Annotated in this window: 147 protein-coding genes, 1 tRNA gene and 1 rRNA gene; 90 read left to right on the top strand and 59 right to left on the bottom strand. The window is 69.6% G+C overall.

Going from position 1 to position 170,904, the window contains the following annotated elements; translation table 11 throughout:
- Positions 1–66: ribosomal RNA gene (gene rrf, locus RIF65_RS15165) — 5S ribosomal RNA — on the top strand; the annotation flags it as partial.
- A gap of 94 nt (positions 67–160) precedes the next feature.
- On the opposite strand, the gene RIF65_RS12120 is transcribed toward rrf, so the two are convergent.
- From RIF65_RS12120 to RIF65_RS12090, 7 genes are read right to left on the bottom strand one after another with little or no spacing between them, the layout of a single operon-like run.
- A complete protein-coding gene (locus RIF65_RS12120) occupies positions 161–955 on the bottom strand; it encodes an IclR family transcriptional regulator (protein ID WP_309065665.1) in 795 nt (264 codons plus the stop codon).
- Positions 956–959: 4 nt separating this feature from the next.
- Complete coding sequence (locus RIF65_RS12115; RefSeq protein ID WP_309065666.1) at positions 960–2,519, bottom strand: PucR family transcriptional regulator; 1,560 nt, start codon at positions 2,517–2,519, stop codon at positions 960–962.
- A complete protein-coding gene (locus RIF65_RS12110; RefSeq protein WP_309065667.1) occupies positions 2,516–3,550 on the bottom strand; it encodes an S-methyl thiohydantoin desulfurase domain-containing protein in 1,035 nt (344 codons plus the stop codon). The genes RIF65_RS12115 and RIF65_RS12110 overlap by 4 nt, the downstream gene beginning before the upstream one ends.
- Positions 3,551–3,585: 35 nt before the next feature.
- Positions 3,586–4,704 (bottom strand): DUF917 domain-containing protein, encoded by a 1,119-nt coding sequence (locus RIF65_RS12105; RefSeq protein ID WP_309065668.1) that lies wholly within the window; start codon positions 4,702–4,704, stop codon positions 3,586–3,588.
- The gene (locus RIF65_RS12100) at positions 4,701–5,819 is read right to left on the bottom strand and encodes a DUF917 domain-containing protein (protein ID WP_309065669.1); all 1,119 of its coding nucleotides are present in this window, start codon (positions 5,817–5,819) and stop codon (positions 4,701–4,703) included. Before RIF65_RS12100 ends, RIF65_RS12105 begins: the two co-directional genes overlap by 4 nt.
- A 1-nt stretch (position 5,820) precedes the next feature.
- Positions 5,821–7,368, bottom strand: coding sequence for a hydantoinase/oxoprolinase family protein (locus tag RIF65_RS12095; protein WP_309065670.1), 1,548 nt, complete (start codon positions 7,366–7,368; stop codon positions 5,821–5,823).
- 35 nt (positions 7,369–7,403) lie between these two features.
- Positions 7,404–8,744, bottom strand: coding sequence for a purine-cytosine permease family protein (locus tag RIF65_RS12090; protein ID WP_309065671.1), 1,341 nt, complete (start codon positions 8,742–8,744; stop codon positions 7,404–7,406).
- Between the two features lie 233 nt (positions 8,745–8,977).
- On the opposite strand from RIF65_RS12090, the gene hutH reads away from it, so the two are divergent.
- Genes hutH through RIF65_RS12070 form a run of 4 tightly spaced genes read left to right on the top strand, consistent with a single transcriptional unit; the run spans position 8,978 to position 14,282 of the window.
- Complete coding sequence (hutH, locus tag RIF65_RS12085) at positions 8,978–10,537, top strand: histidine ammonia-lyase (protein WP_309065672.1); 1,560 nt, start codon at positions 8,978–8,980, stop codon at positions 10,535–10,537.
- A complete protein-coding gene (gene hutU / locus RIF65_RS12080; protein WP_309065673.1) occupies positions 10,530–12,191 on the top strand; it encodes a urocanate hydratase in 1,662 nt (553 codons plus the stop codon). Before hutH ends, hutU begins: the two co-directional genes overlap by 8 nt.
- Entirely contained in the window at positions 12,188–13,399 is a 1,212-nt protein-coding gene (gene hutI / locus RIF65_RS12075; protein WP_309065674.1) for an imidazolonepropionase, read from the top strand. The genes hutU and hutI overlap by 4 nt, the downstream gene beginning before the upstream one ends.
- Complete coding sequence (locus RIF65_RS12070; protein ID WP_309065675.1) at positions 13,383–14,282, top strand: arginase family protein; 900 nt, start codon at positions 13,383–13,385, stop codon at positions 14,280–14,282. Before hutI ends, RIF65_RS12070 begins: the two co-directional genes overlap by 17 nt.
- A 113-nt stretch (positions 14,283–14,395) precedes the next feature.
- Here the strand turns inward: RIF65_RS12070 and RIF65_RS12065 are convergent, their stop codons facing one another.
- The 4 genes from RIF65_RS12065 to RIF65_RS12050 are packed head-to-tail and all read right to left on the bottom strand — an operon-like array spanning position 14,396 to position 18,901.
- Positions 14,396–15,694, bottom strand: coding sequence for a DUF445 domain-containing protein (locus RIF65_RS12065; protein ID WP_309065676.1), 1,299 nt, complete (start codon positions 15,692–15,694; stop codon positions 14,396–14,398).
- A gap of 18 nt (positions 15,695–15,712) precedes the next feature.
- Complete coding sequence (locus RIF65_RS12060) at positions 15,713–16,873, bottom strand: acyl-CoA dehydrogenase family protein (protein WP_309065677.1); 1,161 nt, start codon at positions 16,871–16,873, stop codon at positions 15,713–15,715.
- Positions 16,870–17,652 (bottom strand): alpha/beta fold hydrolase, encoded by a 783-nt coding sequence (locus RIF65_RS12055; protein WP_309065678.1) that lies wholly within the window; start codon positions 17,650–17,652, stop codon positions 16,870–16,872. Before RIF65_RS12055 ends, RIF65_RS12060 begins: the two co-directional genes overlap by 4 nt.
- A 40-nt stretch (positions 17,653–17,692) precedes the next feature.
- Complete coding sequence (locus RIF65_RS12050; protein WP_309065679.1) at positions 17,693–18,901, bottom strand: MFS transporter; 1,209 nt, start codon at positions 18,899–18,901, stop codon at positions 17,693–17,695.
- 378 nt (positions 18,902–19,279) lie between these two features.
- Between RIF65_RS12050 and nrdH the strand changes: the two genes are divergently transcribed.
- Genes nrdH through nrdF form a run of 5 tightly spaced genes read left to right on the top strand, consistent with a single transcriptional unit; the run spans position 19,280 to position 23,965 of the window.
- Positions 19,280–19,513 carry a glutaredoxin-like protein NrdH gene (gene nrdH, locus RIF65_RS12045; RefSeq protein WP_292701083.1) on the top strand — a complete coding sequence of 78 codons (234 nt, stop codon included), beginning with the start codon at positions 19,280–19,282 and terminating at the stop codon, positions 19,511–19,513.
- Positions 19,514–19,572: 59 nt separating this feature from the next.
- A complete protein-coding gene (nrdI, locus tag RIF65_RS12040) occupies positions 19,573–20,007 on the top strand; it encodes a class Ib ribonucleoside-diphosphate reductase assembly flavoprotein NrdI (RefSeq protein WP_309065680.1) in 435 nt (144 codons plus the stop codon).
- A complete protein-coding gene (gene nrdE, locus RIF65_RS12035) occupies positions 19,989–22,163 on the top strand; it encodes a class 1b ribonucleoside-diphosphate reductase subunit alpha (RefSeq protein WP_309065681.1) in 2,175 nt (724 codons plus the stop codon). Before nrdI ends, nrdE begins: the two co-directional genes overlap by 19 nt.
- Before the next feature lie 21 nt (positions 22,164–22,184).
- Positions 22,185–22,991 carry an NUMOD3 domain-containing DNA-binding protein gene (locus RIF65_RS12030; protein ID WP_309065682.1) on the top strand — a complete coding sequence of 269 codons (807 nt, stop codon included), beginning with the start codon at positions 22,185–22,187 and terminating at the stop codon, positions 22,989–22,991.
- Entirely contained in the window at positions 22,988–23,965 is a 978-nt protein-coding gene (gene nrdF, locus RIF65_RS12025; protein ID WP_309065683.1) for a class 1b ribonucleoside-diphosphate reductase subunit beta, read from the top strand. The genes RIF65_RS12030 and nrdF overlap by 4 nt, the downstream gene beginning before the upstream one ends.
- 367 nt (positions 23,966–24,332) lie before the next feature.
- Here nrdF and RIF65_RS12020 read toward each other — a convergent pair whose 3' ends face one another.
- Both RIF65_RS12020 and RIF65_RS12015 read right to left on the bottom strand, forming a co-directional pair.
- A complete protein-coding gene (locus RIF65_RS12020; protein WP_309065684.1) occupies positions 24,333–24,464 on the bottom strand; it encodes a hypothetical protein in 132 nt (43 codons plus the stop codon).
- Between the two features lie 56 nt (positions 24,465–24,520).
- Positions 24,521–25,672 carry an ROK family transcriptional regulator gene (locus tag RIF65_RS12015; RefSeq protein ID WP_309065685.1) on the bottom strand — a complete coding sequence of 384 codons (1,152 nt, stop codon included), beginning with the start codon at positions 25,670–25,672 and terminating at the stop codon, positions 24,521–24,523.
- A 122-nt stretch (positions 25,673–25,794) separates the two neighbouring features.
- Here RIF65_RS12015 and RIF65_RS12010 point away from each other — a divergent pair, with 122 nt between their 5' ends.
- The gene (locus RIF65_RS12010; protein WP_309065686.1) at positions 25,795–26,667 is read left to right on the top strand and encodes a LacI family DNA-binding transcriptional regulator; all 873 of its coding nucleotides are present in this window, start codon (positions 25,795–25,797) and stop codon (positions 26,665–26,667) included.
- 28 nt (positions 26,668–26,695) lie between these two features.
- On the opposite strand, the gene RIF65_RS12005 is transcribed toward RIF65_RS12010, so the two are convergent.
- Positions 26,696–28,825 carry an alpha-galactosidase gene (locus RIF65_RS12005; RefSeq protein WP_309065687.1) on the bottom strand — a complete coding sequence of 710 codons (2,130 nt, stop codon included), beginning with the start codon at positions 28,823–28,825 and terminating at the stop codon, positions 26,696–26,698.
- 93 nt (positions 28,826–28,918) lie between these two features.
- Entirely contained in the window at positions 28,919–30,115 is a 1,197-nt protein-coding gene (locus RIF65_RS12000) for an ROK family transcriptional regulator (protein ID WP_309065688.1), read from the bottom strand.
- Positions 30,116–30,231: 116 nt separating this feature from the next.
- Between RIF65_RS12000 and RIF65_RS11995 the strand changes: the two genes are divergently transcribed.
- From RIF65_RS11995 to RIF65_RS11970, 6 genes are read left to right on the top strand one after another with little or no spacing between them, the layout of a single operon-like run.
- The gene (locus RIF65_RS11995; RefSeq protein WP_309065689.1) at positions 30,232–31,920 is read left to right on the top strand and encodes an ABC transporter substrate-binding protein; all 1,689 of its coding nucleotides are present in this window, start codon (positions 30,232–30,234) and stop codon (positions 31,918–31,920) included.
- 31 nt (positions 31,921–31,951) lie between these two features.
- Positions 31,952–32,941, top strand: coding sequence for an ABC transporter permease (locus RIF65_RS11990; RefSeq protein ID WP_309065690.1), 990 nt, complete (start codon positions 31,952–31,954; stop codon positions 32,939–32,941).
- Positions 32,942–32,972: 31 nt separating this feature from the next.
- On the top strand, positions 32,973–34,025 hold the full coding sequence (locus RIF65_RS11985; protein ID WP_309065691.1) for an ABC transporter permease: 1,053 nt from the start codon (positions 32,973–32,975) through the stop codon (positions 34,023–34,025).
- Entirely contained in the window at positions 34,022–34,888 is an 867-nt protein-coding gene (locus RIF65_RS11980; protein ID WP_309065692.1) for an ABC transporter ATP-binding protein, read from the top strand. Before RIF65_RS11985 ends, RIF65_RS11980 begins: the two co-directional genes overlap by 4 nt.
- Positions 34,885–35,775: an ABC transporter ATP-binding protein gene (locus RIF65_RS11975; protein ID WP_309065693.1), complete on the top strand. Its 891-nt coding sequence runs from the start codon at positions 34,885–34,887 to the stop codon at positions 35,773–35,775. The genes RIF65_RS11980 and RIF65_RS11975 overlap by 4 nt, the downstream gene beginning before the upstream one ends.
- Before the next feature lie 10 nt (positions 35,776–35,785).
- Entirely contained in the window at positions 35,786–37,984 is a 2,199-nt protein-coding gene (locus tag RIF65_RS11970) for a glycosyl hydrolase (protein ID WP_309065694.1), read from the top strand.
- Positions 37,985–38,481: 497 nt separating this feature from the next.
- Here RIF65_RS11970 and RIF65_RS11965 read toward each other — a convergent pair whose 3' ends face one another.
- Positions 38,482–39,576 carry an LLM class flavin-dependent oxidoreductase gene (locus tag RIF65_RS11965; RefSeq protein ID WP_309065695.1) on the bottom strand — a complete coding sequence of 365 codons (1,095 nt, stop codon included), beginning with the start codon at positions 39,574–39,576 and terminating at the stop codon, positions 38,482–38,484.
- Entirely contained in the window at positions 39,573–40,205 is a 633-nt protein-coding gene (locus RIF65_RS11960; RefSeq protein ID WP_309065696.1) for an isochorismatase family protein, read from the bottom strand. Before RIF65_RS11960 ends, RIF65_RS11965 begins: the two co-directional genes overlap by 4 nt.
- A gap of 21 nt (positions 40,206–40,226) precedes the next feature.
- Between RIF65_RS11960 and RIF65_RS11955 the strand changes: the two genes are divergently transcribed.
- Positions 40,227–41,324, top strand: a complete 1,098-nt coding sequence (locus tag RIF65_RS11955; protein ID WP_309065697.1) for a GlxA family transcriptional regulator — start codon at positions 40,227–40,229, stop codon at positions 41,322–41,324.
- Positions 41,325–41,391: 67 nt separating this feature from the next.
- On the opposite strand, the gene RIF65_RS11950 is transcribed toward RIF65_RS11955, so the two are convergent.
- The 3 genes from RIF65_RS11950 to RIF65_RS11940 all read right to left on the bottom strand — a co-directional run bounded on the left by RIF65_RS11950 (position 41,392) and on the right by RIF65_RS11940 (position 44,478).
- Positions 41,392–42,597, bottom strand: coding sequence for an amidohydrolase family protein (locus RIF65_RS11950; RefSeq protein WP_309065698.1), 1,206 nt, complete (start codon positions 42,595–42,597; stop codon positions 41,392–41,394).
- A gap of 64 nt (positions 42,598–42,661) precedes the next feature.
- A complete protein-coding gene (locus tag RIF65_RS11945) occupies positions 42,662–43,153 on the bottom strand; it encodes a RidA family protein (RefSeq protein ID WP_309065699.1) in 492 nt (163 codons plus the stop codon).
- Positions 43,153–44,478, bottom strand: coding sequence for an MFS transporter (locus RIF65_RS11940; protein WP_309065700.1), 1,326 nt, complete (start codon positions 44,476–44,478; stop codon positions 43,153–43,155). The genes RIF65_RS11945 and RIF65_RS11940 overlap by 1 nt, the downstream gene beginning before the upstream one ends.
- 72 nt (positions 44,479–44,550) lie before the next feature.
- Between RIF65_RS11940 and RIF65_RS11935 the strand changes: the two genes are divergently transcribed.
- Both RIF65_RS11935 and RIF65_RS11930 read left to right on the top strand, forming a co-directional pair.
- A complete protein-coding gene (locus RIF65_RS11935) occupies positions 44,551–45,561 on the top strand; it encodes a LysR family transcriptional regulator (protein ID WP_309065701.1) in 1,011 nt (336 codons plus the stop codon).
- Between the two features lie 118 nt (positions 45,562–45,679).
- Complete coding sequence (locus tag RIF65_RS11930) at positions 45,680–46,798, top strand: PLP-dependent cysteine synthase family protein (protein WP_309065702.1); 1,119 nt, start codon at positions 45,680–45,682, stop codon at positions 46,796–46,798.
- A 60-nt stretch (positions 46,799–46,858) separates the two neighbouring features.
- On the opposite strand, the gene RIF65_RS11925 is transcribed toward RIF65_RS11930, so the two are convergent.
- A complete protein-coding gene (locus tag RIF65_RS11925; RefSeq protein WP_309065703.1) occupies positions 46,859–47,278 on the bottom strand; it encodes a DUF6098 family protein in 420 nt (139 codons plus the stop codon).
- Positions 47,279–47,449: 171 nt separating this feature from the next.
- On the opposite strand from RIF65_RS11925, the gene RIF65_RS11920 reads away from it, so the two are divergent.
- Positions 47,450–48,565, top strand: coding sequence for a fatty acid desaturase family protein (locus RIF65_RS11920; protein ID WP_309065704.1), 1,116 nt, complete (start codon positions 47,450–47,452; stop codon positions 48,563–48,565).
- Between the two features lie 213 nt (positions 48,566–48,778).
- Here RIF65_RS11920 and pgi read toward each other — a convergent pair whose 3' ends face one another.
- Positions 48,779–50,461: a glucose-6-phosphate isomerase gene (pgi, locus tag RIF65_RS11915; RefSeq protein ID WP_309065705.1), complete on the bottom strand. Its 1,683-nt coding sequence runs from the start codon at positions 50,459–50,461 to the stop codon at positions 48,779–48,781.
- Positions 50,462–50,533: 72 nt separating this feature from the next.
- Between pgi and RIF65_RS11910 the strand changes: the two genes are divergently transcribed.
- From RIF65_RS11910 to RIF65_RS11885, 6 genes are all read left to right on the top strand, one after another.
- Positions 50,534–51,277, top strand: a complete 744-nt coding sequence (locus tag RIF65_RS11910) for a DUF1684 domain-containing protein (RefSeq protein ID WP_309065706.1) — start codon at positions 50,534–50,536, stop codon at positions 51,275–51,277.
- A gap of 68 nt (positions 51,278–51,345) precedes the next feature.
- Positions 51,346–52,848 (top strand): ABC transporter substrate-binding protein, encoded by a 1,503-nt coding sequence (locus RIF65_RS11905; protein WP_309065707.1) that lies wholly within the window; start codon positions 51,346–51,348, stop codon positions 52,846–52,848.
- Positions 52,849–52,901: 53 nt separating this feature from the next.
- Positions 52,902–53,819: an ABC transporter permease gene (locus RIF65_RS11900; protein ID WP_309065708.1), complete on the top strand. Its 918-nt coding sequence runs from the start codon at positions 52,902–52,904 to the stop codon at positions 53,817–53,819.
- Positions 53,816–54,679 carry an ABC transporter permease gene (locus RIF65_RS11895; protein WP_309065709.1) on the top strand — a complete coding sequence of 288 codons (864 nt, stop codon included), beginning with the start codon at positions 53,816–53,818 and terminating at the stop codon, positions 54,677–54,679. Before RIF65_RS11900 ends, RIF65_RS11895 begins: the two co-directional genes overlap by 4 nt.
- Complete coding sequence (locus tag RIF65_RS11890; RefSeq protein WP_309065710.1) at positions 54,676–55,506, top strand: ABC transporter ATP-binding protein; 831 nt, start codon at positions 54,676–54,678, stop codon at positions 55,504–55,506. Before RIF65_RS11895 ends, RIF65_RS11890 begins: the two co-directional genes overlap by 4 nt.
- Complete coding sequence (locus RIF65_RS11885) at positions 55,503–56,291, top strand: ATP-binding cassette domain-containing protein (protein WP_309065711.1); 789 nt, start codon at positions 55,503–55,505, stop codon at positions 56,289–56,291. The genes RIF65_RS11890 and RIF65_RS11885 overlap by 4 nt, the downstream gene beginning before the upstream one ends.
- On the opposite strand, the gene RIF65_RS11880 is transcribed toward RIF65_RS11885, so the two are convergent.
- Positions 56,278–56,880 carry a GNAT family N-acetyltransferase gene (locus RIF65_RS11880; RefSeq protein ID WP_309065712.1) on the bottom strand — a complete coding sequence of 201 codons (603 nt, stop codon included), beginning with the start codon at positions 56,878–56,880 and terminating at the stop codon, positions 56,278–56,280. The two genes, RIF65_RS11885 and RIF65_RS11880, sit on opposite strands and share 14 nt — an antisense overlap.
- A gap of 49 nt (positions 56,881–56,929) precedes the next feature.
- On the opposite strand from RIF65_RS11880, the gene RIF65_RS11875 reads away from it, so the two are divergent.
- The 3 genes from RIF65_RS11875 to RIF65_RS11865 are packed head-to-tail and all read left to right on the top strand — an operon-like array spanning position 56,930 to position 59,122.
- The gene (locus tag RIF65_RS11875; protein ID WP_309065713.1) at positions 56,930–57,859 is read left to right on the top strand and encodes an aldo/keto reductase; all 930 of its coding nucleotides are present in this window, start codon (positions 56,930–56,932) and stop codon (positions 57,857–57,859) included.
- Positions 57,860–57,867: 8 nt separating this feature from the next.
- Complete coding sequence (locus RIF65_RS11870; RefSeq protein WP_309065714.1) at positions 57,868–58,695, top strand: sulfurtransferase; 828 nt, start codon at positions 57,868–57,870, stop codon at positions 58,693–58,695.
- A 52-nt stretch (positions 58,696–58,747) separates the two neighbouring features.
- Entirely contained in the window at positions 58,748–59,122 is a 375-nt protein-coding gene (locus tag RIF65_RS11865; RefSeq protein ID WP_309065715.1) for a PLDc N-terminal domain-containing protein, read from the top strand.
- Here the strand turns inward: RIF65_RS11865 and RIF65_RS11860 are convergent.
- Genes RIF65_RS11860 through RIF65_RS11850 form a run of 3 tightly spaced genes read right to left on the bottom strand, consistent with a single transcriptional unit; the run spans position 59,119 to position 61,738 of the window.
- Entirely contained in the window at positions 59,119–60,081 is a 963-nt protein-coding gene (locus RIF65_RS11860) for an epimerase (protein WP_309065716.1), read from the bottom strand. The genes RIF65_RS11865 and RIF65_RS11860 overlap by 4 nt on opposite strands.
- Positions 60,078–60,515 (bottom strand): DUF4166 domain-containing protein, encoded by a 438-nt coding sequence (locus RIF65_RS11855; protein WP_309065717.1) that lies wholly within the window; start codon positions 60,513–60,515, stop codon positions 60,078–60,080. Before RIF65_RS11855 ends, RIF65_RS11860 begins: the two co-directional genes overlap by 4 nt.
- A 29-nt stretch (positions 60,516–60,544) precedes the next feature.
- Positions 60,545–61,738: an ROK family protein gene (locus RIF65_RS11850; RefSeq protein WP_309065718.1), complete on the bottom strand. Its 1,194-nt coding sequence runs from the start codon at positions 61,736–61,738 to the stop codon at positions 60,545–60,547.
- A 112-nt stretch (positions 61,739–61,850) separates the two neighbouring features.
- Here RIF65_RS11850 and RIF65_RS11845 point away from each other — a divergent pair, with 112 nt between their 5' ends.
- From RIF65_RS11845 to RIF65_RS11815, 7 genes are all read left to right on the top strand, one after another.
- Complete coding sequence (locus RIF65_RS11845; RefSeq protein ID WP_309065719.1) at positions 61,851–62,963, top strand: Gfo/Idh/MocA family protein; 1,113 nt, start codon at positions 61,851–61,853, stop codon at positions 62,961–62,963.
- 29 nt (positions 62,964–62,992) lie between these two features.
- A complete protein-coding gene (locus tag RIF65_RS11840) occupies positions 62,993–64,471 on the top strand; it encodes a GMC oxidoreductase (RefSeq protein ID WP_309065720.1) in 1,479 nt (492 codons plus the stop codon).
- A 74-nt stretch (positions 64,472–64,545) separates the two neighbouring features.
- The gene (locus tag RIF65_RS11835; RefSeq protein WP_309065721.1) at positions 64,546–65,859 is read left to right on the top strand and encodes a sugar ABC transporter substrate-binding protein; all 1,314 of its coding nucleotides are present in this window, start codon (positions 64,546–64,548) and stop codon (positions 65,857–65,859) included.
- A 5-nt stretch (positions 65,860–65,864) separates the two neighbouring features.
- Entirely contained in the window at positions 65,865–66,818 is a 954-nt protein-coding gene (locus RIF65_RS11830) for a carbohydrate ABC transporter permease (RefSeq protein WP_309065722.1), read from the top strand.
- Positions 66,815–67,642, top strand: coding sequence for a carbohydrate ABC transporter permease (locus tag RIF65_RS11825; protein WP_309065723.1), 828 nt, complete (start codon positions 66,815–66,817; stop codon positions 67,640–67,642). The genes RIF65_RS11830 and RIF65_RS11825 overlap by 4 nt, the downstream gene beginning before the upstream one ends.
- A 20-nt stretch (positions 67,643–67,662) precedes the next feature.
- Positions 67,663–68,607 (top strand): sugar phosphate isomerase/epimerase family protein, encoded by a 945-nt coding sequence (locus RIF65_RS11820; RefSeq protein WP_309065724.1) that lies wholly within the window; start codon positions 67,663–67,665, stop codon positions 68,605–68,607.
- 19 nt (positions 68,608–68,626) lie between these two features.
- Positions 68,627–69,634, top strand: coding sequence for a sugar phosphate isomerase/epimerase family protein (locus tag RIF65_RS11815; protein ID WP_309065725.1), 1,008 nt, complete (start codon positions 68,627–68,629; stop codon positions 69,632–69,634).
- A 173-nt stretch (positions 69,635–69,807) separates the two neighbouring features.
- Here the strand turns inward: RIF65_RS11815 and RIF65_RS11810 are convergent, their stop codons facing one another.
- The 5 genes from RIF65_RS11810 to hrpA all read right to left on the bottom strand — a co-directional run bounded on the left by RIF65_RS11810 (position 69,808) and on the right by hrpA (position 78,707).
- Complete coding sequence (locus RIF65_RS11810) at positions 69,808–71,616, bottom strand: glycoside hydrolase family 3 protein (RefSeq protein WP_309065726.1); 1,809 nt, start codon at positions 71,614–71,616, stop codon at positions 69,808–69,810.
- A gap of 106 nt (positions 71,617–71,722) precedes the next feature.
- Positions 71,723–72,625, bottom strand: a complete 903-nt coding sequence (locus RIF65_RS11805) for an NYN domain-containing protein (RefSeq protein WP_309065727.1) — start codon at positions 72,623–72,625, stop codon at positions 71,723–71,725.
- A complete protein-coding gene (locus RIF65_RS11800; protein ID WP_309065728.1) occupies positions 72,618–73,622 on the bottom strand; it encodes a Gfo/Idh/MocA family protein in 1,005 nt (334 codons plus the stop codon). The genes RIF65_RS11805 and RIF65_RS11800 overlap by 8 nt, the downstream gene beginning before the upstream one ends.
- Before the next feature lie 60 nt (positions 73,623–73,682).
- The gene (locus RIF65_RS11795) at positions 73,683–74,627 is read right to left on the bottom strand and encodes a quinone oxidoreductase family protein (RefSeq protein ID WP_309065729.1); all 945 of its coding nucleotides are present in this window, start codon (positions 74,625–74,627) and stop codon (positions 73,683–73,685) included.
- 33 nt (positions 74,628–74,660) lie between these two features.
- Entirely contained in the window at positions 74,661–78,707 is a 4,047-nt protein-coding gene (gene hrpA, locus RIF65_RS11790; protein ID WP_309065730.1) for an ATP-dependent RNA helicase HrpA, read from the bottom strand.
- Between the two features lie 89 nt (positions 78,708–78,796).
- Here hrpA and RIF65_RS11785 point away from each other — a divergent pair, with 89 nt between their 5' ends.
- From RIF65_RS11785 to RIF65_RS11770, 4 genes are all read left to right on the top strand, one after another.
- Positions 78,797–79,633 carry an aldo/keto reductase gene (locus RIF65_RS11785; RefSeq protein ID WP_309065731.1) on the top strand — a complete coding sequence of 279 codons (837 nt, stop codon included), beginning with the start codon at positions 78,797–78,799 and terminating at the stop codon, positions 79,631–79,633.
- Positions 79,634–79,824: 191 nt separating this feature from the next.
- Entirely contained in the window at positions 79,825–81,597 is a 1,773-nt protein-coding gene (locus tag RIF65_RS11780; protein WP_309065732.1) for a thioredoxin domain-containing protein, read from the top strand.
- 196 nt (positions 81,598–81,793) lie between these two features.
- Complete coding sequence (locus RIF65_RS11775; protein ID WP_309065733.1) at positions 81,794–83,182, top strand: amino acid permease; 1,389 nt, start codon at positions 81,794–81,796, stop codon at positions 83,180–83,182.
- Positions 83,183–83,259: 77 nt separating this feature from the next.
- On the top strand, positions 83,260–84,171 hold the full coding sequence (locus tag RIF65_RS11770) for a DUF808 domain-containing protein (protein ID WP_309065734.1): 912 nt from the start codon (positions 83,260–83,262) through the stop codon (positions 84,169–84,171).
- A gap of 24 nt (positions 84,172–84,195) precedes the next feature.
- Here RIF65_RS11770 and RIF65_RS11765 read toward each other — a convergent pair whose 3' ends face one another.
- On the bottom strand, positions 84,196–85,737 hold the full coding sequence (locus tag RIF65_RS11765) for a dolichyl-phosphate-mannose--protein mannosyltransferase (RefSeq protein WP_309065735.1): 1,542 nt from the start codon (positions 85,735–85,737) through the stop codon (positions 84,196–84,198).
- Between the two features lie 35 nt (positions 85,738–85,772).
- Between RIF65_RS11765 and rsmI the strand changes: the two genes are divergently transcribed.
- The 3 genes from rsmI (at position 85,773) to RIF65_RS11750 (ending at position 89,487) form a co-directional block, all read left to right on the top strand.
- Positions 85,773–86,588 carry a 16S rRNA (cytidine(1402)-2'-O)-methyltransferase gene (gene rsmI / locus RIF65_RS11760; RefSeq protein WP_309065736.1) on the top strand — a complete coding sequence of 272 codons (816 nt, stop codon included), beginning with the start codon at positions 85,773–85,775 and terminating at the stop codon, positions 86,586–86,588.
- Positions 86,589–86,928: 340 nt separating this feature from the next.
- Positions 86,929–88,506 (top strand): methionine--tRNA ligase, encoded by a 1,578-nt coding sequence (gene metG, locus RIF65_RS11755; RefSeq protein ID WP_309065737.1) that lies wholly within the window; start codon positions 86,929–86,931, stop codon positions 88,504–88,506.
- A gap of 99 nt (positions 88,507–88,605) precedes the next feature.
- Positions 88,606–89,487, top strand: a complete 882-nt coding sequence (locus RIF65_RS11750; RefSeq protein WP_309065738.1) for a TatD family hydrolase — start codon at positions 88,606–88,608, stop codon at positions 89,485–89,487.
- On the opposite strand, the gene RIF65_RS11745 is transcribed toward RIF65_RS11750, so the two are convergent.
- A complete protein-coding gene (locus RIF65_RS11745; RefSeq protein WP_309065739.1) occupies positions 89,469–90,806 on the bottom strand; it encodes an MFS transporter in 1,338 nt (445 codons plus the stop codon). The two genes, RIF65_RS11750 and RIF65_RS11745, sit on opposite strands and share 19 nt — an antisense overlap.
- 56 nt (positions 90,807–90,862) lie before the next feature.
- Here RIF65_RS11745 and rsmA point away from each other — a divergent pair, with 56 nt between their 5' ends.
- The 9 genes from rsmA to RIF65_RS11700 all read left to right on the top strand — a co-directional run bounded on the left by rsmA (position 90,863) and on the right by RIF65_RS11700 (position 101,770).
- Complete coding sequence (rsmA, locus tag RIF65_RS11740) at positions 90,863–91,705, top strand: 16S rRNA (adenine(1518)-N(6)/adenine(1519)-N(6))-dimethyltransferase RsmA (protein ID WP_309065740.1); 843 nt, start codon at positions 90,863–90,865, stop codon at positions 91,703–91,705.
- A gap of 55 nt (positions 91,706–91,760) precedes the next feature.
- Complete coding sequence (mgrA, locus tag RIF65_RS11735) at positions 91,761–92,825, top strand: L-glyceraldehyde 3-phosphate reductase (RefSeq protein WP_309065741.1); 1,065 nt, start codon at positions 91,761–91,763, stop codon at positions 92,823–92,825.
- A 7-nt stretch (positions 92,826–92,832) separates the two neighbouring features.
- The gene (locus RIF65_RS11730; RefSeq protein WP_309065742.1) at positions 92,833–93,765 is read left to right on the top strand and encodes a 4-(cytidine 5'-diphospho)-2-C-methyl-D-erythritol kinase; all 933 of its coding nucleotides are present in this window, start codon (positions 92,833–92,835) and stop codon (positions 93,763–93,765) included.
- A 79-nt stretch (positions 93,766–93,844) separates the two neighbouring features.
- Positions 93,845–94,858 carry a LacI family DNA-binding transcriptional regulator gene (locus RIF65_RS11725; RefSeq protein ID WP_309065743.1) on the top strand — a complete coding sequence of 338 codons (1,014 nt, stop codon included), beginning with the start codon at positions 93,845–93,847 and terminating at the stop codon, positions 94,856–94,858.
- 158 nt (positions 94,859–95,016) lie between these two features.
- Positions 95,017–96,540 carry a multiple monosaccharide ABC transporter ATP-binding protein gene (gene mmsA / locus RIF65_RS11720; protein WP_309065805.1) on the top strand — a complete coding sequence of 508 codons (1,524 nt, stop codon included), beginning with the start codon at positions 95,017–95,019 and terminating at the stop codon, positions 96,538–96,540.
- Positions 96,537–97,904, top strand: a complete 1,368-nt coding sequence (gene mmsB / locus RIF65_RS11715) for a multiple monosaccharide ABC transporter permease (RefSeq protein WP_375142185.1) — start codon at positions 96,537–96,539, stop codon at positions 97,902–97,904. The genes mmsA and mmsB overlap by 4 nt, the downstream gene beginning before the upstream one ends.
- A 59-nt stretch (positions 97,905–97,963) precedes the next feature.
- Positions 97,964–99,082, top strand: a complete 1,119-nt coding sequence (locus tag RIF65_RS11710) for a substrate-binding domain-containing protein (RefSeq protein ID WP_309065744.1) — start codon at positions 97,964–97,966, stop codon at positions 99,080–99,082.
- A 79-nt stretch (positions 99,083–99,161) separates the two neighbouring features.
- Positions 99,162–100,967, top strand: coding sequence for an ABC-F family ATP-binding cassette domain-containing protein (locus RIF65_RS11705; RefSeq protein WP_309065745.1), 1,806 nt, complete (start codon positions 99,162–99,164; stop codon positions 100,965–100,967).
- 56 nt (positions 100,968–101,023) lie between these two features.
- Positions 101,024–101,770, top strand: coding sequence for a class I SAM-dependent methyltransferase (locus tag RIF65_RS11700; protein ID WP_309065746.1), 747 nt, complete (start codon positions 101,024–101,026; stop codon positions 101,768–101,770).
- Positions 101,771–101,810: 40 nt separating this feature from the next.
- Here RIF65_RS11700 and RIF65_RS11695 read toward each other — a convergent pair whose 3' ends face one another.
- Positions 101,811–103,004 carry a MalY/PatB family protein gene (locus RIF65_RS11695; RefSeq protein WP_309065747.1) on the bottom strand — a complete coding sequence of 398 codons (1,194 nt, stop codon included), beginning with the start codon at positions 103,002–103,004 and terminating at the stop codon, positions 101,811–101,813.
- Between the two features lie 106 nt (positions 103,005–103,110).
- Between RIF65_RS11695 and RIF65_RS11690 the strand changes: the two genes are divergently transcribed.
- The 3 genes from RIF65_RS11690 to RIF65_RS11680 all read left to right on the top strand — a co-directional run bounded on the left by RIF65_RS11690 (position 103,111) and on the right by RIF65_RS11680 (position 105,807).
- Positions 103,111–104,022: a MetQ/NlpA family ABC transporter substrate-binding protein gene (locus RIF65_RS11690; protein WP_309065748.1), complete on the top strand. Its 912-nt coding sequence runs from the start codon at positions 103,111–103,113 to the stop codon at positions 104,020–104,022.
- A gap of 79 nt (positions 104,023–104,101) precedes the next feature.
- Positions 104,102–105,148, top strand: a complete 1,047-nt coding sequence (locus RIF65_RS11685) for a methionine ABC transporter ATP-binding protein (RefSeq protein ID WP_309065749.1) — start codon at positions 104,102–104,104, stop codon at positions 105,146–105,148.
- The gene (locus RIF65_RS11680; protein ID WP_309065750.1) at positions 105,148–105,807 is read left to right on the top strand and encodes a methionine ABC transporter permease; all 660 of its coding nucleotides are present in this window, start codon (positions 105,148–105,150) and stop codon (positions 105,805–105,807) included. The genes RIF65_RS11685 and RIF65_RS11680 overlap by 1 nt, the downstream gene beginning before the upstream one ends.
- Here RIF65_RS11680 and RIF65_RS11675 read toward each other — a convergent pair whose 3' ends face one another.
- From RIF65_RS11675 to RIF65_RS11665, 3 genes are read right to left on the bottom strand one after another with little or no spacing between them, the layout of a single operon-like run.
- Positions 105,808–106,752 carry a pseudouridine synthase gene (locus tag RIF65_RS11675; protein ID WP_309065751.1) on the bottom strand — a complete coding sequence of 315 codons (945 nt, stop codon included), beginning with the start codon at positions 106,750–106,752 and terminating at the stop codon, positions 105,808–105,810.
- Between the two features lie 22 nt (positions 106,753–106,774).
- On the bottom strand, positions 106,775–107,281 hold the full coding sequence (locus RIF65_RS11670; protein ID WP_309065752.1) for a MarR family winged helix-turn-helix transcriptional regulator: 507 nt from the start codon (positions 107,279–107,281) through the stop codon (positions 106,775–106,777).
- A 7-nt stretch (positions 107,282–107,288) separates the two neighbouring features.
- Positions 107,289–108,005 carry a FadR/GntR family transcriptional regulator gene (locus tag RIF65_RS11665; protein WP_309065753.1) on the bottom strand — a complete coding sequence of 239 codons (717 nt, stop codon included), beginning with the start codon at positions 108,003–108,005 and terminating at the stop codon, positions 107,289–107,291.
- A gap of 126 nt (positions 108,006–108,131) precedes the next feature.
- Here RIF65_RS11665 and RIF65_RS11660 point away from each other — a divergent pair, with 126 nt between their 5' ends.
- The 8 genes from RIF65_RS11660 to RIF65_RS11625 all read left to right on the top strand — a co-directional run bounded on the left by RIF65_RS11660 (position 108,132) and on the right by RIF65_RS11625 (position 116,618).
- Positions 108,132–109,514, top strand: coding sequence for a GntP family permease (locus RIF65_RS11660; protein WP_309065754.1), 1,383 nt, complete (start codon positions 108,132–108,134; stop codon positions 109,512–109,514).
- Between the two features lies 1 nt (position 109,515).
- Complete coding sequence (locus RIF65_RS11655) at positions 109,516–111,036, top strand: gluconokinase (RefSeq protein ID WP_309065755.1); 1,521 nt, start codon at positions 109,516–109,518, stop codon at positions 111,034–111,036.
- 60 nt (positions 111,037–111,096) lie between these two features.
- Positions 111,097–111,168 (top strand) — tRNA-Gln (locus RIF65_RS11650).
- A gap of 1 nt (position 111,169) precedes the next feature.
- Positions 111,170–112,600, top strand: coding sequence for a bifunctional UDP-N-acetylglucosamine diphosphorylase/glucosamine-1-phosphate N-acetyltransferase GlmU (glmU, locus tag RIF65_RS11645; RefSeq protein WP_309065756.1), 1,431 nt, complete (start codon positions 111,170–111,172; stop codon positions 112,598–112,600).
- Between the two features lie 9 nt (positions 112,601–112,609).
- Positions 112,610–113,644, top strand: coding sequence for a ribose-phosphate diphosphokinase (locus RIF65_RS11640; RefSeq protein WP_309065757.1), 1,035 nt, complete (start codon positions 112,610–112,612; stop codon positions 113,642–113,644).
- Between the two features lie 39 nt (positions 113,645–113,683).
- On the top strand, positions 113,684–114,115 hold the full coding sequence (locus RIF65_RS11635; RefSeq protein ID WP_309065758.1) for an FMN-binding protein: 432 nt from the start codon (positions 113,684–113,686) through the stop codon (positions 114,113–114,115).
- Between the two features lie 31 nt (positions 114,116–114,146).
- Positions 114,147–114,998: an FAD:protein FMN transferase gene (locus RIF65_RS11630; RefSeq protein ID WP_309065759.1), complete on the top strand. Its 852-nt coding sequence runs from the start codon at positions 114,147–114,149 to the stop codon at positions 114,996–114,998.
- 111 nt (positions 114,999–115,109) lie between these two features.
- Positions 115,110–116,618, top strand: a complete 1,509-nt coding sequence (locus tag RIF65_RS11625; protein WP_309065807.1) for a flavodoxin reductase — start codon at positions 115,110–115,112, stop codon at positions 116,616–116,618.
- Here the strand turns inward: RIF65_RS11625 and RIF65_RS11620 are convergent.
- Positions 116,612–118,090 carry a sensor histidine kinase gene (locus RIF65_RS11620; protein WP_309065760.1) on the bottom strand — a complete coding sequence of 493 codons (1,479 nt, stop codon included), beginning with the start codon at positions 118,088–118,090 and terminating at the stop codon, positions 116,612–116,614. The two genes, RIF65_RS11625 and RIF65_RS11620, sit on opposite strands and share 7 nt — an antisense overlap.
- Before the next feature lie 43 nt (positions 118,091–118,133).
- Entirely contained in the window at positions 118,134–118,862 is a 729-nt protein-coding gene (locus tag RIF65_RS11615; protein ID WP_309065761.1) for a response regulator transcription factor, read from the bottom strand.
- Between the two features lie 110 nt (positions 118,863–118,972).
- On the opposite strand from RIF65_RS11615, the gene RIF65_RS11610 reads away from it, so the two are divergent.
- Positions 118,973–120,208, top strand: a complete 1,236-nt coding sequence (locus RIF65_RS11610) for an FAD-binding oxidoreductase (protein ID WP_309065762.1) — start codon at positions 118,973–118,975, stop codon at positions 120,206–120,208.
- A 76-nt stretch (positions 120,209–120,284) separates the two neighbouring features.
- Here the strand turns inward: RIF65_RS11610 and gndA are convergent, their stop codons facing one another.
- Both gndA and RIF65_RS11600 read right to left on the bottom strand, forming a co-directional pair.
- Positions 120,285–121,733 carry an NADP-dependent phosphogluconate dehydrogenase gene (gene gndA, locus RIF65_RS11605; RefSeq protein ID WP_309065763.1) on the bottom strand — a complete coding sequence of 483 codons (1,449 nt, stop codon included), beginning with the start codon at positions 121,731–121,733 and terminating at the stop codon, positions 120,285–120,287.
- 56 nt (positions 121,734–121,789) lie between these two features.
- A complete protein-coding gene (locus RIF65_RS11600; RefSeq protein WP_309065764.1) occupies positions 121,790–122,680 on the bottom strand; it encodes an NAD(P)-dependent oxidoreductase in 891 nt (296 codons plus the stop codon).
- Between the two features lie 100 nt (positions 122,681–122,780).
- Here RIF65_RS11600 and RIF65_RS11595 point away from each other — a divergent pair, with 100 nt between their 5' ends.
- The 6 genes from RIF65_RS11595 to RIF65_RS11570 all read left to right on the top strand — a co-directional run bounded on the left by RIF65_RS11595 (position 122,781) and on the right by RIF65_RS11570 (position 128,770).
- Positions 122,781–123,839, top strand: coding sequence for a D-2-hydroxyacid dehydrogenase (locus RIF65_RS11595; RefSeq protein ID WP_309065765.1), 1,059 nt, complete (start codon positions 122,781–122,783; stop codon positions 123,837–123,839).
- Between the two features lie 28 nt (positions 123,840–123,867).
- On the top strand, positions 123,868–124,665 hold the full coding sequence (locus tag RIF65_RS11590; protein WP_309065766.1) for an IclR family transcriptional regulator: 798 nt from the start codon (positions 123,868–123,870) through the stop codon (positions 124,663–124,665).
- 119 nt (positions 124,666–124,784) lie between these two features.
- A complete protein-coding gene (locus RIF65_RS11585; protein WP_309065767.1) occupies positions 124,785–126,203 on the top strand; it encodes an MFS transporter in 1,419 nt (472 codons plus the stop codon).
- Positions 126,200–126,985, top strand: coding sequence for an SDR family oxidoreductase (locus RIF65_RS11580; protein ID WP_309065768.1), 786 nt, complete (start codon positions 126,200–126,202; stop codon positions 126,983–126,985). Before RIF65_RS11585 ends, RIF65_RS11580 begins: the two co-directional genes overlap by 4 nt.
- The gene (locus RIF65_RS11575; protein WP_309065808.1) at positions 126,985–127,716 is read left to right on the top strand and encodes a fumarylacetoacetate hydrolase family protein; all 732 of its coding nucleotides are present in this window, start codon (positions 126,985–126,987) and stop codon (positions 127,714–127,716) included. Before RIF65_RS11580 ends, RIF65_RS11575 begins: the two co-directional genes overlap by 1 nt.
- A gap of 16 nt (positions 127,717–127,732) precedes the next feature.
- Positions 127,733–128,770, top strand: coding sequence for an alcohol dehydrogenase catalytic domain-containing protein (locus tag RIF65_RS11570; protein WP_309065769.1), 1,038 nt, complete (start codon positions 127,733–127,735; stop codon positions 128,768–128,770).
- Between the two features lie 16 nt (positions 128,771–128,786).
- Here the strand turns inward: RIF65_RS11570 and RIF65_RS11565 are convergent, their stop codons facing one another.
- Positions 128,787–128,912, bottom strand: coding sequence for a hypothetical protein (locus RIF65_RS11565; protein ID WP_309065770.1), 126 nt, complete (start codon positions 128,910–128,912; stop codon positions 128,787–128,789).
- A 191-nt stretch (positions 128,913–129,103) separates the two neighbouring features.
- Here RIF65_RS11565 and RIF65_RS11560 point away from each other — a divergent pair, with 191 nt between their 5' ends.
- Positions 129,104–129,712 (top strand): 50S ribosomal protein L25/general stress protein Ctc, encoded by a 609-nt coding sequence (locus RIF65_RS11560; RefSeq protein ID WP_309065771.1) that lies wholly within the window; start codon positions 129,104–129,106, stop codon positions 129,710–129,712.
- An 86-nt stretch (positions 129,713–129,798) separates the two neighbouring features.
- Positions 129,799–130,380: an aminoacyl-tRNA hydrolase gene (gene pth / locus RIF65_RS11555; protein ID WP_309065772.1), complete on the top strand. Its 582-nt coding sequence runs from the start codon at positions 129,799–129,801 to the stop codon at positions 130,378–130,380.
- 9 nt (positions 130,381–130,389) lie between these two features.
- Here the strand turns inward: pth and RIF65_RS11550 are convergent, their stop codons facing one another.
- From RIF65_RS11550 to sdhC, 7 genes are all read right to left on the bottom strand, one after another.
- Entirely contained in the window at positions 130,390–130,941 is a 552-nt protein-coding gene (locus RIF65_RS11550) for a hypothetical protein (RefSeq protein ID WP_309065773.1), read from the bottom strand.
- 20 nt (positions 130,942–130,961) lie between these two features.
- On the bottom strand, positions 130,962–131,969 hold the full coding sequence (gene trpS, locus RIF65_RS11545; RefSeq protein WP_309065774.1) for a tryptophan--tRNA ligase: 1,008 nt from the start codon (positions 131,967–131,969) through the stop codon (positions 130,962–130,964).
- A gap of 26 nt (positions 131,970–131,995) precedes the next feature.
- Positions 131,996–132,838 (bottom strand): exodeoxyribonuclease III, encoded by an 843-nt coding sequence (locus tag RIF65_RS11540; protein WP_309065775.1) that lies wholly within the window; start codon positions 132,836–132,838, stop codon positions 131,996–131,998.
- Positions 132,839–132,934: 96 nt separating this feature from the next.
- Complete coding sequence (locus RIF65_RS11535) at positions 132,935–133,705, bottom strand: succinate dehydrogenase iron-sulfur subunit (protein WP_309065776.1); 771 nt, start codon at positions 133,703–133,705, stop codon at positions 132,935–132,937.
- Positions 133,706–133,707: 2 nt separating this feature from the next.
- Complete coding sequence (sdhA, locus tag RIF65_RS11530) at positions 133,708–135,513, bottom strand: succinate dehydrogenase flavoprotein subunit (RefSeq protein ID WP_309065777.1); 1,806 nt, start codon at positions 135,511–135,513, stop codon at positions 133,708–133,710.
- A 39-nt stretch (positions 135,514–135,552) separates the two neighbouring features.
- Positions 135,553–135,984, bottom strand: coding sequence for a succinate dehydrogenase hydrophobic membrane anchor subunit (locus tag RIF65_RS11525; protein ID WP_309065778.1), 432 nt, complete (start codon positions 135,982–135,984; stop codon positions 135,553–135,555).
- Entirely contained in the window at positions 135,984–136,418 is a 435-nt protein-coding gene (sdhC, locus tag RIF65_RS11520; RefSeq protein ID WP_309065779.1) for a succinate dehydrogenase, cytochrome b556 subunit, read from the bottom strand. Before sdhC ends, RIF65_RS11525 begins: the two co-directional genes overlap by 1 nt.
- Before the next feature lie 213 nt (positions 136,419–136,631).
- Between sdhC and RIF65_RS11515 the strand changes: the two genes are divergently transcribed.
- The 9 genes from RIF65_RS11515 to RIF65_RS11475 all read left to right on the top strand — a co-directional run bounded on the left by RIF65_RS11515 (position 136,632) and on the right by RIF65_RS11475 (position 147,219).
- Positions 136,632–137,744: a mannose-1-phosphate guanylyltransferase gene (locus RIF65_RS11515; protein WP_309065780.1), complete on the top strand. Its 1,113-nt coding sequence runs from the start codon at positions 136,632–136,634 to the stop codon at positions 137,742–137,744.
- Between the two features lie 156 nt (positions 137,745–137,900).
- Positions 137,901–139,007, top strand: coding sequence for a BMP family lipoprotein (locus RIF65_RS11510; RefSeq protein ID WP_309065781.1), 1,107 nt, complete (start codon positions 137,901–137,903; stop codon positions 139,005–139,007).
- Between the two features lie 81 nt (positions 139,008–139,088).
- Complete coding sequence (locus tag RIF65_RS11505; protein ID WP_309065782.1) at positions 139,089–140,618, top strand: ABC transporter ATP-binding protein; 1,530 nt, start codon at positions 139,089–139,091, stop codon at positions 140,616–140,618.
- Complete coding sequence (locus tag RIF65_RS11500) at positions 140,615–141,871, top strand: ABC transporter permease (protein ID WP_309065783.1); 1,257 nt, start codon at positions 140,615–140,617, stop codon at positions 141,869–141,871. Before RIF65_RS11505 ends, RIF65_RS11500 begins: the two co-directional genes overlap by 4 nt.
- On the top strand, positions 141,868–143,160 hold the full coding sequence (locus RIF65_RS11495) for an ABC transporter permease (RefSeq protein WP_309065784.1): 1,293 nt from the start codon (positions 141,868–141,870) through the stop codon (positions 143,158–143,160). Before RIF65_RS11500 ends, RIF65_RS11495 begins: the two co-directional genes overlap by 4 nt.
- Before the next feature lies 1 nt (position 143,161).
- Positions 143,162–143,560 (top strand): cytidine deaminase, encoded by a 399-nt coding sequence (locus tag RIF65_RS11490; protein WP_309065785.1) that lies wholly within the window; start codon positions 143,162–143,164, stop codon positions 143,558–143,560.
- Positions 143,557–144,870: a thymidine phosphorylase gene (locus RIF65_RS11485; RefSeq protein ID WP_309065786.1), complete on the top strand. Its 1,314-nt coding sequence runs from the start codon at positions 143,557–143,559 to the stop codon at positions 144,868–144,870. Before RIF65_RS11490 ends, RIF65_RS11485 begins: the two co-directional genes overlap by 4 nt.
- Positions 144,871–144,934: 64 nt before the next feature.
- Positions 144,935–146,050, top strand: coding sequence for an adenosine deaminase (locus tag RIF65_RS11480; protein WP_309065787.1), 1,116 nt, complete (start codon positions 144,935–144,937; stop codon positions 146,048–146,050).
- A 203-nt stretch (positions 146,051–146,253) separates the two neighbouring features.
- Positions 146,254–147,219: a hypothetical protein gene (locus RIF65_RS11475; RefSeq protein ID WP_309065788.1), complete on the top strand. Its 966-nt coding sequence runs from the start codon at positions 146,254–146,256 to the stop codon at positions 147,217–147,219.
- Between the two features lie 156 nt (positions 147,220–147,375).
- On the opposite strand, the gene RIF65_RS11470 is transcribed toward RIF65_RS11475, so the two are convergent.
- Positions 147,376–149,043: a phospho-sugar mutase gene (locus RIF65_RS11470; protein ID WP_309065789.1), complete on the bottom strand. Its 1,668-nt coding sequence runs from the start codon at positions 149,041–149,043 to the stop codon at positions 147,376–147,378.
- Positions 149,040–149,873, bottom strand: a complete 834-nt coding sequence (locus RIF65_RS11465; RefSeq protein ID WP_309065790.1) for a purine-nucleoside phosphorylase — start codon at positions 149,871–149,873, stop codon at positions 149,040–149,042. Before RIF65_RS11465 ends, RIF65_RS11470 begins: the two co-directional genes overlap by 4 nt.
- A gap of 48 nt (positions 149,874–149,921) precedes the next feature.
- Between RIF65_RS11465 and RIF65_RS11460 the strand changes: the two genes are divergently transcribed.
- Positions 149,922–151,370: an NAD(P)H-quinone dehydrogenase gene (locus RIF65_RS11460; RefSeq protein ID WP_309065791.1), complete on the top strand. Its 1,449-nt coding sequence runs from the start codon at positions 149,922–149,924 to the stop codon at positions 151,368–151,370.
- Positions 151,371–151,431: 61 nt separating this feature from the next.
- Here RIF65_RS11460 and RIF65_RS11455 read toward each other — a convergent pair whose 3' ends face one another.
- Entirely contained in the window at positions 151,432–153,201 is a 1,770-nt protein-coding gene (locus RIF65_RS11455) for an acetyl/propionyl/methylcrotonyl-CoA carboxylase subunit alpha (protein ID WP_309065792.1), read from the bottom strand.
- A 98-nt stretch (positions 153,202–153,299) separates the two neighbouring features.
- On the bottom strand, positions 153,300–153,956 hold the full coding sequence (locus RIF65_RS11450) for a Maf family protein (protein WP_309065809.1): 657 nt from the start codon (positions 153,954–153,956) through the stop codon (positions 153,300–153,302).
- Between the two features lie 55 nt (positions 153,957–154,011).
- Between RIF65_RS11450 and RIF65_RS11445 the strand changes: the two genes are divergently transcribed.
- Genes RIF65_RS11445 through RIF65_RS11430 form a run of 4 tightly spaced genes read left to right on the top strand, consistent with a single transcriptional unit; the run spans position 154,012 to position 158,146 of the window.
- On the top strand, positions 154,012–155,232 hold the full coding sequence (locus RIF65_RS11445; RefSeq protein ID WP_309065793.1) for a class I SAM-dependent RNA methyltransferase: 1,221 nt from the start codon (positions 154,012–154,014) through the stop codon (positions 155,230–155,232).
- Positions 155,233–155,260: 28 nt separating this feature from the next.
- Positions 155,261–155,923, top strand: a complete 663-nt coding sequence (locus RIF65_RS11440; RefSeq protein ID WP_309065794.1) for a response regulator transcription factor — start codon at positions 155,261–155,263, stop codon at positions 155,921–155,923.
- A complete protein-coding gene (locus RIF65_RS11435) occupies positions 155,913–157,148 on the top strand; it encodes a sensor histidine kinase (RefSeq protein WP_309065795.1) in 1,236 nt (411 codons plus the stop codon). The genes RIF65_RS11440 and RIF65_RS11435 overlap by 11 nt, the downstream gene beginning before the upstream one ends.
- The gene (locus RIF65_RS11430; RefSeq protein ID WP_309065796.1) at positions 157,145–158,146 is read left to right on the top strand and encodes a hypothetical protein; all 1,002 of its coding nucleotides are present in this window, start codon (positions 157,145–157,147) and stop codon (positions 158,144–158,146) included. The genes RIF65_RS11435 and RIF65_RS11430 overlap by 4 nt, the downstream gene beginning before the upstream one ends.
- A 760-nt stretch (positions 158,147–158,906) precedes the next feature.
- On the opposite strand, the gene RIF65_RS11425 is transcribed toward RIF65_RS11430, so the two are convergent.
- Together RIF65_RS11425 and RIF65_RS11420 are read right to left on the bottom strand one after the other, a co-directional pair.
- Positions 158,907–159,125: an acyl-CoA carboxylase subunit epsilon gene (locus RIF65_RS11425; protein WP_309065797.1), complete on the bottom strand. Its 219-nt coding sequence runs from the start codon at positions 159,123–159,125 to the stop codon at positions 158,907–158,909.
- Complete coding sequence (locus tag RIF65_RS11420) at positions 159,122–160,720, bottom strand: acyl-CoA carboxylase subunit beta (protein WP_375142178.1); 1,599 nt, start codon at positions 160,718–160,720, stop codon at positions 159,122–159,124. Before RIF65_RS11420 ends, RIF65_RS11425 begins: the two co-directional genes overlap by 4 nt.
- A 238-nt stretch (positions 160,721–160,958) precedes the next feature.
- Here RIF65_RS11420 and RIF65_RS15140 point away from each other — a divergent pair, with 238 nt between their 5' ends.
- On the top strand, positions 160,959–161,213 hold the full coding sequence (locus RIF65_RS15140) for a PIN domain-containing protein (protein WP_375142176.1): 255 nt from the start codon (positions 160,959–160,961) through the stop codon (positions 161,211–161,213).
- Between the two features lie 141 nt (positions 161,214–161,354).
- On the opposite strand, the gene RIF65_RS11415 is transcribed toward RIF65_RS15140, so the two are convergent.
- The 4 genes from RIF65_RS11415 to RIF65_RS11400 all read right to left on the bottom strand — a co-directional run bounded on the left by RIF65_RS11415 (position 161,355) and on the right by RIF65_RS11400 (position 169,351).
- On the bottom strand, positions 161,355–161,966 hold the full coding sequence (locus RIF65_RS11415; RefSeq protein ID WP_309065799.1) for a hypothetical protein: 612 nt from the start codon (positions 161,964–161,966) through the stop codon (positions 161,355–161,357).
- Between the two features lie 1,317 nt (positions 161,967–163,283).
- Positions 163,284–163,517 (bottom strand): ATP-binding protein, encoded by a 234-nt coding sequence (locus RIF65_RS11410; RefSeq protein ID WP_309065800.1) that lies wholly within the window; start codon positions 163,515–163,517, stop codon positions 163,284–163,286.
- Positions 163,510–165,900: a site-specific DNA-methyltransferase gene (locus RIF65_RS11405; RefSeq protein WP_309065801.1), complete on the bottom strand. Its 2,391-nt coding sequence runs from the start codon at positions 165,898–165,900 to the stop codon at positions 163,510–163,512. Before RIF65_RS11405 ends, RIF65_RS11410 begins: the two co-directional genes overlap by 8 nt.
- 352 nt (positions 165,901–166,252) lie before the next feature.
- Positions 166,253–169,351, bottom strand: a complete 3,099-nt coding sequence (locus RIF65_RS11400) for a BPTD_3080 family restriction endonuclease (RefSeq protein WP_309065802.1) — start codon at positions 169,349–169,351, stop codon at positions 166,253–166,255.
- Positions 169,352–169,470: 119 nt separating this feature from the next.
- On the opposite strand from RIF65_RS11400, the gene RIF65_RS11395 reads away from it, so the two are divergent.
- Together RIF65_RS11395 and RIF65_RS11390 are read left to right on the top strand one after the other, a co-directional pair.
- Complete coding sequence (locus RIF65_RS11395) at positions 169,471–169,773, top strand: helix-turn-helix domain-containing protein (RefSeq protein WP_309065803.1); 303 nt, start codon at positions 169,471–169,473, stop codon at positions 169,771–169,773.
- Positions 169,774–170,024: 251 nt separating this feature from the next.
- Positions 170,025–170,904, top strand: an 880-nt coding sequence (locus RIF65_RS11390) for a DUF222 domain-containing protein (RefSeq protein WP_309065804.1), incomplete at its 3' end; no start/stop codon positions are given.

Below are 170,904 nucleotides of genomic sequence, written 5' to 3'. Positions count from 1 at the left end.
GCTAAGCCTCACAGCGCCGATGGTACTGCAGGGGGGACCCTGTGGGAGAGTAGGACACCGCCGGACTTCTCTTAAGCAAGATGGCCACCCAAAGCTGGGTGGCCATCTTGCGTTAACACCTCAACAGAAAGCCACCCGGTCTCGGGTGGCTTTTCTTGGTTCAGCTCCGGTTCCCCGCACCCAGGCGACGGGCGAGCGACCCTGCGGCCTCGCCGACGGCATCCGCGATCCGATCCGTCGAGACCTCGGTGTGCTCCCACGTGACCGCGATCGCCGCTGCCGGCCAGCCGGCATGATCGCGCACAGCGACCGCGACGGAACGGAATCCGATCGACACCTCGCCGTCCTCGGTCGCAAGGCCGGTCCTGCGCACGTCGCGCAGCAACTCCCGCAACTCGGACGGACGGGTCGGGCCCCGCCCCGTTCGGTCCGTGAACGCCGACGCGTCCGGGTACAGGGCACGAACCTGTGAGGCGGGGAGCGCGGCGAGCATCGCGCGCCCGGTGGCGGTCAGATGCGCCGGCAGCCGCACGCCCACTTCGGTCACCAGGGCGGGCCGGCGCACCGCGCGTTCCTCGACGATGTACAGCACGTCGCGTCCGCTCATCACCGCGAGATGCGCGCTCTCGCCGAGCCGGTCCGCCAGGCCCGCGACCAGCGGCCGCCCCAGGCGCGCGAGCGGTTCCTGCCGGGCGTACCCGCCGGCGAGCTCGAAAGCGCTCGTGCCGAGGCCCCACCGCCGTTCCTGCGCAAGATGCACGACGAACCCGTGCGCCTCGAGCGTGGCCAGCAGGTGGTACACCGTCGAGCGCGGAATGCCGAGATCGCGCGCCAGCGCCGACGCGGCGACCGGCGCGGGGCGCCGGGCCAGGTGGCGGAGGATCCGCAGCGTCTGGTCCGCGGCCGGTACCTGCGGACGGTCGCCGTCCGGTACGGCGTCGGGGCTCGGAGTCACGCTCTCAGGATGCCATGCCGGGCTCCGAGCGCGGAGCGCGGTCGCCGTCCGGTCGTGACAGGACCGCACGGCATGCGAGGTGAACGGCGAGTCGCGCGCCGGGGTCATCGAAATCCAGACCGAGCAGTTCCTGCACTCGTCTGATGCGGATGGCGACGGTGTTGCGGTGCACACCGAGCGCGGTCGCGGTCGCAGCCAGACCCGACTCATGATCGAGATAGGCGGCAAGCGTCTCGAGCAGTTCGCCTCCCGCGTGCGCCAGCGGCGCCAGGAGGGACGCCGCTGCCGGGACGAACGTGTCGTTGTCGGTCCATGCGAGGAGAAGCTGCTCCAGTCCGAGGCTGTCCACCCGGACGAACCACCCCGTCGCGGAGCGGACGGCGGCGATCCGCGCGGCATCCGCTGCCTCGTCCAGCGTCGTCGCCAGCCCGGCGGCGCCACTGCGGAGGGAGCCGACCCCTGTAGCCACCGGGAAGGCACGGCGGATCCGCACGTGCAGTTCGCGGAGTGCGGCTGCGAAACGCTCGACCACGGCGGGTTCGGGCTGGCCGGGAAAGCTGAGCCAGCCAGTCACCCCGCGGCCGGCTGTGGTGGCGTGCGCCTCGACACCGATCGTCCGCAGCTCGGCGTTCACGGACCGCAGCAGGGGGAGCGGTTCGATCCGGCCGGTTCCACGCATCCTGAACCCGAGGTGGCTGCCGCTGGTCCGCCAGCCGCGCTCGCTCATGCGTCGCTCCACCTCGGCATCCGGCGCGGCACCGAGCTCGAGGAAGTCGCGCAGCAGGGCGGACGAGACCGACACGTCGTTAACCTCCGCGACTTCGTCGATGAGAATCCGCGCGGCGACGGCGGGCATCGCGATTTCGGCTGCGACCGACAGTGCGGCGAGTTGCGACTCGCCGAGCCCCGCCCCGAACAGGGCGAGCCGCAGTCCGGTGCGGGTGGGGCTGTCCACGCGCACGGACGCGGCGGCGGATGCGCCGACTCTGGCGATGTCCACCCACCGTTCGAAGTCGATGACGGCGTGGAGCTGATCGTCGAGCTGCCCGCCCGCCTGGTGCACCACCCCGTCGGCGTCGATCAGCGCGACTGCGTGACCGAGATTCGACGCCAAGTGCCCGAGTAGATCCGCGAGATCCGCTGCGGAGTACTCGAACGACTGCGCGACCTTGCGCACCAGCCCGAGAGTGAGGGCGTCACGTCCTTCTGTCAGCATCCAGCAGGTGCGGGCGAGCACGATCGGGCGGGCCACGTCGAGCAGCGTGAGCCCCAGGCGATCGGCGAGACGTCGAGTCCCCGGGTCCATCGCCGAGGCTTGCGGCACGGCCAGCGCACGGTAACCGCGTTCGTGCACCCGCCGCAGGAGAGCGTCCTGCTGCCACGGAGCGATCGGTGCTGGTGCGGTGAGGATCGCGAGTCCCGCGTCCACGCTGTTCGCCAGGTCGGCTTCATCAGCCTCCACCGCGGCGGAGCCCCACGTCGCCTCAGCCGGCCCCGCGACATGCTGAAGCCCGCCGTTGTCGGGCTGGCCGTGCAGGGCGCCCAGGCTCAGCACGGCGCTCATGCGGCGTCCAGATCGGCGAGCCCGTACGCGGACGGGCGCACCCGTTGCAGGCGCTCGCTGCGGCCACTCCACCACTCCGGAGCGGGAAGCGAGAGCACGATGACGTACCGCCCGGGTGTCAGGTCCGCCACCTCCAGCACTTCACGGGAGAGCGCGTCGATCACGGCGATGATGGTCGGCGTCGCTGCGACGAGAGCTCCGTCGCTCAGCATCGCCAGCGTCTCCGACCGCGCGATCAGCCGGTGCACGCCCCCGTCGTCTCCGGCGATCTCGATCGTGCTCACGTGCGGATCGACGACGAAGGGCGAGGCGGCAGTGATCCGGCCGGTCGTCAGCATCCGTCCGCCCAGCGCTGCGGCCAGAGCAGCGGGCTCGGAGGTCGCCGCGGCGAGGTAGCTCGCGCCCAGGCTCAGCGCCCGCTCCAGATGGCCGCCGATGGCGTGCTCGCGCAGATCACCGACGGTGAAGCCCGCGAGCACGGCTGCGCCCGCGCCGCCGGCCTGGATGATCGCCGCGCGGACGATCCGTTCCGCGTCGATCGCGCGGTCGGTCTCCACCAGCGTCACGCCACCGGCGCCGGACTCGCAGGCGAACACGAGCCCTGGCACGCGGTCGACGAACAGCGACATCTGATCGAGGCTCGGCACGGCGCGACCCGTGCCGTCCGCGTCCACGATCGTGCGGTCCGGGGCGAGCAGCAGTGGCACCAGGCCGTTCATGCCGCCGCCCTCGAGCGAGCACACCGCGGGAACCCGCGTGCCGAGCCAGCGCTCCACCGCCGCGATGAGCGGCCCGAAGGGATCGCAGCCCGGCATCCGCTCACCCAGCAGCATCGTGGAGCCGACGAAGGCCGCACCGAGGCAGGGGGCGGCGGCGTCGAGGTCGTCGACGCCTGACACCGGGATGGGCCACGACTCGGCCCGGGCGAGCATCAGCTCGAGCATCGTCGTGGTTCCGCCGCCGCCGGAACCGAGCAGTGCGTACCCGCGTGCGAGCGCCGCCAGGTCCTCTCGCGCCAGCAGCCGCACCATGCGTCCCAGCCTAGGTGCTGTTCCCCGGGCGGATGTCAGAGTTGGGCGGATGCCGGCACTGCGAGTTCCTCCACGGGCCGGAACTGCTCCGACAGCCCGAAGGCGGCCGGACCGAACGCCGCCAGCGCTGCGGGCGTGCGCATCATCGCCGGTGTGGAGATGCCCAGCACCTTGACCCGCTGCCCGTAGCGGAGTCCCTCCGTCGTGATCGGCTCGGCGCTCTCGTGGTCGACCACGCAGATGAGGTCGGGCACGATCGCAACGACCTCGCCGCCGTGCCGCGCAACGAGGTTCTCGTTCTGGAACGTGATCTCGAACGGCTCTCGCGCTGTGCCGGCCACCGGGGCGATGAGCGCTCGGCCCTTCGCGAAGCCCTCGGTGGTGCGCCGCTCCACGTCGATGACCTTGCCGACGCACAGTTCGCGCACGTGCGAATACAGCGTGGTCGAAAGAACGTCGGCGATGGCGACGAACGGTGAACGGTGCTCCTCGCGGGCGTGCCGGATCGCACGACCGAGGGCGAGCGCCATCGAGAGCGTCCGCGGCACCGCGGTACGCCGGACGTCGGCGCCGGACATCGCGTATTCGGCGATGTGCCCCACCCCGCCCAGGCGGATCGTCACCGCGCGTGCGAGCCACTCCATCTGCCGGTCGTCTTCCCCGGTGTCGATGATGACCCGTTCGCCGCGTTCGCCGGCGAGGGCGAGAGGCGAACCGTGCACGCCGTACACGGCGAAGGTCTCCATGGACAGCTCGGGGAAGGCCCGCCCCATGCCGTCGGCGTCGACGACGGGCAGCCCCGTCTCGGCGGCCACAACGAGCGGGATCATCGAGTTGATGCCGCCGCATTCGATCGGCATGGTCGCGTCCGCGCGTCGGCCGAGGTGCTCCTCCAGGATGCGCAGGGAGAGCGTGGGCTCGGTACCGGCCGGGATCTTCTCCACCATGACGGTCGGCGCGCCCATCTGCGCGGTGGGGATCACGAACTGGTCGACGGCGAGGTCGTCGGGATCGAGGATCGTGATGGTCCTGTCGCCGAGCACCTGCTCCACGAGCATCTTGCCGATGTACGGGTCGCCGCCGCCTCCGGTGCCGAGCAGGGTGGCGCCGCGGGCGAGGTCCGGAAGGTCGGCCGCAGTCAGCTGCCAGCTCACGCTGTGGTCTCCCTGCCGGCGAGCGTGCCGGCGGACGCCGAGGCCGCGGAGACCGAGCCGTCGAAGCGGTGAGCGGGCATGTCGTACCCGAAGTACTTCGGCCCTACCATCGCGAGTGCGGCGGGGGAGTGCCAGCGCTCGTCGGCCGGCGCGGCGATCACACGCACGCGCTGACCGTACCGCAGACCCTCGGTCGTGACCGGCTCCCCGGTCTCCCCCTCGACGACCATGATGAGGTCCGGAGTCGTGGCGAGGACGTCGCCGTCGGACTCGGCCACCAGGTGCTCGTTCTGGAACTGCAGCACGAGAGAGGAGCCTGCGTCGCCGTCGATCCGTGCGCGTCCGCGCGCGAATCCGGTGGTCGTGGCGCGCTGCACATCGACCACCTTGCCGGCGAACAGTTCGCGGCCGCCCAGCAGGCCGACCGCGGCGGCGACCGGGTCGGTCTTGTCGGCACGGGCTGCGGCGATGCCGTGACCCACCTCGATGCAGCGTGAAAGAGACCCCGCGACGAGCGCGCCCCTCGCTTCGACACCGGACATCGAAAAGCCCGCGATCATGGTGGAGCAGCCCATCTCGACCGTGGCGACGCGGGCGATCCGCTCCGTCCAGCTGTTGTCGATGGTCTGCAGCACTGCGACGTTGCCCTTCTCGTCGCTCAGGGCGAGAGGGGAGGCGGTGACGCCGGACAACGTCGGCAGCACCATCTGCAGCTCGGGGAACGCGCGCCCCATGCCGTCGGCGTCGACCAGCGGCAGCCCGAGCGCGGCGGCCGCCGCAATGGGGATGGTGGAGTTGACGCCGCCGACCTCGGCACACGCGATATGGGTCACCGGTCGGCCGAGGTACGTGCCGAGCGCGCGCACCGGCTCCACGACCTCGTCCAGGCTGGGCAGCTTCTCGACCATCACCGTGGGCGCCCCCATCATCGCGACGAACAGCACGAGGGCATCATCCGGCACCTCCTCGAGGGCGAGCACCTCGACCGGGCCCGACGCGAGCGCCTGGCGAGCCAGCAGCGCGCCGATGTACGGGTCACCTCCGCCACCGGTGCCGAACAATGCGGCACCGCGGGCGAGGTCCTCGATCTGCTCGGTGTCGATACGCCACGCCACGTCAGGCTCCCATGTCCAGGTCGCCGACCGCCTTGACGCGGATGCGTGTGGCGTTCCCCGGGAGGTAGGGGATCGGAACCTCGTCGAAGTCGATGATCTCCACCGTGGACGGCTTGGCACCGGCGGCGATCGCCTTGTCCACGGCCTCCGCCCGCACCGCCGCGATCGTCTCGTCGCGTCGACCGGGGTCGATCGCGTAGACCTTGTCGATCTCGCCGCCGACCTGCGCGATGGACGCGCCGATGGCGTTGGCCACCGCGTAGTTCTCCGGACGGTGCACGGCACCGAAAAGGGGCAGCTCCTCGGGAAGCAGGATCGATCCTCCGCCGACCGCCACGACCGGGATCGGCTCCGGCGATGTGCGCATCCTGTCCACCGCCTCGGCGACCCGCTCGGCGATCCGGTCCAGCACCCGCGTGACGAACGCCGGATCCAGGTGCGCGACCTTCGACGGGTCGCCCACCTGTGCGCGGCCCGCCGCCACCGCGATGTCGGTCGCCGTCAGCGTGGAGCCGCCGAACACGAGCGCCTCCGTGGTCAGGCGATAGCCGACCGACGCCGGCCCGACCTCGCCGGTCTCGGTGTCGACGATGCTGCCGCCGCCGATGCCGAGTGACAGCACGTCGGGCATGCGGAAGTTCGTGCGGATGCCGGCGACCTTGACCTCGTTCGCGGTCTCGCGGGGGAACCCGGACACCAGCAAGCCGATGTCGGCGGTGGTGCCGCCCACGTCGATGACCGCGCAATCGTCCAGACCGCTTGTCGCTGCCGCCCCGCGCATGGAGTTTGTCGGCCCTGAGGCGAATGTGGCGACCGGGTACCGCCGGACGTAGTCTTCGTCCATCAGGGTGCCGTCGTTCTGGCTGAGGAAGATGGGCGCCTCGATGCCCTGGGCTCGCACCGCGGAGGTGAGCCCATCGACGATCTCCGATGCCAGTTCGCGGAGGGCGGCATTGATGATCGTGGCGTTCTCGCGCTCGAGGATGCCGATCCTGCCGATCTCGTGCGAGAGCGAGATCGCCACGTCGTCGCCGAGGACCTCGGAGATGATCTCCGCCGCACGCACCTCCAGGTCGTGGTTGACCGGGCTGAAGACCGACGAGACGGCCACCGAGCGGATGCCGTGCGCCTTCATGTCCTCGGCCTGGGCGCGCAGCTCGTCCGGGTCGATCGGTGAGATCGGCCGTCCGTCGAACTCATAGCCGCCGTGCGCCAGGTAGCTGCGGGCGCGGGTGGCCTCGACGAGCGCGTCGGGCCAGTCCACCAGCGGAGGCAGCGCCCGCGTTGCCGGGAGTCCGAGACGGAGGGCGGCGGTCGGGGCGAGCCGGCTGGCCTGCACCAGGGCGTTGATGAAGTGCGTGGTGCCGATCATCACGGCGTCGATGTCGGATCCCTCGAAGGCGTGTCGCGCCCGCAGATCCTCGATCGCCTGCACGATCCCGCTCGTGACATCGGGGGTGGTGGAGTGCTTCACCCCGGCCAGTGTGCGGGTGCCGTCCATGAGCACGGCGTCCGTGTTGGTTCCGCCGACGTCGATGCCGATGTGCATTGTTCTCGCTTTCTCGTGGAAGTCTGTCGCGGCGCTCAGGCTCTGGTGGGCACCGAGTCGGCCGGTGAAGCCTGGATCGTGGTGGCCGTGCCAACGCCCCGGACGAGGCCGAGCTTGCCTGCGACCACGTACAGGACCATCGACAGGAACAGGCTCAGCAGGGACGGGATACCCCAGGTGACGAAGTACCCGACCAGGGAGGAGACGAACCAGACCACGATGGTCGCCGGAACCAGGCGCGGCGCGGTCGCGGGCAGCGTCCCGGCGTCGCGGGTGGCGTCCAACTCGGGCCGCCAGCGGCGGACGATGTAGTATTCGGCGACCATGATGCCCGCGATCGGCGGGAACGCGACGCTCAGCACGATGAGGAACTGGGTGAACTGCCCGAGGATGCCGACCGCGGCGAGCACCGAACCGACGACGCCCAGCACGATGGTGGTCGTGACGCGGTGCAGGTTCCGTCCGAACGCGGTGGAGATGAAGTTCACCAGCCCGAGCGTGGAGGAGTACAGGTTCCAGTCGTTGATCTTCAACGTACCCGTGAGCACGATGAACAGCCCGATGAAGCCCACCGACGAGGTCACGATCGCCACGATGTCACCCGTGCCCGCAGCGTGGGCGAGCAGGACGCCGGCCAGTCCGATGACGAACTCGCCGAGCGAGACGCCCACGACCGTCTGCTTCACCACATCGGCACGCGACCGGTTGAACCGGGTCATGTCGCCGGTGATGATGGCGCCGACGATGAGACCGCCCGCCACGATGCCGGTGCCGGTCCACACGCTCATGGTCGGACCGGGTGAGGGGCCGGTGAGCAGTTCACCCAGGTCGTGACGGCTGAGCTCACTCACGACCGACCACCCCACGAGGATCAGGAACAGGGGCACGGTGACGTTCGCAAGCCACTGCATCCCGACGAATCCGAAGGCCACGATCGCGGTGACGAGCAGACCGAACAGGAGGCTCCAGGCCCACACCGGCAGCGCTCCGGGCATGAGGGCGTCCAACGACTGCGCCGAGATCGCGGATTGGATGCCGAACCACCCGATCAGGCTGATCCCGATCGCGAGGCCGACGAGCGAGGCGCCGATCTCGCCGAAGCCGGTCCAGCGGGCGAGCAGCGCGGTGTTCAGACCCTCGCGCTGGCCGATGAAGCCGACCACGCACATGATCACCTCAAGGATGAGGGAGCCGAACAGGAAGGCGAGGACGGCCTCGCCGAAAGTCATGCTGTAGCCGAGAGTGGCGCCCAGCAGGAACTGCGAGAGCGCGGAGACCTGGCCGAATCGCTGCACTGCGATTCCGAACCAGGGCTTGCGTGCCGCCGGCGTCACTCGGGAGAGAGCGAAGTCGTCGGCGTGCGTCAGACGAGCCATGAGGGTCCTTCGGGAAAGGGGGACAGGGTGCGGCCAGCGTAACGAGACGGGGCACCGCTGGGTATGGGCGAGAAGCACAATCTCTGGCTCCGAATGTGCTGTCCGCACATATGCTGGCGGTGTCGTCGACCCGCACGACCGCTGCATCGTCTTCCGCTGCGCTGTCTGATATCCCAGACCCAATCCCGATGAAGGGCCGTGCGCGGCGTGCCTTTCCGGTGTGGAATCGACATATGCAGCATTCCTCTCCGATCGTCATCGGTGCGACGCCCCTCACGCCGTCGGACGTCGTCGCCGTCGCCCGCCACCACGCTCCCGTCGAGATCGCCGACGCCGCCCGCGAGCGTGTCGCCGCGGCCCGGGCCGTCATCGACGGCATGGCCGCCGACCCGAAGCCGCACTACGGCGTGTCCACGGGATTCGGCGCTCTCGCGACGACCTTCATAGCCCCGGAGCGGCGTCGGCAGCTGCAGGTCAGCCTCATCCGCTCGCACGCAGCCGGAACCGGTCCGGAAGTGGAGACCGAGGTCGTCCGCGCCCTGCAGCTGCTGCGGCTGCAGACCCTCGCCTCGGGCCACACCGGTGTGCGGCCCGTCGTTGTCGACACGTACGTCGCCATGCTCAACGCCGGCATCACACCGATCGTCCGGGAGTACGGCTCGCTGGGCTGCTCCGGCGACCTCGCGCCGCTCGCGCACGTCGCTCTGGCGGCGATGGGCGAAGGGCACGTGCGCGTGGTCGAGCCGGGGCAGCAGGCCGGCTCCGAGGTCCGTCCCGCCGCCGAGGCGCTCGCCGCCGCCGGCATCGAGCCGCTCGTGCTGCTCGAGAAGGAGGGCCTCGCCCTGATCAACGGCACCGACGGCATGCTCGGCATGCTGGTGCTCGCGCTGCACGACCTCGAGACGCTGGTCACCACCGCAGACCTCGCCGCCGCGATGTCGATCGAGTCGCAGCTGGGTACGGACGCCGTATTCGCCGCCGACCTGATGGCGCTGCGCCCCCAGGTCGGCCAGGCCACCTCGGCCGCCAACCTGCGCGCGTTCCTCGGCGAGTCGCCCATGGTCGCCAGCCACAAGGGCCCGGAGGACGGCCGCGTGCAGGACGCTTACTCCCTGCGCTGCTCGCCGCAGGTGCATGGTGCCGCCCGCGACACCATGGCACACGCCGCGACGATCGCCGAGCGCGAGCTGGCGTCCGTCGTCGACAACCCGGTCGTCACCGCCGACGGCCGCATCGAGTCGAACGGCAACTTCCACGGCGCCCCCGTCGCCGCCGTGCTCGACTTCCTGGCGATCTCCGTCGCCGATGTGGCATCCGTGTCGGAGCGCCGCACCGACCGCGCTCTCGACCCGGCGCGCAGCCACGGTCTGCCGCCCTTCCTCGCGCACGAGGTGGGCGTGGACTCCGGCCTCATGATCGCCCAGTACGCCGCCGCCGGCATCGTTTCGGAGCTGAAGCGGCTCGCCGCACCGGCATCCGTCGACTCCATCCCCTCCTCGGCGATGCAGGAGGACCACGTGTCGATGGGCTGGGCGGCCGCACGCAAGCTGCGCCGCGCCATCGACGGGCTGGCCCGCGTGATCGCCATCGAGATCCTCACCGGCGCCCGCGCGCTCGACCTGCGCGCTCCGCTGCAGGCGGGTCCCGCCACCGGCGCGGTCCGCGACCTCGTCCGAACCGTCGCCGACGGCCCCGGACCCGACCACTTCCTCTCACCCGACATGGAGGCCGTCACCGAGCTCGTGCGCTCGGGCGAGGTCCTCCGCACTGCGAAGGAGCACGCGAATGTCTGACACCACCACCGCGACCAGGACGGTCCGCGCCCCGCGCGGCAACGAGCGCACCGCGAAGAGCTGGGGCGCCGAGGCGGCCAAGCGGATGCTGATGAACAACCTCGACCCCGAGGTCGCCGAGCACCCCGAGGACCTCGTCGTCTACGGCGGCACCGGCCGCGCCGCGCGCAGCTGGGAGGCGTACGACGCCATCGTGCGCACCCTCGACGAGCTTGAGCCCGACGAGACGCTGCTGGTGCAGTCCGGCAAGCCCGTCGGCGTGTTCCGCACCCACGAATGGGCGCCCCGGGTGCTGATCGCCAACTCCAACCTGGTGGGCGACTGGGCGACGTGGCCAGAGTTCCGCCGTCTGGAGGCGCTCGGGCTGACCATGTACGGCCAGATGACCGCCGGTTCGTGGATCTACATCGGTTCGCAGGGCATCCTGCAGGGCACCTACGAGACGTTCGCGGCCGTCGCGCGCTCGCTCGGCAAGGATTCCCTGAAGGGCACCCTCTCGCTGACCGGCGGCGCCGGCGGCATGGGCGGCGCCCAGCCGCTCGCAGTGACGCTCAACGAGGGCGCCTGCCTCATCGTCGACGTCGACGAGACTCGCCTGGCCCGCCGCGTGGATCACGGCTACCTCGACGAGTACCACACCGACCTCGACACCGCCGTCGCCCGTGCCGTGGCGGCCAAGGAGGCGGGCGAGGCGCTCTCGGTGGGCATCGTGGGCAACGCCGCCGAGGTCTTCCCCGAGCTGTTCCGCCGGGGCGTGCCGATCGACATCGTCACCGACCAGACCAGCGCCCACGACCCGCTCGCCTACCTGCCCATCGGCATCTCCGTCGAGGACTGGAAGGCCGAGGCGGAGCGCGACCCGGAGGAGTTCACGCGTCGCTCGCGCGAATCGATGGCGGCGCACGTGCGCGCCATGGTCGATTTCCAGGATGCCGGCGCCGCGGTGTTCGACTACGGCAACTCGATCCGCGCCGAGGCGCAGCTGGGCGGATTCGACCGCGCCTTCGCGTTCCCCGGGTTCGTGCCGGCGTACATCCGCCCGCAGTTCGAAGAGGGCCGCGGACCGTTCCGCTGGGCCGCCCTGTCCGGCGACCCCGAGGACATCCGCAAGACCGACCGCGCCATCGCGGAGCTGTTCCCCGAGGACAAGGCCCTGCACCGCTGGCTTGAGAAGGCGGGCGAGAAGGTGCACTTCGAAGGTCTGCCCGCCCGCATCTGCTGGCTCGGCTACCAGGAGCGCCACCTCGCGGGGCTGAAGTTCAACGAGATGGTCGCCTCGGGCGAGCTGAAGGCGCCGATCGTGATCGGCCGTGACCACCTCGACTCCGGCTCGGTCGCCTCGCCGTACCGCGAGACCGAGGCCATGAAGGACGGCTCGGACGCGATCGCCGACTGGCCTCTCCTGAACGCGCTGCTGAACACCGCCTCCGGCGCCGCCTGGGTGTCGCTGCACCACGGCGGCGGTGTCGGCATCGGCCGCAGCATCCACGCCGGTCAGGTCACCGTCGCCGACGGCACAGAGCTCGCCGCGCAGAAGCTCGAGCGCGTGCTGACCAATGACCCCGGCACCGGAGTCATGCGGCACGTCGACGCCGGCTACGAGCACGCCCGCGACGTCGCCCGCGAGCGCGGCCTCAAGGTGCCGATGCTGTGAGCGATCTGCTGATCACGAACATCGGGGAGCTGACCACCAACGCGTGCCCTGAGCCTGCCGAAGGGTCGGCGGCCGACCGCTTCGGCATGCTGCACGATGCGGCCGTGTTCATCGAGGATGGCCTGATCTCGTGGGTCGGCCCGACCGCGCAGGCGCCGGCCGCCGGCGAGGTCGTCGACGCGGCCGGACGGGCCGTCATCCCCGGGTTCGTGGACAGCCACAGCCACCTCGTGTTCGGCGGCGACCGCGCCGCCGAGTTCGAGGCGCGCATGGCCGGGCAGAAGTACGCCGCAGGCGGCATCCGCTCGACCGTCGCCGCGACTCGCACGGCGACCGACGACCAGCTGCGGACCCGGGTGCGCCGGTTCCTCGACGAGATGCTCGCGCAGGGCACCACCACGGTCGAGATCAAGAGCGGCTACGGGCTGGACGTCCCCACCGAGGAGCGCCTGGTCCGGCTCGCGGCCGAGGTGACGTCCGAGGTGACCTTCCTCGGCGCGCACGTCGTCCCCGCCGAGTATGCCGACCGCGGCGACGAGTACGTCGACCTCGTGATCGGCGACATGCTCGACGCCTGCGCGCCGCACGCGAAATGGATCGACGTCTTCTGCGAGACCGGTGCCTTCACGGTGCCGCAGTCGCGGCGGGTGCTGGAGGCGGGCATCGCCCGGGGCCTGATGCCGCGGGTGCACGCCAGCCAGCTCGGTCCGGGCGAGGGCGTGCGATTGGCGGTGGAGCTGGGAGCGGCATCCGTCGACCACGGCACCTACCTGACCGACGACGATGTCGCCGCGCTCGCGGCATCCGACACCGTCCTGACGCTGCTGCCCGGGGTGGAGTTCTCCACCCGTCAGCCGTACCCCGACGCGCGCCGGCTCATCGACGCCGGCGTCACCGTCGCGCTGGCCTGCGACACCAACCCCGGGTCCAGCTTCACCAGCTCGATGCCGTTCTGCATCGCGGTCGCGGTGCGCGACATGGGCATGACGACGGCCGAGGCGGTCTGGGCCGCCACAGCCGGGGGAGCCGCCGCACTCCGGCGCGACGACATCGGCGTCGTCGCGCCGGGCAAGCGGGCCGACCTCGTGATGCTCGACGCGCCCACGCGCGTGCACCTGGCCTACCGGCCCGGGGTGCCGCTCGTGAAGCAGGTGTGGAAGGACGGCGTGACCGCCTGGCGAAAGGATCAGCATGGCTCTGCCGCATGACGAGCTCTGGCCGCGCGCCGGATCGTGGCCTGCACCGGCCGAGGGCGAGCGCGCGGATGCCGTCATCGTCGGCGTGCCCACCTGGCGCACATCGCTCTCGACGACCGGCGCGCATGCCACGCCCGCTGCGATCCGCGAGGCGCTGCCCCGGTACAGCGCGACGTTGATGGGTCCGCCGGCGGTCGACCTGAACGAGGCGCTGCGCATCGTCGACGCCGGCGATGTGCAGGAGCCGGACGGCGACGAGGGTGTCGAGCGTGCGGTGGCCCGCGTGCGGGAGCTCTCCGAGGCTGCCCGGCTGGTGATCGCACTCGGGGGCGACAACTCGCTCACCTATCCGGTCGCCCGCGGGGCCGGCGCCGACGGACTGATCACGATCGACGCGCACTTCGACCTGCGCGACGGGGTGTCCAACGGCTCGCCGGTGCGGCGCCTGGTGCAGGACGCGCCGGAGGCCGAGCGCATCGACCCGACTCGGATCGTTCAGATCGGCATCGCGGACTTCGCGAACTCGGCCGCGTACGCTCGGCGTGCCGCGGACTGGGGCATCCGCGTGATCACGCTCGACGAGGTGCGCCGCCGAGGCGTCGCCGATGTCGCCGCCGAGGCCCTGCGCGTCGCCGGTGCGGGGGCGCGCATCCACCTGGACATCGACGTGGACGCCGCCGACCGCGCCGCCGTGCCTGGCTGCCCGGCGAGCGTCCCCGGCGGCTTCGCGGCGTGGGAGCTGCGGGCCCTGGTGCGGACGCTGGCAGCCGACGAGCGGATCGTCAGCGCCGACCTCGCCGAGGTCGACGCGACCGCGGATGCCGAGGACGGCCGCACCGTGCGCCTCGCGGCGCTGTGCGTTCTGGAGTTGCTGGCCGCCCTCGCCGCCCGCTGACGTCCTACCCGCCGCGCCCCGCCCGCGAGACTTATGTTCCAGCGTGAGACGGGCCGATTGGCGTGCTGTCTCATGCAGAAAGAGAAGTCTCGCGGGGAGGGGTGCGCGGCGGGTCAGACGCCGCGGATGAGGGCGTGCGCGACGGCGAAGATCGCCAGACCCGCGAGGGCTCCGACGACCGTGCCGTTGAGACGGATGTACTGCAGGTCGCGCCCGACCATCAGTTCGATCTTCTCGGTGGTCTCCGCGGCGTCCCACTTCTCCACGGTGTCGGTGATGATCGAGGCGATGTCGTGGCGGTACCGCTCGACGAGGAACACGGCCGCGTCGATGGCCCAGCCGTCCACGCGCGCCTGCAGCGCGGCATCCGTCGCGAGCCGGTCACCGACCTCGGCCACCGCCGTCGCGGCCCGGCGGCGCAGACCGCTCCGCGGATCGGCGAGGGCGGTGAGCAGCCCGTTCTTCGCGGTGTTCCACACCTCCGCGGCCAGCGCGCCCACCCGCGGGCTGTCGAACACGGCCGCCTTGGCGCCTTCGAAGCGCTGCCGCATCGCCGGGTCGTGCTGCAGGCCGGCCGCGAGCCGGGCGAGGTAGCCGTCCAGCGCTCGGCGGGCCGGATGCCGCGGATCGGCCTGCACGGCCGCGACGAACCGCACCGCCTCGTGGTAGACCGTCTCGTCGACCAGTCGCTGGGCGACACGAGGCACCCAGGCGGGCAGCCGTCGCGACACCAGGCCGCTGAACGTGTGCGCGTTGCCGTCCAGCCAGTTCGCGATGCTGTCCACAGCCAGATCCACCGCCCCACGGTGGGCGTCGGCGTCGACGATCCGCTCCAGCCAGGCGCCGGCGGAGGGCGCCCAGTCCGGCTCGATCAGATGCTCGCGCGCGAGGTCGGTGATCAGGTCCTGCACGTCCTCGTCGGCCAACGCGCGCAGCACGGCCGAGGCCGCCGTGGACGCCTCCGCGACCACCCGTTCCGCGTGAGTGCGCCCGTCGGCGGCGGGTGAGGGGTCGCGGAGCCACTCGCCGAGCCGCCGCGAGAGCGCCGTCGTCGCCAGTTTGTCGCGCACCACAGGGCCGGCCAGGAAGTTGGTCTCGACGAATTCCCCCAGAGTGCGGCCGATCTCGTCCTTGCGGTTGGGGATGATCGCCGTGTGCGGAATGGGGATGCCGAGCGGATGCCGGAACAGCGCGGTCACCGCGAACCAGTCGGCCAGCGCGCCCACCATGCCGCCCTCGGCGGCTGCGCGCACGTACTGCAGCCATGGGTGCCGCTCCTGCAGCCAGAACGCCAGCACGAAGGCGAGGGCCATGACCGCCAGCGCCCCCAGAGCCACGGCCTTCATCCGGCGCAGCGCGCGCAGCCGCTCCTGGTCGGCGGGGGAGAGCAGCGCCATCGGTGTACGCGACATGCCGCCCATCCTCTCAGGTCAGCCCTCCAGCGGACCCAGCCACGCGCTCGCCGCGGTGGCGTGCGCGGACTCGGGGTCGGAGGGGTGGAACATGCCGGCCAGCACGTCACGGTACAGCCGCGACAGCTCGTTGCCGGTGAAGTACGACCCCCCGCCCGACACGAGCATCGCCTGGTCGACGACGTGCTTCGCCATCGTGACGGCCCGGTGCTTCACCCCTGACAGCAGGGTGAACCAGCGGGCGCCGTGGTCGGCCGACTGGTCGACGTCGCGCGCCAGCGCCGCGATCTGCGGCGGCAGGGCGTCGTAGGCGAGAGCCATGTCGGCGATGCGCCAGCGGATGTCGGGATCCTGACTGTACGTCGTGCCCGTCTTCTTCGAGCGCCGGGTCTGCGCCGCCGACACAGACAGGTCCAGCGCGCGCCGGGCGATCCCGGTGTACACCGATGCCAGCAGGATCTCGAACACGCTGAAGATGCCGAACACGATGGGGTCGGGGTTCGGTCCCGGATCGATCCGTCGCACCACGTGTTCCGGGGCGGCGATGGCGCCGTTCAGGCGGGTGGTGCGGCTCTGGGTGCCGCGCATGCCGAGGGTGTCCCAGTCGTCGCTCGTGACGACGGCATCCGTCCTGTCGACGAACGCGAACACGAGCTTGGGTGCGTCCGCGCTGGTGGTGTCGAGGCCGTGCAGTCCGAGCCTGGTCCACACCGGGGCGAGCGAGGTGAAGATCTTCGTGCCGGTGAACGCGTATCCGCCGTCGGGCTGCGGAACGGCATCCGTGTCGCTGCCGAACAGCACCAGGTCGTTGCCGCCCTCGCTGATGCCGAAGGCGAACACCTCGCCGGCCACGGCGCCGTCCTGCACGAACTCGAGCCCCGGCACGCCGCGGTCGCCGAACACCTTGGCGACACCGGTCCATACGAGGTGCATGTTCACGGCCAGGGCGGTGGCAGGGGAGGCGGTCGCGAGGCGCTGCTGCAGCAGCGCGGCCTGCTCGAGCCCGAGGCCGGCGCCGCCACGGTCGGCCGGGACCAGGATGGCGAGGTAGCCGGCTTCGTGCAGTTCGTCGAGGTCCTGCTGCGGGAACGTGTTCTCGCGGTCGTGGATCGGCGCTCGCTCGCGGATGCGCTCCAGCAGGTCGTCGGGGAGGTGCTCGGTGGGGTCGAACGCGCTCACTTCGACTCCCTTCTGTCGCTCAGTACGTCGCACTTCAGGGCCTCCAGGATCTGGCGGATCGTCTCTTCGGGCTTGTCGCGATGCGGGGAGTGACCGGCGCCGGTCACGATCGACATCGTCACGTGCGGGTTCTCGAGCACGGAAGCGGCGAGGTCGCCGGTGAACAGGCTGTACACCTCGGGGTCCGCGCCGACGATGTGCGTCGGTACGGTCAGCCGCGCGGCCTCGGCGCGCACGTCCCACCGCTGGTTCTGGGCGCTGGTCTGCTCCACCGCCCATCTGCTGCCGCGGCGCACCGCATCGACCTTCAGTTCGATGTCCTGCAGATGCCAGTGCGGATGCTCGTCCCGCACCGTGTCCTCCGACGGCGTCGCGAATGCCCGCTCCTGGCTGCGCCGGATGATGCCGGCGTCGCGCCCGGCCACGTGGATGGCGGGGTCGATGAGCAGCAGGCGGCGCGTCCACTGCGGGTTCTCGGCCGCGGCGACGGTGCTGGCCGCGCCGCCGAGGGAGTGGCCGATCACGGCATCCCACCCGCCGCCGTCGTGCGGGGCGGTGGCGGCGATATCGGCGGCGTATCCGGCGACCGAGTAGTCGAGCGCGCGGGGCGCGTCGCCGTGTCCGCGCAGGTCGACCGCGGTGGCGTGCCAGCCGGCATCCGCCAGCGCGACGGCGACGCGCCACATCAGCGCCCCGGACGAGCCGAGGCCGTGCACGAGCAGGGCGCGGCGCGGGCCGTCGCCCCAGGTCAGGCGGGGAAGGGTGAGCGGTGCGGGCACGCGTCCAGCCTACGACCGCGCGCAGACGCCGCCGGGCCGATCAGGACGTGATCGCCTGCACCGGCTCGGTGTCGGGGTGCGGGCTGGGGTCGCGGCCGCGCAGATCCGGGAACGCTCGCACCGCTGCGATTGACACGACCAGCCCGACCAGCGAGAACAGGGTGGCGGCGAGGTAGGCGCCGTTGGGACCGTTCAGGTCGATGAGGATGCCGGCGACGGCGGATCCGGCGGCGGCGCCGATCAGCTGACCGGTGCCGGCCCAGCCGAACGCCTCTGCCGTGTCGCTGAACTTGACGCTCGCCGTGGTGATGGCGAACAGCACCGCCAGCGCGGGCGCGACGCCGAGACCCGCCACCAGCAGCGTGCCGCCGATCCAGTACACGTTCAGCATCACCATCGTCAGGGCGAGACCCACCGTGACGATCAGCAGGCGCCGCGCCATCGCCCACGGACCGATCGGGATGTGTCCGAACGCGAGTCCGCCGATGAGGCTGCCCACCGAGAAGACGGCCAGCACCAGCCCCGCCTCCAGCCCGCCGTGGCCGAAGGTGGCGACGACGCCGACCTCCACCGCCGCGCACGCGCCGATCAGCAGGAATCCGATCACCGTGGCGAGCATCACCGGTGGCTTGAGCACGACGCGGCCGAACGCCCGGCGGCTGCGCGGGATGCGCACCCGGCCGACCTCGGGGGACAGGATGAACCAGGATCCGCCGATGACGAGGATGATCGCGACGAGCAGCAGCCCCTGCACGGTGCCGACCTGGGTGGAGACGAGCGTGATGACGACCGGCGCGACGATCCAGATGATCTCCTGCAGCGACGCGTCCAGTGAGAACAGCGGGGTGAGCTGGCCCGAGTTCACGAGCTTCGGGTAGATCGTGCGCACCGCCGACTGCACCGGAGGCGTGGACAGGCCGGCGAGCAGGGCGAGAGCCATGTAACCGGGCAGGTTCAGCGGCAGCAGGGCCAGGCCGAGCACCGAGAGCACGCACACCACGAGAGTGAGGGTGAGCACCCGGCGCATGCCCCACGCACCCATCCAGCGGCTGGTCACGGGGCCGGCGACCGCCTGGCCGATCGATGCAGCAGCCAGCACGATGCCCGCCGCGCCGTACGAACCGGTGGTCTGCTCGACGTGCAACAGGATCGCGAGGCTGGACATGCCGTTGGGGAAGCGCGCCAGCAGCTGCGCGGCGATCATCCGCGCGACACCCGGCGTGCGAAGAAGGTCACGATATCCCGCCACCAGAGAACCCTATCCACCCGCCGCGGGGAGCACGAGACGACGGATGCCGCGACACGCCGCGACACGCCGAAGCGCTCTTTCCACAGGCTGATCGATGTCGGAGGGGCGTCGTAGCGTGCCGCCTGTGGATGGATTCGCGCGGGCCGTCTCAGAAGCGCGGGAACACGCGGTTCGCGGACCCGTCGGAGGGGGCCGCTCCTGTGGAAGGAATCGTGGACAAGCTGTGTTGTAACAGGGGAGAACGGTGGAAAACTACACGGATGTAACTACTACCCCTTGTGGTCGCTTCCAATGTCCGTCCCTATATGTAGTATTGAACTCCCGGCGGGGGTACTGCCGGTCACACACCTGGATCTGAGGGGAAAGAGAGACATCACCATGTCGATCACGGTCTACACGAAGCCTTCGTGCGTGCAGTGCAACGCCACCTATCGAGCCCTCGACGCCAAGGGCATCGAGTACGAGATCCACGACCTCTCCGAGGACGCCGCCGCTCTCGAGCAGGTGAAGGCGCTCGGTTACATGCAGGCGCCCGTCGTCGTCACCGACGAGGACCACTGGTCGGGCTTCCGCCCGGACAAGATCGACGAGCTGGCGGCTCGCCTGGCGTGACGCCGGTGGGTTGCTGAGCCTGTCGAAGCGCCCACCAGGCTGGCGAGAGGAGAGATCTCATGAGCGCTGTCGCGACCGCCGCTCCGCTCGTAGTGTTCTTCTCGAGCGTCTCCGGCAACACGGCCCGCTTCGTCGAGAAGCTCGGCCTTCCCGCCCGCCGCATCCCCCTGCACAGCACCGATGAGCCGCTCGTCGTTGACGAGCCGTTCGTGCTCATCACACCGACCTACGGGGGAGGACAGGGGCGAGGCGAGGAGAAGGGTGCCGTGCCCAAACAGGTGATCCGGTTCCTCAACGACGAGCGCAACCGACGCTTCATCCGCGGAGTGATCTCCGCAGGCAACACCAACTTCGGAGAGGCCTTCTGCCTTGCCGGAGAGATCATCAGCCGCAAGTGCCACGTGCCGCACTTGTACCGGCTCGAAGTATTCGGCACGCAGGACGACGTCGATCGCGTGAGCGACGGATTGGAACGATGGTGGAAGCTGCAGTGACGGACTCGGCCCTGGCCGACCAGGTGGCGTTCAAGGTCAACCCCGCGTACGAGGGGATGGACTACCACGCCCTCAACGCGATGCTGAACCTGTACGACGCGAACGGGAAGATCCAGTTCGATGCCGACAAGCGTGCCGCGCGGGAGTACTTCCTGCAGCACGTGAATCAGAACACCGTGTTCTTCCACTCCCTCAAGGAGCGGCTGGACTATCTGGTCGAGAAGGAGTACTACGAGCCGGCCGTCATCGAGAAGTACTCGTTCGACTTCATCCAGAAGCTGAACGACCTGGCCTACTCGAAGAAGTTCCGCTTCGAGACGTTCCTGGGCGCCTTCAAGTACTACACCAGCTACACACTGAAGACGTTCGACGGCAAGCGCTACCTGGAGCGGTTCGAGGACCGTGTCGTGATGACCGCCCTCGCGCTCGCTGACGGCGACGAGAAGCTCGCGGTGAGCCTGGTCGAGGAGATCATCTCCGGTCGCTTCCAGCCGGCCACCCCCACCTTCCTCAACGCCGGGAAGGCGCAGCGCGGCGAGCTCGTCAGCTGCTTCCTGCTGCGCATCGAGGACAACATGGAGTCGATCGCCCGCGGCATCAACTCCGCCCTGCAGCTCTCCAAGCGCGGCGGCGGCGTGGCGCTGCTGCTGTCGAACATCCGCGAGGCGGGCGCGCCGATCAAGCAGATCGAGAACCAGTCCTCCGGCATCATCCCCGTCATGAAGCTGCTCGAAGACAGCTTCAGCTACGCCAACCAGCTCGGGGCGCGTCAGGGCGCCGGCGCGGTCTACCTCAGCGCGCACCACCCCGACATCCTGCGCTTCCTCGACACCAAGCGCGAGAACGCCGACGAGAAGATCCGCATCAAGACCCTCTCCCTCGGCGTCGTGGTGCCCGACATCACATTCGAGTTGGCGAAGAACGATGAGGACATGTACCTGTTCTCGCCGTACGACGTCGAGCGCGTGTACGGCGTGCCGTTCGGCGACATCTCGGTCACCGAGAAGTACCGCGAGATGGTCGACGACCCGCGCATCAAGAAGACGAAGATCAACGCGCGCGAGTTCTTCCAGACCCTCGCCGAGATCCAGTTCGAGTCGGGCTACCCGTACATCATGTTCGAGGACACGGTGAACAAGGCGAACCCGATCAAGGGTCGCATCAACATGTCCAACCTGTGCAGCGAGATCCTGCAGGTGAACACCCCGACCACCTACAACGAGGACCTCTCGTACCAGGAGATCGGCAAGGACATCTCCTGCAACCTCGGCTCGATGAACATCGCCCTGGCGATGGATGCCGACGACCTGGGCCAGACGGTGGAGACCGCGATCCGCGCCCTGACCGCGGTGAGCGACCAGAGCCACATCGGCTCGGTGCGCTCCATCGAGGACGGCAACGACCGTTCGCACGCCATCGGCCTCGGGCAGATGAACCTGCACGGCTACCTGGCCCGCGAGCACGTCTTCTACGGCTCCGAAGAGGGCATCGACTTCACGAACATCTACTTCTACACGGTGCTGTACCACGCGCTGCGCGCGTCGAACCGCATCGCGATCGAGCGCGGTGAGACCTTCGACGGTTTCGCGGAGTCGAAGTACGCCACGGGCGAGTTCTTCGACAAGTACATCGAGCGGGCGTGGGTGCCACAGACCGAGAAGGTCAAGGAGCTGTTCGCCGGCAAGCACATCCCGACGCAGCAGGACTGGGTCGAGCTGAAGGAGTCCGTCCAGAAGCACGGCATCTACAACCAGAACCTGCAGGCGGTGCCGCCGACCGGGTCGATCTCCTACATCAACAACTCGACCTCGTCGATCCACCCGATCGCGTCGAAGATCGAGATCCGCAAGGAGGGCAAGCTCGGCCGCGTCTACTACCCGGCGCCGTTCATGACGAACGACAACCTGGAGTACTACCAGGACGCGTACGAGATCGGCTACGAGAAGGTCATCGACACGTACGCCGCCGCCACCCAGCACGTCGACCAGGGGCTGTCGCTGACGCTGTTCTTCAAGGACACCGCCACCACCCGCGACATCAACAAGGCCCAGATCTACGCCTGGCGCAAGGGCATCAAGACGATCTACTACATTCGCCTGCGGCAGATGGCGCTGGAAGGCACCGAGCTCGACACGTGCGTGTCCTGCACGCTGTGACCTGTTGAGGAGATGACGACCGTGGCTGCGGACCGCGTGGACCAATGGCCGTTCGCCGGCGTGGTCTACGCTGTCCGCCTCTACGAGACCGGCGAGTACCGGTACGTCGGCATCACGTCGAAGACGATCGAGTTCCGTCGACGCCAGCATCTGAAAGCGGCCCACGGCGGACGCAAGACGCCCTTCTACGACTGGCTGCGGAAGCTGGACTCCGATGAGGCGGCGTACTTCGAACCGGTGGAACTGGTGATGAGCGATCGGCTCGAGGACCTCGGCGAAGCCGAGCGCCGGTGGATCGCCAAGCTGCGCAGGAAAGGGCATCGGCTGTTGAACCTCACCGAGGGTGGCCTCGGGCCTCGGGGTTACGTCTGGACTGATGAGCAGCGGAAAGCAGCCGGCGATCGCTCGCGGGGCCGCAAGCATCAGAACGTGCCGACCGGTCCGGATCATCCGAGCTGGGGCCGGAAGCACAGCGAGGAGCTCAAGGCACACTGGTCGGAGGTGCGGAAGGGGATGAATTCCGGAGCCGTCAACCCGAACTTCGGGAAGTTTGGTCCTGAACATCCGAGCTACGGCCACACCATGTCGGAGGAGTCGCGGCGTCTTCTCTCGGAAATGCGGCGTGGCGAGAAGAACCCCAACTTCGGGAAGACTGCCAGCGCTGAAACGCGTGCGAAGATGTCGGCCGTTCGAAAAGGACGGCCGATGCCGTCCAGCCGCCGCAGCGCGCACACGCGCCATCACACCAATAAGGGCGTGTACAAAGACACCTGTCAGCACTGCATCGATGACATGCAGTCGACACAGCCGGAAATGAGGAAAGAATGACATCCCCGAAGCTGCAGCTGCTCGATCACGTGCAGGCGATCAACTGGAACCGCATCCAGGACGACAAGGACCTCGAGGTCTGGAACCGCCTGGTCAACAACTTCTGGCTGCCCGAGAAGGTGCCGCTGTCGAACGACATCCAGTCGTGGAACACGCTCACCCCCGAGGAGCAGACCCTTACGATGCGGGTGTTCACCGGCCTGACGCTGCTGGACACCATTCAGGGCACGGTGGGCGCGGTGTCGCTGATCCCCGACGCGCTCACCCCGCACGAGGAGGCCGTCTACACGAACATCGCGTTCATGGAGTCGGTGCACGCGAAGAGCTACTCCTCGATCTTCTCGACGCTGTGCTCGACCCGTGAGATCGATGAGGCGTTCCGGTGGTCGGTGGAGAACCCGAACCTGCAGCGCAAGGCGCAGATCGTCATGGACTACTACCGTGGCGACGAGCCGCTGAAGCGCAAGGTGGCGTCGACCCTGCTCGAGTCGTTCCTGTTCTACTCGGGCTTCTACCTGCCGATGCACTGGTCGAGCCGGGCGAAGCTCACCAACACGGCCGACCTGATCCGCCTGATCATCCGCGACGAGGCTGTACACGGCTACTACATCGGCTACAAGTACCAGCGCGGTCTCGAGACCCTCGACCAGGCGAAGAAGGACGAGCTGAAGGACTACACCTTCTCGTTGCTGTACGAGCTCTACGACAACGAGGTGCAGTACACGCAGGACCTCTACGACTGCGTCGGCCTGACCGAGGACGTCAAGAAGTTCCTGCACTACAACGCCAACAAGGCCCTGATGAACCTCGGCTACGAGGCCATGTTCCCGTCCACCGTGACGAACGTGAACCCGGCGATCCTGTCGGCCCTGTCGCCGAACGCCGACGAGAACCATGACTTCTTCTCCGGCTCGGGCTCGTCGTACGTCATCGGCAAGGCCGAGGCCACCGAGGATGAGGACTGGGACTTCTGATCATCTGTACGTTGTCAAGAAACGTGTGACGGCCGGGTCGTTGTGACCGTTGGCTGTGTGCTCGCGCGTAGCGCCCAACAGTGCAAACGAATACGCACCCGAGTGAACGTGACCTCCGCCTCGACCCCGGCGGCATTCGGCCCGCCTCTGCGGGAGCCGTTCTGGGCGAACGCGACGCAGAGGGAGTGATTGAGGTGCCCTCGCGCGAGCCTCTAGTGCAACAGGTGGTGTCGGCGCGAACGATGAACCAACCGCGCGCGCGGCGCCGCCGTATCCCGCTGAAGGTGAGGTCGTAGACGTCGATCAGCGTCATACACCGCCGTCGGCAAGCAGCTGAGCGTCGGGCCGGCGCTCGTCAGCATCCTGTTCACCGACTGGCGCCCCGCACCGACGCGTTCATCGCGGCATCCGCCGGGGTGACGCTGGCGGACTTCGGCAGCTGGGCGCAGCGCTGCTGGGCGACGTGCGCGGGGCGAACCTCTGCTTCTCGGACGGCCACCACGAAGTCGAGCGCATCCGGGGCCGCGGAGAGGACCGTCCCCTGGTGCCCGGCGCTCAGCTGCGGTGCCAGGGGGCGTCTTCGGCGAGAGCCGGCATCGCGATGCCGAGCACCATCGCCGCGGCGCCCACGGCCGCGGCATCCGCCGCCTGCATCGACAGCCGAGTGCGCACCGGGGCCGCTGAGGCCCGCGGCTGCTGCGCGAAGCGACGGCGGAGCGCCGCCAGGTAGATGCTGCCCGCTACCGCGAAGGACGGACCGGTGAGGGTCACCGAGTCGAGGTCCAGCAGGGCGGAGAGCACCACTATCGCGTCGGCCAGGTGGTCGGCCGAGGTCTGGATGAGAGCGGATGCCAAAGCGTCACCCTGGACGGCGGCGGCGGAGATCGCCGCGAAATCGGCGAAGGGGTCGTCATCGGCGCTGAGAGGAAGGTGCGTTCCGGCCTCCGTGCGAGCGGCGGCAGAGACGGCGGGGGGTGCGGCGATCTCGGCGAGGGTCGCGCCGTCGGCCGAGCCAGGCAGCGGCATCGAGCCGAGCGCCCCGGCGTTCGCGGTCGCGCCGGCGTACACCTGCCCGCTCAGCACGAGCCCGAGCCCAATGGACGCCCCCATGCAGACCGTCGCATGGGCGCGCGAGCGAACCAGGCCGCCGCCCCACAGCTCTCCCTGAGCGGCGGCGGTGGCGTCGTTGCCGATCAGCACTGGCAGGCCCGTCGCGCCCTCGAACATGTCGCGGATGCCTATGCCGACCCACTGCGGCAGCGACGACGACTCCACGAGCGTGCCGCGGTCGATGTCGAGCCTGCCAGGCAGTACCAGCCCCAGGCCCAGGGCCGCCTCGACAGCCACATCGCTCGCACGCAGCAGTGCCAGCACGTGCCCGCAGACGCGCTCCACCACCGCACCCGGATCGGCTGACCGAGCGCCGCGGATTCGTTGGCGCGCAACGAGCCGCCCGGTTGCATCGACCACGGCGATCACTGTCCAGTCCGCCTCTAACTGCACGCCCACGGCGCATCGCGCCTTCGGCGCGAGCGAGAGCATCACGCGCGGCTTGCCGCGGGTGCGTGCCACGTCGCCGGTCTCAACGATCAGCCCCTCGGCGAGCAGCGCGCGTACCGCGTGCGTGACCGTCGCCGCGGTGAATCCCGTCTCGCCAGCGATCTCGACGCGGCTGGTCCGTCCAAGGCGGCGGATCGCGTCGAACACGACCGATCTGCTCGTGGCTGACGAGCCCCGCTCGGTGCGTATGGTGGCAGGCGTCTCCGGGGGAGGAGGAGAGGCCGTGGGCGACGGGTCGGAAGTCATGAAACGCTTGTCATACTAGCCTCATGGCATCGACGACCCAGAGCACAGCGGCCGGCGTCGTCCCCGACGGCGGACCACGGGTCGGACTGGTGCAACGACGGTCGGTCGACTCACTAGACCTCGACCCGTTCTACGCTCACCTTCTCGCCGGAATGGAGGAGGCGCTCGATCGCGCCGGGGGCACCGTCTTCGTGGTGTTCGAAGAATCGGTGGCGGCGGAGCTCGAGGTGTACCGCCGCTGGGGGGCCGACGGCCAGGTGGACGTGGTGCTGCTCACCGACCTCGTCGCCGACGATCCCCGGGTCGAGCAGTGCCTATCGCTGGGCTTGCACCCCGTCGCGCTCGGGCCGGAGGTGCCGGCCGGGCTGTCTGGCATCGCGGTCGACGAGCTCTCCGCCGTGCGGGTGGCTGTCGAGCACGTGCGCGCCGACGGGCACCGCCGGATCGCTCACGTCACCGGCCCTCGCACGCTGCTGCACTCGGAATCGCGCGCGGTTGCGCTCGCCGCGCTCCTCGCCGAGGAGGGTCTGGAGGCGTTGGATGCCCAGGGCGATTACAGCCGGGCATCCGGAGCCGAGGCGACGCGCGGACTGCTCGCCCTCGATCCCCCTCCCACCGCGATCATCTACGACAACGACCTCATGGCGCTCGGCGGGCATCAGGCGCTCATCGAAGCGGGACTCTCGGTGCCGGACGACGTGTCGGTGCTCGCCTGGGACGACTCGGTGCACTGCCGCCTCGCCGAGCCTCCCATCTCGGCGGTGTCGCGCGATGTGCACGGCCTGGGCACTCTGCTCGGAGCGCTGATCGTGCAGGGTGCGGGTGAGGTGCGCGTCGTGCAGGCGCCGCATGCGCGGGTCGTCCGACGGGCGACGACGGGCCCCGTACCGACCTGACCCGGCACGGGACCCGCCGCGGTGCGGCTCAGACCGCGGTGAGGTGCAGCAGGATCGCCTGCGCCGGCCACAGTGTCGGCAGCTGCAGTCCGATCTCGCGCAGCACGCGGCCGCTCACCTCGAACTCGCCTGCCGCGAGCCAGCCCGGCGTGACCCAGCCCCACTCGGCCTTGCCGACCGCCTCGAGCACGCGGCCGCGGTAGCGACGGGCGGGGTCGAGCCCGTCGAGCTGCACGCGTTCGGCGAGCGACTCACGAGGGGCGGCGACAGTCGAGAACGTCCACACCGCCTCGCTGCGATCGGCGGCGACGACACCGCGCACGCGGAGCGCTGGGTCGAGCATGTCGCCGTGCACAACCTCTCCGGTGTGCAGCACCGGGCGCAGCTGCTTGTAGATCGCGGTGAAGGCCTTGATCTGCTCGAACTCGTCGTCGCTGCAGCCGAGCAGGTTCCACTCGAACCCTGCGGATCCCTGCAGTGAGGTGATAATGCGGTACGACAGGTCGAGCGTGCGGCCCGACGAGTGCGCAGGCGACGGACCCACGTGCGCGCCAATCAGCTCCGGCGGCAGCAGCAGTTCGGTCCAGCGCTGGATGTCCTGTCGCTCGATCGCATCATTCGAGTCGGATGCCCACACGCGGTCTGTATACTGCAGCACTCCCAGGTCGCTGCGGGCGCCGCCCGACGAGCACGACTCGATCTCGATGCCGGGATGGTCGGCCTTGATGCGCTGCATGAGTCGGTACGCGGCGAGGGTCTGCACGTGGGTGGCGGGGCGGCCCTCGTGGACGGCCTCGACGAGATCGCGGTTGTGGTCCCACTTGATGAAATCGACGGCGAGGGCGCTCACGAGATCGGACATGCGGGCGCGCACGTGCTCGAACGCGCCCGGGTGGGCGAGGTTGAGCACATACTGGGTGCGCCACGACAGACCCTCGGGGCTCGGGATCGACGCCGGGTTGCCGAGGATCCACTCCGGATGCTCCCGGGCGAGGTCGGAGTCAAGGTTGATCATCTCGGGCTCGAACCACAGGCCGAACTGCATGCCCAGCTCGTGCACGAGCTCGGCGAGCGGCTCGAGGCCGTCAGGCCACTTCTCGCGGTCGACGATCCAGTCGCCGAGCCCCGCGGTGTCATTGTGGCGGCCGGGGAACCAGCCGTCGTCGAGCACGAACCGCTCGGTGCCCGCCTCGGCCGCGCGGCGGGCGAGACGAGCGAGCTTGGCCGGCACGTGGTCGAAGTAGACGGCCTCCCAGGTATTGAGCACGACCGGGCGCGGGGTGGCAGGGTGGTTGTCGCGTGAGCGCATCCAGGTGTGGAAGCGTCGCGAGATCCCGTCCAGCCCGGCGTCGGACCATGCGAAGTACGCCACCGGGGTGTGGTAGCTCTCGCCGGGGGCGAGCCGGATCTCCGCCGGGCGGAGCAGCTCGCCGGCACCGATCATGGTGAGGTGCTCGGTCATGCGATCGACCCTGTGCAGGAGGTCGCCGCTCCAGCCCAGGTGCACGGCCCAGATCTCACCGGCGCGGTTGCGTGGTGCGCCGACGCTGGCCATTGCGACCCATGGCGCATCGTGGCCGCCGCGGCCTCGGCGCGACTCGCGCTGGGTCGAGCCGGGAGGCATGTCGTAGGTGGTGGGCTGCTTCTCGCCCGTCCACCGGCCGCCGTAGGTGGTGAGCTTCTCCGCCCGCTTGGGCACGGGGAGGATGGCGTCGAGACGCGAGACGTCGAGGTCGGACTCGCCGTCGTTGCGCACCTCGTGCTCGACGAGCACCAGCCCGCCCTCGACGAGCTGCACGGAGGAGCGCAGCGTAAGGCCGGCGGCCTCGTCGCGGGCGTCGAAGACGAGCCCGCTCTCGAGCTGCTCGATATCGTGCATCCGCCAGCGGGGAAACACGGGCAGGCCGTCGCGCGTGACGAGCAGGCCGGGGGCGCCCGCCCAGCCGTCAGCCTCCTGCGGCACGATGGGTACCCGCCAGGCGGCGTCGAGGGTGCCGGGGGCGGTCTGTCGCGAGGTCACCAGGTCGAGCTCGTCGGCGGGCAGTGCGCCGTCGCCGAGATCTGCTCCCCAGTGCAGGATCGCGGGAAGGCCGTCATCGGCGAGGCGGAAGGCGACGGACACGCCGTCGCGGCGCAGCACCCGGGTGTTGTCGTTCATGAGACTCCAGCGGTTCGGTGCAGCCGAGGCTGCACGAGGTCATCGGGGGTGAGGGTCATCAGGGTCGGTGGTGATCTGTGCGGGGCGGTTGGATCAGACTGGCAGAGCCACGGGAACGGCGCGCAGCACGTGCAGCGCTGCGCCGATCGCTGCCGAGGTGGGGGCGTGCGGTGAGAGCAACGCGCGCGGGGGCCGGTCGGCGTCGCGCAGGATGGACTGCTGCAGAGCTTCCTCGACCGCCTCGCGGTACTGCGGACCCGCTGTGCCGAGGGCGGGGCCGGCGAGCACGATCGTGTCGACGTCGAACAGCTCCGCCAGCACGAGGGCTGCGCGGGCGACGTGGGCCGCCGAGGCGCGGACCAGCGCGCCGGCTCGATCGTCGCCGTTCTTCGCCGCGCGTGCGATCCGCTCGAAGTCCGCCAGGATCTCGCCAGCGTCGCGGCGCAGTTCGAGGTCGGCGGCGAGCACCGGGTCGGCGCACGCCCGCGCGACGACGGTCGGAGGGGCCGCCTCAGCCTCGACGCATCCGGTCTTGCCGCAGCTGCAGTCTGCCGATCCGCCGAGGGCGATGTGCCCGATCTCCACGCCGTTCGACGCGCGGCCGCGGTAAGGCTCACCCTCGATGATCACGGCCCCGCCAATTCCCGAGCCGACGTACACCAGCCCGAAGTCCTCGGTCGGCAGCGAGCCGCCCCACTGCTCGCCGATGGCCGCTGCCATGGCGTCGTTCTCGAGCAGCACCGGCAGGGCCAGGGCTTCCGATAAGGCGCGCGTGAGCGGGAACCCGCGCCAGCGCGGTGTGGGCTGGTTCGTGACGAGAGTGCCGTCGACGCGGTTCTGCGGACCGTGCGTGACGAGCCCGACGCCGATCACGCGCTCCGGCGCGACGCGGGTGGACCTGAGCAGCGCCGCGACGTGATCGCGAAGATCGTCAATGACCGCTTCGGGGTCGCGCGCGCCCGCCCCGACGAGACCGGCCGACGCGACAATGCGGCCGGTGAAGTCGGCGGCGACGATGCTCGTCGTGGCCCGATCGAGTTGGACGCCCACGGTGTACCAAGCATCTGGCTCGAGGCGCAGAAGTCTTCTCGGCTGGCCGCGCGACTGCTGCTCGGTGCCGACCTCGCGCACCAGACCGGCGTCGATGAGGGTGCGCACGGCGTTCGTGATGGTCGCCGGGGCAAGCCCGGTGGCGTCGGCCAGCTCGACCCTGCTCAGGGTTCCTGCGGTGCGCAGGAGGTCGAGCAGACGGCCGGACGTCGTCGCGCGGCCCTGCGCGGGTTGGAGCATGGTAACCCTCTCGAGAAATAACTTGACGAAGTAAATTTAGCGTATAAAGTAGGCCACGTCGATGGGGAACCCCGCGACAGGACAGGCAGAGAAGCCTGACTCAGAAAGGACCGAAGATGACCCCCACCCGTCAGGGCTTCCGCCGCACCGGCCTCGCCGTCGCCGGTGCTGTGCTCGCCGGCGCGCTCGCCGTTGCATGCGCCCCCGCCAGCGGCGATAGCGGCAGCAAGTCCGCCGCCGACTCCACACTCGTCGCCTACACAGGACAGTCGGGCGACTACCAGATCAACTTCAACCCGTACTCCCCGTCGAGCATCGGCGGCGTCGGCGCGATCTACGAGTCGTTGTTCTTCCTGAACAAGGCCACGGTCAGCGACCCTGTGCCGCTGCTCGGCACCGAGCAGACCTGGAACGAGGACGGCACAGTGCTGTCGGTCACGCTGCGCGAGGGCGCCACCTGGAGCGACGGCGAGGCGTTCAACGCCGACGACGTCGTCTTCACGTTCGAGATGCTCAAGAACACACCGTCGATCAACAACATCGGCTTCAACGGCACCGTCGAGAAGGTCGACGACACGCACGTGACCTTCACCTTCGAGACCCCCTCGTTCGTCAAGGGTCCCGACGTGCTCGGCTCGGTCATCGTGCCTGAGCACATCTGGAAGGACATCGACCCCACCAAGGATGTTGTGGAGAAGCCGATCGGCACTGGCGCGTACACCCTCGGCGAATTCAAGCCGCAGGCGTTCACCTTCGTCGCAAACAAGGACTACTGGGGTGCCACGCCCGAGCTGAAGACGATTCGCTGGGTCGCCCTGTCGGGCAACCAGGCCGGGGCGGACGGCATCAAGGCTGGCACCATCGATTGGTTCACCGGCCCCATCCCCGACGTGAAGAACACCAGCAAGAACCACCCGGGCTACGAGGCGTTCACTCAGTGGCAGAGCCAGATGGTGCTCGCCACCTGCTCGAACGTCGAGCTCGGCTGCACCGGTCCGCAGACCGATCCGGCCGTGCGCCACGCCCTTTACTACGCGCTCGACCGCACGCAGCTGAACAAGCTTGCGTTCGCCGATACCGCCGGTGACATCTCCCCGACCTTCGCGCTGACGCCCAGCCAGGACTCGTTCATCAGCGACCAGGTCGAAGAGAAGGTGGCCCCGGCCAAGGCCGACGCAGACAAGGCAGCCGAGATCCTCGAGGAGGCGGGCTGGGCCAAGGGCGACGACGGCATCTATGCCAAGGACGGTCAGCGTCTCTCGCTCGCCGTCGAGGTCGTCAGCGGCTGGACCGACTACATCACGGCGATCGACACGATGGCCTCCCAGGCCAAGGCCGCGGGCATCGAGCTTGTCGGCGCGCAGTCGTCGTGGAACGAGTGGACCGAGAAGAAGAGCTCGGGCAACTTCCAACTGGCGATCGACTCGCTGTGGCAGGGACCGGCGCCCGACCCTTACTACGTGTACCGCTACTTCTTCGACTCCGCCGCGACCGCGAAGGTGGGTGAATCGTCGGGCAACAACTTCGCCCGCTACGCGAACAAGAAGGTCGACGATGCGATCAACGCGCTGGCGACCCTGCCGCTCGACGACGATTCGGCACGCCAGCCGCACTTCGACACCATCCAGACGGCGCTCGTGGAGGACATGCCGTACATCCCCGTGCTGACGGGCGGCACCACCAGCGTGTGGAACACCGACGAGTTCAGCAACTGGCCATCGGAGGACGACCTGTACGCCTTCCCCGCGGTGTGGTCGCGCATGGACAGCGCCGAGATCTTCAAGCGGCTCGAGCCGCAGGGCTGATCCGGTGAGTCACCCCCGAGGAGCGTGAAACGTGAGCTATTTCCTGCGAAAGGTCGGCTTCTACGCCGTGGCACTGTGGGCGGCGCTCACGCTGAACTTCGCCATCCCGCGTCTGATGCCCGGCAACCCCGTCGACATCCTGTTGGCGAAGCTGCAGCAGCGTGGCGGTGCGGTGTCGCCGGAGGCGCGGGAAGCTTACGCGGCACTCCTCGGGGGTGACTCCTCAGAACCGCTGTGGAGCCAGTACCTCACCTACCTGACCAACCTGTTGCATGGTGATCTCGGGATCTCGGTCAGCTACTACCCCGCGAGCGTCACCGAGGTGATCGGCACGTCGATGCCCTGGACGATCGTGCTCGTGGGCATCTCAACGATGCTTGCCGCCGGTCTTGGCGTGCTGCTCGGGGCAATCGTGGGGTGGAAGCCGGGATCATGGCTCGACTCGCTCGTGCCGGCCACAACCCTGCTGTCGGCGGTGCCGTATTTCTGGCTCGCTCTGCTGCTGGTGTACGCGCTGGCGACGGTGCTCGGCTGGTTCCCGATCCAGGGCGGCTACGACGTGGCGCTCACCCCCGGTTGGAACACCGAGTTCATCCTCTCGGCGATCCAGTACGGCTTCCTCCCGGCACTGACCATCGTGCTCGCGTCGGTCGGCGGCTGGCTGCTGGGCATGCGCAACATGATGGTCTCGACCCTCTCCGAGGACTACGTACTCACCGCGCAGGCCAAGGGGCTCGCCCCCCGGACCATCCTGCGCTCGTACGCAGCACGCAACGCCGCGCTGCCATCGGTCGCGGGTTTCGCGATCTCGCTCGGCTTCGTCGTGTCGGGCTCGGTCATCACCGAGCAGGTGTTCTCCTACCCGGGTATCGGCAGCCGCCTGCTCGGCGCGGTGAGCAACAACGACTACGCGCTGATGCAGGGCGTGTTCCTGTACATCACGCTCGCCGTGCTCGGGGCCAACCTCGTGGTCGACCTGCTGTACGGCGTCATCGACCCGCGGACCAGGGCGCGGTCATGATCGAAGAGCTCAGAAACGGAGTACCGGCGCAATGACCAGCATCCCCGGTGGCGGCGCACCGCTGACAGAAGCCGCACCGACCTCACCCGATCTCGGCACCGCCGCGATCCGCTCGCGACAGCCCGGCGGAAAGCGCCGCTCCGGCTGGCGTGCCATGCTGCCCACGATGACCCCGTGGCTGGCCGTCGGCATCGGTCTCGTGCTGGCGGTGTCGCTGCTCGGCGTCATCGGTCCGCTGCTCGTGGGTGACCCGACGACCATCCGCGATCAGGGTCTCACCGGCCCTTCGGGCGAGTTCCTGCTCGGCACCACCCAGACCGGGCAGGACGTGCTCGCCCAGCTCGCGCACGCCACCCGCTCATCGCTGCAGATCGGCATCATCGTCGGTGTGCTGGCCACCGCCCTGTCGTGCTTCTTCGGCATCTATGGCGCATACCGCGGCGGCTTCGCAGACGAGCTGTTCTCGCTGCTATCGAACGTCTTCCTCGTCATCCCCGGCCTGCCGCTGGTGATCGTGATCGCCGGATTCGTGCCCCGCGAGAGCCGCGGCATCTGGAGCATCGCCCTTGTGCTCGCGTTGACCAGCTGGGCGGCATCCGCCCGGGTGCTGCGCGCGCAGACGCTCTCGGTGCGCAACCGCGACTACGTGGCGGCCGCCCGCGTCGCGGGCGAGCGCTCGTGGCGGGTGATCGTCGTGGAGATCCTGCCCAACCTGCTGCCCGTGATCGCCTCGCAGCTGGTCTTCTCGGTCGTCGCGGCCGTCCTCGCCGAGACGGGGCTGTCGTTCATCGGCCTCGGTGCATCGAACTCGCTGACCCTGGGCACCATGCTCTTCTATGCGCAGAACGGCTACGCGCTCTCGCTCGGCGCGTGGTGGTGGTTCATCCCGCCGGGACTCGTGATCGCGCTGCTCGGCATGGGCCTGTCGCTGATCAACTTCGCGATCGACGAGATCATCAACCCCAAGCTCAAGAACGCCCGTCTGCACCGCAAGCGCGCGGCACGCGCCGCCGCACTCGAGCGGCAGCTCAGCCGTCGCCATCGCAGCGCCGGCACGGGCTCGGCGAAGGAGGAGACGCCATGACCACTCCGCTTCAGGATCGACCGGCCGCCCTCACCGTGCGGGATCTGAGCGTCGTGTACGAGGCCGAGCGCCCCGTCGAGGCCGTGCGCCACGTGAGTCTCACCCTGCGCCGGGGCGAGATCCTCGGCCTCGCCGGGGAGTCGGGCTGCGGCAAGACCACGCTCGCTTATGCCGTCAACCGGCTGCACCGTCCCCCGGCGCGCATCGCTGGCGGGAGCATCGTCTTCCACGACCGCGACGGCGCCGACGTCGACGTGCTCGCACTCGACGACGAAGAGCTGCGAGCCTTCCGCTGGGCGAAGCTGTCGATGGTGTTCCAGGGCGCGATGAACGCGCTGAACCCCGTCACCACCATCCGTGCTCAGCTCGCGGACACTCTCCGCGCGCACCGTCCTGGCATCAGCCGCGCCGAGATCCGCCGGCGCAGCGAGGGGGTGCTCTCCCGAGTCGGCGTGGACCCTGTCCGCATCGGGGCGTTCCCGCACGAGCTCTCCGGCGGCATGCGCCAGCGCGTCATGATCGCGATGGCGATGCTGCTCGAGCCGCAGATCATGATCATGGACGAGCCGACCACCGCGCTCGACGTGGTGGTGCAGCGCGAGATCCTGCGCGAGATCGTGCGGCTGCGTGACGAGCTCGACTTCGCGGTCGTCTTCATCACGCACGACCTGGCGCTGCTGCTCGAGATCAGCGACCGCATCGCGGTGATGCTCGAGGGCGAGATCGTCGAGCTCGAGGATGCGGCGACGCTGTACCGCGATCCGCAGCATCCATATACGCAGAAGCTGCTCACCTCGTTCCCGAGTCTGTCGGGCGAACGGGGTTCGTTCATCCGCACCGGTGTCGAGGAGGGCCAGCTGTGACCGGCATCCAGGTTCGCGATCTCGTGAAGGACTACCGGGTGCGCTCCGGCCTTCACCGCAGCACCCTGCGCGCCGTCGACCGAGTGAGCTTCGACCTCCAGCCCGGCCGCACAGTCGCACTGGTCGGGGAGTCGGGGTCCGGCAAGTCGACGATCGCGAAGACGCTCATGCGCCTCGAGCGCCCCACCTCGGGCAGCATCGAGCTCCACGCGGACGACGGGTCGACCATCCCGGATGCCGCCTACCGGCGTCACGTGCAGATGGTGTTCCAGGATCCGTTCGCGTCGCTCAACCCGTTCCACACGATCGAGCACCACATCGCGCGGCCGCTGCGGATCCACGGCCGCACCTCTGGCGCCGCCGAGACCCGCGAGCGGGTGCAGCAGCTGCTCGAGCGCGTGAGTCTGACCCCGGCCGAGGAGGTGGCGCAGCGCCGACCGCACGAGCTGTCGGGAGGTCAGCGTCAGCGCGTCGCGATTGCCCGCGCGCTCGCTCCCGGCGCGCAGGTGCTCGTCGCCGACGAGCCGGTGTCGATGCTCGACGTGTCGATCCGTCTCGGCGTGTTGAACCTGCTGGCTCGACTGCAGCGCGAAGACAGCTTGGCCGTGCTGTACATCACCCACGATCTGGCGACAGCGAGGCACTTCTCCGACCAGATCCTCGTGCTCTACCGAGGCCGAGTCGTCGAGCGCGGGCCGGCCGACGACGTCATCCTCAACCCGCAGCACGAGTACACCCAGCTGCTCGCCGAGGCCGCCCCCGACCCTGAGCGCCTTCACTCCGGCGGCGCGCTGCGCTTCACCGAGCGTCCCCGCATCGACAACACCCGCTGCTTCGACCACGGCACAGGCCAGTGGACCGAGGCGCACCCCGCTCCCGTCCATTGAGAGGAACATCATGACCGCGAACACCGCCGTCCGCCGTCGGTACAGGATGCGCGCCGCCACGGCATCCGTGCTCGGCGTCGTCTTGGCGCTGAGCGGCGCCGTCGCCGCCGGCGCCGCTCCCCAGCCCGCCGCAGCGGGCAAGCCGTCTCGCATCGAGATCGCCGATCCGGATGCTACGGCTCGCACCGCGTCGCTGTTCGACTATCTGCGCGAGGGGCGCGGTGACGGGGTGCTGTTCGGGCACCAGCAGTCGACCGAGTACGGACTCACATTCGATCCCGTCGGCGCGAGCGGCACCGACTCGGACGTGAACGCGGCGGTTGGCGACTTCCCGGCTGTGATCGGCTGGGACGCAAGCCGCCTCGGCTTCGGATCGACCCCCAGTCCTGAGTCCGATGAGCAGAGCCTCACCGAGACGGTCCGCAAGATCCGGGCCGCCGATCGCCTCGGCACCATCCAGACCATGTCGGCCCACATGGACAACTTCGTCACCGGCGGCAACTACGGCGACACGTCCGGCGACGTGGTCGCCCGCATCCTGCCCGGCGGCGATCACAATGCGAAGCTCAACGACTACCTCGACCGGGTCGCGCGGATCGCGACAGAGTCGACGGACGCCGACGGCCGGGCCATCCCGATCATCTTCCGGCCCTTCCACGAGAACGCCGGCTCGTGGTTCTGGTGGGGTGCGGCTCACGCCTCCGCCTCGCAGTACGCCGAGCTGTTCCGCTACACCGTCGAGTATCTGCGCGACATTAAGGATGTGCACAACCTGCTCTTCGCCTACTCGCCCGGCGGTGGCTTCGCCGGGGACGAGGCGGCGTACCTCGCGGCCTATCCCGGCGACGACTTCGTCGACGTGCTCGGCATCGACAACTACGACGGCACGGGCGGCTCCGAGCAGTGGACCGACCAGATCGTCGCCGACCTCGGCATGGTGGCGCGCATCGCCGACGAGCGGGGCAAGGTGTCCGCACTGACCGAGTTCGGCATGAGCGGTGCCCTCAAGCCCAACGGACAGAACCCCGACCTGACCTGGTACACCGATCTGCTCGAGGCCATCCGGGCGGACGCGGACGCCAGGCGCATCGCGTACATGATGACCTGGACCAACTTCGGAACCGACCAGTTCTTCGTGCCGGTGCCGGCGACCGGGTCGGCGCCCGAACACGAGCTGCTGACCGACTTCCGCGAGTTCCATGCCGACCCTGCAACGCTCTTCGCAGGCGATCTGGATCAGAAGCGCGTGCGTGGCACCAAGGTGAAGACCGTGGCGCACGATGCGGCGATCCACGTCGTCTCGCCGACAGCCGGCCAGCGACTCACGACCACCGAGGCACAGGTGCGTGTGCGTATCAGCGACGCCAAGGTGCGCGACGCCTGGTTCACCTTGAACGACGGCGAGCGGCAGCCGCTGACCTTCGACCCGGCGAGCGGGTACCACCTGGGCACCCTGCGCGTCGACGCGTCATGGCTCGACAACAGAGTGGGCACGTTGACGGTGCACGCCGAGCTCAACGGCAAGCGCAGCCTCGAGCTGTCACAGAGGCTGGCGCTCGGGGAGCGTCCCGCGGCGGCCCCCGGCGTCGTCGATGATTTCGAGGCGTACCTCGACAGTGACGACCTGCGATCGGCCTACAGCTCGGTGGGGTCGAACCGTCTCACCCTGACCGACGACCCGGTCGGTTCCGGCGAGCACGCACTGGCGCTCGGCTACGACTTCGGTCTGCAGTCGTACACGGGCCTGAACCGTTCGCTGAAGACCGACTGGTCCGCGTTCGGCGAGCTGTCGCTCTGGTACCGCCCCGACGGCAGCGCCAACAAGCTTGTGCTGCAGCTCGTCGCGGGTGGCGTCGCCTACGAGGCGTACCCGTCGCTCGAGGGGATTGAGGCGACGTCGGTCACGGTGCCGTTCGGGGACTTCCGCCCCGCGCCGTGGGACACCGGCAACGCCGACCGCCGGCTCACCGCGGACGACCTGAGCCGCGTGACACAGTTCAACATCTTCATCAACCACAACGACGGCGCGCCGCTGACCGGGACGGTCGTCTTCGACGACATCCGCGCGACGGGAACGGGAAGCGGGACGGGCTCGGGCACCGACTCTGGCACGGCTCCGAACGGCTACCCGTACTGCGCGAGCGCAGCATCCGACCCCGACGGCGACGGCTGGGGATGGGAGAACGAGCGCTCCTGCGTGGTGCGCTGACCCTCTGGCAGCACTGAGCGGCCGCCCGGCGACGGGCGGCCGCTTCATCGCCGTCGGTCAGTCGGCGACGATGAACAGGCGGCTGGTGCCACTGATCTGCACGGAGGCGGCGCGGGAGATCAGAACCGCGCGAGCGCGCGGCACCGAGATGCGCTCGTCCTGATGCCAGCTCGAACTCGCCGTCGGTGGCCAGGGCGATTGCGGCGCCGTTCAGCTCGATCTCGCCGGCCGCGTCTCGCGCAGTCAGGCTTCGACTCGGCCTCGCTCGGGGGTGGGATGACGACACTGCGTGCGATCCTCGGGGATCGCGCGGGCGATGTCCTCACGGTCGAGACCGAGGTCGATGGGGCGGATGAGGGGAGGGCGGCATGATCGGCCAGGTGGACGCGGCCCAGCACAAGGTCGTCAACCGGCTGATCAGCCCGACGGGCCGACGAAGGAGGAGCTCGAGAAGCTCTTCCTCTCGCTCGCCTAGACGGTCGGCCCGCCGACCGAGATCAGGTCTGCTCGCCGGCCTGATAGTGGTCGGCCATCAGCCTGATCGTGCGCGACCGTGACGCCAGCGAGTGCGAGCCGACGACGAGCATGAGCTCGTCCGCGCCGGTGAGAGTCTGGAGCTCTTCGAGCTGTGCCGCGACGTGAGCAGGGGAACCGTGGATAGTGCGATCAGTCCACTCGTCGAGGAAGGCCCGCTGGTGCGAGGAGGCGGGGAAGGCCTCGACGTCGTCCGGCGAAGGGTACGCGAACGGCTCCCTCTGGAACATGCGCATCATGGCCATCGCCGTGGTCGACGCCTGGCGCCGCGCCTCGCGCTCATCGTGATCCGCCACGACGCCGACGCTGACCAGGGCGTACGGCTGCTCCAGCACCGCGGATCGCCGGAAGTGCTGCCGATACAGGCTCATCGCGTTCAGGACGTCAGCGCTGCCGAACTGCAGAGCGAACGCGTAGGGTCGGCCGAGCCGGGCTGCGACGAGCGCCGAATACGGGGAAGACCCGAGGATCCACACATTCGCTCCCTGGGTGGCGCGCGGCACCTCGTTCTGCACGTCCTGCCACGGGCCGGGTACGGCATGCACGCCGTGGTAGCGGTGCCCCGCCGGGAACTCATCGCCGAGGAATGCGAGCAGCTCGTCCACCTGAGCTGCGAAGTCGTCGCTTGCCGACGGTCGGCGCAGCGCGGCCGCCGTCGCGGGATCGGTACCGGGTGCCCGTCCGACTCCGAGATCGATCCTTCCGGGTGCGAGAGCCTCCAGCATCCCGAACTGCTCCGCCACGATGAGCGGAACGTGGTTGGGGAGCATCACTCCGCCGGCACCGAGCCGGATGCGCCGCGTCTCGCCGATCAGCCGGGCGATCATCAGCTGCGGCGAGGCGATCGTTGCGCCCGGCATGGCGTGGTGCTCGGACATCCAGAACCGTCGGTAGCCCCGGTCATCGGCCAGCCTCGCCGCGCGGACGACCTCTTCCAGGGACTGTTGCGCGGAGTGGCCGATGCCGGTGAGGCCACCGTCGAGCACAGAGAGGGCGAACGGGGCGGTGCCGAAGACGGGCGCGCGCGACGAGCGTTCTTGCGTTGTCGAGTCGTTCACGCGAACGCTGCCGCGCCGGCGGCCGCTGACTCGACCAGGTTGCTCTTGTTCAGGCCTTCGCCGGAGGCGACGGCGCTCGACCATGCTTCCGTGGATGCGACAGCGGCGAAGTTGGAGTGCAGCAAGGCGAGCAGCGTGTTGTGTACGGTCTCGGCGCTGACCGAGCCGGCTTCGTTGGTGATGTCGATCGCACCGGTCGCGTCGGAGAGGACCTCGACGGCGATCCCGCGAGCCTCGGCCTCCACGGCGGTCGCGAGGATGCAGTTGTTCGTCATGTATCCCGCCAGCGTGATCGTGTCGAGACCCTCCGTGCGCAACCACTCCTCGACGTCCGTGCCGGGGAAGACGGAGCTGTAGCTCTTGGTCACGCGCTTCCAGGTCGACGAGTCGTGCTCCTCGAGCGAGGGGTGCAGGGCGAAACCGGGCGCTGTGGGGTTGAAAACCGGCGCCTCGTCACCCGCCGAGTGCTGCACCATGACGATCGGGATACCGGCGGATCTGGCCGCATCGATGGCAGCGGCGATGCGCTGCACGGACTCGTCACGAGGTGGATGCTGGATGGGGAGCAGTCCGGTGAAGTACTCCTCCTGCGGGTCGATGACGATCAGTGCGCGGCGGGGAGCGGTCATGCTTCCTCCTGGTTCGGGTAGTTGCGGGCGGCGAGGGAAACCTCGCATTCACAGCCTCTCCCGGCTTCTCCAGTGGCACAATTGGCACGAGTGCAAAGCAACGATGGAATCAGGCCAAAGCGAGGCGGACAGGACAACATGCGGATAGCGGTCTACGCCTTCGACGGCGCGACGATGTTCCACCTCGCGGTTCCGCAGATGGTGTTCGGCGAGGTCGCGCGGCAGGGACTGGGCCAGTGGGAGACAGTGCTGTTCAACGAGAGCGGGTCGGAGATCACGACTGCGGAGGGCTACCGGATCGGCGGGGTGTCGGACCTCTCCGCGGCGGTCGAAGCCGATCTCATTGTGATCCCGTCTTGGCACGACGACCGGCGTACGCCAGCCGACGCGCTCGTGGCGGCGCTCCGATCGGCCCACGCACGCGGTTCCGCGGTGGCTGGCCTCTGCCTCGGGGCGTTCCCCATCGCGGACAGCGGGCTTCTCGACGAGCGCGCGGCCGTGACGCACTGGCAGTCGCTGGATGCCTTTCATGATCGGCATCCAACCATCGCGGTGGACCGCACCGTCCTGTACATCGATCATGGCGACGTTCTCACCTCGGCGGGCACGGCGGCGGGCATCGACGCGTGCCTGCACATCGTGCGCTCGCGGCTGGGGACGGCGGCCGCGAACAGCGTGGCCCGCAGCCTCGTCGTCGCCCCGCACCGCAGTGGCGGCCAGGCGCAGTACATCGAGCGCCCGGTGCCGCAGCGCAACGGAACCAGTCCGATCGCGGAGGCGCTGGACTGGGCGATCGAGCATCTGGACGAGCGGCTGGGCGTCGATGACTTTGCACGTGCCGCGCATATGAGCCGACGCAGCTTCATCCGTGCATTCAAGGAATCGACAGGGACAACCCCAGCGACCTGGGTGCGCGAGCGGCGAGTCGAGGAAGCGAGGCGTCTGCTCGAGACGACCGACCTCCCCGTCGACGCCATCGCCGCACGTTGCGGCTTCGCCAGCCCGATCACGATGAGGCAGAACTTCGCAGACGAGTACGCGACGACGCCGACCGAGTACCGGCGCCGCTTCCGCGCGCCCCGCGAAGCCGAGTCGCCGATCGCGTCGGGCGGATCATAGTCACTGTTCGCGTGGCGTGAGGGTGGGCGGATGCCGGGTCTCCCCGCCATCCGCCCACCCCGTCCACTCAGCGGTGCGGCTGCACCTCTACTTCCCGGATCGGCGCGGGCGAGTTCCGGCTGCGCAGCGCGCGGATCTGGCCGTTGATGATGACGCTCGCGATGCCGGTGATGTCACCCCGGTTCAGAGCGTCGATCGGGTGGTCTGCGGGTCCGCCCACGGGCTGCTGCACGAGGACGATGTCGGCGGGGCGCCCGTCCTCGAGCACGCCCTCCTCTCGACGCAGCACACGGGCGGCGTTGCTCGTCGCATAGGCGATGACGTCGGTCGCCGGCACGCCGCCGATGGACGACAGCTCGGCGATCGTCTTGATGATCGCGAGCGGCATCACACCGGTGCCCGACGGGGTGTCGGAGCCGAGGATCACGCGGTCGAGCGCATCGTTCTCGGCGGCCAGCCGCTGAATGTGGAGGCTCGCCGACAGGTTGCCGGCCTGCACCAGTTGCAGTGCCGCGGTCGACTCCTTCACGAGCCGCTCGACATGAAGCTCCGGCAGGCTCGTGGTGCCGCCGTTGATGTGGCCGGCGATGTCAGGAGCCATGGCGATCAAGTCGTCGACCGTGATCGGCGCCACCCCGGGCACCGACGATGCACCGCCGGAGTGCGACATCACCACGAAGCCCGCCGCCTGCGCCCAGCGCACGTGCGGCACGGCATCCGTCGGCTTGTTGAACCCGCCGAACCCGACCTTCATGAGCCATATGCCCTGCCGGGCGAGGTCCTCGTAGTCCTCCTCCTCCATGTACGGACCGGTCATCAGCGAGCCGCCGTGGATGCGGACGCCACCGGGGCGGTTGAGAGTGAACGAGCGGTTCGCCGCGACGGCGACGGCCTTGACGCCGAAGCGGTCCATGGGCCGTCCCGGAAAGTGCACCTCGCCCGCTGACATCATCGACGTGACGCCGCCGTGCATGTAGCTCTCAATGAAGCCGACCGTGTTCTGCTTCGGGTTGAAGTCGCCGATCGCGAAGTGGGTGTGCGTGTCGAACAGACCGGGCAGCGCCACGGCTCCATTCGCGTCGATCACGACATCAGCCTCAGCATCCGCCGCTCCGCCGATCTGCTCGATGCGGCCGCTGACGACGCGGATCGTCTCCACCTCGCGAAGGGGGTCACCGAGGCGGCCGGTGACGACTCCCCGCAGGTTCTTGATGAGGAGGGAGCCCGTGGTCGGGCCGAAGAAGCCCTCGGAATAGGTTTCGTCCCAGGTCATTGCTGTACCGCCAATCAGTGTTGTTGTTGACACCCGCTGGTGCGGGAACTCGGATTCTTCATCGTCAGGCGGGGTGGAGCTCGACGACGAGCTCGACCTCGACCGGGCTGTCCTTCGGAAGCACCGCGACGCCTACGGCGGAGCGCGTGTGGACGCCGGCATCGCCGAATGCCTGGTGCAGCAGGGTGCTCGCGCCGTCGACGACGGTGGACTGCTCTGAGAAGTCGGGATCGCTCGCGACGAAGCCGGTCACCTTCACGACCCGCGACACGCATCCGAGGTCGCCGACCGCGACTGCGAGCGCGGCCAAGGCGTTCAGCGCGCAACGTGCCGCGAGGTCGGTCGCCGTGGCCGGATCCACCAGGCCGGCACCGTAGCCCACCTTTCCGGCGACCGGCAGCCTTCCGTCGATGAGGGGCAGCTGGCCCGAGGTGAATGCGAGGGCGCCCACCCGCAGCGCGGGTGTGTAGGCGGCGATCGCGGATTGCATCTCGGGGAGAGTATGTCCGGCGTCCTGCAGATTCCGAAGCACGTCCCGGTGGGTCAACGTGGCCATCACTGCACCTCCACCGGTGCCGCGGCGAGCTCAGGGGTGTCCCGGCAAGACTCCCGTGCAACCAGCACCGAGACGACGGTGATGAGCAGCATGGCCGCTACGTACGCCGCGATCGGCACCCAGCTCTGGAAGCGTCCGTAAAGGGAGACGGCGATGATGGGCGCCAGCGCGCCACCCAGGATGCCGGAGAGCTGATAGCCGAGCGATGCGCCGCTGTAGCGGACGTTCGCAGGGAACAGCTCGGTCGTGAACGCGGCGAGCGGGCCGTACATCGCCGCCCAGCAGAGCATGCCGACGAAGTCCGCGACGATGATGAGCGCGAGGTTCTGTGTCTCCAGCAGCGGGAAGAACGCGAACACCCAGGCAAGCGCCCCGATCGCCCCGCCGAGGTACACAGGACGTCGGCCCAGCCTGTCGGAGAGCGCGCCGAACACCGGGATGAACAGGATCATCGTCGCGGCGCTGATCAGCACCACGAGCGTCGCGGTGGCCTGGTCCACGCCGACCATCTGAGTGAGGTAGGTGACGACGAACAGCACGAAGATGTAGAACGCGACGTCGGTGCCGATGCGGGAGCCGGTGGCGATGAGCAGCTCTCGCTTCTGGCTGCGCAGGACCTCGAGGATCGGGATCTTGACCCGCTTGCCCTCAGCCGCCAACTTCTCGAACTCGGGCGACTCGGTCACGCGAAGCCGGATCCACAGGCCGATCGCGATGAGAGCCGCGCTGAGCAGGAACGGCACGCGCCAGCCACAGGCCAGGAATGCCTCCTCGTCGGTGATCCAGAGCATGACGGTCAGCGCCCCGTTCGCCAGCAGGAGCCCCAGTGGCACACCGATCTGCGGCCAGCTGGCCGCAAAGCCGCGCCGCTTCGGGTCGCCATGCTCCAGCGACATGAGAACAGCGCCGCCCCATTCGCCGCCGAGCCCGAACCCCTGCACGAAGCGCAACACCGTCAGGGCGATCGGCGCGAAGATCCCGACTGTGTTGTAGCCGGGAAGCATGCCGATGATCATGGTCGAGATGCCCATGATCATGAGTGTGATGATCAGGATCTTCTTGCGCCCGATGCGGTCGCCGTAGTTGCCGAAGACGATCGCGCCGATCGGGCGGGCGATGAAGCCGACCGCGAAGCTGCCGAACGCCAGCAGCGTGCCGATGAGCGGGTCGACCGTCGGGAAGAACACGACGTTGAACACCAGCGCGGCGGCGGTGCCGTACAGAAAGAAGTCGTACCACTCCAGCGCCGTGCCGATGACGCTGCCGCTGATCGCGCGCAGCCGCACGCCGCGGTCGTGCGGTGATTCCGCTCTTGTCGAGGCCATGTTGCCTTCTCCTTCGAATGCTGTGGCGGTGCGCACCAGCCTCGATGCTCGTACGCGCTCGGACCGCTTCGGGTGTTGCGGTCACTTCATCATGGGCGTATCCGGGCAAACATCAAATGGCAATCTTCTTGCTCATATCAAACCTGCGCTTATACTTCGTGCATGCTCGACACACAAAGGCTTCTGACCTTCGAGGCCGTCGTCCGGATCGGTAGCTTCGCTGGGGCGGCACGCGAACTCGGCTACACCCAGCCTGGGGTCAGCCAGCAGATGAAGGCCTTCGAACGAGAACTGAAGACGACCCTGTTCGCCCGCGAGGGCCGCGGGCTCAAGCTCAGTGAGCAGGGCGAGGTACTGGCGTCCCGTGTGGGGGAGATCCTCGCCGAGCTCCGCGCCACCGAGGAGCGGATCGCGGCCGTCACCCGTCTGAAGGACGCGCGCGTGCGGGTCTGCGCGTTTCCCAGCGCGAACGCGACTCTCGTCCCCGCCGCCATCTCGAGGTTGCGCTCTCGACAACTGGGGATCGAGATCGAGTTGTTCGAGGCGGAGCCGCCCGAGTCGCTGCAGGGCCTGCGCGCCGGTGAGTACGACGTCGTCGTCGCCTTCCGATATGACGACCAGCCGGGGCCGGAGGCGGATGACCCGCAGCTGACCAGCTTCCCCCTGCTGAAGGAACCGATGATGCTGATGCTGTCGGATGATCATCCCCTCGCCCGGCGGAAGCAGATCGAACTGTCGGAGCTTCGGGACGAGCGATGGGTCGCCGGCTGCGTGCGGTGCCGGCAGGAATTCGTGAACGCGTGCAGTGACGCCGGTTTCTCGCCCCGCATCGACATCACCACCGATGACAACCTTGCGGTGCAGAGCTACGTCGTATCGGGGCTCGGGCTCGCGGTGATGCCGCACATGACTCAGTCGTTCGTGAAGCATCCGAAGCTCCGATCCCGGCCGCTGTTGCCTGCGAGACATCGCCACGTGACGGCGACGGTGCTGCGCGCGCAACGACGCTCGCCGGCTGTCACCAAGGTGCTCGCCTCGCTGAAGGAAGCCGCTGACGTCATCGCCGCGAGCTCTTATGTATAAGTGCTGATTTGATCAGCATCCGTTTCTCTCGCTCGCCGTTTGCCCATCCCGGTTTCACACTGGGTGAAGCGCAGGTGCCACCTTGTCCTGCACCTGAGAACGCGAGGAAGAGGACGACATGCAGCTACACGCCGCCGTTTCAGAGGCCCCCTCGAACCCGAGCCGCTCCGATCGGCGCTGGGTGCGCCACGCACTGGAACTCCTCGAGGCGGAAGCCGGCCGCAGTGGCTGGACGCCGCTGCTGCCCTTCCGCGTCAAGGGCCTGGAAGGTGTCGACCTCTACCTGAAGGACGAGTCGTTGCACCCGACAGGGAGCCTGAAGCACCGACTCGCACGCTCGCTCTTCATGCATGGGCTCTGCAACGGCGACATCCGTCGGGGCACCACAATCATCGAGGCATCCAGCGGTTCCACGGCTGTGAGCGAGGCGTATTTCGCGCAGATCCTCGACCTGCCGTTCGTCGCCGTTCTCCCGCGCGCGACGAGCCCGGAGAAGATCGCCCTCATCAGGCGCTTCGGTGGCGGCGTGCACGTCGTGGACGACCCGACCGAGGTGGTCGGTACGGCGCAGGGACTCGCCGAAGGGGGGGACGGATACTTCATGGATCAATTCACCTACGCGAGCCAGGCGACCGACTGGCGGCGCGACAACATCGCGAGCGAACTGTTCGGCCAGATGTCGCGGGAGCGGCATCCGATTCCGGACTGGGTCGTCGTGGGAGCAGGGACCGGCGGCACGAGCACCTGCATCGCCCGCCACGCGAGATACCAGGGGATCGGCAGCAACATCGCGGTGGTCGACCCGGAGGGATCAGCTTTCTACGAGGGGTGGCGGCGGAAGGACACTGGCTTCGTCACCTGCACGCCGTCTCGTATCGAAGGCATCGGCCGCACGCGGGTCGAGCCCTCGTTCGTGCCGAACCTCATCGATGAGATGATCCAGGTCGCTGACGGGGCGTCCGTCGCGGCGATGCGCTGGGCATCGGATCTGCTCGGGCGGCGCGTGGGACCGTCGACGGGGACCAACCTCTGGGGCGCGCTTCAGCTCGCCGTTCGGATGAGCGCGTCCAGTCGCCAAGGAAGCATCGTCACACTGATCTGTGACACGGGCGACCGCTATGCGTCCACCTACTACGACGACGATTGGGTGACCGGACGGGGAATCGATCCTGCTCCGTGGGTGAAGACGCTGGACCGCTTCCGTTTGGGAGGGGCCCCCGCGGCCCCCGCTGCCTGATCAAAGGCGTGCAGAAGATCCCGCATCGCATCGCCAGCACGCCTCGCCCTCGCCTTCGCCTCACTCCGGCCCGTTCCCGGCGTTGAAGTTTCGCAGATATCGCTCCTGCGCTTCCTCAAGCAGCACCTCACTCAGATCCGCCACCGCCTCCACGTCGCTGAGGAGGGGCTCGCAATCCGGACCGCGCCCCGCCAGTGTTCCGCGCAGAACCCACGCGTAGCGGTCGGGATTCTTCTCGGCGAGATGCCGGTACTGGCACAGCTGTCGGGCCAGCCAGTCCTCGAGCGGGCGGGTCCACCACGGTTCGGGATCGAGTGGATTGACGGACAGGCCGGGCAGCTCCAGCCCGCTCTCGGTGTCGATGCTGCTCTCCGTGGCGTCGTGCTCCGGTCCTTCCGAGTAGCGAACGTGAAGTCCGGACTCGGCGCGTACCAGGGCTGCCAGCTGATCCAGACTTTTCATCAGCGGCAGGTCGCTCATACACCCATCCCTAGCGTCCGACGAGCCGTCAGTCAATGGTCACGGCGATGTCGCCCGATTCCCGTGCGTATGCCGGCTCTCGTATACGGGTGCGCGTAGCCTGAAAGGAGCGATCGGCGCCCCGCCTTTGGCTTCCGCAGCTCACGGGCTCACGATCGGCAGGAGAAGGCCTTGACCCTCACCCAGCTCGAACCGACGACAGCGACACTCGGCCCCATCCGTCAGACCTATTCCGGAACCGACGAGTTCCCGCCGATGGCGCGCGCGTACAGCGACGTCTCGCACGTGGTCCGCGAAACCGGCCTGCTGCGGCGTGCCCGCCTCTTCTACGCGGCCGTCGGCGCAGCGATCGCGGTTGGCTTCGCCGGCTGCATCGCCGGCTTCGTCCTGCTCGGTGACAGTTGGTTCCAGCTGCTGATCGCGGCAGCCCTCGGCATCCTCTTCACCCAGGTGGCCTTCCTCGCGCACGAGGCGGCCCACCGCCAGATCCTCGCCTCCGGCCCGGCGAACTTCCGCCTGGCGCGGATGCTCGCCAGTGGCGTCGTCGGCATGAGCTACGCGTGGTGGGACTCGAAGCACACCCGCCACCACGGCAACCCGAACAAGGTCGGCAAGGACCCCGACATCGAGGTCGACACCATCTCCTTCCTCGACGAGGATGCCGCCCGCTCGCGCGGTCTGGTGCGCCTGATCACCCGCAAGCAGGGCTGGCTGTTCTTCCCGCTGCTGACGCTGGAGGGCTTGAACCTGCACTACCTGAGCGTGAAGCACCTCGTCACGCCCGGCAAGGTCAAGGGCCGCTGGACCGAACTCGCGCTCATCGCCGTGCGCCTGTCGGTCGTGCTGATCCCCGTCTTCCTGATGCTCCCGCTGGGCATGGCGTTCGCTTTCGTTGGCGTGCAGCTCGCCGTGTTCGGCGTGTACATGGGCGCATCGTTCGCCCCCAATCACAAGGGCATGCCGATCATCGCCCCGGACGCGAAGCTCGACTTCTTCTCCAAGCAGGTGCGCACGTCCCGCAACGTCTCCGGCGGCTGGTGGGCCACTTGGCTCATGGGCGGCCTGAACTACCAGGTGGAGCACCACCTGTTCCCGAACATGCCCCGCATCCATCTGTCGAAGGCCCGCGAGATCGTCCGCGAGTACTGCGCCACGCACGGCGTGCCGTACACGGAGACGACGCTGCTGCGCTCGTACGGCATCGTCATCGCGTACCTCAACCGCGTCGGCCTCGCCGCGCGCGACCCGTTCGACTGCCCCGCGGCATCCCAATTCCGCCGCGCCTGACCCCCTCACCCACGAGACTTCCGTTCCAGCGTGAGACCGCGCCGCCGGCATCCCGTCTCGCGCTGAAAGAGAAGTCTCAAGCGGATGCCGGGAACGAGACTTATCTTCTGGCATGAGACGGGGCCGCCGGCATCCCGTCTCGCGCTGAAAGAGAAGTCTCGCGGGCTCGCGGGGCGAGGGAGCGAGGCCTCGCGGCGGAAGCCGCAGTCGACGTCAGCGGGCGCGGTGGGCGTGGTAGTAGGCCAGAAGGGACTTCGTCGACGGGTCCTGCGCCGCGATCGCTGATTCCTCGCCCTCGATCGCGGGGGTGATCTGCAGCGCCAGCTGCTTGCCGAGCTCGACGCCCCACTGGTCGAACGAGTTGATGCCCCACACCACGCCCTGGGTGAACGTGATGTGCTCGTACAGCGCGATCAGCTGACCGAGCACCGCCGGAGTCAGCGACGGAGCGAAGATCGACGTGGTCGGCCGGTTGCCGGCGAACGTGCGCGCGGCGACCAGAGTCCCGGTGGTGCCCTCGGCCTCCACCTCCTCGGCCGTCTTGCCGAACGCGAGCGCCTTCGTCTGTGCGAGGAAGTTCGCCAGGAACAGCCCGTGCACGTCGTTCTCGCCGTCCTGAAGCGGGTACGCCGGGTTCACGAACGCGATGAAGTCGGCGGGGATCAGGCGGGTGCCCTGGTGGATGAGCTGATAGAACGCGTGCTGGCCGTTCGTGCCCGGCTCGCCCCAGAACACCTCACCGGTATCGGTCGTCACCGGGGACCCGTCCCAGCGCACGGACTTGCCGTTCGACTCCATGGTGAGCTGCTGCAGGTACGCCGCGAAGCGGCTGAGCTGCTGCGCGTACGGCAGCACCGCGTGCGACTGCGCGCCGAGGAAGTTCACGTACCAGACGTTCAGCAGCCCCATCAGCACCGGGACGTTGCTCTCCAACGGCGTGGTGCGCACGTGCTCGTCGACGGCGTGGAAGCCGGCCAGCAGTTCACGGAACACACCAGGGCCGAGCGTGATCGCCAGCGACAGCCCGATCGCGGAATCGACCGAATAGCGTCCGCCCACCCAGTCCCAGAAACCGAAGGCGTTCCGCGGGTCGATGCCGAAGTCGGCGACCTTGTCCAGGGCGGTCGACACGGCCACGAAGTGGTGCGCGACGGCATCCGCCTTGCTGTCCTCGTCGTCGCCGATGGCGCCGGCCGCGGTGAGACCGTCCCACAGCCAGTCGCGGGCGAGCCGCGCATTGGTGAGTGTCTCCAGCGTGGTGAACGTCTTCGACGCGACGATGAACAGCGTCGTCTCGGGATCGAGGTCGGCGGTCTTCTGCGCGATGTCGGTCGGGTCGATGTTCGACACGAAACGCGCCTGGATGCCGGCATCCGCGTACGGCCGCAGCGCTTCGTACACCATCACCGGTCCGAGATCGGACCCGCCGATGCCGATGTTGACGACGTGCGTCACCTTCTTGCCCGTGACCCCGAGCCACTCGCCCGACCGCACCCGCGCGGCGAACGCGTACAGCGCGGTCAGCACGGACTGCACGTCGGCGTCGACGTCCTGGCCGTCCACCTTCAGCGCCGGCGAGGCGTCTGCGGGGCGCCGCAGCGCCGTGTGCAGCACCGCGCGATCCTCGGTGGTGTTGATGTGCTCCCCGGCGAGCATCGCGGCGTAGCGTTGGGCGACGCCGGTCTGTTCGGCGAGCCGCACGAGAGCCGCGAGGATCTCGTCGGTGACGAGGTTCTTCGACAGGTCGACGTGCAGGTCGGCCAACGGCAGCGAGAGCCGCTTCGCGCGACGCGGATCGGCGGCGAACCAGCCCCTCAGGTCCGGGGTGAAACGGTCGCGGAGGGCGGTGAGCTCGGCCCACGCCGAGGTGCCGGTGGGATCGATCGGAGCGGTCATGGCTCCACGTTATCGCCACGCTGAAACACACCGACACGGAATTTCGCCGATCCCGTCGCGTTCTGCTTCGGTATGACAGTGATCACCTCCACGCCCGAAGACCATGCGCTGTGGGTCGCCGCTCGACGCGAGGCGGTGACAGGCCCGCTCGGCGCCCTCTCGCTCGTCAAGACGCACTGGAGTGCACCCGGTGCCCCCGCTGTCGATGACGAGTCCGCTCGCGCGGGGTACCCCGCTCACGCCCGGCTCACTCGGCTCAGCCGGAGCGACATCGACACAGGCCTTCCGCAGGAGGGCTACCGCATCTGGCTCCAGGACTCGCCGGCGCAACGCGCGTTCGAAGACATCGAGCGCTACCCGTATGACCCGGCGTGGGTGCTTCCGGCGCGCTTCGAGCTCGTGGACGAGACACGCGTGGTGCCGTTCGAGCACATCCGTGACGGCGGCGCCTCGCGCGACCTGCCGGTGACCGGCGACCTGGTGTTCGAGTTCGACGGCAGCGAGTACCGTCTCAACGCCTTCGACACGCGCGAGGACGGCCGCTCGCAGCTGCAGCTCGTGTTCGGCGATGCGACCAACGGCACGGAGACGTACGGCGCCGGACGGTTCCTGTTCCTCGAGCATCCCGCCGAGACGGCGCGGCTGCGCCCGGGGGACAGCGTGCCGGTGACCCTCGATTTCAACCGGGCGACCGTCCCGCCGTGCGGGTTCTCGGACCAGATGAACTGCCCGCTGCCGCCGATGCAGAACCGCCTGCCGTTCGCGGTGCGCGCCGGTGAACGCCGGGTGCGATTCGCCGACGGATTCTCCCTCTGATCACCGTGATCGCTCCGCCACGGCGGACCACCCCGCCGCCGCCCCCGCTCCGACCCGAAGGACCCCCTATGAGATTTGTCCGCTCCGCCACCGCGGCGCTCACCGCCGCGGCGCTGTTCGTGCTCGCCGGGTGCGGCTCCCCCGCAGGGCAGGATGCCGGAGATCCGGCATCCGACGAACCCATCGTGGTGGGATCGCCGAACGAGCCCACCATCCTCGACCAGGTGTTCGGGGGCAGCTCCGGCGTCACCGAGGTGTTCACCGGCAACGTCTACGAGGGGCTCTTCGCGATCACCGACGACGCGACCGTCGAGCCCCTGCTCGCGGAGGACACCGAGGTGTCCGACGACGGCCTGGTCTACACCTTCACCCTCCGCGACGCGACCTTCCACTCCGGTGACCCGCTCACGGCCGACGCCGTGAAATACAGCCTGGAGCGCTTCATCGGAGAGGAGTCCCTCGCGGCACGCAAACGCCAGCTCAGCGTGATCGACCACGTCGACGTCGTGGACGACAAGACGGTCAGCGTCACGCTGAAGCAGCCGTCGATCAGCTTCACGTACAACCTGGGCTATGTCTGGATCGTGAACCCTGAGGCGGGCGACCTCAGCACCACGGCCGACGGCACGGGTCCTTACCGACTGGACGATTACCGCAAGGGCGATTCGATCACGCTCGCGCTCAACGACGACTACTGGGGCGACAAGCCGCTGAACAGCGGCGTCGTGTACCAGTACTACTCCGACCCGACGGCCCTGAACAACGCGCTGCTGACCGGCGCCGTCGACCTGATCACGGCCCAGACCAATCCCGACAGCGTGGCTGACTTCGAGGGCGGCGGATTCCAGATCATCGAGGGCACCTCGACGACGAAGGAGATCCTTGCGTTCAACGACCGCATCGCGCCGTTCTCCGACAAGCGGGTGCGTAAGGCGATCTACTCCGCGATCGACCGCGAGAAGCTCCTCGACGCCATCTGGGGCGGCCGTGGCGAGCTGATCGGATCGATGGTGCCGCCGTCCGAGCCGTGGTACATCGACCTGGCCGACAACAATCCGTACGACCCGGAGCTTTCCGAGAAGCTCCTCGCCGAGGCCGGGCTGGCCGACGGGTTCACCTTCACGATCGACACGCCGGAAACCGACGTGCACCCGACGGTCGCGGAGTTCGTCAAGAGCGAGCTGGCGAAGGTCGGCATCACGGCCGACATCAACATCATCACCAACGACGACTGGTACCAGAAGATCTACACCGAGAAGGACTTCCAGGCGACCCTGATGGGCCACGTCAACGACCGGGACATCAACTTCTACGGCGACCCGGAGTTCTACTGGGGCTACGACGACCCAGAGGTGCAGACCTGGCTGGCGCAGGCGGAGGCCGCCTCAAGCCCTGAGCAGCAGATCGAGCTGATCAAGAAGGCGAACCAGCGCATCTCCGACGACGCCGCGAGCGTGTGGCTGTACCTCAACCCGCAGCTGCGGATCGCGCGGGACGGCATCACCGGCGTGCCGAAGAACGGCCTGAACTCACTGTTCTACGTCTCCGGGATCGAGAGGACGTCGTCATAGTCCGATACCTGGTCCGACGGACAGGACTGCTGCTGCTCGCTCTCGCGCTCGCAGTGACAGTCCTGTTCGTCGTGCTGCGCGTGCTCGGCAACCCCGTGTACGCGCTGATCAGCGTCGGCGCGACGGATGCCGAGGTCGCCGCGGCCGCGGCAAGACTCGGTGTAGATCGCCCTCTGTACGAGCAGTTCGCCGACTACATCCTGCAGCTGCTGCGGCTGGATCTGGGCACATCGTTCACCAGCAACCTGCCGGTCGGAGACGAGATCCTCCGCCGGATGAACGTCACCGTGCCGCTCACGCTCCTGGCCTTCGCGCTCTCCGTCGCGATCGCGCTGCCGGTCGGCTTCATCGCTGCCTGGCGCTCGCGCACCTGGTACGGCACGGCGTTCTCCGCCTTCGCGCAGCTGGGTGTCGCCGTACCGGCGTTCTGGGTCGGCATCATCCTCATCGCCGTCCTCGCGCTCAACGCCCGCATCCTCCCCGCCGGAGGCTTCCCGCGCAGCGACTGGGCCGATCCGGCCGCCGCGCTGACCTCGCTGACGCTGCCCGTCGTGACCATCGCGCTCGTGGCCGGCAGCGATCTGGCGCGCTACGTCCGCAGCGCGACCCTGGACGTCCTCGGCCAGCAGTACATGCGCGCCGCCCGCGCATACGGCCAGAGCTTCAGCACTGCGCTGTGGCGGCACGGACTTCGCAACGGGGTCGTGCCGGTGATCTCCATCCTCGCGATCCAGCTGTCGACGACGTTCGTCGGCGCGGTCATCGTGGAGCGGGTGTTCGCGCTACCGGGCCTCGGCGACATGCTTCTGGTGGCGATCAAGGAGCAGGACTTCCCCAGCGTTCAGGGGATCGTGCTGTTCTCGACGGCGCTGGTGCTGTCGCTGGGCTTCGCCGCCGACGTCGTCCAGCGCATCCTCGACCCGCGGCTTCGCCGATCGCTGCACGTCGACTCCGCGGGACAACCCGCATGAGCGTCGCCCTGCCCACCACGACCGCCGCGGTGCGCCGTCGGCCGCGCCTGCTCCGTTCGGTGAACCTCACCGCCGGCGGCGTGCTGATCGGCGTGATCGGCATCGTCGCGCTCGTGTCGCTGGTGTGGACGCCGTACGGCATCGAGGACACGCAGGGCGGGCGCCTGCAGCCGCCGTCGGCTGAACACTGGGCGGGAACCGACCGGCTCGGCCGCGACCTGTTCTCCCAACTCATGGTCGGGGCGCGCCTGGCCATGACCGTCGGCATCGGCTCGATCCTGATCGCCACCCTGGTCGGCGTCGTGCTCGGTCTCGCCGCCGCCGTCGCCCGGCGCTGGGTCGACGACCTGATCGCCAGCCTGCTCGACATCGCCATCGCATTCCCGACCCTGCTGCTGGCCATGCTGATCGTCGCCTGGCGTGGGGCGTCGCTGGAGTCCGCCATCCTCGCGATCGGCCTCTCCGGGGCGGCGGTCATCGCCCGGCTCACCCGGGTCGCCGCCTCCCGCGTGCTGGCGATGGACTACATCACCGCATCGCAGGCCGCAGGCACGGGGATGCCGCGCATCATCGTCCGGCACGTGCTGCCGAACATCTGGCCGACGCTGATCGTCCCCCTCGCCCTCCAGTTCGGCGGCGCGGTGGTCACCGAGGCATCGCTGTCGTATCTCGGGCTGGGGTCGCCGCCGCCGAACGCGTCCTGGGGGAGGATGCTGCAGGAGGCGCAGGCGACGGTCACGGCCGCACCCACCGCGGCGCTGCTCCCCGGCATCCTGCTGGTGGCGACCGCGATCGGCATCAACCTCCTCGCCGACGGCCTCCGCGACGTGGCGGACCCGACCATGCGGGGGATCCGATGACCGTGCTGCTCACGCTGGACCGGCTCGGTGTCGAGGTCGAGGACGGCCCGACGCTGGTGCACGGGACGAGTCTCGTCCTGCGGTATGGCGAACGGCTCGGCATCATCGGCGAATCCGGCTCCGGCAAGTCGCTCACCGCGCTCGCGGTGCTCGGGCTGCTGCCGCCTCCGCTGCGGGCGCGCGGCTCGGCGACGCTCACCACCCCGCGCGGCCCCGTGGACACGATCGCGGCGTCGCAGCGGCGGCTCGATGGCGTGCGCGGGTCGGTGGTGGGAGCCGTGTTTCAGGACCCGCTGGCCTCGCTGGATCCGCTGATGCGAATCGGGCGTCAGCTGGCGTGGCCGCTGCGACGTCACCGCGGCCTGCGCGGCGATGCGCTGCGCCGGGCCGTGCTCGACGCTCTGGCCGACGTGCAGCTCGCCGCCCCCGAGCGGATCGCGCGCTCGTTCATCCACGAGCTCTCCGGCGGTCAGCGCCAGCGCGTCGCGCTCGCACTGGCGCTGGCCGCTGGCCCCGAACTGCTGATCGCCGACGAGCCCACCACTGCGCTGGACGTCACCGTCCAGGCGGGCGTGCTGCAGCTGCTCCAGCGCGAGATCCGCGAGCGCGGCATGTCGCTCGTCTTCATCAGCCACGACCTTCCCGTCATCGCCGAGGTCGCCGACCGCATCCTCGTCATGCGGCACGGTCATCAGATCGAGCTCGGCTCCGCCGATCAGGTGCTGCAGAGCCCTGCGCATCCCTACACGCGCGCTCTCGTCACGGCGTCGCGTCAGCTGGAGGCGCACCTGCCTCCGACCACGGCTTCGGGGGAGGGGGAACGATGACCGGCGCGGCGCTGCTGCAGGCGGACGGGGTGAGGTTCGGCTACGGACGGGGACCCGTCGTCCTCGACGACGTGTCGGTGAGCGTGGACCCGGGCGAGAGCGTGGGGCTGGTCGGCGAGTCCGGCGCTGGCAAGTCGACGCTGCTGCGGCTGCTGCTCGGTCTGGCGGTGCCGGATGCCGGTCTCGTGCGTTTCCGTGGAGAACCGCTCCGCGTGCGCGACCGCTCCGCCATGCGCTCCTTCCGTCGCGCCGTGCAACCGGTGTTCCAGGACCCGTACGCCTCGCTCGATCCTCGCATGCGGGTCGGGGAGTCCATCGCGGAGCCGCTGCTCTCACTCGGACTGGAACGCAGTCGCCTCGCCCGCGAGGCCAGGGTGAGGGAGCTGCTGGAGGCCGTCGGCCTGGAGGCCGACGCCGCGCAGCGACATCCCGACGCGTTCTCCGGCGGTCAGCGCCAGCGGATCGCCATCGCCAGGGCACTGGCACCAAGACCGGAGCTCATCGTCGCCGACGAGCCGGTCAGTGCACTGGACACCTCGGTGCGGATCTCCGTGATCGAGCTGTTCCAGCGTCTCGCCCGGGAACGGGGGATCGGGATGCTGCTCGTCTCGCACGACCTCACGATCGTGTCGGCGCTGTGTGCCCGCATGGTGGTGCTGGAGGGCGGCCGGGTCGTGGAGCGCGGCACGACAGCACGCGTGCTGTCGGAGCCCGAGCATCCGTACACCCGTCGTCTGATCGCGGCGGTGCCGAGGCTGCCGGCGGAGGGTCTCAGCCCCGCTTGACCAGTCGCGCTTCGAGGTTCGCGCGTACGGCCGGCCACTCCGGCTCGATGATCGAGTACTCCACGCTGTCGCGCAGGGCGCCGTTGCGGTAGCGGCTGATCGCCCGCATCACCCCGTCCTGCTTGGCGCCCAGGCGCTCGATCGCGGCACGGGATTGGAAGTTCACCCACTGCGTGGTGAACCCGACGCGGTACACGCCCAGCACATCGAAAGCGTGCCGCAGCAGGAGCAGCTTCGACTCGGGGTTCGTCCCCGAGCCGTGCGCGGACGGACGGTTCCAGGTGTAGCCGATGTGCAGTCGCGGCACGTCGGCGGCCAGGTCGTAGTAGGTCGTCATGCCGAGGATGCGTCCCGACGTGTCGAACACGGTGAACGGCACCATCTCGCCCTTCTCGAGCAGGCCCAGGCGCCGCTCGATCTCGCCCGCGACGCCGTCCGGCGCCGGCACGGACGTGTACCAGGCGTTCTGCCACAGGTCGCCTTCGCTGACCGCTTCGATCAGACCGTCACGATGCTCGCGCGCGAGTGGGCGCATCTCGACGAGGCGTCCGGTGAGCGTGACGGGAGCGGGTGGAACGAGGAACGGCATCCTGCCATTCAACCAGCGCGATACCGTGGAGCCGACACAGGAGGCAGCCATGAAGTCAGTCCCGTTCGGGCCGGGGACCGCCCCGGCCGTCATCGCCGGCATGATGCGCATCACCGACAAGCCGGATGCCGAGATCCGCACCCTCTACGACACAGCGCGCTCCGCGGGGATCGACTTCTTCGATCACGCCGACATCTACGGCGGCGCGATGCACGTGTGCGAGGACCGTTTCGCCTCCGCGCTGCGGCTGTCCCCCGCGCAGCGCGAGGAGATCGTGTTGCAGACCAAGTGCGGGATCGTGCCGGATGCCGGGATGTTCGACTTCTCGTACGAGCACATCCTGCGTCAAGTCGACGGATCGCTGAAGGCGCTGCGCACCGACTACATCGATGTGCTGCTGCTGCACCGCCCCGACGCCCTCGTGGAACCGGACGAGGTGGCACGGGCGTTCGACGAGCTTTCGGCGGCAGGCAAGGTGCGCGAGTTCGGCGTCTCCAACCACACGCCGCGGCAGATCGATCTGCTGCGTACCGCCGTCGCGCAACCGTTGGTCGCTAACCAGCTGCAGCTGTCCATCACGCACGCCCCGATCATCGCCCAGCCGATCGCGGCGAACATGGCGGGCGAGCAGCAGAGCATCGTGCGCGACGGCGGCGGAATCGTGGAGTACTGCCGGATCAACGGCATCACCATCCAGGCCTGGTCGCCGTATCAGGCGGGCTTCTTCGACGGCGTCTTCCTCGGCAACCCCGACTATCCCGAGCTGAACGCCGTCATCGACCGCCTCGCCGACACGCACGGCGTGACGCCGACCGGCGTCGCCACCGCGTGGATCACCCGTCACCCCGCCGGCATGCAGGTCGTGCTCGGCACCACCACCCCGCACCGTCTGCAGGAAGCTGCCGCGGGCGCGGACGTCACCCTGTCCCGCGCCGAGTGGTACGAGCTGTACCGCGCCGCCGGCCACCTGCTGCCGTGAGGTCCGCTGTGAGCCCGCTGATCCAGGTAGATGAACTGCGCGACAGGCTCGGTGAGGTGCACGTCCTCGACGCGCGCTGGCAGCTGGGCAGGGACGACGGTCGGGAGCAGTACCTCGCCGGGCACATCCCGGGAGCGGTGTTCGTCGACGTCGAGCGCGAGCTGTCACGGCACGGCGCGCCGCACGAGGGGCGCCATCCGCTTCCGTCCGATGCGCAGCTCGCCGCAGCCGCACGGCGCTGGGGTGTGCGCCGCGGCGTGCCGGTCGTCGTGTATGACGACCACCGGATGCTGGCGGCATCGCGTACATGGTGGGCGCTGCGCCGGGCCGGGCTGCCGGACCTGCGTGTGCTGGACGGCGGGTGGTCGGCGTGGGTCGCCGCCGGCGGTGCGGTGCAGGCCGGGGACGTCGACGTGGCGGAGGGCGATATCGAGCTCGGCTCCCCGGGCAGGGACGGCGACATCGACACCGACGGCGCGGCGCGCTGGGCCGAGACCGGCGTCCTGGTCGACGTGCGCGCCGCGGAGCGCTACCGCGGCGAGGTGGAGCCGATCGACCCGGTCGCCGGGCACGTTCCGGGGGCACGAAACCTGCCGATCGCCGAGCTGCTCACCCCCGATGGCCGGTTCCGTCCGGCATCCGACATCGCCGCGGCGTTCGACCGCATCGGCGCCGGCGCGGACGCACCGGTGGCGGCGTACTGCGGTTCGGGGATCACGGCGGCGCAGTTCGCGCTCGCCGGAGCGATCGTGGGCCGCGAGGTGACGGTGTACCCGGGCTCGTGGAGCGCCTGGTCGAACACCCCAGGGAGACCCGTCGCGACGGGAGCGGAGTGAGGGCGGAAGGCAAGCCCCTTCTCGAGTCGCCGGGGTCGTCTACCCTGAGAGCATGTCGTTCGTGCTCACTCTGCTGACCATCGCGCTGATGGTGTTCGCTCTCGTGGACATCATCCGCCGCGACGACGCGCAGGTGAAGTTCATGCCGAAGTTCGTCTGGCTGCTGCTCGTGGTGCTGCTGCCGCTCATCGGCAGCATCCTGTGGTTCGCGATCGGCCGGGAGTACCCCGAGAACGGCATCCGGCTGGGACGGCCCACCCAGTCGCGCACCGCACGTCGCGAGGCCCCGGCCGCGCCGCCCACCCCGGTCGACACCCGCACCACAGAGCAGCAGATCGCCGACCTCGACCGCGAGATCGAGGAGTGGCGGCTCCGTCAGGAGATCGAGAAGCGCCGCCGCGAGGGTGGCGAGCGCACCGACGGCTAGACCCGCTCCGTCGCCGCGAACGACGCCCGCACGGCCTCTTCGAGATCGGGACGCCGGAACACGTACCCCGCCTCGGTGAGCTTCTCCGGCAGCACCCACCGGCTCTTCAGGATCAGTTCCGTCTCGGTGCGGATGCCGATGGCGCCGAGTTCCAGCATCCATCGCGGCGTCGCCGGGCCGAAGCGCACGCCCAGTACCCGCCATACGGTGGACATGAACTCGGGGTTGTCCACGGGATGCGGGCTGGCCGCATTGACCGGCCCGTCGATGTCGGAGCGCTGCTCGAGGAAGTCGACGATGCCGAGCACGTCGTCGACGTGGATCCAGCTGAAGCGCTGCCTGCCGCCCCGGGCGCCCGGGTGGTGTGCGGTGCCCGCCGCGCGGCGGCCAGGAAGGATCGGCCACCAGCCATCCCGTTGCGTGCCGCCCAGCCCGAGGCGGGCCAACGTGCGGATCGGGCCGAGCACGCCCGCGTCACCGAGCACGATCGCGGTGCGCAGGGCCACGCGGCGTGTGGCGGGAAGGGCATCGGCGAACAGGGCACGCTCCCACGCCTTCGCGACGTCGACGGAGAATCCGGTGCCGGTCTCACCGGTGGACTCGGTCATCGGGCGGTCCTCGGCGTGTCGGTAGATCGTCGCGGTCGACGAGTTCACCCACAGCGGCGGCGGTGCCGTCGCGCGGCGGATCGCTGAGCTCAGCGCGGTCGTGGTCTCCAGGCGAGAGCGGAAGATTTCCGCGCGGTTGCGGGCGTTGTATCGACAGTTCACGCTCTTGCCGGCGAGACCCACCACCAGCGCCGCGCCGTCCACCGCCGCGTCGATGCCGGCCTGATCGCCCCAGCTGAGGTCGGCGCCCGAGCGGGAGACGGTCACGACCTCCCTGCCCTCGCGGCGGTACTTCTCCTGCAGGTGCCGACCGATGAATCCGGTCGACCCGCCGATGACCACACGACTCACGCGGACTCCTTCTCGATGCGGTAGCGGAAGCTGCCCCGGTACTCGTACAGGCGCCCGACGACCGGCAGGTCGACGGTGAGGTGCACTCGCTGACCGTTCGCTGCGGGGTCAGGGCTCTCGCGCAGCCGGATCACCGGCGCGAACGGTGCGGGCACGCGCAGCCGCAGTCGTCCGACTCTCAGTCCCACGGCCCGGCTGCGCAGCAGCAGCGAGCCCTCGCCGTCGACGTCCACGTCGAACGCCGCTGCAAGGGATGGCGGCTCTCCGATCCGGTCGATCACCTGGCCGTTCGATCTCGCGGAGACCACGTCCTTCATGGTCCAGTCGCCGGCGGGAAGATGCAGCGTCCGCTCGGCGACCGCGCGGCCGTTCACCGTCCGATTGCGGACGGTGAAGGGCACGTCGTGCTGCCGGCCTGCGAACAGGTGATCCATGGTCCGAGACTAGCCCGCGGCCGCGGCGCTCAGACGCGTCGGGCGATGTACGCGTCGACGTTGCCGGGAGCGAGCACCTCACGGGCTACCATGATCGCAGCGCCGACGACCGCCGCCCGCTCGCCCGTCTGCGTCTGGACGATGGCCAGATGCTGCGTGGCCAGGGGGATGGAGCGCCGGTAGACGACCTCGCGCACGCCGGCGAGGAGATGTTCCCCCGCTCGGGCGATGCTGCCGCCCAGCACGATGATCGACGGGTTGAGCAGGTTCACGACGGAGGCGAGGACCTCACCGACATCGCGCCCCGCCTGGCGGGCGGCTTCGATCGCGGCAACATTGCCCGAGCGGATCAGCTCGACGACGTCCGCGCTGCTGTCAGCGGCGATGCCCTGCTCGCGCAGCGCCGCCGCGATGGCGGTGCCGCTGGCCATCGCCTCGAGATCTCGCTCCTCGCCGGGCTCATGCGGCGAGTCGACGGAATACGGCACCCGCACGTGGCCCATGTCACCGGCGGAGCCCTGAGCGCCGCGCTGCAACTGCCCGCCCGCGATGATGCCGGCGCCGATCCCGGTGGCGACTTTCACGAAGATCAGGTCTGTGGTGTCCGGGAAGCTGGTGGCCTGCTCGCCGAGTGCGAGCACGTTCACGTCATTGTCGACCAGCACCGGCACATCGAATGTCCGCTGCACGTAGCCGGGCACGTCGAAGCGGTCCCACCCGGGCATGATGGGCGGGTTGTACGGGCGGCCGGTGGAGTGCTCGACAGGGCCGGGGACGCCGATGCCCACACCGACCAACCGCGAACGGGGAACACCGTCGTGGGTCAGCAGCGACTCCCCTTCGGCGATAACCGCGTCGAGCACCGCCACGGGGCCGGCTGCGATGTCCAGACCGCTCGTGGTCATCGCGAGGATGCGCCCGCTGAGGTCCGAGATCGCCACTGTCGCGTGCGAGGCGCCGAGGTCTGCGGCCAGGACGAGCCCGGCAGTCGGATGGAAGGCCACCCGCGACGGCGGTCGACCGCCGGTCGAAGCGCCCTCGCCGGCAGGAACGACCAGGCCCGAACTCAACAGCGCGTCAACGCGTGAGGACACCGTCGATCGTGCCAGCCCGGTGAGATGCACGAGCTCGGCCTTCGTTCGCGCCTGCCCGTCGAGCAGCAGCTGCAGGAGGTCGCCGGCACCCGGGGGCGACGTCCCCGGCTGGCGCTCCGTCTCGCTCATAGCGTCAGTAAACCACACCTTCCGTCGTTGGAATCGGCAACATTTAACGACGAAGAGAAAACTTTTGACGTAGAACTAGCAAAAGTTGGAAAAGGGTGTCAGACTCATCGTCATGACAACGGACGTCACCGATACCGGCATCCGGACGATCCGGTCCGGCTTCCTCGGCGCGGGGTTCATGGCTCATGTGCACACCCGTGCGGCGCGTGCCGCAGGCGCGGAACTCGCAGTGGTGGCCAGCTCGACCCCTGACCGCGCCGTCCGCGCCGCGGCCGAGCTGGGTGTGCGCCGGGCGGCGGCCGACGCCGCCGACCTGCTGACGGACGACGTGGATGTCGTGCACGTGTGCACCCCGAACGCCACGCACGCCGCCCTCGCGCTGCAGGCGCTCGACGCCGGCAAGCATGTGGTGTGCGAGAAGCCCCTGGCCACCTCCCTGGCCGACGCCCAGTCCCTCGCGGCCGCCGCCGCCGATCGGGGCGTGGTCGCCGCCGTTCCGTTCGTCTACCGGTACCACCCGATGGTCAGAGAGGCGCGCGCTCGGGTCGCGGCGGGTGAGATCGGCGCGCTGATCACCGTCGACTGCGGCTATCTGCAGGACTGGATGCTGCTCCCGGAAGACGACGACTGGCGCGCGACGTCGACCGACGGCGGACCGTCACGGGCGTTCGCCGATATCGGCTCACATCTGTGCGATCTGTTGGAGTTCGTCAGCGGCGAACGCATCGTCCGCCTCACCGCCCGTGCACGGACCGTGTATCCCGAACGCGGTGGTCACACGGTCGAGAACGAGGACGCCGTGACCCTGCTCGTCGAGTTGAGTTCCGGCGCAATCGGCACCCTCCTCGTGTCGCAGATGGCGGCGGGGCGCAAGAACGCCCTCACCCTGGAGTTGCACGGCACGCGCTCGAGCCTCCGCTTCGACCAGGAGCGACCAGAAGAGTTGTGGATCGGCCGGCGCGACGCGAGCCAGCACCTGTTCCGCGATCCGCAGACCGCTCATCCCGGGGTGGCCAGGTTCTCGCGGGTGCCGGTGGGTCACGCACAGGGCTACCAGGACGCGTTCAACGGCTTCATCGCAGACGTCCACGCGGCCATCCGCGGCGACCAGCCCGACGGGCTGCCGGTCTTCGCCGACGGCGTGCGCGCCGCCCAGCTCACCGAAGCCGTGCTCGCCGCGGCGGCTGGCGGACACTGGGTCGACGTCCCCGTGCTCTTGCAGTGACACCCGAAAGACAGAGGAAAGTGACCAGCATGTCAGACGTCTTCGACCTCGTGATCGTCGGCTCCGGCCCGAACGGCTCGATCGTCGCCCGCGAGGTGCACGAGCGCAATCCCGAGGCGCGCATCCTCGTCATCGAGGCCGGCCCGATGATCACCGGCGTCGCCGGCGAACACCTCGTCGAGGTCGACGAGAACGCGATGAACGCCTCGTACGAGGACCTGATGCGTCGGGCTCGGCAGATCGAGTACGTGAAGGGTGCGATGGTCGAGATCGAGGGAGACGGCTGGAACGCGGAATCGACCGGCGTCTTCCCGGCGGCCTTCTTCGGTCACGACTTCTCGCAGTTCCCCGGCGCGTCGGTGTCGTGGAACATCGGCGGCATGGGAGTGCACTGGACGGCGGCGACCCCCTGGCCCTACGCCGAGGAGGTGCCCGACTTCCTTCCCCGGCAGGAATGGGATGCCGACCTCGAAACCGCCCGCAGCCTGCTGCGCACTTACGTCGGCCCGCTGGTGGACAACCCGTTCACCGAGCCGATCTTCGCCGCGATCCGCGAGGCCGTGCCCAGCCCCGACCCGGAGCGCGAGTTCGGCTACATGCCGATGGCGGGGATCCCGCACGTCGACCGCCCGTTCGCGCGGACGGGTCCGCGCGACATCGCCCCGTATCTCTTCGACGCGAGCGAGCCCAACGTGCAGCTGCGCACCGGACTGTTCGTCACCCGCATCCATCACGACGGCAGCACGGTCACCGGACTGGAGGTGCGCGACCTCGCCACCGGCGAGACGACGACGATCAGCGGGCGCCGGTTCCTGATCGCCGCCGATGCCCTGCGTACCCCGCAGCTGCTCTGGGCGTCCGGCATCCGACCGGAGGCGCTCGGTGTGCGCCTGAACGAGCATGCCTCGATCGACGGCGACGTCGAGATCGACGCCGCACGGTTCGGCCTCAGCGGCGCGGACATCCCGACGCCCCCGCCCGGCGAGCCGTTCATCGGGTCCTACTGGAGCCCGTCGGTCGGCGCCGAGCGTCCCGCGCACGGCCAACTCATGGAGCGCGCCTTCGACGGCAAGCACGTGCTCGGCGTCGGCTGGTATTGCGCAACCGAGATCCGTCCGGAGAACCGCATCGAGTTCTCCGACGAGCAGCATGACGCGCTCGGGATGCCGCGCATGACCGTGCACTTCTCGTACTCCGAGAAGGACATGGAGGTGATCCGGCAGACCATGCAGGTGCAGCGCGCCGCGGCCAACGCCGTCGGCGACTTCCCCGATCAGGACTCCGAGATCCTCCCGCCCGGGGCGTCACTGCACTACACCGGGTCGGTGCGGATGGGCCCGGCGGACGACGGCACCAGCGTCGTGGACACCGACGGGCGGGTATGGGGCTTCGAGAACCTGTTCCTGGCCGGGAACGGCGTCGTCCCGACCGCCCTCACCTGCAACGCCACCCTGACCGGCGCGACCCTCTCCGTGCGGATCGCACGGGCGATCAGCGCCGGCATCTGATCCACCCACCACCCGACAACACAGCACCACCCGACAACACACAGCACCACCCGACAACGAAGGAGTTGACTGCGATGCACACCCTCACCCCGCGTCGCCGCAAGGCGATCACGGCCGGCGTCGCGCTCGCCGCATCCGCCTCTCTGCTGCTCACCGGCTGCGGCCGGGGCGACGACAGCAGCGGGCCGGCCGCCGACGGACCCAAGATCGACGACAAGCCCGCCACCGGCACCGTCGAGCTCTGGACGCAGGGCGCCGACGGCGCCAAGCTCCCCGAGATGTTCGACGAGTTCCAGAAGGAGAACCCGGACGTCGAGATCAACATGACGGAGGTTCCCGGCGAAGAGTTCGCGTCGAAGATGACCGCCGCGATCACCGCCGGCACCGTTCCCGACCTGGTGTACATCTTCACCGAGAACCAGGCGGGTCTGCTCGCCACCGGTGGATTCGACCCGGTGCCGGAAGGACTCGTCGACGAGGACGACTTCTTCGAGGCCATCTGGCAGAACTCCGTGGTGGACGACGTCGCGTACGGCGTGCCCTGGTACTCCTACGCGAACATGCTCATCTACCGCAAGGACATCGCCGAGCAGGCGGGCGTCGAGGCTCCGACGAACTGGGAGGAGCAGCGCGAGTTCGGCGAGGCTCTGAAGGCCCAGGGCGTCGAGTTCCCGTTCGCGCTGGCGGTGAACTACGACCAGTACACTGCCGGGCAGGTCCAGGTGATGGCCGCGCAGAACGGCGGGTCCATGATCAGCGAGGATCTGTCCGAGTGGACCATCAACGACCCGAAGGTCGTCGAGGCCCTCGAGTACTGGGCGAGCCTCGTCAAGGACGGTCTCGCGTCGCCGGACGGCCCGCAGTTCCTCGACACCGTGCCCTGGTCGTCGGAGGGCAAGAACGCCGCCATCGTCGACGGCGGACCGTGGTTCGCATCCTGGTTCGACGACGCCAACGGAGCCGGCTGGGGCGCCGAGCACCTCGCGTTCGCGCCCAACCCCGTCGGCCCGTCCGGCGACTCCGCGTCGACGACAGGCGGCGGCAGCTGGTTCGTGCCCAGCGACGGCGAGAACAAGGACGCCGCATGGAAGTTCGCGCGCTTCATGTCCGAGCCGTCGTCACAGGTGAAGTGGTACCAGATCTTCAAGAACATGCCGGCGGTCAAGGCGGCGTGGGAAGAGCCCGAGATGCAGGGCGACCCGCTGCTCGAGGCCGTGCGCGAATCTCTGGAGGTCGGCGTCGGGCAGCCGAATGTGCCCACCTGGGCGCAGGTCGGTGCCGTGATCGGACAGCAGATCGAACGCGTCGTCCGCGACGACGTCTCGGCCAAGGATGCTCTCGACGAGGCTCAGAAGCAGGCTGAAGCGATCGGCACGGGCGCCGAGTAACCATCATGACCTCCACCGTCACACGTGCCGTCACCGCCCCGGAAGCGCCCTCGCGCCGCTTCCGGGGCGGCCGGAAGGCGCACGAGGGGAGCCGGGCGGAGACGATCACCGCCTGGCTGTTCCTCGCGCCCTTCCTCGCGATCTTCCTGGTGTTCACCGCGCTTCCGGGTGTGCTCGCAGTCGGCGCCAGCCTGACGGACATGGCGGCGCGCGACATCCGTGATCCGCTGGCCGTGAACTTCGTCGGGTTCGACTCGTTCGCCAGCGTGCTGGCCAACCCGTCCTTCCAGAGCTCGTTCCTCAACACGATCCTGTTCGTCGTACTGTGCGTGCCGCTGAGCATGGCGCTGGGCTTCGCCCTCGCGCTCATGCTCAACAACGGCATCCGGCGGCTGCGGCCGTTCTTCCGCGCCGCCGCGTACGTGCCGGTGATCACCAACATCGTCGCCGCCGCGGTGATCTGGCAGTACGCGTTCTCGATCACCGGGCCGGTCAACACCTCGCTCGCCGATCTCGGACTGCCCGCGCCCAACTGGCTCGGTGAGCCGGGCTGGGCGGTGACCACCGTCGTCATGATGGGGGTGTGGCGCACTGCCGGCACCTGCATGGTGCTGTTCCTCGCCGGGCTTCAGGCGGTGCCCGAGGAGGTCTACGAGGCGGCGGCCACCGACGGCGCGGGCTGGGTCCGGCGGCTGTGGTCCATCACCCTGCCGCTGCTGCGCCCCACGACCCTGCTCGTGAGCGTGCTGATGACCGTGTCGTTCCTGAACATCTTCGAGGAGCCCTATCTGCTCACGCGCGGCGGCCCTCTGGGCTCCACGCGGTCGATGGCGGTGTGGGTGTATGAGCAGTTCGGGTTCGGCAACGTGTCGGCCGCCATGGCCGGCTCGGTGCTGCTGCTCCTGCTCGTCGGCGTCGTGGCCGTCATCCAGTTCCGAATGCTGAGGCCGAAACATTGAACACTCCGTCCCCGACCCGTCAGGCGCTGAACTACACGGCGCTGATCGTCATCACCGTCTTCATGCTGCTGCCGTTCGTCTGGGTGCTCTTCGGATCCTTCAAGACGCAGGCGGAGTTCCTCTCCGATCCCGGCGCCTGGCTCCCGCAGGCCGTGCAGTTCGACAACTACGTGCGACTGTTCGCCGAGCGCGGCTTCGGCACGTACCTGACGAACAGCATCATCGTCTCCGTGGTGGTCATCATCGGGAACGTGCTGTTCAGCGCGATGGCAGGCTACGCACTCGCGAAGCTCCGCTTCCGCGGACGGGGAGCCGTCTTCCCGCTCGTGATCGTCTCGATGATCGTGCCCTACGTCGCCCTCTTCGTGCCGCAGTTCGTGCTGGTCGTGCAGTTCGGGCTGGTCGACACGCTCACCGCGGTCATCCTGCCGCTGCTGGTGATGCCGCTGTCCGTGTTCATCATGAGGCAGTTCGCGCACTCCGTTCCCTTCGAGCTGATGGAGGCCGCGCGGCTGGACGGCGCGAGCGAGGCGCGGCTGTTCTTCGGCATCTTCCTGCCGCTCACCGGTCCGGGTCTCGCCACCGTGGGCATCCTGTCGTTCCTCGCCTCGTGGAACAACTTCCTGTGGCCGCTGGTGGTGGCGCAGTCCCAGAAGACCTATACCGCCCCAGTCGGGCTCGCGGTGGCGTCGCAGGCGTCGAACACGATCTCGTTCGGCCTGCTGCTCGCCGGCGCCATGGTCGTGCTGCTGCCGATCCTCATCCTGTTCCTGTTCCTGCAGAAGTACTTCATCCAGGGCGTCGCGACTGCCGGCCTGAAGTGATCGATCGAAAGGGTTCCGTCATGCAGATCAAAGACCTCAAGTTCGCGCTCAACGCCATCCAGTGGATCAACGTCAAGGAGGACCCGAACGACCTCGACAGCGCGAGCCTCTGGCGTTTCGCCGACCCCGCCTTCGTCGCCGAGTACCCCGACGTGCTCGCGCAGATCCGGGATGCCGGGTTCACCGCGACCATGATGGAGGTGCTCGACACCCAGACGCTGCAGAACTACGCCCGGATGATCGAGGAGGCGGGGTTGCAGCTCGCCCCCGGGTACGTGCAGGTGCCGTTGCCCTCCGACCATGGCGGCAGGCTGGAGAAGGGTTCGTTCGAGCGCATCCACTGGTTCGACCAGGTGCGCCGTCGTGCCGAGGAGTCGAACTACTTCGGCCTCAGCACGGTGTTCCTCGCGGCCGAGGTGAACCAGCAGGCGATCCGCTGGCAGAAGCCCGCGATCGGATACGACTTCTCGCAGGACCGACTGGATGAGATCACCGAGATCCTTGATGAGGCAGTCGACGTGCTCAACGCGGAGGGCGTCCGACCAGGGCTGCACAACCACGTCGGCACCTGGATCGAGACGGAGCAGGAATACGAGCACGTGCTCGGCAACATCGACGAGACCCGGCTCGGGGCGTCGTTCGACATCGGACACCTGGAATGGGCGGGCATCGACGCCAAGCAGGCGATCGCCAAGTGGGCGGACCGCGTGCTCGACCTGCACGTGAAGGACCTCGACGTCGATCTGGCGCGCCGCACCCGCGAGGAGGGGCTCAGCTACGAGCGCGCCACCGACCTCGGGCTGTACCGTGAGCCGGGGCTGGGTCAGCTCGACATCGTCGACACGCTGTCGGCACTGCCGGACACCTTCGACGGCTGGATCATCATCGAGGTCGACCGCGCGTCGATGGACCCGAACGAGAGCGCCAAGCACACCGCCAGGTGGCTGGCGGACGTCACCGCCTGACAATCGAGGGAGATCAGCCATGGCTCAGCACCCCGTCACCCTGTTCACCGGCCAGTGGGCCGACCTGCCGTTCGAGGATGTCGCTCGCCTCGCCGCCGAGTGGGGCTACGACGGCCTCGAGGTCGCCGCGTCGGGCGATCATCTCGACCTGAAGCGCGCCGACGAGGACGACGCCTACGTGGCATCGCGCAGGGAGGTGCTGGACCGGTACGGGCTGAAGATCTTCGCGATCTCCAACCACCTCGCCGGTCAGGCCGTGTGCGATGCCCCGATCGACTTCCGTCACCGGGCCATCCTGAGGGACTACCTCTGGGGCGACGGAGACGCCGAGGGCGTGCGCCGGCGCGCCGCCGAGGACATGAAGCGCGCCGCGCGCGTGGCGCGCAAGCTCGGCGTGGACACCGTCGTCGGGTTCACCGGCTCCTCCATCTGGCCGTATGTGGCGATGTTCCCGCCCGTCGGGCAGGACGTCATCGACGCCGGCTTCGAGGACTTCGCGAACCGCTGGAACCCGATCCTCGACGTCTTCGACGCCGAGGGCGTGCGTTTCGCGCACGAGGTGCACCCGAGTGAGATCGCGTACGACTACTGGAGTTCGGTCCGTGCGCTGGAGGCTATCGAGCACCGCGAGGCGTTCGGCTTCAACTGGGACCCGTCGCACATGATGTGGCAGAACATCGACCCGGTCGGCTTCATCTGGGACTTCCAGGACCGCATCTACCACGTCGACTGCAAGGACACCCGGATGCGTCCACAGAACGGGCGCGCGGGCGTGCTCGGCTCGCACCTGGCGTGGGGCGACCCACGACGCGGCTGGGACTTCGTATCGACCGGGCACGGCGACGTGCCGTGGGAGGACGCCTTCCGCGCACTCGACGCGATCGGCTACACCGGACCCATCTCGATCGAGTGGGAGGATGCCGGCATGGACCGCCTGCACGGCGCCGCCCAGGCGGTCCAGTTCGTACGCTCGCTGCTGTGGCCGAAGCCGACCGCGTCGTTCGACGCCGCGTTCTCGAACCAGTAAGGTCCGCTACCCCGGCATCCCCCTCGCTCGGGTCGCGATTTCTGCCGCTTTCGGGCCGGCTGAGCGGCATCCGTTGCGACCCGCGCGGGGAGCGGATGCCGTTACCGGCGGTTTGCGCGACCTGAGCGCACCCGATGCCGGGGCTCAGAGCGACCGAGCCCCGGCATCCGCCCTCACCAGGTCAGCCCGTGGCCGAGCGGGTAGAGGATCTGGCTGGGATCGTCGGCCGAGCGGATGTCGACGGGCAGCGTCCCGACCGGATCGATCTCGCCGGTGATCACCTTCGCCAGCGACACCATTGCCGGAGTCGCGTACGAGTACGTCGCGACGTACTCGTCCACCCCGGGGAACCGGTTGATGTCGTACGGGTTGCGCACGCCGACCACGACCAGCTGCGTGTCCGTGGCGTCCAGCGCCTCGACCAGCTGTCGCTGCGTGCTGGTCGCGGAGACGTTGTTGGTCAGCACGACCGTGACGTCGCTGTCCTCGGCGGCGGTGACGGCCTGCTCGATCTGGGCGGCGCTGGGTGCCGTCCCTGTCGCCATCGCCGTCGCGTGCGCCCCGCGGGCGTCGAACTGTGCGGCCAAGGTGCGGCCGGTGGTCTCGCCGAACCCGGTGACCAGCACGGTCCGCCCGTCGACCGACAGCGGCAGCGCGTCGTTCTCGTTGCGCACCAGCGTGGTCGTGGCGTCGGTGATCTTCTCCGCGGCACGGAGGTGCGACCGCTTGCCGACGGTGTTCATGACCTTGGTCACGTCCACGTTCGCGTCGTCGATGACGCCCTGGCCGTACTTCATGATCAGGATGCGCCGCACCGACTCGTCGATGCGCTCCTCGGTGAGTCGCCCCGATTCGAGCGCGTCGTCGATGGCCTGGTACGCCACCTGCGGGGCAGCGGGCAGCAGCAGCTGGTCGACACCGGCCTCGAGGGCGCGCACGGCCACCTCGCCGTCGCCGTACTTCTGCCGGACGCCGGCCATCTCCAGCCCGTCGGTGACGATCACGCCATCGAATCCGAGCGCTTCGCGCAACTGGCCGGTCACGATCTCCTCCGACAGCGTCGCCGGGTCGCCGCTGTCGTCGAGCGCGGGCACGACGATGTGCGCGGTCATGATCGAGTCCACGCCGGCGTCGATCGCCGCCTGGAACGGCGGGGCGTCGATGCGCTGCCACTCCTCGAGCGTGTGGGTGATCACCGGCAGGCCGGTGTGCGAGTCGGTGGCGGTGTCGCCGTGGCCGGGGAAGTGCTTGGCGGTGGCGACGATGCCCGCGTCGTCCTGGTAGCCCTGCACCGACGCCGCGGTCAACCGTGACACGAGTCCGGGGTCGGACGAGAAGCTGCGCACGCCGATCACCGGGTTGTCGGGGTTGACGTTCACGTCCGCGACGGGGGCGTTGTTCTGCTGGATGCCCATCGCCAGCAGCTCCTCGCCGGTGATCGCGGCCGCCTTCCGGGTGTCCTTCTCGCTGCCGCCCGCGCCGAGTGCCATGCTGCCGGGGAACAGCGTGGCGGGGGCGCCGATCCTGGTCACGATCCCCTGCTCCTGGTCGGTGCTGATCAGCAGCGGGATGCCGGCGCCGGCGTCGGCGGCCGCGTCCTGCAGTCCGTTGGTGAGGGTGGCCACCTGCACCGGGTCGGTGATGTTGTCACGGGCGGAGAACAGGATGAATCCGCCCGGTTCGTACTCCTCGATGATCCCGGCCGCATTCGACTCGCCGTACAGGGCGGTGTTGCGCGGATCATCGGTCGTCGGGGTCTGGCCGTAGGCGAACAGGATGAACAGCTGCCCGACCTTGTCCTCGAGGGTCATCGACTGCAGGGTCTGCTCGGCGTAGCGTTCGGCCGCATCCGCGCCGCCCTGCTGGGGGCTGACCCTGGTCGGGACCGGTTCCGCGGCCGCTGCCATTGTCGGAGTGACGCCGACGGTGAGCGCGAGGGCTGCTGCCGCCGCCAGGCGACGACGGAAGGGGGAGTTCTGCATGACGTACCGCCTCATCGAGATTCGTCCGGACGCGCCCGTCAACGGGCGACGGGGCCGAGCCTAACAAGCGCTGCGGACGTCGTGGGGGTCAATCGTGCGGCGAGGTTCAGAGCTCGCGCAGTCGGACCAGCCGCTCGTGACCGGTCTCCTCGAGCTCGGCGATGTCGTCCCTGGACTTCAGGAAGTCCGAGAACGAGCGGTAGCCGAGAGCCTTCTCGCTGAACGACGGGTCCATGCGCCGCATGTGCGTCTTCACCGCCGAGCTGTGCAGCCACTCGTCGGCGTCCGCCTTGTCGTGGCCGAGACGCAGGGCGCGCTCGAGCAGCTGGGTCGCCTCGGTCTGCTCGTCGGGTTTGGCGGACGCCTTCGCCTTGCGCGTGCGAGCGGCCTTCGGCTCGGCCTTCTCCTTCGCCGGCGCGGCGACCACGGCTTCGGCCTGCTTGGGCGGACGGACCACGCCCGGCAGCGAGTCGTACGACTCGAACTCGTCGCACGCCGCGGCCAGGGCCTTGGCGGTCGATCCCGCCACCCCGACGCCGATCACGTAGCGCCCGAGCCGCTTGCAGCGCTGCGCGAGTGGGACGTAGTCGCTGTCACCGGCGACGATCACGACGTGCGTGAGGTCCGGCAGGCGGAACATGTCCTCGACGGCATCCACGGCGAGGCGGATGTCCGCGCCGTTCTTCGCGTACGCCGCGGCGGGGAACAGCTGCACCAGATCCACCGCACGGCCGACGAGCTGCGAGCGGTAGTCGGCGTTCACCGGCGACGACCAGTCGGCGTACGCGCGGGTGAGCACGAGGGTGCCGAACGACGCGGCATAGTCGATGATCGCTCCGACGTCGATCATGGCGCGGCTGAGTCGCTCCGCGACCTCCGCGTCGTAGGGGTTCTCGGTGATGCGCTGCCGGTCCTTGCCGTAGGCGTTGCGGCCGTGTACCCGGTCGTACCAGGAGATGACGATGTTGTCGAAGTCGAGGTAGACCGCGACGCGCGTGCTCTCAGCCATCGATGGCCTCCTCGCCGGGGTAGCGCACCCCGATCTGGCGGCGGATCTCGTCGAGCGTCCCCATGATCGCCACGGTCTCCGCAATGGGCAGGATGTCGCCGGCGAGGTTGCCCTCGCCGACCAGTCGTTCGGCGGCGAGCGCCTCGTGCTGCATGCCCCGGCCCTCGTCGGCGCCCGGCCGGCCGTCGAACTCCTCGATCAGCGACCCGTCCGGCGCGAAGACGCGCAGCACCGATGGCGACCAGAAGAACCGGTCGATCTCCACCCGCGCCTCGGTGCCGATCACCGCCGCCCGGTTCGGCCCGGCGGCTCGGGAGGACGACAGGCTGGTCGAGACCGCGCCCCCGGCGTGCGTCATCACCGTGGCGACCTCGCTGTCAGCGCCGGTGTCGACCAGGCGGCCAGATGCTTGGATGCTGGTGGGCGCGCCCAGCACGTCCCAGATGAACGAGATCGGGTAGATGCCGAGGTCGAGCAGGGCTCCGCCGCCGAGCTCGAGAGCGTTCAGGCGGTGCGCCGGGTCCGACGGCAGCAGCTGGGTGTGGTCGGCGCTGACGGCACGGATCTCACCGAGGGTGCCGGCGGCGATGATCTCGCGGAGGCGGACCATGTGCGGCAGGTACCGGGTCCACATCGCCTCCATGACGAGCAGGCCCTTGTCGGCGGCGAGCCGCTGCAGGTCCTCCGCCTCGGCGCGGTTGACGGTGAACGCCTTCTCGACGAGCGCGTGCTTGCCGTGCTCGAGCGCCAGCCGTGCGTTGGCGTGGTGCATCGGGTGCGGCGTGGAGACGTAGACGATGTCGACGTCCGGATCGGCGACGAGCGCCTCGTACGAGCCGTGCGCGCGGGGGATGTCGAACCGCGCGGCGAAGGCGTCGGCCGCCTCCTGCGAGCGCGAGCCGACGGCGACGAGGTCGAGCCCCGCGGTGCGCAGGTCGGCGGCGAAGGCGGCAGCGATGCCGCCCGTGGCGAGGATGCCCCAGCGAAGTCCGGTCATGCCTCTCAGCGTAACCGTCCGTGCTTCACAACTCGGACGATCGAGGTCGCCCCGGGCGGGTCAGGGAACCAGGACGATCTTGCCGTACGCGGCGTGCTGCTCGATCAGTTCATGCGCGTGCGCGGCCTCGGCGAGCGGCAGCTCGGGCCCGAGCTCGACCTGGAAGTCGCCGGCCTCGATCAGGTTGATCGTGAGCGGCACCGCCTCGGACCGCCAGCCCTTCTCCTCGTCGGTGAGCGGCACGGGGCTGCCGCCCGAGAAGGCGCGGATGCCGAAATCCGCGGCATCCGGACCCCGCACGATCGTCGCGATGCGCTCGCGGTCGGCCACCAGCTCGAGCGAGGTACGGATGGCCTCGTCGGTGCCCGCGCAGTCCAGCGCGACGGTGACGCCGTCCGGCGCGGCCTCCCGCACCCGGTCGATGAGACCATCGCCGTAGGCGACCGGGATACCGCCGAGCGCGCGCACCTGGTCGTGCCGCTCCGGGCTCGCCGTCGCCACGACGCGCGCGCCCCACAGCACGGCGAACTGCACCGCCGCCTGGCCGACGGCGCCGGAGCCGGCGTGCACGAGCAGGGTGTCGCCCTTGCGCACGTGCAGCGAGCGCAGCGACTGGTAGGCGGTACCCGCAGGGATTCCGATGGATGCGCCCTCGGCCGTCGTGACGCCGTCCGACAGCCGCGCGAGGTTGCGCACCGGCACGGCCAGCGCGGTCGCGTAGGTGCCGCGGGTGTCGTGGATCGCGACCCGATCGCCCACCCCGAGGCCGGTGACACCGTCACCGAGCTGGGTGATCACCCCCGCGCCGTCGAACCCGACCCGGCGCGGCTCCACGATCGGCGGGAGCGGGCGGATGCCGGAGCGCTGCTTGGCATCGATCGGGTTCACTCCCGCAGCTTCGATGCGGACGACGACCTCGCCGGGGCCGGCGACGGGGTCGGGGACCTCCACGAGGCGGAGGACGTCAGGGGAGCCGAGTTCCGTGTGGACGATCGCGCGAGCCATGATGCCAGGCTAACGCGCCGCGGCGGGCGCCGGTCACGCGCGCCCGGACAGCACCTTCGTGATCCGCTGTGGCGACACCGGCTGCGCGGTGCCGAGCCGCTGCGCGAACAGGCTGATCCGGTACTCCTCGAGCATCCACCGCGCTTCGACGAGGTGCGCGGGGGCGTCCGGCGGCAGGGGCAGGCTCCCGCCCGCGTCCTGGTACGCCGTCGCCATCCGCTCGTACTCGGTCATGCGCACGCGGTCCTTGCCCGGCTCGTCCGCCAGGGTCCGCAGCCGCTCCACGATGCCGTCGAGGTAGCGGGGCAGATGGGCCAGGCGGTGGATGCCGGTGGCGGAAACGAAGCCGGCCGGAAGCAGTGCGGTCAGCTGGGAGCGGATGTCGTTGAGCGGCCCGAGCAGCGACAGCGAGTTCTGCTGCTTGATGCCCCGCTCCACCTCCCGTGCCCTGGTCAGGATGCGGGCGACCAGCGACACGGCGGAGAACAGCTCGTCCACCAGCGCCGCGGACACGGCGTCGCGGACTCGCGCGAACTCGGCCTCACTGCGGACGATCCCGCCGGGCACGGCCTCGTCGATCAGTTTGCGCGCCACGGCGGCGCGGCAGTCCTCGATGAGTGCTGCGGCGTTCGGGTACGGCGACGCGGCGAGCGCCAGCTTCTCCTGCGCCGTCAGGTGCTCCTGCACGTACGAGGCGGGGGACGGCACGGCGAGCAGCACGAGCCGCAGGATGCCGGCGCGCGTGGCCGCCGTCGCCGCATCGGCCGTCGCCTCCACGCGCAGGCTGACCGACTTCCCGGCATCCACCACCGCCGGATAGCCGCGGACCACACCGCCGGCGACCTTCGTGTCGAGCACCTCCGGCAGGTCGCCGAAGTCCCACGTCGTGACGCCGTCGCGCTGGTACGCGCCGGCCGGCGGCTGAGCCTGGCGGAGCATCCCCGGCGGGGTGGGCCCGGCCGGGGACGTGGAGGCGGCGGTCGCCTTTCCGGCGCCGTCGCGGGTCAGCGACCGGGCGACACTCGCCCGCGACCGGTCGCTGAGCCCGGCCTGCAGCTCGCGCAGATCGCGACCCGACCCGGCGACGCGTCCCCGCTCGTCGACGGCGCGGAAGTTCATCCGCAGATGCGCCGGCACCCGCTCGTCGTCGAAGTCCTGCGCCGACACCGGCTGGTTCGCGAGCGGCTGGATCAGGCGCGCCAGCGCCTCCTTGAGCGAGCGATCCGGCATCCCGGCGTGCTTCTCGGGGCCGTCCTCGGCGAGCTCCGCCCCGAACCTGTCGGCCCAGTCCGCCGCGGGGACGACGTGCCGGCGGATCGCCTTCGGCAGCGCGCGCAGCAGACCGGTGATCAGCTCGGCGCGCAGCCCCGGCACCTGCCAGTCGAAGCCGGTGTCGCGCACCTGCTGCAGCAGGGCGAGCGGGATGACCACGCTCACCCCGTCGTCCGGCGCCCCCGGCTCGAAGCGGTATGCGAGGCCGAGCACCTGATCGTCCTGCGTCCAGCGGGTCGGGAACTCGTCGCCCGATGCGCGGTCGTCGCGTTCGAGCAGGTCCTCCTCGCGCATCACCAGCAGCTTCGGGGTGCGCTGCAGCGCCTCTCGCCACCACTTCTCGAACGAGCGCACGTCGAAGACGTCGGCGGGGACGCGCTGGTCGTAGAACGCGAACACCGCCTCGTCTCCGGCGAGGATGTCGCGGCGCCGCTCCCGCTCCTCCAGCTTCTCCAGACGCCGGCGCAGTTCCGCGTTGGCGCGCCAGAACGCGCTGACCCGCTTGTCGATCCGCGACGGATCCCACTCGCCCTCCACCAGGGCGTGCCGCAGGAACAGTTCGCGCGCGCCGGCCCTGTCGATCCGCGCGAACTGCACCCGGCGTCGCGGGATGATCTCCACACCGAACAGCGTCACCTTCTCGTAGGCGACGGCGGCACCGGCATCCTTCGACCAGTGCGGCTCCGTCACCTGCCGCTTCGCGAGGTCGCCGGCGAGCGTCTCCGCCCAGGCCGGGTCGATCGCGGCGACCGTGCGGGCGAACGTGCGGCTGGTCTCCACGATCTCCGCCGCCATCACGGCCGGCGGCGACTTCTTCCGCAGCCCGGAGCCGGGGAAGATCGAGAAGCGGATGCCGCGTGCGCCGCGGTACTCGGCGATGCGGCGGCGCTGCTCCTTCGCCTTGTTCGCGCTCGCCGCCGCCGTGCGCTCGTCCAGGATGCCGATCTGCGATAGGAGCCCGGCGAGGATCGCGCGGTGGATCGCGTCGGGGTCGGCGGCGCCACCCTTCCCGGCATCCCGTTTCGTCTCGTCGCTCGACGACCGAAGGGCGGGCTTCACCAGAGTGCGCAGCTGGCGGTGCACATCGAACCACTCACGCACCCGCACGTAGTTGAGGTGCTCGCTGCGGCACATGCGCCGGAACGCGCTGGAGCCCAGCTCCCGCTGCTGTTCGCGCAGGTGGTTCCAGAGGTTGAGCAGCGCGAGGAAGTCGCTGGTCGGGTCGGTGAAACGTGCATGCATCCGCTCGGCCTCGTCGCGGACCGCCTGCGGGGCGTCCGCGGACGGGCGCTCCCGGACGTCCTGGATGGAGAGTCCGGCGACGATCGCGAGCACGTCCGCCAGCACGCCGGGCGCGGTTCCGGGTCGGGCGGCCTCCACCAGCATCCGGGCGAAGCGGGGATCCATCGGCATCCGGGAGATCTCCCGGCCGATCCGCGTGAGCCGCGGCCGGTCGCCCGGCCGGGTGGACGCGGTCACCGCCCCCAGTTCGACCAGCAGGTCGAAGGCGGCCTTCACACCGCGGGAGTCCGGGGGAGTGAGGAACGGGAAGGCGGTGATGTCGCCGAACCCGAGTGAAAGCATCTGCAGCACGACGGATGCCAGGGAGGTGCGCAGCACCTCCGGCTCGGTGAACTCCGGCCGGCGCTCGAAGTCCTCCTCGCTGTACAGCCGGATGGCGATGCCGTCGCTGGTGCGCCCGGCGCGCCCGGAGCGCTGGTTCGCCGACGCCTGTGAGATCGCCTCGATCGGCAGCCGCTGCACCTTCGAACGGGCGCTGTAGCGGGAGATGCGCGCCGTCCCGGTGTCGATCACGTACTTGATCCCGGGCACCGTGAGGCTGGTCTCGGCGACGTTCGTGGCCAGCACGACCCGGCGGCGCACGCCGGGCACCGTGGAGGGTTCGAAGACGCGGTGCTGCTCGGCCGCCGACAACCGGCCGTACAGCGGCAGCACCTCCACGGGAGCGGCCGCCGACCGGTAGGCGGCGCGCACGGCATCCGCCGCGTCCCTGATCTCCGCCTCGCCGGGAAGGAACACCAGCACGTCGCCGGGGGCCTCGCGGTCGAGCTCGCGCAGCGCGGCGACGATGGCGGACACCTCGTCGTCGGGTTCCGCGGCGACCCACCCGCGTTTCGTCTCGGTCGCTGCGCTCCCTCGCTCAACGACCGCGGAGTCGGCGTCCTCGACCAGCGGACGGTACCGGATCTCGACCGGGTACGTGCGTCCTGACACCTCGATGATCGGAGCCGGCACCGGCTCGTCCCCCGAACCGGGCGAAGGCCGTGCGAAGTGCTGAGCGAAGCTCTCCGGATCGATGGTGGCGGAGGTGATGATCACCTTCAGGTCGGGGCGCTCGGGCAGGATGCGGCGCAGGTACCCGATCAGGAAGTCCACGTTGAGGGAACGCTCGTGCGCCTCGTCGATGATGATCGTGTCGTACCGGCGCAGCAGCCGGTCGCGGTGGATCTCGTTGAGCAGGATGCCGTCGGTCATCAGCGCGATGCGGGTGGCGTCCGACACCTGATCCGTGAAGCGCACCTTGTAGCCGACCAGGTCGCCGAGCGGGACATGCAGCTCCTCGGCCACGCGTTCGGCGATGGTGCGTGCGGCGAGGCGGCGCGGCTGGGTGTGCGCGATACGCTCGCGGCCGAGCTCGAGGCAGATCTTCGGCAGCTGGGTCGTCTTGCCCGATCCGGTGGCGCCGGCCACCACGACGACCTGGTGGTCGCGGATCGCCGCCGCGATCTCCTCGCGGGCGCCGCTGACCGGAAGCTCGGGCGGATAGGAGATCACGGGCGAAGACATAGCCCTCCATCGTATTCCGATCCACCCGCCGGTCGGTCGCCCCCGGTCGTTCGGCGGCTCCTGTCATCACAAGCCCTATGCTGGGCGTCATGACGATCCCCACCCTGGAACTCAACGACGGAAACAGCATCCCCCAGCTCGGCTACGGCGTGTTCCTCGTGCCGGCCGACGAGGCCGAGCGCGCGGTGAGCGAGGCGCTCGAGGCCGGGTACCGGCACATCGACACGGCCGCCATCTACGGCAACGAGGCGGGTGTCGGCAAGGCGATCGCGAAGAGCGGCATCCCGCGCGACGAGCTGTTCATCACCACCAAGCTGTGGAACGACCGGCACGACGGTGACGAGCCGGATGCCGCGATCGATGAGAGCCTGGAGAAGCTCGGCCTCGACGCCGTCGACCTGTACCTCGTGCACTGGCCTACGCCCGCACGGGACAACTACGTGCACGCGTGGGAGAAGCTGATCGGCATCCGCGAGCGCGGGCTGACCCGCTCGATCGGCGTGTCCAACTTCCTCGTGCCGCACCTGGAACGCATCGTCGCCGAGACCGGCGTCACCCCGGCCGTGAACCAGATCGAGCTGCACCCGGCGTACCAGCAGCGCGAGGTGACCGAGTGGGCGGCCGCGCACGACGTCCGTATCGAGTCGTGGGGGCCGCTCGGTCAGGGCAAGTACGACCTGTTCGGTACGCCCGCGGTGGCCGAGGCTGCGACGGAGACCGGACGCACTCCCGCCCAGGTGGTGCTGCGGTGGCACCTGCAGAAGGGGTTCATCGTGTTCCCGAAGTCGTCGCGTGCCGAGCGCATGCGCGAGAACATCGACGTGTTCGGGTTCGAGCTCGACGCGACGCAGATGGGTCGCATCGACGCGCTGGACCCGCTGGACGGCTCCGGCCGGGTGGGCTCGCACCCCGACGAACTGAACTGACGGCATCCCGGGGTGTCGCCGACACCCCGCCCTGCCGCCGACACCCCGGGTCGCGTACGCACGAGACCCGGGGTGTCGACGCGTACCCGGGGTGTCGCGGCGACCCCGCGACGCGTACCCGGGGTGTCGGTGCGTGTTCGCGGGATGTCGCCGCCGGCCCACGCCGCCCGTGGCGGGCGTAGCGTGAGAGCATGACGAACCGTCTCGCCGCCGCCCTCAGCCCGTACCTGCGCGCGCATGCGGACAACCCCGTCCACTGGCATCCGTGGGGTCAGGACGCGTTCGACGAGGCGAGCCGTCGAGACGTGCCGCTGCTGATCTCGATCGGCTACTCCACCTGTCACTGGTGCCACGTCATGGCGCGCGAGTCGTTCGCCGACGAATCGACCGCCGCGGTCATCAACGCCGGCTTCGTCGCGGTGAAGGTGGACCGCGAGGAGCACCCCGACGTGGACGCCGCGTACATGGCCGCAGCGTCCGCCTTCACGCAGAACCTGGGCTGGCCGCTGACCGTGTTCGCGACGCCGCAGGGGCGCACGTTCTACGCCGGCACCTACTGGCCTCCGGTCTCCCGCGGCGGCTTGCCGGCGTTCCGCGAAGTGCTCGCGGCGGTTCGCGAGGCGTGGACCGAGCGCCGCGAGCAGGTGCAGGAGTCGTCGGATGCCGTCGCCGAGGCGCTCGCCGCCGCGGCCGCCGTCGAGCCCTCCGCACTGCCGGACGCCGAGGCGCTGCGCGTTGCCGCCGCGAAGATCCTGGAACGTGAAGACCCCCGGTTCGGCGGGTTCGGAGGAGCACCGAAGTTCCCGGTCGCGACCACCCTGCGGTTCCTGCAGGTCGTCGGCGAGGGCGCCGCCGCGCACCGCGCCCTGACGGCGATGGCCGGGTCTGAGCTGCGCGACCCGGTGGAGGGCGGCTTCTTCCGTTACGCCACCCAGCGCGACTGGAGCGTGCCGCACTACGAGCGGATGCTGACCGACAACGCGCAACTGCTCGAGGTCGCCCTCGATGACGGTGCGCACGACGTCGCGCGCGGCGTGGCGGCGTTCCTGCTCGGCGTGCTGCGCCGTCCGTCCGGCGGCTTCGGCGCCGCGCAGGACTCCGAGTCGTGGATCGACGGGGTGCGCGACGAGGGCGGCTACTACCGGCGAGATGCCGCGCAGCGGGCGCAGCTGGAGCCGCCGGCGGTGGACGCCAAGGTGATCACCGGCTGGAACGGCCTCGCGATCGGGGCCTTGGCGCGGGCCGGGTGGGCGCTCGGCCAACCGGACTGGGTGGCCGCCGCCGCCGACGCCGCCCGTCACGTCCTCGCCGTCAACCGTGACGGCGACGGCCGGCTGGTGCGCACCTCGGTGGAGGGTGTCGCTTCTGCTGCCGTCGCCACCGCCGCCGACCTCGGACTGCTGGCGGAAGGGCTGTTCGCGCTCGCCCTGGCCTCCGGCGACGCCGCGTGGGCGGCATCCGCTCTCGACCTGCTCGACGTGGAGGCCGCCGCCGACCCGGTGCTCGCCGCCCACGGCATCCCCGGCGCGTCCGACGACAGCGACGGCGACCTGCCGTCGGGAACGGCCGCCCTGGCCGCCGCGTCTCTCACGGCGTGGCGGCTGGGGGCGGGGGAGCGGCATCGCGCTCGCGCGGAGGAGCTCGTCGGCCGGGTCACGGCGCGGGCTCTCGCCCAGCCGTTCGCCTTCGGAGCACTGCTGGGGGTCGCCGCAGGACTCGCCACGCCGCCGCGGCAGGTCGTCGTGGTGACCTCCGAAACCGACGGCGCGCTCGCCGCCGCCGCCCGCCGGGTCGACGCCGACGTGGTCGCCGTGATCACACCCGAGCAGGCGCGGCGATTCGCGGATGCCGGTTTCGAGCTCTTCGCCGATAAGGACGCCACCGACGGCGCCGCCTACGACTGCCGGGCGTTCGTCTGCCGCCTGCCGGTGACGGATGCCGCGGAGCTGTCGCCCGCGCGCTGAGCGCACCACCGTGCAGAATGCCCAGCGGCCTGCCGCGCATACGGCGCTGACCGCGCGGCTTGCGCAGTGAGCACGCGACGATTTGCTCACCGCTTCGGTCGCGCTCTATTGTTTCGGCGTCCGGCCGATCCCCATCCGACGCTCGTCCCTGGAGCGTGTCCCCCGCCCACCGGCCGCAGGACAAGGAGGTCCGCTCATGAGCGCCGTTCCCGTCATCACCGCCACGACCAAGGGACTGCACCCCGGACTCACGCGCCGTCAGATCTCGATGATGGGTCTGGGTGGCGCGATCGGTGCCGGGCTGTTCGTCGGATCGGGGCAGGCGATCGGCGTGGCGGGGCCCGCCGTGCTGGTGTCGTATCTCGTGGCCGGCGCGATCGTCATCCTGGTGATGGCGATGCTGGCCGAGATGGTGGCGGCTCGCCCCAGTTCCGGCGCGTTCAGCTCGTACGCGCAGAAGGCGATGGGCCGCAGCGCCGGGAGCGCGGTGGGCTGGTTGTACTGGATCCAGCTCGTTGTGGTGATCGCGGCCGAGGCGACCGGAGCCGCCGGCATCGTGGAGGGCTGGGTTCCCGGCATCCCGGCGTGGATCTGGGTGCTGATCTTCGTCGTCGCGCTCACCGCGGTCAACCTTTTCGGGGTGCGCAACTACGGCATGTTCGAGTTCTGGTTCGCCGCGATCAAGGTGCTCGCGATCATCGCCTTCCTGGTCGTCGGCGCCGGCGCCATCCTCGGACTGGTGCCGGGTGTGCCGGCGACCGGGATCGGCAACCTCGTCGCGCACGGCGGCTTCGCGCCGAACGGCCTCGTGGGTGTCGCCGGGGCCCTGCTCATGGTGGTGTTCGCGTTCGGCGGCACCGAGGTCGTCGCGATCGCCGCCGCCGAGTCCGACGACCCGTCCCGCAACATCCGCCGCATCGTGCGCGAGGTCGTGGTGCGGATCCTGGTGTTCTACCTCGGCTCGATCTTCGTCATCGTGGCGGTGCTGCCCTGGAACTCGCCGGAGGTGCTGGACGGTCCGTTCTCGGCGGTGCTGGCGACGCTGCGGGTACCAGGGGTGGACCTGGTCATGTCGCTGATCGTCGTCATCGCGCTGCTGTCGGCGATGAACGCGAACATCTACGGCGCCTCCCGGATGTTCTTCTCGCTCGGTGAGCGCGGGCTGGCGCCGCTGGGCGTCACCCGCACCAGCGAGAAGGGCGTGCCGTACGTGGCGGTGCTGGCCTCGGTGGCGTTCGGTTTCGTCACGGTGGGGCTGAACTGGGCGTTCCCCGATGTCGTGCTCCCTGCCCTGTTGAACGTGGTGGGTTCCACGCTGCTGGTCATCTGGACGGCGACGGCCGTGTCGCAGATCATCCTGCGCAGCCGGGCGGACCGTGCCGGCGATCCGATGCCGATGCGCATGTGGGGCTTCCCCTGGCTGTCGTGGCTGTGCCTGGCCCTGCTGGCCGTGATCATCGTGCTGGCCATGTTCGACCCGGCCGCGCGGACCCAGCTGCTGCTCACCGCGGGGCTGACCGCCGCCCTCGTCGTCGGGGCCCGGCTCACGGGCGGCCGGTCGCGACCCGGGATGCTCACGCAGTAGCCGGGCTCGGCGGGCGGGGACGGTCGCCCGCGCCTAGTAGCGTTGTTGTTCCGCACTCTCGGAACCCAGGAGGCCCCATGTCCGTCGGTCTGCTCGCCGTCGTCGACGACATCCTCACCGCCGCCATCAAGGCGTCGTCGAAAGCCGCAGGCGTCGTCATCGACGACGCGGCCGTCACGCCGCAGTACGTGCAGGGGATCACTCCGGCCCGTGAACTGCCGGTGGTGGGGAAGATCGCGCTCGGGTCGATCGGGAACAAGTTCCTGGTGATCATCCCGGTCGCCATGCTGCTCACAGCCTTCGCCCCCTGGGTGCTTCCGTACCTGCTGATCCTGGGCGGGTCCTACCTGTGCTTCGAGGGCGCGGAGAAGGTGCTGGAGTGGTTCGGTTTCGGGCACGGCCACGCAGAGGAGGGCGCGAGGGACGAGAAGCGCCTGGTGTGGGGTGCGATCCGCACCGACCTGATCCTCTCCACGGAGATCATGCTCATCTCCCTCGCCAGCCTCGACCCCAAGGCGGGGCTGTGGCAGACGCTCGCGGTCCTGTCCGTCATCGCCGTGCTGATGACCGTGCTGGTGTACGGGGCGGTCGCCCTGCTGGTGAAGATCGACGACATCGGTCTGCGCATGGCGACCAGCTCCTCGGCGCAGGTTCGCGGGACCGGCGAGGGCATCGTGCGTGCCATGCCGGCCGTGTTCCGGGTGATCAGCGTGATCGGCACCGTCGCCATGCTGTGGGTGGGCGGTCACCTGGTGATCGTGAACCTGGGGGAGGTGGGTGTGCACTTCCTCGCCGACTTCCTGCACGGTGTCGAGCACGCCATCGAGGGCGCCGGCGGGTTCGTGGTGTGGGTCGTCGACACGGCGATCTCGGCCGTGGTCGGCTTCGTCGAGGGCCTGCTGATCGTCGGTATCGTGCTCGGCATCGGCCGGATGCTGGGCAAGCGGCCCACCTTCGACGAGGCGCACGCCCCGGTCGGCGAGCACTGACCAGCGCCCGATCGAAGAACCGCGTCAGATCCAGCCCGGCATCCAGTTGTGGATGAGCCAGAACGAGTAGGGGACGCTCATCCCGGTCCACACCGGGTAGTAGAACGCCGAGACCAGGACCACCACGACCAGGCACACCGCGATGGTGCGCTGCCCGGCCTGGCGGCGGTGCAGCGGCGCGTCCGGCGCGCCGGCCAGTGACCGCAGCGCCACCACCAGCGCCAGCAGCAGGAACGGCACCATCACGACCGTGTAGAACTGGAAGATCGTGCGGTGCGGGACGAACAGCCACGGCACGTACGTCGCCAGCAGCCCGACGAGCGGGAACGACACCATGCTCGGCACCGGCGTCCCGTCGAGGAGGGCGCGCAGGACACGGAAGAGCAGGAACAGCGTCGCGGCCACGCCGCCGTACCAGATCAGCGGGTTGGGAACCGACGAGATCACGGCAATGCAGTGGTCGGTGCCGCACGGCGCCGGATCGTCGCTCACCCAGATCGCGGTCGGACGCAGCAGCAGCGGCCACTGCCACGCGGGGCTCTCGTAGCGGTGCCCGCTGACCAGTCCGACGTGGAAGGCGAGGATCGACTCGTGGTACTTCCACAACGCGATCAGCGGGTTCGGGTCACTGGCGCGGTCGTACCCGCCTGACGTGACCAACCAGCCCGTCCAGCTCACCAGATAGGTCAGCAGCGCGGGCCCCACCAGCAGCAGGAACGAAGCGGGACCCTGCCGCAAGGCGGCATCCGTCGGCCACAGCACGACGCCGGCGCGGCGGCGGGCGAGCGCGTCGGTGACCACCGTGTACAGCCCGACGACCGCCAGCGCGTACAGCCCCGACCACTTGACCGCGGATGCCGCTCCGAGCGCCACACCGGCCGCCACCAGCCACGGGCGCGCCCACAGCACCGGTCCGGTCATCCGCTCGCCGGTCGCGGCGTCGAGGAGCGGCAGCGTCCGCTCGCGATCGTGCAGCACGAACAGGAAGCCGAGCAGGATGAAGAAGGTGAGGATGCCGTCCAGCAGCCCGATCCGGCTCATCACGATCCCGAGGCCGTCGATGGCGAGCAGACCGCCGGCGATCGCGGCGAGCGCGCGCGATCGGGTCAGACGCAGCGCCACGAGGTAGACCAGCAGGACGGTCAGCGACCCCAGCACCGCGACGCCCAGGCGCCAGCCGACGCTCGACCCGGGGCCGGTCAGGGCCATGCCGAGGGCGATGACCCACTTGCCCAGTGGAGGGTGCACGACGTACGCGGCCTCCCGGCTCAGCCCGGACGCGTCGCCCCGCGCCAGCGCGGCATCCGCCCCCTCGTCCCACTTCGCCTCGTAGCCGAACGTCCACAGCGACCAGGCGTCCTTGACGTAGTACGTCTCGTCGAACATGATCTCGTGCGGGTGGCCGAGGTTCACCAGACGAAGCACCGCCGCGAGCAGGGTGAGCACCGCGGGGACCACCCACGACAGCATCCGGTCGCGCGCTGCGGTCGCGACCAAGCGATCGCGCAGCCGCTCGAGACCCGTCCGGCGCGCGTCCAGCGGCGGCAGGAGCGGGGCGGCGGTCACCCGATCAGACTATCCGCGCCGCCTAAGCTGGGCGGATGATCATCCTCGCGGCGACCCCGATCGGCAACCTGGGCGACGCGTCGCGGCGCCTGATCGAGGTGCTCGAGAACGCCGAGGTCGTCGCCGCCGAGGACACCAGGACCACCCAGCGGCTGCTGCAGGCGCTCGGCGTCGTGAACCGTCCGCGCCTGATCGCGCTGCACGACCACAACGAGAAGCAGAAGGCCGGGGAGCTGGCCGAGCTGGCCGCTGAGCGGGATCTGGTCGTGCTGAGCGACGCAGGGATGCCGACCGTGAGCGACCCCGGCTACGGCCTGGTCGCCGCGGCCGTCGAACGGGGAGTGACGGTCACGGCGATTCCCGGGCCGAGCGCCGTCGTCACCGCGCTCGCCGTGTCCGGGCTGCCCACAGACCGGTTCACGTTCGAGGGGTTCCTGCCGCGCAAGCCCGGGGAGCGCCGGCACGCGCTGCGGATGCTGGCGGCGGAGCCGCGCACCATGGTGTTCTTCGAGTCGCCGTCGCGCCTGGCCGCGACGCTCGGCGACATGGTCTCGGTTCTGGGTGCGGAACGCCGGGTCGCGGTGTGCCGGGAGCTGACCAAGCTCTACGAAGAGGTCCGCCGGGGCACGGCATCCGAGCTGGTCGCCTGGGCCGAGGCGGGCGTGAAAGGCGAGATCGTCGTGGTCGTCGAAGGTGCCGCGCCCCGGTCGGTGTCCGCGGAGGACGCCTCCGCGCAGGTGCAGGCGCTCGTCGCGTCTGGCATGCGTCTGAAGGACGCCTGCGCCGAGGTGGCCGCGGCGACCGGCCTGTCGTCCCGCGATCTGTACCAGCAGGCGCTCGCCGCCCGGTGACCGCCTTGCCGTGCGAGTGCGCGGCTTCCCGACGCGTGGCCCTCGAGTGCACGGCTTCCCGTCGAGTGCACGGCTTCCCGGCGCGAACTTCCCGTACACCCGGCGGCAACCGGTGCACTCGCCGCCGCCGGTGACCGCGACTGTGCGGCTTCCCGTGCGCTCGGAGCGAGAGGTCGGCGTCTACCGGTTCCGCGCCGGCCGTGCTTCGCAGTTCTGCAGAAGATCGCAGCCGCTGACCGGATCGGCTGCGAGACTGTGCAGATCTGCGAGGCAGCGCAGCGCCTGCGCCCCCATGGTCACGAATCCGTCCGGCATCCGCATCAGCCCTAGAATCGAACCCATGCCCGCAGGCGACTCGTTCTACATCACCACGCCCATCTACTACCCCTCCGACGTGCCCCACATCGGTCACGGGTACACGACGGTGGCGGTCGACACGCTCGCCCGCTGGCACCGTCAGGCCGGTGACGACACCTGGATGCTCACGGGTACCGACGAGCACGGCCAGAAGATGCTGCGCGCCGCCGCCGCCAACAACGTCACCCCGCAGGAATGGGTCGACAAGCTCGTCGGCGAGAGCTGGTTCCCGCTGTTGAAGACCCTCGACGTCGCCAACGACGACTTCATCCGCACCACTCAGGAGCGGCACGAGAAGAACGTGCAGGTGTTCTTCCAGAAGCTGTACGACGCCGGGTACATCTACGCCGGCGAGTACGAGGCGTTGTACTGCGTGGGCTGTGAGGAGTTCAAGCCCGAGTCCGAGATCGTCGACGGCACCGGGCCGTTCGAAGGCCTGAAGGTCTGCGCGATCCACTCCAAGCCGCTCGAACTGCTGCAGGAGAAGAACTACTTCTTCAAGCTCAGCGAGTTCCAGGACCGCCTGCTCGAGCTGTACAAGACCGAACCCGACTTCGTGCGTCCCGACTCGGCTCGCAACGAGGTGGTCTCGTTCGTGAGCCAGGGCCTGAAGGACCTCTCCATCTCCCGCTCCACCTTCGACTGGGGCATCCCGCTGCCGTGGGACGAATCGCACGTGATCTACGTGTGGGTGGACGCCCTGCTGAACTACGCCACCGCCATCGGCTACGGCGCGGATCAGGAGACCTTCGACCGCCGCTGGCCCGGCTACCACGTCGTCGGCAAGGACATCCTCCGCTTCCACGCCGTCATCTGGCCGGCCATGCTGATGGCCGCCGGCCTCGACGTGCCGAAGGGCGTCTTCGCGCACGGCTGGCTGCTCGTCGGCGGCGAGAAGATGTCGAAGTCGAAGCTCACCGGCATCGCCCCGACCGAGATCACCGACGTGTTCGGCTCGGACGCCTACCGGTTCTACTTCCTGTCCGCGATCGCGTTCGGACAGGACGGCTCGTTCTCGTGGGAGGACCTCTCCGCCCGCTACCAGGCGGAGCTCGCGAACGGCTTCGGCAACCTGGCCTCGCGCACGATCGCGATGATCGAGAAGTACTTCGACGGCACCGTCCCCGAGGCCGCCGAGTACACCGAGCAGGACCTCGCGATCCAGCGCACCGTCGCCGACGCCGCCACCCGAGCGGATGCCGCGGTGCAGAGCTTCCGGATCGACGAGGCGATCTCGTCGATCTGGACGATCGTGGACGCGTTGAACGGGTACATCACCGACAACGAGCCGTGGGCGCTCGCCCGCGACGAGGCGCAGCGCGCCCGCCTCGGGACCGTGCTGTACACCTGTGCCGAAGGACTGCGCGCCCTCGCCGTGCTGCTGTCGCCGGTCATGCCGCAGTCCACCGCGAAGCTGTGGGACGCCCTCGGCGTCCAGGGCGCACTCGGCGGGCTGCAGGAGCAGCCGATCCGCCAGGCCGGCGAGTGGGGCAAGCTGCCCGCCGGTACCCGCGTCCAGGCACTCGCGCCGCTGTTCCCGCGCGTGGAGCAGACCGTCTGATCCGATGACCGCGTTTCGTCTCGCTGCGCTCGCTCAACGACCGGGGGCGGAACCGATCGTGAGCGTCGAACGCCGAGCGCAGCGAGGAGACGAAACGCCATGACCGACCGCAACACGTACGTCCAGGCGCGCCCCGCCGAGGGCCGGAAGGATCTGCGCTATCCGCCGGCGCCCGATCCCCTGACGGTGCCGGTGTACGACAACCACGCGCACCTGGAGATCCTCGACGGCGAGGAGCCGCTCGACCTCGCCGAGCAGCTCGACCGCGCCGTGGCAGTGGGCATCGCGGGCGTCGTCCAGGCATCAGGCGATATCGAGTCGTCGCGCTGGGCGGTCGCCGCCGCCGAGCAGGATGCCAGGGTGCTCGCCGCCGTGGCGATCCACCCCAACGACGCACCCGCGTACGCCGCCGACGGTCGTCTTGAGGAGGCCGTCGCCGTCATCGACGAGCTCGCCGCGTACCCGCGCACGCGCGCCATCGGCGAGACCGGACTGGACTACTTCCGCACCGACGAGGCGGGACGGCCCGCCCAGCACGAGTCCTTCGAGGCGCACATCACACTGGCGAAGAAGCACGGCATCGCGATGCAGATCCACGACCGGGACGCGCACGACGACGTGCTCGAGACGCTCGCCCGTGTCGGCGCACCGGAGCGCACCGTGTTCCACTGCTTCTCCGGGGACGAGGACATGGCGCGCGTGTGCGCGGATGCCGGGTACTACCTGTCCTTCGCCGGCAACGTCACCTTCAAAAACGCGCAGAACCTCCGCGACGCGCTGCACGTGACCCCGGTGGAGCGCATCCTGGTCGAGACGGATGCCCCGTTCCTCACCCCGGTGCCGCTGCGCGGCCGCCCGAACGCGCCCTACTTGGTGCCGATCACGGTGCGCTTCATGGCGGCGGAGCTCGGACTGGACGTCGACGAGCTGTGTGCGCAGCTCGCCGCGAACACGCTCGCCGTCTACGGCTCGTTCGACTGAACGGCATCCGGGTCGGCCGACCGCGGCGTCTCCCCGATCTCGGCCGGGGCGGCGGCGATGTGCGACAGTGATCGCCACACCACCAGCAGCGTGACCGCCGCACCGCCGAAGGCGAACCACCACGGCGCCGTCAGCCCCCAGACCTGCGCGATGACGCCGCCGAGCGCCTGCCCGAACACCATCCCGCCGAACACGCACACCATGTTCACCGACGAGACGCGGCCCTGCAGATCGTGGGGCACGAGCCGCTGCCGCACAGTGGTCGAGATCGTCCCCCACACGAACGCGTACGCGCCGAAACCGAACATGATCACCAGCGCCACCCACCCGGTGGTCGTCAGTGCGAACGCGAGGTGCATCACCACCTCGAGCGACAGGCACACCCGCATGAGCACGGTGAACGACACATGCCGCTCCAGCCAGCCGAACGACATCGTGCTCAGCAGCCCGCCCAGAGCGGATGCCGTCGTCAGCGCCCCGTACCCGACCGGCCCCATCCCCAGATGCTCGGTCGCGTACAGCACGAGGATGCCCCACGGTGCCGCCCAGGTGATGTTGAACACCAGGATGATCGTCACCAGGGTCCGCACCGGCGGGTTGCGCCACAGCCAGCGCAGCCCCTGCGCGATGTCGGTGTGCACCGGTGTCCGCTGCCGCGTCCCTGAGCCTGTCGAGGGACTTGGGCCTGTCGAGGGACTTGGGCCTGCCGAAGGGCGCGCCGGAACCGGCGTGCGTGCCATGCGGGAGATCAGCACCACGGCGAGCGAGACGCAGATCACCTCGACGAGGAACGGCCAGGCGCTCCCCGCGGCGAACAGGAACGCGCCCAACGGCGGCCCGGCGAACTGGTTGGCGACCAGGTAGCCCGCCTGCAGCCGCGCGTTGCCGGTGCCGAGATCGGCCGGCTTGACGATCATCGGCAGCAGCGTGCTGCCGGCGGTGTCGACGAAGACTTCGGCCGTGCCGTAGAGGAATGCCACGGCGAGGACGATCCAGATGTTGGCGACGCCCGTCACGAGCACCACGCACAGGCCGGCCAGCACGACGGCTCGGGCGGTGTTCGCGAACATCACCAGCCGGCGGCGGTCGAATCGATCGGCGATGGCTCCCGCGTGCAGCCCGAAGATCAGCCACGGCAGGAACTGCAGCACGGCGCCCGCCGCGACCAGGATGGGCGACGGGGTCATCGATGCGATGAGCAGCGGAGCTGCGGCGAGGGCCACGCCGTCACCGATGTTGCTCGTCCACGACGACGCCAGCAGCCACCGGAAGCCCCTGCCCATCCGGCGGGGTGCGACCAGTTCACCGAGGGAGGGCATCCGTCCAGAGTAGTGGTGGTCACGGACGCCCGCGGTGGGTGGGGGACAATGGACGGATGACCGTCACCCTGCTCGGCACCACCGAGATCCGCCGGCTCGCGACCGAGCTCGACGTCACCCCGACCAAGAAGCTCGGCCAGAACTTCGTCGTCGACGCGAACACCGTCCGCAAGATCGTGCAGGCCGCCGACGTCCGGGCCGGTGAGAGCGTCGTTGAGATCGGGCCGGGGCTGGGCTCGCTCACCCTCGCCATCCTGGAGGCGGGTGCCACCGTCACCGCCGTGGAGATCGATCACCGGCTCGCCGCGCGCCTGGCGCAGACCGCCGCCGAGCACGGCGTCCCCGACGGCGCGCTGACCGTCGTCGACGCCGACGCGATGCGCGTGACAGCACTGCCGAACGCCCCCGCCGTGCTGGTGGCCAACCTGCCGTACAACGTGTCGGTTCCCGTGCTGCTGCACTTCCTCGAGACGTTCCCCGGGCTGCAGCGCGGTGTGGTCATGGTGCAGGCCGAAGTCGCGGAACGCCTCGCCGCGAAGCCGGGGTCGAAGATCTACGGCGCGCCCAGCGTGAAGGCGGCGTGGTACGGCCCGTGGCGGCTCACCGGCACGGTGTCGCGCCAGGTGTTCTGGCCGGTGCCGAACGTCGACAGCCTGCTGGTGGGATTCCATCGCGACCCCGAGCCGCGCGGCGGCGATGACGAGCGGAGGCGCACCTTCCAGATCGTGGACGCCGCGTTCAACCAGCGCCGCAAGATGCTTCGGCAGGCGCTGTCCGGGTTCTTCGGCGGCTCCGCCGCGGCATCCGACGCCCTCATCGCAGCCGGCGTCGCCCCCACGGCGCGCGGCGAGGACCTCACCGTCGACGACTACCACCGCGTCGCCCGCATCGGCATGTGACGGCCCGCCCGCCGCGCCCGCGCGTGGCGACGGCGTATCCGGCTAACCTGGCACGGTGACCGAACCGCGCTTCCTCCCCGACGTCCCCGAGGTCCACCGGCCGTACGCCGCCTCCGCCGATCGTTACGGCCGGTTCGAGTACCGTCAGGTCGGCTCGTCCGGCCTGTATCTGCCGCCCATCTCCCTCGGCCTGTGGTGGAACTTCGGCGACAACATCCCCCTCGACAACCAGCGCGCCCTGCTCCGCCACGCTTTCGACAGCGGCATCACGCACTTCGATCTGGCGAACAACTACGGCCCGCCGCACGGCTCGGCCGAGAAGAACTTCGGGCGCATCCTCGCTGAGGACCTCCGGCCCTACCGCGATGAACTGATCATCTCGTCCAAAGCGGGCTGGGACATGTGGCCTGGTCCCTACGGCGACCTCGGCAGTCGCAAGTACATCCTCGCCAGCGCCGAGCAGTCCCTCATGCGAATGGGACTCGAGTACGTCGACATCTTCTACTCGCACCGGGTGGACCCTGTGACGCCCGTCGAGGAGACGATCGGCGCCCTGGACACCCTGGTCCGTCAGGGCAAGGCGCTGTACGTCGGCATCTCCTCCTACAGCGCCGAGCGCACCGCGGCGGCCGTCGCGGTCGCCCGCGACCTGGGCACGCCCCTGGTCATCCACCAGCCGTCCTACTCGATCCTGAACCGCTGGATCGAGGACGGGCTCACCGACACACTGCGCACCGAGGGACTGGGCGCCATCGCGTTCACACCGCTCGCGCAGGGCCTGCTCACCGACAAGTACCTCGCCGACGGCACCGCCGAGCGCGCGCAGAAGCGCGGGTCGCTCCCCGAGCGTCCGGTCAACGAGGAGGGCCTGCGGGTGCTCCGCGGCCTGAACGACATCGCCGCCGCCCGCGGTCAGTCGCTCGCCCAGCTCGCCCTGCAGTGGACGCTCCGCGACCCCGTGGTCGCCTCGGCGCTGATCGGCGCTTCGCGACCCGAGCAACTCGACGAGAACATCGCCGCGCTCGACGGCCCCGCCTTTGCCGACGACGAGCTGGCCGCGATCGACGCGCTCTCGCACGGCATCGACGTCAACCTCTGGGCGACGTCGTCGGAGCTCTGAGCACACGATGAGCCTCGCGCACCGATCGGATGCCGTGCACGTGCGCGCCCCGGGCAAGATCAACGTCTACCTCGGGGTGGGGGCGAGGCACGACGACGGATACCACGCGCTGGCGACCGTCTTCCAGGCGGTGTCGCTGTACGAGGACGTGTTCGCGCACCCCGCCGCCGACTTCTCGGTGTCGGTGAGCGGGGCCGCCGACCCGGCATCCGTCCCTACCGACGAACGGAACCTCGCACTGCGGGCCGCCCGACTGCTCGCCGAGGAGACCGGCGTGAGCGACGGCGTCGCGCTCGAGCTGCGCAAGGGCGTCCCGGTGGCGGGCGGCATGGGCGGCGGGTCGGCGGACGCCGCCGCCGCGCTGGTCGCCTGCGACGCGCTGTGGGGCACGGATGTCGGACCCGCGCGCCTGCACGCCCTCGCGTCGCGTCTGGGAGCGGACGTGCCGTTCGCTCTGCACGGCGGCACCGCGGTGGGCACCGGGCGCGGCGATCGGCTCACCCCCGCTCTGGCCCGAGGTCGCTTCGACTGGGTGCTCGTCACCAGTGACCAGGGGCTGTCGACCCCGCAGGTGTACCGCCGGCTGGATCAGCTGCGCGAGTCGAGGGGTGCGCTCGCCGACGACCCGCCGCTGTCACTCGACGTCCCGGTGGCGGTGCTGCAGGCGCTGCGCGCGGGAGACGCGCAGGCGCTCGCTCCGGTGATGCTGAACGACCTCGAGGCCGCCGCAGTCGCCGAGCGGCCCGAGCTGGACGCCGTGCTCGCCGACGGCGTCCGCGCCGGCGCCCTGACCGGCATCGTGTCGGGGTCGGGCCCCACTCTGGCGTTCCTGTGCGCGGGGCCGGAAGCCGCACGCGCCGTGCAGGAAGAGCTGCGCGCCACCGGGCGTGAGGCGCTGCACGTACACGGACCGGTGGCGGGCGCGCGCATCATCGGCTGAGCCCGACGGGGTGCGTGCACGGGGGCGGCGTGCCATGATGGAGGCATCGTGTGACCGTGCACATGCAAGGAGGCGTGCCATGACCGCAGCCTCCGAGCGCGCCCGCACGCCCAGCATCCGCGACGTCGCCCGGCTGGCCGGGGTGTCGCACCAGACCGTCTCCCGGGTCCTGAACGACCATCCCAGCATCCGCCCCGAGACCAAGGCGAAGGTGCTGGACGCCATCGCCGTCCTCGATTACCGCCCCAACCTCGCGGCGCGGGCGCTGGTGACCAGCCGCTCCCAGACTCTCGGCATCCTCTCCGCCACGGTGGGGGAGTTCGGACCGACCTCGTCCATCGCCGCCATCGAGGAGGCCGCCCGCGCGGAGGGGTACTCGGTGTCCACTCTCAACCTGCCCGAGACGACGCCGGAGGCGATCGGCGCCGCGGTGCGCCAGCTGGGCAGGGAGCACGTCGACGGAATCGTCGTGCTCGCGCCGCAGGTGCGCGTGTTCCATGTCCTGCGTGGCATGGCATCCTCGGTGCCCTTCGTCACGCTGCAGACCGCCTCCGGCTCCGACGGGGTGAGCCTCTCCGCCGACCAGGTCGCCGGCGCCCGGGCCGTGACGGAGCATCTCATCGACCTGGGGCACACCGACATCCTGCATCTCGCCGGCCCGCAGGACTGGATCGAGGCGGAGTCGCGCATGCGCGGCTATCTCGACGCGCTGCGGGATGCCGACCTGCCGACGTTCCCGCCGATCCGCGGCGACTGGACCGCGGACTTCGGCTATTTCGCGGGGCAGGAGCTCGCGCGCCGGCCCGACTTCACCGCGGTGTTCGCCGCGAACGACCTGATGGCGATCGGGCTCATGCACGGCTTCCGTGACGCGGGACTGCGCGTTCCGCACGATGTCAGCGTCGCCGGTTTCGACGACATCCCGGTCGCCGCCCACGTCGCCCCCACGCTGACCACGGTGCACCAGGACTTCTCCGAACTGGGGCGCCGGGCCGTGCGCATCCTGCTCGCCGAGATCCGCGACGAGCCGATCCCCGCGTTCCCCGCTCTGGCGCCCGTCTTGCGCATGCGCGAATCCGCGGCGGCGCGCTGACAGTCGGTCTCGATCAGGTCTTGACAGCCGTCCTGCGAAGGATGCACCATTGGTTTTGCCGATGTGACCGTTCACATCGAGTCACAGCCGTTCACCGTCGAGGGAGATCCGTGAGCACCACTGCTGCGCTGCCGACCGTCTCTGGTCCCATCCTGGAGATGCGGCACATCACCAAGGAGTTCCCGGGGGTGAAGGCCCTGGCGGACGTGTCGATCACCGTGCGCACCGGCGAGGTGCACGCGATCTGCGGCGAGAACGGCGCGGGGAAGTCGACGCTGATGAAGGTGCTCTCCGGGGTCTACCCGTACGGCACCTACGACGGCGACATCCTGCTGTACGGCGAGGAGCAGCGCTTCAAGGACATCGCCGCCAGCGAGGCCGCCGGCATCGTGATCATCCACCAGGAGCTGGCCCTCATCCCCGAGCTGTCGGTCACCGAGAACATCTTCCTCGGCAACGAGATCCGCCGCGGCGGCGTGATCGACTGGATGGCGCAGAAGCAGCGCGCGGTCGAGCTGCTCGCCCGGGTGGGGCTGAACGAGGACCCCGATGTCGCGATCAAGCACCTCGGCGTCGGCAAGCAGCAGCTCATCGAGATCGCCAAGGCGCTCAACAAGGACGTGAAGCTCCTCATTCTCGACGAGCCCACCGCCGCACTGAACGAGAACGACTCGCAGCACCTGCTGGACCTCATCCTCGGGCTGAAGGCGAAGGGGATCACCTCGATCATCATCAGTCACAAGCTCAACGAGATCGAGCAGATCGCCGACGAGATCACCATTATCCGCGACGGGCGCACCATCGAGACGCTCGACATCTCGCGCGGCGAGATCAACGAGGATCGCATCATCCGCGGCATGGTCGGCCGCTCTCTGGAGAGCCGCTACCCGGACCGCACGCCTGAGATCGGCGAGGTGTTCTTCGAGGTGAAGGACTGGTGGGTGCAGCACCCCACCGTGTCCGAGCGCATGGTCGTGAAGGGGTCCAGCATCAACGTCCGCCGCGGTGAGGTGGTCGGCATCGCCGGACTCATGGGAGCGGGGCGCACCGAGTTCGCGATGAGCATCTTCGGCCGCTCCTACGGCATCTTCCAGTCCGGGACGATCATCAAGGACGGACAGGAGATCGTGATCCCCGACGTGGCGTCGGCGATCAAGCACGGTCTCGCCTACGTCAGCGAGGACCGCAAGGTGCTGGGACTCAACCTGCTCGACACCATCAAGCGGTCCACGGTCGCCGCGAAGCTGTCGAAGATCTCCACGCGCGGCGTCGTCGACGAGCGCAAGGAGTTCGCCATCGCCGAGCAGTACCGCAAGGCGCTGCGGATCAAGACTCCGACGGTCGAGGAGGGCGTCGCGAAGCTCTCCGGCGGCAACCAGCAGAAGGTCGTGCTGGCGAAGTGGATGTTCACCGACCCCGACCTGCTGATCCTCGACGAGCCCACCCGCGGCATCGACGTCGGCGCCAAGTACGAGATCTACTCGATCATCAACGACCTCGCCGCGCAAGGGAAGGGCGTCATCGTCATCTCCAGCGAGCTTCCGGAGCTGCTCGGCATCACCGACCGCATCTACACGATCTTCGAAGGTCGGGTCACCGACTGCATCCCCTCCGATCAGGCCACCCCGGAGGAGCTCATGCGCAGCATGACCTCCGCTACCCAGAAAGCAGAAACGAAGTGACCACTGATCAGTCCTCGGCGAAGCGCGGCTTCCACCTCGGCGACATCAAGAAGATGTTCGGCGGCGGTCAGTCGACGCTGCGCCAGTTCGGCATCCTCGGCAGCCTCATCGTCATCCTGCTGGTCTTCCAGATCCTGACGTTCGTGATCAAGGGGCAGGGCCTGACACTGTCGTCCGGCAACCTCATCAACGTCGTCAACCAGTACTCGTACATCCTGATCCTGGCGATCGGCATGGTGATGGTGATCATCATGGGCCACATCGACCTGTCGGTCGGCTCGGTGGCCGCGTTCACCGGCATCGTCGTCGCCAAGGCGATGGCTGAATGGAACCTGCCCTGGCCGCTCGCGATCCTGCTCGGCCTCGGCGTCGGCATCCTCGTCGGCGCCTGGCAGGGGTTCTGGGTGGCGTACGTCGGTGTGCCCGCCTTCATCGTGACCCTCGCCGGCATGCTGTTCTTCCGCGGCGCCAACCAGTGGGTCGGGCAGTCCACCACGGTGCCGGTGCCCAGGGAGTTCCAGTACATCGGCGCGGGCTACCTGCCCGAGGTGGCGCTGCCGCTGAACTTCAACGTGCCCACCATGATCCTCGCCCTGCTCGGCGTCGCGTGGATCGTGTTCTGGGAGATCCGCACCCGTCGCGTGCAGAAGAAGATGGGCTCGGACAGCGCGCCGCTCTGGGTGAGCACCACCAAGGTCGTCATCCTGTCCGTCGTGATCCTGATCGCGGGCTGGCTGTTCGCGACCGGGCGCCCCGGCACGAGCTTCCCGGTCTCGGGCATCATCCTGCTCGTCCTGGTGATCCTGTACAGCTTCATCACCAACAGCACCGTGTTCGGTCGGCACATCTACGCCGTCGGCGGCAACCGGCAGGCTGCCCGGCTGTCGGGCGTCAAGGATCGCTGGGTCGACTTCTTCGTCATGATGAACATGTCGGTGCTGGCATCGCTGGCAGGCATGATCTACGTGGCCAGGGCGACCGCCTCCGGCCCGCAGGACGGCAACGGCTGGGAGCTGGATGCCATCGCCTCGGTGTTCATCGGCGGCGCCGCCGTCTCGGGCGGCATCGGAACCGTGATCGGGTCGATCATCGGTGGTCTGGTGATGGCGTTCCTGAACAACGGCCTGGCGCTGCTGGGCGCCGGCGCCGACGTGGTGTCGATGATCAAGGGCCTGGTGCTGCTGTTCGCCGTCGGTGTCGATGTCTGGAACAAGCAGCAGGGCCGCCCGTCCGTCATCGGCTTCCTCACCCGTCGCAGTGGGCGCCGGCACGGTCCGGAGGACGGTCTGTTCTCGCCCGACGAGAAGCTCAAGGCCAACCAGCCGTTCGAAACCCCCGCCGTCGAGAAGGCGCGCGGAAAGTAGCGGATGCTCGCGCCCTGGGGCGCGCAGAGGGTCCGTCCGTCACCAGAGAAAGAGATCACATGAAGAAGATCATCGTCACGGCGACAGCGCTTGTCGCAGCGGCATCCTTCGCCCTCACCGGCTGCTCGTCCGAGCGCGGCGGCGGCGGCACTGAGCCGGGAGCGGGGGAGGAGACCACCGGTTTCGAGGAGGGCGCCACCATCGGCGTCGCTCTTCCCGACAAGACCAGCGAGAACTGGGTGCTCGCCGGCAAGCTCTTCGAGGAGGGCCTGGCGGATGCCGGCTTCAAGGCGGACGTGCAGTACGCGCCCGCGTCGAACACCGTCGCCGAGCAGCAGAACCAGATCCAGGCCATGGTCACCGGTGGCGCCAAGGTCATCATCATCGGCGCGAAGGACGGCAAGCAGCTGTCCACGCAGGTGCAGGCCGCGAAGGACGCCGGCGCCTACGTGATCGCGTACGACCGTCTGATCGAGAACACCGAGGCCGTCGACTACTACGTCGCCTTCGACAACTTCAAGGTCGGTCAGCTGCAGGGTCAGGCGCTGCTGGACGGTCTCGCCGAGCGTGCGGGCCACGAGGCCCCGTACAACATCGAGCTGTTCTCCGGCTCGCCCGACGACGCGAACTCCGCCGTGTTCTTCAACGGCGCGATGGACGTGCTGCAGCCGAAGATCGACGACGGCATGCTCAAGGTCGTCTCCGGGCAGACCGAGATCGCGCAGACCGCGACCGAGGGCTGGAAGGCCGAGAACGCGCAGCGCCGCATGGACTCGATCCTCACCTCGAGCTACGGCTCCGCCGAGCTCGACGGCGTCCTCTCGCCGAACGACACCCTCGCCCGCGCCATCATCACCTCGGTGCAGCAGGCGGGCAAGAAGGTGCCGGTCGTCACGGGTCAGGACTCCGAGGTCGAGTCGGTGAAGTCGATCATGGAGGGCGTGCAGTACTCCACGATCAACAAGGACACCCAGCTGCTCGTCGAGCAGTCGATCAAGATGGTCGGCCAGCTGCAGAAGGGTGAGGAGGTCGACGTCAACGACACCGAGCAGTACGACAACGGCGTCAAGGTCGTCCCGGCGTACCTGCTCGACCCGGTGATCGTCACGAAGGAGAACGCCGCCGAGGCGTACCAGAACGTGCCGAGCCTGCTGGAGATCGTGAAGTCCTACCAGTAGTCACACGGCCGCGACGAGCCGTCCCGCCCACACCCGGGCGGGGCGGCTCGTCCGTGTCTGCCGTAGCCTGGGAACCGACATGGCACATCTTCTCGGGGCCGAGGGCCTCCACCTGGAATACCCCACCAAGGTCGTCTTCGACTCCATCACCCTCGGCGTCGAGGAGGGCGACCGGATCGGCATCGTCGGCCGCAACGGCGACGGCAAGTCCAGCCTGCTCGCCATGCTCGCCGGGCGGATGGCGCCGGATGCCGGTCGCGTGACGATGCGGGCGGGCACGCGCATCGGCGTGCTCGACCAGGCGGACACGCTCGACGACACGCACACCATCGCACAGGCCGTGGTGGGCGACACGCCCGAGCACGAGTGGGCGGGCGACGCACGGGTGCGCGACGTGATCGAGGGGCTGCTGGGCGACCTGGACTGGCACGCGCCGGTCGTGGACCTCAGCGGCGGGCAGCGCCGCCGCGTCGCGCTCGCCGCGCTGCTGGCCAAGGACTGGGACATCATCGCCCTGGACGAGCCGACCAACCACCTCGACGTCGAGGCGATCACCTGGCTCGCCGCGCACCTGAAGCGGCGCTGGCCCGCGAACGCCGGCGCCTTCCTCGTCGTCACGCACGACCGGTGGTTCCTCGACGAGGTGTGCACCGAGACGTGGGAGGTGCACGACCGGATCGTGGAGCCCTTCGAAGGCGGCTATGCGGCCTACATCCTGCAACGCGTGGAACGCGACCGGATGGCGGCGGCGACCGAGGCGAAACGGCAGAACCTGGCCCGCAAGGAACTGGCGTGGCTGCGCCGCGGCGCCCCCGCCCGCACCAGCAAGCCGAAGTTCCGCATCGACGCGGCCAACCAGCTGATCGAGGACGTGCCCGAGATCCGCGACTCCGTCTCGCTGCAGTCGCTGGCCGTCTCCCGCCTCGGCAAGGACGTCGTCGACCTGCTGGATGCCGGGGTGCGCTTCGGCGACCGGGACGTGCTGCGCGACGTGGAATGGCGTATCGCCCCGGGCGAGCGCACCGGCATCCTCGGCGTCAACGGAGCGGGCAAGTCCACGCTGCTCGGGCTGATCGCCGGCACCGTCGAGCCCACCAGCGGACGGGTCAAGCGCGGCAAGACCGTCAAGGTGCGCACCCTCACCCAACGCCTCGACGAACTCACCGACGTGTGGGAGCAGCCGGTCAGGACCGTGATCGCGGGTCTGCGCACCTCCTACACCTTCGGCGCGGGCTCCAAAGCGCAGGAACTCACCCCCGGCCAGCTCCTGGAGCGGATGGGCTTCACCTCCGCCCAGCTGTCCACGCCGGTGAAAGACCTCTCCGGCGGTCAGCAGCGCCGGCTTCAGCTGCTGCTCGTGCTGCTGGACCAGCCGAACGTGCTCATCCTCGATGAGCCCACCAACGACATGGACACCGACATGCTGGCCGCGATCGAGGACCTCCTCGACTCCTGGCCTGGCACGCTCATCGTCGTCAGCCACGACCGCTACTTCCTGGAGCGCGTCACCGACCAGCAGTACGCGATCCTGGGCGGCCACCTGCGCCACCTCCCCGGCGGCGTGGACGAGTACCTGCGCCTTCGGGCCCTGGAGGTGCGCTCGTCGGGTGAGCAGCGCAATGATCAGGCCGCTCGCGCTGAGTCGCAGGCCGGTCCCGGCCTGGAGGGCGCCGCCCGCCGCACGGCCGAGAAGGAGCTCGCCGCGCTGGAGCGGCGGATGCAGAAGCTGAACGACCAGATCGACCGCGCCAAGCACGCGCTCGCCGACCACGACCAGTCCGACTATGCGGGACTCGGCGAGAAGATGAAGGCGATCCAGGCGCAGCAGGACGAGGTGGAGGAGCTCGAGCTGCGCTGGTTCGAACTCACCGAGCAGCTCGGCTGACCGACGAGCTGTCATCCTTGAGGCAGGGGATGGAGGCACGTGTGACGAATCCGGGGATGTTCCACGCCGCTGACGGGTACGACCGACTGATGGGCCGCTATGTGCCGTCGCTGGCGAGAGTGTTCGCCGACTTCGCGGACGTCCAGGGCGGGCGCCTGCTCGACGTCGGGTGCGGGCCCGGCGGGCTCACCCGCGAGCTCGCCCTGCGCGCGGGCGCGGAGAACGTGACGGCGATCGATCCGTCGCCGCCGTTCGTCGCCGCGTGCCGCGAGCGCGTCCCGGGTGCCGCAGTCTGGGAGGGGGTGGCGGAGGCCCTGCCCTTCGACCACGACGCCTTCGACGCGGCTCTCGCCTCGCTCGTCGTCGGCTTCATGACCGACCCGCAGCGGGGCGTGCGCGAGATGGGGCGGGTGACCAGGTCGGGCGGCGTGGTCGCGCTGTGCGCGTGGGATCGCCCGCGGATGCCGGCCATCGCGCTGTTCTGGGATGCCGTCGCCCGCGCCACGGGCGGATCGCCGACGGACCGTGCGCTCGCCGGGTCCCGGGAGGGGGAGATCGCCGACCTGCTCGAGGCGGCCGGCCTGAGGGACGTGGTGTCGACCGCCCTCGAGTGCCAGGCCGAGTACGCGGACTTCGACGACCTGTGGTCGGGGTACACCGCCGGGATCGGACCCGTCGGGCAATATCTCGTCGGTCTGCCGGGTGAACAGGCCGAGGCGGTCCGGGACGCCCTCCGGGAAAGCGTCCCGGAGGGGCCGTTCGCCCTGCAGGCCGTGGCCTGGGCCGCCCGCGGCACCGTCTGACTGTCACCGCCCGCCGCCGGCCACGAGTTCGTGCGGAACGTCAGCGGCCGGCCGGAGTGGCGCCTGCGCCGGCATGGGCGCGCATCGCCGCGCCCATCCGCTCGATCGCCTCGCGCAGCACGGTCCGGGGCATCGCGAAGATGAACCGGGCGCATTCGGCTCCGGCCGCGCCGCAGGCGATGCCGTCGGTGAGCCCGACACCGGCGTGCCGGCGGAAGAAGGCGGCCGGCTCGTCGACGGCAGTGGCCGAGAAGTCCAGCCAGCCGACGTACGTGCCCTCGGGCACCGTGACGGTCACATCGGGCAGATGCTCCGCGACCAGCCGCACCAGCTCATCGCGATTGCCCTGCAGGTACGAGACGACCTCGTCGAGCCACGGCTGACCGTCGCGGTAGGCGGCGGCGTTCGCCACTGCGCCGAGGTTGGCCGTGCCATGACCGATCCACATGCCCCGCCCGGCGAGCAGCTCCCGGTCGGCGTCGTTGCTGGTGACGAGTTGCGCGCACTTCAGGCCGGGGAGGTTGAACGCCTTCGACGCGGAGGTCGCGGTCAGCGTGTGCCCCGCCGCGACAGGCGACAGGGTCGCGTACGACACCATCTCGGCACCCGGGTAGACCATCGGCGCCCAGATCTCGTCGCTGAACACCCGCCCGCCGTTGCGCGCCACGACCTCGCCGAGTGCCAGCAGCTCGTCGCGCCGGAACACCCGGCCGAGCGGGTTGTGCGGGTTGCACAGCACCAGGCATCCGCCGCCCTCGCCGAAGGCCCGCTGGATGCCGTCCAGGTCGAGGCGCCACACGCCGTCGCGGCGCACCATCGGGACCTCGATCACCTCCCGCCCGAGCATCGGCGGCACGGACAGGAAGGGCATGTACGACGGCGTCGGCACGATGATCTTCGATCCCGGGGACGAGAAGTGCTCGATCGCGACCTGGAACGCATGGATGACGTCCGGCACCGGGAATACGTCGTCCGGGCTGAGACTCCAGCCCTGCCGCGCGCGCAACCGGTCGGCCGTGGCCGCCTTCAGCTCGTCCCACAGGCGCGGCGGCGCGTAGCCGAACGCCCCCTCGTCCACCGCCCGGTGCAGCGCCGCGGAGACCGCCGGAGCCACCCCGAAGTCCATCTCGGCGACCCAGGCGCCGATGGGCGCTTCCGGATCCGACCACTTCAGGCCGCCGCGTGCCTGCAGCTGCTCCACCGTCACGGATTGCATCGTCTGCTCGAGAGTCACCCGGTTCACGTTACCGGCCAGGTGCATGACGTTCTGTGACGGCGCGATTCCGACGGGCCGGGTGCGCCCGCCTAGCGTGGAAGATCCCCCAAGAGAGGAAACCCGCATGTCCCGTCGCACCACTTCCGTCCTGGCCGCGCTCGCCGCGGTGCCGCTGTTCGTCGCTCTGAGCGCCTGCGCCTCCTCACCGGCATCCGATGGGGCGGGTGACGCGGGCGGCGAGGACAAGACCGTCCGCATCGGCGTCGTCGGCAAGAGCGACCCGCAGTGGCCGGCATTCGTCGAGGCGGCGAAGGAGGAGGGCATCATCGTCGAGCTGGTCGACTTCGCCTCCTACGAGCAGCCGAACCCGGCTCTCACCGAGGGTGAGCTGGACCTGAACCAGTTCCAGCACATCGTGTACCTCGCCGGCTACAACGTCGCCTCGGGCGAGGACCTCGTCCCGATCGGCTCGACTGCGATCTACCCGCTGGGGCTCTATTCGCAGAAGTACGAGGACGTGAAGGACATCAAGAAGGGTGAGACCGTGATCGTCCCCGACGACGCGTCCAACCAGGCCCGCGCGCTGCTCGTGCTGCAGTCCGCCGGGCTGATCGAGCTGAAGAGCGGCGGGACCATCTTCTCCGACCTCGCCGACGTCGACGAGAGCGCCTCCAAGGTGAAGGTGACGGCACTCGAGGCCGCCCTGATCCCGAACTCGCTCCCCGACGCGGCAGCCGCCATCATCAACAACGACTTCGTAACCCAGGCCGGGCTGAAGTTCGAGGACGCCATCGCGCAGGACGACCCCGCCGACGAGAACGCACTGCCGTACGTCAACATCTTCGCGGCCCGTGCCGAAGACAAGGACAACGAGACCTACCTGCGGCTCGTCGAGATCTTCCAGACCGACCCGGAGGTGCAGGAGGGCCTGCTCGAGGCATCCGGCAACACGGCCGTCGCGCTGAAGACGCCGGTGGCCGACCTCGAGGCCTCCCTGGAGAAGGTCGAGAAGGACACCGAAGAGCACGAGGGCTGAACCCCTCCGCAATGAGAGAATCGGGCGGCGCGTTCTTTCGCGTCGCCCGATTCGTCACCCACCAGCATCCGGAGCCCCCATGCCGATCGTGAGTCTCGCCGACGTCACGAAGACGTACCCGTCCGCCGATCGACGAGGTGAACAGGTCACCGCCGTCGACTCGGTCACCCTCGACATCGAGCGCGGAGACGTGTTCGGCATCATCGGCTACTCCGGGGCGGGCAAGTCCACCCTGGTGCGGCTCATCAACGCCCTCGAACCGGCCACCAGCGGCAGCATCGTCGTGGACGGCGTCGACATCACCACCCTGCCCGAACGCCGGCTGCGACAGGTGCGCGGCGGCATCGGCATGATCTTCCAGCAGTTCAACCTGTTCTCGGCGAAGACGGTCAAGGCGAACGTCGCCTACCCGCTCAAGCTCGCCGGCTGGTCGAAGGCCGACATCGACGAGCGCGTGGCCGAGCTGCTGCGCTTCGTCGGCCTCGCCGACAAGGCCAAGGCGTACCCCGAGCAGCTCTCCGGCGGGCAGAAGCAGCGCGTGGGCATCGCGCGTGCCCTGGCCACCCGCCCCGCGATCCTGCTCGCCGACGAGGCCACCAGCGCGCTCGACCCGCAGACCACGCACGAGGTGCTGGAACTGCTCAAGCGCGTCAACGAGGAGCAGGGCGTCACGATCGTCGTCATCACGCACGAGATGGACGTCATCCAGACCATCGCCACCAAGGTGGCGGTGATGGAGCGCGGCCGGGTGATCGAGCAGGGCGACGTGTTCGACGTGTTCTCCAACCCGCAGAACCCGGCGTCGCAGCGCTTCGTCGGCACCGTGATCAAAGGCATCCCGTCGCCCGCCGAGAGCGCGGCCCTGCGCGAACGGCACGAAGGACGCCTGGTGACCTTCTCGTTCTCGGACGGCGACGCCTCGCAGGCGCAGGTGTTCCTCGACCTGGCGCAGGCCGGTCTGGAGTTCGAGTTGGTGTACGGCGGCATCAACGACATCCGCGGTCGCGCGTTCGGGCACCTCACGCTCGCCATCCGCGGCGCGGATGCCGCGATCGACGCGGCCCTGGACACCATCCGCGCGCACGCGACGGTGACCGAGATCGAGACCACCGGGGAGGTGCGCTGATGGAACGCCTGAACGAGCTGTGGCCGGAGTTCTGGACGGCCGCCGTCGAGACGCTGTACATGACGACGTACGCACTGGTGCTCGCCGGCATCCTCGGCACCGTCATCGGGATCGGGCTGTACGTCACGCGACCAGGCGGCGTCATGGCGAACAGGGTGATCAACGGCATCCTCGAGCTGCTGGTGAACTTCTTCCGGCCCATCCCGTTCGTGATCTTCATCGCGGTGCTGCAGCCGGTGACCAGAGCGGTGATCGGCATCGGCATCGGCACCACCGCCGGTGCGTTCGCGATCGGGGTCGCGGCGGCGTTCGCGATCGGCCGCATCGTCGAGCAGCACCTCGTGTCGGTGCCGCCCGGCGTGATCGAGGCCGCCAGGGCGATGGGCGCGGGACCGTGGCGGATCCTGTTCACCGTCGTGATCCCGGAGTCCCTCGGTCCGCTGATTCTGGGCTATACGTTCATCATCGTCGCGCTGATCGACATGACCGCGATGGCCGGCATGGTGGGCGGCGGTGGCCTCGGCGCCTTCGCCCAGATCTACGGGTTCCGGCGGTTCGAACCGATCGTCATGTGGGCCGCGATCATCCTCATCGTCGTGTTCGTGCACCTCGTGCAGCTGCTCGGTACGAAGCTGGCCCGGGTGGTCATGCGGCGCTGATCAGGACCGCGCGCGCGGAGCCTCCTGCAGCGTGCGGCGGGAGCGGAAGTCGCGCTCCTCGCCGGTCAGCGGGTCCTCGAAACGCAGCTCGCGCGCGAGCAGCTGCAGGGGCCGGCCGAAGTCGTCCGGCGCCTCCGGCAGCAGCTCGGGGTAGAAGCCGTCGTTCAGGATGCCGGCACCGAGGGCGGCGAGGTGCACGCGCAGCTGGTGCATCTTGCCGGAGTGCGGACGCAGTTGCGTGTGCAGCACGCGGTCGTCCCAGCCGAGCAGCTCGATGAGCGTCTCGGAGTTCGGCTCGCGCTCGTCGTCGACCCGCACGCACACCTGCGCGCGGAGCTTCTCGATGTGGTTGCGGTACACGATCGGGAACCGACGGCCCGCCAGTGCCGGGGACCCCGGGTCCCAGCCCACGGGCAGCGCCGACACCGCCTCGTACACCTTCTCCACCCGGCGGTTCTCGAACAGCAACTGGTACGCGCCGCGCGTCTCCGGCCGGGTGGAGAACATCAGCAGCCCGGCCGTCGCCCGGTCGAGCCGGTGGATCGGGGTCAGCTCCGGGATGCCGAGCAGCCGGCGCAGCCGCACCAGTGCCGAGTTCTGCAGATACTTGCCGCCCGGCGTGGTGGGAAGGAAGTGCGGCTTGTCCGCCACGACCAGGTCGCGATCCTGGTGCAGCACCTCGATCTCGAAGGGGATGTCGCGCTCCACCGGAGGCTCCCGGTAGTACCAGACGAACTCGTGCGCACCGAGCGGCGTCTCGCGGGTGAGCGCCGACCCGTCCCGGGCGACGATCTCGCCGCGGTCGAACCGGCGCAGCAGTCGCTCAGGGTCGAGGTGGAAGAACCGCTCGGCCATGTACGCGCCGACGGTCGGCCACGGCCCCTCCATCGGAACGTGCAGGCGCGTCGCGCCGACCCCGTCGCGCACCGGCAGCGGTGAAGCCATGCCCATCAGCGTGCGCCGTCCGTCACGCGTCGAAGCTCAGGCTCAGCTTGCGCAGCAGTCCGGCGAGCCGCTCGCGGTCGGCACGAGGGAGCGCGCGCAGCAGCTCGGCCTCGGCGTCGACGAGACGGGTGATGGCGGCATCCACCCGCACCCGGCCGTCGTCGGTGAGCGTGACCAGTACGCTGCGCCCGTCGCCGGGATCCGCCTCCCGGCGCACGAACCGGCGCCCGACGAGCCGGTCGATCCGATTCGTCATCGTCCCGCTGGAGACCAGCGTCTGCTGCAGCAGCTGTTTGGGCGAGAGCTGGAACGGGGCGCCGGCGCGGCGCAGAGCGGACAGCACGTCCCACTCCCAGGGCTCGATGTCGCTGCGGCGGAACACGTCGCGTCTCGCGCGGTCCAGGTGGCGGGAGAGTCGGTCGACGCGCGACAGCACTTCCAGCGGCGAGAAGTCCAGATCGGGGCGCTGGCGGCCCCACGCGGCGACGATGCGGTCGACCTCGTCGCCGGGGGCATCGGTCGCGCTCATCCGACCATCATCCCACCGTCGGCGAGCCCTCGTCGCCGGGCCGCAGTTCGCCGAGCACGCCGAGCAGGTGCGAGCGGGAGTGCCGCTCGGCGGCATCCGCGTCCCCGGCGCCGATGTCGACGGCCACCCTGAGGTGGTCCTCCAAGGTGCCCGCGGCGGGAATGGGCGGATGCAGGCCGAGGCGGGTCCGTCCCAGGAGCACCTCCCGGACCGGCACCTGGAGGGCCGCCAGCAGCGGGTTGCCCGACGCGGTCAGCAGCAGCGTGTGATAGTCGATGTCAGCCTGCAGATAGGCGTCATCGAGCGCGCGTCCCCGGCGGCCGAGATCGCCCAGCTCCTCCGCCAGCCGCTGCAGCTCGGTGCGCTGCTGCGGGGTCGCGCGTCGCGCGGCCAGACGCGCCGCCATGGGCTCGACGGCGACGCGCAGCTCCATCAAGGACTCCAGCTGCTGCTGACGGTGCCGTCCGCGGAGATTCCACTGGATCAGCTGCGGGTCCAGCTCGTTCCACTGGTCGCGGGGGAGCACGGTGATGCCGACGCGACGCCGCGAACTGAGCATGCGGATGCTCTCCAGCACACGCACGGCCTCGCGTACGACGGTGCGGGATGCCGAGTACTCCTGCTCCAGCTGAGCGAGGGTGAGCACGTGGCCGGGACGCAGGAGGCCCTGCGCGATGCGGCTGCCGAGGTCGTCCAGAACGTCGCCGTGCAGATCTGCGGCCATCGCTTGCTCCTTCGTTCGCGAATAGGTACTATCTTAGCCAGCATTACGTAGTATCTTTGGCGATGTTTCGACCTCGGACGCGGGGATCGCCGCCAGCTCGCCTTTCAATGGAGAAGTAAGGACGTCATGGAAGACTGGACTCAGACCCTTGGGACGGGCCCGCTGCTCGGCATCGCCGCCGCAGCCGTCGCGCTCATCCTGTTCCTCGTCATCAAGGTGCGCCTGCACGCCTTCCTGGTGCTGGTCGTCGTGTCGCTGCTCACCGCGATCGCCACCGGCCTCCCGCTCGGCGTGCTCGTCAACGAGGTGCTCGTGGCGAGCTTCGGCAGCACCCTCGGCTCCGTCGCACTGCTGATCGGACTTGGCGCCATCATCGGCCGCATGATCGAGTCCAGCGGCGGTGCCCGCGTGATCGCCGAGAAGATGGTGTCGATCTTCGGCGAGAAGCGCGCGGCGTTCGCGCTCGGCATCACCTCGCTCATCCTCGGCTTCCCGATCTTCTTCGACGCCGGTCTCATCGTCATGCTGCCGATCATCTTCGCCGTGGCGCGGCGCATCGGCGGCACGAACCTGCTGCTGTACGGCTTCAGCGGCGCCGCCGCCTTCTCGGTCATGCACGTCTTCCTGCCGCCGCACCCCGGCCCGGTCGCCGCGACAGAGCTGTTCGGGGCGAACCTCGGCATCGTCATGCTCATCGGCCTCGTGATCGCGTTCCCGACCTGGTACGTGTCGGGTTACCTGTGGGGCAAGTTCGTCAACTCGCGGTACCCGATGATCGTCCCCGACCTGTTCGGCGCCAAGGACGACGACCAGCCGGTCAACCCGCCCAAGGTGGGCACCGTGGTGGCCATCCTGCTGCTGCCGATGCTGCTCATCTTCCTCAACACCGGCCTGAACTCGCTGGGCAGCATCGGCGTCGTCGACCGGGACGACACCTGGGTGCAGGCGCTGATGCTGATCGGCACCTCGCCGGTCGCACTGCTCATCACGGCGCTGGTCGCCCTGCTTGTGCTCGGCAAGTTCCGCGGCGAGAACGGCAGCGCCCTGGACAAGCTCGTCGAGGGCACCCTCGGAACGGTCGCCTCGGTGATCCTCATCACCGGCGCCGGCGGCATGTTCGGTGGTGTGCTGCGCGCCTCCGGTATCGGCGACGCGCTCTCCTCCAGTCTCGGAGACCTCGGCATCCCGGTGATCTTCGCCGCCTACCTCATCGCCGTCGCGCTGCGCGTCGCGCAGGGCTCGGCGACCGTCGCACTGGTCACGACCGCCGGTCTGCTGGCACCCGCCGTGATCGACGGCGGCTTCAGCGTCATCGACGTCGCCGCCATCACGCTGGCCGCGGCGGCCGGATCGGTGTTCGCCAGCCACGTGAACGACTCCGGCTTCTGGCTGGTCGGTCGCCTGATGGGCATGGACGTCAAGACCACGCTCAAGACGTGGACCGTCCAACAGGCCCTCGAGTCGGTCGTCGGTTTCGCCCTGGTCCTGGTCATCTACGCGATCTTCTGACATGCACGCCGCACGCGACATCGTCATCGGCATCGACATGGGCACGACGGCGACCAAGGCCGTCGCCTTCTCCCTCGCCGGCGAGCAGCTCTCGACCGCCTCGCAGGGGTACCCCCTCGAGGAGCCGCACCCCGGCCACGCCGTGCAGAACCCGGAGCTCATCCTGGGCGCCGTCTACCAGACCGTGCGCGAAGTGGTCGCCGAGGTCGGCACCGCGCGGATCGCGGGGCTGGCGTTCTCGTCGGCGATGCACAGCCTGATGGCGCTGGACGCGCAACTGAACCCGCTCACTCCGGTGATCACCTGGGCCGACACGCGCGCGTCCGTGCAGGCCGAACGACTGCGCGCCTCCGCCGGCGGACTGGCCCTGCACCGGCGCACCGGCACGCCCGTCCACCCGATGTCGCCGCTCACCAAACTGGTGTGGTTCCGGGAGCAGGAGCCGCGGATCCGCCAGGAGGCGGCGATCTGGGCGGGCGTCAAGGACTGGGTGCTGCTGCGGCTGTGTGGGGCCCTCGTCGTCGACCACTCCCTGGCGTCGTGCTCGGGCCTGATGGACATCCACCGGATGGAGTGGGACGAGGAGGCGCTGTCCATCGCCGGCATCCGCGCCGAGCAGCTGCCCGAGCTCGTGCCGACGACGACCGTCCTGGACGGGCTCACCGAGGAGGGCGCAGCGGCCACCGGTCTGCCGCTGTCCACCCGGGTGGTGGTCGGTGCCGGTGACGGGCCGCTCGCCAATCTCGGCGTCGGCGCGGTGCGCCCAGGGGTCGCTGCCTGCTCGATCGGCACCAGCGGGGCCCTGCGGGTGGCCGTGGACCGCCCTGCCGTCGACCCCCGCGGCGGGGTGTTCTGCTACGCCATCACCGAGGACAGGTGGGTCATCGGTGGCGCCATCAACAACGGCGGTGTCACGCTGGAGTGGGTGCGCAACGAGATCGCCGAGGCCGGGCTGCCGACGGCGGAGATGCTCGATCGGGCCGCCGAGATCCCGGCCGGGTCCGGCGGGCTGCTCATGCTGCCGTATCTGCTCAGCGAGCGCGCTCCGCACTGGAGCAGCATCGCTTCTGGCGCGTACATCGGGCTCACTCGCGCACACACGCGCGAGCACATGGTGCGCGCCGCCCTCGAGGGTGTGGCGCTGCAGCTGGCGCTGGTGCTGCAGTCGATGCGCGCCGCCGGGCTCGAGATCGAGGAGATCCGCGCCACGGGCGGGGTGATGCGGCATCCGCTCTGGCAGCAGACGCTCGCCGACGCGTTCGGCGCCCCGATCGGCCTGCTCGAGGGGCAGGAGGGGTCCGGCTTCGGCGCCGCCCTGCTGGGCATGCAGGCGTTCGGACTCATCGAGTCCATCGACGTCGCCGCGCAGCTCCAGCCGGTCGAACGCAGCATCCGTCCGCGGCCGGCAGAGGCGGCGGTGTACTCGTCGCTGCTGCCGGTCTTCGACGAGCTGTACGACGCGCTGCTGCCCACCTACCACCGTCTCCGGCGGCTCGCGCCGTCGCTGCCGGCGGTGCGCTGACGCGCGTCATGGCAGACTTGTCAGGCGGCCCCGCCGCTCCGACCGGAGCTTCGGCCGCGGTCCGCCGTGGTGTAATGGCAGCACGACAGCCTTTGGAGCTGTGAGGTCTAGGTTCGAGTCCTGGCGGCGGAGCATGACGCAGAACAATCTCGCCATCATCGTCCTCGCCGCAGGCCAGGGCACCCGCATGAAGTCGCGCAGACCGAAGGTGCTGCACGAGATCGGCGGTCGCCCCCTGGTCGGCCACGTGCTCACCACGGCCCGTGCGCTCGAGGCCGCCCACATCGAGGTCGTGGTCCGTCACGAGCGCGACCAGGTCGTGTCGGTGCTCGCCGAGCAGTACCCCGAGGCGGTCATCGTCGACCAGGACGACATCCCCGGCACCGGCCGCGCCGTCCAGGTCGCCCTCGACGCGCTCCCCGCCGACTTCGATGGCGACGTCCTGGTGCTCTCCGGCGACGTGCCCCTGCTCGAGGCCGACACGCTGCGCGCGCTCCTCGACGCGCACCGCACGGCGTCCGCCGCCGCCACCCTGCTCAGCGCCCACCTCGACGACCCGACCGGCTACGGCCGCGTCATCCGCAACGCGGACGGCATCGTGGAGCGCATCATCGAGCAGAAGGACGCCTCGCCCGACGAGGCGGCGGTCACCGAGATCAACGCCGGCGTGTACGTGTTCCGCGCCCCGCTGCTGCGCACCCACCTGGGACGCATCGACCAGAACAACGCCCAAGGCGAGCTCTACCTGACCGACGTGATCGGGCTGCTGCGCGCCGCGGCCGAGCCGGTCGCCGCTCAGCTCGCCCCCGACGTCGCCTCCACGTTCGGCGTGAACGACCGTGCCCAGCTCGCCGAGGCGGGTCGCGTGCTCAACCAGCGCATCGTGCGACGTTGGCAGCGCGAGGGCGTCACGGTCGTCGACCCCGCCACGACCTGGATCGACGACGACGCCGTGCTCGCCCCCGACGTCACGATCCTGCCGAACACGCACATCCTGCGCGCCACGGTGATCGCCTCCGGCGCCACAGTGGGCCCCGACACCTCGCTGGTGGACTGCGAGATCGGTGAGGATGCCGTGGTGCGGCGCACCGACGCCCAGCTCGCCGTCATCGGCGCCGGCGCGACCGTCGGGCCGTTCTCGTTCCTGCGCCCCGGCACCGTGCTGGGCGCCGGCGGCAAGATCGGTGCGTACGTGGAGACCAAGAACGCCCAGATCGGCGAGGGCAGCAAGGTGCCGCACCTGTCGTACGTGGGCGACGCCACGATCGGCCGCGGAGTGAACCTGGGCGCCGGCACCATCACCGCGAACTATGACGACGTCAACAAGCACCGCACCGAGATCGGCGACGAGGTGCACACCGGCTCGCACACGGTGCTCGTCGCGCCCGTTAGGCTGGGTGCTGGTGCGAAGACCGGTGCCGGCGCGGTGGTCCGCAAGGACGTGCCCGCCGGAGCCCTGGCCATGAGCGTGGCTCCCCAGCGGAACATCGAGGGGTGGGTCGAGAAGAACAGAGCAGGCACGGGCGCGGCCGACGCGGCAGCCCGGGCACGATCGGCGGAATAGGCGGGTCCGATGGGGCGCAAGAAGAAGACCACCGAACTGGATCGGGACAACGGCATCGCGCCGGGGCTGATCGCGAAGACCAAGAAGCGGCTCGTCGTCGCCGGGGGACGCTCGCACCCCGAGCTCACCGCCGCCGTGGCGGCCGCGCTCGGCACCGAGATCGCCCCCGTCGAGCACCGCACCTTCGCGTCCGGTGAGATCTACGCCCGCTTCGAGGTGTCGATCCGCGGTTGCGACCTGTTCATCATCCAGTCGTTCGGCGAGCCGGTGAACCAGTGGCTCATGGAGACGCTGATCATGCTGGATGCCGCCAAGCGGGCATCCGCCAAGCGGATCACCGTGGTCGCCCCCTACTACCCCTACTCCCGCCAGGACAAGAAGGGCCGCGGTCGCGAGCCGATCAGCGCCCGCCTCGTCGCCGACCTTTTGAAGACCGCGGGTGCCGACCGCGTGATGAGCGTCGACCTGCACGCCGCGCAGATCCAGGGCTTCTTCGACGGCCCGGTCGACCACCTGTTCGCCAAGCCCGTGCTGCTCGACCACTTCGAGAAGTCGCTGTCCGCCGAGGACCGCGAGACCCTCACGATCGTCTCGCCCGACATGGGGCGGGTGCGCGTGGCCGACACCTGGTCGGACAGCCTCGGCGCTCCTCTGGCGATCATCCACAAGCGCCGCGACCCGAAGGTCGCCAACCAGGTGTCGGTGCACGAGATCGTCGGGACGGTCGAGGGCCGCACCTGCCTGCTCGTCGACGACATGATCGACACCGGCGGCACGATCGTGAAGGCCGCGCAGGCGCTCAAGGCGAACGGCGCGCGTCGCGTCATCGTCGCCGCGACCCACGCGATCTTCAGCGACCCGGCATCCGAGCGGCTGCAGGACGAGGCCATCGACGAGGTGGTCGTCACCGACACCATCCCGCTCACCGAGTCGCGACGCTGGGAGACGCTCACGATCCTGCCGATCGCGCCGCTGCTGGCGACCGCGATCCGTCAGGTGTTCGAGGACGGCTCGGTCACCAGCATGTTCGGTGGGGACGCCTGATCCCGGCCGGTTCATAGCCGCGTGGCCGAAGCTGGACGCATGAACCCGCAACGCGTCGCCCGCACTGGCACCGCGCTCGCCGGCATCGCCGGGGCGCTCCTCCTCGTCGGCTGCTCCGGGGCAGCCGACGCCGAACCGCCCGCTGACACCGGCAATGGTTCGTCGGGCGGCGGATCGTACAAGGACGGCACCTACACCGCGGACGGGTCCTACCAGACGCCGGAGACCATCGAGAAGATCTCGGTCACGGTCACACTGGAGGACTCGGTCGTCACCGATGTCGAGGTGACCGGCGACCCGCAGGCGCCCGAGACCGAGAACTTCCAGGGGCAGTTCATCGACGGCATCGCGGACGAGGTCGTCGGCAAGAACATCGACGAACTCGACGTGCACCGGGTGGCCGGCTCGTCGCTCACCAGCGGCGGGTTCAACCAGGCGCTCGAGAAGATCAAGGAGCAGGCCGCCGAGTGAGCGGGGCGAGCCGCAGCGGCCGGAGCGGCTGATGCACCGCTGGAGTTTCGAGGCGATCGGCACGCCGTGGCACATCGACACCGCGGCGGAGCCGTCGGCCGCGCTGCGGGCGACGATCACCGACACGATCCGCCGGTTCGACGAGGACTGGTCGAGGTTCCGTGACGACTCCCTGGTGTCGCGGCTCGGCCGTGCCGGGGGCGGCGTTCCCGCCCCCGCCGACACCACCGCGATGCTCGACGCCTACCGTGCGCTCTCGGCGGCCACCGACGGCGCGGTGAACCCGCTGGTGGGCGGCGCCCTGGAGGCGCTCGGCTACGACTCCGCGCTCACGCTCCGCCCCGGCGAACCGCGACCCGCACCGCCGGACTGGACGCGGATGCTGCGCTGGACGGCATCCGAGCTCACGCTCGACGGCACCGCGGTGATCGACGTCGGCGCTCTCGGCAAGGGCCGGCTGGTCGACGTCGTGACGGGCCTGCTCGCCGGCCTCGGCGGTCTGGTCGTCGTCGACGGCAGCGGCGATCTGCGCGTGCGCGGCGGCGCCCAACGGGTCGCCCTGGAGCATCCGTACGATCCGCGGCGCGCCATCGGCGTCGTCGAGGTCGCCGACGCCGCGCTCTGCGCGTCTGCGGTCAACCGCCGGGCGTGGGGCGACGGCCTGCACCACGTGCTCGACGCGCGCACCGGCCTCCCGGTGCGGCGATGGGCTGCGACCTGGGCGGTCGCCGAGGAGGCGATGCAGGCGGATGCCGTCGCCACCGCCCTGTTCTTCGACGGCGGAGCCGACCTGGCGGCGCAGTGGGGGGTGCACTGGGTGCGGATGACCACCGACGGGCGCGTGCAGCGGTCACGCGGGTGGGAGGGGGAGCTGTTCACGTGAATGCATCTCCGGGACGCGCCGGGCGGCGGGGAAGTAGGGGAGAGTAGAGGGGTGAACACGTTCCTCACGGCGCTGCGGCAGCGAGTGCTGGCCGTTCTGGGCGCCATCTCGATGTACCGGCTCGTGCTGATCGACCTCATCGCGCTCGCCGTGATCGCCGTGCTGCTGTCGTTCGCCGGGCTCGTCGCGCCGACGGCCCTCGAGATCGTGGTGTCCTTCGCTGTGCTCGCGGCGGTGATCTCGGCCGCGGATGCCACCGCACAGCGCATGCTGCATCTGCCGTGGCGCATCGAGTCGTCGCTGGTCACCGCGCTCATCCTGCTGTTCGTGCTGCAGCCGTCCGTCCGCCCCGACGGCATCCTCGGGCTCGCGGTGGCGGGCCTGCTCGCGGCCGTGTCGAAGTACCTGATCGCCTGGCGCGGCCGGCACGTGCTCAACCCGGCCGCGTTCGGAGCCGCCGTCGTCACCATCGCCGGGGGCCTCGGCGCCGACGCCCTCGGCACGTTCTCGTCGTGGTGGGTGGGCACACCGGCGATGGCCCTGCCGGTGGCCGTGCTCGGTCTGGCCGTGCTGTGGCGCACCGAGAAGGTGCGCATCGTGCTGGTGTTCCTGGTCATCGCCGTCGGCGTCGCCCTGGTGCGTCAGGCCGTCCAGGCGCAGGGAGCCGGACTGCCGTTCGCCGCCGCCGACGCGCTGGGCTTCGCGCTCACGCAGTCGCCGTTCCTGTTCCTCGGCGCGTTCATGCTGTCCGAGCCGCTGACGATGCCGCCGCGGCGCTGGCAGCAGTTCAGCGTGGCCGCCCTGGTCGGCGTCCTCGCCGGCTGGCCCATTCCGGTCGCCGGGCTGTTCACCCTCGGCCAGGAGCGGGCGCTGCTGATCGGCAACCTCCTCGCGTTCTCGTTCGCCCTGCGGGGGTCGGTGCGTCTCGTCCTCGAGCAGCGCCGGTTCGTCACTCCCACCGCTCAGGAACTCACGTTCCGCACTCGCAGCCGGCTGCGCTTCGTGGCCGGTCAGTACCTGGAACTGGACGTGCCGCACCGGCATCCCGACGTCCGCGGCACCCGCCGTGAGTTCAGCATCGTCTCCGCCCCCGCCGATCTTCCCACCCTCCGCATCGCGTACAAGGAGGGCGACCGCAAGCACCCCTCCAGCTACAAGCGGGCGCTCGCGTCGGCGCAGCCCGGCGCGGTGCTCGCGGTCACCGGAACGTGGGGCGACTTCGTGCTGCCCCGCGGCGACGCGCCGATCCTGATGGTCGCCGCCGGGATCGGCGTCACCCCGTTCGTGTCGCAGCTCCGCCAGCTTCGGGCGACCGGTGTGCAGCGTGATGTGGTGCTGGTCTACGTCGCATCAGAGGCGGCCGAGCTCGCCTTCCGCGACGAGCTCGAGAAGACCGGCGCCCGCACGGTGGTGTTCACCAGGGACGAGCCGAAGGACCTGCCCGGGCACTGGACATGGGCGCAGGGCGCGCGCCTGGACGCCGCCGTCCTGGAGCGGGTGGTGCCCGACCTGGCCGCGCGGCACGCCTTCATCTCCGGCCCGCCCCGGCTCATCGCGGATCTCGCGCCCGCACTCCAGAAGGCGCGCAGCCTCACCACCGACGCGTTCGCAGGCTACTGACCGGACTCCGGCTTCGGCTTCGTCGATGCGGGGTCGGATGCCGGTCCCGCGGGCAGCCACACGGTGAACGTCGTGTCGCCCGGCGCGCTCTCCACCGAGATGCGCCCGCCGTGGCCCTCCACGATGGCCTTCGCGATGGCGAGGCCGAGGCCGGTGCCGCCGGTCTGCCGAGCCCGGGAGACGTCGCCGCGTGCGAAGCGGGCGAACAGTTCGTCGCGCACCTGCGGATCGATGCCGGGCCCGTCGTCGTGCACGCGCAGCACCGCACCGCCGTCCACGGCCGCGACACCGAGCGTGATCCTGGTGCCGGGCGGGGTGTGCGTCCTGGCGTTCGCCAGCAGGTTCGCGAGCACCTGGTGCAGGCGGCCGGTGTCGCCGACCACCACCACCGGCTCCTCCGGCGCCTCGAGCTCCCAGACATGCCCGGGGGCGATGGGCTGCACGTCGGCGAGCGCCTCGACCGCCAGTTGGCTGAGGTCGACGGTGCCGTGCACCAGCTCACGCCCCTCGTCCAGACGCGCGAGCAGCAGCAGGTCCTCCACCAGTCGGGTCATCCGCAGCGACTGGGCCTGGATGCGCTCCAGCGCCGCCGTGGTGTTCGCGACGGTCTCCGGCCCCTGGCCCTGACCCAGGGCGCGCAACGACAGCTCGGAATACCCCCGGATGGACGCCAGCGGGGTGCGCAGCTCGTGACTGGCGTCCGCGACGAACCGGCGCATCCGCTCCTCGTTCTGCTGCCGCGCAGCCAGCGACGTGTCGACGTGATCGAGCAGCGTGTTCAGCGCGGCGCCCACCCGCCCGACCTCGGTGCGCGGATCGGCCTCGTGGTCAGGCACGCGTTCGGTGATGCTCACCTCGCCGCGGTCCAGCGGCTGCCCGGCGACCCGTGTCGCGGTCGCCGCCACGGCCCGAAGCGGTCGCAGTCCGACGCTGATCGTGAGCGCGGTCGTCAGCGCCAGCAGGATCAGTCCGCCCAGAGTGGCCAGTGCGATGACGGTGAACAGCGACGTCATGGTGTGCTGCACATCCGCCCGCGACAGACCGGTGATCACCGTGGTGCCGTCGTCGGCGCGCCGCACCGTGACCCGGAACGAGCCGAACTCGCTGAGCGTGATCGTCGCGTCCGCGCTGTCGCGCAGGGCCATGCTGAGCTCGAGCAGGTCGCTGCCGCTGAGTTCGGTGCGGTCCTGCGGGGAGACCACGACGCCGGATGCCGGCATGTTCGGCGGCTGCACGGCCAGCAGCAGGCTGCTGCCCTGCACCCGCTGGTCGTCCACCACGTCGGCGGCGGTGAAGTCCTGCCCCACGATCGCGGAGTCGCGCGCCTGATAGCTCACCAGCCGGGTGGTCTGCACGGCCGCACCGTTCACCTGCTCCTGGAGTCGCTCCTCGAGCGTTCTGCCGAGCGTGGCGCTGGTGATGACGGCGACGATCACCAGGATCAGGGAGACGAACCCGATGACGGCGGCCATGAGCCGCGCCTGGAGGCTCAACGGACGCGCGAGCATGATGGGCCTACTGGGGGGCCTTGATCATGTACCCGACGCCGCGCACCGTGTGCAGCAGCGGGGTGCGGCCCGCGTCGATCTTCTTGCGCAAGTACGAGATGTACAGCTCGACGACCGACGACTTGCCACCGAAGTCGTAACTCCACACCCGGTCGAGGATCTGCGCCTTCGACAGCACGCGGCGCTCGTTGCGCATCAGATAGCGCAGCAGTTCGAACTCGGTGGCGGTGAGCTCGATCTCGTCGTCGCCGCGCATCACCTCGTGGCTGTCCTCGTTGAGCGACAGGTCCGCCACCCGCAGGATCGCCTGTTCGTCGTCGGCGCGCGCGTGCCCCGCTCGCCGGATCACCGCCCGCAGGCGCGCGATGACCTCCTCGAGGCTGAACGGCTTCGTGACGTAGTCGTCGCCGCCGGCGGTGAGACCCGCGATGCGGTCGGCGACGGCGTCCTTCGCGGTCAGGAACACCACCGGCACCAGGTTCCCCGCCTCGCGCAGGCGGCGCAGCACGCTCATGCCGTCGAGGTCGGGCATCATCACGTCGAGCACGAGCGCGTCAGGCTCGAACTCGCGGGCCACCTGCAGCGCCTCGAGGCCGGATGCCGCGGTTCGCACCTCCCAGCCCTCCATGCGCAGTGCCATGGCGAGCAGGTCCGTGAGCATGGGCTCGTCGTCGACGGCGAGGATGCGCAGAGGGGACCCGTCGGGACGGCGCAGATCGGGATGCTCGATGCTCATGCTCCCAGTGTGCCCGGGGGGATGGGGACGGACCTAAGAGGCGGCTATGACATCTCTGTGAATCACGCTGCGGTGCCGCGATGTCGGTGGGCGTGACTAGGGTGTCGCGCATGGATGCCATGCAGACGACGCGGCCACGAGCCGCTGCAGACGTCGCCGCCCTGGTGCGGCAGGCACAGGCGGGCGCGCAGCCCGTCACCGTGATCGCAGGCGGTCACGGACCGTGGTCGCACGCTCCCGCCGAGGGCGTGCGGATCGACCTCACCGCGCTCGACACCGTCGAGGTGGACGGCACACGCGTCCGCATCGGCGGTGGCGCCACCTGGGGCGCCGTGGCCGATGCACTCACCCCGCACGGGCTTGCGATCAGTTCGGGCGACACCCGCAGCGTCGGTGTGGGAGGTCTGGTGCTGGGCGGCGGCATCGGCTGGATGGTGCGCGCCTGGGGACTCGCGGCCGACCAGCTGGTCGGTGCGCAGGTGGTCACCGCGTCGGGTGAGATCGTCGAGGCGTCGCACGACGAGAACGCCGACCTGTTCTGGGCGCTGCGCGGGGGAGGCGGGAACTTCGGCGTCGTCACACGGTTCGACTTCCGCGCGCACGAACTGCTCGGCATCGCGTTCGGCGAGTTCACGCTCGACGCCGACGCGGACCCCGCCCGAGTGCTGAGGGCGCTGCGGGACGTGCTCCACGACGCCCCGCGCGAACTCACCGTGACCTATATGGATGTTCCCGCGATGGATCCCAGCGCGCCGGCCGGCGCGCGGCTGTCGGCCGTTTGGGCCGGTGGCGACGCCGACGCGCTGCGGAGGGTGCTGGCGCCGGTGACGGCTCTGCCCGGCGTGGTGGGCGAGGTGACCACCCCGGCGTACCGTGACATCCTGATGGAGATGCCCGAACCGCCCGATCCGGATGCCGCCCCGCCGGGCTTCCTCGGCGGCAACGGCCTGTTCCGCGAGCTGAGCGACGAGCTCATCGACCGGCTGGTCGCGTTCCGCGCCGCGTACCCCTCCGCCGTCGTCTTCCTGCGCTCGCTGGGCGGCGCGTTCGGCGAGGTCGCCCAGGAGGACACCCCGTTCCCCGCGCGCGACGCCACGTGGTTCGTGATGGCGGGCGGGTTCGACGTGCCGGGGATGCTCGACGACGAGCTGCGGGCGGCGATCCTCGCCGACGCCGACGCGATCTCCGCCGGTCGCGTCGCCGAGTACGGCAACTTCGCTCCGACCGAGCGGCCGGATGCCGTGCCGGGGATGTTCACGGAGACGGCGTACCGACGACTGCAGGAGCTGAAGCGCGTCTGGGATCCGCAGAACCTCTTCCGGCGCAACCACAACATCGTGGTCTGAGCCCGGACGCCCCGGAGGCCCGGATGCGCGATGGCATCCGGGCCTCCGGTCGGCGCCGCCGAAGCGGACGCGGCGATCAGTGCGTGTCGACGGCCTCGATCTCGCTGCGGTCGCCCGACCACAGCGTGTGGAAGGTGCCCGGCTTGTCGATGCGACGGTAGGTGTGCGCGCCGAAGAAGTCGCGCTGGCCCTGCACCAGCGCGGCGGGGAGCCGGTCGGCGCGGATGCCGTCGTAGTACGACAGCGACGACGAGAACGCGGGAGCCGGGATGCCGGCCTGCGCGGCCGCCACGACGACGCGACGCCACGCCGCCTGCGCGCCGGTGAGGGCGTCGGCGAAGTACGGCGCCGCCATCAGGACCGGAAGGTCCGGGGTCTCCGCGTAGGCGTCGGAGATCCGGTTCAGGAACTGGGCGCGGATGATGCATCCGGCACGCCAGATCTTCGCGATCGCGCCCAGGTCGATGCGCCAGTCGTACTCGGCGGCGCCGGCGCGGATCTCGTCGAAGCCCTGCGAGTAGGCGACGATCTTGGACGCATACAGCGCCTGGCGGACGTCCTCGATGAACGCATCGTGGTCGGCCACCTCGAAGGCGGTGTCGGGGCCGGGGAGGGCCGCGGCGACCTCGCGCTGTTCGGGGTGCGAGGACAGCGACCGGGCGAAGGTGGCCTCGGCGATGCCGGACACCGGCACCCCCAGCGACAGTGCGGTCTGCACCGTCCAGGCTCCGGTGCCCTTGGCGCCGGCCTGGTCGAGGATGACGTCCACGAGCGGCTTGCCGGTCTCGGCATCCACCTGGCGCAGCACCTCGGCGGTGATCTCGATGAGGTACGACTCGAGCTCGCCGGTGTTCCACTCGGCGAAGATGTCGGCGATCTCGGCCGGGCTCTTGCCGGTACCGCGGCGGATGAGGTCGTACGCCTCGGCGATGAGCTGCATGTCGGCGTACTCGATGCCGTTGTGCACCATCTTGACGAAGTGACCCGCACCGTCGTGGCCGACGTGCGTCACGCAAGGCTCGCCCTCGGCGACCGCGGCGATGGACTTCAGGATCGGGCCGAGGGTGACCCAGGACTCGTCGGACCCGCCGGGCATGATCGACGGACCGAGCAGCGCGCCCTCCTCGCCGCCGGAGATCCCGGCGCCGACGAAGTTGATGCCCGTCTGGCGGACCGCTTTCTCGCGGCGGATGGTGTCGGGGAAGTAGGCGTTCCCGCCGTCGACGATGATGTCGCCCGGCTCGAACACGCGGACGAGCTCGTCGATGACGGCATCCGTCCCCGCGCCGGCCTTCACCATGATGATCGCGGTGCGCGGCTTCTGAAGGCTGGCGGCGAACTCCTCGTAGCTGGAAGCCGGGATGAAACCGGCCTCGGGGTGCTCGTCGAGCAGCGTCTGCGTCTTCTCGTAGCTGCGGTTGAAGATCGCGACCGTGTTGCCCTCGCGGCTGGCGAGGTTGCGGGCCAGATTCGACCCCATGACGGCGAGTCCGACGACTCCGATGTTGGCTGTTGCTTCGGGCACAGAGGGCTCCTCGGTCGTGAAGAAGGGGTGGATTCAGCGTATCGCTGCGGGGTGGGTCATCCGGTGTGTGTGTCGCGGGTCGCCACGAAGCGCCGCGTCACGGCGATGTCGCGATCGCCGAGACCGGCGGCGACGAGCTCCTCGAAGGCGGCCCGCAGGGTCGGCAGCAGGACCGTGTCCGTCCCGGTGGCAGCCGCGATGTCGGCCGCGAAGCGCAGATCCTTCACCATGTAGCGCGCGGCTCCGGACGGGGAGTCGTCGCCGCTCACCAGCTTCGGCATGCGGCTGTCGAGCAGGCGCGATCCGGCGTAGCCGCCGGCGAGCAGGCTCCACATCGCATCGAGGTCGAGGCCGGAGCGCTCGGCGAGCACGGTCGCCTCGCCGAGGGCCAGGATGGTCGCTGAGACCACGAGCTGGTTGCACGCCTTCGCGACCTGCCCCGCACCGAGCGGACCGAGCAGCACCGGCGTGCCACAGGGGGCGAGCACGTCCGCGGCGGCCGCGGCGTCCTCCGGGGTGCCGCCGAGCATTATCGACAGGGTGCCGGCGTCCGCGCCGTCCTCGCCGCCGGAGACCGGGCAGTCGACGACGCGCACGCGACCCTGGGTGGCGGACCACACGCGCTGGGCGAGGGCTCGCACCGCGGGTGCCGACGAGGTGGATCCGACCAGGATCAGCAGGTCACCGGCTCCGGCGAGAACACCGTCCGGGCCCTGGAGCACCTCCTCGAGCTGCGGCAGATCGGGCAGCATGGTGAGGAGCACGTCGGCCTCGGCGGCGAGGTCGCGGGGGGTGGCCGCCCATCGCGCACCCGCCTGGATGAGTTCCGGTTGGGGGCGCCGGGCGTGGATCACCACGTCGCGGCCGGATCCCAGAAGGCGCCGCGTCATCGGGCGCCCCATGGCGCCCAGGCCGATGACGCCCACCGTGGCGGTCGAGGTGCTCATGCGATCACCGTAGCAGAGGTTCAATAGACAGAACAGTGTCCAATAGATTGGATTTCCGATACAGTGGGGGACGATGACTTTTCCCAAGGAGGGGATCCGCATGACCGGGACCGAGAACAGGCTGCGTGTCGTCGCGGCCGTGCCGCTGGCGGAGGAGTTCTGCCGACTGATCGAGGAGCTCGAGCCGCGGGTGGAGGTCGTCCGCGACCACAGCCTCGTCCGGCCGATGCGCGGACCCGCCGACTGGTCGGGTGACCCGGATCACGTGCGCACTCCCGACCAGCAGGCCGCGTTCGACGCGATGGTGGACTCCGCCGATGCGCTGTTCGGCATCCCCGACGTCGAGCCGGCGGCATTGGCGCGGACGGTCGCGGCCAACCCGCGGCTGCGCTGGGTGATGACCACGGCGGCGGGCGGGGGAAGCCAGGTGAAGGCCGCCGGTCTCTCGCGCGCCGATCTGGACCGCATCGTCTTCACGACCAGCGCGGGCGTGCACGGGGGGCCGCTCGCTGAGTTCGCCGTGTTCGGCGTGCTCGCCGGTGCGAAGAACCTGCCGCGCCTGCAGACCGACCAGAGCACGCGCACCTGGCCCGACCGCTGGGAGATGCGACAGGTGGACGAGATGACCGTGCTGGTCGTCGGCCTCGGCGGGATCGGCGCGGAGTGCGCGCGCCGTTTCCATGCACTCGGCGCCCGGGTGTGGGGGACGACCAGGTCGGGGCGGCCGGTCGACGGCGTCGACCGGCTCGTCCCGCTCGATCAGCTCGTCGACGCGGTGGGACAGGCGGATGCCGTGGTCGTCACCCTGCCCGGTACGGAGCAGACCCGCCATCTCGTCGGCGCCGACGTGCTGGCGGCCGTGAAGCCGGGAGTGATCCTCGCCAGTGTGGGGCGCGGCACGGTGATCGACGAGAGCGCTCTGCTCGCCGCCCTCGACGACGGCCGCATCGCGTTCGCCGCGCTCGACGTGTTCGAGAACGAGCCACTCGACTCGGCCTCCCCGCTGTGGTCGCACCCGGCCGTGCTCGTCAGCCCGCACACGGCCGCCCTCAGCTCGAAGGAGGAGGAGCGGATCGCCCGCCGGTTCGCGGAGAACGCGGCGCGCCTGCTCGACGGCGAGCCGTTGCGGGCAGTGGTCGATACGGTCGAGTTCTACTGAGACCCGACCGATGCCCAGGAGGCGAAGCGTGACCGGTGAAGACGAGTCCACACAGGGACGCGATCCAGCGCCCGCCGTCACGCGCAGCATCCGCTTGCTCGGGTTGCTGGCAGAGGCGGGCGGCCCCCGGACGCTGACGGAGCTGGCGGGGGAGCTGGGCCTCGCCAAGTCGTCGACCGCGAACCTGTGCCTCGCGCTCGAAGCGGGCGGCATGGTGGAGCGCACCGCGCAGGGTTATCGGCTGGGCCTGCGCACCGCCGAGCTGGGCGGCGCCTTCGCCGCGCAGTTCAACCAGGTCCGCGAGTTCTACAGCGTCTGCGAGGCGTCGCCGGTGCTCAGTTCGGAGCTGGTCCAGGTGGCCATGCTCGACGGCACCGACGCGCTGTACCTCGCTCGACATGAGGGGTCGCGCTCGGTGCGGTTGGGCACGCCCCTCGGCTCCCGCCTGCCGGCGCCCCTGTCGGCCACCGGTCGTGCGCTGCTTTCGGCGATGAGTGACGAGGAGGTCACCGCCCTGCTGGGAGCGGATGCCGTCTTCCCGGCGCTCACCGAGCGCAGCACCACCACCCTGGCCGGCCTGCTGGACGTGCTCGCGGCCGCCCGGCGCCGGGGGTGGGCGCTGGACATGGAGGAGTCGCTGCGCGGCATCGTCGGCATCGCCGTGCCGCTGGAGGGATGGTCGCCGTCCGACCCGTCGCTGGCGCTCGGCGTGGCGATCCGCGCCGCCGAGGCGGACTTCGAGCGCATCGAGCGCGTCGGCACCGCGCTGCACGAGGCAGCGGCCGCGCTCACCAATCCGTTCAGCGCCGCCGCCCGTCGCCGCTGACCCCACAGCGGTGCTCGCCCGGAGCTGAGCGCGCTCCGCGTCTGTCCAAAGTATTGAACAACGTCCAACGGGCTGTTATAGTCGATGCAACGCCCCGACGGGGAAGCCGATCGAAGGAGATGGCAGTGACCGATACCCGCACCCCCGCGCCCGTACCGACCAACGACCCGGACTACGCGGCCAACCTGCGTCGCGCGACGCTCGCCTCGAGCATCGGCAGCGCGCTGGAGTACTTCGACTTCGCCCTTTACGGGCTGTCGACCGCTCTGATCTTCAACGTTCTGTTCTTCCCGCAGGACGACCCGGCCATGGCCACGGTCGCCGCGTTCGCGACGTTCGGCGTCGGCTTCCTCGCCCGTCCCTTCGGCGGGCTGTTCTTCGGAGTCCTCGGCGACAAGCTCGGCCGCAAGTGGGTCCTGGTCGCCACGATCCTGCTGATGGGCGGTGCCTCCACGGCGATCGGGCTGCTGCCGACCTACGAAGCGGTCGGCATCCTGGCGCCGATCCTGCTCGTGCTGATGCGGCTGCTGCAGGGCTTCGGCGCCGGTGCCGAGCAGGCGGGCGCCACGGTGCTGATGGCCGAGTACGCCCCGGTCAGGCGCCGCGGGTTCTTCGCGGCGCTGCCGTTCATCGGCATCCAGGCCGGCACGCTGCTCGCCGCACTGGTGTTCAGCATGATCGCGCTGCTGCCGGAGGACCAGCTGCTCTCGTGGGGCTGGCGCGTGCCCTTCCTCGCCTCGTTCGCGCTGATCCTGCTGGCGCTGTTCATCCGGATGCGCCTGCGCGAGACGCCCACGTTCATCGAGCTCGAGAAGCACGAGCAGATCGCCGACCGCCCGATCCGCGAGATCTTCAGCCACGGCCTGCCCGGGGTGATCGTCGGCATCGGCCTCCGCATGGCCGAGAACGGCGGCTCGTACATGTTCCAGACCCTCGGACTGGCGTTCGTGATGACCGTGATCGGCGAGACCGCCGACAAGAGCCTGCTCACCTGGGGTGTCACGATCGGCTCGCTGATCGGCGTCTTCTCGGTGCCGTTCGCCGGCCACCTGTCCGACCGCTTCGGCCGCCGCACCGTCTATCGCGCCGGCTCGGTGTTCATGCTGCTGTTCACGTTCCCGGCGTGGTGGATCCTGTCGATGGGTGACTACGCCCTCTCCATCGGCGTCGTCGCCATCGGCATCGGCGTCGCCGTCGCCACCATGCTCGGCCCGCAGTGCGCGATGCTCCCCGAACTGTTCGGCAACCGTCACCGCTACCTCGGCGTCGCCATGGCCCGCGAGCTCTCCGCGGTCCTCGCGGGAGGCCTGGCCGGTGTGCTCGGCTCCTACCTGATGGCCGTCAGCGGCGGCAACTGGGTGCTGCTCGCGATCTACATGGCGGTGCTCGCCCTGATCACCACGGCGTCCACGTTCCTCGCCCCCGAGACGCTGCGTCGTGACCTCACCCGCGTGGACGACGCCATCAAGGTGTCCCGCGACGAGGCCGGTGAGGACGTGTTCGCCACCACCGTGTCGATCAAGGCCGTGGCGCGATGACGGGCCTCCCCGCCGGACTCGCCGCCTTCGACCTCACGGGGCGCACCGCGCTGGTGACCGGGTCGAGTCAGGGCATCGGCCGGACCCTCGCCGAGGGTCTGGCCGATGCCGGCGCACGGGTGGTCGTGCACGGCAGGGATGCCGCGAAAGCGGCATCCGCGGCGGCCGCGATCGAGGCGGCGACCGGCGTCGAGACCCGCAGTGTCGTGTTCGACGTCACCGAGACGGACGCCGTCGACGCCGGCATGACCGCGGTGGAACGGCTGATCGGCACCCCCGACATCCTGGTGAACAACGCCGGGGTGCAGCGCCGGGCGCCGATCGCCCAGTTCGCGGATGCCGACTGGGACGCGCTCGTGCAGACCAACCTCTCCAGCGTCTTCCACCTCTCCCGCCGGGTGGCCGCGGGCATGATCGCCCGCGGCTCCGGGAAGATCATCCAGATCGGCAGCGTGCAGTCCCAGCTCGCCCGCCCCTCGATCGCCGCCTACGCGGCCACGAAGGGAGCGATCGTGATGTTCACGAAGGGGCTGTGCGCGGATCTCGCGCCGCTGGGCATCCAGGCCAACGCCATCGCGCCCGGCTATTTCGCCACCGAGCTCACCAAGGCGCTGGTCGAGGACGAGCAGTTCTCGGCGTGGGTGCGCGGGCGCACCCCGGCCGGTCGCTGGGGCGACACCCGCGACCTGGTCGGCGCGCTGATCTTCCTGGCGAGCCCCGCCAGCGACTTCGTGAATGGGCAGACCCTGTTCGTGGACGGCGGCATGACGGCGGTGGTGTGATGCGTATCGCCCGGGTCGCCGCCGCCGACGGCATCCGCTTCGCGCGGCTGGACGGCGCGGTCGCCGTGCCGATCACCGACCCGTTCACGGCATTCGCCGAGGGGAGATGCGCGGTGGACGACGGCGACCCCCTCCAGGGCGCGCTGCTCGCGCCCGTGCAGCCCACCGTGGTGGTGGGCATCGCTCAGAACGGCCCCGGTCATCGCTCGCCGGTGCAGGCGTGGCTGAAGAGCCCGCGCACGGTCGTCCCAGGCGGGGTGGAGGTCGTGCTGCGGCGGGATGCCGGCGTCGCCGTCGCCGAGGGCGAGATCTGCGTCGTCATCGGCCGGCACACCCGTGGCCTCACCGCCGACAACGCGCACGAGTACGTGCTGGGCGTGACCGCGGTGAACGACCTGTCCAGCCCGGAGCGCGGGGAGTGGGATCCGCGGAACTTCGAGTCGAAGTCGGGCGACGGCTACACCCCGCTGGGACCGTGGATCGACACGGCCGCGGGCATCGACGACGTGGCGCTCGCAGTAGAGGTCGACGGCGTGGCGGTGGCCGAGACCGGCAGCGGCGATCTGCCGGTGTCGATCAGGGAGTGCCTCGCGTACGTGGCGCGCTGGTCGCCGCTCGGCCCCGGTGACATCATCATGACCGGGGCGCCGCACTCGCAGGCGCCGGTGCGCCCCGGACAGACCATCACCGTGCGGGTCGCGGGAATGGAACTGGTCACGCCGCTGGCGTGAGGAACGGGAGCATCGCATGGAGAACCTCGCCGTCGTGGCGCACGCAGCCGGAGACCTGCATGTCGAGGACATCGGGGCGCCCATCCCGGCATCCGACGAGGCCGTCGTCGCGATCGCGTACGGCGGCATCTGCGGATCCGACCTGCACTACTGGCGTCACGGCGCCGCCGGAGCGTCCATCCTTCGCGAGCCGATGGTGCTCGGGCACGAGGTCTCGGGTGTCGTGGCGATCGCCGCCGCCGACGGCTCCGGGCCCGTCGCCGGCACCCCGGTGGCCGTGCATCCCCTCACAGCGCGCGGCGACGGACACACGCCGTGGCCAGAGGACCGCCCCAACCTGGCGCCGGCGTCCACCTACCTCGGCTCAGCCATGCACCTGCCGCACACGCAGGGCGCGTTCGCCGAGAGGGTCGCGCTGCCGACCCGGATGCTGCGTCCGTTGCCCTCCGGTCTGGATCTGCGCACCGCCGCCCTCGCCGAGCCGGCCGCGGTCGCCTGGCACGGCCTGCAGCGCGCGGGGGTGCTGGCGGGGCGGAGCGTCGCGGTCATCGGCGCCGGCCCGATCGGCCTGCTCGCCGCGGCCGTCGCGCAGCGCGCCGGCGCGGCATCCGTCACCGTCACCGACCTGCACGTGCGGCCCCGGACCGTCGCCGAGGCGCGCGGCATGCGGGCCCTCGACGCCCGCGACGCGGAGGCGATCGCGCAGCTGCACGCCGACGTGGTCGTGGAGTCCAGTGGAACCGTGCCCGGCCTCGCCGCCGCCGTCTCGGCGGCCGCGCGGGGCGGCACGGTGGTGCTGCTCGGCCTGCAGAGCGCGGGGGAGGTGGCCTCGCCGTTGGCGGCCGTCATCACCAGAGAGCTGACCCTGCACGGCTCGTTCCGGTTCGCCGGCGAGCTCGACGAGGTGATCGCCGCCCTCGCCGACGGCAGCCTGGATGTCACCGGCGTCGCCAGCCACGTGGAACCCGCGCGCGACGCCGTCGACGCGTTCGAACTGGCCGCCGACCCGGCCAGATCCGGGAAGGTGCTGCTCGACTTCGGGCTCGAGGCCTGAACCCCGGCGCGGGCCGTCAGTCCTTGCGGTAGCCCGAGCGTCCCATCGCGAACATCGCGGCGAACGCCGACACGATGCCGCAGGCGCTGATCGCGCCGATCACCAGGAGGATGACGTGGGAGAGGAAGGCACCGTCGAACATGGCCATCAGCCTAGCGGCCTTTCAGGTACGATGGAGAGGTTCCTCGGCGAGGGATGACGCGCGTGCGCGGACATCCGTGATCGACGCGGCGATGTGAGCCCGGTGGCTTCGCCTCTTCGTGTCCGCGTCCGAGACGCCGATCCACGACCACCGCGCGGCCCGTCGCCGTGCGTCCAGAAGGAGAACCTCACATGTCCGACGACAACAAGGTCAGCGCCGAGCTGCGCACCGAGTTCGGCAAGGGCTTCGCCCGTCGCCTCCGCGCCGCCGGCAAGATCCCGGCCGTCATCTACGGCCACGGCACCGAGCCGGTGCACGTCGCCCTGCCCGGTCACCAGACCGCGCTGATCATCCGCCGCGCCAACGCGCTGCTCGACCTCGACATCGAGGGCCGCAGCGAGCTCGCCCTGGTCAAGGACGTGCAGAAGGACCCGGTGCATCAGGTGATCGAGCACATCGACCTGCTCGTCGTGAAGAAGGGCGAGAAGGTCGCCATCGACCTGCCCGTCGTCGTCGTGGGCGAGTCGGCCCCCGGCACGATCGTCAACCTCGACGCCACGACCATCGCGGTCGAGGCCGAGGCCACCCACATCCCCGAGCACGTCGAGGTGGATGTCGAGGGCCTCGAGGACGGTACGCACATCACCGCCGCCGACGTGAAGCTCCCCAAGGGCGTCTCGCTCGTCGCCGACCCGGAGACGCTCGTCGTCGCCGTCTCGGTCCCGGCCGCCCCGGTCGAGGACGAGGCTCCGGCCGACGAGACCGCCGAGGCTCCGGCCGAGGAGACCGCCGCGGAGTGATCCGCTGAGAGCTGTTGACGAGGGGGCGCGAGTCGACCGCGTCCCCTCGTCGCATCCGGGCGGCAGGTGAGGACGGGAGAGCGGACGTGGCATCGACCTGGCTGATCGTGGGACTCGGGAACCCGGGACCGCGGTACGAGGCGACCAGGCACAACATCGGTCAGATGGTGGTCGACGAACTCGCCAGGCGGCGCGGGGAGCGGTTCCGCGAGCACAAGGCCGGCGCGAGGGTCGTCGAGACCTGGCTCGCGCCGGGCCGCGACAAGCTCGTGCTGGTGAAGCCGAACACGTTCATGAACGTCTCCGGGACGCCCGTCGCCGCGCTCGCGCGGTTCTACTCGGTGCCCGCGGAGCGGATCGTCGTCGTGCACGACGAACTCGACATCCCGTTCGACAGCATCCGGCTCAAGACCGGTGGCGGCCATGGCGGTCACAACGGTGTCAGGGATGTCGCCCGCGCGCTGGCCACCCCCGACTTCCCCCGGGTGCGCGCGGGGATCGGGCGTCCGCCCGGCCGGCAGGACCCGGCGGACTGGGTGCTCTCGCCGTTCGGCGCCGCCGAGCGCGACACCCTCCCGATCTTCGTCTCCGACGCCGCGGATGCCGTCGAGCAGCTCGTCGGCGAGGGGCTCACGGCCGCGCAGCAGAAGCACCACTCCCGCGGCTGAGCGCCCCGGTCAGAGACCGACCGTGCTGATCCCGCCGGCCGCGAGCATCACGAACAGAGCGCCGAAGAAGAACACCGGGCCGAGCACCGCCAGGACGATCGCGGCGATGCCCTGCCCGCGACCGCGGCGCTTCACGGTCGCGACGATGCCGAGCACGAACGCCGCGATCCCGAGCACCGTCCCGCTCCAGAAGGCGATCTCGGCCCACAGGATCTGCGTCCGAGCCGGTGAGAAGATCGACAGATCCTCCACGCCCGTCGCGGTGGAGAAGTCGGCCGCCGGCACCAGCGTGCCGATCTGATATCCGAGGATGCCGCCGATGAGCGGCACCACCACTGCGGCCAGCAGCCCGGTGAGCAGGGCGATCACCCCCGTCACCGGCGACGCCGGGGGAGCGGCGGGCGGTACGGTGTAACCGCCGACCGGAACCTGGTATCCACCCATCGGCACGGCGTACGCGCCCGGCGGCGCCTGCGGCACGGACGGGACCGCACCCGCCGGGCACGGCGGAACGGGTGCCGAGCCGTACGGCGCGGGCGGAGGCTGCGTCGGATCGGTCACGGTCTCATCCTAGGAGGGGCTCAGACGCGGCGGAGCAGCCCGACGCGGTCGTACACGTCGTTCAGCGTGGCGTCGGCGACGGCATCCGCCTTCGCGGCGTTCACGGCGAGGATGCGGTCGAGCTCTGCGGGGTCGTCCAGCAGTTCGAGCACGCGCTCCCGCACAGGGCCGAACTCGTTCACGACCACCTCGGCGAGCCCCTTCTTGAAGTCGCCGTAGCCGCGGCCGGCGTACTCGTCCTCGATCGAGCCGACCTGCCGGCCGGTGAGCGCGGCGTAGATCGTGAGCAGGTTGGACACGCCGGGCTTCGTCTCGCGGTCGTAGCGGACCGAGCCCTCGGTGTCGGTCACCGCGCGCATGATCTTCTTGGCGGTCTTCGACGGCTCGTCCAGCAGCCACAGCACGCCGGCATCGCTCTCCGCCGACTTCGACATCTTCGACGTCGGATTCTGCAGGTCGTAGATGCGCGCCGTGTCCTGCTGGATCACGGGCGTGGGCACCGTGAAGGTCTCACCGAATCGGGAGTTGAACCGCTCGGCGAGGTCGCGGGTGAGTTCCACATGCTGCTTCTGATCGTCGCCCACCGGTACCACGTGCGCCTGGTAGAGCAGGATGTCGGCGGCCATCAGCACCGGGTACGTGAACAGGCCCACCGAGGTCGCCTCCGCGCCGTAGCGCGACGACTTGTCCTTGAACTGGGTCATCCGGCCGGCCTCCCCGAAGCCGGTGATCGTGCTGAGGATCCACGCCAGCTCGGCGTGCGCGCGCACGTGCGACTGGACGTAGAGGGTCGACTTCGACGGCTCGATCCCGGCGGCGATGTACTGCGCCGCGGTGCGCCGCGTCTTCTCACGCAGCTCTTCCGGGTTCTGCGGCACGGTGAGCGCGTGCAGGTCGACAACGGAGAAGAACGCGTCGTACGCCGTCTGCAGGTCCCGCCACTGCAGGAGCGCCCCGATGTAGTTGCCGGCCTGGAGGGAGTCGGCGGAGGGCTGCATTCCGGAGTAGAGGCGAGGTCGCGAAGTCACCCGTCAATCCTATGGGGGCGCCGGGATCAGTACGTGTAGTCGACGATCACGGGCGCGTGGTCGCTCCACCGCTCGGCGTAGGTCGCGGCCCGCGCGATCGAGTAGCCGGTGGCACGCTCCGCGAGCGCCGACGTCGCCAGATGGTAGTCGATCCGCCAGCCGCTGTCGTTGTCGAACGCTTTGCCGCGCATGGACCACCAGGTGTATGGGCCGTCGATCTCGCCGTGGTGACGACGGCCGATGTCGACCCAGCCGAGCCCGGTGCCCACCGTGCCGTCGACGCACTCCACCTGCGCCCCGGCCGGACCGAGCAGGCGGTCGAAGTAGGCGCGCTCGCGGGGCAGGAAGCCCGCCTTCGTGCGGTTGCCCCGCCAGTTCTTGATGTCCAGCTCACGGTGGCCGACGTTCAGATCACCGGTGACGAGCGCCAGCGCGCCCTCGGTGGCGCTCCACTCGCCCATGCGCGCGGTCATCGCGTCCAGGAAGCGCCACTTCTCCTCCTGGCGGGGAGTGTCGGCCTCGCCGGTGTGCACGTAGGCGCTGACGATCGTCAGCGGGAGGTCGCCGAGCATGAAGTCCGCCTCGATCCAGCGGCCCTTCGAGTCGAACTCGTGGTGCCCGAAGTCGGTGCGGCTGGCCAGCGCGGGAACACGGCTGACGATCGCCACCCCGGCGCGGCCCTTCGCGGTGGCCTCGTCGTGCACGACCGACCACCCCGGGAACGCCGCGGCGAGATGCTCGTCCTGACCGCGGACCTCCTGGACCGTGAGGACGTCGACATCGGCGGCGTCCAACCAGGCGTTCATGCCGTTGCGGACGGCGGCTCTGATGCCGTTGACATTGACGGAGGCGACACGCAGATGGGGCATGATTCCAGCCTATTCGGTGCCTCCGACACCGGATGCCGGAACGACGAAGGCGTCCTGCTCGACGAGCAGGACGCCTTCGTGAAGCCGTGAGCGGGGTCAGCGGCCACCCTTGAGCACGGCCTGCTTGACCTCGGCGATCGCCTTGGTGACCTCGATGCCGCGCGGGCACGCCTCGGTGCAGTTGAAGGTGGTGCGGCAGCGCCAGACGCCCTCCTTGTCGTTGAGGATGTCGAGGCGGACATCCGCGGCGTCGTCGCGCGAGTCGAAGATGAAGCGGTGCGCGTTCACGATCGCGGCCGGACCGAAGTACTGGCCGTCGGTCCAGAACACCGGGCAGGACGACGTGCACGCGGCGCACAGGATGCACTTGGTGGTGTCGTCGAAGATCGCGCGGTCGGCGATGGACTGCGTGCGCTCCTTGCCCTTCTCCGGCTGGGTGCTGGCGATCAGGAACGGCTGCACCTCGCGGTAGGACGCGAAGAACGGCTCCATGTCGACGATCAGATCCTTCTCCAGCGGAAGACCCTTGATCGCCTCGACGTAGATCGGCTTCGAGATGTCGAGGTCCTTGATCAGCGTCTTGCAAGCGAGGCGGTTTCGGCCGTTGATGCGCATGGCATCCGACCCGCAGATGCCGTGCGCGCAGGAGCGCCGGAAGCTCAGCGACCCGTCGACCTCCCACTTGATCTTGTGCAGGGCGTCGAGGACGCGGTCGGTCGAGTACAGCTCGACGTCGTAGTCCACCCAGCGGGGCTCGGCGTCCACCTCCGGATCGAACCGTCGGATGATGAACGTGACGAGGAAGGACTGCACCGCCGGGTCGCTGCTCACGGCTTCGGCGGGGGCCTCTGCGACGGCGTTCGACATGCTCAGTACTTCCTCTCCATCGGCTGGTAGTTCGTGATGACGACGGGCTTCCAGTCCAGCTTGATGTGATCGCTCGGCGTCGACGAGTGGGGATCGCCCACCAGGTACGCCATCGTGTGCTTCATGTACTTCTCGTCGTCGCGCTTGGGGAAGTCGTCGCGCATGTGGCCGCCACGGCTCTCCTCGCGGTTCTGCGCAGCGTAGACGACGACCTCGGCGATGTCGAGAAGGAAGCCGAGCTCGACGGCCTCCAGCAGGTCGGTGTTGTACCGGCGGCCCTTGTCGTCGACGTGCACGTGGCGGTACCGCTCGCGCAGCTCGGCGATCACGCCGAGCACGTGCTCGAGCGAGTCGTGCGTGCGGAACACCTGGGCGCCGCGGTCCATCTCGTCCTGCAGCGTCTTGCGCAGCACCGCGATGCGCTCGGTGCCCTGGTTGTTGCGCAGGCCCTCCAGCATGCCGCGGACCTCTGCCGCCGGGTCCTCCGGCAGTGGCACGAAGTCGGCGGTCTTGACGTACTCGACGGCGTTGCGGCCGGCGCGCTTGCCGAACACGTTGATGTCGAGCAGCGAGTTGGTGCCCAGGCGGTTGGCGCCGTGCACCGACACGCAGGCGCACTCGCCGGCGGCGTACAGGCCGGGCACCACCGTGGTGTTGTCGGCGAGCACCTCGGCGTTGTTGTTGGTGGGGATGCCGCCCATGGCGTAGTGCGCGGTCGGCATCACCGGCACCGGCTCGACGACGGGGTCGACACCCAGATACGTGCGGGCGAACTCGGTGATGTCAGGCAGCTTCGTCTCGAGCACCTCGGCGCCCAGGTGCGTGCAATCCAGCAGCACGTAGTCCTTGTGCGGTCCGGCGCCGCGGCCCTCTGCGACCTCCTGCACCATGCAGCGCGCGACGATGTCACGCGGAGCGAGGTCCTTGATGGTGGGGGCGTAGCGCTCCATGAACCGCTCGCCGGAGGCGTTGCGCAGGATCGCGCCCTCACCGCGGGCACCCTCGGTGAGAAGGATGCCGAGACCGGCGAGGCCGGTCGGGTGGAACTGGAAGAACTCCAGGTCCTCGAGGGGGAGGCCCTTGCGCCAGACGATGCCGACGCCGTCACCGGTGAGGGTGTGCGCGTTCGACGTCGTCTTGAAGATCTTGCCGAACCCGCCGGTGGCGAAGATGACCGCCTTGGAGTGGAACACGTGCAGGTCGCCCGTGGCCAGCTCGTACGCGACGACGCCGGCGACCTGGGTGGCGCCGGCGGCGTCCTTCACCGTGATCAGGTCGAGAACGTAGAACTCGTTGAAGAAGTTGATGCCGAGCTTGACGCAGTTCTGGAACAGCGTCTGCAGGATCATGTGGCCGGTGCGGTCGGCGGCGTAACAGGCTCGGCGCACCGGGGTCTTGCCGTGCTCGGCGGTGTGACCCCCGAAGCGCCGCTGGTCGATCTTGCCCTCGGGGGTGCGGTTGAACGGCAGGCCCATGTTCTCGAGGTCGATGACGGCGTCGATCGCCTCCTTGGCCAGGATCTCGGCCGCGTCCTGGTCGACGAGGTAGTCGCCGCCCTTCACCGTGTCGAAGGTGTGCCACTCCCAGGAGTCCTCCTCGACGTTCGCGAGGGCCGCCGCCATGCCGCCCTGCGCGGCACCGGTGTGCGAACGCGTCGGGTACAGCTTGGTGATGACCGCGGTGCGTGCCCCCGGACCCGCCTCGATGGCGGCCCTCATGCCCGCGCCCCCCGCGCCCACGATCACGACGTCGAACTGGTGGTAGTGCACACCGTCGCGGACGACGGATTCCTGGCTCTGGGTTGTCACTCTTTCCGCTCTCTTCTCAATCCTCGTGGCCGCGGCGGATCACGCCGCGCAGACCTTCGCCAGCTCGCCGGACGGCTCGCCCAAGCAGGGGTCGAAGGTGAAGACGACCAGCGTGCCCAGCACGATCAGTAGCGCTGCGGCCAGGCCGAGCGCGCCGACCAGCGCCTTGCGCGCCTTCTCGTGGGTCACGTAGTCGTTCACGATCGTGCGCATGCCGTTCGCACCGTGGATCAGGGCCAGCCACAGCATCAGAACGTCCCACCACTGCCAGAACGGGTTGGCGAACTTGCCCGCGATGAACGCGAAGTCCAGCGCGTGGATGCCCTCGCCCAGCATCAGGTTGACGAACAGGTGGCCGAAGATGAGGACCACGAGCAGCACGCCGGAGCCGCGCATGAACAGCCAGCCCCACTTCTCGAGGTTGAATCCGCGCGGGCGACGCGCGACAGGTGCGGCGGTCTGAGCCGACATCAGTGCCCCCCTCCGAGACCGGCGAACGCGAGCGTGAGGTGACGCGGTACGAAGCCGGCCATGATCACGGCCCACACGCCGATGACGATCCAGAACAGCTGGCGCTGGTATTTGGCGCCCTTCGACCAGAAGTCCACGACGATGATGCGCAGGCCGTTCATCGCGTGGAACGCGATGCCCGCGACGAGGACCACCTCACCGAGCGCCATCACCGGGTTCTTGTACGTGCCGATGACCGCGTTGTACGCCTCGGGGGAGACGCGGATCAGGGCCGTGTCCAGCACATGCACCAAGAGGAAGAAGAAGATGGCGACCCCGGTGATGCGATGAAACACCCACGACCACATGCCTTCGCGGCCCCGGTAGAGGGTTCCGCGCGGCGTCTTCGAGGTCGTCTCCGAAATCGACGGTGTCAAGCGGGTGCTCGTGGACACGTCGTCCTCCCTGATCGATGCGATGTCGGGTGCATGCACCGAGGCATGCCCGATCCCGTCCATCCTATTCCTGTCAGAACGCTGGGTGCGACGAAGGCCACCCTAAGGCGACAGGCGGCGATTCGGATGTCGGATGGTCAGGATGCCGGTCGCGCATGACCCGGGTATACGCCCCTTCCGGCGTTGCCGGATCCCGGAGGTTAGGTTAGGGTCATGGGCCGAATCGACGACTTCTACGCAGTCATCCCCGCCGGCGGGATCGGAAGCCGGCTGTGGCCGCTGTCCCGCGCCGACGCGCCGAAGTTCCTGCACGACCTGACCGGCTCGGGGCACTCCCTGCTGCGCGACACGTGGGACCGTCTCGAACCCCTCGCCGGGTCCGACCGGATCGCGGTGGTCACCGGGCGCGCGCATCGCGCCGCGGTGGAGGCCGAGCTCCCCGGCATCCCTGACGCCAACGTCTTCCTCGAGTCGGAGCCGCGCGAGTCCGCCGCGGCGATCGGGCTGGCGGCGGCGATCCTGCACCGCCGCGACCCCGACGTCATCATCGGCTCGTTCAGCGCCGACCACGTCATCCGCGGCACGCAGGTGTTCGAGTGGGCGGTGCAGCAGGCCGTGCAGGTCGCACGGCAGGGCTACATCGTCACTATCGGCATCCCGCCCACCGAGCCGTCGGTCGGGTTCGGCTACATCAGGAAGGCGGAGGAGATCGTCGTCGACGGGGCGCCGGAGGCGACCCTGGTCGAGCGGTTCGTGGAGAAGCCCGACCTCGACACGGCGAAGGAGTACGTCGCCGACCGCAGCTACCTATGGAACGCCGGCATGTTCATCGCGAAGGCGAGCGTGCTGCTCGAGGAGCTCGCCGCGAACGAGCCGGAGCTGCACGCCGGCCTGCTGGAGCTGGCGGAGGCGTGGGACGACCGCGACCGCCGCGGACCCGTGGTCGACCGGGTGTGGCCCAAGCTGAAGAAGATCGCCATCGATTACGCCGTCGCCGAGCCTGCCGCCGAACGCGGCCGGCTCGCCGTGATCCCTGGCCACTTCGACTGGGACGACGTGGGTGACTTCGCCTCGCTCACCAAGCTGATCACGCACGGCCGCAAGAACGACCTGGCGGTGCTCGGGCCGAAGGCGCGCGTGCTGACGGATGCCGCCAGCGGCATCCTCGTCAGTCAGACGTCCCGCGTGATCAGCCTCGTCGGCGTGCAGGACATCGTCGTGGTCGACACCGAGGACGCGCTGCTGGTGACCACCGTCGAGCATGCGCAGCGGGTGAAGGGCGTCGTCGAATCGCTGAAGCTCACCGGCCGCGGCGACGTGCTGTAGCCCGCTAGTAGGGGCAGGCCAAGCGGATCGCGCGGTCCGCATTGCAGGTTTGTAACCTTTCGCCAGCAGTTCTGCGGCGATGGTGCGCACCTCGCATGAGTCTGGGTAGCTTTGAGCGATCCGCGATGGCCGCGGATCCGTTCAGGGAGGCATGAGTTGACCAACTCCACCACCAAGAAGCTGCTCGGCGCCACGATCGCCGCCGGTGTCGTCTTCGCTCTCGCCGGCTGCGGCCAGGCACCGACTGAGGAGAAGCCGGGCGGCGACGCCGGTCCCGCCGTCGACGACTTCAAGCCGTGCATGGTCTCGGACGAGGGCGGGTTCGACGACAAGTCGTTCAACCAGCTCGGGTTCGAGGGCCTCAGCAAGGCCGCGGACGAGCTGGGCGTGAAGCCGAGCAAGACCGAATCGAAGTCCGCGAGCGACTACCAGTCGAACCTCGACGCGCTCGCCTCCGAGGGCTGCACGTTCATCGTGTCGGTCGGGTTCAAGCTCAGCGCACCGACGATCGAGGCCGCCAAGGCGAACCCCGACATCAACTACGCGATCATCGACGACTGGGCGGACGGTGACGGCGACGGCAAGACCGACGCCGAGAACATCAAGCCGCTCGTGTTCGACACGGCTCAGGCCGCGTTCCTCGGTGGCTACGCCGCCGCCTCCTACTCGAAGTCCGGCACCGTCGGCACGTTCGGCGGCGCCAAGATCCCGCCGGTGACGATCTTCATGGACGGCTTCGAGATGGGCGTCAAGCACTTCAACGAGGAGAAGGTCAAGGACGTCAAGGTCGTCGGTTGGAACACCGAGACTCAGGAGGGTCAGTTCACCGACGAGTTCGCCGCGAACGACAAGGCCAAGCAGGTGGCGCAGGGCATCATCGACCAGGGCGCCGACGTGCTGCTGCCGGTCGGCGGGCCGATCTACCAGTCCGCCGCGCAGGCGATCCGCGACTCCGGCGGTGAGATCGCACTCCTCGGCGTCGACGCCGACGTGCACGAGACCGACCCGAGCGTCGCCGACCTGCTGCTGGTCTCAATCCAGAAGAGCATGGACGTCGCGGTGTACGACGCCGTGATGGAAGCGGCCAAGGGCGAGTTCGACCCGACGCCGTTCGTCGGCACGCTGGAGAACGAGGGCGTGAGCCTGTCCGGCTTCCACGAGTTCGAGAGCAAGGTCGACCCGGCGCTGAAGGATGAGCTCGAGGCCATCCGTGAGGGCATCATCGACGGGTCCATCGACGCGAAGTCGCCGTCCTCGCCGTAAGGAGTCCGCTCCTCCCGGCACGCGGCCGGACGGATGCTGCGCATCTGTCCGGCCGCTTCATTCCTCGATAGATTGGCCGCTATGAAGCTCGAGCTCCGCGGGATCACGAAGCGCTTCGGATCCCTCGTCGCGAACGACCACATCAGCCTCACCGTGGAGCCAGGGCAGATCCACTGCCTGCTGGGCGAGAACGGCGCCGGCAAGTCCACCCTCATGAACGTCCTGTACGGCCTGTACACCGCCGACGAGGGGCAGATCCTCCTCGACGACCGCGTGCAGTCGTTCTCCGGCCCCGGCGACGCCATGGCGGCCGGGATCGGCATGGTCCACCAGCACTTCATGCTCATCCCGGTGTTCACCGTCGCCGAGAACGTCATGCTCGGCCACGAGAAGACCGGGTTCGGCGGACGCCTAGACCTCGACGCCGCCCGTGCCCACGTCCGCTCGGTCAGCGAGCGGTTCGGTTTCGAGATCGACCCGGATGCCGTCGTCGGCGACCTCCCGGTCGGTGTGCAGCAACGCGTGGAGATCATCAAGGCTCTCTCGCGCGACGCCCAGATCCTCGTGTTCGACGAGCCCACCGCCGTGCTCACCCCGCAGGAGACGGACGAGCTGATGGCCATCATGCGTCAGCTCCGCGACGAGGGCACCGCGATCGTCTTCATCACGCACAAGCTGCGTGAGGTCCGTGAGGTGGCGGACAAGATCACGGTGATCCGGCTCGGCAAGGTGGTCGGCGAAGCCGACCCGACCGCCTCCAACGAGGAGCTCGCGGCGCTGATGGTCGGCCGCGCCGTCGAACTGCGCGTCAAGAAGGACGCGCCCGTGCTGCGCTCCGGAGGCCTGGTCGTGAAGGACCTCCGTGTGGTCGACGCCGACGGCCACATCGTCGTGAACGACGTCAGCTTCGAGGTGCGCCCCGGAGAGGTGCTCGCCATCGCCGGCGTGCAGGGCAACGGCCAGACCGAGCTCACCGAGGCGATCATCGGGCTGCATCCGAAGGCCAGCGGCAGCATCGTCCTGGACGGCCGGGAGCTTCTCGGTCGCTCCGTGCAGCAGATCATCGACGCGGGCGTCGGGTTCGTCCCGGAGGACCGCAAGGAGGACGGCCTGGTCGGCGAGTTCAGCGTCGCCGAGAACCTGATCCTGAACCGATCCACCAACGGCGCGCCGTTCTTCCGCGCCGGCACGTTGCAACAGGGCGTGCTGGACGAGTTCGCGCGCTCCCAGATCTCCGAGTTCGACATCCGCACTCAGGGTCCGTCCACCGCCGCGGGGCGGCTGTCGGGCGGAAACCAGCAGAAGGTCGTGCTGGCGCGGGAACTGAGCCGCGAGCTCAAACTGTTCGTGGCGTCGCAGCCGACCCGCGGTATCGACGTCGGGTCCATCGAGTTCGTGCACGAGCGCATCGTCGCGACCCGTGACTCCGGGGTGCCGGTGATCGTGGTGTCGACCGAGCTCGACGAGGTGTCGGCGCTCGCCGACCGGATCGCGGTGATGTACCGCGGGGGCATCGTCGGCATCGTGCCCGGCGACGCGCCGCGCGAGGTGCTCGGACTCATGATGGCCGGCGAGAAGCCGGGCGCAACCCAGAAGGAGGCCGTCGCGTGAGCGGGACCGCTGTGACACCCCCCGAGACGAGCACGGCGCCCGCCGAGCCTCGTCCCGGACGCCAGAACACCGTCATCCGAGAGATCATGGCGGGCAGCGTCGTCAGGGCGATCCTGGCGATCGTGCTGGCGATGATCATCGGCGGCCTGCTGATCGTCGTCACCAACCCTCGGGTCCAGGAGACCGCCGGCTACTTCTTCGCGCGTCCGCAGGACATGCTCGGCGCGGCCTGGGAGGCCTTCTCCGGCGCGTACGCGGCGCTGTTCCGCGGCGCGATCTACAACTACAACGCGACGAGCTTCGTGCGGGCCATCAAGCCGATCACCGACACGCTGAACTTCGCGACCCCGTTGATAGCGGCCGGTCTGGGCGTCGCGTTGGCGTTCCGGGTCGGCCTGTTCAACATCGGCGGCCGGGGCCAGATGCTCATGGGCGTCGTCGCCGGCGCCACCGTCGCGTTCGCGGTGCAGGCGCCGCTGCTGATCCACCTCCCGCTGACCATCATCGCCGGCATGATCGGCGGCATGATCTGGGGCGGACTCGTCGGTCTGCTCAAGGCGAAGACCGGGGCGCACGAGGTGATCCTCACGATCATGCTCAACTTCATCGCGTTCTACTTCATCTCCTGGCTGCTCTCCACGCCCGGGCTGCTGCAGAAGCCGGGAGCCGGTCAGCCGATCTCCGCGCCCACGCCAGACACCGCCCAGTTCCCGCTGCTGTTCTCGGCCCCGCTCACGGTGAACTGGGGCTTCATCCTCGCGGTGGTCGCCGCCGTGTTCGTGTGGTGGCTGATCGAGCGCTCCAGCCTGGGCTTCCGGATGCGCGCCGTCGGCGAGAACCCGAACGCGGCGCGCGCGGCGGGCGTCAATGTCGAGCGGACGATCATCTACGCGATGGGCATCGCCGGCGCGTTCGCCGGCCTGGCCGGGGTCAACCAGATGTCGGGAACGATCACCAGCGGTTTCGAGAACGGGATCGACGCCGGCATCGGGTTCGACGCCATCACCGTCGCGCTGCTGGGACGCAGCCGCGCGTTCGGGGTCCTCGGCGCCGGCATCCTGTTCGGCGCGCTCAAGGCGGGCAGCTTCACGATGCAGACCTCCGAGGACATCCCCGTCGACATCGTCCTGGTCGTGCAGGCGCTGATCGTGCTCTTCATCGCGGCCCCGCCGCTGGTGCGCGCGATCTTCTTCCTGCCAGGGGAGGACGGCGCCCCGCGCCGCCGCCGCACGAAGAAGGAGGTGGCGGCGTGACCACCACGGCACCCGTCGCGACGACCGCGGACGACGGCACCATCCAGTTGCGGAAGGTGCGTCAGCGCAGCCTCAAGCTGCCCATCTCGCTCGGGATCGTCACGATCCTCGTCGCCCTGCTGGCGCTGCCGGCCGGGCGCCAGGGAACGAGCGTGTTCCGCCTCGCCGACCGCACCTCGTCGCTGGCGCTCCCCGACGTGCCGGTGCCGACCTGGCCCACCGTGCTGATCTGCACGGTGATCCTGCTCGTGCTCACCGGGTACGCCACGATGCGCGCGCTGGCGTACCGTCGCGTCGGGCTGTGGGTGCCGATCGTGTTCGCGCTCGTCGCCGTGTTCGCGTTCCTCACCTGGTCGGCCGCCGATGGGCTGGTGCCGGTCACCGGGCTGCTGTTCGGTGCGGTGTCTTTGTCCGTGCCGCTGGTGTTCGGCGCGCTCGGCGGAGTGATCGGCGAGCGTGCCGGCGTCGTCAACGTCGCCATCGAGGCGCAGTTCCTGCTCGCCGCGTTCACCTCGGCGCTGGTCGCCTCGATGACCCAGAACTATCTGCTGGGCCTCATCGCGGCCATGGTCGGCGGTGCCCTCGTCGCCGCCGTGCTCGCGCTGTTCGCGATCCGCTACATCGTCGACCAAGTCATCGTCGGTGTGGTGCTGAACGTGCTCATCACCGGGCTCACCAGCTTCCTGCACGGCGCGATCATGAAGCAGAACGAGGCGCTGTTCAACTCCCCGCCGCGCTTCCCGCGCATCCCCATCCCGCTGCTGCACGAGATCCCGATCCTCGGGCCGGTCATCTTCAACCAGACCCTGATCGTGTACCTGATGTACGTGATCGTGCCGGTGGTGGCGTGGGCGCTGTACCGCTCGAAGTGGGGCCTGCGGCTGCGAGCCGTCGGCGAGCACCCGCAGGCCGCGGACACCGTCGGCATCCGCGTCAACCCGACCCGGTTCTGGAACCTGCTGCTCGCCGGCGCCATCGCAGGCATCGGCGGGGCGTACTTCACGCTCGGCTCGGTGGGTGCGTTCGACAAGGAGATGACGGACGGTCTCGGCTTCATCGCCCTCGCCGCCGTGATCTTCGGCGGCTGGGATCCGGTGCGCGCGACCCTCGCCGCGCTGCTGTTCGGGTTCTCGATGAACCTCGAGACGCTGCTGAGCAACCTCGGCTCGCCGATCCCCGGCGAGTTCATGAAGATGCTGCCGTACATCGTGACGGTGCTCGCGGTCGTCGGCTTCGCCGGCAAGGTGCGCGCGCCCGCCGCGGACGGCAAGCCGTACATCAAGGGATGAGATGACAGACATCGACTGGGACGAACTGCGTCAGGTCGCGACGGAGGCGATGGAGAAGGCGTACGCGCCGTACTCGCGCTACAAGGTAGGTGCCGCGGCGCTGGTCGGCGACGGACGCATCGTCGCCGGGTGCAACGTCGAGAACGCCTCGTACGGCGTGACGCTGTGCGCGGAGTGCGCCCTGGTGGGCGACCTGCACATGTCAGGCGGAGGTCAGCTGGTCGCGTTCGTCTGCGTCAACAGCGATGGGCAGACCATCATGCCGTGCGGGCGCTGCCGCCAGCTGCTGTTCGAGCACGCCATGCCCGGGATGCTGCTGGAGACGGTGTCCGGCATCCGCACGATCGACGAGGTGCTCCCCGACGCGTTCGGTCCTCGCGATCTCGAGGACGCCCGGTGACCGCCGAGCGCACGATCGAGCCGTTCGACGCGGTCGACGTCATCCGCGCCAAGCGCGACGGCGGGGCCGTCCCCGAGCCGGCGCTGCGGTGGATGGTGGATGCGTACACCCGCGGCTACGTGTCCGACGCGCAGATGGCATCCTTCGCGATGGCGGTCTTCCAGCGCGGCATGCAGCGCGACGAGATCCGGGTGCTGACCGACGCCATGATCGCTTCCGGGGAGCGGATGAGCTTCGCCGCGCTCGGCAAGAAGACCGTCGACAAGCACTCCACCGGCGGCGTGGGCGACAAGATCACCCTGCCGCTCGCGCCGCTGGTCGCGGTGTTCGGTGTCGCGGTTCCCCAGTTGTCCGGACGCGGCCTCGGCCACACCGGCGGCACCCTCGACAAGCTCGAGTCGATCCCCGGCTGGCGGGCGGCGCTGTCGAACGACGAGATGTTCGCGCAGATGCAGGGCGAGGTGGGCGCAGTGATCTGCGCCGCAGGATCGGGCCTGGCTCCCGCCGACAAGAAGCTGTACGCGCTGCGCGACGTCACGGGCACAGTGGAGTCGATCCCGCTGATCGCGTCCAGCATCATGTCCAAGAAGATCGCCGAGGGCACCGACGCGCTGGTGCTGGACGTGAAGTTCGGCTCCGGCGCGTTCATGCAGGACATCGATCGCGCGCGCGAACTGGCCCGCACGATGGTCGCGTTGGGCACGGACTCCGGGGTGGCGACCACGGCGCTGCTCACCGACATGAACGTGCCGCTCGGCATGGCCATCGGCAACGCCAACGAGGTGCGCGAGTCTGTCGAGATCCTCGCCGGCGGCGGCCCCGCCGATGTGCGCGAGTTGACGGTCGCGCTCGCGAAGGAGATGCTCGCCCTCGCCGGGCAGCCGGATGCCGACGTCGAGGCCGCCCTGGACGACGGGCGCGCGATGGACCGCTGGAAGGCGATGATCCGCGCCCAGGACGGCGACCCGGACGCCCCGCTGCCGCAGGCGCGTGAGACCCACGTGGTGACCGCCCAGCGCGACGGCCTGGTCACGCGGATGGAGGCGCTGCCGTTCGGGATCGCGGCGTGGCGGCTCGGCGCGGGACGCGCCCGCGCCGAGGACCCGGTCATCCACGCCGCCGGTATCGACCTGGCTGTGAAGCCGGGCGACGCCGTGCGCGCCGGGCAGCCGCTGTTCACGCTGTCCGCCGACGACGACCAGCGCTTCGCGCGCGCTTTGGAGGCGCTCGACGGCGCGTACCAGATCGGCGAGGCCGCGGACCCCGCCGTCCACGGCGGACCGATCGTGCGCGAGCGGATCACGGCATGACGAGGAACCGCACGACGGGGAACCGCACGACGGGGCGCGACGCCCCGGGAAGACGAGGAACACCATGACGATCGACAGCTCCGGCGACCGGAAGGTGCAGGGCCTCTCGCTGCGCCGCCTGCCCAAGGTGGCCCTGCACGAGCATCTGGATGGAGCGGTGCGCCCCGAGACCATCCTCGAGCTCGCCGCTGAGGCCGGGGTGCCGGTGCCCGCCCGTGACGCCGACGGCCTGCGCCGCTGGTTCGCCGGGCGCAGCGGTGCGGGGTCGCTCGACGAGTACCTCACGTCGTTCGCGCTGACCACGTCTGTCATGCAGACCGAGGCCGCGCTGACTCGAGTCACCCGGGAGCTGGTTGCCGATCTCGTCGAGGACGGGGTCATCTACGCGGAGGTGCGCTGGGCACCCGAGCTGCACGCCACCGGTGGGCTGAGCCTGGCGCAGGCGGTCGAGGCGGTCCAGCGCGGCATCGAGGAGGGCGAGGACGACGCGGATGCCGCCGGACGCAGCATCCGGGTCGGGCAGATCCTGTCCGCGATGCGGCAGAACGATCGGGCGCAGGAGGTCGCCGAGCTGGCGGTGTCGTTCCGGGAGCGCGGCGTCGTCGGCTTCGACATCGCAGGCCCGGAGGACGGCTTCCCGGCGTCCCGGCATCGCGCCGTGTTCGACTACCTCGCCGCGGAGTTCTTCCCGGTCACCGTGCACGCGGGGGAGGCGGCCGGACCGGCATCCATCCGCTCCGCTCTGATCGACGGGCGCGCGCTGCGCCTCGGGCACGGCGTGCGCCTCGCCGAGGACCTGCAGATGATCGACCGGGAGGGCGACGAGGTGCAGGTGCAGTTCGGCGACCTGGCGCGCTGGGTGCGCGATCGCGAGATCCCCCTGGAGCTCGCGCCGTCGTCGAACCTGCAGACCGGCGCGATCGCGCAGTGGGGTGAGGAGCTGGCCGATCACCCGTTCGACCTGCTGTACCAGCTCGGCTTCTCCGTCACGGTGAACGTCGACAACCGCACCGTGAGCGGCACGTCGCTGACCAGGGAACTGGCGCTGCTGGTCGACGCGTTCGGGTACGAGCTCGACGACCTGGAGGCGTTCCAGTTCAACGCCGCATCCGCCGCTTTCCTCCCCGTCGAGGAGCGCGAGGAGCTCGTCGAGATGATCGCCGAGGGCTTCGAGCGCTGACCCTTCCCCCTCTCACCCCGACTCCAACCACCGGGGGTTTGGGGCGGATTCTCGACTTTGGGGCGGGAGAGAACCGCCCCGAACGCGAGAATCCGCCCCAAACCCGGGGAGATCGCCCTCCACAATCGACTTCGGGCGCGGGTTGTCCACCGTCGCCGGGAAACTCCCCCGGCGGGGTCGGGCGGATGTCGGATGCTGGCGGGATGCTGTACATCCCGAGCCTGCTCCGCCGCGACGACCTCGGCACCGTGCGTAGGCGCACCGGCGGTTATCGTGCCTCCGCGATCGAGGGCGACCTCGTCCGGGTGCGACCGGGTGTCTTCGCGCTCGGCGAGGAATGGCAGCGGGCTCGGCCCGAGGGTCTGGTGGTCGCGCGGGCGCGGGCGCTCACGCTGACGGCATCCGAACCGCCGGTCTTCTCGCACGAGACCGCCGCGGCGATCCACGCGCTGCCGCTGTTCCGCCCAGATCCGCTGCGCGTGCACATCAGCCTCGACTCGCGGCGCCCCGGCGCCTGCACCGGAACGGTCCGTCACCGCGCCGAACTGCGCGATGACGAGGTCGTCGAGGTCGACGGTCTGCGCGTCACGTCGTTGAGCCGAACCGTGGCCGACGTGGCGCGCACGGCGTCCCGTGAGCGGGCCGTCGTCGTGGCGGACGCCGCGCTGCGCCGTGCGGCGGGCGGCCCGCAGCAGGACGACTACGACCTCGAAGAGGCGGCCGCGTTCTGCGCTGTGGTGCGCACGATCGCGAACCGCTCCGCGCACGGCTCGGCACGGGCCGAGCGCGTGCTGGCCTTCGCCGACGGGCGGGCGCAGCTGCCCGGAGAGAGCATCAGCCGCATCCGGCTCGTGCAGCTCGGCTTCCACGGCATCCGACTGCAGGTGCGGGTGCCGGGTCCGAACGGCGATCCCTACTTCGTCGACTTCGGCGGCGACGGCGACGACGGCTTCTGGCTCGGCGAGTTCGACGGCCGCACCAAATACGCGGATGCCGACATGCGGCGCGGACGTTCGCCGGCGCGCGTCGTGGAGGCGGAGAAGTTTCGGGAGGACTGGATCCGCGGCGTCACGCGGGCGCCCATGGCGCGGTGGGGCTGGACGCACATCGACACGCCCGAGGCCCTCGGCACGCGGCTTCGCGCCTTCGGCATCCGTCCGCCCCGCTGACCCCCTCTCATTCACCGTTTGGGGCGGATTCTCGACTTTGGGGCGGCAGAGAACCGCCCCGAACGCGAGAATCCGCCCCAAACCCGGGGAGGGGAGGGGGAACCCGGGGAACGGGGAGGGGAGGGAGGACCCGGGCCAGGGCGCGGGAGCCTCGGGTCAGGAGCGCTCGGCGAGGAGGTCGCGCACGGCGGACTCGATCGCGGCGACGGCGGCGCGTGCTTCCTCGGCCGACGCGCCCCGAGCGTCCACGTAGATCTTCAGCTTCGGCTCCGTGCCGCTCGGCCGCACGATCACCCGGGAACCGTCCGACAGCCCGTACCGCAGCACGTCGCAGGCGGGGACGCCGTCAGTCGCGGCGGCGAGATCCTCCGCGGATGCCACCGAGCGCTGTCCGAACGCGGCCGGTGGCTGCGCGCGCAGCGACGACATGATGCCGGAGATGACGGCGAGGTCCTCGACGCGCACTGCGACCTGCCCGCTGGCGAAGTGCCCGATCTCGGCGGCGAGCTCGTCGAGCAGACCCGCGATCGTCGTGCCACGCAGGCGAGCGTCCGCCGCCAGACCCAGCATCGCCACAGCGGCGGAGATGCCGTCCTTGTCGCGGATGACGTCCGGGTTCACCAGGTAGCCGAGGGCCTCCTCGTATCCGAACACCATGCCCGGTGCGCGGGAGATCCACTTGAACCCGGTGAGCGTCTCGTGGAAGTCGAGACCGTACCGTTCGGCGATCGCCGCGAGCCCGGGGGAGGACACCAGCGAGCAGGCGAGTGACGCGCCCGGCGTGCCCTGGGCGGCGCGGGCGGCGCGCCAGCCCAGCAGCAGCCCGACGTCGTTCCCGGTGAGACGCCGCCACCCGCCGTCCGCCCCGGAGTCGGGCACGGCGACCGCGAGCCGGTCGGCGTCCGGATCGTTCGCCAGCACGAACTCGGCGTCGGCGGCACGCGCGCGGGCGAACGACAGATCCATGGCCCCCGGCTCTTCGGGGTTCGGGAACGCCACGGTGCGGAACGTCGGGTCCGGGTCGCGCTGCTCCTCCACGACGCGCGGGGCCGGGTAGCCGGCGCTGCGCACCACCCGCGAGAACGTCTCCCAGCCGACGCCGTGCATGGCCGTGTACACCCAGCGCATCTCCTGCACGCCGAGCGGCGCCGGGGCGACCGCGGCGGTGGCGGCGATGTACGCGTCGACGACGTCCTCCCCGGCGATCTCGTACGCGTCCGAGCGCGGCAGCACGCCGATGTCGCCGGCGTCCGCCACCCGCTCGATGTGCGCCGCGATCTCGGCATCCGCCGGCGAGACGATCTGCGACCCGGCGTCCGCACCGCCCAGGTACACCTTGTAGCCGTTGTCGTTCGGGGGGTTGTGGCTGGCGGTGACCATCACCCCGGCATCCGCGCCGAGGTGCCGCACGGCGAACGCGAGCACCGGCGTCGGCAGCATCCGCGGCAGCAGGATCGCGCGCAGCCCTGCGCCGGCGTACAGCTCGGCGGAGTCGAGGGCGAAACGTCGCGAGTTCCGCCGGCCGTCGTACCCGATCACCACGGTGGGCACGCCGCCCTGTGCACGCTGCAGCAGATACCCGGCGAATCCGGCGGCGGCCTGCGCGATCAGCACCCGGTTCATGCGGTTGCTGCCGGCGCCCAGCGCGCCCCGCAGCCCCGCGGTTCCGAACGCGAGACGCGTGCGGAACCGGTCGTCCAGGTCGGTGACGGCCGCCTCGTCGCCGGCGGCGGCGCGGGTGATGATCCCCGCCAGCTCATCGCGGGTCTCCGGGTCCGGATCCTGACGCAGCCACGCGCGCGCCTGCGCGAGCCGGTCGCTCACAGCGCCCCGATCACGCGGGCCAGCAGGGCGGAGATCACCGGCTCGGCCTCGCGTCCGGCCTCGATGACCTCGGCGTGGCTGAGCGGGGTCTGCTGGATGCCGGCGGCGAGGTTCGTGATGAGCGAGAAGCCCAGGACCTCCATGCCCGCCTCTCGGGCGGCGATCGCCTCGAGCGCCGTAGACATGCCCACGATGTGCCCGCCGATCGCCTTCGCCATCTGCACCTCGGCAGGGGTCTCGTAGTGCGGGCCGCGGAACTGGGTGTACACGCCCTCGTCGAGGGAGGGATCGACCGTGCGGGCGATGTCGCGCAGCCGCTTCGAGTACAGGTCGGTGAGGTCGATGAACGTCGCGCCCTCGAGCGGGGAGTCGGCGGTGAGGTTGATGTGGTCGCTGATCAGCACCGGCTGGCCGGGCTTCCACGTCTCGCGGATGCCGCCGGCGCCGTTGGTGAGCACCATGATGGAGGCTCCGGTCGCCGCTGCGGTGCGGACGCTGTGCACCACGCGCCGGACGCCGTGGCCCTCGTAGTAGTGCGTGCGCGCCCCGATGACCAGCACGTTCTTCCCACCAGGGGTGCGGATGCTGCGCAGCGTCCCGACGTGACCCTCCAGAGCCGGCTTGGAGAAGCCAGTGACCTCGGTGGCGGGGATGGTCGCGACGGTCTCGCCGATCAGCTCGGCGGCCTTGCCCCAGCCGGAGCCCAGGGTGAGGGCGATGTCGTGATGGTCGACTCCGGTGAGCCGGGCGATGTCCGCCGCGGCCTCGGCCGCCACCTCGAACGGGCTCGCGCTCGGGTCGTCCAGCGGGATGGTGGATGTCTCAGGCATGATTCCACTCTATGAACGTGCGGGCCGGGGAGCCATGATTGCGGAAGAATGGAATCCATGTCTCAGACTCCCTTCGCGAACAGGCAGAGCGTCGCCGTCCTCGGCGGCGGTCCCGGCGGATACGAAGCGGCGCTCGCCGCGGCGCAGCTCGGGGCGGAGGTGACGCTCGTCGAGCGCGTCGGGGTCGGCGGGTCGGCGGTGCTGACCGACGTCGTGCCGTCGAAGAGCCTGATCGCCACGGCCGACGCCGCCGTCGCGATCGCCGAGGCGAGCGACCTCGGCGTGCAGTTCTTCGCGAAGGGCGCGAACGGCAAGCCGCTCAAGCCCGAGATCGCCATCAATCTCGCCGCCGTCAACAAGCGGCTGGTCGCGCTGGCGGGTCAGCAGTCCGAGGACATGCGTTCGGCGCTGCTCGACGCCGGCGTGCGCATCCTGTCCGGTCACGGCCGCCTGGAGGGCGCGAACGCCATCATCGTCTCCACAGGCCCCGGTGGCACCGACTTCGACCGTATCGAGGCCGACACCCTGGTCGTCGCCGTGGGCGCGTCGCCGCGCGAACTGGCCTCCGCCAAGCCCGACGGCGAGCGCATCCTCACCTGGACCCAGCTGTACGACATGAAAGCGCTCCCGGAGCATCTGGTCGTCGTGGGTTCCGGCGTCACCGGCGCCGAGTTCGCCTCCGCCTATATGAACCTGGGGGCGAAGGTCACCCTGGTCTCCAGCCGCGAGCAGGTGCTGCCCGGTGAGGACAAGGACGCCGCGAAGGTGCTGGAGCGGGTCTTCACGCGCGGCGGCATGCAGGTGCTGTCGAAGGCGCGGGCCGAGAAGGTGGAGCGCACCGAGGACGGCGTGAGGGTCACCCTCGCCGACGGTCGCTCCGTCGAGGGCAGTCACTGCCTCATGGCGGTCGGCTCGATCCCCAACACCGCGAGCATCGGCCTCGAGGATGCCGGTGTCGAGCTCACCGAATCCGGCCATGTGCGCGTCAACCGCGTGGCGCGTACCTCGGTGCCCAACATCTACGCCGTCGGGGACTGCACGAACTTCTTCCCGCTGGCATCCGTCGCCTCGATGCAGGGCCGCACGGCGGTGTTCCACGCGCTCGGCGACATCGTCATCCCGCTTGAGCAGCGCAAGATCACCGCGAACATCTTCACCGCCCCGGAGATCGCGACGGTCGGGTACTCCGAGCAGGACGTCGAGAACGGCGTCGCCGACGGCATCGTCTACAAGCTGCCGCTCGCCGCGAACCCGCGCGCGAAGATGATGGGCATCAAGGACGGGTTCGTGAAGATCATCGCCCGCAAGGGGTCGGGCACGGTGATCGGCGGTGTGATCGTCGCGCCGAAGGCCTCCGAGCTCATCTATCCGATCGCCGTCGCGGTCGAGCGCCGGCTCACGGTGGATCAGGTGTCGCGGGTGTTCGCCGCGTACCCGTCGCTGTCCACGAGCATCACGGATGCCAGTCGCGCGATGCACCAGGTCGCGATCTCGTGACCCGCTGAACACGCGAGAGGGGGTGCGCACCGATCCGGTGCGCACCCCCTCTCGCGTTCGGTCAGGAGATCGTGAGCAGCTGGTGCCCGGCGGACACTGTGGCCCCGGGTTCGGCGTTGATCGCGCCGATGACGCCGTCCTTGTGCGCCTGCAGCGGCTGCTCCATCTTCATCGCCTCGAGCACCACCACGAGGTCGCCCTTGACGACCTGCTGGCCCTCCTCGACGGCGACCTTGACGACGGTGGCCTGCATCGGCGATTTGACGGCGTCGCCTGAAGCGCCCGCGTTCGCGGTCGCCGCGTGGCTGCGCCGCGACGGCGGCACGGCGGCCGGGCGGCCGGCGGTGTTCGCGACGGGTCCGGCCACGCGGTCGGGGAGGCTCACCTCGAGCCGCTTGCCGCCGACCTCGACGACGACCGTGTGCCGGCCGGGGCCCGAGGACGGGGCCTCCAGCTCGCCGTCCCACGGCGGGATGTCGTTGACGAACTCGGTCTCGATCCAGCGGGTGTACACGCCGAACTCGCCGTTCTCGGCGGTGAACGCCGGGTCGCGGACGACCTTGCGGTGGAACGGCAGCACGGTCGGCATACCGGCGACCTCGAACTCGTCGAGGGCGCGACGCGAGCGCTCGAGTGCCTCGGCGCGGTCCTTGCCGGTGACGATGATCTTCGCCAGCAGTGAGTCGAACGCGCCCGAGACCGAGTCACCTGCGGTGACGCCGGAGTCGAGACGGATGCCGGGACCGCCGAAGGTCTTGAAGACGTGGATGGGTCCGGGCTGCGGCAGGAAGCCACGGCCGGGATCCTCGCCATTGATGCGGAACTCGATCGAGTGGCCCTGCGGCTCGGGGTCGTCGTAGTCGATGGTGCCGCCGGCGGCGATGCGGAACTGCTCGCGCACCAGGTCGATGCCGGTGACCTCCTCTGAAACCGGGTGCTCCACCTGCAGGCGGGTGTTGACCTCGAGGAACGACACGGTGCCGTCGGCGCCGATGAGGAACTCGCAGGTGCCGGCTCCGACGTAGCCGACCTCCTTGAGGATGGCCTTCGACGACTCGTACAGGGCGCGATTCTGCTCCTCGGTGAGGAACGGGGCGGGCGCCTCTTCGACCAGCTTCTGGTGGCGGCGCTGCAGTGAGCAGTCGCGGGTGGAGATCACGACGACGTTGCCGGCCGCGTCGGCCAGGCACTGGGTCTCGACGTGTCGGGGCTTGTCGAGGTACTTCTCCACGAAGCACTCGCCGCGACCGAACGCCGCGACGGCCTCGCGGGTCGCGGACTCGAACAGTTCGGCGACCTCGTCCAGCTCGCGGGCGACCTTCAGGCCGCGGCCGCCGCCGCCGTAGGCGGCCTTGATGGCGATGGGCAGGCCGTACTCCTTGGCGAACGCGACGACCTCCTCGGCGGAGTCGACGGGGCCCGGCGTGCCGGGAGCGAGCGGGGCGCCGACCTTCTCCGCGACGTGGCGGGCGGTCACCTTGTCGCCGAGGGCCTCGATGGCCTCGGGCGACGGGCCGATCCACGTCATCCCGGCGCCGATCACGGCGCGCGCGAACTCCGCGTTCTCGGCGAGGAACCCGTATCCCGGGTGCACCGCGTCCGCGCCGGAGCGGCGCGCGACGGAGAGGATCTTGTCGATCTGCAGGTAGGTCTCGGCGCTGGTCGCGCCCTCGAGGGCGTACGCCTCGTCAGCGAGTCGCGCATGCATGGCGTCGCGGTCCTGGTCGGCGTACACGGCGACGGAGCCGATCCCGGAGTCCCGGGCGGCGCGGATGATGCGTACGGCGATCTCGCCGCGGTTCGCGATGAGCACCTTGGCGATATCAGGCATGTGAGTCAGCCTAGCGAGTGCACGCGCGATCGCTTTGACGACCCTCCACAAGAATTCGCCGGATCCGTCGTCGATGGGTCACTGGGCCCGGCGTTGGGTCACTGAGCCTGTCGAAGTGCCCACAGGTCGGTCCACGCCACCCCCAGTTCGCCGGCGAGGCGCCGCAGAGTCGACAGCGACATCCCGACGACCGTGGACGGGTCGCCCTCGACGCGGGTGATGAACGGGCCGCCCAGGCTGTCGACGGTGAACGCGCCCGCGACGTGCAGCGGTTCGCCGGAGGCGACGTACGCGGCGATCTCGGCATCCGTCACGTCGTCGGCGAAGGTCACCGACGCCGCCGCCACCTCGGTCGCCTCGCGCGGCTCGGCGCCGGGGGAGAGCCGGTACACCGAGTGCCCGGAATGCAGCACGCCGGTGGCGCCGCGCATCTCCCGCCAGCGCCGGGTCGCCTCTTCGGCGGTGTACGGCTTGCCGTAGATCTGACCGGCGAGGGCGAACATCGAGTCTCCGCCGATGACGAGGCCGTCGAACGCGGGGTCCTCGGCGGCGAGACGCGTGGCCACGTCCTCCGCCTTCGCCCGCGCGAGCAGCAGCACCAGGTCCTCGGGGGCGAGCGCCCCGCCCCGCTCCTCTGCAGCGGTGGCGGCGGCGGCGTCCTCGTCGACGGCCGGCGCCATGATGAGCGGTTCGATCCCCGCCTGTCGCAGCAGCATCAGGCGGGCGGGGGAGGTGGATGCCAGGCACACGCGCATGGTGACCACGCTAGCCGCCGCGGCCGGGCGGTGAGCGATGTGGAATCCTGTGAACATGAGTTCCTCCGGCGACGACCTCCTCGATCTGGACATCACGGGCATCGCCCACGGCGGCACGGTCATCGCACGGCACGAGGGCCGGGTGGTGTTCGTCTCCGACGCGATCCCCGGCGAACGGGTCAGGGCGCGCGTCACCGAGGGCGGCGACACCCGCCGTTTCTGGCGCGCCGACACGGTGGAGGTGCTGGAGGCGTCTCCGCACCGGCAGGCCCACGTGTGGCCGGAGGCTGAGGTCACCCGCGATCCTTCCGAGCGCGCCGGCGGTGCGGACCTCGGTCACATCCGACTCGACCACCAGCGGGCGCTCAAGCGCCGGGTGCTGCAAGAGGCCCTGGACAAGTTCGCCGGCGCCGGCATCCAGGCACCCGAGGTGGAGGGCGTCGACGACAGCGACGGCACCGGGTGGCGCACCCGCGTCACGCTGCACGTGGACGACGACGGGCGGGTCGGACCGTTCGCCCCGCGCAGTCATCGGGTGGTCGAGGTCTCGTCCCACCCGCTCGCGCGGCCCGCCGTCGCTGACGCGGCGCTGCGTCTGACCGGCCGGCGCGCCGGGCGGGTGGAGCTCGTCGAGCCCGGCGACGGCCGCGTCCGCACCCTCACCCGCGCCGACGGGCGCCGCCGGCCCGCACCGGAGACGGTGTTCGAGCGGGTGGGCGAGCGGGAGTTCCGCCTCGACGCCGGCGGGTTCTGGCAGGTGCATCCGCTCGCCGCGACGACGCTGGATGCCGCGGTGCGCGACGCTCTCGCCGGGCGCGTGGATCCGGAGGCCACGCACTTCGACCTCTACGGCGGGGTGGGGCTGTTCGCCTCGACCCTGGCGGAGCAGGGGGCGACCGACATCGTCACCGTGGAGTCGGACCGGCGGGCGACCGAGTACGCCGCGCAGAACCTCGCGCGTTACGACGTGCAGGCCGTCACCGCCCGCGTGGACCGCTTCCTGCAGGCACTGCCGGACGGAACCAGGGCCGGTGCGGTCGTGCTGGACCCGCCGCGCGCCGGAGCGGGGCGCGATGTGGTCGAGGGCGTGGTCGGCCTGGACCCCGAGGCGATCGTCTACGTCGCCTGCGACCCGGTGGCGCTGGCGCGCGACCTCGGAACGTTCCGGGAACTCGGCTGGGAGGCCCCGCAGCTGCGCGCGTTCGACCTGTTCCCCCACACGCACCACTTCGAGACGGTGGCGCTGCTCAGCCGTGAACGAGGAACGTCACGATGACCCGCGCGCGGCTCACTAGGCTGTGCTCATGAGCACCGTCGCCCTCATCGACGACCACGAATCCGTGCGTCTCGGCCTCGAGGCGGCGTGCCTGCGTGACAAGGAGCAGACGGTGGTGTTCTCGGGCGCCACGGTCAAGGAGTATCTCGCGTGGCGCGCGTCGACGCGCTCGGCGCCGGTCGACGTCGTCGTGCTCGATCTCACGCTCGGCGACGGGACCACGGTGACCGAGAACGTGGCCACCCTGGTCGCGGACGGCGCGAGCGTGGTGATCCACAGCGTCGCAGACCGGCCGGCGGCCGTGCGGGAGGCCCTCGTGGCCGGGGCGGCCGGCGTGGTGAGCAAATCCTCGTCCCTCGACGACGTGCTCGACGCGATCCGCACCGTCGCCAGGGGAGAGGCCCTGAACAACGTGGAGTGGGCGAGCGCGGTCGACGGCGACCGCGAGTTCGCCGACGCCCAGCTGTCCACCCGCGAGCGGGAGGTGCTGCGCCTGTACGCCACCGGGCTGCCGCTGAAGGTCGTCGCCGAGCGGCTCGGGGTCGCCTACTCCACTGCGAAGGAGAACATCACCCGCATCCGGGTGAAGTACGTCGAGGTGGGGCGGCCGGCGCCGACCAAGGTGGATCTGTTGCGCCGTGCGATGGAGGACGGCATCGTCTCCCCCGACGGGGTGACGAGTGGCGGTTGAGCCGCGGTCGATCCGGGAGGCGTGGAGCCGGATCCCCTCGCCGGGAGTGAACGGCGGCGAGTTCGAGCGGTTCACCGGGCAGCGGATGGAGCGCATCCTCGGCATCGTCACCGCGATCGGTTCCACCGCGCTGGGCATGCAGGCGCTGCTCGCCGCGCTCACGCGCCTGCCGCGGGCGGACGCGCCCCGCATCGCGATGATGATCATGGTGTTCGTGCCGCTGCTGGCCATGATCGTCGCCTGCGTGAGCGGACGGTGGGCGCGGCAGGCCGCGGGCACCTTCGCCGTCGCCTACGTGCTGGCGCTGCTGCTGTGGCCGTTCGTCGTCAACCCGGCGGTGCGCATGCCGGCGACGCAGCCGTGGATCTTCTTCCTGGTCAACGTGGGCGTGGCGGCAGCGATGATCGCCTTCCCGGTGCCGCTGCAGTTCGCCTGGGCGGCCGCGGTGCCGTTCGTGTACGGCTACGTGCGGCTGGTGCAGGGCGGCTTCGAGCAGAGCTACTGGATCACCACGGCGTTCGACGTGTCGTTCACCCTGATCCTGGGCATGGTGATCGTCACGCTCGCGTGGATGTTCCGCGAGGTTGCCCGCGGCGTCGACGAGGTGCGCTCACGCGCCGTCACCGCCTACGCGGACGCCGCCGCGGCGACGGCCGCCGAGGAGGAGCGCGTGTCGGTCGCCGCGCTCATGCACGACAGCGTCCTCGCGGCACTGATCGCCGCCGAGCGGGCGGAGAGCGAACGCGAGCGCGCGCTCGCCGCCGGTATGGCGCGAGAGGCGCTCACCCGGCTCGCGAACACCGAGGCGTCGGTGTCGCAGGAGGGCAACGAGGAGCCCATCGCCGGACCGCAGATCGTCGCCGAACTGCGCCGAGCGCTCTCCGAGCTCGGGGCGGATGCCGTGGTCGAGGAGCGCGGGGTGCCCGCGGCGATCCCGGAACGAGTGGCGCGTGCGCTCGTGCTGGCTGCGAGGCAGGCGATCGGGAACGCGCTCACCCACGCGGGCGGGCGTGGCCTGCACGTGGTCGTCGAATCGGATCGACCGGACGCCATGCGAGTCACCGTGGTCGACAACGGCCCCGGGTTCGACGTCGACGCGATCGGCGCCGACCGGCTCGGCATCCGGGCCTCCATCGTCGCCCGGATGGCCGCGATCGCCGGGACGGCTGACATCCGCTCCGGCGAGGCGGGAACGACCGTGATCCTCGGCTGGCAGCCGTCATGAGACGCACCGTCCGCAGCATGGCCACGGCGCTCGCGCTGGGGTTCGCCGTGTACTTCGCTGCGCGGGCGGTGTGGTGGACCGTGCAACCCACCGCGCCGTGGCTGATGGTGGCGGCCATCGCGATCTACCTGGGTGCGGTGCTCACCGTCGTCCTCGTGGAGCAGGCGGCGAATGTGCGGATGCCGTTCTGGGCGGCGATCCTGGCTCTGATCGCGGCGCTCTTCGTCCCTCCGCTGGTGAGCATCTCCCTGGAGCCGGCCGTGCGGACCGCGCCGTTCGCGACCTGGTACATCGGCGCGATCGGTGTGCTGGGCGTCGTCTGCGTGGTGCGCCGTCGGCCCGTGTTCGGATGGGCGATCCTCGCGCTGCTGATCGTCTCGGCGTCCGCGTACCTGGGCGTGGGTGAGGCATTCACGTTCGGCCTGGTCGGCTCGATCACCTGGATGGTGCTGGCGCAGCTGCTGGTGTTCTTCTGGGGGAGGGCGGTGCGCGACACCGAACGGCTCGCCGACATCCAGCAGGCCGTGTCCGCGTGGCACGCCACGCAGCTGGTCCGCCAGCGGGAGCGGCGGTTGCGAGCCCAGCTCGCGTTGGAGGTCGCCGGGCCCGTGCTCGGCCGGACGGTCGCCACGCAGGGCAGGCTGACACCGGAGGAGCGGCTGGAGGCGCGGCTCGCCGAGGGGCGGCTGCGTGATGAGCTGCGTGGCGCCAGCCTGCTGAACGACGCGGTGCGCGAAGCCATTCAGGACGCCCGGCGTCGCGGCGTCGTCGTGACCGTGTTCGACGAGGGCGGGCTCGACGGGGTGGACGAGGCGCGGCGGGCCGAGATCCGGGACGAGCTGGCGGCGGTGCTGGCCGAGGTGCGCTCGGAGCGGGTCATCATCCGCGCGGGACGAGACGACGTGGTGGCAGTGACCGTGGTGGGGCGGGCGGCCGGTGCGCATGACGAGGACGGCGTCGACCTGTGGCACGAGATCCCGCGGATGCCGGGAAGCTGAGCCGTTCGGCGGGATCCGGCGGAGCCGGGGAGATGGGCGAGGGGCGGCGAAGCCGCCCGCCCCTCGCCAGTGCGGAACAGCTACCCGAAAACTGTCCGCGGGGGGCGGTGCTGCGTCTGCATACCCTGGAGCAGAGCAGCCGCCTAACGCGAAGCGTTGACACCAGTCTTCCGGCTGGCAAGGGGCCTGTCTGTAGGTATTTCGGGGGACAAAACCGCTCCTTCGGAGGACAGAACCGGCCCATTCGGGGGACAGAACCGGTCTGCTCGCGCGACGAGTCGTTCGAATGGGGACGATCATGCGGCGCCGGGGCGGAAGCCGGGCAGCAGCCAGGCGGCGAGTGCGAGCACGGCGAACGCGGCGACGCAGCACAGCATCCCGGTTCCGCCATCGGCGTGATCGAGGATTGCGCCGATGGCGTACGCGGAATGCAGCGGCAGGATGCAGACGGTGGCGGCGGTGCCGACCAGCGCGCCGGCCTGCTGTGTCGAGTCGAGGCGCGCGCAGTCCGCCGACGGAGCGCAGCATCAGCCCGAGCACCGCGGACTCGGCGTAGGAGGCGGCGTTGAACGCGAAAGGGAGCGCGGGCAGGATGCCCGTACAGCCCGCCACCCAAGGCCGGGCCGATCAGGCCGGCGATGGCGTTGCGGGACTGCATCCGTCCCACCGCCAGCGCGCGCTGGTCCTCGTCCACCAGTGCGCCGACCACAATGGCGCGGGTGATGTCGCACACCAGCACGGCGCGCCGGCAGCGTGCATGTCAGCCCGAGAAGCGTCCCCAGGGGATGTCGCGGCGCAGCGGACGGCGGAGACCGCGCTGCGTGCGCTGCCACGCGGACACCCGCGGCTCTTCCGCCACGGCGTCCTCCGCCTCGCGCGTGTACGCGTCGCCGACGACCGCGATGAGGGCAGCCAGCTCCTCCTCAGTGGGGTTGCCGCGGACGATCTCGATGCGCGGCGGCTCCTGCTGCTCGCTCACAGCGGGATGTTCCCGTGCTTCTTCGGAGGCAGCTCTGCGCGCTTGCCGCGAAGGGCGCGCAGCGCCTTCGCGACGGCGACGCGCGTCGTGGCGGGTTCGATCACGCCGTCGATCTCGCCGCGCTCGGCGGCCAGGAAGGGCGAGGTCACGCTGTACGTGTACTCGTTGGCGAGGCGGGTGCGGACGGCGGCGACGTCCTCACCGGCCTCCTCCGCGCGCTTGATCTCGTTGCGGTAGAGGATGTTCACCGCACCCTGGCCGCCCATGACAGCGATCTCGGCAGTGGGCCAGGCGAGGTTCACGTCGGCGCCGAGCTGCTTGGAGCCCATCACGATGTAGGCACCGCCGTACGCCTTGCGGAGGATGACGGTGACCAGCGGCACCGTGGCCTCGGCGTAGGCGTAGATGAGCTTGGCGCCGCGGCGGATCACGCCGGTCCACTCCTGGTCGGTGCCCGGGAGGTAGCCGGGCACATCGACGAGCGTGACGATCGGGATGGAGAAGGCGTCGCAGAATCGGACGAAGCGGCTCGCCTTCTCGCCGGCCTCGATGTTGAGGGTCCCCGCCATCTGGGACGGCTGGTTGGCGATGATGCCGACCGAGCGGCCCTCGACGCGGCCGAAGCCGATGACGATGTTGGGGGCGAACAGGGGCTGGACCTCGAGGAAGTCGCCCTCGTCCACGACATGCTGGATGACGGTGTGGATGTCGTAGGGCTGGTTGGGGGAGTCCGGGATGATGGCGTTGAGGGTGCGATCGGCATCCGTCGTCTCGAACTCGAAGGCCGACTCGTACGTCGGCAGCTCGGCCATGTTGTTGTCGGGGAGGAAGCTCAGCAGCGTCCTGGCGTAGTCGATCGCGTCGTCCTCGTCCTCGGCGAGGTAGTGCGCAACCCCCGAGCGGGTGTTGTGGGTGTAGGCGCCGCCCAGCTCCTCCATGCCGACGTCCTCGCCGGTGACGGTCTTGATGACGTCGGGGCCGGTGACGAACATCTGGCTGGTCTTGTCGACCATGATCACGAAGTCGGTGAGGGCGGGGCCGTAGACGGCGCCGCCGGCGGCCGGGCCCATGATGATCGAGATCTGTGGGATCACACCCGACGAGCGGGTGTTCAGCCGGAAGATCTCGCCGTACTTGCTCAGCGCGAGCACGCCCTCCTGGATGCGCGCGCCGCCGGAGTCGAGGACGCCGACGATCGGCATCCCGTTGGTGAGGGCGAACTCCATGATCTTGATGATCTTGTCGCCGGCCACCTCGCCGAGCGAACCGCCGAAGGTGGTGAAGTCCTGCGAGTACACAGCCACGGTGCGGCCGTGGATCGTGCCGACGCCGGTGACCACGGAGTCGCCGTACGGGCGGTTCTTGTCCATGCCGAACGCCGTGGTGCGGTGACGGACGTACTCGTCGAACTCGACGAAGCTGCCGTTGTCGACGAGCAGCTCGATGCGCTCCCGGGCGGTCATCTTGCCCTTGGCGTGCTGCTTCTGCTTGGCGATCTTCTCGGGCTCGACGACGGCTTCGTTGAAGCGCGCGCGAAGGTCCGCGATCTTGGCGGCCGTGGTCGAGAGGTCAGGGGTGTCCGTCACGGAATCCACACTAGCGCCGGGGTGCGCCGAGCCGTTGGATGCTCGGCACAACGGGTCTGCGGATGGTTTGGCGGATACCGCCGGGTCAGCCGTGCTTCCAGTCGCGAGTACTGATGCCGCCGACCTACCTGGACACGTCCGCCGCGATGAAGCTACTTTTCCGCGAACAGGAATCGGGCGCGCTGAAGGCTCACCTGGCACGGCGAGGTGAGGAGCCGCTCGTGTCCTCCTGGCTGCTCCACACGGAGTGCATTGCGCTGCCGGACGCCGTGGTGTCGTACCCGCACAGAAGCTGTCGATCGTGCTGTCGTTCGTAGATGTGGTGGACATCACCCGAGGGGATCTGCTCGCGGCCGGGTCGCATGCGCCGCTTAGGGCGCAGGATGCTATTCACCTCGCGGTCGCACTCCGTCTCGGCGTCGACGAGATGATGACGTATGACCTCGAACTTTCAAGGGCCGCGATTCGGGTTGGTTTGCGGTTTGTTTCGCCGGGCGCGTAGAGGGAAACATCCGTGACTTCGGCCCGCTGCGCGCCCAGGCGCTCGCCGCCGTAACGCCTGTAGCTGCGCTGCTTCTCGCGCCTCCGCGGCGCTGCCCGCGAGGGTGCGGTGGCCGAGGGTGCTCGAATGCTGCTCCAAGACTTATTCGGTCGGCCGGGGCGCGGCGCTCAGTGCCTCCAACTCATTCATCAGGCGCGCGATATCCGGCGGGATATCTGCTCCCGCAACGGCGGCGCGTAGGTTGTCGGGGGTGAAATCCGCTCGGTATCTCAGCTCCAACCAGTGCTTGAAGTCCTTTGGCGTGTTCGATCTGGGCGTTTCTCGAGCCTCGCGATGTTGGTCTCTCAGTTCGGTCCAGCTCGCGGCTCCCGCGACGAAGTTCTCAACGGGCAGATACTCGACAATGTCCGCACGCTCGAGGCCTGTCGGTCGGATCCGTCCGTCCAGACCCCTTTCGAGCGCACGCGTCAACCAACTCCGCACATAGTCGGCTTCGGGCGTCTCCTTCCCGATGCCGTCCACGACGATGTCGATGGCGGCTTGGAGCTCTCCTTGAGCCGCAGCCTCCTGGGCTTGCTGCCAGGTGGACTGGACCGCCTCGACGCGTTGGTTGTCCAACAACGCGACGAGATGCGCTCTCGTGTGGGAGAAGAGGACCTGGCTGTCGAGCGTGGAAGCCAGCTTGCGCCCTCCGGCCATAGCCAGAACCATGACGCGGGCCGCACGGAGTCGGGTGCCGACGAATGCGTCCAACACGGCCGCGTCGTGAGCGCCTTCGACGAGAAGGATAACGGGGCCACCTCAGCAGATCACTCGGGGCGAGACCGAGCCGATTCAGCGAGTCGCGATCCGCCAGATCGAGGGTCTGCACGAGCGATCTGCCAGGAAGCATGCCGCCTCCACGCTGAACCTCGATGACATGCGCGGCTGGGGTGTCGAGCAGCTCTGGGGAATGGGTCGCAGTGATGATGATCTGACGAGGATCTTCCGCGAGCGAAACCAGGGATCCGGCCATCTGGGATTCAGCCGCCCGATGCAGGGCGGCCTCCGGTTCGTCGATCATAGTGATGATCGGGCGGAGGGCAGTCGTTGATTGAGTGAGCTCTCGGCGATGCCAGTACAGCGCGTGGTTGATCGCACGCGTGGCCCACTGCTGCTCCGCTCGTGACAGGTCCTCCAAGCTCAATCTTGCAGGACCGAACGCCCACTCCACCCCCGGGCGCGCGAAGCGTATGGCGGGAGGGTTCACTGCGAGCAGAACCTCGGGCGCGTCGGGCAGCATCTTCGCCAGGTAGTCGTTCGCGAGATCGCTCAACTCCGTGGCCGAGCTCGACACCCATGACTCGATGGACTCGCTCACCGCGTCGGATGCCGGATCCCCGGGTTTGCGTCGGCGGCCCCCGTCGGTGCGAAATGCTTCGGCGAGTGCAGCCAACGGTTCGACGTCGGCCGTGTACAGGCCGCGCTCAAGAGCGTCGGCGATCTGAGAGACATATTGCAAGGTCGCAGCTCGGGGATCCTGGTCAAGATCCACGACGTCGACCCCGAAGTCGATGGCACCGGTGAGTTCGTGGCCCCGAAGGTCTTCGGCAACAACGCTGAACACGGCGTATGGGGCGAACCCGGTCGGCATGACGCGCCGCGCCCGGCGTCGGGCTCCCGGCCACATGCCATCAGGAGGAAACAAGGCTCGCGGTGCGACCAGTTCTTGCCACTCGTCGAACGCATCAGACCACTCGTCGTTGTCATCCGGGGCGTTCTCCCTGAACTCACGCAACTGTTGCGCGAGTTCGGCTTCTACGCGCCGAGCGGCGGGGCGTGACAAGTCGGCTACTGCAAGTGCGTCCCAGCTCGGGTGTGCCGGGGTACCCGTTGGCATCAGCAGGAAGAGCCGCGATTCCAGCAACTCTTCCGTGAGGTCAGGGTCCTCATCGCCTGCGAGGTCCCGAATGAAATCCTCCACGATCGTGGACGACTCGGCGGGCGTCAGTTCGCGCTCATGGCTGGCTTCTCCGGGCTCCCCGATCCCGTATCCGGAGGCCGTTGATTGCATGGCTTGCGCGAGTGCGATCACTGCTCGGTGGAGCTGGAGGGCTCGGCGCGCACGATCATTCCGATCTCGATGTCGTCACGGACACCGAGCAGAGCCGCGCGAACGCCACGTATAAGCCTCGTCTTGCCGGCACCATTCAGGCCGTACAGCACGGTGAGTCCCTGGCGGAGTGGTAGGAACTCGCCTTCCAAGAGGGGGTCGCCGGTGAGTTCGAAGCCGAGGATGGGCGTCGGAAGGCCGTGTTCAAGCAACGTCGTAGACCTTCATCACCTCGTCGCCGTAGTCGTTGATGACCTTGATGGCGATCTTGCCGGTCGAGGGGCGGGGGAATGGCATGGAGACCGTCCGGTGGAGCTGCTCCCAGGCATCCGCGTCGATGTCGGCCTTGAGCGCGACCTTGAGCTTCTTCATCGGGTCGTTGCCGCCGGTGAAATAGCAATGGCGGACGAAGAACGACTCCTCGTTGTAGTCGGTGTCGATCATCCACAGCGCGACTTGCGAGGTGTCGGATGCTCGCACCTCGCCCTTGACGGCGTCGTAGACGTCCACGCCGTGAAGCTCGACTTCGTAGCGGTCGTCAGATGTCTGACGGATCTCGACATCCGGTTCGCCGAACACGGTGAACAGGTTCCCCGCGCCGGTCTTCTTCAGTGCGTCGCCCATAAGGAGCTCCGCGTTCATACGGACGATCAGCACCTTGAGTTTGCCGAGCTTGCGCTCGCCCGCGACGCTGGCGAAGCCATCGTCGCTGTTCTCCAGCTCGACGCCGTCGACCTCAGTGATGCCCGAGACGTTGGGGTCGAAGGAGAATCCGAGTACGCACAGCATGTCGACGTCGGCGTCCTTCAGCGCTTCCCGAGCTGCGTTGCGGACGAATGCGGCGCTGACGGTGCCGTACTCGGGTCCGACCGCGATCGCGACGTGCGACGGGGCATCGGATGCCGCGTCGCCCGCGTCGTCCCGACGGCGCTCGGCGATCGCCTGCACATGGGTCCCTGCGTGTTCGGCGAGCGCGGCGAACTCGATGCGCTCGTTCTTGCGCCCGTTCTGGATGCCGGAGGAGCGCAGGTTCTCGAGGATCGTCTGGACGTAGTCGGCGCCCATGGCGTCGGCCGCCCCGGCCTTCTCGCTGCGGGAGGCGTTCTCGTCGCTCTGGTCGACCGAGCGGTACGGCGAGAGGCTCTCGACTGTGAACGGTCCGGTCACGCGAACGCGCTTCTTGTCTTCATACGGCTTGTCGTAGAGCAGTTCGAAGTCCGCGTGCTTCTTGATGGCGGCGTCGATCTGTTCGCGTGTCATACCCTCGCGGATGTCGGGGTTGTTCGCGATCGACTTCAGCGTGATGTGCTGCACGCGCTCGTAAACGAACCCCTGGCGGATGTCGCCCTTCGTCTCGGCCGGCGGTAGCGGCCTGCCCGAGACCTGGGCTTCCTTCTGGCGGCCCTCAGGGGAGTCTGCCAGCAGGTAGTACGGGTAGCGACCGCCCATCAAGCGTTGGCGTGCCAGTGCGAGAGCGACGCGCGACGTGTCGATCGTGATCCAGCGGCGGCCCCACTGCTCCGCGACGTACGCCGTCGTGCCGGAGCCGCAGGTCGGGTCGAGGACGAGGTCGCCGGGATCGGTAGTCATGAGCATGCAACGTTCAATGACCTTCACGTTGGTCTGCACGACGTACAACTTGTCGGCTGCAAACCCCGCTGTTCCCGTATCTGTCCACGCGTTCGTGTGTGTCTGGACAGGAAAGTCATCGGCATATCGGACATAACGCAACGAATTGCCGACGATCTCGATTCGGTTCGCGTGCGCGAGCCGAGCCATCCCATGCGGATAGTTCGGTTTCCAGTGACTGGCCGCACCAGGCAGGAACGTGCGTCCCTGATACTCGAACGGTTGGGGCGCCGAGGCGGCTCCTTGAGATTGGAGGTCCCCAGTCGTGAACGGTCGCCCAAGCTCGGTCGTTTCGCCCGCGGTCTTCGCCGCCACGATGGCCATCGAATGGCGGGAACCGTCAGGAAGTTCTATCCGGGTGTATCCCTCGCGATCTGTCGTGCGACGAAACAGCCGCTGCGTCTTCAAGACGCCGAGTTCCCGCGCGTACCAGAGGAGATAGTCGCCCGTCCTTCCGAGCGCTGTCGTCTGCGCAAACCCGCTTGTGGTGGTGAAGCTGATCTGGCTGACGAAATTTTCGGCCCCGAATACCTCATCCATTACTGCCCGCACCCGGTGCACGTTCTCGTCGCCGATCTGCACGAACACCGATCCCGATTCGGTCAGCAGATCCCGTGCCGCGACGAGCCGGTCACGCAGATAGGAGAGGTACGTGTGGATGCCGTCTTTCCACGTGTCGCGGAAGGCCTTGATCTGCTCCACCTCACGTGCGGCATCCTTGCCGTCTTTCACGTCGCGCTTGCGCGCCGAGACCTGCCAGTTGGAGTTGAACTTGATGCCGTACGGCGGATCGATGTAGATCATCTGCACCTTGCCGCGCAGGCCTTCACGCTCGGCGAGCGAACCCATCACCTGCAGCGAGTCGCCGAGGATCATCCGGTTCGACCACTTCGCGTCGTGCTGGTAGTACTCGATCTGCTGCAGCTCATCCAGCTCGCCGTCGAAGTCACCGAAGATGTCGAGCATCTCGGGAGCCGGCGTTTCGTCTCGCTCCGCTCGCTCAACGACCGAACGGCGGAGGTTCTCGACGAGCACACGGGGGTCGATCTTCTCCTGGATGTACAGCGGTGGCGCCTCGACGATGAGATCGTCCTCGTCCTGCTGATCCTTGCCGTACCAGACCAGCTGAGGGTCCAACGATTCGTTCCGCGCGGCGCGCTCGGCGGCGAACCCGGCGAACCGGGCGTACTCCACCGGTTCCCGTGCCAGACTTTCGGGATCCGTCCAGCGCTCCGCGCCATCGGCCGTGGGGATGTTCGGGCGTGAGGCGCTGTCATGGATGATGGCGTCGACCGGGGTCGGTCCGGACGGGGCGGGCTTACGAGCCATGGGCATCCTCCGTGAATCGCACGCGCCGTGCGGGCGTGAAGCTGAGGCGTTCGTAGTCGCCGATGATCGCGTCGTCGTCGTACAGCGAATCGATGGCCTGCTGCAGTGTCTGCTTCAGGTCGAACATCGTGCTGATCTCGATGTACCCCCAGCGGCCGAAACCGCCGTGGTTGTTGACCGCCGTACACCAGGTGTTCTTCGCGGTCATCGCTTTCAAGTGGGTCGACCCCGGGGAGTGGCTGCGCTTCTGCCCACCGGAGACCTCGACGATGAGCGTCCGCTCCAGGTGGTCCGGGTCCTCCGGGTGCGGCACGAGGCGGAGCAGGAAGTCAGGCACGTAGCGGTGGGTGCGCCCTTCGTACGTGTAGGGGACGTCGAATCCGAGCCGGTCGTTCTTCACGTACGACATCACGTTCGGGTTGAGCTCGCACTCGTAGGCGAGCAGGTTCTCCCAGGTGTTGCCGTCCTTGCCGTCGAGTGTGACGTGGCTGACCTCGCTCTTCGTCGTCTCGTAGACGCGCTTGCGCGTGACGAACCGGATGCCGCTGGTGTCGCCGACAGGGGCGGAGCGGTCGAGGATCGGCTGCAGCGACTCCGGTCGGAAGTTCACGAACGCAATGCCTCCGTGGATGGCATCCGCTGCGCGCTGCAGTCCGATCGTCGACCGCAGCAGGTGCCACGGCTCGTACCCGTCGGCGTACTCGACATGGTCGTCGAGCCACGTCTTGGTGATCTCGAGAAGGCGAGGGAAGAGCCACGGCCGCGGCTCCGCCCCTTCCTGCGTGTACTTCGACCGCATCAGCCGGTCGGCGAGCGTGAACGCAACCCGGGCGCGGCGGCGGTCGCCGACCTGGAACTGGTCGGTCTCCGTCTCCCCGACGACGCCGGCGACCTCCGTCCGCGTCGGCACGGTGTCGGGGCCTACGCGGAACGGGTCGGCCCCCGACGGGTCGTAGATGAGTTCCTCGTCCGGCATCTCAATGCGGTAGCCGACGAGACGAGGGAACTCGATCCGCAGGTGCTCCCGCCCAGGAACACTGCCGACCTCGATGGCGGGAGGTGCCGGAAGCGGATCGGTCGCGCTCCGTTCGCCGGGGATGAAGGCGAACGGGATGCCGTAGACGTTCGCGTACTCCGGCTCGAAGCGGCCCTGTTCGTTCAGCGCCCAGCTGCGGCGTCGCAGGCCACGCCCGATCACCTGCTCGCAGAGGAGCTGCGAGCTGAAGGCGCGCACTCCGAGGATGTGCGTCACGGTATTGGCATCCCAGCCCTCGGTGAGCATTCCGACGCTGACGACGCACCGGATCGGCTCGCCCAGCATCCTCCGCTTGCCAACGGTGTTCATGACTTCGCGGAGGAGGTCCTGGTCGGTGAGCGAGTCGGAGTCGGCTCCGGGATGCCGGCGACGCCAGTCCTCCTTGAACTTCTCGATCTCGGGGGCTGCGGCCTGGAGGAAGTCCTTGGGCAGGGGCTCGCCGGATTCGAGTGCGGCGGAGTCGATGAGCAGCGTGCGCGGACGGCCGCGCCACTCTCCGTTCTCGACGTTGTCGAAGAGCGAGAACTTGCCCGGGCGGAGGACGGTTTCGCCGCCGATCTCAACCTCGTGCCCGGAGATCCACTCGGCGACCAGGCGTGAGACGACCGTGTTGTTGCAGACCACGATCATCACCGGCGGTGGTTCACCGTGGTCGCGGAGATGCGTCTCCCAGTGAGAGAACTCCTTCTCATAGCTGCGGTAGAGACTCTGCAGGGCTGCTTCGAGTTCCGCTGGCGGGAGCCAGCCGTCGCTGGTGATCGTGGCCGACGAGGCTCGCTTGGGAAGTGACTTGCCGACGTATGTCCACAGATTGCGGTAGGTCGTGTCCTCCCCTTCCGCATCATCGTCGACAGGGAGTCGCGGGATTTTGACGATCCCGGACTCGATGGCATCCATCAGGGAGAAGTCGCTGACGGTCCAGGGGAAGATGTACCCCTCGTTCCACCCGGAGCCACCGAGATAGAACGGTGTCGCCGACACATCCAAGATCTGCTTGACGCCGAATCCCTTGGTCTGTGCGATCGCCTGCAGCCCACGGAACCATACCCGGGCATCGCGGTTCCGCTCGTCGTCCTCGCGTGACAGCTTCACCGTCTGCATCGGCCGACTCTGATAGCAATGATGTGCTTCATCGTTGAGGACGACGATCTCGCCGGGCGCCGCGCCCAGATCGCGCAGTACCCGGCTGACGATCTCAGGCGGCGACTCCTGATACCGGTCGGGATCACCGGGGGAGAGGAGATTGCGGGTCGCCTTCGAGACGCCGTCGAACTCCTTGCGAAGGCGCGGCAGGAACTGGTGGTAATTCGCGATGACGATCCGCGCCTCATTCAGCCGTCCGCGGAGGTCGGACGGAACCAGCTCGCGCTCGTCGTAGTAGTTGTCGTCCTCATTGGGAAGAAGGACGCGCAGGCGGTCGCGGATGGTGATGCCGGGGGCGACGAGCAGGAACTTGCTCGTGAATCGCACGTCGCGAGGCGCATGGAGCTTGTTGAGGGTCTGCCAGGCGATGAGCATCGCCATCAGGACCGTCTTGCCGGTGCCCGTCGCCATCTTCATCGCGATCCGGGGCAGGCCTGAGTTGTGCTCATCGTTGGCGGCACGGAGCGTCGGTCGCCAGTCGGTGTATCCGCGCCTGCCGGACACCTCAGTCAGAAAGATCGCAGTCTCGGCCGCCTCGCGCTGGCAGAACAAGGTGCGATTCTCACGCTCGGGATCGGCCCAGTGGAGAAGCAGATTCCGCGTGATCGGTGTGACGCCGTCGTAGCCGCGACCGCGCCAGAGTTCCACATCGCGGCGAAGACCGTTGATCGTCGAGTTCGCTTCGCGCCGCTCGCCGGTCATGTCGAGGTTGAGCTCGAGCTGGGTCTCCGCGGCACGGCCGCGGCCCTTGCGCTCTTGGGGGATCGGGATGAACGACTCGCTCGGTCTGCGTCCCGGAACGATCTCGCCGGTGGGGCCATCCGGGCCGAGGGCGAAGTGCTGCTCGGGAGGGTCGTACGGTCCGTTCAGGATCGGATTCAGGAGCGCATCGGCTGGCGACTCGGGCACGACACATTCCCCCCTCCGAAGCCTGCGCGACGCAGTCAGGCGTGCATTGACCACTATGGCATATAAGCCCATGCATATATGCGCGCGGATATGACCCATGGCGCCGGGATGCTTGTCGCATGGAATCCGCCCGCTCCCGAGCGTCCGAGCACGTCGGAAGGCTTGTTCGGGAACTGAGGGCGAAGAGTTCGGTGAGTCGGGCGAAGCTCGCCGAACGGGCGGACATGGATGTGTCGCATCTCGCTCGAATCGAGGGAGGCAAGGGCAATCCGACGCTGTTCGTGCTGATCCAGCTGGCCACTGCCCTCGAAGTCGAGCCAGAGCGTTTCGTGCGTGGGCTGACAGCGAAGGATCTGCCCGAGAACATCAAGCCGTATTCAGAGGCGGACTTCCGCAGGGAGCTGCGCAGGCGCGGCGGCTGAGTTCCGGTGCACGCACTCCCCGGTCATTTGAGTGCATGTTCCCCGGTCGTTGAGCGATCGCAGCGAGACGAAACGTCGTGACCGGCGAGGCGGGCGGAAGCCGCTTCTGCCTCATGCGGGTGGTCGTCCAACGCCCCGTATGTGGCGCCCGTCGCGCCCGCCGGTCATCGTTATCTCTTCGTGACCTGGGTGCCCTGTTTCGGGCCGGGATCTGGGGTTCGAATGTCGGTGGCCCGTCTCATACTGGGGTGATGAGGGCGCTGTTGGATGTGTCTGCGGAGCAGGTGGCCACGCTGGATCAGCTGGTCGACCTGGCGCAGGATCTGGAGCGCTCCCTGTCCACGTTGCAGGCGGCCCGGGATGGGGTGCTCGCTCTGGCGTCGCGGTGGGCGTTGTCGGTGGCGGGGGATGCGGATGAGGCGGACGTGTCGGTGCGGGCGGTCGCTGCTGAGCTGGGGGCGGCGTTGCGGGTCACGGACCGGACGGTGCAGCGCCGGATGGCGGAGGCGTCGGAGCGGGTGGAGCGGTTCCCGCTGGTGTGGCAGGCGCAGGGCGCGGGGCGGATCACGGCCGGGCACGCCCGGGTGATCGTGGATGCCGGCGCCCACCTGGACGACCCGACCGTACGGGACGCGTACAGTGCGCGGGTGGTGGAGGTGGCGGAGCGGGAGTCCCCGAACCGGGTGCGCGGGGTCGCGGCGCGGATGGCGGAGCAGTACCAGCCCCGTCCGCTCGAGGACCGGCATCGGGATGCGCGGGAGAAGCGGTCGGCGTGGGTGAAGGATGCTGCGGACGGGATGGCGGAGTTCGGGGTGTTGGGTCCCGCCGCGCTCATCCACGGCGCGTTCGACCGACTCACCACCATGGCGAAGGCTCTCACCGACCCCGACCCCGCCCCTGCCGCCACGGCGGGATCGGGGGAGGCGTTCGGGCCCGCCGCCACCCGAACCACCACCGCCGAACCTGCGCCGGACACCCGCACGCTCTCGCAGAAGCGTGCGGACCTGGCGCTGGATGTGTTGTTGACGGGGGCGCCAGTCGGGCATGACACCCCGGACGGCCGGTTGGCGGGGATCGTTGCGCAGGTGAGTGTCACGATCCCGGTGACCACCCTGATGGGCGCCGGCGGGG

The organism is Microbacterium sp. (genome assembly GCF_031180975.1).
In the GTDB taxonomy this organism is placed as follows: Bacteria; Actinomycetota; Actinomycetes; order Actinomycetales; family Microbacteriaceae; genus Microbacterium.
Note: the sequence above shows the minus strand (reverse complement) of the source record. Positions and strands in the feature narration are given on the sequence as shown.

Coding starts and splice junctions, on each gene's coding strand:
- RIF65_RS11865 (WP_309065715.1), top strand. CDS start 58,748: ATGTCGTTCGTGCTCACTCTGCTGACCATCGCGCTGATGGTGTTCGCT.
- RIF65_RS11950 (WP_309065698.1), bottom strand. CDS start 42,597: ATGACCTGGGACGAAACCTATTCCGAGGGCTTCTTCGGCCCGACCACG.
- RIF65_RS11540 (WP_309065775.1), bottom strand. CDS start 132,838: ATGCCCCATCTGCGTGTCGCCTCCGTCAATGTCAACGGCATCAGAGCC.
- RIF65_RS11625 (WP_309065807.1), top strand. CDS start 115,110: ATGTACCGGCTCGTGCTGATCGACCTCATCGCGCTCGCCGTGATCGCC.
- RIF65_RS11770 (WP_309065734.1), top strand. CDS start 83,260: ATGTCCGTCGGTCTGCTCGCCGTCGTCGACGACATCCTCACCGCCGCC.
- pgi (WP_309065705.1), bottom strand. CDS start 50,461: ATGACCGCTCCGATCGATCCCACCGGCACCTCGGCGTGGGCCGAGCTC.
- RIF65_RS12070 (WP_309065675.1), top strand. CDS start 13,383: ATGGCTCTGCCGCATGACGAGCTCTGGCCGCGCGCCGGATCGTGGCCT.
- rsmI (WP_309065736.1), top strand. CDS start 85,773: ATGATCATCCTCGCGGCGACCCCGATCGGCAACCTGGGCGACGCGTCG.
- nrdE (WP_309065681.1), top strand. CDS start 19,989: ATGGTGGAAGCTGCAGTGACGGACTCGGCCCTGGCCGACCAGGTGGCG.
- RIF65_RS11570 (WP_309065769.1), top strand. CDS start 127,733: ATGGAGAACCTCGCCGTCGTGGCGCACGCAGCCGGAGACCTGCATGTC.
- RIF65_RS11745 (WP_309065739.1), bottom strand. CDS start 90,806: ATGCCCTCCCTCGGTGAACTGGTCGCACCCCGCCGGATGGGCAGGGGC.
- RIF65_RS11595 (WP_309065765.1), top strand. CDS start 122,781: ATGACCGGGACCGAGAACAGGCTGCGTGTCGTCGCGGCCGTGCCGCTG.
- RIF65_RS11980 (WP_309065692.1), top strand. CDS start 34,022: ATGACCACTCCGCTTCAGGATCGACCGGCCGCCCTCACCGTGCGGGAT.
- hutH (WP_309065672.1), top strand. CDS start 8,978: ATGCAGCATTCCTCTCCGATCGTCATCGGTGCGACGCCCCTCACGCCG.
- RIF65_RS11995 (WP_309065689.1), top strand. CDS start 30,232: ATGACCCCCACCCGTCAGGGCTTCCGCCGCACCGGCCTCGCCGTCGCC.
- metG (WP_309065737.1), top strand. CDS start 86,929: ATGCCCGCAGGCGACTCGTTCTACATCACCACGCCCATCTACTACCCC.
- hutU (WP_309065673.1), top strand. CDS start 10,530: ATGTCTGACACCACCACCGCGACCAGGACGGTCCGCGCCCCGCGCGGC.
- RIF65_RS11615 (WP_309065761.1), bottom strand. CDS start 118,862: ATGAGCATCGAGCATCCCGATCTGCGCCGTCCCGACGGGTCCCCTCTG.
- RIF65_RS11585 (WP_309065767.1), top strand. CDS start 124,785: ATGGCAGTGACCGATACCCGCACCCCCGCGCCCGTACCGACCAACGAC.
- RIF65_RS11395 (WP_309065803.1), top strand. CDS start 169,471: ATGGAATCCGCCCGCTCCCGAGCGTCCGAGCACGTCGGAAGGCTTGTT.
- RIF65_RS11445 (WP_309065793.1), top strand. CDS start 154,012: ATGAGTTCCTCCGGCGACGACCTCCTCGATCTGGACATCACGGGCATC.
- RIF65_RS11515 (WP_309065780.1), top strand. CDS start 136,632: ATGGGCCGAATCGACGACTTCTACGCAGTCATCCCCGCCGGCGGGATC.
- mmsA (WP_309065805.1), top strand. CDS start 95,017: ATGCGGCACATCACCAAGGAGTTCCCGGGGGTGAAGGCCCTGGCGGAC.
- RIF65_RS11535 (WP_309065776.1), bottom strand. CDS start 133,705: ATGTCGAACGCCGTCGCAGAGGCCCCCGCCGAAGCCGTGAGCAGCGAC.
- RIF65_RS11565 (WP_309065770.1), bottom strand. CDS start 128,912: ATGTTCGACGGTGCCTTCCTCTCCCACGTCATCCTCCTGGTGATCGGC.
- RIF65_RS11670 (WP_309065752.1), bottom strand. CDS start 107,281: ATGAGCGCGACCGATGCCCCCGGCGACGAGGTCGACCGCATCGTCGCC.
- RIF65_RS11855 (WP_309065717.1), bottom strand. CDS start 60,515: ATGGATCACCTGTTCGCAGGCCGGCAGCACGACGTGCCCTTCACCGTC.
- RIF65_RS11840 (WP_309065720.1), top strand. CDS start 62,993: ATGTCAGACGTCTTCGACCTCGTGATCGTCGGCTCCGGCCCGAACGGC.
- RIF65_RS11580 (WP_309065768.1), top strand. CDS start 126,200: ATGACGGGCCTCCCCGCCGGACTCGCCGCCTTCGACCTCACGGGGCGC.
- RIF65_RS11905 (WP_309065707.1), top strand. CDS start 51,346: ATGAGATTTGTCCGCTCCGCCACCGCGGCGCTCACCGCCGCGGCGCTG.
- RIF65_RS12090 (WP_309065671.1), bottom strand. CDS start 8,744: ATGGCTCGTCTGACGCACGCCGACGACTTCGCTCTCTCCCGAGTGACG.
- RIF65_RS12115 (WP_309065666.1), bottom strand. CDS start 2,519: ATGAGCGCCGTGCTGAGCCTGGGCGCCCTGCACGGCCAGCCCGACAAC.
- RIF65_RS11685 (WP_309065749.1), top strand. CDS start 104,102: ATGCCGATCGTGAGTCTCGCCGACGTCACGAAGACGTACCCGTCCGCC.
- RIF65_RS11525 (WP_309065778.1), bottom strand. CDS start 135,984: ATGTCGGCTCAGACCGCCGCACCTGTCGCGCGTCGCCCGCGCGGATTC.
- RIF65_RS11620 (WP_309065760.1), bottom strand. CDS start 118,090: ATGGCCGCCGTCATCGGGTTCGTCTCCCTGATCCTGGTGATCGTCGCC.
- RIF65_RS11610 (WP_309065762.1), top strand. CDS start 118,973: ATGGATGCCATGCAGACGACGCGGCCACGAGCCGCTGCAGACGTCGCC.
- RIF65_RS11700 (WP_309065746.1), top strand. CDS start 101,024: ATGTTCCACGCCGCTGACGGGTACGACCGACTGATGGGCCGCTATGTG.
- RIF65_RS11795 (WP_309065729.1), bottom strand. CDS start 74,627: ATGGCTCGCGCGATCGTCCACACGGAACTCGGCTCCCCTGACGTCCTC.
- RIF65_RS11430 (WP_309065796.1), top strand. CDS start 157,145: ATGAGACGCACCGTCCGCAGCATGGCCACGGCGCTCGCGCTGGGGTTC.
- RIF65_RS11815 (WP_309065725.1), top strand. CDS start 68,627: ATGGCTCAGCACCCCGTCACCCTGTTCACCGGCCAGTGGGCCGACCTG.
- RIF65_RS12000 (WP_309065688.1), bottom strand. CDS start 30,115: ATGCTCCAACCCGCGCAGGGCCGCGCGACGACGTCCGGCCGTCTGCTC.
- RIF65_RS11820 (WP_309065724.1), top strand. CDS start 67,663: ATGCAGATCAAAGACCTCAAGTTCGCGCTCAACGCCATCCAGTGGATC.
- RIF65_RS11705 (WP_309065745.1), top strand. CDS start 99,162: ATGGCACATCTTCTCGGGGCCGAGGGCCTCCACCTGGAATACCCCACC.
- glmU (WP_309065756.1), top strand. CDS start 111,170: ATGACGCAGAACAATCTCGCCATCATCGTCCTCGCCGCAGGCCAGGGC.
- RIF65_RS11930 (WP_309065702.1), top strand. CDS start 45,680: ATGCAGCTACACGCCGCCGTTTCAGAGGCCCCCTCGAACCCGAGCCGC.
- RIF65_RS11460 (WP_309065791.1), top strand. CDS start 149,922: ATGGAATCCATGTCTCAGACTCCCTTCGCGAACAGGCAGAGCGTCGCC.
- RIF65_RS11835 (WP_309065721.1), top strand. CDS start 64,546: ATGCACACCCTCACCCCGCGTCGCCGCAAGGCGATCACGGCCGGCGTC.
- RIF65_RS12065 (WP_309065676.1), bottom strand. CDS start 15,694: ATGTCGCGTACACCGATGGCGCTGCTCTCCCCCGCCGACCAGGAGCGG.
- RIF65_RS11455 (WP_309065792.1), bottom strand. CDS start 153,201: ATGCCTGATATCGCCAAGGTGCTCATCGCGAACCGCGGCGAGATCGCC.
- RIF65_RS12110 (WP_309065667.1), bottom strand. CDS start 3,550: ATGGTGCGGCTGCTGGCGCGAGAGGACCTGGCGGCGCTCGCACGCGGG.
- RIF65_RS11810 (WP_309065726.1), bottom strand. CDS start 71,616: ATGCAGAACTCCCCCTTCCGTCGTCGCCTGGCGGCGGCAGCAGCCCTC.
- nrdF (WP_309065683.1), top strand. CDS start 22,988: ATGACATCCCCGAAGCTGCAGCTGCTCGATCACGTGCAGGCGATCAAC.
- RIF65_RS12005 (WP_309065687.1), bottom strand. CDS start 28,825: ATGAACGACAACACCCGGGTGCTGCGCCGCGACGGCGTGTCCGTCGCC.
- RIF65_RS11655 (WP_309065755.1), top strand. CDS start 109,516: ATGCACGCCGCACGCGACATCGTCATCGGCATCGACATGGGCACGACG.
- RIF65_RS11675 (WP_309065751.1), bottom strand. CDS start 106,752: ATGGCTTCACCGCTGCCGGTGCGCGACGGGGTCGGCGCGACGCGCCTG.
- RIF65_RS11985 (WP_309065691.1), top strand. CDS start 32,973: ATGACCAGCATCCCCGGTGGCGGCGCACCGCTGACAGAAGCCGCACCG.
- rsmA (WP_309065740.1), top strand. CDS start 90,863: ATGACCGTCACCCTGCTCGGCACCACCGAGATCCGCCGGCTCGCGACC.
- RIF65_RS11665 (WP_309065753.1), bottom strand. CDS start 108,005: ATGGCCGCAGATCTGCACGGCGACGTTCTGGACGACCTCGGCAGCCGC.
- RIF65_RS11780 (WP_309065732.1), top strand. CDS start 79,825: ATGACGAACCGTCTCGCCGCCGCCCTCAGCCCGTACCTGCGCGCGCAT.
- RIF65_RS11845 (WP_309065719.1), top strand. CDS start 61,851: ATGACAACGGACGTCACCGATACCGGCATCCGGACGATCCGGTCCGGC.
- RIF65_RS11945 (WP_309065699.1), bottom strand. CDS start 43,153: ATGGCCACGTTGACCCACCGGGACGTGCTTCGGAATCTGCAGGACGCC.
- RIF65_RS11960 (WP_309065696.1), bottom strand. CDS start 40,205: ATGACCGCTCCCCGCCGCGCACTGATCGTCATCGACCCGCAGGAGGAG.
- RIF65_RS11850 (WP_309065718.1), bottom strand. CDS start 61,738: ATGAGCGAGACGGAGCGCCAGCCGGGGACGTCGCCCCCGGGTGCCGGC.
- RIF65_RS11725 (WP_309065743.1), top strand. CDS start 93,845: ATGACCGCAGCCTCCGAGCGCGCCCGCACGCCCAGCATCCGCGACGTC.
- RIF65_RS11640 (WP_309065757.1), top strand. CDS start 112,610: ATGGGGCGCAAGAAGAAGACCACCGAACTGGATCGGGACAACGGCATC.
- RIF65_RS11830 (WP_309065722.1), top strand. CDS start 65,865: ATGACCTCCACCGTCACACGTGCCGTCACCGCCCCGGAAGCGCCCTCG.
- RIF65_RS11800 (WP_309065728.1), bottom strand. CDS start 73,622: ATGACCGGACTTCGCTGGGGCATCCTCGCCACGGGCGGCATCGCTGCC.
- RIF65_RS11490 (WP_309065785.1), top strand. CDS start 143,162: ATGACAGACATCGACTGGGACGAACTGCGTCAGGTCGCGACGGAGGCG.
- RIF65_RS11680 (WP_309065750.1), top strand. CDS start 105,148: ATGGAACGCCTGAACGAGCTGTGGCCGGAGTTCTGGACGGCCGCCGTC.
- RIF65_RS11405 (WP_309065801.1), bottom strand. CDS start 165,900: ATGCTCGACATCTTCGGTGACTTCGACGGCGAGCTGGATGAGCTGCAG.
- RIF65_RS11750 (WP_309065738.1), top strand. CDS start 88,606: ATGACCGACCGCAACACGTACGTCCAGGCGCGCCCCGCCGAGGGCCGG.
- RIF65_RS11940 (WP_309065700.1), bottom strand. CDS start 44,478: ATGGCCTCGACAAGAGCGGAATCACCGCACGACCGCGGCGTGCGGCTG.
- RIF65_RS11475 (WP_309065788.1), top strand. CDS start 146,254: ATGCTGTACATCCCGAGCCTGCTCCGCCGCGACGACCTCGGCACCGTG.
- RIF65_RS11450 (WP_309065809.1), bottom strand. CDS start 153,956: ATGCGCGTGTGCCTGGCATCCACCTCCCCCGCCCGCCTGATGCTGCTG.
- RIF65_RS11710 (WP_309065744.1), top strand. CDS start 97,964: ATGAAGAAGATCATCGTCACGGCGACAGCGCTTGTCGCAGCGGCATCC.
- nrdH (WP_292701083.1), top strand. CDS start 19,280: ATGTCGATCACGGTCTACACGAAGCCTTCGTGCGTGCAGTGCAACGCC.
- RIF65_RS11885 (WP_309065711.1), top strand. CDS start 55,503: ATGACCGGCGCGGCGCTGCTGCAGGCGGACGGGGTGAGGTTCGGCTAC.
- RIF65_RS11925 (WP_309065703.1), bottom strand. CDS start 47,278: ATGAGCGACCTGCCGCTGATGAAAAGTCTGGATCAGCTGGCAGCCCTG.
- hrpA (WP_309065730.1), bottom strand. CDS start 78,707: ATGTCTTCGCCCGTGATCTCCTATCCGCCCGAGCTTCCGGTCAGCGGC.
- RIF65_RS11895 (WP_309065709.1), top strand. CDS start 53,816: ATGAGCGTCGCCCTGCCCACCACGACCGCCGCGGTGCGCCGTCGGCCG.
- RIF65_RS11560 (WP_309065771.1), top strand. CDS start 129,104: ATGTCCGACGACAACAAGGTCAGCGCCGAGCTGCGCACCGAGTTCGGC.
- RIF65_RS11785 (WP_309065731.1), top strand. CDS start 78,797: ATGACGATCCCCACCCTGGAACTCAACGACGGAAACAGCATCCCCCAG.
- RIF65_RS11970 (WP_309065694.1), top strand. CDS start 35,786: ATGACCGCGAACACCGCCGTCCGCCGTCGGTACAGGATGCGCGCCGCC.
- RIF65_RS11875 (WP_309065713.1), top strand. CDS start 56,930: ATGAAGTCAGTCCCGTTCGGGCCGGGGACCGCCCCGGCCGTCATCGCC.
- RIF65_RS11575 (WP_309065808.1), top strand. CDS start 126,985: ATGCGTATCGCCCGGGTCGCCGCCGCCGACGGCATCCGCTTCGCGCGG.
- RIF65_RS11440 (WP_309065794.1), top strand. CDS start 155,261: ATGAGCACCGTCGCCCTCATCGACGACCACGAATCCGTGCGTCTCGGC.
- RIF65_RS11635 (WP_309065758.1), top strand. CDS start 113,684: ATGAACCCGCAACGCGTCGCCCGCACTGGCACCGCGCTCGCCGGCATC.
- RIF65_RS11465 (WP_309065790.1), bottom strand. CDS start 149,873: ATGCCTGAGACATCCACCATCCCGCTGGACGACCCGAGCGCGAGCCCG.
- RIF65_RS11600 (WP_309065764.1), bottom strand. CDS start 122,680: ATGAGCACCTCGACCGCCACGGTGGGCGTCATCGGCCTGGGCGCCATG.
- RIF65_RS11660 (WP_309065754.1), top strand. CDS start 108,132: ATGGAAGACTGGACTCAGACCCTTGGGACGGGCCCGCTGCTCGGCATC.
- RIF65_RS11730 (WP_309065742.1), top strand. CDS start 92,833: ATGAGCCTCGCGCACCGATCGGATGCCGTGCACGTGCGCGCCCCGGGC.
- RIF65_RS11890 (WP_309065710.1), top strand. CDS start 54,676: ATGACCGTGCTGCTCACGCTGGACCGGCTCGGTGTCGAGGTCGAGGAC.
- RIF65_RS11690 (WP_309065748.1), top strand. CDS start 103,111: ATGTCCCGTCGCACCACTTCCGTCCTGGCCGCGCTCGCCGCGGTGCCG.
- RIF65_RS12010 (WP_309065686.1), top strand. CDS start 25,795: ATGGCATCGACGACCCAGAGCACAGCGGCCGGCGTCGTCCCCGACGGC.
- RIF65_RS11880 (WP_309065712.1), bottom strand. CDS start 56,880: ATGCCGTTCCTCGTTCCACCCGCTCCCGTCACGCTCACCGGACGCCTC.
- RIF65_RS11505 (WP_309065782.1), top strand. CDS start 139,089: ATGAAGCTCGAGCTCCGCGGGATCACGAAGCGCTTCGGATCCCTCGTC.
- RIF65_RS11910 (WP_309065706.1), top strand. CDS start 50,534: ATGACAGTGATCACCTCCACGCCCGAAGACCATGCGCTGTGGGTCGCC.
- RIF65_RS11805 (WP_309065727.1), bottom strand. CDS start 72,625: ATGGCTGAGAGCACGCGCGTCGCGGTCTACCTCGACTTCGACAACATC.
- RIF65_RS12095 (WP_309065670.1), bottom strand. CDS start 7,368: ATGCACATCGGCATCGACGTCGGCGGAACCAACACGGACGCCGTGCTC.
- RIF65_RS11480 (WP_309065787.1), top strand. CDS start 144,935: ATGACGATCGACAGCTCCGGCGACCGGAAGGTGCAGGGCCTCTCGCTG.
- nrdI (WP_309065680.1), top strand. CDS start 19,573: ATGAGCGCTGTCGCGACCGCCGCTCCGCTCGTAGTGTTCTTCTCGAGC.
- RIF65_RS11630 (WP_309065759.1), top strand. CDS start 114,147: ATGCACCGCTGGAGTTTCGAGGCGATCGGCACGCCGTGGCACATCGAC.
- RIF65_RS11775 (WP_309065733.1), top strand. CDS start 81,794: ATGAGCGCCGTTCCCGTCATCACCGCCACGACCAAGGGACTGCACCCC.